This window comes from Psychrobacter frigidicola (assembly GCF_007997305.1).
In the GTDB taxonomy this organism is placed as follows: domain Bacteria; phylum Pseudomonadota; class Gammaproteobacteria; order Pseudomonadales; family Moraxellaceae; genus Psychrobacter; species Psychrobacter frigidicola.
Map to the genome: position 1 here is coordinate 403700 of NZ_VORZ01000002.1, position 211829 is coordinate 615528.

The window sequence follows — 211829 nt, forward strand, 5'->3', positions numbered from 1 at the left end:
CATCAGCATTAAACAAAGTAATCCCTAAAAAATCTTATATCTTTGCACTTGCCTTAACCAGTACCTCGTTATTGACAGGACTGATGGCAACCTCAATGACAGCGCAAGCCGCTGGTTTAAATGAATTATTCGGTAATAGCCAAAGTAGCGCATCGAAGTTTTTGCCCGTAGATAAAGCTTTTCAAGTAACGAGCAGTAGTAAAGCTTCCTCTAACGGTACGCGCTTTTCGATTAATTTTGATATCACTCCAGGTCATTATGTTTACAAAGACCAGCTTACCTTAAGCTTTCCTAAAGGAGTGCGCGCAACCCCTTTTACTTTTAGTCAGTCACCGGTCGCAATCAATGATCCAACTTTTGGCAAAGTACCTGTGTTTACTCAAAGAAATATGGTGGCAACCACGACTTTGACCTCTACTAATGGCAAGCCTATAAAAAATGCAGCAGTCGTTATTGGCTGGCAAGGCTGTGCTAAAGCCGGACTGTGCTATCCACCCGAAAAGATTAAAACCACAGTCAATGTTGCGGCGACCCGTAAATAGTTATTGAGCAAATAATTAGCTGGCTATTTGATAACTGAATACCTAGCAATTAAAAATATAAACCTCATAAAGGTACAGATATAACGCCGACCCTAGATGAGCTTGTTGCATTAGCAAGTCTGTTTAAACGTTAGTAATAAAAGGTAGCCCTTCATGTCTATAAAGACGCCTGCAAAAAAATCATCGTTAATCAAAAAAATTAACCCCAAAAAGTCTTATGTTTTTGCGCTTGCGGTAGCCAGTACTACGCTTATTACGGGATTGACTGCCACGACAATGACGACTCAAGCGGCTGGTTTGGGTGATTTGTTTAGCAGTGACCAAGGCAGCGCGCAAAAGAAGTTTTTACCCGTAGATAAAGCCTTTAAAGTCAGTACCAGTACCAAAACTGCGGCTACTGGTACACGCTTATCGATTAACTTTGACATCACCCCTGAACACTATGTTTATAAGGATCAAATCAAGCTAACCTTGCCTGCTGGGGTAAGTGCTGCTCCGTTTACTTTTAGTCAGAAGCCCGTCTCAATTGATGATCCAACTTTTGGACAAGTGCCAGTATTTGATCAAGCAAATATGGTAGCCACTACGACTTTGACCAGTAATAGCGGTAAAAGTGTAGATAAAGGTGCGGTTGTTGTCGGGTGGCAAGGCTGTGCGAAAGCGGGCTTATGCTATCCTCCTGAAAAGATTAAAACCACGGTTAATATTGCAGCGACTCCGCAAAAGGCAGCGATAGCGGCGGTTAGTACTGCTAGTAACAATAATGCTAGCAGCAACGCAAAAACAGATGCTGCAAAAGCAACGGCAACTGCTAACTCAGAACAAAAGAGCGCCAATACTACTGACGGTGCTGTAAATACAATAACTGGTGCTGATACGACTAGCGATATTGGGCAACAGGATAGTGATACTGATGGCACTTTAGTAAGTAACGAATCTTTAGATAGTACTGACCTTGAAAGCACTGATTTAGAAAGTACGGATAATAGCGATACCAACACGATTTCTGGTGCGGATAGCAGTATGATATCTGGAGCGGACAGCAACACCATAAGTGGCGCTGATACTGCCAATAGCAGTAACGTTGTTGCTGGCAATAATTTAGAAGAAAGTGATCCGTTTGGCTTAGCTAAGCATCCTTGGTTAGCGCTTGTTTTATTATTCTTAGCAGGTTTAGGCTTGGCATTCACCCCTTGTGTATTACCTATGCTGCCTATCGTTGCTAATATTGTTGCCCGTCAACAGAACCCGACGGTCAAAAAAGGCGTTATCTTAACCACTAGCTATGCGATAGGGGTATCAATTGCTTACGGTATCTTAGGGGCAGTGATAGCGGTCTTTGGTGAGTCATTAGGTATTATCGGTTGGCTGCAAAACCCAATTATTTTGATTAGTTTTGCTATCATTTTTGTATTATTAGCCCTTTATATGTTGGGTGTGTTTTCGATTCGCTTGCCACGTTTTATTACTAGTAAGATGGAAGGCTTAAGCCAAGCTGGTGATAGTAAATTGGGTAGTGCTGGCGGAAGCTTAGCCGCTGGATTCTTATCTGCATTAGTGGTATCCCCTTGCGTGTCTGCACCATTATTTGGCGCGTTGCTTGCAGTCTCAACGATCGGTAGTCCACTGCTTGGCTTTGCTGCATTGTTCATGCTTGGGTTTGGTTTATCAGCGCCACTTATTCTAATTGGTGCGACCCAAGGTAGCATCATGCCCAAAGCTGGCGAGTGGATGAACTGGGTTAAGCAAGGCTTTGCCCTATTGTTATTTGCCGTGGCTTTATTATTGATTGAACGGGTATTCATTTCACCGGTCATGTTATTAGTATGGGCGCTATGGTTTATGGTTGTGGCGACATGGGCATGGAGCTGGTTAGGCAAAGGCCGGATGCTGACTCAGGCACTTGGTTTAGTGGCTGGTATTTGGGCTGCCTGCTTGATTATTGGGGCCGCTTTGGGCAATGATGACAGTCTGCATCCTCTAGCATCATTAAGCGCTGCCCCAATGGCTATTCAGTCCATAGGTGGACAATCCACGGGTAATAATAGTGTTAGCAATGCGTCTGATGAGAAAATCACTACTTTAGCAGAGCTGGATGCCATTACTGCTGCCAACCCGAAAGTGTTGGTTGATTTGACTGCTGACTGGTGTGTTGAGTGCCGTATTATGGACAAGAATCTATTCCATAATCGTCCGGCACAAATGCAAGGCTGGCAGTTGGTGCGTTTAGATATCACCGATACCACCGAAGATTCTAAGGCTATTTTAGCGCGCTATAAGTTATTTGGGCCGCCAACGTTACTCTATTATCAAGATGGTCAATTGGTTAATAAACAAGTTGGCGAAATTGGTCGTCAAGAGTTCGAACAGACATTGACGGCGCTAAATAAATAACGCAAAATCAATCAGTCTTAATCTTAAATATTATCAATGAGTCAGCGCTGCTATAAACCAGTTGCTGGCTTGTTTGTTTTTATTGAACCAACTTTGTAATATCTTTAAAAAGAGTCATCCTACCTCTATGAATATTCCTATCCTCTCGAATGCGGTTGTAAAACAGGCTCGATATTTAACAATAGGCTTGCTTGCTGCTTCGGTTTTGCTGAGCGGTTGCCAACCAAACGAGTCGTTATCTTCTACTATTAGTCAAAATAATGATATCAATAGCGTGGTCGAAAATGATAATAGCTGTCAAAATGACACCATCGTTAAAGCTTTTAAAGCCAAACTATCAAACCGTCAAGTCAACGGCTGCGGTACTATTATTAAAGCTTTACCTGACGATAATGAAGGCAGCCGTCATCAAAAAATACTGATTGAACTTGAGGGTATTAGCCCGAAGCAGACCTTACTATTGGTGCATAATATTGATGTAGCACCGCGAGTGGCTGACGTGACAAAAGGCACACCGCTGAATTTTTATGGCGAGTACATTTATAATGATAAAGGCGGACTGGTACATTGGACCCATCATGACCCTGCCGCGCGTCATCAAGGTGGCTGGATTGAAAGTAATGGCGTACGCTATGACTAATAATGCAGTCTAGTATCTGCAAAAATAGTTGTCATTAATCAGAATTAAATATTAATCACTATTGAGTCCACAATCTCCTCTAGTAACAGTGGTATATTTTCATTACAATAAATTAACATTTGTAAAGCAGCGATACTCATTAGCTATTGCTGCTTTTAATACCTACTAGTCTTTATATCACTACCTAATTTAGCAATTACACCAATGATTACCTCAGATACTCTGCTGGCTACAATGTCAGTAAGATAAAGGACGTCTATGTTTGCCCATATTATCTCGCCGCGTCAAAGCGTTCATTACCAAGGTATGCCTACTTATCTAAGCCTTGCTATTGGACTAGTGCTCATTGGTGGTAGTGTGCAAGTACAAGCTGCCAATAAAGGGCAGGTATATAATGAGCTGCCCGCCGAAGGTGTGTTAGTTGAACCTAAATCTGATAGCTCGTCAAAAGTGGTTTATAAGCGTTCACAATCTTCCAAGATAACGGCTGATGAGAGTAAATTGGCGGATAAAGACTTTGTAGCAATGAAAGCGAATTTGTTTGTTGAATGTACCCAAGTACAAAGTAGTGCCGCGCGTTTGGCCTGCTTCGATCAAGTCGCTCAGCAAGGTACTACGCCAAGCTATACCATGACCAAACAACCGTTAGATTTAGCAAAAACTTTGAAAACAACAGTAACCGGTAAACCACAAGTCATCCTTGCAGAAGAGGGTACAGATACTAACGGGCTGCTTGCTAATCAGTCAGAATTTAACCAGTCACCCTCTAACGAGGGCTTAGACACGATTGGACTGACTGAAAGAGAAGCACAAGTATTAGAAGACGTTGGTGTCACTCAAGCGGATATCGAAAAATATACGCCGTTAAGTTTAATTTATGATTTGGATAAGAATAGCGAGCGCGGTACGTGGACACTAAGACCCCATAACCCCAACTATATACTGCCATTATTCTACACCGTTGACCCTAACCTAAGTCCGGGGACCCCCTCGCAAGAGCAAGAGTCTTTTACTTCTAATGATATACGCAATACTGAGCTAAAATTCCAATTATCTTTTAAGAGTAAAGTAGCTGAAGACTTATTTAATACGAATGCCGATCTATGGTTTGGTTACACGCAGCAGTCGCACTGGCAAGTCTATAACGAAGACAACTCAAGACCGTTCCGAGCGACTGATTATCAGCCAGAGATATTTTTGACTCAACCTGTTACCGCAAATCTACCCTTTGGCGGGCGTTTGCGCATGCTAGGAGTCGGAGCAGTACACCATTCAAATGGTAAGTCAGATCCGATATCGCGCTCATGGAACCGTGTCTATTTGATGGGCGGCGCTGAATGGGGTAAATTCTCAGTCATACCGCGTATATGGACACGCATAAAAAATGAAAATGAAGATAAGGATGATAACCCAGATATCGAGGACTTCATGGGCCATGGTGATGTGACTTTCTTGTATGACCTACCCAATCAGAAGAGTCTAAGTGGTACCTTGCGCTATAACGCTAAAACTAATAAAGGTGCTGCACAAATTGACTATATTTATCCATTGACGAAAAATCTCAATGGCTATGTGCAGCTGTTCCAAGGTTATGGCGAGTCGCTTATCGACTATAACTATGAGAATACCGCCATTGGCGTTGGGATAGTGCTTAATGACTGGAAAGGGTTTTAATCAGAGGGCAAATATATAGCGCCTATATGCAACGTTTAGCCCCTTACCAAAGCGGCCTATGGCTGGCAGAATATCTTAATAATCGCTGTCAGCTCTGTCGTGTTACTCGCAGTGAGCGACAAGGATTGCCTCCCTCTAGACATCAGGATACTGGTCTATTGTCAGTTGCCAGCTCTCGTTTTAATAAAGGGCTGTTATGTCCACACTGTCATAATCATATTATGTGGGTGCCAACTTCTTTTGAGGTGGATATGTCGGCAGGTACGTCGCTATCTATTCAAGCGGCAAGCTATTATGACTATCCTATTCGCCAAGCCATTCGCGCTTTTAAACACCATGAAGACATGACCAAGCTGCCCTTACTCGTGCATGTATTGCGTCAGTTACCCCGTCCTCGCGGCTGTCACAGCAGCAATAGTGTCATCATTCCCATGCCCACCACATCCAGTCGCTTAATGAAGCGTGGCTTCGATCCTGTAACCGTTTTATCTGCTTATTTATCTAAGCATTGGCAAATTCCATTATGGGATGGGGTACAGCGTGTTGATCATACCGTCAGCCAACAAGGGTTAACCCGTGCTGAACGCTTAACCAACCTCGATAATGCCTTCAGTATTAGTGAGCTGCCACTTGCCAAACGTCTGCTATTATTCGATGATGTGGCCACCACTGGTGCCAGCCTACAAGCATTGGCACGGACGTTTCTTGATTCTACGATAGAAAGTTCTGTTACTGGCTTCTCTACCCCTGACGCACATATCTCTTCTACCCACTCTTATAAAATTACAGCCTACGCTCTAGCGCATGGCAGCTCTCGTTATAAAGAAATATAATTCTATAGACCAAATCCTCATATTGCCCTGAGAAGCATACTTTCTCTCTACTTATTGTATTTATGTATAATAAGTACTACTGTACTGTGTCTGGCTGTTCTTGGCATGTTTAATAGGTAGGTGTTAAGAAAGTTTATATTCTTATTTGGAATCTACCTCTATATTAAAATATAGTGGAATGAAAATTGCATCGTATAATACCTAAGCCCTTTAAATATAAAAGGTTTAAACGGTAATGTTGATAAATAAAAGGTTAAGTCCAATGATTTATCAGGAGCTGTCAGCAATAGGATATTTATGTGAACGTGTCTACCAATAGCTCGTCATATTTGCAACCCGCGACCAGCGCAGGATTTACCCTGATTGAGCTGATGGTGACGGTTGCTGTCCTTGGCATTATCTTGAGTATTGCTGCGCCCAATATTAGCACTCAGCTTGCCAATCAGCGGGTAAAATCTACCACAGCTACTCTCAACAATGCGCTAAAAGAAGCCAAGGTTGAGAGCGTCATCCGTCGTCAGCCTATAACGGTAAGCTACGATAATGAAAGCAGCCCCAAATCTATTATTATAAAAGGCTTAGATGCCCAGCCTATAGCAAGTTACAGCTATGATGCCAAAAGTAGTATCAAAACCGCAACCACTACCAAAATTATTACCTTTGAGCCAAGTAAGCGCGTCACTGCTGCCGTCATTTATACTATTTGCGATAGCAATAGTGCGGCCAGCTCTCGGCAACTTGTGGTCAGTAGCGTCGCCAGTATCACCAGTCAGCTGGGAGGGTCATGTCCATGATTAGGTTGTCTTATCAGCGCGGGGTCGGACTGGTAGAAGTGCTGGTCGCGGTCCTATTACTATCTGTGGCGGTGCTGGGCTTTAGTGCTTTACAGCTTCAGGCCATCAAAGCAACCGAAGAGAGCTTGGTCCGTACGCAGGCGCTGAGTGTCGTACGCGGCTTAGCCGAAAATATGCGCGCCAATCCATTACAGCTCGGGGCTTATGAAACGGCTATCAACGATACCAGTATAACAGTCGTAAACTGCGTCGGAGTCACTACCTGCACTGCTAAAGAAATCGCTGCTAAAGAATCTAAAGCAGCGGTCAAAAAGCTACAAGAGTATGACATCAGAATAAAAATGAAGACATGCCCGAGTGCTGCCAATATTTCTGAATTTTCTCAGATTAAATGTGTGATTGCTGCTTGGGGCGATACGCTGCCAGAGATGGGCACAAGTGCTCAAGACTGTGCTAATACTGATGGTACTTACAAAAGTGGCAGTACTTGCGTTATTGTAGAGGCCTACTAACTATGTCTAGCTATCGATTACCGCAGCGCTTGCAGAGTGAAGTACAGCAAGGGTTTACCCTTATTGAGCTGATGATATCTCTTGTATTAGGCCTGCTGATATCAGCCGCAGTTATGCAAGTATTTTTGACCAGTCAGCGTGTGGATCGTATTCAGACTGCAGGCTCTGAGATTCAAGATAAAGCCGTGTTTGGTCTACAGTCTATCGAGCCGCAAGTGCGCCTCGCCAATTTAGGCAACGATGGTGTTGCCATTAATGACCATACCGCATTGGGCGGGATTGTCCTTACGGTAGGTAAATTTGACCCCAACGCAGAAGTGGAACAGGAAGCAGACGAGGGTAATGACAACGACGATACCTCGAACACCTCAGGCAGTAGCAATGTCATGATAAAAAACAGTCTTAAAAATGGTTTCTTGACTCGCAGTCAGGGCATGGACTCTAAAGGAAATAATAATAGTAAATGGAATGGCAGCTTAACCAATACTGATGTCTCTAGTGATCAGCTGACCATCCAATATATTAATACGACAGGGCGAATTTTAGTGGACTGTGAGGGTAAAGATATTTTAATAGGTGCGCATGTCATCACTCGTTATTTCATCAAAGAAGGCAGTAATAACACCAGTAAGCTTGCTCGAAAAAATCTCAATCTCAACTGTGAGGCTGGACGTATAGAGAACAATAGAGTGATCAACTTTGGTCGTAAAGCAACGGGTGAAACCATCATTGAAAATATTGATCAGTTTAATATTCGTTTAGGGGTTCAAAGTACAGACGTGACCAACGGTGTACTAAGCTACCAATATGCCGATATGACTGTTAAAGAATATATGGATATCGACGACGGCGCAAAGCCCAATATCACCAATATTAGAATCGCTATATTAGCGAGAAGTACTGCCAATAGTCCTGAGGCTAGCGCGGATGTTTTTGATGTATTTGGCAGCAATCAAACGTTAAAAACCCAAGCGGACGCACCCAAATACCTGCGCCGCGTTTATGAATCAAATATTTTACTACGCAATGCTCGCGTCATGCGTATTATTGATAGTAGCGCGCCATAAACTATAGCGCACCGTAAGTAGCTGTTAGTTACTTATTATAGGTCAAGCATATAAGATAACTTTAGCCTTAGGTTTGTTGGCTGATGCATATTAACAAAGGTAGCTCGCCATGAATAACAATAAACCGTACGCTTATCCTTCAGTAGCTTCTGCTCAACGCGGTGCTGTATTAATCGTGGTATTGCTGTTTTTAATGTTAATTATGCTCGTTGGGGTAATTGCGGTACGTAATAGTAGTACGGATTTAAAGCTTGCGACCAGTGATCAGATTAACACGGTATTATTGCAATCGTCAGACAGCGTTAATAATAAGATTGAGATGTCCGTCAACGGTGACCCTATCAGTAATGAGCATAAGCAGATCATGAGTTTTACGGGTATTTTTGGTCATTACATTCTTAACGATAGTGCTGAGAATGACATTATTGACTTTTGCTATCGTCCACGCGTCGGTTTCTTTAATATTAATAATGCCGCGATACGCCGTAATACGGGTAAGCTCGTTACTAATACCGAGGGCTACTGCGACCCTAAAGTCACTGGCGACTATACCAGCGCCCGCAATACGACCATGACCCAAGTGATGATTAAAAATGTCAATAAGGCGGCGGGTGCTAGAGCGTTCGGGCACATGACATTGGGCTCAGACACTGAAGCCAAAACCACAAAAATGCACACTTTTAATATTTACTCGACCTCAGTATTGCCCTCTTATGGCAACGCCAAGACTGACAATATTCAAGACTGCTTTCAAAAAGATGCCTCGGCCACAGAAGGTGGCGTGGCAGAGTGTATGACTAAAAATAATGTTCCTAATAAAATGCTGGTTGAGCAAGTTGATGTTGCCAATGTGCAAAGTGGGGAGTTCTGTAACTTTTTTGGTAAAGATACCAAGGGCAATAGCTCAAGTCAGCTGTGCAAAGACAGCTAATCTCTGCTGTTCGTTATAAGGGATAAAGTTAATAGGTAAGTCGCTCAAAAAATTCCTTTGAATAACGTATGTTCAGTCACTTTATTATTTTCAGTTTGTAAACGTTATTTCATTACTATACTAGTTATTTTATTAATACTAATTGATTATCGTTATTCTATTTATACCGTCGCGTCTATTGTAGCCGTGCTCAGGAGATAACATTATGAAACTCAAGAAGCTCAATCGTTATCATACGCCAATAGAGTCGGCTCGTGAGCACAGTGCAATGCAATCTACAAAAGCTCGCTTGTGCATGACAAGCTTGAGTGCTGCAGTTATGGCCACGATGTGTATAAGTACTGCACAGGCGGCAGTTGATGAGCAAGGGGTCATCAATAGACTGGGCGATTTAAGTATTTATCAGCCAGCTGTCCAAGCCCGCACTAATCTAATGATGATGATTGATACTTCAGGCTCAATGGGTATCAGCTCGCTGGTGCTACCAAAAAACAACCCATACGGCAGTCCAGGGGATGTGGACGTACCATTGTGTGATAAAAAAGATAACTCAGAGATTGGTGGTAACGGCTCTATACCAGAATTTGCCATTAAAGAATCATATTATGATGCACCTGCTGTAGAACAGACAGAGTATGTCAATGGTCAACCAGTGACATACTATATGCGTGGCTGCTATAACAGAAACTCTCAAAGACAATACATTAAAAAAATGAATAATGAACAAGGACAAATGGTAGATGTGGTTGTTAATAATAAAGTAGATGCCGATGTTATCTACGATCGGCTCTCGCGTCTTAAGCAAGCGATGATACCGCTAATTGCTGGAGGAAGTATCGATAATAAGGTAAATATGGGGCTAGGGCATTATTCTTCTGTTACTGGTTACAATGTAGGTGGGTCGCAAAATAAACTGGTCGATAGTCATTCAGGAACTATTTTGGTCGCAGCTGACCTATTAAGTCCAATACAAAGATATAAACTAGCCAAAAAATTATCAGAGTTTAAATCTGTCGATCCATTTACTAATGAAGATGGAAAACCTAGTCTTGTGCGTTATATCTCAAGCTGGAATCAGCCTAATGAATATAAGGCTTCAGGAGGTACGCCAACAGTGCAAGCTTATGCAGAAGCAGGTGCAGCAATGTTAGGTACCACCACTGGTAGTGTGTATGATTATTTACCAAGAGGAAGTAGTGCAGACTTAGTTTATGATGGCTATGCCATTATGAGAGATCCTACTGGTCGGCAGACTTACTGGGTGTGTAATACAAAGGGTACGGGAGTCAGTAGTGCACTTAATAGAACAAATAACGTTCAGTGGTGCGTCAATAATTGGCAAGGTGGCAAAGTAAACCAAAGTAATCAGCAGATTGTTGCCACAGGAGCAAATAATCTCACACAAATAAAGAGTGCTTTTAAAGTCACACTAAATCAGTACTGGGATTTTTTAGAGAGCTTGCCTGCAGGTGCCCAAATGGGTGGGTGGCAAAAGGTTGCAAACGAGCCCTTAGATATCGAGCCAGTTACAGGTAAGGTGTGGGGTCAACCGGATGGTCTTGATAGTAGTTTGCAACAAGGCGGTAGGGGGTTATTTGTTTATAGAACTAGCCCGTTTTCAATGAAAACTAATAATGATGACAACCTCAAAGGTGGCTTTGATTACTCTGTTGATACTAGCAAAGAGGGAAGGAATTATAAAAAACTAGCGACGATTGGTCAATGTGATGGTAATGGTATCTATTTCTTGACGGATGGCGCACCTAACTCTACTAAGCCTAAAATTGCTAGTACTATTATGAATCTTTCTCTTGGTTCCAAAGGTAACTTTACTGAGAATGTGCCAAATGGTGGAATGCCATCACCAACTCTGCAGTCCAAACTATTCCCTGGAGAGACCGGTGGTTGGGAGTATATAGGCGAGTATGCTAAGCGCTTGAATAATAAAGCTCAAAATCCAGCAGGTGCTGTTATCAAAACAGCCGTGGCAGGCTTTGGTTCATCTTTTGCTGGGATTCCTGAAAATAATGGTGTGTATAACTGCGATGCAGCAACCAATCAGGATGCTAAAAATGCATGTAAATGGGGAGGTAAGGATTACGGTAACGGCGGCTTTTTTTACGCGGAAACGTCGGCAGATATTGCTAATAGCGTGCAAAAATTCATCACTGACTTGAACCAAACGATTAACACGATTCCAGCCGGTACCATTAGTGTACCCGATGATCCCTATCAGACCAGCGCCACCTTACCGTATGCTTATCTGCCAATGCTTGAGCCAAAAGTCGGAGATAATTATAGAGTATGGCCTGGCAACCTCAAAAAATATGAGACCAAAAATGGCACCTTATATGGTAAAAATGGCGCTCGTCTTTACGATAATAATACAGGCGCATTAAAAGATGGCGCAGCCGACTTATGGCAACCTTCCCCTTATCTGAGTGCAGGTAACTCAGCGGTTAGTGCAGGCGGATTTTATGCTCAGCTTATCTCGCCAAATACGCAGTCTCCTACTAGTACGCGTAACGTGTTTGTGGAAAATTATGTAGGACTGAATAATACGACTATACCCGATGGTGTAGTTAAAATAGGCGTGGCTGCTAATGGAACGCCGACAGGCTTCCCAGCGGTCAATGATGCTGTATATAAAACAGCATATACAATGCTTCAATCTAAACGTTTAATGCTTGGCTTCCTAGGTTATAACATCAATTATTTAGCCAATGACGCTACCTATATAGACCAGCTAAATATGAAAAACTACCTGCCAGAGTCTCCTATTCGCCAAGTGGGCGGAGTAGTGCATTCAAAGCCTGCGCTTGTCTCCTACAGCGCTGAGGTTGACGCCGCAGGCAACGTCACCGCAGACAAACGCGATGATTATTTGCTATTTGGGACGATGGATGGGGCGCTACATATGGTCGATGCCAAAACAGGTCGTGAGCAGTGGGCGCTAGTATTGCAAGAAATGTTTCGCACCCAACCTGAGGCGCTGGTACAAGGTGCCATGGGTGAGCTGAGCTTTGGGGTCGATGCGCCGTGGTTGGTCAGTGCAAAATACCGCTATAGTGCCACTGAGACGGGCGGTAACAAAACCCGTAGTGTCTCTTTATACAAGCCGACCACTACTGACCAAGAAGATGCGACCAATACCAGTAATTTTTTACCACTTGCCGCGTATGGTGGCTTCCGTATGGGCGCTGATGGTCTTTATGCGTTAGACTTAGCCGATAAAAATACGCCTAAAATCCTGTTTAGCATCACTCCCGATGTTGCAAATGCCACACCAGTGCTGCATCAAAATATCAACGGTAAGCAGACAACGACTATGGACGCCGCTGGCAAGGCCACCAACGAATATAGTAATGTCGGTCAAATCTGGAATACGGTCACCACCGCCCGTCTGAATCATAAAGCCAATGACAGTAAGTATAAAGACGTTATTGTCTTCGGTGGTGGCTATGATATGAAGTATGAAGACCCTCAATTCGCTCCCACTATAGCAACCAAAGGCAGTACCATATATATCGCTGATGCCAAAACAGGACAAAAGCTGTGGTCGTGGGACAATACCCAAAATCATAGTATTGTCGCTGGAGTCACGGCCCTTGATCGTAATAATGACGGATTATTTGACCACTTATATTTTGCAGATATGGGTGGCAACGTTTTCCGCGCTGACTTCATTAATGAGAAAAAGAAAGACTTTGAGCAAGTGCGTGTCGTGCGCTTGCTTGACGGCTCAAAACGCGACAGCAGTGCGGGTGCGATTACCAATCCTATCGCCTATCGTTTTTATAACCGTCCGGTCGTCAGCTTTTATCAAGACAAAAGCAATAATATTTTTGCGCTCATTAATGTCGCATCAGGTGATCGTAGCTCGCCATTATCTAAGCACCGCGCGGACATTAAACAGGCCAATCGACTCTATGGCATCATCGATACGGATGTGACCCGAGCTGATATTTTAGACAGTTCAGCGTCAAACAGCCTTAAAATCAATGAGCTTAATAGTACCAATCATATGGTTGAGCTTGGTGGTGAACAATTGGCTAAAATCAAAGGGGATAATCCTAAAACCACTATGATTAATGACTTAGTCAATCATCAAAAACATGGCTGGTACTACCCATTAACCCGCTTTGAAGGGTTCGAAAAAGTCCCACACCTTAAAGCGATGGGCGACTACCGTGTCATTAATAACTACCTATATCTATCCGTCTATGACCCTAATATGGCGTATGGCAAGAAAAACACCTGCGATGCCCAAACCCTAGGCGGCTCAGAGCACCAGCTGTATTGCTTACCATATGGCGTCTGTATGGATGACACCTCAAAGACGGGTACTGGCGGCTTTATCTCAGCAGGTGAGGGTATCCAAGAGCTGAGCCTAGGGGCGGTAAACGCAAAAAATCTAAACTCTACAGTATTGCTAGGCAGACGCTCGCTGACTGATCGTACCAGTGATCGTTTAGAGTTTGGTGGCGCTGAAGGGACAGCACCGAATAAGTACTTGACTGATAGTAATATAAAAGATCCCAAAAACTACGGTGCAGGTGTCACAAAAGTCTCGGGTGACGGCTCAATGGCAGACTTGCTGTTCCGCGATCGCTTCGTGCTCAAGCCCACCCAATGGTACGAGGGTAACTAATGCACAAGGTGGATGGCGATAATATAAGTAGCGCTAAGTTAAATTGCATTGTTAACTGTCGTAAAGCCAATAGCCACGGCTTTACTCTAATAGAGATGATGATTATCGTCTCTATTATTGGCATACTGGCGGCGATCGCCCTTCCCAGCTATCGCCGCTATGTGGTGATGAACGCTGAGCGCGAAACCCAAGCCAAAATGATGCAACTCAATATACAGCTAGAGAGTTGGCGCGCCTCAGCACTGAGCTATAAAGGCTTTGTACCGCAAAAGATGAGTGTCGTTAATGGCGTCAATACGACAACCTACGCTTATGATGCCGCAGACAATAAGGCTATCTATGTCCCCAGTAACAGCACTGCTAGCAACTATCGCTATAAAATTAGTCTTGTCGATGGCACGACTCCTGCCAACTCTCTAGCACCAGCCGCATCGGACAAGGTAGAGACCAGCATCGGTCGGTCGTGGAAAATGCTGGCTGAACCCAATACCACGGGCGTGACCAAAGGCGCACATAAAATTATGATGACCAGTACCGGCACACGCTGTAAAAGCAGCACCGTCACTATTACTGACACCGACTGCGGTGTTGGACAGGAGAACTGGTAATGACCGCTTTAACTAATATTAATTTAACTAATATTAATTTAACTAAAATCAATATAAGTAATATAAAAAACACTGGCATTCAGCGCGGTAACAATAATAATGAGTGCAACATAAAGCACATTAAAGGGGCTTGTATCTCACACGCTTCACGCGGCTTTACCCTGATTGAGCTGATGATAGTAGTCGCCGTCATCGGCATTCTTGCTACTGTTGCCTATCCCAATTACCAGCGTTATATTGTCAAGTCCAAGCGCACTGACATGATGAGTGAGATGCACAATATCGCCTCCGAGATTCAAAGTCGCAAACTGGCACAAGGTAAATATAGCAATGAGCTAGCCACAGGGCTGGCGGGTGACTATCCAAGACAAGGCAGCCTGTATACCGTCACAATTACCCCAGCGCCACTGACGGCTAAATGGAAAATCACTGCCACGCCCAAAGCAGGCTTACAAATGGTGGCTGATGGTGCGCTCAGTTTAGACTATCAAGGCATTAAATGCCGCGCTACCTTATGTGGCTCAAGTAATGAGTGGAATCAATAATAAATTGCCAAATTTTGTCTGCTTTTAAACTGGTTTGACAAAAATTGTCAGGTAAAGTTACGTTGTAAGTATAAAATTTATCTAAAGTGACCATTTTTAGTAAGATAGTAGTAACAATTGTAAATTGACAATAGTTGTCGTGTGTCTTAAAAGTCATTTTATTAACTTTCTCAGCCGTGTAATCAGGCTTGTCTGCCATAATTACCTGTATTTGGGCTCATCCTTTTTTTGTTTATTAATCCTTACTATGATAAGGGTTACTATATAAAATACATCAATAAAAAAATGAAAACTCACATTAAGATAAAAAGTTGGCACATAACCTGCAACAATAATAACAAGACAGTCAGTAATTTAAAATTAGCGTTACTGACACCAATCATATTAATAATTGAAAAACAGTTGCAGATGCCCACAGGCAACACAATCTGTTCTCACACTATCCTAAAGGGAATGCTTATGAACGCTCAAAAAGGTTTTACCTTAATCGAACTCATGATTGTGGTTGCTATCATCGGTATCCTAGCGGCGATTGCTATTCCTCAGTATCAGAACTATATCGCAAAATCTCAAGTAAGCCGTGCGATGGGCGAGACCTCTTCTGTTAAGACTTCCGTTGAAACTTGTTTAAACGAAGGTAAAACAGAAATTGCCGCTTGTGCTCTTGGAATCACTGACTCTAATATTCAAACTACTAAGGTGAACGCAGTAGTACAAGATGCCAAAGGCTTAAACGGAGCTGTCTTAACTGAAGGTACTACAATCATAGCAACGTTTGATAAAAGTGCTGCTAAAACTTTGCAAGAAGCTTCGAAAAACTCTATAACGTGGACCCGTGATGCAACTGGCACATGGAAATGTACCTCTACCGTACAATCTAAATATGCGCCATCAGCTTGTCCGGCAGCTTAATTAAGAGCGAACTTATTCAAAATATTATTAACTAAATTACTGCCTATCTATTTTTCAGGAAAGTTTATGAACGCTCAAAAAGGCTTTACCTTAATCGAACTCATGATTGTGGTTGCTATTATCGGTATCCTAGCAGCGATTGCGATTCCTCAGTATCAGAACTATATCGCAAAATCTCAAGTAAGCCGTGCGATGGGCGAGACCTCTTCTGTTAAGACTTCCGTTGAAACTTGTTTAAACGAAGGTAAAACAGCAACTGGTGCTTGTGCCCTTGGTATTACTGCTTCTAATATTCAAACAACTAAAGTTAATGATGCAATACAAGTTGCAGCTACGGGCCTCAACGGAGCTGACTTGACTGAAACAACTAAAATCGTAGCGTCGTTTGACAATAGTGCAGCCGCAACTTTGAAAAAGACCCCAAGTCTTGTAACTTGGACACGTGTAGCTGACGGTTCATGGGGTTGTGTTTTTAAGGGTGAGGCAAAATACGCGCCAGCTGGCTGCCCTGTTACTGCTCCTACAGTGCCATAAGTTTAACGATAATTTTTAAAGTAAAAGTTATAACATATAGAAAAGCCAAACATCATGTTTGGCTTTTCTATATGTCAATAAAATAGTATGGCATGATATTTATTGTCTCTATTTTCTAACGATACAAGTATAAATAATAATCGCTTTGATAACTGTCTATTAATCTGGATAACTGCACAACAGCGGCAAATTTGGCACATAACCTGCAACAATAATAACAAGGCAGTCAGCACGTCAATAATTGGCTTCACTGATACTCATACTATTTTTAATGAATAAACAGTTGCTAACGCTATACGGTACGGCAAATTATTTTAATATTTCCTCAAAGGAATAATTATGAACACTCAAAAAGGTTTTACTTTAATCGAACTCATGATCGTTGTTGCCATTATTGGTATTCTGGCTGCGATTGCTATTCCTCAGTATCAGAACTATATTGCTAAGTCACAAGTGAGCCGTGCAGTAGGCGAGACCTCTTCTGTTAAGACTGCAGTTGAAACTTGTATTAACGAAGGTAAAACCGCTGCTACTCAATGCCAACTGGGTATCACTGCTTCTAATATTCAGGCAACTACAGTAGGTGGTACTCCAACTGCTCCAACTGCTCTTACTGGTACTAATGCCGCTGAGCTTACTGAGATTACTCAAATTATAGGAACATTTAATGGTAGCGCTGCTGCCACTTTGAAAAAGGGTCCAAGTACTGTAACTTGGTTACGTGATGTTAACGGTGCATGGACATGTACGACTACAGCAGATGCTAAATATGCATCAGCGGGTTGCCCTTTTAAAGCTAAAGCGGGATAAGTCTAAATAGAAGTTTTTAAAGTAAAAGTATAAGATATAGAAAAGCCAAACATCATGTTTGGCTTTTTTATGTCTATAAAACAGTATGGCATAATATTTATTGTCTCTATTTTTTAATCAGACAAATATAAATAATCGCAGTAATAACTACCTACTAATCAGGATTACTGCATAATAACGGGAAAAAGTTGGCACGTAACCTGCAACGATAATAACAATACAGTCAGCACGTCAATAATTGGCTTCACTGATACTCATACTATTTATAACGAATAAACAGTTGCTGATGCTGTATGGCACAGCAAATTATTTTAATAATATTTTAAAGGAATAATTATGAACGCACAAAAAGGTTTTACTTTAATCGAACTCATGATCGTTGTTGCTATTATCGGTATCTTGGCCGCTATTGCGATACCTCAGTATCAGAACTACATTGCTAAGTCACAAGTGAGCCGTGCGGTAGGCGAGACCTCTTCTGTTAAGACTTCCGTTGAAACTTGTTTAAACGAAGGCAAAACAGCTGAAAAAGCATGTGCTCTTGGTATTACGGACTCTAATATTCAAGCTACTACTGTTAACGCAGGTGCACAAGTAGATGGTACAAACTCTAAAGCGTTAACTGAAACAACAGCAATCGTAGCGACATTTAATGGTAGCGCTGCTGCCACTTTGAAAAAGGGCAGTACTGTAACTTGGATACGTGATGCTAATGGCGCGTGGACTTGTACCACTACAGCAGACGCTAAATATGCATCAGCGGGTTGCCCTTTTAAAGCTTAAAGCGCATAACTTTAACTAGAAGTTTTTAAAGTAAAAGTTATAGTCACTAGAAAAGTCAAACATCATGTTTGGCTTTTTTATGCCTGTAAGAACAGTATGGCATGAGGTCTGTTACCTCATAGCGGCAAGAGTTGGCACGTAACCTGCAACGATAATAACAATACAGTCAGCAAGTTAATAATTGGCTTCACTGATACTCACACTATTTATAACGAATAAACAGTTGCTAACGCTGTACGGCACAGCAAATTATTTTAACATTTTCTTAAAGGAATAATTATGAACACTCAAAAAGGTTTTACTTTAATCGAACTCATGATCGTTGTTGCCATTATTGGTATTCTGGCTGCGATTGCTATTCCTCAGTATCAGAACTATATTGCTAAGTCGCAAGTAAGCCGTGCTATGGGTGAGACCTCTTCTGTTAAGACTTCGGTTGAAACTTGTTTAAACGAAGGCAAAACAGCTGTAGGCACTTGTGCTCTTGGTATTACTAAATCTAATATTCAAGCCACCACAGTTGCTGGTAAAGCTCCAAAAGCAGCAGATGGTACGAATGACGAAGTGCTTAGTGAAACTACAGCAATTGTAGCGACATTTGCTGATAGCGCAGCAGCAACTCTGAAAACGTCACCGAAAAACACGATAACTTGGACACGTGATGCTAATGGCGCGTGGACCTGTACTACAAAAGTAGACGCTAAATATGCACCAGCAGGTTGCACAGCATCTTAATCAATAAAACGAAGTAATGAATAGAAAAGCCAAACGTTATGTTTGGCTTTTTTACTCTATCTAAACCAGGATTGGTATAGCGTGTGCACCGTCAGATTAACCTTGATAACTTGATATAATGATTATGAATACAATCCAAAAGCGTCACCTATCGATCCAATCAGGCTTTACTCTCATTGAGCTAATGATAGGTGTTGCTATTATTGGTATTCTAGCGGCGATTGCGATTCCTCTATATCAAAGCTATGTTAGTAAAACTCAGACCACAAGGGTAATCAGCGAATTGGCTCAGTTGAGGTTGTCGGTAGAGGAGTGCTTGCAGACAGGTCGCACTAAGATTGGACTTGATAGTCATGAGTGCGACCCACGTGCGACAGAATCTAACCTGATAGTTGGTGGCTCGCAGGTGGGTGTGGTGTTGCCCAATAATATGGGTGTGGCACAGATGAGCAATCCGCTGACCTTGACGACCAGTATCACTGCCGTCGTGTCCACGCAAGTCACCCCGACCTTAACCGGTAAAAAAGTAGAATGGCTACGCACTAATGAAGGGTCTTGGAGCTGTAGCAGTAATATTGAGCCTGCTTATTTGCCCAAGTCATGTTCTTATAACGCTAGCTTATAGTTTCATCACTTAGAATTATAAATCAGTTGTAGACCAGACAAATAAAAACCACCTAATAGCATAATGCTATTAGGTGGTTTTTATTTGTCTTAAGACGTTAAGCTGTTTTAAATCTACTACTTCTCAAGATACTGCAATTTATCCTCAACACCATCCCACTTTTCAGCGTCTGGCAGACTGTCTTTCATCTCAGTAATGTTTGGCCATTTTTGTGCCAACTCTTCATTAAGTCCGATATAGATTTCTTGCCCTTTCGGTACTTCGTCTTCTGAGAATATCGCATTGGCAGGGCATTCAGGCTCGCATAGCGCGCAGTCGATGCACTCATCAGGATCGATGACGAGGAAGTTAGGCCCTTCATAAAAGCAGTCCACAGGGCAGACTTCCACACAGTCGGTGTGCTTGCAAAGGATGCAGTTATCTGTAACGACAAAGGTCATGGCGGTGGCTACCTGTGGTTGATTCGGCGTATAAAAATAGCTGAAAATGGGTTTAAATAAACAAAAAAAACATTTAAATAAATAAAAGTATTTAATTAAAAATAAAGCGTATTTTAGCGCCTTTACGTCTATTTAACAAACCCCTTTAGCGATTAATGAGTTGTTTAAGCGTATAAAGCATATCTAAAGCTTGTTTGGGCGTTAAACTGTCAGGATCAACGTCATTAAGCTTATCATAAACGCTAAGCAATTGTTTTTGTTGCTGATTATAGTCTGAGCTATTACTTTGAACGCTGGCATGAGCCGTACTGCTAGTCATATTATCGTCCATTATAGACTGACGTTTATCCTTTCTTGACTTAGCTAAGTCAGTTTTGTCATCAGCAGCGGGTATGTTATCGGTGTTTAAGGTCTCGTGCAAATAGCGTTTGGCATCATTCAGCACTTGAGCGGGTATGCCTGCCATCTTCGCCACATGCAGGCCAAAACTAGAGCTTGCTGCACCGTCCCTGATTTGATGCAACAGCAATAATTGCCCGTCGATATCGCTTGCGGCGACGTGAACATTACGAATGCCGCTAGTGTTATTCTTATTATGAAGGTTGCTATTAGGGGTCTGTGCCAATTGGGTCAGCTCAAAATAATGGGTGGCAAATAAGGTCAGGCAGCCAATCTCTAACAGCCGATTAACACAGGCATGAGCAATTGCTAAGCCGTCCGTGGTTGCCGTACCACGTCCAACTTCGTCCATCAGCACTAAGGATTTATCGGTCGCAAGGTTAAGAATATTGGCGGTCTCAATCATCTCGACCATAAAGGTCGACTTACCACCGGCAAGGTCATCCGCTGAACCAATGCGGGTAAAGATACGATCGATATCACCAATACGCGCCTGCGCTGCTGGGACAAAGCTACCACAATGCGCAAGCAGAACTATCAGCGCAGTTTGGCGCATATAGGTGGACTTACCGCCCATATTAGGGCCAGTAATAATCATTAGGCGTTCAGGGTGTGCCAAGCTACCAAGCTGACAGTCGTTGGCAACGAACGTGCTTTTATGGCTAGCATTGCTACTGTTGGTTGCGTTGAGCGCTGCTTCTACCACCACATGGCGACCGGCGCTAATATCTATGTTGGCTAAACTACCGTCATCTGCACCATTAGTCATGACCGGACGTTGCCAGTTATAGACACATGCCAGTTGCGCCCAATTGCTCAAGACGTCTATCTGGGCGATAGTGGCGCTCAACTGTTGCAGTTCTGACAAGTGGCTACTTAAAGTAGTGAGGATTTGTTGATAAAGCTGCTTTTCACGTGCGAGTGCTAAGGTCTGCGCGCTTAAATATTCGGTTTCAACTTCTTTTAGCTCGTCCGTGATAAAGCGTTCGCTGTTTTTAAGGGTTTGCCGACGGATGAAGTGGCTGGGCGCATTCTTAGCCTGCGTTTTTGGTAGCTCAAAATAAAAGCCACTGACTTTATTAAAGCCTACTTTTAGGCTGGGAAGTTGGTGCGCTTGGCGGGTGCGCTCTGCCATGTCATCAAGCGTGGCTTGGATATTATCATGGAGGTGGGTTAGGCGATCAAACTCGCTATCAAATCCTGCTGCGAGCATACCACCATCGCGGATATGCGCGGGCGGTTCTAAAATAATCGCACACTCAATCAAGTCAGCGACCGCTTGGACGGCAGGCAGCTGCGCGGGTAACTGCTGCATAAGCATTGGTAATAATCCTGCGTGTTCAGCGACAATCCCTGCTTGCGTGAGTAGGGCAGTCAACTGATTACTACTAATAATTCCATCAGCCAGTTTGCGTAAGTCACGCGGCTTGGCGCTCATCAGCCCAATACGACTACTAATACGCTCAATATCGCCGATAGTGTTTAGGGTCTCGCGTAGGCGTGTGACTACCGTATTATTTAAATTGTTGTCTACATTATTATCAGGATTATTTAGGGTATTAGCATTTTGCAAAAGGCTGGCAATCGCATCTAAGCGCTGATTGATACGTGCAGGTTGACGTAATGGACGCTTCATTTGCTGCATTAATAGACGCTTGCCCATTGGCGTTTTGCAATGGTTCAGTACCGATATTAATGAGGTGCCATTGGCGCTGACTGGCGTAAACAGCTCAAGGTTTTGCTGGCTATTGGCATCAATAATAAGGTAGTCGTCATTATGCTCAACGATGAGTTGATTCACTTGTGGCACATGACGCTGCTGGGTTTGCTGAGCGTAGTGAATCAGGGCGGCGCAGCTGGTCTGGCTCAGCGTGGTATCGGCAATCCCTAACCCGTCTAAACGCTGTACTTCGAACTGTTGGCATAAAGTTGCGCTGGCATGATCGGGGTGGAAGTCATTGGCTGCCACTTCGATAATAGGGCAATCGAGCTGCGTCCTTAGCCATAACAGCCATTCCTCAGTTATGGCTTCGCTGACGATACATTCACTGGGTGCAAAGCGTGCCAAGACGGTGAGCATTTGCGCTTGTAGGTTTTCGATAGGGCTATTAGTACCGTCAGCATTGGTTTTATTATCCGCACGTAGCGTTTGCGTGGTTAATGTTCCTACTGCCAAGTTCATTTGACTGACTGCGGCTTGGAGAGGCTGATTACTGTTACCTTTGGGCATCGCAATATCAATGGCGACCACCGTAGGCGTATGGTTGGGCGCAATCAGCGCATCATCGGTGATCGTCCCTGCAGTGAGGGTTTTGACCACTTCACGACGCATAATGGTGGGCGGTTTGGCTTTGCTGTTTTTAGATTGAGTGTTGTTTTTAAAACTGTTGTCTTTTTTACTTTTCTCGCCCATGACTGGCATGGTGGCAGAGGTTTCGTCGATTTGCTCACACACGACGACTGTTTGACCAGCGGCAATCAGCCGTGCCATATAGCTGTCCGCAGCATGAAACGGTACGCCTGCCATCGCAATCGTATTACCCGCTTTATCCGTCCCACGGCGCGTTAGAGTAATATCTAACAGTTGCGCGGCACGCTTAGCGTCATCAAAAAATAGCTCATAAAAGTCGCCCATCCGATACAATAAAAGCGCATTAGGATAGTTAACTTTCATGGTCAAATATTGCACCATCATAGGGGTATGATCGGCTAAATCATAAACAGCATCGCCTATTATCAATGTCTCACTTAAGTTTTGTTTTGATGAATTAGGGTTTAAGAAAAGATTGTTTTGAATAGCAGGCTGAACAGTCATGCAGGTCTCTTATCGTTTTTAAAGGGGCAATACCTTAAAGAAAATTATGGATATAAAATAATACTGGGTCATCAAGGCGTAAAAACAGCCAAATAATAATAAAAAATAGAGGCAGAATTGCTGCTATTTTAACATGACTGTTACCCTTTTAACGCAGGCAAATAACTGCTGATTGCCCTTGTATCCATCCGCCGCATAACCATATATAATATCGACACACTTAATTGGGCGATACTTGATTAGGTAGTACTTAGTCGGGTGATGAAGTCGGGTAATGAAAGGACGGCAGGCTCGCCTATATTGACTTTGCTGATTATCGAATATTTCCATAGGTTAAAAAATTATGTTATCAAAGATTGTAGGTAGTGTGGTTGGCACCAAAAATGACCGCGAACTGAAGCGCATGCGTAAGGTGGTCAGCAAAATTAACGCGCAAGAGGCGGTGGTACAAGCCTTATCTGATGAGCAACTGCAACAAAAGACGCAAGCCTTTAAAGACCGTTTTCAAAACGGCGAGAGCTTAGACGCGTTATTACCAGAAGCGTTTGCCGTCTGCCGTGAGGCGTCTTTGCGCGTCAACGGCATGCGTCACTATGACGTGCAGCTTATCGGTGGTATCACCCTGCATGAAGGAAAAATTGCCGAGATGAAGACCGGTGAGGGTAAAACCTTGATGGCGACATTGGCAATGTATCTGAATGCCATTAGTGGTAAAGGCGTGCATCTGGTGACGGTCAATGACTATTTGGCGGCGCGTGATGCGGAACTAAACCGTCCCTTATTTGCCTTTTTAGGATTGACCGTTGGGGTGATTTATTCGCAGCAGCCGGGACAAGAAAAAGTCGATGCCTATCAAGCGGACATCACTTACGGTACCAACAACGAATACGGCTTTGATTATCTGCGCGATAATATGGTCTTTAGCTTAGGCGAGAAAAAGCAGCGCCCGCTGAATTTTTGTATTATTGATGAGATTGACTCTATCCTTATTGATGAAGCACGCACGCCACTGATTATCTCAGGGCAAGCGGAAGACTCATCGCGGATGTACGCGTTAATTAATACCATTATTCCGGTACTGATTCGCTCAAAAGATGAAGAAGCCAATAAGAATAATGAAGAAGAAGATTTTTGGATTGACGAAAAGAACCGCCAGATTGAGATTAGTGAAAAAGGCTACGAGAAAATCGAGCGTTTCTTAATAGAAGTCGGCGAACTTGGCGAACAAGAAAGTCTCTATAGCCCAAGCCGTCTGCCACTATTGGCACACGTGCAAGCCGCTATTCGTGCCCATCACGTGTTTGTCAAAAACGTCCATTATATCGTTGATGATGGCGAAGTGGTCATCGTGGATGAAAATACGGGTCGTACTATGCCCGGTCGCCGCTGGTCAGAAGGCTTACACCAAGCGGTAGAGGCCAAAGAAGGTGTTGAGATTCAAGCGGAAAACCAAACCCTTGCGACCACCACTTTTCAGAACTTTTTCCGTCTGTATGATAAGTTATCCGGCATGACGGGTACGGCAGATACTGAAGCCGCAGAATTTAAATCAACGTATGATTTGGACGTGATTGTTATTCCAACCCATGAGCCGATTGCGCGGGTGGATTTGGAAGACCAGATTTTCTTAACCAAATTGGGTAAATATCAAGGTATCATCCGCGAGATTAAAGAGATTCAGGCAAAAGGCGCACCAGTACTTGTTGGTACAGCGACGATCGAAGCCAGTGAAGAACTGTCCTATTTGCTCGACCAAGAAGGCGTCAAACACAACGTCTTGAACGCCAAGCAGCATGAGCGCGAAGCCGAAATTATTGCCCAAGCAGGCAGTCCAAAAGCGGTGACTATTGCCACCAATATGGCAGGTCGTGGGACGGATATTATCTTGGGTGGTAACTGGCAGTCGTTTATTGAAGACATCGAATCTGTCAGCCCTGATGAGATGGCACGCCTGAGAGCCGAATGGCAAGTCAAGCATGATGAAGTGGTCGCGGCAGGTGGCTTGCATATCGTTGGCTCTGAGCGCCATGAATCTCGCCGTATTGATAATCAGCTGCGTGGTCGTGCCGGTCGTCAAGGTGACCCCGGTATGTCGCGCTTCTTTTTATCGCTCGAAGATGACCTAATGCGTATCTTTGCCGGTGACCGCGTGGTCAATATGATGCGCGCGATGGGTCTCAAAGAAGATGAAGCCATTGAGCATAAAATGGTCTCAAGATCGATTGAGAATGCGCAAGGTAAGGTTGAAAGCCGTGACTTTGATGCTCGTAAGAACTTGCTAAAATATGATGATGTGGCAAACGACCAGCGTAAAGTTATCTATGGTCAGCGCGATGACTTACTGGCGGATATGGATTTGCTAGAAGCCATTAGAGTGATGCATAATGACGTTTATAACGCCATGATTAACCAGTTTATTCCGCCAGGCTCTGTTGATGATCAATGGAATATTGATGCGTTAGAGGATGAGCTGGAAAACGAATTTAAGTTATATATGCCGATCAATGATTGGCTGGATGAAGACCGTCGTCTGGACGAAGAAGGATTGCGCACTAAGATAATTAACACCGCGCTTGAGCATTATCATGGTCGCCGTGAACAAATGGGCGAGCAAAGTGCTGCCCAACTTGAGCGTCATTTTATGCTGCAAAGTCTTGATAAGCACTGGAAAGATCATTTAACGCAAATGGATCAGCTGCGTAAAGGTATTCACCTGCGAGGTTATGCACAAAAGAACCCAGAGCAAGAATATAAACGCGAGTCATTTGAGCTGTTCCAAATGATGCTCGGCGCCATTAAATCCGAGACGGTACAAGATTTATCGCGCGTACATATCCCAACCAAAGAAGAGTTAGAGGCGTTAGAGGCGCAGCAACGCGAGGATGCAGCGCAGATGCAAATGCAATTTGAGCACAGTGATGTGGCAAACTTAGCTGGCGAATCGCAGCCAGAACCGCGCCATCCAAACTTACAAGCGCAAAGCCCACATGCTCAAAACCAAGACGCCCGTGCCAACGGTCAGATGCGAGTTAACCTTAGTAGTGAGACTGCTTTAAATACGAATGTTACCGCTGAGGGTGATAATGCTGAACCCAATCCTTACGCGGGTATGAATATCAGCCGCAATGCGCCCTGTCCGTGCGGCTCTGCGCTCAAATATAAGCAATGCCACGGCAAAATATAGTCGTTAGTTCGTTTTTTGGTATGTTTAAATTATCCTAACAATGAAAGAGGTCCATCGCTGCTTAACGCTGTGGGCTTTTTTTATGGACAAGAGTCAGTCTGTTTTGTACTATTTATAAGCTGACATCATGCATTATTATCGTTAAAATATCTTCTGTGGTCATTGCTTACAAATTCAGCATAGGCGTGAATCGGTGGACAGGCTATAGTATTTACCATATTAAATTAGGAGAGTGTTATGAGTTTAGGGCATTTACGACCTTCCATTTTCATTACTGGTTTGCTGGTTAGTGCAATCAGTCTTAGTGCATGTCAAAAACAACAAGAGCCGGAACCAAGTTTAGAAGACAATATCAATGCTGAAGAATCAGTTCCTATGTCAGCTGAACCCGCTGATCCTAATGTTACGGCCTTAGCAAGCGAAGATCCTACATTGAATGAAGTAGAAGACGATACGATTGCAACGGTTAATACCGGTCTGACGCAAATGACTTATCTATGCTCGCCTACGCTAAAAGTAGAAGCTACCTATGAAGATAATCAAGTCGTGTTGGCAACTGATCAAGGTACCTTAACTTTGGCGAAGACTAACGAGGGTACTAACCCTGAAGTTTATGAAGGGAAAACAGCACTTGATGGTAGTGAAGGTGCGACCCAATGGCGTGTAGCCCATAAAGATCGTGAGACAGGTGTGATGCGTATGGCGGGTGCCGATGACAGCAGTATAAACACCTATGAATGTAAAAAAACAGACTAGCTAAAGCCGTTCTATTGCTAATACTAGTAGGTAGTCTAAAGACAGTTTTTCATAACTTAAATAAAAAAAAGCAACGTGAACGTTGCTTTTTTTATGGCAATAATTTAGGTTCTAATAAAAATGTTTTATTAAATGACTAGAGCAATTCTTTATTACCATTACTTTTTATTAGTACGGTTGCCCTCATGTTCTAAAAAACCTTCCTCTTTTACATCTAGCTCTTCATGTTTCAGCTCAACTTGAATATTATCCGTATGTATATGCGTGGTTTTGTTGATGTCAACTTCTTGAATAACATGAGTATCTTTCGTGATGGTTGCGACCTGTCGTGAGATCACAATCTCAATTGGTTCATCACCAATTTTAACCTGATTGCCATTAATAGTAACGACTGCATTGCTGTCTAACGAAGGTTCAACGTGACGCAGTATATCTTGATCTTCATAATTACCCGATAGTAAGTCTTGGCTTTGGGCATCATAGTACTCAGTACGAACGACAAGATATTCTTCGACCAACTCAATAGGCACTTCAATAGTTTTGGTACGGGCATGCTTAGTTACTGTTACTTTACCAACATCCAAGCGCTCCTTATTGATCACTGGGCGTTCTTCTAGTAACTCTAAGTGTCCGACATGACCTACTTTATTCACTGCATTAGGAGCGCTTATATTGTTTGCGATGTTGTCAGTATTTGATACATTATCATTATTTAAGACATTAGTAGGTGCTGGTAACTTATTTTCAGCAGAATGGTCAACAAGTCTAGCAGCTTTGTTATTAGCGATGTCAGTAGGAGATAAGGCAGGATTTGTGCCTTGTTCTGTATTCATATTGTCGTTATTCATGGTTTAAGTCCTTTTTAAAAGAGAAGTATTATTATAAAACCACTAGTATCAAATCATTATTATAGGAGTGTGTTTCTTAGTAGAAGCCTACTAATTAACAAAAGGTGTATATGTTAAAGGTATATATTCAACGATAGGATAATCAAGAAAATCTTAACATGTTGTATTGAAATAAAAAAAGACCAGAGACAGGCTCTGGCCTTGATTCACTGAGCCTATGTATCTAGCTCACTAGCTCACTAATTACCGTCTGTATATACCTTTAAATTAAAGGTTTGATACAAGACAGTAGTAGTTTGGCTTATTACATACCACGAGCGCGGCGTACATCTTCAGCAGTGATATTATCACGGTCTACGATATTGCCTTCACGGTCAACAACGTTGCCGTCACGATCGATATCAAGCTCTTCACGTTGAATAGTTTCAACGATAGTCTCAGTACGGCTTTGGGTAGTTTTGCCAACGTTTACTTCTTCTGCAACATAAGTTTCTTTACTAACGCGAGCACGTTCAGCTTCTAGCTCAACTTCGATAGTATCGCTGTTATCAGTATCACCGATGCGACGATCAGTTGGGCGGTCTACGTTGGTACGTTCGATATGTGCATGCTCTTCTTCAAGGTTGACTTCGACATTGCGTTCTTCAGTCACTACGTGTTTACCGACTTTTACTAAACCTGCAACGATACGGTCTTTATTAACCGTTAGACGCTCTTCTAATAGCTCAAGCGTGTTCGGTGCATCGTAAGCGGTATCTTGAATTTCCATGCGTTCTGCAACAGGGACAGTATCTGCAACAAATGCTTTACGGTCTTTTTCATGCTGTTCTTTATAGCTGTACTGATAGTCATGGTCATAAACTTCCATGGCATCAACTTGTGATTTAGTCAAACTATCAAAGAATACGTCATCACCAACGATACGGGCTAAACCTGCTGGTACTAGTACTTCTTTTGAGCTGAACCAACCACCTGCATCAACGATTAAATAGCGGATACGGCCAGTAGTATCTTCTACTAACGCGCCTTCAATTTTACCGATTTTATCTTCGTCGACACCATAAGCAGTTTTACCTGTTGGGTCATAATAGTCGTCACCAATAAGATCACGGTGAGTAGCTTGGATATCTTGTAAGCGGACTAGTTGGCTCATTGTTGTATTCCTTTTATATGAGTAAATGGTTATTTAATTAATAGTTAAAAGTAAAACTCAAAATAATAGCGTTAAACATTAACGCCGGTTATAAGTCTATCGTTGAATAAGAAATGGTAGGTTGGTTTTTCTAATTTCTTTTACTACCAAAAATGATTAAATACATTTCATAAAAACTGTAGTTAATCTCTGCTGCCTCAACTTGTAATTATCGTAACACTCGATTTTTGAATGAGATATATGAGCAAGGTAGCAAAGTGTGCATGTGACGTAATCTCGTGTAATGGGCTGTAAGTTGAATAACAACGCAAGCGTATAAGTTAACGCTTTTTTACAACAGTAAATATTATTTGCTGTTTTTGATAGGTTAAACACAAAAAAAACCGCACTGAGCGTTATCAGTGCGGTCGTTATTAATTCTAATAATAGGGAAGATTACGACTTCAATTAAGTAATTTTGTTTCGATAGGGCAGTATTACTAACGAGCTAACTCGTTAAGGCAGTTCAATAGCAATGGCTACGGCTTCACCGCCACCGATACATAAAGTCGCCACGCCTTTTTTACCGCCAGTACGCTGTAAAGAGTTAATCAAGGTAATGACGATACGTGCACCAGAGCAACCGATCGGATGACCAAGGGCACAAGCGCCGCCTTCGATATTAACTTTAGCATGATCGATATGAAGCTCATCCATCGCCGCCATCGTAACCATAGCAAAGGCTTCGTTAATCTCCCATAGATCGACATCAGCAATTGACCAGCTTGCATTCGTAAGTACTTTTTCAATCGCGCCAATTGGGGCAATGGTAAATTCACTTGGATGCCGTGAGTTTGAGGCAGTAGCGATAATGCGTGCTTGATAATTTAGACCTTCAGCTTTGGCTTGAGACTCTTTCATCAGCACCACTGCGGCTGCACCATCTGAGATTGAGCTGGCATTGGCTGCGGTAATCGTACCGTCTTTGGCAAAGGCAGGGCGTAAGGTTGGGATGCGCTCAGCATTGGCAAGTGCTGGTTCTTCATCCGTCTCGACGGTTTTTTCACTTTTACGAGTCGCAAAAGTTACTGGTGTGATTTCATTATCGAAATGACCGTCTTTAATAGCGGTTAGAGCACGGTTGAGTGACTCAATAGCAAACTCATCCATCTGTTCGCGGGTATAGCCTTTTTCATCGGCCATCTCTTGTGCAAACTGACCCATGAGCCTGCCAGTTTCGGCATCTTCTAGACCATCTAAAAACATGTGGTCTTTGACTTCTTTATTGCCCATACGGTAGCCACTACGTGCACCAGGCATAACATAGGGCGTATTGGTCATCGATTCCATACCACCTGCAACGGCAACGTTGAAGCTACCTGCCTTAATACCATCACAAGCCTGCATGATTGCTTTTAGACCAGAGCCGCATAGCTTATTAATAGTTACTGCGCCAGTAGCATCTGGCAGCCCCGCTGCGCGCATGGCTTGACGAGCAGGCCCCTGACCAAGTCCAGCCGTTAGGACACAGCCCATGATGACTTCATCAATGCTATCAGTACTAATACCAGCGCGGGCAACTGCCGCTTTGATGGCTGCAGCACCTAAATCAGTGGCGCTGATATCTTTTAATGCACCCTGAAAGCCACCCATTGGCGTACGCGCACTATTAACAATTACAATCGCATCATTTGACATGGTTATCCTTCCTTATCAGTAGGTTTTGATTAATACTTAGTATAATATCGGCTAAGCGCGCCCATACACTGAGTGCTTTACTTACTCATATACGCTACCAGCTATGCCAATTCATCCAAGCGAATACGCACGACTTTGTCAGTAATAGCATCAAGTTTTTCGATTTTCTCAATCGCTAGATTCATCTGACTCTCGACTACTGGCAAGGTCAAGATAATGATCGGTACTTGCCCAGCTTTGTGTGCAGGTTTTTGTAAAATTGCATCAATATTAATACCGGCATCGCTCAGGATACGGGTAATATCGGCTAATACGCCTGGATTATCATAAGCATGGACGCGTAGATAGTAGCCAGTAATCATTTGCTCAGCGCGTAATATTGGGGTATCAGAGAGTTGCTTCGGCAAAAAAGACAAATGCGGTACATGATGGCCATGTTGACTGGAATTATCTGTGCCCAATACGCGTACTAAATCCATGACGTCGGCCATGACTGCAGAGGCCGTTGCGCCTGCACCCGCCCCGTCACCATAATAAAGCGTCTGCCCAAGTGGATGTGAGTTTACCAATACGGCGTTCTTAACCCCATTCACATTGGCAAGTAACGCATCTTGTGGAATCAAGGTTGGATGCACACGCAGTTCGATACCTTCCTCACCTTTATCGTTAGTACGGCGAACCGCAAAGCCTACATGCTTGATACGGTAGCCCAATTCTTCAGCATAATTGACATCTTGTAAGGTAATAGCGGTGATACCTTCGCAATATACCTTGTCAAACTGTAACGGAATACCAAAGGCGATAGAGGCAAGTAGCGCCAATTTATGTGCCGCATCGATGCCTTCTACATCAAAAGTCGGATCGGCTTCAGCGTAGCCCAAGTCTTGCGCCTCTTTTAGCACATCGGCAAAGGGGCGACCGGTATCACGCATCTCAGACATGATAAAGTTGCCTGTACCGTTAATGATACCCGCGAGCCAATCTACTTTATTAGCAGCAAGCGCTTCACGCATAACTTTAATAATCGGAATACCGCCTGCCACTGCAGCTTCATAAGCCACATGGACGTTATTGGCTTCAGCTAAAGCAAAAATCTCATTGCCATGTTCAGCCAGCAGAGCTTTATTAGCAGTCACGACATGCTTACCGTGTTTGATGGCATGCATAATGATGTCTTTAGCGAAGGTCGTGCCGCCGATGACCTCAATGACAATATCAACGTTATCGCTGGCAGCGACGGCCATTAGATCATCATTTTGAATAATACTGGCGTCAATATCATCACGCTGGCGGCGCGTACCGACTTCGGTAATAATAATATCGCGCCCGCTGCGACGTTTAAGCTCGTCTAAGTTATCATTGATTAGATTGATCACGCCAGTACCGACAGTACCGAGGCCAAGTATGGCTAGTTTGATGGGTTTACTCACAGTATCCTCAAGAGGTTAAATAGATGAATGGGAAAGAGGGGATATAGGTCGCTATTATCTTAAATAATAAGGGCTAAAATTTATAATAGCGGATTAACAGAGGGTTGTTTTAAGTTGTATTACCGCTGCAGTTATCGTATTTAATATTCTATAGGGCTAACCTATTTTTAAAGCTGTCATACTGAGACAGTAATAAAGGTTACCGTATCATAGCGTCAAGCAGTAGCAGCGTCTACACTATACCTAAGGTAGTTGGCTGCTAAGGCTTATAACCGCTAATAGTAGTATGTATAATAGATTAACTATTTTGTATATATATATGACTTAGTTAATAATTACTACTGCGCTGCGTTCACGGCTTGTGCCAATTGCGCGGCTGGCAGGTAGCCACCCACTTGCTGACCGGATTCCGTAAAGATTGCTGGCGTTCCGTTCACACCAAGTCTAGCACCCAGCGCCATTTGTGCTTGTACCGGGCTATTGCAATTAGCAGCGGTCACATTCTGACCCGACTTAGCTTTATCCATTGCAGCAACACGGTCTTTACTACACCAAATCGCCTCCATTTTTGGCACGCTTTGCTGACTACGCGGCCATGCTAAATACCGCACTTCAATCCCTAATGCATTAATCTCGTCCATCTCTTCATGCAGCTTGGTACAGTAAGGACAGTCGGCATCTGTAAAGGAGTAAACAACGGACTTAGTTTGCCCTTTTGCCGGATAAATAATCATGTCCTTTTTATCGACCGCTTTTAGCGCCTCTTGCGCGGTACGTGCGACCAATGCACCACTGATATCAACAGGCTCACCGTCACCGACAGCAATAATTTGCCCTTGAATAATATGCTTGCCTAATTTATCAGTAAAAAACGCTGGCAGTCCTTCACCAGTCACCCAGTAAATATCACTCATATCTGTGGGTACGGCTGAAATAATTTTTTCTTCGATACCGGATGCCTTCAAGTTGGCTTGCAGTGCTTTTACCACTGCGGCATCACTATTGCCTACGGTCTTACTGGTGTTGGCTTGCGTACTATTAACGATACTGGCATCAGCCGCATTATTCGAGCAGCCAGCGGCTACCGTTATTAATAACACACTTACTAAAGCATGAGACAGCTTATTGGTAGAAAACCCACTTTTAAAAAGTTTGGTTGCAGAGGGCTTGAGTTGAGAAAAAGGGGAGAAAAACATATAACATTTCCTATAGGCAGGCGTACCTAATCGTGGTTTTTTGTGAAATCTAATAAATTGGTCGAGATGATGGTTAGAGTAAGCGATGAGTGCATACTGCGGTTGTACAGGATAAAAAATGATGGTTTTCAGAAAAATTTTATATTCCTTAATAATAAATACTAAAAGATAAAAAAGGAATTAAGCGTCCTATCTTAACATAATTTTCTAAATCACCGCTAAAACCTATTGGCGCGTTATTTTAAATATGGTGTCTCTCAATAGGTATTAAAATATCAAAAATAAGATACATTTATGCTATGTCATCTCACAGGCGGACTAGGTAATCTACTGCTAATAATGCGGTATCTATTATTATTTATTTAACTGTTTTTTGGCCTTATTATTATTTTAAGATGGTTCTATTATCATTTGTATTATATCCATTCATTTAAGCGAATTTACGCTGAGGAACACTTATGGCAGGTGCCAGTTTATTAACCCTACTTGATGACATCAGTTTGATATTAGATGATGTCTCGCTCATGACTAAGGTTGCTGCTAAAAAAACGGCTGGGGTCTTAGGCGATGACTTAGCGCTTAATGCTGAACAAGTGACTGGCGTCAGAGCAGATCGTGAGCTGGCAGTCGTTTGGGCGGTAGCTAAAGGCTCATTCGTCAATAAACTTATCTTGGTACCTGCAGCGTTATTGATTAGCACTATTTACCCGCCGTTAGTAACACTACTGTTGATGTGCGGCGGTCTCTACTTAGCTTATGAGGGCGCAGAGAAGGTCATTCATAAGTTCTGGCCGCATATTCTGCCGCATGATGAGGAGCAAAACGCACGATTGCGTGCCAATGCTGATGACACGGTTGACTTGGTTGCTTTTGAAAAGCAAAAAATAAAAGGCGCGGTACGCACAGACTTCGTGTTATCGGCTGAGATTATTGTGATTGCCTTAGGTGCAGCCGCTGGTGCAACATTGTTAGAGCAAAGCTTAGTTCTCGCTATCATTGCTATTGCCATTACTGTTGGCGTTTATGGGTTGGTCGCTGCTATCGTCAAAATTGATGATTTGGGTCTGTATTTGATGAAGAAATCGGGTAATGTAAAACAGAAGATAGGGGGGTTTTTACTGGCTGCTGCCCCAAAATTAATGAAATTTTTATCTATCGCTGGCACGTTAGCCATGTTCCTAGTGGGCGGTGGTATCTTAGTGCATGGTATTGATTTTTTACATCATGAAGTTGAAGATATCGCCCATTTGACTGGGGTGTTTGAGAGTCTAACTACTATGTTGTTAAATGGGTTAGTAGGTCTAATTATTGGCGTTGCGGTAGTGGCTATTGTAACTGTCATTGGTAAAATGCGTAATAAAGACCAAGATTCGTCAGCTGCACATTAAGTTACTAATCTAACAAAAATTTAAATTAAATATAAAAAGCCCCAAAGTTACTGGTAACTTTGGGGCTTTTTATAGGTTGCTATTTTTAGGTTGCAGTTACTAAGTTGATATTATTCACCGTCGCTATCTGAGTTATCAGACTCTATATTTTCAGCTTGTGTCGGTTTTTTATGATCCGTTTTAGGCTTACGTGTGCGCGATTTAGGAACTTTGGGCGTCGTCAAATTAAAGCTGCCTGTTTGTTGGAGCAGTTGCTCAGCAACACTCTCAATCATGTTTTTATAACTGGCAATGGTCGTTTTTGATTTACCAGCTTGGCTATCGTCTTTGACAGACTCTGCTTTTACCATATCGCTATCCGTAACTATCATATCGCTGTTCGCAACTTCCGCGTCGTCACCCTCGGCATCGTTTGGCTCACTACTATCAAGCTGCACGTTGTCTAGATAAAGTTGATCCGCTTGCAACGATTGCTTACTTTCAGCGCTGACATCGTCTGCTTGCATCTCGCCGGTTAACGCGGTTGCCTCAATGTCATGAACGTCTACTTGATTGGTTTCAGCTAAAGGATTCTCAGCGTCATCAGTAGGTTGACGATCTTCAATATCAAGGCGCTCACTGTCAGTACTCACCATGTCAGAGCTTTCAACTTGACTGTCATTAGCTACTATTTCAGATTGAGTGACATCACTGTTAATGTCACTATTAACGACGTTACTCATTTCTTGAGTATTAGTGCTTTCATAACGAGAGTTAGATTTTGTTTCAGCATCTTGGCTTGCCACAGTGGGCTCACTAACTGTCGTTGCTTCTAACACTACTGGCGCGTGATAGTCAGGATGTTGTCCACGCGGGTCATTGCTGGCACGTTCGCCAATAGCTCGTGGGTCGACTGCTGTTTTACCTTGTGCAGCGGCAAATTGGCTGACTGCTTGAGTCATTGCTCCAAAGCGAGTTAAGTAATCCGCTGCTAGAGGTTCGTAGCCATAATTGCTAAAGTTAAAGCTACTTTCATGAGCGTCGCTGGCGTTATTTTCGCTACCTTTAACGTCATCAGTAATGGCTTTACCATCTGTATCAGCAGTTTGCTGAGTATGGACAGTGATGGCGTCAATAAAGCTACGAATCACACCGTCATCTGCCAAACGGCTTTGCGCATCAGCAAGAGTGGCATGAATAAATTCGCCAACCGTACCACGAATAGCAAGTGAATTTGCAGTGGTTTTTTGAATAACGGGCTCAGTTGTGGGTACCGTCAACGTTGCTTGCAGTTGATCCTGCTGCTGACGAACAACGCGGGGATCATTACTGGCTTGGCCAAACTTATTGGCCGTCACATAACGCTTAGCAAATAATGCTGCATGGGTAAGCTCAAGCGCAGCACTACTGTCTGTGACATTGCTGTCTTTAGCTTCGTTGTTTTTGGTATGTGTAGTACCATTATTTTCAATACTAATAACCATATTGTCAGTAGGGGCCACCGTAGTATCGTTACTATCCGCAGTTTTCTGCTCAACTGTAGCGGTCGATTCGCTAGTTGTTGCCGCTTTAGCAACTACTGGCTCTTGTGCGCTTATGATGGACTCAGATGACTGTAAAGTATCTACAGCTGTTTCGCTGTCTGTAGTTTTATCATCGATCTGGCCATCAATTTGACCCGCTTCTTGACTATCGCTAGCTTTACTAACTTCATAAGCGTTAGAAAGTGCCTCGTCCTCAGTAGTACTGACAGTGTCAATAACAGCTGGTGTATGATCTATAGACTCATTGACCGTTTCTGTTATTGAATTTTCTTCACTGTGCTGAGCTGCACTATCCTCTTCGCTATTTTTTAGTGCGTCATTTGTTGATAAGTGAGGTTTAGTAGCGTGTTCCTCAGCTTGCTTGGTCACTATTTTTTCAGACTTACTATCATCTAAAGACAGATGAACCACTTCTGGGGCTTTAAGCTTAGGACGTGCCTCGTTGACCTGTATCGTCACCTCATTAGGGTCTTGATGGCGTACGGTGCTAGCTTGACTGTTGTTAGTAGTGCTTGCGTGACTGACATTATCTTGTGACGTCTGTTGTTTGGCACTAGTGTCAGTGGTTGCCGTCAATGTCTCATTGCGTTCAAGCTTACCGCGCGAGCTGCGTTGGCTGTGCGGCTTACGTTTGCTCCGCGTCTGCTCCTCAGTTGCGCTATCTTGACTGCGGTTATGAGAAGGGTCGCTACGCTCGCTGCTGCTTCCATTTTCCTGACGATTGTTACGACTGCGGGCGTTATCGTTACTGCGTTTGTTATCGTGTTCGCGTTTATCTTGGCTCTCAGATTGTTTGTCTACGTTATTCGCATTGGTACTATCGTTAACATTGTTTTTTGCGGCATTATTGATGTCACCGTTATCCGTTTTACTGTTATCCCTATGACCATTCTCATCGCGCTGGTCTTTTCTTTGATGGGGTTTTGAGGGTCTTGGCTTACGCGGCTGACGTCTTCTTCTATCGTCGCCATTGCTATCGTCGTTAGCATGGTTGTCGACGGAGCTGTCAGTATGACGACTGTTTGTCTGACGATTGGTATTGTTTTCTGACTGTGGGCTATTATCTAATTGTCTGCTTTGTGGTTGGCTCGTTTGCGGCGCTGACACTGTCTGAGCGCTACTCAAAGCCTGATTGTCGACTTGACCAAACGATCCTAAGCTTTGAGCGCCTGTATTTACTAGCGCTTCAATCGCTTCGGCGGCATCACGACTGCTGACGCTGGCTGAAGTCTGCGCTTGTGGCGCTTGGGCGAACAGATTAGACAACCAAGCAACTGCTTGCGGCTGAGCCGTAGGCGCGGCAGATTGAGCCGCTACAGGAACTTGTTGAGCGTTCTGGGTATTAACTTGGGCAGTATTGTTTTGGTTTACATTACTTGGAGTAGGTGTATTTTGAACAGGAGTGTTTTGGACTGCTCGAGTCGATGTCGTCGGCGCATTGCTATTTCTATTAGCGCTGTTTTGTTCGTTACTATTTTGGGTGTGTGACTCATTGCTACCATTTTGACGCGCATTTTGTGGGCTGCTTTGAGGGCTATTTGTGTTATCGGGCGCTTTACGGGGTTGACGCGTTGGCTGCTGCTCAGGACGCTCTTTTTCAGCGGTTTGCCAATCAACGTCATACCCTAAACCACTATGCTCTTGTTGCGTGTCAGTAATACGCTCATAACTTGAAGGGGCAAAGCCATCACGGTTAAAGTGTAGCTTAAAGTTGGGTGATTCGAGATGGGCATGCGGTAAGATAGTAATACGTGTGCCACTGTCTTGTTCAAGATAAACGATGCTATCGCGTTTCTCATTCAATAAGAATGCGGCAATATCAGTAGGTACTTCAGCTTGAACCTCACCTTGGCGTTCTTTTAGAGCAATTTGTTCAATCTCACGCATAATAGATAATGACAGTGAGCGCAAATCACGAATCATGCCATTGCCATGACAGCGCGGGCAGATATAGCCGGTCGACTCTTCTAAAGATGGACGTAAGCGCTGACGGCTCATTTCCATCAAACCAAATTTAGAGATATCGCCAAACTGTACACGCGCACGATCATATTTAGTGGCATCAACCAAACGCTTTTCTACTTCTTTTTGATGCTTATTGTCATTCATATCAATGAAATCAATGACAATCAAGCCGCCCATATCGCGCAGACGTAACTGACGGGCAATCTCATCCGCTGCTTCTAAATTGGTATGATAAGCCGTTTCAGCAACGTCTGAGCCTTTAGTCGATTTAGCAGAGTTGATATCAATAGACACCAACGCTTCAGTTTGGTCAATGACGATTGAGCCGCCAGAGGGCAAACGTACTTCACGCTGATACGCCGTTTCGATTTGTTTTTCAATATTAAAGCGTGCAAACATCGGCTCGTAATCGGTATATTTACGCAGTTTGTCCGCTTGGGTTGGCATGACCGCGTCAATAAAACCTGCCGCTTCGACATAAGCGTTTTCGTTATCAATCCAAATCTCAGCAATATCATCACGTAGATAGTCACGTACGGCACGCGTAACAACGCCGGCTTCTTGATGTACTAGGCGCGGTGAGGGATACTTTTGGTTTTGTTCTTGAATGGCTTGCCAAATATTGAGCAAGTGATTCAAATCATGCTGCAAGTCTTCTTGAGTTTTGCCAATACCAGCCGTACGAATGATGACACTCATACCTTTTGCCAAGTCAAGATTGCCCAGCATGCGCTTCATGTCTTCACGCAATTTGCCAGATATTTGACGTGAAATGCCACCACCACGTGGATTATTGGGCATGAGTACCAAATAACGACCGGCTAAAGATACATAAGTGGATAGTGCTGCACCTTTATTACCACGCTCTTCTTTTTCGACTTGGACGATGAGCTCATCGCCTTCTTTGATGAGCTTTTTGATATTCTCATCACGAGGGTTGCCGCTTAGATATTCAGCAGAGATTTCACGAATCGGCAAAAAGCCTTGACGTTGCGAGCCATATTCAACAAATACCGCTTCAAGCGATGGCTCGACACGAGTAACATGACCTTTATAAATGTTGGACTTTTTTTGCTCGCGGGTACGGTTTTCTAAATCGAAATCGTACAGATGGTTGCCTTTACACAAGGCGACACGAATTTCTTCGTTTTGAGTGGCGTTAATTAAAATGCGTTTCATATTGTTATCCTATGAGTACGCACAACAACAATAAGACTGTTTTTTATGGGGCAATGGCAAGAGCGGCTAATAGGAAAATTAGCGGAAGATAATAGAGAGTATTTGAAAGACAGTAGATGAATTAAAAATGCTGTTTTATAACCCTTCGTGTTTATAACTGCAGTTATTAAATCTAACCTAAAGTGGTCAATTTAAAGTTGTTATTAAGAATAAACATCAATGAGGTAGATTGTAAAGCTAACATCACTTGATTTATAGTTTCTATAACAGAAATTATTACTGTCAGTTATTAGTATCTAAGCCTCAATAAGCTTATTTGCTATTAATATAAGTTGTAAGCTTGTATTAACACGCTGCTGTTCTAAGGATAATACTTTAGGCTAAGCTATCTTATTTATCATTCATTACATCTTTCAAAAGTTACTAGTATCCTTGTTAGCTTCCGTTAGGATATCGCTGCGCTATTATTCAGCGGGGCGTACTTGGCAAACAGGGTAGAACACTGGTTCATCAATACAGTCGTATATAAGTCTTTCAATGATTATCATCTGTTTGACCGCTAATAGATAAGCAGCAGTAACTTCCTAATCTAAAACTATCATCACTTGCTCAACTGCGCGTACCAATAAAATTATAAATCTAATCGTAGTTATGCGCTAAATGAGTAAATTGTGTATGGTTGTCACGCAATAAATCGGTATATTTACCAATGTTATTAACGTGATTATGTGTGCTATTAGCACTATTTATTTGGCGTAGTACCACATGTTATTAGGCACTCTGCCTTAAAATTTAGATGACGCGTCCAATCTTACCAAGGTATGTATCAAGAACCTCGTTACTAGCAAGTAGTAAAGATGGCGATTGACTATCTAAAGCAATAATGATTATTGCCGTAACCTATGCGCAATTGGCGCTCAACATGCTAAACTATAGCAAATCTTTGTGTAAATACCTAACTAAAAATGACAAACTCTAAAATGACCGACGATGCAAACGCCCCTGAAGCCCCTGCCATCTTTAATAGTAAAACCCGTCCACAAAGCGCTGACGATGAGATAAGTAACTTTGAGAAAGTCAATTATCTTGAAGTGACACGCCATCAGCACGACCAGCGCTTAGATAATTTCTTACTTAATCGTTTGAAAGGTTTACCGAAATCACATATTTATAAAATGATTCGCTCGGATGAGATTCGCGTGAATAATAAGCGCTGTAAAGCGCATGATAGAGTAAGCCGCGAAGATGTTGTGCGCATCGCGCCGGTACAGCTTGCCACCCGTGATAAACCGATTATTAGCACTGAGTTTGCCAAAAGCTTATTACAACGAGTGGTCTATGAAGATGATGGTTTGCTCGTTCTTAACAAGCCTTCAGGTATTGCGGTACATGGCGGTAGCGGGCTAGATTTTGGCGTTATTGAAGCCATGCGCGAAGTGACAGGTAAAAAATACTTAGAGCTGATACATCGCATTGATAAAGACACGTCAGGTCTGCTCATGATTTCTAAAAAGCGCTCAACGCTCAAGGTATTACAGCAGCATCTAATCGACAAAACGATTCAGAAGCATTATTTATGCTTAGCGAAAGGGCAGCCAACGCTTAACGAGCAGCGTATCGATGCGCCATTATTGCGCTACACCCTTGCCAGCGGTGAACGCCGCGTGAAAGTCGATGCAAAAGATCCGCAATCCAAAGAAAGCCAGACTGATATTGTCGTGCATAACCGTTTTATGATTGCCAATCAAATGGTGAGCCTAATAGAAGCTAAACCGTTGACTGGGCGTACCCATCAAATACGGGTACATTTAGCCCACATTGGCCATGCTATCTTGGGTGACGATAAATATAATGTGCATGATAAATCAGGGGTTCATCGTCTGTGCTTGCATGCATGGCGCTTAGATATACCGGGTTACGAGCCGATTATTGCTCCGTTGCCAGAAGATATCGCAGCTTTATTACCAGTGGATACTGAGCTACCAAAAGTATAAGCTAAGCAACTTGTTTTAATATCACCATCATTCGTTAACTGCTTTTGTTCAAATGTTATACGCTAAGGTCAAACTATGGGTCAGTCAAATACCAATCAATCAGCATCATTGTCTACTGAATCTAGATTAGCGGATAAAACACTGATTATCTTTGATTGGGATGGCACGTTGATGGATTCGATAGGTTTAATTGTCGAGTCGATGCATGTGGCTGGAGAAGCGCATGGTTTTCAAACCACTGACCAAGAGGTAAAAGACATCATCGGGTTAAGTCTGCTCACGAGTATAGATATTCTATATCCTGAAGCAACTGCTACACAAAAGCTGGCGATTGAAACAAGCTATACCAATTATTATATTCCTAATAGCCACCGCACACCGTTCTTCCAGACTATAGAGGCCATGCTACAAACCTTGCAACAACAGGGCAAGCAGCTAGCCGTCGCAACTGGGAAAAAACGTCGCGGTCTTGACAGAGTATTGGAGGTTTCTAATAGCGCTCAATACTTCAAAATTACCCGCTGCGCTGATGAGTCTGGCTCTAAGCCTAATCCGCAGATGCTCACCGATATTTTAGAGCACACACAGAAAAATATTGCTGATGCGGTCTTTATCGGCGACAGTATTTATGATATACAAATGGCCAGTCAATTGGGTATGACCAGTATCGCAGTAAACTATGGAGCAGCCGCGAGCGACGAGCTTGCCGCGCAGCAGCCCAGCTATCAAGTAGAGTCGTCGGAAGAGTTGGTTGAGCTATTATGCGGTTAGAATAAATCAAAATAAGTAAGTTATAAAAAAAAGGGTTTATCAAATTAATGATAAATCCCTTTTTTTATCTTCATACTCTGCTTATACGTCTTTTTTTTCAATATTTTCTTGGTTAAGGACGTCCTGTTTAATAACGTCTGTTTCTATAACTTCTTGCTGGATAGTCATTTTTTCAGTGCTTTCTGTTTAGATAGCATCTTGTTTAGTAATGAATTGCTCATCAAGGGATTGCTCATTTAAAGCTAATGTAGCATTTTTATCATCGTCAAGTTTATACCGATACCAATTTCCCATTACACCAGCCAACTCATCAAGACCTTCTTTTCTAAGGGCTGAGAACAGCTGAATAGTGCAGTTTAGGCCTAGTTTTTTTAAGGCTTGACGAGTATTGAGAAGGGCATTTTTGGACGCGCCATATTTAAGCTTATCGGCTTTAGTTAGCAAGATATGGACGGGCAAATTGCCTGCTTTTGCCCAGTGTAGCATCTGCTCATCGAAGAACTTCAGCGGATGGCGAATATCGGTCAGGAGTACCAAACCTGCAAGGCTTGAGCGAGATACTAGATATTCCTCCAGCTCCACTTGCCATTCTTTCTTCATCTCAAGTGGCACAGCCGCATAGCCGTAGCCTGGCAAATCGACCAACCGTCTCTCTGTCTCGCCAATACTAAAAAAGTTAATCATCTGCGTGCGCCCAGGCGTCTTTGATGAGCGCGCCAGTTGCCGCTGATTGGTTAAGGCATTAATAGCTGACGATTTGCCCGCGTTCGAGCGACCAGCAAATGCCACCTCAAAGCCTGAATCAGGGGGGCAAAGACGAAAAGTCGGCGCTGAAGTCATAAACTCAGTTTGCTGAATACGCTGACGCGCCTTGGTGTTAAACGCCGCATGCTCAGCGGCGACATCTTTAAACGGGGTATGCATAAATGGCTCATTAACATTTGAAAAATTAGGTATAAATTCAGGAGGTATTATGAAGCTATTAAAATAAATAAAGGTGATTTTTTAGCCAGCAACTATTAGCTATTACATTGAAATAGCTATGGTTAGCATCATATAAATGACAGCATAACATTAAAGTAGATGGGCGCTTAGCAAAAGTTATACCCGACTAGAATAAGTTACGAATACTAAACTCAAGGCCACTATATTAATTTGACATATTTTGTTACAATGTTAGCAATTATCACAGATGAGAATGACATTAATTTGCTGTCACAGTGAACTTAAAATAAACAGTAATACGAGGTGTATAATGCGCGCAATAACCGCACTTTTAGCTAAAACTATCCATGCTTTGGGCGGCGTTATCGCAACACTCATAATGGGCACTGCGATAATGAGTCATGCCGTTGCTGCTGATATTCCAGCTATTTATAACAGCTCATGTGCTGCATGTCATGATAGTGGCGCGCTTAACGCACCCAAAAAAGGGGACAAAGTGGCATGGGACACTCTCAAACAAAAAAAAGGTATGCCAGTCCTACTAAATTCTGTCAAAAGTGGCATGATTCAAATGCCAGCTGGTGGGCTATGTGAAGACTGTAACGATGACAGTTATCGCAAGCTTATCGAGTATATGAGCAAATGATAACCCGCAAAATATTAACTATCACCGGCATTAGTAATATTACGAGACATTTGTGGCTTGAGTAGACTGACTCTCATGGAATTCATACGCAATTTTTAGTTATGGCAGACGTTATAATTCGGTGTTATTAGAAAAATGCTTAGATGCTACGATTAAGTAGGCAAATTGTACAAAGTCTTGCTATAATAATCGCAAATAAACCCTGATGTTAGTAAGTGGTTTCAGGCAGATTGTGATGAAGACCTCAGATTTATGAGTACCTTCGCTTGATGGTTAAGTGGCTCGTAATAAATATTGGGTATTTCACTCGTATAACTATTCTAAGTTACAATCATTCCAAATAATACTTACGTCGAGTTAGTAGGATCTATATCCATGAAAAAGTTAATCGCTGCCGCCAGCTTATGTGTCGCAAGTTTCAGCGTACAAGCTGCTATCACTGTTCCTGAATATGATGCTAATGCTGGTAAACAAATCGCTGAAACAGTCTGCGCTGCCTGTCATGGTGTTGATGGTGTGAGTATTGTTCCCGCTCAGCCAAACCTTGGTGGACAAAATGTTAAATACCTATATAAACAACTGGTTAACTTTAAAGCAGGATACCGCAAAAACGGTATTATGCAGTCGCAAGTGGCGAACTTATCACAGCAAGATTTAGCCAATGTAGCAGGCTATTATGCGGATCAAGCACCTTGGGGTGTTGGCTTTGGTAATCCTGCAACCACGCAAGAAGCTACCAAAATATTTCTAGGTGGCGACAAATCACGTGGTGTGATTGGTTGTGCTGGTTGTCATGGCCCAGATGCCGCAGGTAATACGTGGGCTGCGTTCCCACGTTTAGGTGGTCAACATGCAGAATATATCGCAACGCAGTTGAAGCTGTTCCGTGCTGCCGGTCGTGATGATGATATTGACAGTGAAGATCAAAAACGAGTCAATGATGCAGGCAAAGAAGGTGAAATGGGCATGATGCAGATGGTAGCGTCGCGATTATCAGATCGTGATATTCGTATCTTGTCAGATTACGTGAGCGCCATTCACTAATATTTAAGTTGAGAAGTCGTTTTACTAATTTACCGTACCGAGTTTTTTACGTTATTTTTTGAAGAAAGTTTATTAGCTATAAAAGACCCCGATTTCGGGGTTTTTTTATAGCTGTAAGTCTCTTTTTTATAGCTGTAAGTTATTAATAGTACAGTTAACATATTACTAATTTTTGCTTTTTTCACTGTTTATGTTATTCACTTTATACCGTTTGGATTGAGATTATGATGATCCGCTATGCTTCTTATTTTATGGCAGCTCTACTGCCACTATTACTATTCCGGTGGTTTGCGCCTGCATCTATTGGGGAAATTGACTTCTGGCTACTTTGGTTACTTGCCATGGTGTTGGTATCGCTTCCGGTTATTTATGCCGAGATAGCGCTGGCTTATCGTAGTGTAGATGCGCCCCTAGCTGGGATGCAAAAGTTAACGCGTGAGGCCGATGCCAGTCCACTGTGGCGTAGTTTTGGCTGGTTGGCTGCGATAGTGACGATAGTTATTGCGGCCCTGGTCATATCAGGAGCCAGTAGCGGTATATTATCTGCGTTAACGGCACTTGATAGCGCGCCTACTATACCTAGCTTTGGGGTCGCAGCAGGTCTTATGGTCATCGCCGTATTGCTTAGCTTATTGGGTGTTGCTCCCTTACCGATTGGTCTGGGGCTAATGGTTATAGGTCTAGCTATGGGTTTGGTTAACGGCTTACCGCGCGTTGATTTTGCGATGACCGCCATTAGTTTAAGCGAATGGGCACGTGCCGTCGCACTGGCATTGGTGAGCGTGGGTGCTGGTACTGGTCTGTACTGGTTCGGTCAGAATTTAATTACCAAACAAGCCACAACTGCTATCGACAGCAGTCAGCAGAATGCACCAAGCAGTGCCAATAAGCTTAGCAATTACCGCGCAACTAAACTGGTATTACCAATTTGGATACTGCAATTACTGGTTGGCATGGTGGCTTTATTCATTAGCGGTTTAACTTTGCCACCTATTGGGCAGCTATTATATTGGGTAGGGGTCTTGTTTGTTGTCAGCTACTTACTGCATTATAGTGCGCAGCAACTGGCGCATAAATTTGGTGTTTTGGTCAGTTTAATATTAACGTTGGTGATAGGATTGGTATTAGTAATAGCGATACCGACCACGTGGTTGGTTGGGATACTGGTCATTATCAGTAGTGTCGCGGTACTATTGTTATCCGTTTTTGCAGGCTGGCGCATGAAAATCAGTCATTTACGTAAGTCTTTGAACTTCGGTAATGAAGCCTTCTATAATCTATGGCGAATAGCCATTCGTCTGATTGTGCCCTTAGCATTGGTGTTGGCATTAATAGGTTGGGTGATGCAGTGGCTGAGCTGATAACTGTCCATTTAGCGTACGCTGAAGAGGCGCTGCGCCAGCATTATTTAACCTTGCAAGTGGCTGCTGGTACAACGTTATATGAGGCAATAGTACAATCTGGCTGGTTGACTCAATTTCCTGAGTTAGCCAAATGGTGCGAGCAAGTTGCGCATATTACTACACCCGCAGCCAAGCTGTGGCACGTTGGTGTCTATGCGCAAAAGCAGCCATTGAGCTATGAGCTGCAAGCACTTGATCGTATTGAAGTCTATCGAAGCTTAAGCGCTGATCCGATGTCTCAGCGCAAAAGTAAAAGTACAAATAAGGTAAAATACAATCAATAGTATAATACTACTTAAATAAAGCGCGCTCTAAATGATAGCGTCATTCAAGTATTCACAAGTCACAAGTTATTAAGAAACGGGTAGCGATTCAAGACCTTCAATACGCGTGACTACGCCATTAGCATCAAAATAAACGATGAGATGCTGACTGGCATTTTTTACATTAGCAATCCCTTTACGACTGCCATCTGTACCCGCTTTATAATCGTAGATATAATCCCAACGGTTGGGTTCAAGAGTGTCTTTAATAGCAGGGCTGCCTAGTATATAAAGCACCTGATTTTGGTTCATGCCTACTTTTAGCTTTTGTGCTTCAGTCTGAGTGATTGGTGTGCCTTGTGGCAAATCAATTTTATAGACGCTAAGTAACGAGCAGCCAGACATAGCAATAACGGCACCAAGGGTCGCTGTCATCGTAAGCTTGCGGAAAAGGCTCTGGATGTGGCTAGATGGACGGTGCTTAAAGGAGCAAAAAGTTAACGGCTTTATCATGGTAAGATGACTCATAAAAAATGGGTTAGGCGCGGCTACTTGCAGTTGATGCAAGTCTTACCGACAATCACCGATAAATGATACGTCATTTACTTGCAATTGCCTACCACTTACGACATTATTTACCAAACGCTATCTATTGTATTTCATCATTTATACTTTAAATTCATAGACTTACACTCGTATCGTTAAATAATGATAAGCTATAGTGAATGTTGTGACCGGCAGACCCATTATAACTATTGCAAATAATGAGGTGCAGGTCATTCATGTTGCTCGCCTATAATGATTATTTATAACCTATTTTTTTAATTTCATTTGCTAAGACTATGACAGTCGAAAGGGATATTATGGCTTCTTTAACCAATCAAGATTTACGTAAAGCAGGACTAAAAGTAACCTTGCCACGTATCAAAATTTTAGAGTTGCTTGAAAGTGCAGAGCTGCATCATATGAGTGCTGAGGAGGTATATAAAGCGCTGATTGAGCAAGGTGAAGATGTAGGTTTGGCTACCGTATACCGAGTATTGACTCAGTTTGAACAAGCGGGTATTGTCGAGCGTCACAATTTTGAAAATAACTTATCGGTGTTTGAAATTGCCCAAGCTGAGCATCATGATCATTTGGTCTGCGATGTTTGTGGAAAGATTGTTGAATTCCATAATGAGGTCATCGAAAAAGAACAACTTAAAGTGGCTAAAGAGCACGGCTTTAAGCTCTCCGGCCATTCATTGGTGTTATTCGGTATTTGTAATAATCAAGAATGCAGAGACAGTGCTAAGTAAGCGATTGGCAATTAAGGTCTAACGACAACCAGTCATGCATTAGTATACCTAGAAAATAAAAAACAGCACTTATTATAAGCGCTGTTTTTTTATGCTTGATTTTTGTTATGACCTTATCAGAGCTTTTCTAGTTAATATCTAATGACAAGCGATCAGCGCCTTCGTCTAGGTTTTGACGGCTATTTTTACTGCTCAGTTTTATTTTTAAGCGCAAGTCGTTCGGAGAGTCTGCATGACTGATAGCATCTTGATAAGTAATCTCACCATTTTCATATAAATCCAGCAATGCCTGATCAAAGGTTTGCATACCACTATCACGTGAGCGTGTCATGACGTCTTTAATCTCGTGAATCTCTCCCTTACGGATATAATCACTTATTAGCTGCGAGTTTAATAAAATCTCGATAGCAGCGCGGCGACTTTTACCATCTGGGGTCGGAATAAGCTGCTGGGCGATAATGGCTTGCAGATTCAGCGATAAATCCATAAACAGCTGGTTGTGACGATCAGTCTCAAAAAAGTGAATGATCCGGTCAATGGCTTGGTTGGCGTTATTAGCATGCAAGGTGGCAAAGACTAAATGGCCTGTTTCGGCATACTGAATGGCATAACTCATGACCTCACGATTGCGAATTTCACCGATCAAAATGACATCGGGGGCTTGGCGCAAAGTGTTTTTTAGTCCTGCCTCAAAAGTCAAAGTATCAATGCCGACCTCACGCTGGGTAATAATACACCCTTGATGCTGATGCACAAACTCAATAGGATCTTCGATAGTGATGATATGACCGTGGGAGTTATGATTGCGATAACCAACCATAGCGGCAAGGGTTGTGGACTTTCCCGTACCCGTAGCGCCGACCAATAAAATAATACCGCGCTTCCTCATTGCCAGCTCTTTTAAAGAGGGCGGTAAGCGTAGCTCTTCAACAGTAGGAATCTTATTTTCGATCTTCCGTAAAATCATTCCAGCCATATCACGTTGCATAAAAGCACTGACTCGAAAGCGCGCTTGCTGTCCATTATCGGTGATGGCAAATTGGCACTCGCTCGTTTCTTCGAACTCTTGTTGTTGATTTTTTGTCATGATGCTTTTGACCAAAACCATGGTTTGCTCGGATGACAGCGGCGTTTTACCGACGGGGCGAATCGTGCCGTTTATCTTCATAGAAGGGGCGACATCAGCAGTAATAAATAAGTCAGAACCGTTATTCTTAATCATCAGTTGCAGCAATTTATCAAAATCCATAGCGTACCTAATATAAAGTATAGTCTGTTATTTAAAGGGTAGATAAACGTCTGTTAAATATGGCAGACGCTCAATAAAAATAGTTCATCTATATTAAAGAAAGGCTTCAGGCTGTTTTGCATAAGGTCGCGCCACATCTTTACTAATCGTCCCTTTTGCTACTAAGTTTTTGAGCGTCTGATCCAAAGTAATCATACCGTCGCCTGCACCGGTCTGGATAGACGAATACATCTGGGCGATTTTATTTTCGCGGATTAAGTTACGAATGGCAGGCGTGCCTAGCATAATTTCATGTGCCGCGACACGACCACCGGTTTGCCTTTTTAACAAAGTTTGCGAGATGACGGCTTGCAGTGATTCTGATACCATAGCCCGAATCATATCTTTTTCAGCCGCAGGAAACACGTCAATGACGCGGTCAATAGTTTTGGCAGCGGAGCTGGTATGCAAGGTGCCAAAGACCAAGTGACCCGTTTCAGCAGCGGTCAGTGCCAAGCGTATGGTCTCAAGATCACGTAGCTCACCGACCAAGATAACGTCTGGATCTTCACGTAATGCCGAGCGCAGTGCGGGTTCAAAACCTAACGTATCGCGGTGTACCTCACGCTGATTAATCAGGCTTTTTTTGGATTCATGAACAAATTCAATCGGGTCTTCAATGGTCAAAATATGCTCTTTACGGGTCTCGTTGATATAATCTATCATCGCCGCCAATGTCGTTGATTTTCCTGAACCTGTGGGACCGGTTACCAATACGACCCCGCGCTTGAAGTCCGACACGCGCTTGAATACCTCGCCCATGCCCAAATCTTCCATCGTCAGCACTTTGGATGGAATCGTACGAAACACTGCGCCCGCACCGCGATTTTGATTAAAGGCATTGACCCGAAAACGTGCCAACCCTGGAATCTCAAAAGAGAAGTCAGTTTCGAAAAATTCTTCGAAGTCAGCACGCTGCTTATCATTCATAATATCGTAGATTAGCTGATGCACCACCTGATGACTCATGACTGGCATATTAATGCGCGTCATCTCGCCGTCCACCCGAATCATCGCAGGCATACCGGCAGAAATATGTAAATCTGATGCTTTGTGCTTAACGGTAAAACGCAGTAAATCTTCAATGCTTAAATTACTTTTTTCAGCCATGGATAGGTATTCCTGTCAGTCAAAACTCAGTCAATAAGAAGACGAATACACTTTAAAAGATCAGTGTTAAATAACCAGTCTGTGATTAATTACAATTAAGGGAGTTATTAGTAGCATAAGTTAAATAATGTAACAATATGATAACAATACTATGACTATTTAACCATTGGAGATGCAGATTAAATGTAAAAATAGAGTACCGTTATAATTAGACTATGCATTCTATTTTTTCTAAAACTTCAAATTTAAAGTTTTAATAATTAGACAAGCTAATGGCTCCACCTTTCATGTCGAACATTTATAACGTCTACTACTTTTAATAACCCCCTTTTTTAATATCTACTATTTTTAATACATACCTTCTAATAAACAAAAAATAATGAGAATAATATGGATACAGAGCATTTAATCGCTAACTGGCAACAGGTAAGTGAACAAGTTGCGCAGGCTTGCGCGAAAGCTGGGCATAATGATGCGGATAATAAAGTGACATTGCTGGCAGTATCGAAGACCAAACCTGCTGACATGGTAGCCACGTTAGCCAAACAAGGACAGCGTGATTTTGGTGAAAACTATCTACAAGAAGCGATTGAGAAAATTGTTACGCTAAAAAATGAGCCTGAATGTGAAAATATAGTTTGGCACTATATCGGTAGTATTCAGCGTAATAAAACCCGCGATATTGCTGAGCATTTTGACTGGGTACAAACCCTTGAGCGCGATATTATTGCCAAACGTTTAAACGAACAACGCCCAGAAAATATGCCGCCCCTTAATGTGCTTATTCAAGTGAATATCGACGATGAAGACAGCAAGTCAGGCTGTCGCCCAGAGGAGCTATCAGCACTTATCGCCACGGCTAAAAGCTATGAGCGTTTGCAATTGCGCGGTTTGATGATTATTCCTGCCAAAGCGGATACTGATGCCTTTGCCCGTACGCAGCAGTTATTTATGAGTATCAAACAACAGCATCCAGAGCTTGAGGCATGGGATACCTTGAGTATGGGCATGAGTGATGACATGGCGGATGCCATCGCTAATGGCTCGACCATGGTGCGCGTAGGAACGGCAATATTTGGGGCGCGTGATTAAAGAGCATTTTTTGCTTACGTATTTAAACCGACACTTTTTAAACCGACTCTTCAGACTTGGTCACCAGCAGTTGATTGATTTTAAGATTGTCGGTCGCAAGAATTTCAAAATGGTAATTGGCATATGTAATACTGTCCGTTTTTTTTGGAATCTTGCGCAGCATAAACATCATAAAGCCGCTGATGGTTTCATAATTTTCACTCTGCGGCAAATTGACCATCCCTAAGGCACGAATCACATCTTCAATAGGGGTCATGCCATCAATCAGCCAAGAGTTATCAGTACGTTGGACAATGGGTTGTTCCTCTAAAGTGACCAGCTCGCCCATGACGATGCTCATCACGTCTTTAAGAGTAATGACACCCACCGTCAGCGCATACTCATTAACGATAACTGCAAAGTCGGCGCCAGTGGATTTAAAGGTCTCGAGCACCTCGAATAACGATAAGGTATCGGGGATAAATAGCGCCGGCTTGAGTAGTGCCCTGTCAGTTAAGCACACTTGTTGCTGTTCAAGTACGGATGCCAAAAAGGTGCGTGACTCCACATAACCAATAATATGCTCTAAATCATCGTCATTACACACCAGAAATTTATTGTGCGGCTGACGAATCATTGTCGCAACTATCTGCTCATTGCTGACTTTGGTATCAAAATAAACGATATGTTCACGAGGATTCATGACTGAAGTCACCGTACGCTCTTGCATCTCAAAGATATTTTCAATTAGATGGTGCTCGTGCTTTTTGAGCACACCGGCTTCTGCACCGGCGTCCATCATTGCATAGATGTCTTCTGAGGTCATATCATCTTGGCGTACGGTTGAGATACCTATGAGCTTGAACAGGAAGTTTGCTGCCCCGTCAAATATCCAAATAATTGGTTTGAATATAAAAATTAAAAAAATCATCGGTCGTACCATTTTTACCGCAATGGGCTCAGCATTCGACATCGCCAAGCGCTTGGGCATTAGGTCAGCGAACAGCACAAATACGCTGGTTACGATAATAAAAGATAGAATAGAGGCCAAGGCTTCATGACCAAGTAATTGCTCTAGATAGGGACTGATTGCCGACTCACCGATGACCCCAGCTAGGATTGCCACTGCATTAAGCGCGATTTGTACCACAGTAATAAAGCTACCGGGTTGATCTTGCATATTGAGCACATCAAGCGCGCGCACATCCCCCTCTTTTGCCATAACTTGAAGCTTGATTCTGCGCGCTGAGGCAAGCGCCAGCTCAGAGCTGGATACTACGGCACTTAACGAAATCAAGATAAAAATAAACACACTAGCGGTTAGCAAACTCATGAAATACTCGGATAGGATCTGGTCAGGATGACCATTAATATTGGGTAGTTAAGACAAGTGTTATAGAGTAAATTATTAAATTTAATCTTCTAATGATAGAATTCTGATAATAAAAAAGCTGGGTAAGCACCCAGCTGTTAGTAAAAGCGACAATAAGATATGTATTTAAAGAAGTTAGTTTAAGCTTAACTACTTAGCCTTTTATTGACCATTTATTAACCAAAGGATAACGGCGTTCGCGACCAAAGGCTTTTTTGCTAATCTTAGTACCGATAGGGGCTTGACGGCGTTTGTATTCGCTATTGTCAACCATAGTAATGATTCTGGCGACCACATCGGCATCGAAACCTTTATCGACAATAGCTTTGTAGCCTAAATCTTCATCGACGTATAAAGTTAGGATAGCATCCAATACCTCGTAATTTGGCAAGCTATCTTGGTCAGTCTGATCCGGACGTAGCTCAGCCGATGGCGGACGGGTAATGACGCGCTCAGGAATAACAGGCGTGTCCTCTAAGCGGTTACGGTAGTTGGCCAAGTCATAAACTTGCGACTTATAAACGTCTTTTAATACATCAAAACCACCAGCCATATCGCCGTACAAGGTTGAATAGCCAACAGCCATCTCTGACTTGTTACCCGTAGTGATCACTAGATGTCCAAACTTATTAGACAAGGCCATCAAGATAACGCCACGAGCGCGCGCTTGGATATTTTCTTCAGTCGTATCTGCAGGCGACTTGTTAAATAGAGGTGCAAGCGTATGACGAATACCTTCGACCGCATCAAAAATAGGGCAGACGGTATAAGAAACGTTCAAGCGGCGCGCTTGTGCCTGTGCGTCTTCTAAACTGATTTTCGAGGTATACTCGTACGGCATCATGACCGCATAGACTTTGTCCGCGCCCAAGGCATCGACGGCGATACATAGCGTTAATGCTGAATCAATACCGCCTGACAGGCCAATGATAACGCCGGTAAATCCTGAATGATTGACGTAATCACGCAAGCCAACGACTAGTGCTTGATACATCTCTGACTCACGGCTTAATGACAAGGGGGCTTTTACTTGCGCATTAAATTTAAATGTATTGACGTTTAAACTGGCAAGCATCAGCTGATTCATAAAGCGCGATGCTTCATGGGCGACGCTGCCGTCAGCCTGTATCGCCATTGAACCACCATCAAAGACTAAGTCATCTTGTCCGCCTACCGCATTCACATAAATAATCGGTAACTTGTGGTCACGGCTGCGTTTGGCAAGCATAGTTTTGCGTGCGTCTTGCTTTTTCAACTCAAACGGTGAGGCATTTAAGCTAATAATAAGGTCCGCACCTTGCTGTTTTAGCTCAGCAATCAGATTCTTCTCCCACAAGTCTTCACAGATGAGCAGACCAATAGTAATGCCTTTATAATCAAATAAAACTTGGTTGCGACCTTTGTCAAAGTAACGGCGCTCATCAAAAACGCCATAATTGGGCAAATACTGTTTATGATAAAAGCCTTTTTGGTGGCCATTATGTAAGATAGCTGCCGAGTTAAAAGTACCATGATGGTCGACATGCGGATAACCGACAATCATGACAATATCGTCGATATCGCTTAACGTTGATAAGGCGCTTTTAATACGACCGGACAAGCTTGGGCGCAGCAGTAGATCTTGTGGAGGGTAGCCTAATAAAGCCAGCTCCGGAAAGATGATGACATCCGCACCTTGCTCGCGGGCTTGCAGGGCAAGCGCGCGCATTTTTTCGACGTTAGCAGTGATATCACCAACTAAAAAATGCGATTGAGCTAGTGCAAAAGTAACGCTATCAGGAGATACCATAGACGCACTGGTATTGGTGTTTACCGTAATATTAGAAGTATTATTGTCTTTTGACATTGTTATTGTTCCTATCAATATATCATTTAAAATGTAAGGGACAACGCAGACTTCTCATTCAAGTATGACTTTGCATAATGAGTCGAAGCGATGTGTATAATTAAGCGATGTGTCCCATTAAGTTGTGTGTCCTATTAAGCTAAATTGAAAAATAAAATTATTAAGTTATTGATGTAAATTATATCGTTAAACGACACATCCAAAAAATGTGCTGGCGGAAATACTCCGCAACAACACTATTCCTAAAATCCAAACTGAGTGACGTATTAAAGTTAGGACTAAAAATGTGCCTAACAATATTTAAAAATGCAAAATAATACCCTTAGTATAACATCAATTATTAAATCAACGAGAACGCAGCCGTGTTTTACCTGCCTTAATGTTTAAGCGGATTATACAAACTCATGAGTCAAGCAAAAAGTGTATAGTCACTTTGAATGATTGAGGCTAGGTCCATTAAAGTAGTGACTAAAATTATCAAAATGGCAGCCTAGATATATAAACTTGTAAGTAAAAGTTACAACATAGCCTTATGTATTCGCTATATCTTATTGCATAATAAACACTGACGGTTAAGTTTATTTTAATCAGCAAGTATCGATATTGGCAGATGGCAAATATAATCTGTCTATGAACACCTTCGTATTTATAAATTTTGTAGCAAAATGGCACTCACTTTTGCTCTCAATGGTTGATTGACAAGTTATGATAGAAAACTGGACAAAAGAGTTTGTGATTCAGCGCTTGCTGGCAATTACCTTACTGATTGCGCTATTTATTTTATGTTTTCAAGTGGTGCAGTTTTTTATTGTGCCAGCATTGTGGGCGGCGATTTTAGCCTATATTACTTTCCCAATTTATACATTTTTCCATGAAAGGGTAAGACTCAGCTCGGGCTTTAGTGCTGCTATTATGACGGTCAGCATTGCCTTAATTATTGGAGTGCCCCTGATTATTGGCTTGTTTATTTTACAACAAGAAGCCTTAAGCATCATTACCAATCTGGTCTATCGCGTCAAGGTAGGCTATGTTGATGTACCAGACTCTTTAAAAGATCTGCCTATTATCGGTCAGCAAATCAAAGATATTTTGTGGAAAGTGAACAAAGACCCCGTGGGCACACTTGATGCATTTCGTACGTGGATTCAGTCGCATTTATACTATGGTAAGCTTGCCCTAGATGTGGTGTTTAGTAGCCTTGCTAAACTAGGCATGGCGCTTATGACACTGTTCTTTTTTTACCGCGATGGTACCAGCCTGATTCGTCAAATCCGCCAAGCACTACGCAATATCATTGGTAACCGTATCGATGGGTATATTGACTCAGTGGGTATGACGACGCGTGCGGTAGTGTATGGCATCGGGCTAACGGCGTTGGGACAAGCGTTATTTGCAGGGATTGGTTATTATTTTTCTGGCGCACCAAGTCCTATTCTGCTAACGATTGTGACCTTTGTTATAGCACTTATTCCGTTTGGTACCCCATTTGCATGGGGTGCAGTCTCTATTTGGTTGTTGAGCCAAGGTCAAACGACAGAAGGGATTGGGCTCGCATTGTGGGGCATATTAGTTATTAGTTGGGTAGATAATTTAATTCGGCCTATGGTTATTAGTGGTGCGACTAAAATTCCCTTTATTATTATTTTTATTGGGGTGCTTGGTGGCCTGACAGCATTTGGCTTCGTGGGTTTATTCATTGGGCCTGTGGTATTGGCGATTGGGCTTGCAGTGTGGCGCGAATGGATTTCACAACATAAGAATGAAATCTTTGCGCCAAAAGAGGTGGTATTAACGGACAATCAAGCTCAGTTAGTGGTTGAGGAGGTAGAAAACGATACGGCAGAAGATAATGCGTCGAGCCACTAATAGTCGACCCACTTATAATAGTCACCTTTAATGACAACTTTGTCGTTCAGTAAAATTACTTGCACAACATCTGTTATCACCTATTACATCCTGACATCTTATAAATAATAAAATCTTAATAAGAGAGGTGCCAATCTATGCCTAATACTAACGTTAATACTTTTACTGGTAATAATGAGTCTAAAGAAACACCAAGCACGCGCACGCTGACCATTGTTGCTGATAGTAATATTGCGAGTCTTGATGAGTTTTTTAGTACGCAGACGCTTGGACAAGACGCTGCTCTAACAGTGAATATTGTTAGCGTAGCAGGGCGCGATATTACTGCTCAACTGCTGGCTGAGGTGCAGCCGGACGTGCTGTTAATACGTTCTGTGACGCCTATTAATGCTGAATTAATAGTAGACAATCATAGTGTGCGCTTTGTTGGCTCTGCCACTATTGGTACCGATCACGTTGATCAAGCTTATTTAGCGGAACGTAATATTACCTTCGCCAATGCCGCAGGTTGTAGTAAGCATTCAGTAGCGCAGTATGTACTGACGGCAATTTTAACTTTGCGCCCGCAATATTGGCAGCCGTCATCAAACCAACCTGTAGTTTTAGGCATCATCGGATTGGGTAATATTGGCAGCACCTTGGCACAATATGCCGCTGATTTGGGTTGGCAGGTATTAGGTTATGACCCCTTGTTACCCGCATCTGCTTTTAACAATGCCAGTTTCGATGAAGTTATTAGCCAAAGTAATGCCATTAGTTTACATGTGCCGTTAACGGATGCTGAAGGCATGAACCGTAGCGATTACCCAACGCATCATTTACTTAATGCGGCAGCGCTTGAGGCCATGCCAGCAGATAGTTTATTAATTAATAGCGCGCGAGGGCCAGTTATTGACGCTGCAGCTTTAGAAGACAATATAGAGCAAACTAGACGGCAAGTGGTGCTAGATGTCTTTGAGCACGAGCCGCAAATCGCTGAACAGTTATTATCGAAATTGGCTATCGCCACGCCGCATATTGCTGGTTATACCTTGGAAGGTAAGCTGCGCGGAACGCAAATGATTTATGATGCTTTATGTGAAAAATTTAATGTGACCCCAGCGCAATCCATGCATAATTTGCTGCCAGTGAATATGTACTTATGGACTGAGCTCAAGGAATATCCAGACAGACTGATTAAGTTTTATGACATTATGCAAGATGATAAATTGCTACGTGCAAAGGCAGATGACGGTCAAGTAAATGGAGCCGATTTTGACCAATTACGCCGTGATTATCATTTGCGCCGTGAATGGCAGTTTTAAAAAGCTTAATATAAAAGCGCTAAGTTAATAAATAGCCGTCAACAGTAGATAATAATGACTCAAAAAAGTAAGCAACTATCCGTTTATGAGCCAACTATGGCGCTTGAGATGGCGCGCAAGCGGGCAAAAATGCTGCATGATATTCGTCATTTCTTTACCATGCGTCAAGTGTTAGAAGTGCAGACACCGATACTCTCACAAGCGGGCAATACTGATACTTTTTTGCAATCAGTTAGTGCGCAAGTCACTTATCAGGATAAGCTGAAAATCTACTATCTGCATACTTCGCCTGAATTTGCCATGAAGCGGGTGCTGGCAGCTTGGCAAGTGGCTATCTATCAAATCTGTCCAGTATTTCGCGATAATGAGATAGGAACGCGGCACAATATTGAATTTACCATGTTGGAATGGTATCAACCCTATTACAGCTTAACTGAGCTGGCGAATGAGCTGGGTGCGTTATTAGAAGTCTTATATGGCTATCCGATAATTATGAATCATTACCGTTATGTGGATGCCTTTATGGACTTTGTGGGTATTCATCCACTAACGGCTAGCATTGAGGCACTACAAGCGATTGCTGAAGATAAAGGTTTAACTGGCTTTGATTTCGACATAGAGGATAGTTCTGATAACAATAAAGAAGACAGTCGTCAAAGCTGGCTAGATTTATTATTCAGTCATGCGGTTGAGCCTAATTTAGGCCACGACTTGCCGACCTTGATTATTGATTATCCACCCGCTACTGCCGCCTTAGCAAAAACTGCCTTTGATAAAGACGGTAATTTGGTCGCTAAGCGTTTTGAGCTCTATATCGATGGTATTGAGATTGCCAATGCTTATGATGAGCTCGCTGATGGGGACGCATTACGACAGCGCTTTGAGCAAGATAATGTGTTACGTCACCGTCATAACCTGCCGATAATGCCCATTGATGAGCACCTACTTGCGGCTTGTGATGACTTGCCACCTTGTAGTGGTATCGCTGTCGGTATCGATAGACTGCTTATGGTGATTGCAGGAGTAAAGTCTCTGCAAGACGTGATTACCTTTCCTAGCGGGCAAGCTTAGCAAGTAGTTTTCTAGTTTACGTTATGAATCATTTTATAATAAAGACTGCAATAAAAAAGCGGGCAAGTTAAGAAGCTTGTCCGCTTTTGCTTTAATTGAAAACTGTTACTGAAATTTCTTATAGAATAAGTTTGCCATAGCTATTTTACAATAGCTTTTCTATAAACTGGCAATCGCTTCTTTAATTGGGGTTTCACCATTTTGAATATGAAAGACTTTTTTACTCGCACTGTCAGCATCTAATACCGCCACTAAAGTTGCAGCAACGTCAGCAATGGCGTTCTCACCTGCTTTATCACTATTGACTGTAATCTTGCCAGTACCTACTTGCTCTTTTAAAGCGCCGGCTTGTACGAGGGTATAGTTAAGTGTGCTGTCATTAACCAACCACTCATCAGCATAATGTTTGCCGATATAATAATCTTTTAAATCAGCAATAGCAGGATTTCCCCATTTGCTAGTATCTAGTGAAAATACGGTGCTCAGCATAATATAACGTTTGATGCCCTTATCTTGCACTGCTTGCATCGTTTTGACTGCACCATGCAAATCCACTTCTAAGACATCTTTACCACCAGAGCCTGCTACAAAATAAACAGCGTCGATATCATCAGCCAGTTGCTTTTGAATATCATCTTTTTCAGCAGTAATATCTAAATTAAGTTGCGAGTAATTATCTGCATCAAATAACTGTTGGTCCTGACGAGTGGTACCGATGACTTGATGGTTATCCGCTAATAGCTTCTCAACCAAATCACTACCGACTCTACCACTTGCACCTATCACTAAAACTTTCATAGTATTTCCTATTTTTAATATAGTGTTATCAATGTATTTTTGTTGTTTGCGACTATCGTTGTGAATAAATGATAGTCAACGACTGGACATACGATAACAGCAATAGGGTGAATACTAAGTGATGAAGCGTGCGACTTAGATGATGTTTGGTTGCAGACTGTATAAGCTTTGCAAAACAAAGCTTCAAAAGCTAACTGTCAGCGTACCAGACTGTTGAGACCATCAGCAAAGGCCTTTTTATCACGGTCGCCATAAGGTTTCTGCCCGCTCATTTGCTGTAGCTCTAATACTCCAGTGCCACGCATGGTATCCATAAAATCGCGCATATTAAGCTTTTGCTTGATGTTATTTTTATCATAAATAACTCCGCGCGTAGTCAGAACTTTACCGCCTTTATCTAGAATATCATTAGCTAGTGGAATGTCGCTGGTGATGGCCAAATCGCCCGCTTGAATATGCTCAACGATATAATCATCGGCTTTATCAAAGCCTTGCGGCACTACTGTCATAACCAATAACGGCGACTTACGCAGCTTAATCGGCTGATTAGCGACGAATATCGCCACCGTTTGTGTACGCTCAGCAGTCTTGATAATCAAGTCTTTGGCAATCAATGGCACGGCATCAGCATCAACCCAAATTTGCATTATTTCTTGGCCTTATGATTGCTATCTTGTTTGGTATTGCTGTTTGTAGCAGGCGTTGCAGATGAAGTTTCCTGTGCAGCCTTAAGCTCTGTTTCTTGGGTTTCAGTATTATCGGTTATATCTTTTGGTGTACTGGTTTTATCGAGACCAACTTTATTGGGTAACACCGCAACCAGCTTGGCTAAGGCAGGTTCTAAATCAGCCACATCGTTAGTCATAAGAGTGATATGAGCAATTTTTCGGTCATTGCGCTCTTCTTTATGATAGCTATGGTAATGCATACCGTCGATAGCCAGTACCGCGCTGATATCCGGATATTGGCCCAATACATTGATCATAATAGAGGGGTGGACGTTGTCCGTATCGCCTAATGGCAGTCCTACTACCGCACGAATATGGTTCTCAAATTGACTGGTAATCGCACCTTCTATGCTCCAATGCCCTGAGTTATGCACGCGTGGCGCAATCTCATTGGCCAGCAAACAGTCATTACCACGGTCGTCTTTAGTCACGAACAGCTCTAGAGCCAGAACGCCGACATAATCGAGACGATTCATCACGGTGGTTATCGCTTCTTGCGCTTGCTGGAATAAATGGCTGGTGCCAACCGCTGGCGCTTGAGTCTTGGCAAGAATACCGTTATGGTGATAATTTTCGACCAAGTCATAGCAGCGTACTGTACCGTCTTGACCGCGTGCTGCAATGATGGATACTTCACGGCTGAAATTAATAAAGCCTTCGGCAATTAACGGCGCAGGCGTTTGAGTCAGACTGCCTTTACCACTGACCGCATCTTTTAGCGCTTGCCATGCCGGTTTGATATCACTGTCTTGTTTGATGACAAACTGACCTTTGCCATCATAACCACCACGACTGGTTTTAAGGACGATAGGCAAACCTAAAGTTTCACAAGCTTGCTGCAATTCGGCTTGGGTACTGACCGCTATAAAAGGCACTGTGGCAATATCTAACTCATTAAACATCTGCTTTTCTTTTAAGCGGTCTTGGGCAATCTCAAGAGCAATGGGCGGTGGAAACATCCCTTGTTTGCTGCCATTAGCTGATAGTTTTGCTAATTGTTCAACCGTTGTCGTTGGCGTATTTTCAAACTCTAAAGTAAATACGTCTGCGGCAGCAATAAAGTCTTCTAGCTGTTCGCTACTAAAGACGCGCCCATAAAGACTGGCGGGACAACTGGTATTGTCTTCTAAAAACACACATTGGTAGCCTAGTGGCAGAGCGGCTTCGGCGAGCATCATGCCGAGCTGACCACCGCCTAAGATACCGATAGTACGTATGGTTTGGGTCATAGGATAAGCGTTGGGTGTGGTCATGGTAGGCTCTTTATATGGCAATAAGTTTAAAATAATGTCGTTGAAATAGTATTGTTGAAATAGGAAAAGGTGCACGATAGGCACCTTCCATTTAGTAAGTAGTGAAATAGTAAAACCTATCTGCTAAAAAATATTAAGATAAAAAGGTTTAAATAAAATAGATAATTAGCTATTAATAATACCCGGCGTTGGGCTGGCTAGAATGGTTTCTGTTTGCTCTTCGCGCATATTTTGCAGCTTAGCGGCAATTAGATTGTTATTTAGGGCAAGTATTTGTATGGCGAGTAGGGCAGCATTATAAGCACCTGCTGAGCCAATAGCCAAAGTACCAACAGCGACGCCTTTGGGCATTTGCACGATAGACAACAAGCTATCCCAACCGCTCAGCATAGAGGATTTAACGGGTACGCCCAATACTGGCAGTGGGGTTTGGCTGGCACACATACCCGGCAAATGCGCCGCGCCGCCAGCCCCTGCGATGATAACTTGTAAGCCATTATCTTTGGCGGATTTAGCATAGTCAAACAATCTATCTGGCGTTCGATGTGCAGAAACCACTTCACATTCGAAAGCAATATTAAAATCTGCCAATAGTTGGGCGGCGGTATGCATAGTAGCCCAATCAGACTGCGAGCCCATGATAATACCAACTTTTGGCTTACCAGGAGGCGAGACAATAGGATCGGGCGAGGGAGTAGTAGAGACAGTATTAGGTGCAGAGCTCATGAGGCAATATCCTTAAAAAGACCATCATACAAAAAATTTGTAGTTGCCGTAAAGGTCAGTTTCATTCCTATATTAATATCGTGCCTAAAAATACAGTTACTCAATATTGTAACAACGGGCGCTTAGTCATGACGGTATTGTATAAAGTTGGCTTTATTAAGCGGTAGCGGCTTGGCAGTATCTAACTGATAACACGTTAAATAACCACTATCAACAGCTGCTGAATAATCAGTACAAATCACTTGAATGCTAAGGGGTTCAGGATTACCAGTGAGCCAATAATGACCGACAAACACGGGCTTATGGGTTTTTAGGGCAAAATCGATATTCTCAGCCATGGCATCCTTTGGAATTTGTGCCAGTCCTGAGCGGGTTACACGAGCAATTTCATGAATCGGTCTCGTATTTAAATCGTCCAGCCACCACCGTACTCGAACTTGGGTGCGCGCAGCACCATCTTTATCAACCATCACCATACCCTCAGGCAAGGCAGTTTCTACCCCTTTTAAAACTCTCTCTAACGCCTCATGAGGGGCAGAGTTTTTCTGAGCAGTCATAACGAGCGCTTCAGGCGTTAGACAGTTATCAGCCGTTAATAAAGGCTTGAGTACTGCCATGCTATCCACATCCCAGCACGCATGCACAAAACAGCCATAATCAGTTTCAAGCCATAATGGAATCTCATAAAAGCGCTGTAGCCAATATTGATGCGCTTCTGAACCAAAGGGTACTTCCGCCAAAAATGCCTCATGTTGGCGCACATGTACTTCGTTATGTGAGCGTAAATAGCGCTCAGGCTGGCTGGAATTATCTTTTGGGTCAAGGGTGGCAAAGGCTAACGCATTGTATTCATGATTGCCCATAACCGCATCAGCAACGTCAGCATCTAGCATTGCAAATACTGTTTCAAGTGTCGCTAATTGCTGAGCGCCACGATCAATTAAATCGCCAATAAATAGCGCACGATGTCCTTTTGGTGGGACAAAGTATTCACCATTATGAACATAGCCTAACTGTTTTAGCAGACCGGTTAATTTGTCTGCGTAACCATGAACATCACCGATAATATCTATAATCATAGAAGGTCACCAAAAATTATAAGTAGCTATCAAGTTTAAAAATGCCTGAAGACTATAAATCTTCAAAGACATAATCTTCAAAGACATAGTTTTCAAAGGCACAACCTTTAAAGACCCACGCTTTAAATTTTGCTTTAAAAACTGGGCGATAATAGCGCGTTAATAAAATGTGGTAAGACTTGCGGTTGCAAGACAATAGTAGCGATAATTCCGAACGCGCCACCCCATAAGTGTGCCATATGGTTGATATTGGAGCCGCCACGTTTATTGGCGTAGATACTATATATGACATAAGCGACCGCAAAAAGTATCGCTGGAATAGGGATGATGGCAAACAGATATAGAGTTTCCCATGGCGCTAATAAAATAAAAGCAAATAGCACTGCCGATACACCGCCTGATGCCCCAAGGCTCAAATAACTGGCACTGTTTTTATTTTTAATGTAGCTCGGAATCATAGCAATGATAATAGCCAATACATAAAAGACGACAAAGCCATAACCCCATAAAAACTGCCGATATAAGCCTTCAATAGCGCGTCCAAAAAAGTATAAGGTGAACATATTAAACAGCAAATGCATACTGTCGGCATGAATAAAGCCGTGGGTTACGAAGCGGTCCCACTGACCATTAGCCACCGCTGGGGGATAAAAAATTAACCGATTGAACACCGCCTTATTCTGCCATGCCATTAAACTGACAATAACTGTAATGATAATAATAAGCGTCGTATGGTTAAGCAAAGCATAATCCTTAGGCCAAGGCTGATAAATAAAAACATCAAAAACCCAATGGCTATAGCTAAATTTTGGTTAATAAACAATAATAGTTAACATAATAATGAATATAAGCACAGATACTGATAACCAATTAATAGCGCAAATATGCCCTAGATATTTAAATATGGTCTGTTATCTTAAATACATTAAAGTCAAATCACAATCATGCGTCAACACAATTTACATACTCATACAAATCAAGCGCCATGAATCGCTAACTTAATGTATTGACCTCCTATATCCTAAGCGTCTTTCATAGTTAACTTGACCATTGCTTTATTTTCCCTATAGGAACAGTAGTCTAAGCATTCTTGTCTTAGCTACTTTGGAGTTTTTTGACCCTTAAAATTAACGCCGGTAAAGGCCGTATATATGAATATTATTGATCAACTAGAACAAACCGTAACCCCTGCGGTGCTAGGACTTAGTAGTAATGTAGCGCAGGTTAGCTTGCTTGAGCAGTTTTATGCAATATTAGTTACCCGTTTAGCGCTACCAGAGGTATACACGCAGCTACAACGTAACGAGCCAAATCCTTTAGAGCCGTCAGTGATTAGCAGCACCTTGTTTGAGTCGCTTTGGCAACAGCCCAGTCAGCGTCATCTATTAATTCAAGAGCTGGCAGCGACGCACCATATCGATGGGGGTGCAACAGAACAACTCCTGATAAACGCCACTCATTTAGCATATCAAGAACTTAAGAACTTGGCGAATGGACAGTTCTTACCGGCATTTTTGCAGCTACAGCAGGCAACGGTCCGTCAGTATCTACCGGTCTGGGCAACAGCGGTGGTATCGCCCATCGTTGCTGTCGTGGCAGAAAAAGTGCCACTGGTAGCCGATGCGCTGATTTATGATAACAGTCAAGTGCCTCATGCAGCCGTCACCGCCCAGCAAGCACTTGCCGCTGATGGCATGCCCGTCATTGTTGAACCCACCGACGCTATTGCTATTGATGCCATTCATGCCAATCCCTCAGAACATTACACGCCTGAGGGTCGGGGAGAGGTACGCCGTCGTAACCAGCGTAATGACTTATTAATACGTTTATTATTGCTAGCCGCTGCCTTAGGCGCCATTATCCTGTTGTGGGCGTTCGTCATTAAACCTGACGAGGTGGAGCCGGTAGTAGAGCCTGCCGTCATTGCCCCTGCAGATCCCACACCAGAAGTTGAACCACCAACGCAAATATTGGCGCCTGCGCAATTGGTTGTTGGCGTCGACTACAGTGGTAACTTATATTCCTGTTCGGCAACCGTTGGTGATATAGGTTTACAGGCAGCGCTCAGACAAGCGTTGAACTCGAGCTTTGGTGAGCAGGCCAACATCTGTGTGTTGACAGTGCAAGAAGGGGTCGCCACTACCCTTTCTAATATGAATATTGATACCCTACCGAACGTGTTGACCTTAATGAGAGCCGCTCCCTTCTCGCGCTTACAATTGCAAAATGACAGTATGAGCTTAGAGGCACCGGATGAGATGTTATTACAACGTCTAGTTGTTGATGTACGTACATTATTACCAACAATGACTATTAGCAGCACTATACCTATGGTTAATACGCAGCCACCTGCCAACACTTATGACGATACGTATAATAATGGCAACTATAATAATGGTATTAATAACGCTGGTAATTATAATAATGGCGCTACACCAAACAACGGTAGGATGCCAATTACCACTAATAACAATATGATGACCAATCAGCCGAACGCCCCGTCAGCCACTATTAATAACAATACTGATAGTGTGCCTGCGCCGCCGCCACCACAAAGCAGTCTTAATAATAGTAATAATATACCGCAAAATAACCAGCCTGCTCAATCTTTGGGTCGAATGCCTTCAGATGTGGAAGACTTAGCGAATACCACCATTATGTCAGAACCTGCCCAAGGCGGCAGTCCGCTCAACTAGTAAACACACCGACCAAGACCACTTCCTATCCCTATAAAAAACAAAGCCGCTTAATGCGGCTTTTTTATTCATAATAATTTATTCAGTATATTTAATGGTTATGTTATTCATTCGTAGCATACGGTGGCTACAGTTACGTATTGCAACTGAAACATTACCTCTCGTATCATTTACACAACAGCTAGTTTGTTGTGATGACCATATTATTACTTTTATAATGGATGAGTTAAATAAATATGTAGAATTAGAATAACTTGTTGACATCATTTTTTGCACTAGATAGTTAATAATAGTTGCTAAACATAACAACTTTATCTAACTTGCTTATAAAATAATAATAACGCTTCTGTTTTAATGCTATAGCAGAAATAAATTTCACGTTTTATTCAATGATAAAAAAGATAGAAACTAAACCATTACTACTCGAGGAAATACATTATGGATATTATTAGTCATTTAACCCGCACGGTTAGCCCAGCAGTACTTGGGGATGACAGTAGCCCTGCCAAGAAAAATTTACTTGAGCAGTTCTATGCTATTTTTGCAGCACGTCTAGCAGATAAAGATACGCACAGCCGTTTTGCGAATGAAAATATTGCTCAAGATGACCAAGGCTTTTATGACCGTGTCTGGACTGACGGTAGCCAACGCGATACGATTTCACGTGAGCTTGCCGCTGCCCATAACGTCGATTCAACCGCAGCACGCGGATTGGTAGCGATGGCGGCACCTTTGGCTTATCATGAGATTAAGAGTTTAGCAGGCACTACACCTGTACCGCAGTTTTTAACTGATAATCAAGCAAATTATCAGCATCATATCCCAGCGTGGGCGAGTGTTGTTGTGCCAGCTGGTATGTTAGCAGCAGCGCCTGCTGGTGAGCGTATCTCTGATACTACAAGCATGGCACCGCTACAGCGAGAAGAAGAAGAAAAAGGCAGCTTTATGAAAGCGCTGCTCCCTATTATTGGTCTGATTATTCTAGGAGCTCTGGCTTGGGCATTGCTCAGAGGTTGCCAAGACAATCCTGAACCTGTCGCCACACCAGCCGTTACGCAAGAACAAGGCGTCGATAGCGACAATCAAACAGCGGTGGCCTCTGCTGTTGAGCCGGCCTCACTACGTATTGCCACGGGTGAGCAAGCCAACACTCTATATGCTTGCCGCATGAATGTTGGTGATGAGACTCTAAAAACTACCGTCATGAATGCTATGAACACAGAGTTTGGTGATGATTCTAACAAGTGTAAAGCAGACGTTGATGACAACTTTGCAATGGACATGCCAGCGGCCACTCAGCTTGCTGCTATTTTGCCTATTATCAAAAACGTTCCTAATGCCAGTATGTTCATTAAAGGCGATGAAATCGTTGTTAATGCTCCTGATGCCGCTACACTTGAACAGCTGGTGGCTGATATTCAAGCCGCTGCGCCAGACATGAACGTGGTAGCAGAAGGTCCCTTAAATTTACAAAGCGAGATTGATAGCAGTTTAGCAGCTACTGATGCCGCTATGATTGGACTTGGTGATAGCCCAAATCCACGCGATGTTGCTCGTGCGTTAAGCTTACAAGTGGTTAACTTTGAAGTAGATAAAGCCATTATTCCTGATGCTAATAAACCGTTCCTTGATCGTGCTGTAAAACTAATGGAACAAGTGCCAGATATGAAGCTGATGATTATCGGTCATACCGATAAAACTGCTGATGCTGCTTATAACATGAAGTTATCACAAGAACGTGCCCAGTCTATGAAAGACTATATGGTGTCGCAGGGCGCGGATCCAGCTAAACTTATGACCAAAGGTATGGGTGAGACTGATCCTATCGCTGACAACTCAACCGAGCAAGGTCGCTTCCGTAACCGTCGTATTGAGTTCACCGTCTATGACGAGACTGCATTGAACAATGAAGGTGCTAACGTTGCAACACTCAGTGGCGGAAAAGCATTCGACCCAGATATGAATCCATTAGATAGCGATAATGATGATATCATGCCAGACAGTGATGATCGTAGAGCTGTACCTACGCCTGCACCTAAAAGCTCACTTCCAGCCGCTAATAATAAGCTTGATCCTGACTTGAATCCTTTAGACAGCAACAACGATGATTTGCTACCGGATTCAGATGATCCTAGCCGTGGTACCAAGCTCGATCCAAAAGCGAATACTCAATAGTAGTATATATTTGAGTAATCTCTGATTAGATAAGTCATATTTAATAAAAACCGCATCTTTAACAAGGTGCGGTTTTTTCATGTCTAAATACAAATTAAATCGGAGGGTGATTACTTGTAATTCGTTGGGTCTGTTAACGGGCTACTATCGTTTTCTGAAGATGACTCAGTTTTTGTAGTAAAAAATGTTTGCATTACATTGTCTTTGGCTTGCTGCCAATACTCAAACTGCTGGCAAGTGGATTCAAGATCACCTTGCCACATTGGAATCTGTCCGCGCATGGTTTTAATGCGTTTTTGATTGGGGTAAGGTAAATCTTGCGCGGCTTCTGCCGCTTCATGAGCTGCAATTCTGTCATTACAGACGAGTGCAATATCGCAGCCCGCTTCAATAGCCGCCTGTACGCGTGCGCTAATGTCACCTGCTGCTTGTGCGCCTGCCATAGACAAATCATCAGAGAATAATACTCCCTTAAAGTCTAGCTGTTTCCTTAAGATATCTTGTAGCCAAATTTTGGAAAATCCGGCAGGTTTATTATCCACTTGCGAAAAAATAACATGCGCAGGCATTAACGCATCAAGCCATGGTAATGTCTGTATAAACGGCTGCATATCGTGTGCCATAATCTTATCTAAGCTGCGGTCATCAATTGCTTCTGCCACATGCGAGTCTGGTGCAATAGCGCCATGCCCGGGGAAATGCTTGCCAGTAGTCGCCATGCCAGCGGCTTTCATGCCGCGCATAAACTGCGTGGCTAAAGCGATAATAATTTGTGGGTCTTGATGAAAGCTGCGGTCACCAATAACTTGGCTGATACCACCCGTATCAAGGACGGGCGCAAAGCTCACATCTATCCCAACCGCCAATACCTCAGCCGCCATCAAGTAGCCACAATCATAGGCGCAAGTTAGCGCGCAGATGGGATCTTGGTCAAATAATTCCCCAAGCTTGCCCATTGCTGGCAGCGGCGTAAAACCTTCACGCAGCCGTGCTACCCGTCCCCCTTCTTGATCAACGCCAATCAGAATATCCGTATTATGATAGCGAATACTGTCGCATAGCTTGCGTACTTGATCTGCATGTATCACGTTACGCGCAAATAGTATGACGCCGCCCACCTGTGCTTGTTTTATTAAACTAACATCTTCAGCCGTCAGGGCAGTGCTATCGATATCAATCATTAAGACGCCATACATGGCACGGTCCTTATAGTGTTATATATTATTATTGGGTGAGATATACTGTGAAAGAGATAGTAAATAAGCCGTATTTGTACTCTTATTATGCCTGTTATGGATGAGTGAGCACAACCGGACAAATTATTCAGACGCTAGTCTCACTTGGTGTCTATCCAATAGTGAGATAGACAGTGATTAACTTATAATAAATATGACAGAAAGTTTGGTATGTGTAGAGCTTGCGTGTAAGATTGTTTATACAGTTTGAGACAGTGCGCTATAAATAGTCATGATATTATTATTTAATTTTAACGATAAATTATTAGTCATGCGTGCATTTATTTTCGTAATGTTTACACTAAGCTCAAACAAATATTACTATAATTATAACCCTCGAATTTATTTCCCAACGTTATCGCATCATTGTTATCGTTTTATTAATGACAGACCGTAACTGACCATTTTTAGATATCTTTTAATTTAAGATGATAAATTAAGACCACAACTGAAAACAATTAGGTGTATACATGAAAAAACAACCCGCACAGTGGTTACTCAGCGTGGCGTCAGTGGGCGTCGCTGGAATTATTCTCACTCAAAGTTATGGTACGGCAGTGGCCAACACTGAGACCGGTAGCTATGTACAAACACCTGAACAAAAACTGACTACTCGTCAAGTGGCAGCGTTATTAGATCGTAGTCATTATTTAAACCAACCGCTTGATAGCAAAATGGGTACTGAAATCCTGACAATGTATATTGATAGTCTGGATCCCAATCACATACTATTTTTACAATCTGACGTTGACGAATTTAATAAAAAATACGGCAATGAATTTGGTAACCGACTTAAACGTGGTGATTTATCGGCTGGCGTTGATATTTTTGAGCGCTATCGTCAACGCTCAAAAGAGTATTTTGCCCTATCAACAAAGTTGCTCAAAACCAAACTCGACTTGACCGGTAAAGAAACCATTATCCTTGATCGCGAAAAACTTGGACACTTTAAAACCAAAAAAGCCCAGCAAGACTATTGGACGCGTCAGCTAAAATTTCAGCTGATTAGCATTACTTTAGGTCAAGAAGATGAAAAGGCCAAAGAAAAAGTATTTTTAGACAATCCAGATATTACCCGCGGACAGGATTTGGTACGTGATGATAAGCGTACACCGAGTGAGATTTTGCTCAACCGTTTATTACGTCAGCAAGAACAGATGCAACGTTTCAATGACGATGAGGTCATGGAAACTGTATTAAACACTGCCATGCTCACTTATGATCCGCACAGCAATTATTATGCCCCTGTGCAAGCGAATGAGTTGCAGATTCAATCTAGCTTACAGCTAGAAGGTATTGGCGTCTCTATCCGTCCCGACCGTAAAAACCCAGATTATACGCGTATTGCGACACTCGTTGAAGGTGGCCCTGCAGCAAAAGGCGGACAAGTTAAACCGAATGACTTAATTATTGGTATTGCCAAAGACGGTAAAACCATGACTGATGTGGTTGGCTGGTCAACGCGTGAGATTGTCGGTCTAATTCGCGGTAAGCGCGGTACGCCAGTTACGCTTAAGTTACGTCAACCAAACTCGCCTGAAGCCAGTGCACGAACCGTCACTGTCGTGCGCGATATTATAGTGCAAGAAGAATCAGGCGTGACTCAGCGCGTGGTTGAGATTCAGCGGCCCAATATTGATGTCACTCCAAAACGCATTGGCGTGCTTGAAATACCCAGCTTTTATCTGAACTATCGCGCGCGCCGTAATGGGGAAGACTATCGTAGTGTCAGCATTGACACAGAGAACGCGCTGAAGAAACTGAATCAAGAAAACATCGATGGTTTAGTGGTTGATTTACGCAACAACCCTGGTGGCTCTCTAGATGAAGTAGCCAAAATGCTAGGTTTGTTTATTAAAAGTGGGCCTTTAGTACAAATCCGTGATAACCGTGGCAATGTGCAAGTGTATCGCGATGATGATGGTGGTCAGCAACTCTATAACGGTAAGGTGGTCGTATTGACCAACTTAGCTTCTGCTTCTGCTAGTGAGATTTTTGCTGCTGCTATTCAAGATTATGGTCGCGGACTCGTCGTCGGTAATACCACTACTGGTAAAGGATCAGCACAAATTCAACTGGACAACTTAGCACTCGGTTCAGCGACCTTGACTCAACGTAAATTCTATCGTATCACAGGTGGCAGTACGCAAAATAAAGGCGTGGTTCCTGATGTCGAGCTGGTCAATATTTACGACGACGCGACCTTTGGTGAACGCGCACAGAAAAAAGCGTTGCCTTGGGATACCATTAACACCTCGCCTTATAAGCCTGAAGGAAAGTTCAGCGCTAACACGCTTGCGACACTAAACCAGCAATCCAAAATTCGCCAGCAGCAAAATCCGCAATTCGTTTATTTATCGGCACTCAATAAGATTCGCGATATGGAAGATGGCAAAACGCCAATCAATATAGACATAAACAGTCGTCGTGCCAAGATGAAACTGGTTGAGAAGCGTTCTTTAGAGGCTGAAAACCAACGTCTAAAAGCCAGCGGTGAAAGCCTCTATTCCAACTGGAATACGTATCAGGCGGCAATGGATGCTAAGTTTGAAGAGCGCAGCCAAATGAAAGCGCTTGAGCGCCCGCAGTTGCCAGAGGATGAAGCCTATATTAATGAGGCGGCTTACCTGATGTTAAGCGCTGACCCGAAAGTTAGTGTCAGTCCCCAAGATAAGCTATAGATAATCAAGCGCAGAATCTGAGCGTAAGCATATGCTTACACATAATGACGCTACAGCGTCTTACCAGTGATAGGCGAATCTGCGATGATAGCCTCACTGCACAATTTAACGATACTATTTATAACTACTAGGGATTGGTATTCATAAATAGCTTATAAGTTGTTTCAGGGATGAATTGCTTATCATGGATGATAAGGTCGGATGCCTGTTAGTGACAACCAATCTCGGGATTAGGTAGGTTGTTATATCAACAAGGATAGTGAGTAATAAAAACCGTGTAGTGCTTGTCGCTACACGGTTTTGTTGTATCTGGGTTTTGTGTATTAATTAGAGTGAAAGATGCAAATAGGATAGCAATTACTTTCTTCTAAATTTATGCGATAAAAAAGCCAGTAGACAATAAATGCTACTGGCTTTTTTGGAGATAAACGTCTCATTTTATCAACTTAACGTTTATCTCTCCTATTTGAAGTTTATACCACTGGATTAATGGTCAACGCCGCCTGCGCCATGGACATGGCCATGGCTTAATTCGTCTTCTGTAGCAGCGCGTACTTCTTGGATTTCAACATCAAAAGTCAAACGCTTACCAGCGAGCGGATGGTTGGCATCAACGATAACTTCATCATCATTAACATCAGTAACAGTCACTAGCATGACTTGGCCACCAGCCTCTGATTGAAACTGCATCCCAGGCTGGATATCTTCAACGCCTTGGAAGTTATCACGAGGCACATGTTGTACCGCTTGCTCTTGGTATTCGCCGTAGCCATCAGCAGGCTCAACGACTGCAGTAATTGTCTCGCCTGCAGATTTACCTTCTAATTGCTGCTCAAGACCTGGGATAATGTTGCTGTGGCCATGTAAATAAGCAAGAGGCTGACCTTCTGGAGACTGGTCAAGTATATTACCTTCATCGTCTTTTAACGTGTAATTGAATTTGACGGCAGTATCTTTTGTGATAGTAGTCATAAATTATCCTAAGTATATTGATATAAAAATTTAATTACGATTGTAATAAACCTAAAAAAGCCAATCATCAAGCCAAACAGCCACATCATTAGTCAATTATCATCAGTTTATTAGGGTAACTGTTTTTTTAAAGTAACGGTAGCAGTTAGCATCTTTAATTGAGATGGCTGTTATAACTTTCAAGGTAAAAACCATAAATTGTGCTAATTAATACATTAATTATTGTAAAAAGATCTTTTTTTAAGAGGTTTGTACGGTAATTATAGGTAGTTCACCGTTTGCCAGTTGCGTTTTTGCTATAGGACTTCTACCATAATGATAAATACAACGATAAGAATTGACTATGACTGACTCTCAAATAAATAATATAACAACGACTACTAACATTAATTATCGATTAGATTTTGCGCGTTTTCATGAGCATCTTGTCGATGTCACACTGACTTTTAAAGCTGGTACGGATGCACCGCAGCTTTGGTTACCAGCATGGATTCCTGGTAGTTATTTAATGCGTGAATTTGCCCGTCATATTACGGCGCTGCATTATCAGATAGCAGATGAAAATAACGAATACGCTGAGTCCTACCGCGCACAAAAGGTAGGTAAACATACGTGGCAGTTACCACAAGTCGAGGCGGGGCAAAATCTACACGTGCAGTATGAAGTCTATTGCTATGATTTATCGGTGCGCACCGCTTATGTTGATCAGCAGCGTTTGTACGGTAACTTTACCTCATTAGCCTTGGCAGTTGAAGGACAAGAGCAGTCGCCTGTACAAGTGAGTCTACTGGTACCAGCCGCATTCTTAGCGGATAAAAACGAAAGCGATGTTATTTTAGCGTGTGGACTTGACGCTACTCATTTGCAAAGTGTTGTTGAATATGGCGATAGCCAACATGGCTATGGTCTACAAGCAGACAACTATGAGCAATTGATCGACCACCCGTTTGAGATTGCGGTACAAGAGAGATTTGATTTTATTATCCAAGATGATACGCATCAGACGCTCGTTCATCGCTTTTTTCTCTCAGGCAAGCACAGCGCCAATATGGGACGGTTGCAGCAAGATGTGACTCAGATTTGTCAGACTTATCTGAACTGGTTGGGCGATGCGCCGTTTAGTGATTATACTTTTATGACTTATGCTAGCGGGCAAGATTATGGTGGTCTTGAGCATATTAATTCGACTAGTCTTATTACGCCACGTCAAGATTTGCCTAAAGCTCATGAGCCTGAGCTACCGAGTGCTGATTATCAGCGTTTCTTAGGACTATGTAGTCATGAGTATTTTCATGCGTGGTGGGTCAAAACCGTGCGCCCTGATGTCATGCTGGAAGTTGATTTGCGCAAAGAAGCATTCACGCCATTACTATGGGTGTTTGAAGGCTTTACCTCGTATATAGATGATTTTATGCTGCAAGCGTCCAGTGTGATTGACAAGGCCAGTTATCTGACGTTATTGGCAGATCAAATCAGCCGTTACTACCAAACGCACGGCCGTGCGCACCAAAGTGTGGCTGAATCCAGTTTTGATGCGTGGATTAAACTTTATCGTAGTGATGAGAATACCGGCAACGCGGGGATTAGCTATTACAATAAAGGCGCATTGGTAGCGTTGTGTTTAGACTTAACCTTATTGGAAAAAAGTGCGGGTCGCTATCGTTTGTTCGATGTGGTCAAGGCGTTTTATACTCAAGCCAAGCAGCAAGACAGTCAGCGTATTGGTATTAGTAGTGCGGATATGGGCGCAGTGATTGGTCAATTTATGCCCGAAGTGGATTGGCAAGATTTCGAGAGTCGTTATGTTAATGGGGTGGAGGAGCTGCCGATTGAGGCGCTACTAACTGCAAATAGTATAAGCGTTGAAACTGATAAAAAAGACAATATGTTATCTTGGGGTATAGTCGTTCAAGAGTCTCCTGATGGCTTAAAGGTAGGCAAAGTCTTACGAGACAGTGTCGCTTGTGAGGCAGGTTTATCAGCCAAAGATATTATCGTAGCGATTGACAGCATCAAAGCCAGTAAAAAACAGCTACAAGCCGTCGCTAAGTCTGCAGTAAGTACTGTAAGCTGTCATGCTTTTCGCCGTGATGAGCTGATGACGTTCGAAGTGGCAAATAAAACCTTGTCAGGGCTATCAGCAAATCCAAGTTTAAATAAGGTGAGTTTAAAGCTTGGTGAGTCAGGATATGAGAAGTGGCTAATACCTAATTTTGTTAGATCTTAAAGGTATAAGGAATCTCAAATCTATTGTTAGTGGGTGAGATTAATGAGAAACAAGTTTAACTCAATCTGACGAGAAATGGTTGGGTTAGGCTGCTTTTGACACCAGCTATTCTTGCTGATAAAAGATATTTTCTCATCAATATCTAAATGATTAAAGAGCTATCTAGTGTCAGACTTATAAACGTAAAATAATTTTATTGTCTAATCTTATTGTTAATAGTAAGCAATATTATCAAATTCAATGACTACGACAACGGCTAAACCAAGGTTGAAGTTGCTTAATTGACTCTACATAAATTAAGTCAATTAAGACCTCTACTTATTATCAACATTAGCCAAAACGTTGCTGTAAATAAGCGTTAATATCATTTGATTCATACATCCATTGAGATTTACCTTCCTGTTCAATACGCAAACAAGGTGCTTTAATCCGCCCACCGACGTCAGCAAGTTCATTACGAAACTGCTCGTTATTTTTTGCATCTCTAAGCTCAATGGGTAAGTTCAACTTGTGAATTTGACGGCGCACTTTCACACAAAAAGGACAAGACTGAAATTGATATAATGATAGATTTTCACAAGCAACATTCACATCGGCTTGCTGTTCTTCAGTGCGCGCCATTGGCTTACCTTGGGTCAATACACTGATACCAGCAATGAGTCGTCCTAAACCTTCTCTTATTAATTTAACTAACATTTAGACCTCTAAAAATTATATGGTTTGGAGTATGTTACCACTCTCTTATAGGTAGTGGTAATCATCCTTGTGCAAAGGAGTTGAGTTAACTGGCTTCCGCCATTTCTTCGGCTTCATCTTCAAGAAGCTCATCGTTAGTACCGTACGTTGCTGTCCAATCTTGCAGTACCTCAATCTCAGGCTGCTGAGCATCGATGATGTCTTGCGCCAGCTGACGCATCTCTTTGTCTTTACCATATTTAAGCTGCACCATTGCCATGTCTACTGCCCCAACATGATGCGGCAACATACCACGCGCAAACGCCATATCCGGTATAGGGTCTGCAATGCCTGCCATCATTTTGCTATGCATTGCGTCCATACTATCGGCATAGGCTTGCTGCATCGCTGGAGTCTCAGGCTTTGGATTGGCAGCGTCAGGGTGGCTGGCGAGCCACTTATTCATAATATCAATCTCTAACTGCTGCGCGTTGATAACCTCTTGTGCCAGTTGAAGCATGGCGACATCTGTACCATATTTCAGCTCAATTTTTGCCATATCTACTGCGCCGCGATGATGTCCGAGCATACTTTTAGCGAATGCCGTATCTGGGTCGTTATATCCCATGCCAACCATCATCTCATCATGCATTTTAGTCATCGACTTAGTATAGTCTTTAAGCATGTCCGTCATCTGTTCATCATCTGCCATATCAGGAACAGAGTCGGACTTAGTCACTTCAGCTGGTGGCATGACCTCTTCTGTTGGCGTGGCCTCAGTATTCTCAGGGGTAGGCTGACAAGCGCTAAGCGCAAAGGCAGCGGCCACACTAGCAGCAATGAGAGCAGAACGATGATAAATGGACATGATATATCCTTAATAAAAGCGGGCTAAATGATGGCTGAAAAAACAAACGACTATTAATGACAGATTACTGTCTCATAATTAATGGTATCTGATAATTGATATCTAGTAAGGTGTTAAATACTAGCAGATTAACCTTACTCATTCGAGACCCTGTGTTTTAAACTTCGTAACGGTATTTGAAGTGCCAGTGCAACATACTGAGCGCTTAATAAATAACGCTCAAGAGCATCAGACTAAATAGTAATCCCCAACTGCTGACAGTGTTCTGCATTTAAATGAATGCGCAAGAACTCGCCAACGCCAAGCGAACCCAACTCAAACCCTGCCACCGACCATCGTATCAAGCGTAAGCAAGGCAGTCCCACATGCGCTGTCATGCGCCGTACTTGTCGGTTTTTACCTTCATAAATAGTCAGCATCAGCCATGAAGTCGGGATATTTTTGCGCTCACGGATAGGCGGGTCACGTTGCCATAAAGTAAGGGGTAAATCAGCTTCTTCAACTGCTTTTACCATTGCTGGCAAGGTTTTACCATCTTTTAACATCACACCGCGCGCAAGTTGTGATAATTGTGCCGCTGTAATTAAGCCTTCCACTTGTACCAAATAGGTTTTGCCTTGTTTCGTATTATCTTTAAAGTTATGGGCGCGTGGCGGCTGGGTAATGGCTTTATTGACCTTTCCATCATTGGTGAGAATTAAAAGTCCTTCTGAGGTCGCATCCAGCCGTCCCGCAATGCGTAATGATTTATCGGTAAAATACTCTGATAACGTCGTATGATTATTATTACTGTCATCACGAAACTGGCTTTGTACCCCATAAGGTTTATTAAATAAGACGATGCTAGAAGTCGACATAAAATAGATATTCCTAAAACATAAATCAACTAAAATGATCAAACATTGGCAAGATAGTAAGCGGTGATTATTATAGCGGTTATCTATGCAAAATTATGAAAGTTTCAAAGACAAAAAAACACCTCAACGGTTTAAGACCATTGAGATGTTTTTTTGTATTAGCTTAAAGATATTAAGTTAATTAAGCACAATGACAGCGCTGCTACAACGATGCTATCGCATCATTAAATAAGGTGCTTGGACGCATCGCTTGTTCAGCCAATGCCTCATCTGCAAAGTAGTAGCCATTGATATCTACTGGCTTGCCTTGAACGTCATTCAATTCTTTAACAATCGCCTCTTCATTGCTGGTTAATTTTTCGGCAAGTGGTGCAAACTGTGCTTGTAGCTCGCTATCGCCACTTTGTGCCGCCAGCTCTTGCGCCCAGTACATGGCAAGATAGAAGTGACTGCCACGATTGTCTAATTCGCCCGTTTTACGTGAAGGGCCTTTGTTATTTAACAATAGTTTTTCTGTCGCTTTATCTAGCGTATCCGCCAATACCTGCGCTTTGCTATTGTCGTCGTTCGTGGCTAAATGCTCTAAAGACACTGCTAAGGCTAAAAACTCACCCAGCGAATCCCAACGTAAATGGTTTTCTTCAACAAGCTGTTGAACGTGCTTTGGTGCAGAACCGCCCGCGCCCGTTTCAAATAAACCACCACCTTTCATTAGCGGTACGACTGACAGCATTTTCGCACTCGTTCCTAATTCTAGAATCGGGAACAAGTCGGTCAGATAGTCTCTTAGGATATTACCCGTAACAGAGATAGTATCCAGACCGCGAGCAACGCGCTCCAAGGTATAACGCATCGCACGAACTTGTGACATGATTTCGATGTGTAGACCTTCGGTATCATGGTCTTTTAAGTAGGTTCTAACTTTTTTGATCAGCTCATTCTCATGTGGACGATAAGAGTCTAACCAAAAAATGACCGGCGTATCTGATTCGCGTGCACGGCGTACAGCAAGTTTCACCCAATCTTGAATCGGCTCATCTTTGACTTGACACATGCGCCAAATATCGCCTTTTTCCACACGTTGCTCAAGCAATATTTCACCAGTTTCAACGTCAACAATACGAGCCATACCTGCATAGCTGGCTTCAAACGTTTTATCATGTGAGCCATATTCTTCGGCTTGTTGCGCCATTAAGCCTACGTTAGGTACGGTGCCCATCGTGGTTGGGTCAAAATTGCCATGCCATTTACAGAAGTTAATCATTTCTTGATAGATACGCGCAAAGGTAGACTCAGGCATGACCGCTTTACAGTCATACATTTTGCCATCAGCGCCCCACATTTTACCACCTGCACGAATCATAGCGGGCATTGACGCATCGACAATCACGTCACTGGGTGAATGGAAGTTGGTGATACCTTTTGCAGAATCAACCATGGCCAGACGTGGACGATCTTCTTGACAGGCATGTAAGTCACGTTCAATTTCTTCACGCTTACTGGCTGGTAGCTCGGCAATTTTTTCATACAAACTTGCCATGCCGTTATTGACGTTAACACCTAACTCATCAAACAACGCGCCATGCTTCTCGAATGCTTCTTTGTAGTAAATTTTAACCGCATGTCCAAACACGATCGGGTGAGAAACCTTCATCATCGTGGCTTTTACGTGCAAGGAAAATAAAATGCCCGCTTCTCGGCAGTCTTCCATTTCACGCTCATAAAATTCACACAGCGCTTGTTTGCTCATAAACATTAGGTCGATGATTTCTTTGTCCAGCAACGCAAGTTCTGGTTTTAAGACCTTGATAGTACCATCGTCAGCTAAGCGTTCCATACGTACGGTACGTGCTTTGTCTAACGTAAGTGATTGCTCACCGGCATAAAAATCGCCACTGTGCATGTGCGATACGTGCGTCTGCGACCATTGTTTCCATTCGCCCATAGAATGCGGATGCTGACGCGCAAAGTTCTTAACCGCTTTCGGTGCACGGCGATCTGAGTTACCTTCACGCAGTACAGGGTTTACTGAGCTGCCTAAACTTTTACCATAACGCACACGAATTGCTTTTTCTTCATCCGTTTTTGCATCATCTGGAAAATCAGGTATTGCGTAGCCTTTATCCTGCAACTCTTTGATACATGCTTTTAGCTGGGGAATAGAGGCACTAACGTTAGGCAGTTTAATAATATTGGTGTTAGGGTCTTGGGTCAGTCTACCAAGCTCCGCTAAATTATCAGGAACACGTTGTTCTTCAGTTAAATAATCAGGGAATTCAGCCAATACGCGCGCGGCAACGGAGATATCAGTGGTTTCAACAGAGATGCCTGCGGTTTGGGTAAACGCTTTAACAATAGGCAAGAATGATAAGGTCGCAAGCGCTGGTGCTTCGTCAGTTTTTGTATAAATGATTTTTGACATTTTAGTATGACATTCCTTTAGTTATCGTTAATAATAAGGCTGAAATCTAAATGAATAGATGGACACAGCCCTTATGCAATAATGAACCATGCGGTTAAATCAAATAACTTAATGCTAATATTTTGTCGATTATGTCTTATATATGTACGTGTATAAGCTTGTATATCTGAATGTTATTAAGATAGCAAACGCCTTATTCTAGCAGTCATCAGTATAAACTTCATCTTTTCCATACAAGCAGTGTTGTTTAAGCAAATACAATATTTTGATAAACACCTTTTTTCCAAATACTGAGTGTGATTAATGTTTATTCGTTCTGTCGGTCAATACTGGCAATGAGTACTGGCAATAAAAAACACCCCAATAGTCTTAGACCATCAGGGTGTTTTTTATATAGGCTTAAACAGCTTTAAAGTATAAAGTTATTTAAGTGACGACGTTATTTCAATTATAAAGAATCAATCGTGTCATTCAATAACTGACTTGGACGCATGACTTTAGTTGCCAAATCTTCATCAAAGAAGTAGTAACCATTGATATCAGCAGGTTTACCTTGAACTTCGTTCAATTCTTTAACAATCGCGTCTTCATTGCTGGCAAGTTTTTCAGCAAGTGGCGCGAATTGTGTTGCCAATTCAGTGTCTTCAGTTTGTGCCGCAAGCTCTTGCGCCCAGTACATAGCCAGATAGAAATGGCTGCCACGGTTGTCCAATTCACCGGTTTTACGAGATGGTGACTTGTTATTCAACAACAGTTTTTCAGTCGCTTTATCTAGCGTATCGGCTAAGATTTGCGCTTTAGCATTGTCTTCATGCGTGGCTAAATGCTCTAAAGATACGGCTAAGGCTAAGAACTCACCTAGTGAATCCCAACGTAAATGGTTTTCTTCAACAAGCTGCTCAACGTGCTTAGGTGCTGAACCGCCGGCACCCGTTTCGAACAAGCCGCCGCCATTCATCAATGGTACGATAGACAGCATTTTTGCACTGGTACCCAATTCTAAGATTGGGAACAAGTCAGTGAGGTAATCGCGCAAGACGTTACCAGTGACGGAGATGGTGTCTTTGCCGTCTTTTAGACGCTCTAGTGTTAAACGAGTCGCTTCACGTACTGGCATGATGCGAATGTCTAAACCAGTGGTATCATAATCTTTAAGGTATTTTTCAACTTTTTTGATTAATTCAGCATGGTGTGGACGTTTGTGGTTCAACCAGAAGATGGTTGGGATGTTGCTGGCACGGGCGCGAGTCACGGCTAGTTTTACCCAGTCTTGGATCGGTGCATCTTTAACCTGATTCATGCGCCAGATGTCTTGCGCTTTCACTTCGTGCTCGGTCAAGACATTGTCATCGCTGTCCAATACTTGAACTTTACCGTCAGATTCAATTTGGAACGTCTTGTCATGTGAGCCGTATTCTTCTGCTTTTTGCGCCATCAAGCCGACGTTTGGTACTGAACCCATAGTCGTTGGGTCAAACGCGCCATGTTCTTTTGAGAATTTGATGGTTTCATCATAGATGCACGCATAGCTGCTATCAGGGATAACGGCTTTGGTGTCATGCAACTCATTGTCCGCGCCCCACATTTTACCTGAGCTGCGAATCATCGCTGGCATAGACGCATCAACAATCACGTCACTTGGCACGTGTAAGTTGGTGATGCCTTTGTCAGAGTTGACCATGGCAAGGTCAGGGTTGTTCTTATATATGGTCTGAATATCCGCTTCGATCTCGGCGCGTTTTTCTTCAGGCAATTCTTGGATTTTAGCCAGTAAGTTGCTAAAACCGTTGTTGACGTTAACGTCAAGTTCTTTGAACGTATCGCCATGTTTTGCGAACAATTCTTTAAAGAAGATTTTGACCGCTTCACCAAAGATAATCGGGTCAGACACTTTCATCATAGTGGCTTTTAGATGCAATGAGAACAATACATCTTCTGCTTTTGCGTCTTCTACTTGCTCTTCTAAAAACTCTACTAATGCGTCATGGCTTAAGATAGCGGCATCAATCAATTCACCGGCAAGTAATGGTGCAGGTGCTTTTAATTCAGTCACTGTGCCATCAGTTGCGGTATGCACGATACGGTAATCGGTTGCGTCATCTAACGTTACTGATTTTTCAGTATCGGCAAAGTCGCCATGAGCCATAGTGGCTACGTGTGACTTAGAATCCGCACTCCATTGACCCATTGAATGTGGGTTTCTTCTGGCGAATGCTTTTACCGCTTTTGGCGCACGGCGGTCAGAGTTACCTTCACGCAAGACAGGGTTCATTGCACTGCCTTTGATTTTGTCATAACGCTCGCGCGCGTCTTTTTCTTTATCCGTTTCTGGATGGTCTGGATAATCAGGTAAATCATAGCCTTTATCTTGCAACTCTTTAATCGCCGCTTTTAGCTGTGGCACAGAAGCACTGATGTTTGGCAATTTAATAATATTGGCGCCAGGTTGTTTTACCAATTCACTCAACGCGACAAAGGCGCTAGGAATACGTTGTTCTTCAGGTAAAAACTCTGAGAATAAGGCAATAATGCGCCCCGCTAAAGAGATGTCAGCAGTTTCAATTTCAATTCCTGCGGTTTTTGTAAATGCCTCAACGATAGGCAAAAAAGATAAGGTAGCAAGCGCAGGGGCTTCATCGGTTTTTGTATAAATAATTTTTGTCATTTTAGTAAGTCATTCCTTTGTGTTGTGAATAATAACGCTTAAATATAATTTAATAGCTCTATACAGCCCCTATGCAATCATGGACTATGTGTTTAGAACAAATACACTATATGTAGGCTCTTGAAAAATACAGACTCTTAGAGAGTTTTTGGTTTGCTTAGCTTCTTTCGTTGATTGGTCTTTCGTTAACTTTTATTAAGTTAAAAGGGCACTTTGACTGGGTTGTCTGAATTGCCTGAAAGTGAATTGCTGTGAGGCTATTATAGCGAACTCACTATAAATTCGATCCGATGTCAATTTGACATAATGAACTAAGGATACTGTTTTCGCTTATATCCCATGTATCTGAATTATATTAAACTATTAAGGGCACTATTCTACCATTCATCAGCATAAATTACATCTTTTCCATAGCAGTACAGTTTTATATACAGCACATTATAAAGAGCCATCTACTTAGTAGGTCGCTCTTTTCTATTGATTTGACTTATTATTAGTTTGTTCTTTTGCACCGTCATGAAGTATTTTATTGCTTGACGTTCGGGTTCGGGTCGTCTGAGTTTTCGTTACTGCTATTTTGCGAATCGTTATGGTTTGAATGGCTGTCTTCTGAATCTGTATTTGCTTTAGTGACATCTTGCATACTGTTTCGATTGATAATATCAGGCTCGGTCTGGGCAATATTATTACTGCCTACCGTTGATGCACTGGTAATCTTTTGAGAGTCACAGGCGCTTATTATGAACAAGCAGCTGCTCATTAAGGTCACTGCGACTATGGATCTGATAGCTGTATTAATAGGTATCTTAAATGGAGTCGTCAGTAAAGTAGACATCTCTCTCTCCTAAATATGACGGTGGTATCATAGTATTTAATTTGCCTGTTCTTGGTTTAAATATCCACAGTATTTTTGCAAATTGTGACAGCATAAGCGTAAAAATTTGCTACGCTATATCCATCTAAAAATAAGTAGTGAGCATTATGAGTTTACAGTACGCGCTCGTGGGCGATATAAGCTGGCAACAGCAAACCCAGTGGCAAACGCCAGATACGCCGTTTATGTCGTTCGCCTTTTGGCAGGCGCTTATTGATACGGGCGCAATTGGTGAGCAGGCGGGATGGTTGCCGATTTTTATATTGGTCCACCGCGTTAATGAGGATATTACGAATTACCCAAATACTTCTGGTGAAAGTTCTGAACTAGAAAACCCTCTATTAAAAAGCTCTGCATTAGAAAACGCTCAGCCAGTGGCGGTGCTGCCAGTATTTGTAAAAGGTCATCATCGTGGTGAATACGTTTTTGATCATGCGTGGGCGGAAGCGTATGCCCGTTATGGCATTGATTATTATCCGCGTTTGGTCACCAGTGTGCCTTATACCCCAATCACTGGAGAGCGCCTGTGGGTAGCACAAGGGGAAACGCTTAATACCGATATTATCAATACGGTGATGGCTGGCGTTGATAATCTTGCACAACAAGTGGGTGCATCGAGTTGGCATGGATTGTTTGTGACGCCTGAAATGACAAGCCTTGCTGCGTCTTCAGATAATGAGATAAGCGAGGCAATACAGGATGAGTCCTTATTATCAAGCGGTCAAAATGCGTCATTAACCGATGAGGATTTACCGTTTCCTATTCTTGAGCGTCAAGGCTGTCAGTTTTTATGGTTTAATAAAAATTTGCTGAATAACGACCAGCCTTTTGCCAATTTTGATGAATTCTTAATGACTTTGACCGCCAAAAAGCGTAAAAACATCCGCGCTGAACGTCGTAAAGTTGCCACTCAAGGCATCGAGTGTGTGCGTAAATGCGGTGATGATATCAGTGCGGAGGATTGGAAAACCTTTTATCACTGCTACGTGATGACTTATGCGGTGCGCGGGCAGCAGCCCTATTTAACGTATGAGTTTTTTATATCGCTATCAAAAAGTATGCCAGAGCATTTAATGCTCGCACAAGCGTATGATAGCGCAGGTGAAATTATTGCCAGTAGCTTATTTTTATATGATGTGCTTGGGGCAGTTAATAGCGAAAGTCAGTCGTCGACATCGACGTTATATGGGCGCTATTGGGGCGCTTTGGGTGAATATGATAGTTTGCATTTTGAGCTGTGTTATTATCAAGGGATTGAGTTTGCCATTGAGCAAGGGCTGAGCCATTTTGACCCCGGTACACAAGGCGAGCATAAGCTGATTCGTGGTTTTATGCCGACCACGACGCACTCGTTGCATCGGATTTATGACCCGCGTTTTATACCTGCAATTAGTGACTTTTGCGCCCAAGACCGCGCCCATATGGCGCAGTATCGTCAGCAAGCACATGAGGCGCTGCCTTTTAATCAGGATAATATGCCTGAATTCGATAAGCAGCGTTAGTGGTTAGCATTATTCAATCAAAAACTTAACTTATTAACTTTCAATTATTAGCCCGTTATTATGCCAAGTAACCGATATTCTAGCCCACTTTTATTCAGTGCCTCTCAATCGACTGCGCCTGCGCCTGCTGCGCTGTTGCCTTGGCTGAGCACAGATGGCTCATTAACGGCAATGCTTGAGGCAAAGTCTGGACAGCCGTTACTGGTGACGCGTAGCTTTGAGGGTTATCGGCCATTAACGCTCGCTCAAAAAAAGCAACTGGGGATACAAGGGCAAGCGCTCAATCGTCCGCTGCTGGCATGGGTAAGAGAGGTGCAGCTATATGGTGATGATGAACTACCATGGATTACGGCACAAAGTATCTTTCCTCTTAAGAGTTTGCAAGGGCGTGCACGACGGTTGCAGCAGCTAAAAGGCACGCCCATTGGTTATGTGTTATTTAAACGCAGCCGTACTTTACCCAATCAGCGTCTTATCCAGCATACTACTGAGGGTTGGCAGCGGCAAACGCGCTATGATTGGTATGGACGCAGGGTACTGATTAGTGAGACTTTTTTACCGCAGTTTTGTCAAAAGCTACTGGGCATTTAGAGCGGTAAATATTGGGCTAAAAAGAGTTAGCCAATTAGTCAGGTATTTGGTTAATACTTTATATGGTCAGTATATAAAAAAATGATTCTAATAAAAATTCATCGCAAAGATTAATTTTTTATTTATAAGATACTGATTTAAAAATAATTTTTCGTTAAACCAAAGCGATCTATTAGGCTTAAGCAAAGCCCAGTATCTTTATGCTCGTCACATAAAGTTTCATGTTACACTGGTTTTGCAGCAAAAATTAAGAAGCACGAATGCATCAAAATTATTGTTAAGTATAATAAGCCAATTTTAGGCAACTTCCCTCGAATAATCCTCCTCTAATAACAGTTAATATAAAGGACATAACTATGTTTAAAGATATCTCTATTAAAGAATATGATCCCGCTCTCTCTGCCGCAATGGAAGCTGAAAGCGTCCGTCAAGAGAATCATATCGAGCTTATCGCCTCAGAAAACTACTGCTCACAAGCGGTAATGGAAGCACAGGGGTCAGATCTTACTAATAAATATGCGGAAGGCTATCCGGGCAAGCGTTATTATGGTGGTTGTGAGCATGTGGACGTCGTTGAGCAATTGGCCATCGACCGAGCAAAAGAATTATTTGGCGCAGAGTATGTAAACGTTCAGCCGCACTCAGGCAGTCAGGCGAACTCAGCCGTATTCTTAGCCCTTCTTGATGCAAATGACACCATTCTTGGCATGAGCCTTGATGCGGGTGGTCACTTGACTCATGGCGCGCACATTAACTTCTCAGGCATCAATTACAATGCTGTGCAATATGGTTTAGTTGAAGAGACGGGTCTTATTGATTATGACCAAGTTGATAGCTTAGCGCGTGAGCATAAGCCTAAAATGATTATCGCTGGTTTTTCAGCCTACTCACAGGTTGTTGATTGGAAGCGTTTCCGTGATATCGCGGACGAAATTGGCGCGTATTTCTTAGTTGATATGGCACACGTAGCTGGTCTTGCCGCCACTGGCGTTTATCCAAACCCAGTACCGTTCGCTGACGTAGTGACCAGTACCACCCATAAAACCCTACGTGGCCCACGCTCAGGTATCATCATGTCACGTGATAATAAGCTTGAGAAAAAAATCAACTCAGCGGTATTCCCAGGCAACCAAGGTGGCCCGTTGATGCACGTTATCGCGGCTAAAGCGATTTGCTTTAAAGAAGCTTTAGAAGATAACTTCAAAACGTATCAGCAGCAAGTGGTCAAAAACGCGCAAGCAATGGCGAAAGTTATCATCGACCGTGGTTATGAAATCATCTCTGGTGGTACTGAAAATCACCTCATGCTTATCAGCCTAGTTAAGCAAGAAATGACGGGTAAAGAGGCGGATAAATGGTTGGGTGATGCACATATTACTGTCAATAAAAATGCGGTGCCAAATGATCCAAAATCTCCGTTCGTCACTTCTGGTATTCGTATTGGTACTTCAGCAGTAACGACCCGTGGCTTTGATGAAGCAGACGTGACAGAATTGGCTGGTTGGATATGTGATGTTCTAGACGGTCGTGGTGATGAGCAAGTACTTGCTGATACTCGCAAAAAGGTCGAAGCAATCTGTGCCAAAAAACCAGTTTATGCTAAGAATCAGTAAGATATTATTTAATAAGCTACTATTTTAAAAGCTATTATCTAATGAGCTAAAAACTAGCCTTTATAAGATTTAGTTAGATTGAATAAAAAAACCGCTTAGCTTATGCTAGGCGGTTTTTTTGTACTCTTCATTTCAGGTTTCATATTATCATCAGCTTACTAAAACGGTATTTTAGTGAATATCTGCAATACAGTAGCGTTAATAATATCGACAAAGAATGCACCAACCATCGGTACAATCAAGAATGCCTTTGGTGATGGCAAATAGCGATCCGTTACTGCCTGCATATTAGCAATAGCGGTCGGGGTTGCACCCATACCAAAACCACAATGACCTGCTGATAACACGGCAGCATCGTAATCCTTGCCCATTATTTTAAAGGTTACGAAGTAAGCATATAAAATCATGACTAAGGTTTGTACCAGTAAAATAATCAATACTGGGCCAGCTAAGTCGGTTAATTGCCACAGTTTCAACGATAGCAACGCCATTGCCAAAAATAGGCTCAAAGAGGCATTACCAATAACGTCAATTGCTCGGTCAAACATATCAAAATTGAACACCATGGTTAACGCATTACGAATAATCACCCCAGCTGCTAGTGCCCAAACGAACGTTGGTAGCTGGAACCAAGTGCCTTCTGCAACTATGGTCATGATATCAGCAAAAGCCAAAGCGGCAGCGAACAGTGCTAAGGTCTCAATCATAGATGAGGCCGTGATAAGACGAATATTATCAGGCTTCTCAAACATCTCTTCTTGTCTATGATCACCATCTTCATCATGTTTAGTGCTATATAACGACTGCGCGCCAGCGACTTTTTCAACGTTACTTGGATTAGGATTATCTGGAGTAGGCGTTAGGCCAAGATTTTTAATCAATCTGCGCGCCACAGGACCACCGACGATACCGCCAGCTACCAAACCATAAGTGGCAACAGCGATACCCAGTGTTGTTGCACCGACAACCCCATATTCTTCTTCTAACACAACGCCCCATGCGCCTGCCGTACCATGTCCACCAGTGAGTGAAATAGAACCCGTTACTAAGCCAAGTAAAGGATCAAGGCCAAGTGCACTTGCCATACCTACGCCAACAACATCTTGTAAGACGATAAATACCGATACCACCGCGAGAAAAATTAATAACGGTGTACCGCCAGCTTTAAGTCTGCCAAAATCAGCACTAAGTCCAATGGACGCAAAGAACATCAGCATCGTAGCTGTTTGCAACCCTTGGTGAAAGTTAAAACTATAGCCCCAGACTATATTGAGGGCATAAACAATCATTGCCGCAACCAAACCACCTACAACGGGTTCTGGAATATTAAAGTCTTCTAAGACTTTAATATTCTTAATCATAAAGCGGCCGAGTAACAGCACTAAAGTTGCAAATATCAGTGTGTAATAGCCGTTTAACGTTATTTCCATAAGGTGCTCCTTTTATAAATATAAATTAACCTAAATTCGAGATAGGGCTGGTTTTATCTCGAATCTAAGTTTTTGTAGTCATTAGCAAAAATGAATCATTTATCACAGTTTGTCATCACAGTCCTATGTTCACTCCAAATTCTGCGAAAATTGGCTTGGAAAACAGGGCTGCCGTATTGAGGTGTCTTAAATGGCTTTATTCATTTTGGCTTTGTATTGCATATGGTAACGCTATTGTAACGGTCAACGATGAAATAATATACAGTATCTGAAAATTCGAACTATGATTACATGTTTTACCACCCAACTAGAAGCTGTAGACTAAGCATAAAAAAACGCCAACACGAATGCTGGCGTTTCAGATAGTTAGTTATTTAGTATGCCCATTGACGCTTATACCCAATTATTAAGCATAAGTCATTAAGTTTAAGTTACTAGGCACGGGTTTCGCCATGACCATAGACAATCCATTTTTGTGACGTTAGACCTTCAAGTCCTACTGGGCCACGGGCATGAATCTTATCTGTTGAGATACCAATTTCCGCACCAAGTCCATATTCAAAACCATCGGCAAAACGGCTAGAGGCGTTAATCATGACGCTAGCGGAGTCGACTTCACGGATAAAGCGTTGAGACTTACTATAATTATCCGTGATAATCACGTCAGTATGATGACTGCCATGGGTATTGATATGCTCGATAGCCTCATTAATCCCTGCAACGATTTTAATCGCTAAAATAGGTGCTAAATACTCAGTATCCCAGTCTTCACTAGTAGCGGCTGATAGATGGCCGTTAAGCTTGGCATTATCATTCAAAATAGCTTGCGACTTATCATCAAGGCGCAGTTGCATGGCGTCATCTGCTTGCACAATCGCTTCGGCAATTTGTGGCAATAATTCATTAGCAATGGCCTCATCGACCAATAGTGTCTCCATGGTATTACAAGTGCCGTAACGATGGGTCTTAGCATTGACGCTAACCTCAATCGCAATCTTAGCCTCGGCATCACGGTCAATAAAGGTATGACAATTACCGTCTAGATGCTTGATGACGGGTACTTTTGCATCACGACTAATGCGTGCAATTAAGCCTTTACCGCCACGTGGGACAATGACATCGACATACTCGGTCATGGTAATCAGCTCGCCGACAGCAGCGCGGTCAGTGGTTTGTAATACTTGGACGCTGTGCTCAGGCAGTCCAGCATTTTTTAAACCTTGATGAATACATTTAGCGATTGCTTGGTTGGATTCGAACGCTTCAGAACCGCCGCGCAAAATAATGGCATTGCCTGATTTTAAGGCGAGGGATGCCGCCTCTAACGTCACGTTGGGACGCGATTCGTAAATCATACCGACGACACCTAGTGGCACACGCATTTTACCTAGGTGAATGCCTGACGGCTGATAAGTCATATCAGTGACTTCACCAATAGGGTCAGGCAAGGTAGAGACGTCTTTCAATCCTTGGAGCATGTCATCAAATCGATCGTCATTGAGCTCTAAGCGGTCAAGTAACGCCGCATCAAGATTATTTTTTTGACCATTATCCATATCAATCTTATTGGCAGATAAGATATCTGACTTAGCAGTGACCAACTCATCAAAAATCGCCATTAAAGCGGCGTTTTTATTGCCCGTATTAGCAGCAGCAAGGGCTCGTGAAGCGGCGCGTGCTTGTTGACCAACGGTTTGCATATAAGCAGTAATATCTGTCGTATTCGCTTGACTCATAAATCAATTTCCTTATGTTTATAAATGGGTAATAAAGAGTTGTGTACTCTTTATCATCACTGAATATTAAGCAAAAATAAATGTTGCTAAAAAGGTAGTAAGTAATTTACTCAATAAAGAAGAGGCGCCCAAACAGGCGAAAAATGTGTTTAATACCAGCAATAATTGGCAAAAGTGAGGAATTTAACGCCTTTATGGCGTCATGCTATGTAACATAGAGGAGATTAAGGGGATAGTAAAGACGATTTTGTGAACAGCTGCCATTATCAAATAGGCTTTTAGCGGCTTTAAAGACTGTTTAAAATGTCTCCTATTTTAAATATTTTCTAGATAGTGATGGCAGTCACGTTATTCTATTTCGCTTCTTTCTCCATTTCCGTTCTTCCTGCTTATTTTTATTCTACAGTTACGCGTTCTCAACATAATCATGCTGCAATTACTAAGGTAGCTACATTTTTTTGTTAGTATAGTTAAACGTCAAATTACTATGACATTGCTTAGGTTCTAAAGGCTCTAGCAATGTAAATCACACATGAGAGGAAACTATTATGGCACAGACAACGATGAATAATAATGCGGCAGTGACCAATCACAAAAAATGGCTATTGGTTACGCTAGCCGCAGCAGCATTGACACTGAGTGCTTGTGGCAAGAAGGATGATTCTGCGCTGCAAAGCGAACCAGGTGTCGATGCCCAAACTTCTGTAGAGCAAGAAGCGACTGGTGTGGCGACGGCTAATGATGATGTCGCAGTTGCAAGCGCCAATGATGGCATGGCAAGTGCTGATATGACTAATGACGATGTGGCAGTGGCGACGGCTGATGATTCAGAGATAATAGACGGCACCGAATCAGAAGAACACGTCTCGACGTATTAATATAGCAAAGAGTCTTCAAAGCGTCCTGCTATAAAAAATGCAGCTCACAGCCAATCTTTACCTTGTAGTTTATTCCTGTATAAAAAGTGAGAACACTAAAAATAAAGCTTAAATATCATTAGCTATAATCTCTACTTATTGATTATCTTTAAGTAGAATTATAGCTATTATTTTAGCTTGGGTACTATTTTCGCCTCAATAGTGTACATTGATATATATTGATGAGGTTCTATTGGTTAACGCTTTAATTAGAGATATAGATTTGATGACTATGGATATTAAATAGAAAATGGAGAGTCTACATGACCCTAAATAGTGTAAATAGTTTGGTAAAAGCTGATGTGAACGTGGATAACGTCACCCAGTCACCATCTGTTAGTAAGAGTTTATATAGCAACCACAAGAAACTGCTATTTGTCACGCTGTCGGCAGCGTTATTAACTATGAGCGCTTGTGGGAAAAAAGATGAGTCAACTATTGAGGGTTCAGCCTTAGAGATTGATTCTCAAACGTCCGAACAAGAAGCCGCTGCTGAAGTAGAGAGAGCTAGCGAGCCGATGCATAGTAACCGTGAAGAAAGTGCTATCCTGCCAAGTGAAGATATGCCCGAAAATACTGGGGCTGTATCTGAGGATGGGGCAATAGTAAGCGAAGATATGTCTAATAATGAAGTAGGTATCAATCGCGCTGAAAATTCTGGAACAGTAGACGGTAACGACGTAGAAGAAGAGGTAATCGAAATAGAAGAGCAGGACTCAACTTATTAAGATTTTTTATCCTAAAGCGATTTACTTTAGGGCAAGCGATTAAATTTATCGCATACAGCGACACATCGCGCTTGAAGATGTTAAAATATAGCTCAGATATGCATCAGCAGTTTGGGCTATTTTTATACCTGTATTACTGCTCATAAGTTTATTCATATGTTTTTATTCACAATTATTGGAAGTCTGCTAAACCATGCCTGATATTGCCAAAAATTCGACTCGTCCTATTGCTTTAGATCTCCAAGATATCCATAAAAGCTTCGGCTCCTTGGCGGTATTAAAAGGGGTATCACTCACTGCCTATGATGGTGATGTGATTTCTATTTTGGGCTCATCTGGCTCTGGGAAATCCACCTTGCTGCGCTGTATCAATATGCTTGAAAAGCCAAATCAAGGGCGTATTTTTATTGGTAATGAAGAGCTGATACTCAAACCGACGAAATCGGGTGAAATGCAAGCGGCTAATATCAAGCAACTGGAAAGCTTGCGCGCGCGCGTGGGTTTTGTGTTCCAAAACTTTAACTTGTGGCCCCATAAAACAATTTTGCAAAATATCATCGAAGGCCCAACGCAAGTCTTAAAGATAAAAAAAGATCAGGCGATTAGTGATGCCGAAAAGTTATTAGATAAAGTCGGTCTGCTCGATAAAAAAGACGCTTATCCCGCCAATTTATCTGGTGGACAGCGTCAGCGCGTAGCTATTGCCCGTGCGCTTGCGATGCAGCCACGGGTTTTATTATTTGATGAGCCGACGTCTGCCCTTGACCCTGAATTGGTCAATGAAGTGCTCGCGGTGATGCGTGAGCTGGCAGAAGAGGGTCGTACTATGCTGATTGTGACACATGAGATGCGCTTTGCCCGCGAAGTATCTAGCCAAGTGGTGTTTTTGCATCAAGGTGTCATTGAAGAAATGGGGACACCAGAACAAGTCTTTGATAACCCAAAATCAGAGCGCGTGCGAAATTTTATGGCATCGCATCGCTAAGCATGTTTTTAACTGTCTATTAATATAGTAGCACCTTAGCCTAATTAGATATCCATAATAAACGGTCTATATATAGATCGTTTATTACCGCTTAATGACAGTCAATATCTAAAACGTTTGTTTTTGATTTTTGAGTGAGGTATTATCGACGAGTTTATAACCTGTCAATACTGTTACTGTTTTTGTTGTCTGGCACGGACGCCAGAGGGTAAAAACATCAGCAACACCTATCAGAAACTAAGGAATGTATGATGTCGACTTCTCGTCTATTGTGGTCATCGATGACCCTCACCGCCGCCCTAGCGCTTAGTGCCTGTAGCCCTTCTCAAGATAGTAACGTTACCAGTGACACGGCACAGGCTGACGGCAGTGCTGGTAAAACTTTGCGTATTGCTACAGAAGGTGCGTATCCTCCTTTTAACTATACCAATGCCGATGGTAGCCTTGCAGGTTATGATATTGATGTCGCTAATGCCCTGTGTGAGCAGATGCAAGCCAAGTGTGACATTGTTGCTCAAGAGTGGGATGGTATTATTCCCGGTTTATTAGCGCAGAAATACGACGCAGTGGTCGCAGGGATGTCTATCACGCCTGAGCGCCAAGAAAAAGTCGATTTTACCGAACCTTATTTTGCCAATACGATGGTATGGCTGACCGATACTAAAGGTGGTTTTGATTCTAAAGTAATCAAAAATTTAACCCTTGGTGGTCAGCGCTCAACGACACCTGGCGCTTACTTGCAAGACAATTATGATGGCAAAGACGGCAACACCGTACAGCTGTATGACAATTATGACAACGCTTATTTAGATTTAAAGTCGGGTCGTAGCGATGCCGTATTGGCCGAAAAAGTCTCTGCCAAATCATGGTTAAAAGACAACTCTACTGGTTTCAGCATTGTTGGTGATGAGATTGACAATAAAGACAACATTGCCATTGCTGTGCGTAAAGGAGATCCACTACGCGATGACTTTAATAAAGCACTCAGCGAGATTCGTACCAACGGTAAATTAGCGCTCCTTGAGCAGGCGAATTTTGGACAATAAACGGTAATTCAGCAGATGATAGGTCAATAAGCTGCGGATCAATAGACTGCGGGTCAACTCATAAAGGAATAATAAAATGTCAATTTCAATCACTCATAAAGCCTTGTGGCTGGCCCCGCTTAGCGCCGCTATGCTGATGCTGGCAAGCTGTAGTAATAGTTCAACGCCAGAAGATGGCGCGGCCATCGATGCCGCTGCTGATGGTGCTCCAATGACGATAAAAATAGCGACAGAATCCAGTTATAAACCTTTTAGTTATACCGATGCTGATGGCAAGCTTATTGGCTATGAGATTGAGCTGGTTGAAGCCCTTTGCGCGCAAATGAAAGCGGATTGCGATATCATCTCGCAAGACTGGGATGGCTTGATTCCGGGCTTAAATGCCCAAAAATTTGATGCGATTATGGCGGGTATCTCAATCACGCCTGAGCGTCAAGAAGTAATCGAATTCTCGGATCCCTACTTTCATACCAGTATCATTTTAATTGGTAAAAAAGGTGACGATGTCAGTATTGATGCCCTCAAAGGTCAGCCTGTTGGCTCACAGCGTGCAACGGTTGCCTCGCAGTATTTGCAAGATAAGCATGCCGAAGCGGATATCAAACTTTATGACACTCAAGACAATGCTTATTTAGATCTGACCTCAGGTCGCGTTCGCGCGATGATGTCAGACAAAGTTACGGGTATCGATTGGTTAAAAACGCCCGCTGGCAAAGATTATGAAGTTAAAGGACAAGAAATCAGCACTGACGAAGATGCAATGGGCATTGGCTTTCGTAAAGGCGATCCTTTAGTGGCTAAATTCAATAAAGCGTTGGCTGAGATAAAAGCCAATGGCACTTACGATCAAATCTCTGGCAGCTACTTTGGTACTAGCTCTACGGCTGCCGCGCAAAAAGCAGTCGCGAGCAGCGATGTCAAAGACGTATTGGTGATCGAGGAAGATAATGCTGACCTTAATGATATAAACGTTGACACTGTTACTGCTAAATAACGTTATGCAAAAGTGGTAATTAACGGATTATCGTAAACCGTCTTTTTATTGAGTAAGCAAGTCAAGGATGACTATGAGCAAAGTTTTAACCCCAATTTTAGCAAGCGTGGCTGCTGTAAGTTTAACACTAGCAGGCTGTAGTAATAATCAGGACAGTGTTGATAAAGGCGCTACAGATGCTACAAACACTACCGCCGCTACGACGGGTGACGTGCTACGCATTGGTACAGAAGGGGCGTATGCGCCTTTTAACTATACCAATGCTGATGGTACGCTTGGCGGCTTTGATGTTGATATTGCCAATGCGCTATGCGCGGACATGAACGTCACTTGTGAGATCACCGCGCAAGACTGGGATGGTATTATCCCAGGGCTAAAAGCAGGTAAGTATGATGCGATTGTGGCGGCAATGTCAGTGACACCTGAGCGCGCGCAACAAGTCAGCTTTACCGAGCCGTACTTTAGTAATACGTTGGTGTTTTTGGCCAAAAAAGACAGCCCCTTTGACCCAAGTAATGACAGCGATATCAATGCGCATTCGATTGCGGCTCAGCGTGCTACCATCTCCTCTCAGTGGTTTGAAAAAGCGTATCCAAAAGCGAATATGAAGTTGTATGATACTTTAAGCAATGCATTTTTGGACTTAGGGTCAGGTCGTGTTGATGCGATGATATCTGATAAACTGCCGGCGTTGCAGTGGCTTGGTTCGCCATCTGGTAGCAATTATAGGCTTAAAGGTGATGAGATTGATATCAATGATAACTTTGCGATTGCCGTGCGTCCAGGTGACGATCTGCAAGCAAAGATTAATCAATCGCTCGCCAATATCAAAGCCAATGGTACTTACGATAAAATCAATCAACAATACTTTGCGGTGCCAGTAGCCGCTAATACTACGACAGTAGTTACTGAATCTTCTGAGCCTACAAAAGAAAATAGTACTGGAAAATAATTGCCAAATATAAAGCAGCTATTAAGTACAAAGTAGATATTGAGAAGCTGATAAAAGGATATTGCCGCTCGGTGGTATCCTTTTTATCTTTGTAATAAAGAATGGTCGTCTTTGGTAAAGCTTACCTATAATAAAAAATTGACTGTGCAGTATTGTTAAATATGCCTTATTTATAGTGTTTTTAAACTAATAAGTGTCTATTTGAGCACCGCTTTCGCGTGCAAGCAGTAACATGGCACGCCGTGAATATGATAGAATAACGGGTCGTTTTTACCGCGTCAATCGGCCATACCTTGATATCTGCCTAATGAGTGCTAACAATTTGCTGCGTTATGCGGACAGAAAAAGGCTGTATTTACCAATTTAAGTATCGCTTCTTTTCATTGCTATTTTGCTAGCTGACTACTATAAAGAGACTGAGTGGACATTTGTGTTTGATTTACAAGGATTTGGCGCGCTATTACTGAGCGGCGCAACTGTCACCATTAAACTTGCCGCGACTAGTGTCGTCATAGGCATGATTTTGGGGCTCCTCGGTGCCACAGCCAAGCTATCTAATGTCTGGCTGCTGCGCAAAATTGCGACTGTGTACACGGCAACGATGCGCGGTATCCCTGAGCTGCTATTAGTACTGTTCATTTACTACGGTGGCTCTATGCTGCTGATGAGTATCCTCAAAAAGTTCGGCTACAATGAGTATGTTGAGATCAGTGCGTTTTGGGGCGGGGTAATGGCACTATCTATCGCTTTTGGGGCTTACGCGACCGAAATATTTCGGATGTCCATTCAAGAGATTCCGATAGGTCAAAGTGAAGCGGCACAAGCGATTGGCATGCGTCCACTGCAAACTTTTTATCGTATTACGTTACCGCAAATATGGCAAATCGCGCTACCGGGCTTAGGTAATTTATTTTTGGTACTGCTCAAAGATACGGCGTTGGTTTCAGTAGTTGGTCTAAAAGACATCATGTATCAGTCATCGCGTGCGGCTCAGTCAACGCAGCAGCCATTTACTTTTTATATGGCAGCCGCGATTATTTATTTGGGGCTGACCATGCTGATTACTGGCTTTATGATATGGCTTGAATGGCGTGCCAATCCCGCAGCGCGTTATACCAAAAAGCTGAATCGTCAATCAACCAACCGTCAATCGACCATAGGGTAGAGGAGAGACACTTATGGATTGGAATTGGCAGGTTATTTTTGATCATATCCCAGACTTGTTAGGCGGTGCGGTCTTGACCGTGCAGTTGGTCGTTATCTCCGGTATTATTGGGCTATTTTTTGGCTTAATTTTAGCGCAACTGCGCTTGTCTAAAAGCTGGGCGGTGCAGATATTACCCTTCTCTTATATTTTCTTTTTCCGTGGCACGCCGCTGTTGGTGCAAATCTTCTTAATTTATTACGGTCTTGGGCAATTCGAAGCCGTTCGTAATTCTTTTTTATGGGAGCCAGTACTGAGCCAAGCGTACTGGTGTGCCATCATTGCGTTTACCTTGAATACTAGCGCCTATTTAGCAGAGATTATTCGCGGCGCCATTCAGACTATTCCTGTTGGTGAGCTTGAAGCAGCGGATGCGATTGGCATGTCAAAATGGCAGAAGCTAACACGCATCACCTTGCCGCGTGCTTTTGGTATTGTGATTCCTGCCTACAGTAACGAAGTGATTTTTATGCTTAAAGGCAGCGCCTTAGCATCGACCATTGCCTTGATGGATATCACCGGCGTTGCCCGTACTATCAGTGCACGTACTTATACTTTGATGGAGCTGTTCTTTGCAGCAGGTATCGTTTACCTGTTGTTATCTTGGGTGATTTTATTCAGTTTTAGATTGTTTGAAAAACGAATGAATCGTTACATGACCTATGTGCCGCCAGATGTGGTCACACATACCATTCCTTAATTATAATATTAGCTTTTGAGAAACGATATTGTGAGTAACCCAATAGATTAACACCTTATTAATGTTATTAATCTATCGGCGAGAGGACATCAACCTATTCAGATGAGGTGGCGAATTTTAAGTCATATCTCATCCTAATCAGGTTGCTCATTTGAACTGTTCCATTATTAAAAAGTAGGTGAATTTTGAACAAAGAGCTGAGTAAAGATTCGAGTAATAATTTAAGTGAAAGTTTAAGTGAAAATCTGAATAACGAGTCGAGTGTGAGTTTAAACAAAGAGCCGAGTGAGAGTGTAAGTAAAGACTTAGACCAAGGTCTGAATAAAGATTTAGATGAAACCCTAATTGTGAAAAAAAAGAAGAAAAAGAAGAAAAAAGCGCAGTCAGAGATGACTGAAAAATCGTTTGAAGAGTTTCTTAAAAAGCTGATTAAAAAAACGAATAAAGAATCGTCTAAAAAAACCAGCGGGAAAGAAAAAGCCGCTGATGTTGATCCCAATGTCCAAGCACCGCTAGGAACCTCAAAAGCGGTCGAAACCATGTTTCGTAACGCCTTGCGCACCGAACTTGACTTGATTGCACTGGCTGCAACCAAAGCCAATATCATGATTTCGATGAACGGCATTATTATTTCCGCCCTCATGATTTCTGGGGCCTTTATCTTCGTGTCGTCAGCATCCTTTCTGATTCCGGCAGCCATGTTCATGTTTACCGCTGCTGCCTCGATTTTCTTTGCTATTCTCGCAGCTTCTCCAGAAAAAGCGCATTACTTTACTGGGTTTTCCAATTGGTTTAAAGCATTCATTAAGCGTGATGCTAATTTTCGCGATTTTCGTGGATTTTTGGCACGTGCCAACCGCTCGTCAGATGGTAAAGTCAATCTGCTGATTAATAAAGATCGTATGCAATTGTCTCGTGAAGAGTATTGGGAACGCATGCAAATTATGATGCGTGACCGTGATGAGACTTATCATTCCATGAGTGATCAGTTGTATTGGCTTGGTCAAATCGCTGCGCGCAATGGTAAAATGCTCAATATATCGTATTCTATCTTCCGCTGGGGCATGCTGGCCTCTGTATTGGCATCGATACTCTTAAAAGCAGTACTGTTCTTTTATCCAGCGGCAGCCTCAGATGTTCCGCCACAATTGGATGCCATGGGCATGGGCACGCTAGTAGGTGTTTATGAGCCTTCAGCCGTTCAGCAACTTCCTGACGGTCGCGTGTTAGTGGTTGAAGATGAAGAGCAGCGGGCGATGAACCTTATGACGGTCGCACCTGATGGCAGTTTGAGTGAAAACGCGGTGGCAAGCTTACAGCTAACACGTAGTTTTGGCCGCAAGCTGAATGACTTAGAAGGCTTAACTGCCGATGATAAAGGCTTTATCTACGCCATCACCTCACACTCGTCAGATACCAGCGGCAAACGTGAGACTACTCGTGAACAACTGCTACGCTTCCGTATCAATGGCAATATAGCTGGGGACATCTCGGATGTGAATACGTTGCGTGATGAGCTTGTGAAGTCGCCGGTTCTTGATGCCGCGTTTAAAGCGCGCATGAATACTAGTGTGAACTTTGATGAGCTCGATATCGAAGGCTTGGCTTATGACAACAGCACCCACTCGCTGATGCTTGGCTTGCGTGCACCAATGGCAGGAAAATCGTCCATTATTGTGCCTATCATCAACTCAGATGAGATGTTCACTAATAAAGTGCCTCCTGTATTTGGTCAGCCTATCTTCCTTGATTTGAACGGTGGCGGTATTCGCTCATTGTATTTTGACCCTGTTTTAGGGCTGTTCGTCATTGCTAACGAAATTAATGATCCCGCTGGCAATAAACAGGCGCAAATTTGGACGTGGACAGGTGATCCTAAAGACAAGCCGATGAAAATAGACACACCTGAATTAGCAGCGCTAAAAAATATCGAAGCCATTGATACTATTACCGCCAACGGCACTATTAAAATGATATTTATGGCAGATGAGGGCGATGCCAAAAAAGGCGTTCATGCCAGATATGTGATGTTGGATTATAAGAAATTTACGCAGTAGGTAGTATCAATCGGTTGTAAGTTTCGAATGTTACCAAATAATTACCAATAACGTTCATTATGTCAATTAAATAGATTGTGTGGTTACGTTAAACCACATAATTTATTTAATGACACACATCATCTCGTTTTATAATAAGTCTTATCAATAATGTTTAGCATGAGACGCTATTATGAGCCAAATGCAGTCACCAATTATTTCTTCTTCAGTTCTTCGGTTAGCAATAATTGCCTCAATTTTGTCCGTTGTGATTATCAGTCTATTTTTATTTTTCTATCCAAGTAGCTCGGTAAATGCAGCAGAAGCGTCGCCAAGTCTGAATGATGGCTTAGGAACTTTTAGCAATATTTATGAGCCGTCAGCCGTATTGCAGCTTCCTGATGGTCGAGTGCTGGTCGTTGAAGATGAAGAGCATCGGGCGCTAAATATTTTAACAATTTCGGACAAGGGTAGCTTTGTTGAAAATGCGGATGCTAATCTTAAGCTTAGCCAAGGATTTGAGCACAAGCTTGATGATCTAGAAGGATTAACTGCCGATCATAATGGCTTTATTTATGTTACTACCTCACATTCTTCACTGAAAAATGGTAAGCGCAGACACAACCGTGAACAGCTGATACGTTTTCGCGTAAACGGTGATACGGTTCAGGATGTCAGCACGGTCAAAACATTGCGTGATGAATTGACCCAATCAAAACCGATCATAGCGGCGATTAAAGCAAAAACGGGTAAGGCGCCTGATTTTGATACGCTGAATATAGAAGGCCTAACGTATGCCCATAAAACCGATGATTTACTGCTTGGCTTGCGGGCCCCAATGGCAGGAGAATCGGCCATTATTATTGCTATTGAAAACCCAGCTGAAGTATTCGAAACTAACGCCGCGCCCATATTTGGCAAGCCTATTTTTCTGAACTTAGAGGGTGGTGGTATTCGCTCACTGCATTTTAGTACCATTTTAAATAAATACGTTATTGCCAACGAAGTTCCAGATGCCAAAGGTAAAAACTATTCAAAAATATGGACGTGGAGTGGTAATCCTAAAGACGCGCCGGTATTTATTGACCTACCTGAACTCTCAGATCTAAAGAACATCGAAGGTATTGATTCAGTGAAAGTAAATGGGGTTGCCAAACTATTATTTACCGCAGATGAAGGTGATGAGAAAAAGGAAATCCCTGCTAAGTATCGCTTTGTAGATGAAGCTAAGTTTAAATAGCCGTTATTTACCAAGTCTCTTATTCACAATAAAAAATGCTATTTATAAGGGATAATTATTATAAATAGCACGTCATAAATAGTAGTAAAACAAAGTTTTCTAGTGAGAGTCCATTATGAATCAATCCCCACACACGTCCATGGCTGAGTTGATAGTAGATAGCGTTAGTGCTATTGACGAAAAGGCGGTTAATGCTGATGCCAATCGTAACTCGCAGAGTACTATCGGTAAGGTCGTTTGTGTTGGGCGTAATTACGCGGCTCATGCTCATGAATTGGGTAATGAGGTTCCAACCTCACCATTGTTATTTATGAAGCCTGCATCGTCTGTGGTTACTGTGCGAGATAATATTGTGCGTCCAAATCCCGGCATTTTTGGTGAGATGCATTATGAGGCGGAGCTATGTATTCAATTGTCGGCAAACTTGAGTGCGGCAACTGTTGAGCAAGTACAGCAAGCGATTGGTGGTGTGACTTTGGGGCTGGACTTAACCTTACGTGATTTGCAAAGTAAGCTGAAAGACAAAGGTCAGCCATGGGAGCGTGCCAAGTGTTTTGATGGCGCTTGTGTGCTTGCTGATTGGGTCGAACCGCAAGCGTTTGGCGATTTTAGCCAAGTGCACTATCAACTTTATATTAATGATACGCTAAAGCAAGATGGCGATAGTGCGTTGATGCTGTTTCCCGTATACGAGTTGCTCGCTGAAATTAGTCATGCGTTTAGTCTGCAAGCAGGTGATGTGATTATGACCGGCACGCCAAGTGGTGTTGGCATATTGCAAGCGGGTGATGAGCTCAAATTAGTACTGGGCGCGCACGAATGGCAAACACGCGTGGACTAAGACTTTGCATGATATTTGCCGCTAATAAAAAATCCCAAGTCGACGCTTGGGATTTTTTATTGTGAATTAGGAAAAGTAGAGGAGAGCTAAAGCGTAGGCTGTGGCTTTTAAATAATACCAGCCTCTTAATTATTGTAGTAACACATCTCACAACAAGCCTACCTATAAGCCGAATCATTCTCTTCTTTTTAACCCATTTACAGGCTAGTATGTATCGCAACCCTTACCTTTAAAAATGTCAAAATTATGCCCAACCAAAAGCCAATCGATACCATCCATGATCTATTCGCTCACACTCAGGACGAACCGGATGCTAAATCCAGCAAAGATTTTCAGGATAATGTTTATGAGCAACTGGCTGAGCTTGATTACATTTATGTGGATAAGCAAGCAGCATTAAGTGTGGATGACAGCGACGCATGGTCTAAGGCCGCATCTGATGTGCCGATCTCTTTAGCTGATGTCTTTGAAGGGGTAGCTCAGCTTGCCACTATGGGTGTGGTTGAAATCACTGATATTGTAGAAGCCATCCACCGCGAGATTATTTTACGGCCGTTAGGTCGATTTAACGAAGGCAGTCTAACGAAGTGGCAGCGTGGTATTACTGGCCGAATCTACGGTACGGTACGCAAGGCGATGTTCTTAGTAGGTAATAATCTAGTATCAGGGCTGCGCCTGTATAACAATATGTCAACGCCAAAAGACGAGCAAACATTACCTAGAAATCTAAGACGACTTATCAATATCTTAAATGGGGTCATGGGTGACCACCTGGTTACTCATAATAATCCTCTTGCGGTCTCGATGGTTCTATACAATAGACAGTGTCAGCTACAACATCAAAAATTGTCAGGGCGTATTATTATCTTATGTCATGGTCTCTGTATGAGCCATTTAAGCTGGCATGTCTCCAAAAATAATAATCTAGGTGAATGCATTCTGCGCAGTCAGCCGACATCTACTGTTTTGTACCTTAATTACAATACGGGACGGCGCATCTCAATTAACGGCCGCAATTTTTCTAGAGTATTACAGGACTTAGTAGATAATAATCCAGACGTCAGCCAGATTGATTTAGTGGGTCATAGTATGGGTGGTTTGGTTGCTCGTAGTGCGCTGTTTTATGGTAAACAACAAGGCTTTAACTGGGTGCAACGGGTTGGTAATCTCATCACCCTTGGCTCACCGCATCATGGCGCAAGCTTAGAGCGTATTGGCAATTACGTGCAAGATAGGATTGCTAAGCTTCCTTTTGCAGGCTCATTGGCAAAACTGGGCGACTTACGTAGTGCAGGTATTATCGACTTACGGCATGGCAGTATTCGTGACGCTGACTGGCAGTCTGTAGAAGGGCGTAGTGTCCTTCCACGAGAATTTCGCCATCCCACGCGTCTACCTTTGCATGTTCGTACCTACTTTATTGCCGCCACCTTGGTTGAGGGTCATTATGATTCGAAGGCAACAAGCTTACTGGGTGATGGTTTGGTTATGATAGAGTCGGCGCTCGGTGAAGATACGGGTGAGCATACTTTGTCTGTACCGGAGGGGCATAAAGCTATTTTTTATGGGGTCAGCCATTACAACTTAATCTATAACGATAGGGTACATGAGCAAGTCGTTGCATGGTTATTGGATAATGGGCAGAGTGACACCAATCAGATGTATCAGGCGCTTAGCTCTTGTATACATTCTTATCCCAATGATTTGGCTGTGGTGGTTTAGAGGGTTCAGCAGTACTTTATATTTGAGTGAAAGTAGAGTGGGTTAGCGTTGAAGTCTGAGGTTTCAGTTCCAGAATAACAACTACAATTAATAGAGTAGAGTTATACATTACCTAACCGAATCTATGATGCTTGAAAATCTTGTTTGTTGGAGTTTTATATTATTGTATGCACTAAAGATTATATTTTTTACGCAAGCTTAGTATATCACTATCGATATTATTAAGTAGTTTGTCCCAATTCTCAGTATTTTCCTCCATAAATCTTAATATGTCATCGTATAATTCATTATCTGCTAGAAGTTGTGCAGATTCTTCCATCTCTCGTGCCAAAGCGCTAAAATGGCTCCATCTTTGTCTTCTGTCGTATTCACCACTGCTTTTTTCTAGAGTAAATTTTTTATTCCATTCATCAAAGTTGACTAGAAGATCATCAGACCAATAAATACGATTTTTTTGAATATGATTACGTATCTTCAAAACTATTTTAGCTTGGAATTTATTTACCCTTTCAGTTACATCAAATGGATCAGGGACAAAATTATCGATAGCTGAAACGTAGTCATATCTAAGATTAGCTAACTTAATATATGCATCCATTTTAGCTGTAAAAAAATTTGTGTAAGCCTTTTGAGAAATTTGATGAAAGTGTTCACCTCTAGATAACAGTTTTTCATGGTCTTGTTCAAGACTCCTTAAACGCCCATCAATAGCTGCTTGTTCATTGCGCCCAATTCTTTCAAGGTAAATTTTACCAAGATAAATAATGAGTCCACCTAAAACAGCATTACCACCCAAATTGATAATTAATTCTTGCCAAAACTCACTCATAATTTATACCAATATTTTAAAAGTTAAGTATAAAACTAAAGAAACCCTCAAGCATCACACTCAAGGGTTTTCTTTAATTACTCAGGTTTAAGCAGTTAACTAAGCAAATATCTCGGCAACGTTGTCTTTATCAAAACGATAAATCTCACCGCAGAACCCGCAGTCCATCTCAAGTTTACCGCCTTGCTCATCGCAAATCTCTAATGCCTCGCTTTCACCAATCTGTTCTATCGCTTGCTCACATTTCTCTTTTGAACAAGTACAACCAAACTCTAGCGCTACAGGTTCTGGCAATACCACATCTTCTTCATTGTATAAGCGATATAACAGCTCGTTAGCGGGCAAGGACGTTAGCTCTTCAGACTTAATCGTACGCGTCAATACGGATAGACGCGGCCATAAATCATTGTCGACGTGCTCTTGCTCTTCATCGTCACGACGTGGCAATAATTGAACCAAGATGCCGCCTGCTTGCAAGCCGTCTGAGGCCAGATTAATCAGGGTTGGAATCTGCGCTGATTGTTTTTGATAATGGGCTAAGCAGTCCGCTAAGTTGTCATGACTGCGCTCGACGATACTTTGATAAGGGTCGCCGCCTTCAGGCTGAATATTAATAAATAATACGCCTTGATTCGGCGTACCAAGTTCAGCAAATGCCTCATTGGCGCTGGTCATTTTGTCCCACGCTTGGACTTGCTCATCCGTATCGGCTTTCCAGCTGGCAAGCGCGCGGATAACACCAGATTGGTCACATTCGGCCATGGCCCAATTGAGTAGGCTGTCGCTATCTGAGGATTGCAATTGCAAAGATAGGCGACCTTCAACTTTGACCGTGCCGATAAGTAAGCTCGCGGCAGTCAACATCTCACCCAATAAGCGTTTGATGGCTTCTGGATAAGGTTTTTGGGCAATAGTATTGGCGTAACTGCGTGACAGACGCACCACATCACCACGTACTGGCGATTCTTGGATAAAAAAGCGTTGACGCACATCGTTGTCGATAGGGTTCGCGGTTTGGTTTTCTACATTAGCTTGAGTCATAAGTCAGGTATATGTTTAAGAAGTTGTTAACTTTATGGGGATTATTCACGATTTATCAATAATAGTAAGGTCTATATTTTTTGATAAGTCGCGCAGTTTATTGCTCAATAGGCGCAGCTAATTAAGCCACCCGCTAAAAAACATTGCTACTGTCGACAAAATTGTTGTACAGTAACATTAAGTTGCATGACAATAACTCATAGTAACAGCACGGATGCACGGCAGTGATATTAATTCAATGATGTTAATCGCTAGATGCAATTAGCAGCATCTATGCGTCTATTAATGGTTATCTTAATTTTTAATACTTCTCTCAATTTTGTAACGATGTGATAAAAGGATATATCTCATGAATTACGCGATCACCAAACCAGTAACCTTAGCAGTCTTTATGGCATTGGGCTTAGCCGGTTGTAATAATAGCAGCCAAACCGCCAATGATGACATGCCAGCAGATGGCGCGACCACCGAGGCAGCTGCAAATGCTAATGGTACGCTACAAAAAATTAAAGACTCTGGCACTATCGTCGTCGGATATCGTGACTCCTCAATTCCGTTTTCTTACATCGCTGATGATCCCAATCAGCCGATGGGTTATGCGCATGATTTAGAGATGAAAGTGGTCGAAGCGGTAAAAGACAAGCTGAATATGCCAGACCTAAAGATTCGTTATAACCTAATTACCTCCCAAACGCGTATTCCGTTGGTACAAAACGGCACGGTAGATTTTGAGTGTGGCTCAACTACTAATAATATTGAGCGCCAAAAACAAGTGGCTTTCTCAAACGGCTTTTTTGAGATTGGCACACGCCTATTGACCAAAACCAACTCTGGTATTAAAGATTTTACCGACTTAAAAGGTAAAACTTTGGTCACCACTGCCGGTACGACCTCAGAGCGTTATATTCGCCAATATAATGATGAGAAAAAGATGGGTACTAGTATCATCTCAGCCAAAGACCATGGCGAAGGCTTCTTAATGCTAGAGAGTGGTCGCGCTGATGCCTTTATGATGGATGATGTGTTGCTCGCAGGCGAGAAAGCCAAAGCGAAAAATCCTGATGAGTGGGTGATTGTTGGTGAGCCACAGTCGTTTGAAATCTATGGCTGTATGATGCGTAAAGACGATCCTGAATTCAAGGCAGTCGTTGACGACGCGTTGACCAGTGTCTTTAGCTCAGGTGAGATTAATAGCATCTATGACAAATGGTTCTTAAATCCAATTCCACCTAAGAACGTCAATCTAAAATTTGAGATGTCAGATAACTTAAAAGCCTTGATTGCCAGTCCGCATGATAGTGATCAGCCAAAAGCCGTTGCGCAGTAACGCAGCTTTGTCGCTCAACAACATGTGCTTACGCGCTCAGACTCAGGTTGTTAACTGGTCTGAGGCGTAAGTCTATCTTCGGTTACTTGGAGAGACAAAGATGAATTATAGTTGGAACTGGGGTGTGCTCTTTGAGCAGACTGGCATTGGCAACGAGCTCTATATCCACTGGATGATTACCGGCCTTGGCTGGTTGTTATTGATTGGAAGTATTGCTTGGGCAATTGCGATGGTCATCGGTACTATCTTCGGTATCATGCGTACCTTACCCAATAAAACGGCGCGCAGTATCGGCACCGCTTATGTCACTTTTTTCCGTAATATTCCTTTGCTTGTTCAGCTGTTTTTTTGGTTTTATATTGCCCCCGGTTGGCTAACCCCTGCTTTACAAGAGTGGTGGTATAAGGACTTATCTCCTAATACCTCAGCCATGCTGTCAGCGAGTATTGGACTGGGGCTATTTACAGCAGCACGTATTGTTGAGCAGGTGCGTACCGGTATAAATTCGCTACCCAAAGGACAAATAGATGCGGCTTATGCGCTAGGTCTGACTATTCCGCAAGCCTATAAAGAAGTACTGCTGCCACAAGCCTTTCGCGTTATCCTACCACCGCTTAGCTCTGAGCTGACCAACTGCTTTAAAAATGCGTCGGTCGCGTCTTTAGTGGGGGTAATGGAGCTGATTAGCCAAACCAAAACCATCAGTGAATATACGCAAAACAGCCTTGAGATTTATACTTACGCGACCGTCATCTATTTGGTGTTTAACCTATCATTGATTGCCATCATGGGATTAATTGAGCGCAAACTGCGCGTACCGGGGCTTATCGCAGGAGGTCGGACATGAACATGATGACCGAACTTACCACAGCCTATCCAGGCTTGCTGGGCGGTATGCTGACCACTATGAAGGTGCTGTTTTTAGCGATTGTTGGTGGTATTAGTTTAGGGACTGTATTAGCCCTGATGCGCTTGTCTGGCAACAAGTTTTTAGAAATTCCTGCCAAGTTATACGTCAATTATTTTCGCTCTGTGCCGCTGTTATTAGTGCTGCTATGGTTTTATTTTGCCGTACCAATGCTTTATTTTTGGATAGCGGGTAAGTATCTACAGCTAGATACCGCATTTACCTCCTGTGTGGTCGCCTTTATGATGTTTGAGGCCGCTTACTTCTCGGAAGTGGTGCGCGCTGGTATTCAGTCGATTGGCAGCGGGCAGGTCAATGCTGCTAAAGCCATGGGCATGAATTATAATCAGACAATGCGCTTGATTATTTTGCCGCAAGCTTTTCGTAAGATGCTGCCGCTAATTTTGCAACAATGTATTATTTTATTCCAAGATACGACGTTAGTATTTGCCATTGGCTTAACGGATTTTTTCCGTGCCGCCTACGTTCGCGGTGAGTTGATGGGTTTATTAACACCTTATATTTTGGGGGCTGGTGCAGTGTATTTTATTATCAGCTTAAGTGCTTCTATTGGCGTACAACAAGTACAGAAACGCCTGAGATTTTAATAACCAGTTTTTATATAAAAATTTACGGATATGTTTTTAAGATTAATGTAGCTATTGGTTAATGATTGTTATCCAAAAAAGCTATGGCTAGGAGCCAGCGATGAGTAATCCTGATACGTACATGAATGATTTTGGCGGACTGGTTACGGATAACGGTCACGCCAGTGATGAGATTGTCATCAAAATGACCGACGTCAGTAAATGGTATGGAGATTTCCAAGTGCTGACTGACTGCACTGCCCATGTTCATAAAGGTGATGTGGTAGTGGTTTGCGGTCCATCTGGCAGTGGTAAATCTACCTTAATTAAAACCGTTAATGGACTCGAGCCTTTTCAAAAAGGTGAGATCATGGTCAATGGGATCTCAGTCGGTGCGCCAAAGACTAATCTTCCTCAGCTGCGTAGTAAAGTCGGTATGGTGTTTCAACATTTTGAGCTGTTTCCACATCTCACTATTATTGATAATCTGACCGTCGCACAGATTAAAGTACTAGGCCGTAAGGAAGACGATGCTAAGAAAAAGGCAATGGCTTATTTGGATCGGGTAGGGCTGACAGTGCAAGCAGCGAAATATCCAGCTGAGCTGTCCGGTGGTCAGCAGCAGCGGGTTGCTATCGCAAGGGCGTTGGCGATGGACCCAGTAGCGATGTTGTTTGATGAGCCAACGTCAGCGTTAGATCCTGAGATGATTCAAGAAGTATTAGACGTAATGGTAGAGCTGACTCGTGAAGGGATGACCATGATGTGTGTGACTCATGAGATGGGCTTTGCCAGCCAAGTTGCTAACCGTGTTATCTTTATGGATGAAGGCTATATTGTCGAAAACTGTAGCAAAGATGAGTTCTTTGAAGGGGCGCGAAGTGAGCGCGCGCAGAAGTTTTTATCAAAGATTTTGAATAAGTAGAGTATCAATTATCTATATTGAATTATAAAAAAAGCGCCTTTTATATAGGCGCTTTTTTATGAAAGTAGACAGTTGGCTTCAGCTGACACCGTTGATGCACTGTTAAGATGAGCCCATATCTATTTACTGTTATACTCTCTGACACTAGGATTAATTACCCTTTATAAAACATAACTGACAGTAAATAAGCGACTTTATCTTAATAAACTTGGAGCCAATATGAGTGCAGAAAATTCTTCTAAACAGGCAGGCGTTGTTATCATTGGTGCAGGTCTAGCGGGCTGGCACGTTATTGATGCGATTCGTGGTAAAGATAAAGACATTCCCATTACTTTAATCACTGCCGACAATGGCGATCGCTATCATAAGCCTATGCTCACGATGGCAATCAGTCAAAAGAAAAGCGCGGCAGATTTGGTGCGTGCCAAGGGAATTGATGCCGCAACAGCAGCAGGGGTCACTTTGCTGGCAAATACCAATGTCAGTGATATTGACGCTGCTACTCGACAGCTACAGCTTATCTCCGCGCTTCGATCAGATCCGGTCTATACCAATTACGCGACTATCAACTATGACAAGCTAGTGTTAGCAATGGGTGCACATCCTATTTTTCCAAAAAGCTTACCGCAAGATTTGGTCTGGCACGTCAACCATATTGAACGCTTTGGGCAGTTGCAAGAACAATTGGCAACTGGTAGTCAGCGTATCGCTATTATTGGTGCTGGTATGGTCGGTACTGAAATCGCTGAAGATTTGCTCAAGGCTGGTCATAAAATAACGTTGATTGATTTAAATAACGCGCCGCTATCACAAATGCTACCAGCACAAGCGACTGCGCGTATTACCAAGGCGATTCAGTCGCAAGGTATTGATTTTTTAGGCGGTTGTCAGGTGTCAGGTGTGACGCGTAATGACGATGGTACCTTGCTGGTCAGCTATGATTTGCTAGCTTCAGTCTCAGATAATGATAACGAAGAGCAACAACATGAACCTTTGATTGTTGATCATGTGATTGCTAGTACGGGGCTTGTTGTTGATGACAAACTACCGGCTGCTGCGGGTATTGAGTTCAATCCACGTACTGGTATCGTCGTTGATGCGCCAACTCTACGTACCAATACCGCGAACATTTATGCCATTGGTGATTGTATGTCTATTGATGGGGTAGCTTGTCGTTATGTCGCGCCGTTACGTGCGCAGGCAGCCACCATTGCTGATGATATTTTAGGTCATGAGCATGGCGGTTATGAGCATAAGCCGCCGATGATTCGCCTAAAAAATAAAGCCATCTCAGTGATGGTAACAGGCGTACCGCGTGCTGAAGGTAATTGGCAGGTGAAAACCGATAGTGCTGACGAGTTGATTATGGACTTGCTCAATGATAATAATGAGGTTAGTGCAACGGTGACTATTAAAGCGCCAGTCATGCCTAAATCATAAATTAAGAGCCGGTAAGCCATAAAAAAACAGTAAGTCTCAGACTTACTGTTTTTTTCAAGTCTGTTTCTATAAGCTGTGCTTACAAGCCACAGTTATAAGCGGTTTTCCACTTATTAGTTTGAGTTATATTTTAGGTTTAGACTCATCAAAATACCGCGCCAAACCATTTAACAGTAAGTCATTACGGATACGCACCGGACGGTTGACATGTTGGGCAATCATGTTGGCATCACCACCCGTCATAATCAGCTCAAAGTTTGGATGACGGTTGCTGATTTCATTTACTGCACCGACGATAGATAATAGAATCCCGCGATGTACAGCATCTTGCGTGTTTACGCCTTGGGTGATGCTATCAAAAGTGCCGTTGGAGATAGTGATTTGCTTAGTACCCGAAAATAACGACTCGCGTTGCAGATAGATATTAGGAAAAATATAACCACCCAAATGTGTTGCGTGGTCAATCAAGTCAATAGTCACTGCCGTCCCGCAACCAATGATACATTGGCGCTTCTTTTTATCCACCGCGCCCAGCATCTGCAACCAGCGGTCACAGCCCAATTGCGTAGCATCATAAGCGCTACTCATCAACGGATGCGCGGCATCAACATCAACAAAGGCAAATGGAATATTCAACCGGCTTAAAGTATCTGAAACTTGCGCATTGAGCTTATCGCCCAGTACGGAGGAGATACCAATAAAATCAGGCGCATAACGCTCAAAACGGTCGGTTAGTCCCATAAGTAATTCAGTGGGTGCCTGCAAATGCTGCTTGGCATCATGCGAGACTATCTGCCCGATATCATCAGTAAGCCAGTATTTAAGACGGGTATTTCCAAGATCGAGCCAAAGCATAGCTATCCTCACATGATTGCCTAGTTTTTGTCGTTCTAAGTATCACTAATAACGTCAATACGACCGGTAAAAAGCGCGGCAAGCTTACCGTTATCTTGGCGTAATTGCAAACAGCCATGTGTATCAATTCCGCAAGCATAGCCCGTCGTGATATGCGGCTCACCATTATGGTTCTGAGTTACGCGCAGACGTAATCCGCTCAGTGCATCCATCGAATCAAACTGCTGCATAAAGTCGTCGGTATTTTGGGTTTGTATCGATTTTTTTTCTTTAGCCAAGTGCTCAAAGCAGCTTATTGCATCAATTAAAGCATGACTAGTTTGTTGATACAGCTGCTGTAAACTCGGCAGACTGATTTGCGTGTCAGCATCCGTTTTTTCTTTAAGAGTCTCAGCGATATTTTGCAAGCTTAACGCCTGATAGCTCATACCTTCGCAAGTTTGGCTGGTTAGGGTCGGTGTGGTTTTTACATTAAGTCCCACGCCCATGACCACGCCGACCAATTTACTGGCATGCCAGACAGGTTCAATTAGGATGCCTGCAAGCTTGCTAAAATAAATGATGTTTGCATCGCTATCTTCTGTTCCAACATTATCTTTAAATTGCGATGGTGGCGCATAAAAGCCCAAATCATTGGCCCATTTTACCCCGATAGGCGGCAGCCCTTGCGCGCGCAGTTGCTCATTGAGGGTTTGAATAATGGGCATTTTAGCCAGCTCTACGCCAATAACGAGTGATAATAGACCGCTAACAGGCATCTGCACCGGATGGTATAACGACAGATAGACGTTACCAGGTGGCGATTGCCATGAGCGCTCCCGTTGTCCGCGCCCTGCGGTCTGAGTCTCAGCGGTCAATAAATGCACTTTATCTGCGCTAAGCGAGCTGTCTTTTATAGCCTCAATCAGCTCGCTATTGGTCGACGCGCTGCTGATAACGTGGCGATGATTAAGAATGGGTAAACGAGCAGGTAGCGGCATAAGTTTAGTCGATGTGGTTGATATAGCGTGAGTAATCTTTGTTATACTGAGGCCGTTATTGAGAATAAAAGACAGAAATTTGCTCTCAAATATTAAACAGTCAAGCCGCCCGCTATTATTATATAGAAGTAAGCTTAATAACAGTTAAGTGCGATAATATTAACTGCGCTAAAAAATTAGCATAATAAAAGACAGACATAATAAAAACTAAGTATATCAAAAGGTAAAATGGATGATGTTATATGTATGGTTTGTAATTGCAGGCGCGTTCGCCGGAGTTTGCGCAGGTCTGTTTGGTGTGGGCGGCGGGATGATTATCGTGCCAGCCTTGGTATGGATTTTTGCTGCCAATAACTTCCCTCCAGAGGTTGTCACTCATTTGGCGATTGGGACGTCTCTTGCAACCATTGTTGTGACCTCAATCAGCTCAATGACCGCGCATAATAAACGTGGCGGCGTGCGCTGGGATGTGTGGCGCAAGATGGGGCTGGGCTTGATTATTGGTAGTCTAATAGGGGCAGGTGTTGCCGAATCGATTGATGGCAAGGCATTGCAAGCTATTATTGGGGTCGGTGCTTTGTTAGTCGCCATAAATATGCTGTTCTTTGCCAATAAAGAGCAATTGGGCAAGCCGTTACCCTCTACGGGCATGCAATTTGGTGCGGGAACCGGAATCGGTTTGGCATCCTCTATTTTTGGCATTGGTGGTGGTAGCTTGACGGTGCCGTTTTTGAACTGGGCAGGGCTGACAATGAAGCAGTCAGTGGGTACAGCTGCCGCTTGCGGTTTACCGATTGCCGTTGCAGGAGCGCTAGGTTTTGCATGGTTTGGCCAAAATGTTGAAAATTTACCAGAAGGCACGATAGGCTTTGTGCATATCTCTGGCTTCTTATGTATTTCAGTGGTCAGCTTTATTATGGCAAAAGTCGGCGCCAAGCTGGCGTATAAATTACCAGCTGCAACGTTGAAACGTGCTTTTGGGGTATTGCTATTGTTCGCTGGCGGGCAGTTGTTATTGAGTGGTCTTGGAGTGTTGTAAAGTTTGGCTTAATGAAGTATTTCTTAATAAGAATTGAGGGTTTAATGTGGCTATAGTTGATTTATTTCATAAAAGGCAGAAAAGACTTCGAGGCGAGTATCCTGATATTTATCAGTATGAAGAATTACCACGTAAGCTTAAAGTTCAAATAGTTCATCTTTGGAATGAAACCATAGACAGAGACAAACGTAAAAGTCAGTTCCAATCTGCATCATTGAATAGACCCTATCTTGAAAAGTGTTATAGAGTTTTATGTAAAGAACTAGGCGTTTTTGAATTGAATAAGACAGATAACGAGAACAGGCATTTATCTTCAGATAATTACTTTGACAAAATCGCTCAATATTTTATAAATGAGTCAGACACTGAAAAATCTTTAAGTATTATTGAGGTGATGGCACAGATAACTGAAGGTTTTTCTCATAATCATCTTAATGAGGTAGGAATAGATATTGCCGATATGTTATCTGAGCTTAATCAAAGGTTCCGTGAACATGGCGTAGGTTACCAGTACGAAAATAGTCAAATTGTTAGAGTGGATTCTGAATTTATTCATGCTGAAGCGGTCAAGCCTGCGTTACAACTACTTAGTAATCCAATGTATAAGGGCGCTCAAGAAGAGTTTTTAAAGGCGCATGAGCATTATCGTCATGGTCGTTATAGTGAAGCATTAATAGAGTGTCTAAAAGCTTATGAGAGTACTTTAAAAATTATTCTAAGTAAGAATAATTGGGATTATAGCTCTAACGCAACTGCTGATGAGCTTACAGGACGAATAATGCAATCAGGATTAGTAGACGATTTCTGGCAACAGCATTTTAAGTCTTTAAAAAATACGTTAACCGCAGGTGTGCCTACTGCTCGTAATAAGCTAGCAGGTCATGGCGCTGCGAATGAAGTTAGAGAAATACCTGAGTATTTAGTAAGTTATATTCTCCACATGACGGCATCTACTATTGTGTTCTTAGTTAAAGCAGATGAAGCTTTAGTTTAGATGTTTATGACTACAAGACTAACTTCTATAAACCCCAAAAAAACCACCCAATTTCAGGTAGAATAGCCGCCTGTTTTTGCTGATATCACTGATCATTCATGCGTTTAAAATCTCTAAAATTGGCAGGCTTTAAATCCTTTGCTAACGCAACCACTTTTACCTTTCCCCGCGGCATTACTGCTATTGTTGGGCCAAATGGCTGCGGCAAATCAAATGTGATTGATGCCATTCGCTGGGTATTAGGGGAAACGTCTGCCAAGCAGCTGCGGGGCGGGGCGATGAGTGATGTCATTTTTGCAGGGACCCAAGAAAAGTCAGCCAAAAGTGTGGCCAGTGTCGAGTTAACTTTTGAGCACACCCATGATGAGCAAAATGGCATTCGTCACGAGCTGAATTTATATCAGGAGCTGTCCGTGCGCCGGCAAGTAAATTTGGATGGGCGTTCAGATTACTTTATTAATGGCACGCGTTGCCGTCGCCGTGATGTGGTCGATATATTTTTGGGTACTGGTTTGGGTGCGCGCAGTTATGCGGTTATCGAACAGGGCATGATTGGGCGCATTGTTGACTCTAATCCGCAGCAGCTACGCGAATTTATCGAAGAGGCGGCAGGGGTGTCGCGCTATCAAGCCCGCCGCGCAGAGACTCAACAGAAACTTGAGAAGACCCAAGATAATTTAGCGCGTCTGCACGATATGCAAAGCGAGATGGAACGCCAACAAAAGACGCTGTCCAAACAAGCGGCTAGTGCGCAGCGTTATAAAGAAATTACCGCCAATCTAGCTGATATCAGGCAACAATTGGCTATTCAGCAATTATATCAAGCTAAGCATACCCAGCAGCAGCATAAAGCTGAGCATGAACGCAGCGCCATTGCCGTCACTGAACTACAGACTAATTATGAAGACTTGAAAGTTAAGCAAGATAAGCTTAGTGCCCATATTAATCAGCAGCAGTGGCTCAAAGACGACACCCAAAGTGCCTATTATCAACAGCAGCTTAGCTACCAGCAAGCAGAGCATCAACTGGGTGATGGGCAGGTGCAGCTTAGCCAAATTGAGGAGCAGCTTGCCAGTTTATTACAGCAGCGTGAGCAGGCTATTGCAGAGATAGAAAAGCTCCAAGTGCAAGAGATTGAGCAGCAACAAGAACTGTCTAAATTACAGCCAAAACTTGCAGACCTCACAATCAAACGCGATGCTCATAAACAAAATGAGCAGCCGTTACAGCGAGCTTGGCAGGAGGCGCAAAACCAGTTATCACGCCTACAAGAGAATGCTCGCACGCTCGAGCAGCAGCAAGCACTTAATAACCAATCCCAAAATCGCTGGCAGCTCAGTCAAGATAAATGGACACAGCGTCAACAGAATTGGCAAGGGTTATGGGAGACGTTACACGAAAATTCTACGACGGGTACTACGGGTGATAATGATGCGCAAACATTAAGTAAAACTTCTAGCACGCAAATAGCTGAGCTTAATAATCAGCTACAACAGCTTGCCCGCCAACAAGATAGCGTGGCAGAGCGCTTAGATACGATACAACCGCAAGAGCGTATTTTGCAGCAGCAATTAATTGCCCAGCAACGTGAGCTCGCTGACCATGAAAAACGTCATGCATTATTGGCTGGTGAGTACGATACTCTATATCATATATTGCATCCAAAACCGCCTAACCAATCACATAATAACCCGCCACAGCAAACGCCCAATTTAGCCGGGCAGACAGAAAATAGGGTTGAAAAACTGCCGACTACTACCTTGCGTGAGCAAATCGAGTTAAGTGTGCAAGGTCAGCAGTATGCAGAGCAACTGGATAGCTTATTGGCATTATGGCTAGATAGTCATGTGTTGCTAGCGAGCGAGTTTACTGTTGATGACGCTGATGATAAGGCTGTTGGTAATAAAAAACCTGCCGATAGTTTATGGCAATCTCTGCAGTCTTATCTACCGGATTTGCTCACTTATCAAAATCAAGCCAGCCGTGCAAAAAATGAATTAAGCCATAGTTTATGGTTACCAGCTTTGAAAAAGCATAGTCAAGTAAATGATTCTACAAACACTTTGCCAAAAGAGCTTATCGATAAGGTTTTACGGTTATCTCAGCTGATTGCAAAACCTGAATTGGCCTTATGGCAGCAGTGTTATTTATATCTTGCACAAGTTAATGCTGAGTATGAACACACCATTGAAGAGTTGACTGCTGTTTTACAAGTGCTACCGCCCGCCGCCCTATTATTGACTACCAATGGCTGGTTAATTAGCGGTAGTGGCACAATAAATCTGAGTAAGCTTGCTGGTCCAAACAACGGTCAAAATGAGGGCCAGACTAACAGTCAGTTTTTAAGCCAACGTTTAACTCAGCGAACCCGTCTGCAAACTTTAGAGAGTTTGCTTGAAGATAATGAGGCGCAAATACAAACGCAGCAGCAGACTATTAAACAGAATCAGCGCGAGTATGAGGCAGTAACGATAAGTTTAGAGGAGACGCGTGCGCAAGCGCAGCAATTGACCCATGATAAATATTGCTATCAGCAGCAATTAGCCACCCAGCAGGCAACGTATGACCGTTTGCAAGCGGATGAGCAACGCTTAACTTCTGATAAAATTGTGCTTGAACAAGAGCAGCAAGAACTGGTACAAGAACAACAAGCCTTAGACAGTGCGCAACAGCAAATTCAAGCTGGCATACAGTCGCTAACGCCTAAATTAGCGGCAGCACAGGATAATTGGCAGCAGCTACAAGTCGCACGCAATGAGCTCAGTAGCGCGCGCCTTGCAGATGATGCAGCATGGCAAACTTTGCAGCTTAATATCCAGCAAAGTGAAATACGTTTAGAACATAGTGTAAGTAGTTTGGCGCGGGTAACGGAGCAGCATGATAAATCCGTGCATAGCGAGCAACAGCTACGAATAAGTTATGAGCGTTACCAAGCGCAATTGCCAGCTTTAACCACGGCATTGCAACAGGCGCAAACTGCCCGTGATGAGCAGCAAACCCTACTAACAGAACGCGAAGCCGCCCTTACGTCATTGAAGCAAGAATATAGTCAGCAACAAGCTGCCCTTAATGGGTTGCAAACTGAACTGCAAACTCAGAAAAATAAGCTAGCCAGCCAAGCGACTGAGTTGGCGCTAAGTGCCCAGCGTCTACAAGATGCCATTGACTATGCACAGGATGCTTTAGCTGACTACTATAAATTGAGTAATGATAATAAAGACAGCGAACAAGCATCGAAGCAACCTATCAGTATTTCAAGCTTATTGACCGATTTTATTACCCATGAGCGCCGTGTACGTCCGGATAAAATAGCAGAGTTGCAACTCGAGTACAGCAAAATTCAACAGCAGCTTAGTAAGATTGGCGCGGTTAATTTAGCGGCGGTTGCTGAGCTCGATGCAGTTAACGAGCGTTTAAAGCCGCTAGTGCAACAGACTGAAGATATTGCGAAGAGCATGGCTACTTTACAAGCCGCGATTGCCTCTATTGATGAGACTACTAAGACGCTATTTATGCAGACGCTTGATGCGGTTAATATTGAGCTGGCTAATTTATTTAGCAAAGTTTTCGGTGGTGGTCATGCCAGCTTAACCTTAAACGTAGATGATGTACCAATGAATACCTCCGTTGATAAAACCAAGTCAGAACAACGTTCAGAGCAATGGCGGGCAGGGTTAACCTTGATGGCGCAACCAAAGGGTAAGCGTAATAGTCGCCTTGCGGTATTGTCAGGCGGCGAGAAAACTTTAACGGCACTAAGCTTAATTTTTGCTATCTTTAAACAACATCCGGCACCATTTTGTGTGCTGGATGAAGTAGATGCACCCCTTGATGATGCCAACGTTGCACGCTTTACCAGCCTTATTCATGAGCTTGCAGACGATCTACAGTTTATTTTTATCAGTCATAATAAATTGGCAATGCAAATAGCGGACGAGCTAAAAGGCATTACTATGCCAACTGCGGGTATTTCTTCCTTGGTGAGCGTCTCCTTAGAGGAGGCAGTGCGCTATATTGATAGCTAATTGGCAACCTGTTTAATGATTAGAAAAGGTTGTTAGAAAGAAATGTTCACATTGACCCTTATAGCCATTGACAAAAGGGTCACAATGTAATGACGCTAGGGGTCAGCCATGCTAGACTATTGCCAATTATTCCCTTTTTTATCTCCCTTTTTATCATTTATTAGGATATCTCTCTCATGACCGCCATTCAGTTTATATTGCTTGTCATTGCTGTATTTATTGTGTTTGCAGGGCTGTTTATGGTCATGCGTAGCTCAAAACGTCGCCAAAATGCTGACGGGGTAGCCATTAATTATGATAAAAACGGTATCCCAATTATTCCACGCCACGAGCGTAATATCGTTGACCAGCTAGACTTTGACGATACGGTTGCCGGTGAAACGACTATTGGTCCTAATCGTGATTATCTAAATGCGGTCATCGAGGACGTTCCTTCGCAAGGCCAACGTGTTAACAACCAAGGTTATAACGAAGAACACAACGCTGAGTTTGCACGCTGGCAAGCTGAGCAGCAGCGTGAAGATGATACTGAGTTTGGACATTTAACCAAAGAGCTGCGCGGTGATAACCAGCAGCAATATGGACAAACCTCTGGCAACCAAGAGCATGATGCTTTTTCTAGCTTAATGTCCGCCACCGATAATATAATGCCCGCAATCGATACGGCAGAAGAGCCTATTTTTACCGATAACAGTCCGATACTTGATCAGCATATGCTAGAACCAGTTGATGAGGCACAAAACGGTCCGCTCATTCATGCCAAAGACAATATTAATATCACTATTTTGCCGCACCAATATCGTGACCGTCCTCCCGCGATTATTCGTGGACAAGATTTATTAGGCTTGATTGATAAGTACGGCTTACGCTTTGGCGCGATGAATATGTTCCACCGTTATGAGCAAAAAGACGGTACTGGTATCCTTTGGTTTAGCATGATGGGTATTACAGACAAAGGTATTGCGCCCTTTGACCCGCATAGTGTGGCGACCAATACTTATAACGGCGTGGTGGTGTTTTTATCGCTACCGCATCCGCGTGCGCTAACGAGCTTCGATGGCATGATGAGCATCGCTTACATGATGGCTAATGATTTAGACGCGATGATGCTTGATGAAGATAACGATCCGATTACCTCTGAATATAGACAGCAACTGCGCAATCAAGTTCGTGATTATCAAGGTTAGTATTCATAAAGTTTAATAACTATAAAAGATTATAGCGATAATAATTAACTATTTTAAAAGGCAAATAACGTGACTCATTTCATGTTATTTGCCTTTTTCATTGAGTACAATAACCCACAAACTTGTTATGATATCGGCATATTAAATAGTAAAGACGCCGACTATGACTGACCATATTTTACCACCCGATTCTCAACCAGCCACTTCTCAATCAGCGACCTCTCAAAAAACAGCTTTGCAAGAACCTAACACATCAGATATTAATGCTGCTGTAACCGCTGCGACATCTGACGATACCATCATTGCGCAAATGCGTGTGCTTATCGATGCGCTCAAAACACATAATAATGCCTATTACGTCCTCGATAATCCAGTATTAGAGGATAGCGAATACGATCAACTGCGTCTGTCTTTAATTGAGATTGAAGAAGCTTATCCGGATTTGGTACAGCCTGACAGTCCCATCAATCAAGTCGGGGATGTACCGCTGTCTGCGTTCACGCAAGTGACCCACGATACCCCAATGCTGTCCCTTGGTAATGTGTTTGAATACGATGATTTGCGCGATTTTATGCGCCGCGTCAATGACCGCTTGAGTGTGGCCCAGCAAAACCCAGAATATGAGATGGAGCTAAAACTTGATGGGTTGGCAGTATCGCTAAAGTATGAGCGCGGACAGTTTGTACAAGCAGTGACCCGCGGTGATGGGCAAACGGGCGAGGACATCACCCAAAACGCCAAAACTATTCGTAATCTACCGCTATGGCTAGCAGATGCAGTTAATATTGAATTGCTAGAGGTACGCGGTGAAGTCTTAATGCCCAAAGCTGGGTTTGAACGCTTGAATCGTCTGGCAGAAGAAAATGACAATAAAACTTTTGCCAATCCACGTAATGCTGCTGCTGGTAGCTTGCGTCAGCTTGATCCAGCGGTTGCAGCAAGTCGTCCGCTCGCATTCTATGCCTACTCAATCAATCAAGGGTTACCGACAACTATTCATACGCAGTCTGCTGCCTTGGCTTGGATTAAAGACATTGGCTTTACCGTTAGTGCCGTTGAAGTCGTACAGAATCCACGCGCTGCTCAAGCCTATTATGAGTCGGTCAGTGAGCAACGAGCCGCCTTACCGTTTGAGATTGATGGCACCGTAATCAAGGTCAATAGTTTGGCGCTCCAGCAACAATTGGGTTTTTTATCGCGTGAACCGCGCTGGGCAACTGCCTATAAATTCCCTGCCGAAACGGTTATGACGCGCTTGCAATCGATTGAATGGCAAGTGGGGCGCACTGGACAAATTACTCCGGTTGGTAAGTTAGAACCCGTAAAAGTGGGCGGCGTTACTGTCAGCAATGTCACCTTGCATAACTTTGGTGAAATTCGACGTCTTGATGTACGCGCTGGTGATATGGTCAGCGTCCACCGCGCTGGCGACGTTATCCCCAAAGTTACACGGGTTTGGCATGATCAGCGTCCTGCCGATAGTGAGCCTGTCATTCTACCGTCTACTTGTCCAGTGTGTGATTCTCCTGTCGTACTTCCCGAAGATGAAGCGCTCGCTCGCTGTACTGGGGGTCTATTTTGTCCGGCTCAACAACAAGAAGCATTGATTCACTTTGTCTCTCGCCGTGCCATGGATATTGATGGCTTAGGCGAGCGCTGGTTGATTGGCTTTTTTAATCATGGTCTGGTTAAGACGGTCGCTGATATTTATCAGCTGCACAAGCATGTTGATGAACTGATCACTCTAGAGAAACTAGGTGAAAAATCAGTACAGAATATTATCTCTGCCATTGAAGCCAGCAAGCATACAACGTTAGCTCGCTTTATCTATGCGCTCGGTATTCGCGGTGTGGGTGAAACCACTGCCCAAAATCTAGCGCAGCAATTTGGTGACCTTGATGGGTTGATGGCTGCTGATATTGAGGCGCTGCTACTAACGCCTGATGTGGGCGCTATCACCGCTGAGCTGGCCTATAAATTCTTCCGTGCGCCGCACAATATCGAAGTCATCACCGCGCTACGAGATGCGGGCGTATATTGGGATAAGGTCGAGCAAATTATCTCATCTGACTTACCGCTTGATGGGCAGACATGGGTCATCACTGGCGCGCTGGCAAGTATGGCGCGTGATGAGGCGAAGGCCAAACTACAAGCGTTGGGGGCAAAGGTATCGGGCAGTATTTCTGCAAAAACGACCGCGCTACTGGCAGGAGAAAAGGCTGGCTCGAAGATGGCAAAAGCGGAGAAGTTAGGGGTTAAGGTTGTTGGTGAAGATGATTTTTTGGTTTTGGTTGGGGAGTAGGGAGTAATGAATATTGATTATTTGAAAGACTTGGATGACGATACTCGGAAAGAGATTGAAGCGTTGCAGAAGATTACGCGTGAGGAGAATGGGGATGAGATATTTGCTCAAAGGAATTATAATTTAGGAATTACATTGATGAGGTTAAATCATAATGATTTAGCTCTTAGTTATTTTGATAAGATAAAAATTATAGACGATAAGTTGATTCTTTCTAAATCTTTCCTGCACACAGGATTCATATATGAAACTATAGGTGAACTAGATAAAGCTATAAAATATTGGGGGATGATCAAAAAAGAGTATGGAGTTGTTATATATTCAGTAGCACAACTATATGTTGGTTACTACTACTCTATAAGTGATAAAGTTGAGCTGGCTATAAACGCGTGGAATACAATAAAAAAAGACTATAATCTCGATTTGTATAATCAAGCGCAATTTAATCTTGGTGTAGCTTATGGGAATAAAGGTGACCATAAGTCATCAAAAAATTTTTGGATTAATATTGAGCGTGGAGAAAGTATTGATCTATATATATCAGCCCAATTCAACCTTGGATATGATTATGATATAGAAGGTAACTATGAGAAAGCATTAGAGATATGGGATAGTATTCTTTCAGCTGATAGTCCAAAGTTTTATGCGAGAGCACAATACAATATCGGTAAGACATATGAAAACATCAAAGACTATGAAAGTGCAATGAAGGCCTTTGAGAATGTTAAGCTTACCGATGATCCGGAAATATATGCAGTCGCTCAATACCAAATTGGTTTATTCCTAATTCATAGCGATATATCGGAAAACTTTAATGAAGCCAAGCAAGTGTTTACTAATGCTCAGTCAGCATACCCATATGAAGTATACTGCTATGACAAAATATGTGAATTACTGTTGAAGCCGGAAACTAAAAATGTAGGAAAACAAGCCTTACTACTGTTAGAAGGTACCCTAAAGACTGTTAGTATTTTGAAACTAGACTTTGGGCAGGCATCTAACGAAATAAAGCCAGCTGAAAGAAAGCTCGCTCACTATACCAGTACATATATTACCAATTTGCTTCTAGAAACTGATAAAGATAATAGTCTACCAAGTTTTTTTCGCCTCAATACTATCAACAATGTTAATGACCCAAGTGAAGGAAGGTTGCTTGTAAACTATCTAAAAGATATCCAGGTAAAGTACTTTTATGCCCCAGATTTTGATAAAAACCTACACGCTTTTATTAGCTGTTTCACATTCAACCATGATAGCCTCAATCAGTTTCGCTTGTATGGTAAAGAAAGTGATAAAGAGGCCTCGGGTGTTAGTCTCGTATTTAAAAAAGAGTTTTTTCAATCAAATAACTCTATAGGAGGATTGTCTTTTCTGTCACTCGATAACAGTATTCAAAAGTCATATAAGGAATTTCCTGTTCAAAGCATTAATAAACAGTCTAATATAAATCAAAAACATGATAGTAAAATAATAGTTAAAAATCAACCAGTGATGAGATGCGTGTACATTGACCCTACCTCTAATTATATTCAACTTGCCCAGCGTAATCGATTAACATTTTTTCGAGAGTTCATTAATGAGGTTGTAGAAGTAGAAGGCGAAAAAACAAGTAAAGCTGAACACGAATGGAATCGGTATAAAAAATATATCGATGAAAAGACAGAAATTTTCAATGATGCATTTATAAGTCTTAAAGGTACTTATAAATTAATAATAGAAGAAAAGATAAAAATCAAAAAGGATAGTACAGAAGTTTTGGAAAATATAGCAGTATTGTTAGACGAGATTCTTCTACCTTTAAAATATCTAATCAAGCACTCTGCGTTTCAGGAAGAGCAAGAGTGTCGTATGGTATATGTGACCTCGCTTAATGCACCTGAAGTTAAAATGGAGCATAAAAGATTTCTATTCGTTGAGTATGAGGCAGGTGTAAAGCAAAACCTCAATAAAATATATATAGCTCCTGCCGCTACCGAATATCAACTTTATTTAGCTTGGTTACTTCGTAATAGTGATGCCAAAATCGAGCTATCAAACAATCCCTATCGTCAGACTTAGAGTTTCTTACCAGCGTATACGTAAAAACATACGCTATTAACCTCTACTCCTGCACCTCTCCATGCCCCTGCACATCACTTTTCTTACCATTTGGTTGAATGTTAATCGGCAATACCAACCCTTTAGCGAAGTCCTCAGCAAACACATAATCATAGCGACTGGTAGCAATGTCAGGAAGAGTATGGATAATCAAGGTCATGTTGTCGTCATCAGTCAGCTCATGCGACGTATAGCTATTCCCAAGCTGATCGAGTACTTTCGATAGCGCTTCATTACTTGCCATGCTCACGGTTAGATTGTGTTGGGCGGTGGCGTTATCGACTTTGAAGTAGTCCGCATAGTCGCGTACATTTTGGCTATCGAGCGCAAACGGATATTGATAGTCAGCACGGGCAGCTGCCTTTTCATCACTGGCGATGAGTGACCAGTCTATAACAGTGGCTGATTCTGTTGATGGTGCGGCAGTGGTTTGTTCGGCTCCGGCAGCAGTTTTGTCTGCCTTATCGCCGCCGCTATCGCAGCCAGTTAGTATCCACATACTAGCTGCGCTCATGATTAGCATACTGATTAGGCGCTTCGCCATCGATATCTCTCCCTTACGATTAATAATAGTGCCTAGTAAAATAGAACTAAAACCTTCATTAAGTCTGGTTCATTATGCTTAGCCACGTTCAGCGATATTTTGACAGTTTTTGCCTTACTTCACCAGCTAAACTGTAGCTTCTAAATTTTCGAATTTAACATCTAGTCTCTAAATATTAAAGTTAACTTTTTAAGGGACTAGCTTCAATGGAATTAGCAGACATAAAAAAACAGCCACCGCTTGATGACTGTTTTTATGACTACTTTTTTTATAATATAGTAGCTATCGTTACTGTTTAAGTGGCTTAATTTTTCTAATTATTATAGTTTCAATCAAGGCTACTATTACAGTTACGGATTAACGTTTTTCGCAGTTAACCTGATATTCAGTACCGTCTGTCCATTTCATGGCAAGGATACCTTTATCGCCTTTCATGTGCCATGCATAGGCAACTTCTGGATTAGAGTCATTGGCATAGCTTGCGGTGTCACCTTGTACGCCACCATTTAAAATCACTTGCTGCTGTGACCATCTGATTTTAGGTACAGTCGCCGTAACCATCGCTTGTTGTTTATTGATAGACTGTTTTGCCATGATTTGCGCATCGTCAGTACAAGTGTAACGCTCTGGCATCATGCGATCGTATGCAGCATCGGTCACGCTTTCTGAAGGACTGGTCGGTACAGTAGGTGCCGTCGTCGCACAAGCACTAAGTAGAGCAAGGGCTGGTAGGGCAGTAGCAAGTTTTAGCATGTGAGTCATAATAATCTCCAAAAGTATAGCCTATATATCATGTTATTAATGCGCTAAGCGCATGACGCACATGGTAACGAAAAAGGCAGCCTAATAATGTTAGAAATTGTTCCGTAGTGGTGCCGTAATTGTCAGCTTAGTTACTTAATGAATGACTAATGTAAGTATTTATCACTGCTAATCAACGGTCAATAAAAAGCGCACATCGGCTTGAGAGCTGATGTGCGCTTCTTTTTACAAGTTAATTTATTCTAGCTTACTTAGTTTTTCGTGGTGGCAGTCCAGTATGTTGAGTCTGGAAGTTGCCTTTGCTAACTTTTTTGCTATTTTTACTCGAAGTGTTTTTTGTAGAAGTAGACGCTGAGTTGTTATTTTGACGCTTTGCAGAGTCATTACCCACACGGCTGTTCTTTTTGCGTGCCGACTGATAGCTGTCCTGATTAGCATCGCGCCCCTCTAAACTGGCGTTAAATGGCGGAATGAGGCAGCCACGATTTTTGCCAATCAGATCGCCACGACCCATGGCTTTTAGGGCTTCACGTAAGAGTGCCCAGTTCTTTGGATCATGATAGCGCAAAAAGGCTTTGTGTAATTTACGCTGCTTACCAGATTTGACGATATCCATGTCGCCGCCCTCACGGCTGACCTTATGCAATGGGTCTTTATGCGTGTGATACATCGTCGTCGCGGTCGCCATTGGGCTGGGATAAAAGGCTTGCACTTGGTCAGCGCGGTAGCCATAACCTTTCAGCCACAGTGCCAGATTCATCATATCTTCATCTTTCGTGCCCGGATGGGCAGCGATAAAATAGGGGATAAGGTATTGCTCTTTGCCCGCTTCTTGGCTGAATTGTTCGAACATCGCTTTAAACTTATCGTATGAGCCCATGCCCGGCTTCATCATTTTTGATAAGACGTTTTCTTCTGAATGCTCAGGCGCGATTTTGAGATAGCCACCGACATGATGGGTGACCAATTCTTTAACGTATTCAGGGTCTTTGACGGCTAAGTCATACCTTAGACCAGAGGCGATAAGAATCTTTTTCACGCCTTTAATATCACGGGCTTTACGGTATAACTTGGTCAAATTGCTATGGTCGGTGATTAAGTTTTCACAGACATCAGGATATACACAAGACGGCTTGCGGCAATTCTTTTCAATAGTTTCGTCTTTACAGCTCAGACGATACATATTCGCGGTTGGCCCGCCAAGGTCGGAAATGACACCAGTGAAGCTTGGCGCGGTATCACGAATGGCTTCCACTTCACGCAGGATAGACTCTTCTGAGCGGTTTTGAATAATACGACCTTCGTGCTCGGTAATTGAGCAGAATGTACAACCACCAAAGCAGCCACGCATGATATTGACGGAGAATTTGATCATGTCATAAGCAGGAATGCGGTCATCGCCGTAGCTTGGATGCGGCAGACGCGCATAAGGCAAGTCAAACAAGTAATCCATCTCTTCCGTTGATAATGGAATCGGTGGCGGATTGAGCCACACATCAATCGAGGTAAAGGAGTTACCCGCACCGCTACTATGACGTTGAACTAAAGCGCGTGCGTTACCGGGGTTGGTTTCTAAATGCAGGATACGGCTGGCATGGGCATATAAGACTGGATCAGATTTGACATGCTCATAATCGGGCAGACGAATGACTGTCTTTTCACGTGGTGGTAGTTTTAATTTATGCTTAAGCGCAGTTTTTGGACTTTCCGCTTTAGCGTTAGAACCACGCAGTTGCACCACTTGGACATCGTCATCCACTTGTTCGCTGTTGACGACTTTATTGGCAACAGGTTCAGAGACGAAGCCCGGATACTGAGAAGACATGGAGTTTTGTAATGGCGATACCGTGGTTTTATCTTGTTCAATTGAGCAGCCATCAACGTCTTCGGTCATCACATACGGGTTAATAATCGGGTCAACACGGCCGACAGTATCGACATCGTTACTGGCTACTTCAACCATGCCTGCTTGCCAATGACGGCGGCTTGGGGTGAGTAAATAACACGTACCGCGCAAGCTGCTCATTTGCTCAAGGGTATAGCCTTTTGAGAGTCCATGCACCACATCGACGATGGCGCGTTCGGCATTACCATACAATAAAACGTCGGCACGGGCATCGAGCAAAATACTACGGCGCACTTTATCTGACCAATAATCATAATGGGCGATACGGCGCAGACTACCCTCGATACCGCCTAAAATAATCGGCACATCGGGATAGGCTTCACGGCAGCGTTGGCTATAAACAATAGCAGCGCGGTCAGGGCGTTTGTCGGCGACATTGCCCGGCGAGTACGCATCATCGCTACGAATTTTACGGTCGGCGGTATAGCGGTTAATCATGCTATCCATGTTGCCAGCGGTTACGCCATAGGCATAAACTGGCTTGCCGAGTTCCATAAACGCATCTTTACTTTTCCAATCGGGCTGAGCAATGATACCGACGCGAAAGCCTTGTGCCTCTAATAAGCGCCCAATGATTGCCATACCAAAGCTAGGATGGTCAACATAAGCGTCGCCCGATATGATAATTACATCACAGGCATCCCAACCCAGCGCGTCCATTTCCGCACGGCTCATCGGCAAATAGGGCGCAGGCTCATAGCAGCTGGCCCAATGTTTATCGTAATCGTAGAGCGGTTTTGTGCCTTGCTTGAAGGCGGTGCGGGCGATGGTATCGGCAGACATGGGACAACCTTTGGCTAAGAGTTTGGCTAAAAATGCAGCTATATGATAATAGGACTCTTAAAGGGCGGGATAGTAAATTACCCATCACTTTAAAAGGCGCTCATCTTAACATGAATAACCTTCACTATGCGATAAACGATTAGTGATAAGTGTTTGATAGTGCGAGGTAAACTACTGCACGATTATAATAGGGCTTATCTACTGAATGTGGGTTTATTTAAACGTATAACCATCAAATTAAATCGATATAATTAGATGTTTTAAACATAAACATTAGCGAATACTCTAAACATGATTGGAGTTAATAACATGCTTGCTATGCTGATTCTAGCATTCTTTATGCCGGTACTTGCACTCATTCATTTGATAGCGACGGTCTGTTTTTATAAAAAGGGCTACTATCGCAGTCAATCTTTTACTATCAAGCATCTGGCAGTAGCGCTTTTCTTTCCGATAGCGGGTATGGCTTTGATAACTTTTGAGTATTGGGACAATATGCCGCTTGCAAGTATCCATGTTGGCAGCTTTTTATCTATTCTCTTCGTTTATGCATTTTTAGCTATACTCTTCGCTATTCCTTACTTATTACATGTGATGGCTGCCGAAAAATAGAGCCATTATTGACGCGGTAAAACGGTCAGTCACTGTAAATTAATCGCTATTAATCCAAAAAAATCTTCGTACCACTCTTCGTAAAGTTCATCACAAACTGACTGCGAAAATTACGCACATTATTCTCATAAGTGAGCGTACTGCGAGTGAACTGATGATACTCAGTCATATTTTTAGCACTGACCATTATCATAAAATCAACGTCGCCCGACACTTCATAGCAGCTCATTACTTGCGGCTGCGCATTCATGAGACGCTCAAATCGATGCTGCATTGACGTATTAGAGCGTTCCATTTCTATCATCACCACAGCGGTAAGTCCGTAGCCAACTTTATCTGGATTAACGATTGCCACTTGCTTGGTAATCACGCCATTGTCTACTAGCGCTTGAATTCTGCGCTGGGCGGTAGCGATAGAGACATGCACGTGTTCTGCAACAGCTTTTAGCGGTAGCGTCGCATCGTCTTGTAGCAAATTCAAAATGGCTTTGTCAGTCTCATCTAAAATCTGGTTCATAAGTCATTATCCTTCTAAGCAGTGGCGCTAATAAAAGCTATCCTATAAATAATAAATCTAATTTTTTGATAAGATTTACTAGTAATTACCACTATAAACAATAAAGTGATAACCAGCTTATAAATAACTAGATTTTATGGTAAATAAAATCATTTATACATAAATATAGAGATTTTTTATCATCTTAGTTCTATAAGCTTAACGTTACCAAGAAGATTTGCATTTTCTTCAACCACTATCTAACTTTACGGGGCTTTAAATGTTGACTTCACCCTTATCCAATACGCTTGCATCTACCTTGTCACGGATACCTTTGCCAGCGATTTGGACTTCGGGTAGCGCACAGCAACGCACCTTAATGTTAGGAGTAGTGTTTGCCATATTGTCGAATGTATTGTTTGGCGTTCTTTATGCCTATAGTAGTTTTTTAGCCCCTTTATCAGGTACGCAAGTATTTATCTGGCGCATGCTTGCGATGTGGGTAGCGCTGTTCGGATATTTGTTAATCAGTGGTCAACTGGGCTTTCATATTGACAAGTTGCGCACGCTGGGTTCAGTCAAGCAATGGGCATGGTTGTTATTACCAACACCGATATTTCTCAGTCAGTTTTGGTTGTTTATGTGGGCACCCGTCAATGGTCAAGGCGTGCAAACGGCGATGGGTTATTTCTTATTCCCATTGATGATGGTGGTATTTGGTTGCGTTTTATTCGGTGAAAAGTTAAGCCGACTGCAATGGTTAGCCGTTGCCTTTGCCGCGTTAGGTGTGGGCAGTGAAATTGTGCGTACCCAAAGCGTATCGTGGGCAACTTTATGGGTATGCGGTACTTATCCCCTATATTATATTTTACGGCGCTTGCAAGGGATTGGCGCAGTAACTGGACTGCTCGTTGATTTAACTATTTTTGCGCCATTCGCATTGGCTTATCTATTCTTTTTAGCACCCAGTAGCTTAAGTTTAGTATCTGGGTCTGGATTCTTTATCGCTATGCTGGCAGGCTTAGGGGTTCTTAGCGTGCTGGCGATGAAAACCAACGTGGATGCCAGTCAAATGCTACCAGTTAACGTTTATGGAATGATGAGTTATTTAGAGCCGGCGCTATTGTTTATCTTGGCAGTGACTGTCCTTGGTAATCCGTTTGAATCGGCAATGATATACAGCTATGGTTTAATTTGGATCGGCATTGTCTTTTTAATAGCTCATGGCGTTCGCCAATTACGCCGCGCTCGTAGCGAAACGCGAGTTATGATAAATGACTAAATTGCTTAACCACTAAATATCTTTATCTGAACAAAGATATTTTGCTAAATTTACAATAAAAAAGGACGGCTCAGTAATCATTGAGTCGTCCTTTTTATTTCATATTAGAACTTTCATATTAGAACTAAGGTTTTACTAATCTATTTAATCTAAATGCTGTTTAAAGCCACGCTGCTTATCACGTTCCCAATCACGATCTTTCAAGGTTTTGCGTTTATCATGTTGCTTTTTACCAAGTGCTAAGCCAATTTGGCATTTTACCAGTGAGTTTTTCCAGTAGCAAGATAACGGTACACAGGAATAGCCCTTTTGATTGACCGAGCCAAATAACTTTTCAATTTCGCGGCGATTAAGTAATAGCTTGCGAGTACGAATACTATCAGGGTCAACATGCGTTGAGCTACTGAGTAGTGGCTGAATATGCGAGCCAAAAAGAAAAGCTTCTCCATTACGGAAGATGACATAAGCTTCAGTAATCGTCATTTTACCGGAACGAATGGCTTTGACTTCCCAACCTTGTAGCACTAATCCGGCCTCAAACGTTTCTTCAATAAAGTATTCGTGTCGCGCCTTTTTATTGGCACAAATCTGGTTGGAAGGCTTTTTTGATTTTTTTGACATAGTTTCCCCTTAAGGACTCCCAAGGACAACCGCTAATATTATCAGCGTGTCCTCGTCTATAATTCCTCATCCTAACTATCTAGATTTTATTGCACTAGCTAGATTTTATGGCGCTAGGTTTTATTCTGGATGAGTCGAACCGACTATTGTAACAAAGCAAGCCGTGCAAATGTAGGTAGGCTGTGATAACAAATGTAGCAGATGAGTATTAAATTTAGGTAAAATTTGCTAGCATAGACGCTATTATTGTCTACCAGATTGCCTGCTATGAGCCTTGCCGCCAATTCTTCAAAATTACATACCAAGATTTTATACCCGGGCACCTTTGACCCTATTACTAATGGTCATGTGGATTTAGTCACGCGTGCGACCAAATTGTTTGATGAAGTGGTGATTGCGGTGGCATCGGGTCATCATAAAAAGCCGTTGTTCAATTTTGAAGAACGTGTCGATATGGTTGAGACTGTTTTTGCTGACTTACCGCAAGTGTCGGTGGTGGGTTTTGAAGGTTTGCTAGTGGATTTTATGCGTGAAAAAAATGCCACTGCTGTATTGCGTGGTCTACGTGCCATGTCAGATTTTGAATATGAGTTTCAGCTGGCCAATATGAACCGCGAGCTTGATGAAAATTTTGAAGCCGTGTTTTTAACCCCATCACAGAGTTATTCGTTTATCTCATCGACGATGATTCGCGAAATTGCCAAACTGGGTGGCGATGTGACTAAGTTTGTTCCTAAGTGTGTTGCCGAAGCCTTTACGCAAAAGCTAGATATTAAATAGCCTGCATATTAATTCACTTAAATAGCAAATAATAATGACTAATAGCAACTGCTATGTACTCAATTTTTGCAGCTGAGAAAAATCAGCTGCACATAGAATAATAAGGAGCCGTTCATGGCGCTATTAATCACGGATGAATGTATTAATTGTGATGTGTGCGAGCCTGCTTGCCCAAACGATGCCATCTCAGAAGGCGATGATATTTATGTTATCGACCCTGACCTCTGTACCGAATGTATCGGGCATTTTGATGAGCCCCAATGTGTAGTGATTTGTCCGGTTGACTGTATTCCTCATGACCCTAATCATGTCGAAACCGAAAGCGATTTGATGTCGAAATACAAACGCATTACTGGTCAATAATAAATGACAACATCATCAGCAAATGTCGTTCATAGCGATTTTGACCAGCAACATCTCTGGCATCCTTATGCTAGCCTGCCGCCCAGTTATCCCAATATAGTGATTGACCATGCCGATGGTATTTATATTGTCACTCAAGATGGCACGCGCCTTATTGACGGTATGTCATCATGGTGGGCAAGCGTGCATGGCTATAATCATCCAAAACTGAATGCTGCTGTTATTGAACAACTGGGCAAAATGGCGCATGTGATGTTTGGCGGATTGACTCATCAGCCAGCAATAGACTTGGGCAAAAAATTACTGTCAATCGTGCCTGTCGGACTTGATGCGATCTTTTATGCTGATAGCGGCAGTATCGCCGTAGAAGTGGCGCTAAAAATGGCGTTGCAGTATCAAATTGCCGCTAAGTGTCCAACTAAGCAGCAATTTGCCTCCACGCATTCCGGCTACTATGGCGATACGTGGCATGCGATGAGTATTTGCGACCCAGTGGCAGGTATGCATAGTCTCTATGGCGATCAGTTGCCCATGCAGCATTTTGTACCTGCGCCACCAATGGGGTTTGAGCGTGAGCTAACTCAAAGTGAACGCGATGCCTTAACAAAATTCTTCGTTGCTAATACCGATAAGCTTGCCGGCTTTATCGTCGAGCCAATTATTCAAGGCGCAGGCGGCATGCGCTTTTATAGTCCGCAGTATTTGCAACTATTGCGTCAATTATGTGATGAACATAACGTAGTATTAATTGCTGATGAAATCGCAACGGGCTTTGGGCGTAGTGGCAAGTTATTTGCTTGCGAGCATGCCAATATTTCCCCTGATATTATGACTATTGGTAAAGCGCTTACTGGCGGCTATATGACCTTCGCGGCGACATTATGTACGCGCTCCATTGCTGATACTATTAGCCAAAGTGACTATCCGGCATTAATGCATGGCCCTACTTTTATGGGCAATCCATTAGCGTGTGCGGTCGCTTGTGCCTCGATTGACTTGATACTGTCCTATGATATTGAAGCGTGTACTGCAAATATGCAAACCATAATGGAACAGCAGCTTGCACCTGCAGCGTTATTAGAGGGCGTTGCCGAGGTACGTTGTTTGGGTGCAGTCGCGGTCATTGAGCTAGATGATGCCGTTGATATGCCCACCTTTCAGACTCTGCTGATTGAAAATGGTATTTGGGTGCGACCTTTTGGTAAGTTGGTGTATATCATGCCGCCATATGTCATTACCGATGACGAATTAATTACCCTTTGCCAAGCCTTGTTAAAAGTGGTTAGCATTTATTTGACGCAAATTTCTTCAACGGTGAAAGGTTAGCTATGAGTGTGCTCTTTATCTCAGGTATTGATACTGATATTGGCAAAACCTATGCCACTGGTATGCTTGCCAAAGAGCTAATGAAGCAAAGCATTAATGTCATTACGCAAAAGCTCGTGCAAACTGGGGTGGCAATAAATCCAGATAACGGTGAAATGAATATTGCCGATGATATTATTATCCACCGTCAGTTGATGGGAATAGCGCTGCAACCGTATGACCTCGATTTTACGACTTGTCCGTATCGTTATCAGAAACCCGCGTCACCGCATCTATCCGCGCAGCTTGCAGGGCACACTCTTGACCCTGAAGTGATTACCAATGCTACGCAAAGTTTGCAAGTAGACTATGAAGTGGTGTTATTAGAAGGAGCAGGCGGGTTACTGGTGCCGATAACTGAGGCTTTATTAACCTTAGATTATATTGCCACCCAAGGTTATCCCGTTATTTTAGTCACCTCCGGTCGTTTGGGTAGTATCAATCATACTTTACTTAGTTTGGAAGCAATAACTTCTCGTGGTTTAGACGTTCATAGTGTTATTTATAATCATATTCACGACAGCGCTGCTCAGACAGATGAACAAATAGCCACTAGTACGATTGATTTTTTGCAAAATTATTTAGCACAAAATTATCCAGATACGCATTGGCTGCAATTGCCTATGCAAGATGATTTGTATGAAACTGTGTTTGATTTGCCAACCACTTTTATAAAGTCACTAAAAATAAGATAAAAAACTTTCCGAAGTCATGATTAATTTTGCTATACTATCGCGCTTGGTAGACTAGGCAATCGCCGCTGCACACTGGCAACAGATGCGCAGGGGAGGAAAGTCCGGGCTACATAGGGCAGCGTGCCAGCTAACGGCTGGGCAGGGTAACTTGACGACCAGTGCAGCAGAGAGTAGACCGCCCCGCGCAAGCGAGGTAAGGGTGAAAGGGTGCGGTAAGAGCGCACCGCGTGGCTGGCAACAGTTCACGGCATGGTAAACTCCACGCGTAGCAAGACCAAATAGGCATCGGCATGGCGCGGCCCGCGTTCGATGCGGGTAGGTTGCTTGAGCGCATTAGCGATGATGCGCCTAGAGGAATGATTGTCCACGACAGAACCCGGCTTATCGGTTTACCAACATTTTTTAGTACTTTGTTTTTAAAAGTACATTGTAGTACAGGCTTGGTGTTTTAAGATTGCATCTATTTTGAATTTAATTCAATGTTTTTTGCAAAAAATGTTGCGTAGGGGTTGACGCAAGTCATCTGTATCGGCATAATACCGAGCCTTAAATGGCGATGTAGCTCAGCTGGTTAGAGCGCATGACTCATAATCGTGAGGTCAAGAGTTCAAGTCTCTTCATCGCCACCATATTTTAAAAAAACCAATCCTTTGTGATTGGTTTTTTTTTGCCTGTTATATTGTCGTTTGAGCACGTTTCGGTTTTTAACTTATCGATTGGGTTTTGATGCAAAAGCCAGTTGCAAAAGACGCTGACGAAATCGCCTTACTTTATAGCTGAAAACTGCTAGAATACCTGCACATGCCTGCGCGCGTTGCTGAGCGTCATCCACGCTTCTTGTGTCAATTTGCTGATAGGCAACGCTAATTATTGTTTTGAAAGTTATATTATTAAAAGACTGTTTTAAAACCTCATTATCCCATTCCTCTTATTTAGTAGGCGCTTTGTGACTGCATTAGCCAATATTCGTAACTTTTCTATTATTGCCCACATTGATCATGGCAAGTCGACGCTTGCTGATCGTTTTATTCAGATGTGCGGCGCGCTGCAAGATCGTGAGATGCAAGCGCAAGTCCTTGACTCGATGGATATTGAGCGTGAGCGCGGTATCACGATTAAAGCACAGTCGGTGACGCTATATTATGACCATCCAAATGGCGAGCGTTATCAGCTTAATTTTATTGATACCCCCGGTCACGTGGATTTTTCTTATGAAGTGTCGCGCTCATTAGCTGCTTGCGAAGGCGCGCTATTGGTCGTTGATGCGGCGCAAGGCGTTGAAGCGCAGTCGGTTGCTAACTGTTATACCGCTGTAGACCAAGGCTTAGAGGTCATGGCAGTTTTGAATAAAATTGACTTACCACAAGTTGAGCCTGAGCGCGTTATTCAAGAGATTGAAGATATTATTGGTATTGATGCCGTTGATGCGCCACGTGTGTCGGCAAAATCTGGTTTGGGCGTTGATAAGTTACTTGAGGCATTGGTTGAATTTATCCCTGCGCCAACAGGTGATAGGGATGCACCGCTGCAAGCGTTAATTATCGACTCATGGTTTGATAATTACTTAGGCGTGGTGTCGCTCGTACGTGTCCGCCAAGGTACAATAAAAAAAGGCGATAAACTTTATATTAAGTCTACTAAAGATGCGCATTTAGTCGGATCAATTGGGGTCTTTACGCCCAAGCCTTTAGAAACTGGCATGTTACAAGCTGGCGAGGTGGGTTATATCATTGCGGGCATTAAGGATATTGCAGGTGCGCCGGTTGGTGACACGATTACGCACGCCAGTACGCCTGATGTCGAACGCATACCCGGATTTAAACAGATTACCCCGCAAGTTTATGCCGGTATGTTCCCTGTCGAATCTACGGACTTTGAGAAGTTCCGTGAAGCGCTACAAAAATTACAAATTAATGATGCCTCGTTATTCTTTGAGCCTGACACTTCAGATGCGCTTGGTTTTGGTTTCCGCTGCGGATTCTTGGGTATGCTGCACATGGAGATTATCCAAGAGCGCCTAGAACGCGAATATGACTTAGATTTAATTACTACTGCCCCGTCGGTTATTTATGAGATTGTAAAAAAAGACGGCAGTATCATCTACGTTGATAACCCCTCAAGATTGCCGGAACCTAATAATATTGAAGAATTCCGTGAGCCAATTGCGCGCTGTCAGATTTTAGTGCCGCAAGAGCACCTAGGTAATGTCATGACCCTATGTATCGAACGCCGCGGTGTGCAAGTCGATATGCGTTTTATGGGTCGTCAAGTGCAGCTTATATTTGATATTCCGATGGGCGAGGTGGTCATGGACTTCTTTGATCGTCTAAAGTCAGTCTCACGCGGTTTCGCCTCCCTTGATTATAATTTTGAGCGTTATCAAGTGGATAAATTGGTTAAAGTTGATGTGCTCATTAATGGTGAAAAGGTTGATGCTCTAGCCATGATTGTGCACGAAGATCAATCTCGTTACCGTGGTCTCGCACTGGTTAGTAAGATGAAAGAACTGATTCCACGTCAGATGTTCGATGTGGCAATTCAGGCAGCAATTGGTAGCCAAATTATCGGCCGTAGTACGGTCAAAGCCATGCGTAAAGACGTCTTAGCCAAGTGTTATGGTGGCGATATTTCTCGTAAGAAAAAGCTATTGTCTAAGCAAAAAGCAGGTAAGAAACGCATGAAGCAAGTGGGTAATGTGGAGATTCCACAAGAAGCCTTCTTAGCGGTATTGCAGGTAGATTAAGTCATTAATGAATAAGTGACTATTGCTTGTTTTATAAATGATGACAGTCAGATAAGCCGTTCGCTAATAGGCCATTGAGTATGGATTTCGATTTTAATTTAGTATTGGTACCATTAACTTTAGGCCTAGGTATTATTTGGCTTTTAGATAAGTTTTCCTTAAAACAGCGCAAAACGCGTGGCCGTGGTAAAGAGAGCCTATTGATACGCTGGGCGTACGACTTTTTCCCAGTGTTAGCCGTGGTGCTTATTGTGCGCTCATTTTTAATTGAGCCCTTTAATATTCCGTCATCCTCTATGGTACCGACTTTATATACAGGCGACTTTATTGCCGTTAATAAGTACGCGTATGGTGTGCGCTTGCCACTGACTTATAATAAAGTTTTAGACACTGGTAAGCCTGAGCACGGCGATGTGATGGTGTTCCGCTATCCTGAGAATCCTAGCATTTATTATATTAAACGTGTGATTGGCTTGCCTGGTGATACTGTCAGCTACGACCAAGGTCAGATAGCGATTAATAACGTGCCAGTAGAGACTAAAGCTATAAATTTTGATGCCAATGCTGAGCTGACGTCTCAATTGTACGGGGCAGGACCAGTGGCACCAGGCCAAGTGTTTACTGAGCAAGAAGCCATACAAATGGGACAAGAGGAAGAAGACCATTCGCAGTATTTTCAAGAAAATCAAGGCAAACATGACCATCTCGTTCGTTATTTGAACGGTATGAACAGCTCGCAATATGCGCCGTTTTTGCAGCAAGAGTCGCCAGAAGTAGTCAGCTCAGCAGGGACACAGTGGCGTATTACGGTTCCTGAAGGTCAGTATTTTGTGATGGGTGATAACCGGGATCGCAGCGCTGATGGCAGGTTTTGGGGCTTTGTACCTGATGATAATTTAGCCGGTAAAGCCGTCTATATTTGGATGCATAAGCCGCCAGGTCTCAAGCTGCCGTCCTTTGCACGTAACGGTTCTATTGATTAGTAAGCATTCTATGGTCTAGTGCTCTATGGCTTAGACAGCATGCTAATATCGGTGGTAAAGTGGTAGTTAAGATGAGTTAAAGCGCTAACATATCTTATGAAAATTGAGTTATAACATAATACTAATAACTGTCCTATAATAGCGATTATTACATTGAATGACTAGGAGACGTTATGGCTCATCAATTAACAGGCCTGACCTCGCAGCGCGGTGCTAGTGTGACCAGCATCGTCTTACTGCTAATTGTTATCGTCGTTGCAGGTAAGCTACTAATCGCAATTGTGCCAGCACAAATTGGCGACTACCAATTGACTAAAGCATTAGGTAATCAGCTTCAAGAAGCCAATAGCAGCAATGAGACAGCAAAGCAATTCGTTGAGCGAGTTAACAAGCAGATGTCAATCAATGCCAATTATGACACCAGCGCCGAAGACGTCTTTACATTTACCAATAACAAAACAGGGCAGCTGGCTATCTATAAGAAATACGAGAAAACCAGTAATTTTTTTAGTAATGTCGATATTGTCAGTCGTTTTGAAGGAGATATAAAAGCGACTACAGCAAAATAAATAGCTAAAGTAGTCAACCTCTATTGAAAGGTGGTAATATTTTTGAGCGAATACGATTTTTTTATAAATATTTTCCATTGAAAATTTATATACTTGAGTCCCATTATCTTTTTATTTCACTTATTAGTTAGTCACATTCACAGGATAGCCAAAAGCTGCGCATGAAATCAAATTTACAAAGAACCCAGGCGATACCTGAAGTCAAGAAACACAGCACACCTAGCGATACTGTATTGATATCCGCTGACTTTATTCAACGATTGGCTATATTGACGCGTAAGTTGGGCTATGAGTTTAATGATTTGAGTTTGCCGAAACTGGCGCTAACCCATCGCTCCTTTGATAGTAAAAAAAATTATGAGCGCTTAGAGTTTTTAGGCGATGCTTTGCTTGGCATGATTGTCGGTGAGGCGTTATACAACCGTTATCCTACTCAAGATGAAGGGCGTTTAACGCGTATGCGTGCAACACTTGTGCGTCAAGAGTCTTTGGTGATAATCGCCCAAAATTTAGAGCTGTCGAATCATCTGATTTTAGGCATTGGTGAGCGTAAAGGTGGTGGACGCAATCGCGCTTCTATACTGGCGGATGCGGTTGAATCCTTGCTGGGTGCTATCTATTTAGATTGTAAAGATATGGATGTGACTCGCGACTGTGTGTTGGCATGGTATGGTGATTCAATTGACAATATAAGTGAGCAAAAAGCTCTTAAAGATTCCAAAAGTCGTCTGCAAGAATGGCTACAATCTAAGCAATTTGATTTGCCGCATTACGAGCTGGTGGAGACGCGTGGAAATGCGCCTCATCAGATTTTCGTAGTGCGCTGTGAGGTTAATATTATGAATTGCCCTAATATTACTGAATCGGGTGAAAGCCGCCGTATTGCTGAGCAAAAAGCAGCTGAGCTGATGATTAATCAGTTGCACAAGTTGCCAAATGCCCTTAAAAAACGCTCATAGCTTTTTAAAAAAATCATAGTTATCATGCTAAAACAGACAGTTTTTTCAATAAATAAATATCTAGATGTTCTCTTTAAAAGACAGCTAGAATTTTTAAAAATCCATAGGATTACCTTATGAGCAATCGTACTGACTTGCCATCTAACCAAGACGTTACCACTAACAATATGACTGAAAATACAAACGAAAATCTTATTAAGAGCCCTGTTAGACACATCGATGATACTCTAAAAGCTGTGCAAAATAATAACAGTGCTGAGCTCAATGATACCAGTAGCACCGACAAAAGTACTGCTGAAAATGACAGTGCTATTGAAGACTTTTTTGCACCGAGTGCTGGCGTTAGTATGGCGGATGGGTTTAAAACCGGTCATGTCGCGATTGTTGGGCGTCCAAATGTCGGCAAGTCTACCTTAATGAACCATTTGCTGGGTCAGAAGTTGTCAATTACTTCGCGCAAGCCACAAACCACGCGCCATCGTATTCATGGTATTTTATCTAACGATGAGATGCAGGCAGTGTTTGTTGATACGCCCGGTATTCATCGTAATGAAGTTCGTGCTATTAATGAGCGCATGAATAAAGCCGCAGTGTCTGCACTAGTCGATGTTGATTTAGTTCTATTTGTAGTCGATTCAGATCAGTGGCGCGATGATGATTTACTGGTGCTGCAAAAGCTAGGGGATACTAATCTGACTGTAGTTCTAGTCATTAATAAAGCGGATACCCTAAAAGATAAAGGTACGCTATTGCCACTAATCGAAACTTTTAGTGATAGCTTTGATTTTGCTGATATCGTACCGGTTTCAGCGTTAAAAAATCAAAATCTTGATCGATTGCAGGAAGTAATCGCCTCACATTTGCCTATTGCTGCACCTATTTATGATACCGAACAAATCACCGATCGCTCCGAGCGCTTTCTAGCCAGTGAAATTATCCGCGAAAAAATCATGCGTAGTGCCGGCGATGAAGTGCCTTACGATTTGACGGTGCAGATTGACGGCTTCAAAGATGAGGCTGCACACACGGACCCTAAAACGGGTCGTCCCCGTAAAGCTTGTACTTTTATTGATGCAACAATCTATGTTGAGCGTAGCGGACAAAAAGCGATTGTTATTGGTGATAAAGGTCAGCGTATTAAGCAAGTTGGCGTGGATGCGCGTAAAGATATGGAGCTGCTGTTCGACAAAAAAATTATGCTTACACTGTGGGTAAAGGTCAAGCGTGGTTGGTCTGATGATGAACGTGCCTTGACTAGTTTGGGCTATTAAAAAGTGCGTGCTGCTGTATAAGTGCTGAGGACATAAGTCATGCGTAATGAAGCGTTAACTGGTTACTTATTACATCAGCGCTCTTATCAAGAAAAACGTGCGCTGTACTATCTATTTTCTGAGCAGCACGGTGTCATTCATGGCATCGGTAAAAAAGGCGCACCCCTATTTGAGCCATTGCAGCTGTTTGCAACTGGCAAACGCGACTTAAAAACCTTTAGCCAAATCAATATAGCACCATTAGATCGTGATTCTTTGAGCTCGGAGCCGTTACGCTACGAGCAGATTATTGGTCAGCAGCAATATGCTGCGCTCTATCTTAATGAGATATTGTGGAAACTACTGCCTACCGAAGATCCAATGCCAGTACTTTGGCAGCATTATCAAGACAGCTTGCTTCAGCTTAAACAGACCTTAACTGCGCTAGAGTTACGACTATGTTTACGTCAGTTTGAGCAGCATCTATTTGAGCAGTTAGGCTTTGCCATCTCTTTAGTTCAAGATAGTAGTCTAAACGATATTGATGCTGACAGTACGTATCGATTTTTACCTGATGTCGGCCTAGTGCCAATTATACCAGCTGATGGTATAGTTAATGCTCAGGCTCAAGCGGTAATTAGTGGCAGTGAGATAGTAGCAATGGCGGAGCTGGGTATCACTGAAGCAACGCTCAACGCTTGGTCACGTTTATATCGACACTTAATCGATCATTTGCTCGACTATCAACCGCTACAAAGTCGCCTACTCTGGCAACAGCAACAGCGTTATCAATCATAAAATTTTTATTTGGCTGCCGCTATTTAATACATATTATCTAGCTCATTTTGAGCTTGCTTGAGTTCAAGAGTTTCTATAGTTTAAATCTAAAAGCTTCAAATTGTATGTCGATAACTGGCATACTAAACAAGCATCATTATTAAAAGGATTTTTTATGACTACCGCATCTTCTTCCAAAAAACCTTTATTAGGTGTCAACGTCGACCACGTAGCAACCCTACGTCAAGCGCGCGGCGTTGATTATCCCAGTCCTTTAGCAGCAGCATTGTTATGTGAGCAAGCTGGGGCAGATGGTATAACTATTCACCTACGTGAAGACCGTCGTCACATTCAAGATTCTGATGTGTATGAGATAGCTGAACAGCTAACCACTCGTTTAAATTTAGAGATGGGTGCGACGACTGAGATGTTAGCGATTGCGTGCAAAGTGAAGCCATTCTGGGTGTGTTTGGTTCCTGAAAAGCGTGCTGAGCTAACGACTGAAGGTGGACTTGATGTTGCTGGGCAGGAGAAATGGCTGACTGAGTACATCAGTGATTTGCATGACGCAGGCATTAAAGTGTCTTTATTTATTGATCCTGATGAAACCCAAATCAAAGCTGCGGTTACCTGCCGAGCTGATGCGATTGAATTGCATACGGGCGCTTATGCAGAAATGGGTTTAGCAGGTAATACTGATGGACAAACTGCCGAGCTGCAGCGTATCAAACATGCTGTCATAACTGCGCAACAAGCGGATGCCAATCTTTTGATTAATGCGGGTCATGGTTTAACCCGTGATAATGTCAATGACATTGCTCAAATTGCTGGTATCTACGAGCTTAATATTGGTCATGCACTAATTGCAGATGCGGTATTTGTTGGTCTTGAGCAAGCAGTCACCATGATGAAAGCAGCCATGTATCAATAAGATATCAAGATGGGCAGTCAGTAGGATGCTCACTGTTGGGTTTGTATTTAACAATACCCGACTGATTGAACGATATCTGGTACATAGCTTTACTGTATATAGAGTTTGGACAATATTTAATATGTCCAAAAAATCCACGCGGCCTGCCACTATCGCCAGCGAATCTAACATAATGACGCTGGCCTGCACGCAGATGCAGAGTACCGTATTTAGGATTTAACTGTTGCTCTTCTAATAGCTCATCGATGCTCGCATCGAAGTGCTGATTGTCATTCTTATCCATAAATAATAATAAAGTCTTATTACTGTCCTTGTTACAACGTCCATTGGCATCAGATAAGCAGACCAATACATTCTGGCGCTGAATGAAACTTTCAGCTTTGGCTAGTGCTAATGTATTGGTCATACTGTACCTGATACGTTTGGCTTCCATATTTGCTAATAGCGTGAAAATATACGGCATAGCGATAGCTATAATTATGGACATAACCGTTATTGTTACGATTAACTCTATTAACGTAAAGCCGCGGTTATTAGATAACTTTACTTTCATAGTGATAAGAATGGAGACCTTTTTAAAAATGTATGTTTTTATTGTGATTTTTTAATTATGGTCGGACTGGTCAATGCATGTGTGGCTTACATGAGAGTTATAGGTAGTCTGAGGACCAAGATTATATGTTTACTAACAAGAGTTACTTATAACTGATGGCATCTAACTTATGATTGTAGTTATCGTTCTTTTATTATCTATCTAAAACAGTATTGGACAACAATTGTTCTGTATATAATATAACAATTAAGAAACAATATTTACTTTTTTATAGTAAATTAATTACTAATGCATTGTCATAAAATGTTACAATTACTCAATGATTAGTTTTACTAATAGAGGAAATCTCCTATTTGTATTAAACTAAGAATAGTTAAAACCGATAATTGGTTGTATAATCTAATATCAAACGCCTTTAAAAGGCAACAAACGTAATATATGTTAGTTTTCGGTAACCCATACTGATTATTGTGTTTTAGTTATCACATTATCGTGTAATAATGTGTAGCCGATTGACGAAAGAAGTTGTAAACTGAATTGATAGTCGCTAAGCTACTTCCTAATAGGTTTTGCTGTATTAATAATACGTCAGAAAAAGATGTATATTTTTAGGTTATCTAGGAAGCGGTCTTGCTTAACGCATCACTCATATTATCCTTTGGAGGAAGTCCATGAAATTGAATAAAATTGCTCTAGCTTTATTTGCTATCACTGCTGCACCACTAGCAGCAAACGCTGGCGTTACTATTAGCCCATTATTATTGGGTTATCATTACAGCGAAGGTGCTGAAAACAAGCAGCAAGATATCATGACCGACTATAATGGTAGCGGTGTTGGTTACTCTAAAGATGATGGTTTGTACACTGGTGCTGCACTTGGTATCGAACTTACCCCATCAACTCAGTTCCAAGTAGAGTATGGCGTATCAAACACTGATGGCATGCGTCAAGATGGAAATGATTCTTTTGACGCAGAACAACAAATGCTCTCTGGTAACTTCTTAATCGGCACTGAAGAGTTTACTGGTTATACAGATAGTAAGCTTAAGCCATACGTTCTAGTCGGTGCTGGTCAATCTAAAATTAAAGTAGAAAGCCAAGATACCTATAACACTGTGATTGGTACTGGTACTGATGCAAAAACTGTTACAACTAGGGCTGGTAGTGAAGTAACAAGCTCTAAAGATACTATTGGTAACTTAGGTCTAGGTGCTATGTATCGTATCAACGATGCACTAAGCCTACGTGGTGAAGCACGTGCAATTCATAACTTCGATAACAACTGGTGGGAAGGCATGGCCTTAGCCGGTTTAGAAGTTGTACTAGGTGGTCATCTATCACCAACAGTTGCAGTTCCGCCAATCAGAGAGCCTCTAGCACCAGTAGTTGGCGCTCCAATTGTTGTTGTTGACCAAGTTGATGTTGATTCTGACGGCGACGGCGTACCTGATAGCATCGATCAGTGCCCAGGCACTCCAATGAACGTGGTTGTTGACGAGCGCGGTTGCCCATTAGAAGTAGATATTACTGATGAGCTAAAAATGGAGCTACGTGTTTTCTTTGATAACGACAAATCAGCTATCAAAAACCAATACAAACCTGAAATTGCTAAAGTAGCAGAGAAGATGCGTGAGTATCCTAACTCTATCGCTCGCGTTGAAGGTCATGCTTCTAAAACTGGTCCATCAGCACGTTATAACCAACGTCTGTCTGAAGCCCGTGCCGTTGCTGTAAAATCTATGTTGACTAATGAATTCGGTATTGCACCAAACCGTCTGTCAACAGTTGGTTACGGTTATGACAACCCAATTGCTGACAACAACACTGAAGAAGGTCGTGCTATGAACCGTCGTGTTTATGCCATCATCACTGGTGACAAAACCATGACTGTTGAACAAACTAAAGATATGATTGTTGAGTAAGTAACAACTGATTATCAAATAGTAGTTCTGAAAAGTTACAAAAAAAGCTGCCTTTGGGTGGCTTTTTTTATTTATGTGGCTAGATAGATAAGTTATTGCATAAATTTAGGTTGCAATAATGCTATACTAGCCGCCCATACACTTTGTAAATTGACAAGGTGTAAACTAGCATAGCTAACGGTACGATGGATGTATCGGTATAGATTGTTGTTTCTACTGCGTTGACTTATTCCATTGCACCCATCGTGCAGACGTTTGAGAGCAAAGTAGAGTATCTGACTGATTGATAATGAAAGCTTATCCAGCGGCGCCTACTGCTACTACATTTTATTAAGACAAAACGAGCATTCCATATGGCGAACGACATTAAACACTTGCGTAATATTGCAATTATTGCCCACGTTGACCACGGCAAAACGACTTTGGTTGATAAGCTGTTACATCAATCTGGCACTTTTGGTGACCGTGCAAACATTGCAGAACGCGCAATGGATTCGGGTGATATTGAGCAAGAACGTGGTATTACTATTTTGGCTAAAAACACAGCCATTCGTTGGACGGATGAAACTACCGACACAGAATATCGTATTAACATTGTAGACACCCCAGGTCACGCCGATTTTGGCGGTGAAGTTGAGCGTGTCATGTCAATGGTTGACTGCGTACTCTTAGTTGTAGACGGTGTTGATGGCCCAATGCCACAAACACGCTTTGTGACCCAAAAAGCATTTGAGCAAGGCTTAAAACCAATTGTTGTTATCAATAAAATTGACCGTCCTGGTTCACGCCCTGATTGGGTAATGGATCAAATCTTTGATCTTTTTGATAACCTTGGTGCTACCGATGAGCAGCTAGATTTTCCAGTTGTTTATGCCTCAGCATTAAACGGTATCGCAGGTTTAGAAGCTGATAATTTAGCTGATGACATGACCCCATTGTTTAAGACTATTGTTGATGTTGTACAGCCGCCACAAGTTGATGCAGATGCGCCATTCCGCATGCAAATATCAAGTATTGATTACAACAGTTTTGTAGGTGTTATTGGTATTGGCCGTATTCAGCGCGGTAGAGTTAAAACTAATACGCAAGTAACTGTGATTGATAAAGACGGTGAAACACGTAACGGCCGCATCTTAAAAATCATGGGTTATCATGGTCTTGATCGTATTGAAGTAGACGATGCTCAAGCAGGTGATATTATCTGTATTACTGGTATTGATGCGCTCAACATCTCAGACACGATATGTGATCCCAATCATGTAGAAGCTTTGCCAGCGTTGACCGTTGATGAGCCAACAGTATCAATGAACTTTCAAGTAAATAACTCACCATTTGCTGGGCGTGAAGGTAAGTTTGTGACCTCACGTAATATTCGTGAACGTTTAGAGCGTGAACTGATTCATAACGTGGCATTGCGTGTAGAAGACACCGAATCTCCTGATAAATTTAAAGTATCAGGTCGTGGTGAGCTACATCTATCTGTGCTAATCGAAAACATGCGCCGCGAAGGCTATGAGCTTGGCGTATCAGGTCCAGAAGTTATCGTTAAAGAAGTGGATGGCAAGCTACAAGAACCGTATGAGAATGTAGTTTTCGACATCGAAGAGCAGCATCAAGGTCCAATCATGGAGCAGGTCGGTTTACGTAAAGGTGAAATGACCAACATGATTCTTGATGGTAAAGGTCGTATGCGTATTGAAGCGACAGTACCCGCTCGTGGTCTTATTGGCTTCCGCTCTGAGTTTCTAACATTGACTTCAGGAACGGGTATCTTAACGTCAAGCTTCTCGCATTATGGACCACAGAAGATTGGTGATGTTGGTGGTCGTGCGAATGGCGTATTGGTCTCTATGGCCAAAGGGGTTTGCTTAGGTTTCGCACTATTCAATCTACAAAAGCGCGGCAAAATGTTTGCTGAGCCGCAGCTTGAAGTATATGAGGGCATGATTGTTGGTCTGAACTCACGTAACGATGATATGGCTGTTAACCCAACAACTGCTAAGCAGTTAACCAACGTCCGTGCTAGTGGTACTGATGAAGCGTTAACGCTAACGCCAGCCATCAAGTTTACCCTTGAGCAAGCGCTTGAATTTATTCAAGATGATGAGCTGGTTGAAGTGACACCAAAAGCTATTCGTCTACGTAAGCGTTACTTGACTGAAAGTGAGCGTAAGCGCCATGGTCGTAAGAAAGGCGCTTAATCTTAGTTAATACGTTGATTTGATAGGACATACTAAAATTACATTAAAGGACTGACTCAAATTTAGCAAACCGGTATTGCTTCTGGGTCAATATATAAGGGTAGTAGCACGAAGTGAGCGAAATATAGCGCACTTTATGCTACTATTTTTTTATGTCTGTTATAAGTCAATAGTGAGTCATAAATCGATAGGTTTTTTAATAAACCTCACTACAAAACTAAGTGTTAAGGAGGTGCTTAATGAGCATTCTGTCCGAGTTTAAAGAATTTGCTGTAAAGGGTAACGTGATGGATTTGGCAGTCGGTGTCATTATCGGTGGCGCTTTCGGTACGATCACTACATCGTTAGTTGAAGATATTATAATGCCGATCGTAACATTGATAGCAGGCGGTGAACTAAATTTTAAAAATATGTTTATTGTGTTAGGGGATATTCCTGAAGGTGTGGCGAGAAACTATGATGCGTTAAAAGCCGCCGGTATACCAGTTTTAGCCTATGGCAGCTTTTTTACTGTCCTTATTAACTTCATCATTCTAGCGTTTATTATTTTTATGATGGTGAAGTTTGTTAATCGCTTACGCCGACAGCAACCAGTTGTACCCGATGCAATAGCGGAAGAGATTGTGTTACTTCGTGAAATTAGTGCAAAACTTAGTAATAATAATAGTGTTAAATAATCAGATATGATTTAACGAACTAATATAAAATAAAAAAAGGCTAACTTAATACGTTAGCCTTTTTTTATTTCTCTCTTTAATATGAGTTAAATGATAGTCTATCGTGGATTAACAATAACACGGTCATTGGTGTTAATTAAAATCTCTGATGGGCGATCGACGACGATGCGTACTACGTTATCATTAACCACCTGCGACTTATAGTAATTGTCCTCAGCAACCGTGCAACCTAAGCACCGTGCCATAGCATCCCAAGGCTCAACGAAGAGCTTTTGCTGCGCTTGCTCCGCATTGCCACCAATGAGTGAAAAGGGTAGGCTAACAACATAGGCGATCGTACCTGCAACCGCGTTAACCAATTGCAATGGCTTACCAACGACCGTATCTACTACCATGGTGTTATAAGAAGGGCCAAAGTCTGTTTCGTTAATTTCTATTGCTGCTGAGGCTGGTTGCATCAATGCCACAACAAAGCTTATGCTTACAACAGTAGTGGAAATCTTATGCGTAAAGGTACGCTTTGGGTTGGCATTAACAGTCATAACAGTATCCTAAGAACGTCCTAAAAATCATAAAGATTAAAGATAATTACGCTTCAATCGTACGATAACAAAGTAACAACAATAGCGACTATTAAAGCAAGTTGCGCGTTGATAAGCAACACCATTACTAGCGTAATTTGCATGGTTTTTTTTAAATTATTAAAGCAATAGGTATAGAAAAATTACTTTATAAGTTTGATATTAATGGCTGGCAATAAGCACAGTAGACACTGGCTCGACCGTTGAGCTTAATGTTATCAAGTGGGGCGTCACAATTGGGGCAGTTTTCACCTTGTTTGCCATACACATTTAAAGTTTGCTGGAAGTAGCCGGTCTGACCACTGGCAACCGTAAAATCGCGTAAGGTTGAGCCGCCAAGCGCAATTGCTTTTTGTAGAATAACTTTAATATGCTCAACCAATAGTACAATTTGCTCATATGATAGCTGATGCGCTGGAGTAGCGGGATGAATACCAGCTAGAAATAAGCTTTCGGTTGCGTATATATTGCCCACTCCAACGACCACTTGCTGTTCCATGATTACCGATTTGATAGCGCGCACGATAGGACGCTTATTCGGTGAATGAGTACGCTGGATAAAATGATATAAATAATCAGCAGTGAAGTCTAAAGATAATGGCTCAGGGCCTAAATGGTCTAGCAGTTTGCTACCGTAATCTTCATGCCATAACACTGCCCCAAAACGTCTGGGATCATGATAGTGCAGCTGCGTAGTCATGCCATCAGCACTATCAGCATCACGAAATAGTATAATTAAGTGATCGTGTTTACGCTTGTCTGTACCAAAAGGGTGTTGCTGCAAACTACCTGACATGCCCAAATGCATGATGAGTTGACGCGCAGGTTGTCCGCTTACTATTGGCATAAAGGTTATGATCAAATATTTTGCACGACGTTCCACTGAATCAAGGGTATAGCCTTCTAAGATTTCCAAGTTATCAGGCATCGGCCAACGTAATTTTGGCTGAAATACTTGCACAGTATTAACCTGCTGGCCTAATAATGGCGCTAGACTGGTTTTTGTGGTTTCGACTTCGGGTAACTCAGGCATAGTGGTTTTTTATGATGACCTTATCAATATGAAAGATGATTTTAACTGATTATTAAGTAGCCACTGATTAAGTACCAATGTGACTTAAGCAAAACCATGACCTAAGCAACAGCACGGCGCGCATGTAAAATGCCTGGCTGTTGCTCAAGCTTAGCTAATAATTTAGATAATTGCGCAAGCCCTGAGACTTCGATGTGAAACCTTAAAGTAGCAATATTATCGTCAGTACTTAAGGTTTCAACTTGGCGAATATTTACATTTTCTTTATCAATAATTTGGGTTAAGTCGCGTAGCAGTCCCCGCCGATCATAGGCTTCGATATTAATATCAACAGGTTGCGAACGACCGGACTTTGACTTCCAAGAAGCACTAATTTCGCGCTCAGGGTCACGCTCAACCAAGCGGACATATTCAGCGCAGCCACGATTATGGATACTGACACCGCGTGACAAGGTAATGTAACCGGAGATTGGCTCGCCATGAACAGGGTGGCAGCATCCTGCTAGACTAATTTCGATATTATCTAGACCGTCGATACAGATTTTATAAGCATCGATTTTGCCAGTAGATTTTGGATCAACGCTTGGTGTGTATTCTTCTTCTTCTTTTTCGGGCTCTAACTGTAGCTGTCGGGAAATATGTGCGGTTAATTGGTTGATACCAATTTCGCCAGTGACCAACCCAACCCGAATATCGTCGGTATTTTTGACATTGAAAAGAGGAAGGTAATCATTTAAATCAATGCTATTAGGATGCAAAGATAAACGCTCAAGCTCTTTACTGAGCATGTGCCGGCCAATTTCTATATTCTTATCACGGTCTTGTTTATTAAACCATTGGCGCAGTTTTGAGCGCGCACGGTTGGTATGGATATATCCTAATGAGGCGACGAGCCAATCACGGTTAGGTTCGCGTGAGGACTTAGTGATGATCTCAACTTGCTCACCGGTTTTGAGTTGATACGTCAACGGTACATAGCGTTGATTGACGCGTGCGGCTTGCGCGCGATTGCCTACTTGCGTGTGCACGTAGTAAGCAAAATCAAGCACAGTCGCGCCTTTTGGCAGCTCAGTAATATCACCGTCACGACTAAAGATATAGATACGTTCAAGCTCGTCAAAACCGGCGGTTTGCTCATAATCATCGATTAAATCACCATCATCAACTTCCTCACCATCGGCACGCGCGGTTCGGGCTTGATTGCGGTTCTCGTTATTGATGGATAACAGCTGCCGCAATGAGCTGATGCGCTGATTTAGATAAGTGTCTTTTTTATTCTTAAGCCCCTCTTTATAATTCACATGAGCACACATGCCAAGCTCTGCTTCAAAGTGCATGCTATTGGTGCGAATTTGAACTTCTAAAGACTTGTTTTCGGCAATGACCGCAGTATGCAAGGAGCGATAGCCATTGGATTTGGGATTGGTAATATAGTCATCAAATTGTTCAGGAATATAGCGCCATAACCCGTGTACTAAGCCTAACACGTGATAGCAATCTGAGGGGTTTTCAACCAATACGCGCAGGGCACGAATATCATACAGTTGGTCAAACGATAAGCTTTTGAGCTTCATTTTACGATAAATGGAGTAGATGTGTTTGACACGACCGGATACTTCACCGGCAATACCTGCTTCTGCCAAGGCATCATTAAGCTGATTCTCTACCCGTTGAATATAGGATTCGCGCTCACTACGTTTTTCAGCGAGTAACTTAGCAATCTCTTTATAACGTTCAGGGGCGAGATAGCGAAAGGCAAGGTCTTCAAGCTCCCACTTTAGCTGTGCGATACCCAATCGGTGGGCAAGGGGGGCATAAATGGTCATGACTTCGCGGGCTACGCGATACTGGCGATCACTGTCAGAAAACGATAGCTCGCGCATGGCGAAAGTACGTTCGGACAGTTTAATAAGCACCACGCGCACGTCATTAGTAACTGAGATGAGCATGCTATAGATATTCGAGAGCTGCTCGCGCTGATTATTCACAAAGTGATCTTCTAAGCGCTTATTGCTCTCGATAATATCTGACAGCTTGCCCATCGCTAGAGTGTCTTTGACAAGGGTACTGATGTCTTTACCAAAGTTTTTTTCGATTTCTGCAATACCGATTAAAGATTTACGGGCACTGCGATATAGCATCGCTGCGACTAAGGCATCCTCGTCTTGATACAGGTAAGTCAAAATATCGGTCATACCGATACCAGTGACATAAGCACCAGAACGTTCAGACTCATTCGTATTCATTCGGCTGCGAATAAACTCGCACGCCATGGCTAGATTGGGTACCGACTCTTGGCCAATGCGCTTAGCGACATTATCCAGCCAAACTGGTACATCAATATTGGTATGGTCCAAATCAAGCGTTTCGATATCTAAAGAAATCATTTGCGCCTCTTCTAACATGGCATTGTCTAAATAATTGTTACTTAAATAAGCCGCTCTAAGATTTGGGTCATGGCTATGATATACATGATGGGCTGAGCGATCAAAAGTAGTGTGCAGCTTATGGGTATTCAGCTGTTGTCTGATGTCTAGTGGAATCTGGGCATAACTATTAGCAGACTGCCGAGAGCGCTGGGTTGCTACCAGCTTCGCAGCTGATGTCGCACTATCGGTTTGTGTGGTTTGCCCATCTATTAGCGGCAGACCTTCACGTATCTTTACCATAGCCGAATCCTCATATCTGCTTTGGAACGGGTTGACGTTTCGTTATTGTCTAATCTGCTGTTTATCGTTACGCCTGTAGTGTAAATCAACCGTTACTAATCAACTCATTATGTCACTTTCGCACGACGACTCAAGCGAGGGTCTGTAATAATCGCGCTTATAAGAGTAACACAGTCATTAAATATTAATAAACTTTAATCGACATAAAGTAAGGAGGTAGTGACTTTATAAGTTGCTAACAACCAGCAGTTTTATAAAGTCACTGCTTTTAGAAAGTGATTAAAATGCAATTATGAGCGCCACCATGAATGTATAGCAATGATGGTTCTATGATTAATATACTGGGATTTTCTCAAAACGTGCAATAGACTCTACATGCCCAGTATGACAGAACATGTCCATCACGCCTGCATGCGTGAGGCGGTAGCCTTGCTCTAACAAGGCTTTAGTATCTCGCGCAAGAGTTGCAGGATTGCATGAAACATAAACGATACGCTCAGCATTGAATTTAGGCAGGTATTGCATAATTTCCCACGCGCCAGAACGCGGTGGATCAATGAGAAGCGCATCAAAACCTTGGTTTGCCCACGGTTTATCCGTACAGTCTTGGGTTAAGTCTTGAGTATAAAACTCGGTATTATGAATACCATTGCGACGAGCGTTGTCGGTTGCGCGGGCGGTCATAGCGTCACTACCTTCAACACCAACGACCGAACCGGTTTCACCAACCAAACGGGCAAGCGGTAAAGTGAAGTTGCCTAGGCCACTGAATAAATCAAGCACACGTTCGCCCGCTTTTAAATCTAATAAGTCGCACGCTAGTTTGGTCATTTGTCGATTAACAGACAGATTAACTTGGGTAAAATCAGTTGGAATAAACTCGTACGTTAAGTCGTATTCTGGTAGCTGATAATACAAGCGGCCGAACTGCTCACTCATATCATCATCGGCAGTTAGGACGATACGCTCGATACTATCAGCGCCTTTTGATTGTAAATATAGCTGCCAATTGCGGGCAGCAAAAAAGACTTTGAGCTTATCAATATCAGCATCTGATAATGGTTCTAGATTACGCACGATAAGGGCGACTGGTTGATTGCCATCAGGCAACTCCGGTAGATATTCACCCATAGCCAATTCAAGCTGAGCGATTTTGTTGCGACTCTCAAGTGAGCTAATAAGGGCTTTTAAGTTTTCAATCTCAAAGCCAATACGTGGATCTAAAATATGACACTCATTTAACTCGGCCAAAAAGTTACTTGAACGCTCGCGAAAGCCGACCAAGGCGGTCTCTTTTTTGGCCACATAACGCACTCCAAGACGGGCTTTAGTACGATAGCCTAAACGGTCACCAACTACTGGCGCCAGCCACGTCTCTGGCTGTACGTCCGCTTGGTGTTGTAACATCTCGGCAAGTACCGACTGCTTAAAATTAATCTGGCTATCCGGCTGCCAATGCTGCAAGTTACAGCCGCCACAAACCCCAAAGTGTGGGCAGGGCGCTACCGCACGTTCAGGATTTGGATTGGCTGTAACGCTGATTGCATCGCCTTCTTCAAAGCTTGCGCGGCTATTGGTAAGCTTAACTAGGACACTTTCACCCGGTAATGCAAAGCTGACGAATATTTTTTTGCCATGTTTTTCTTCAGCATGACCGGCATCGATGCCCCAGCCATTGCCGTAGACTGCAACGCCGCGCCCATCATGGGATACCCCATCAATGGTAAATGGTAGAGGCTCGGCATCTTTTAAACGGCGGCGCACCCTTGGTGAGGGTTTGTTCTTTTTCTTGTTGGGCGGGGTAGTAATGGTCTTTCTATCTTGCGCATGAGCATTAGGCGTAACAGTGGGTTGTTCATGGTTTTTTGTCATAGTATCAGGGGCTACAGAAGTTTTTGAGTCGGTGGGTTGCATAAACCTGCCTTAACAATAAGTGATAAATAATAAAAAGAGCTGAATAATAAATACAGTATTGATTTATAAAGCTGCTGCTGCCCAATCGGCGATAAACTCTTGATGACGAACACCGTCATCTGAAGATTCAAACGCTGCCAAATAGTCACGGGTTTGCTGCTGCCAAGCGTTAAAGCCTTCCGAGGATAATTTGCCGGTCAAGCGTAACCAGCGTAAGTAAATGAGCCACGTATTGAGCACATCGCTTTCACAATAAACCGTTAGCGTTTGCCATTTATCAGCAGCAACCAAGTCGCCGACCATACTGCCATCAATATTAGTTTTACCCGGCAGTCCGTAGAGGCTGGCCACCACATTCATCGATTGGCGCTGGCTGGCACCAAATTGACTAAAACGATCCATTAAATCCAAATGGCGATCTTGATAACGATTGACATAGTTATTAAAGCGCATAGATTGAATATTATCGCCATCTTCAAACAGTAGCGGCACGCTTAAATCATAAAGCATGGCGCGATAAATCAGCACCGGAATATCAAAGCCGGAGCCATTCCAGCTGACCAGTTGCGGCAAGTCTGGAAAATCGTTAAAGGCTTTAAAAAATTTGCGCAAAATCTCTTGTTCGGATAAATGCTCGGCGCTTAGTGAGAACAGGGTAGTCTTGTCACCTTGCACATAAAATGCTGAAATACAGACAATACGTTGTAACGGTATGCGCATAAAGTCGCGCCCGGTTTCTTGAATACGTATTGCTTGTAGCGCAGTCAGGGCGTCAGCCTCATTCAAATCTACCAGCTCTGGATAAATACGGCGGGCCGCATCAATGTCAGCAACGGTCTCTATATCAAAAACCAGTACAGGATTGTAAGGTAGCGCCTGAATCATAGAATTATCCTGATTTATCATTTATAAGGCTTGTTTGCTGTCGTTATTAGCAAGGTTTTCTATACTGTCATCGGTGCTAGTATCAATGGTGTCGTCAATATTATAAAGTCCTGTTGATAAATAGCGGTCGCCGCGGTCGCAGACAATAAAGGCGATAACCGCATTAGGATTGGCTTTGGCGACCTGTACGGCTGCCCAAGCGGCCGCACCTGATGAGACTCCCGCAAAAATACCTTCAGTCTTAGCCAATTTACGCATATAAACCTCAGCAATATGCTGGTCAATATCCATGACTTCATCGACTAAGTCGGCCTCATAAATACCCGGCATATAAGCGGCCGGCCAGCGGCGGATACCCGCAATAGAGGCTTCTTCATCAGGTTGCAAGCCGATAATTTGTATCGCTGGGTTTTGCTCTTTTAAATATTGTGACACCCCGGTGATAGTGCCGGTCGTGCCCATAGAGCTGATAAAGTGGGTGATTTTACCATCCGTTTGCTGCCATAATTCAGGGCCAGTAGTCAGATAATGCGCTTGCTTATTATCAGGATTATTAAACTGATCTAACACTATGCCTAAACCGTCCGTTTGCATCTGTAACGCGATATCGCGCGCCGCTTCCATACCCTCATCGACTTCAATTAAGGTGGCACCATAAGCGATCATCGCGTCTTTACGTTCTTGGGTAGAATTAGTGGGCATCAATAAAGTGATAGGATAGCCGCGCATTGCAGCAACCATCGCCAGCGCAATGCCAGTATTGCCACTGGTCGCCTCAATCAAGGTATCACCGGGCTTAATCTCGCCGCGCTGCTCAGCTTGATAAATCATATTAAAAGCCGGACGGTCTTTAACCGACCCTGCTGGGTTATTACCTTCAAGTTTGGCCAGCAATTGCGCCCCATTGGTAATCTGTTCTTGCTCAGGTAAACGCTGTAATCTGACTAAGGGCGTTTGACCGACGCAACCAGCAAGGTCTGTAATTTGGGTAATAAAGTTCGCATTCGATATGGTCGTAGACGACATAAGACATCCTTGTTTATCTTTTAAATGAGGGTTTAAGGGCTATTTTAGTTATTAAGGGCTCTATTATTGAATACTGGTTTTTTAATGGTGAGTGCGCCTTGTGAATAGCAGCAAACCTCATGACAAATATAAAGTGGCGCTATTATATCATTTTGTTTTTACCTGCGCTGATGGCATCAACTGTTATTGGTAAATGAACCCTATTTTAAAAAGGCTTGCTCAGCACATTGACAGCCTTTACCATTATGAATGCTGCTAAAATACTCTTAATAATTAGACTACTAGGCGCTTAATACACCTATCGGTAGCTAGATAGATAATCATAGCAGTACAAGGTTACTATGACTTATTAATATAAATAATATGACATAACCGATAATGGAGTTCACATTTAGCATGGCATACAAAAAACGCTTTGATACCAGTAGCGCCTATGGTCAGCTGATCATATTGGTGTTTTTGCCGATTTGTGTTTTGGCAGCCGTCGGTGGCATTTTAGTATTTTATGAGACCATGCGCGCCAGTGAGTCAGAACAAAAAGCCTTGGCAGAGGCAGTATTGATTCGTTATAAACCGATGGTTACTGAACTGATTCCTGCGCTGCTCGAGCAAGAACGTCAACAGCTAAAGGACAATGAAAAAACCGCAAAGCAAATTGTTAAGGGCATAGCATCGGTTAGCCAATCCGCGCTTGAAACCAGTATGAAAAACTCGCAGTTGCCAATATCGCAGGTGCACTCCGACCAGTATATTGGTGCTAGCGGCGGTAGCTTGAGAGGTGCTGTGCTGTCAGAGGAGGCGCTGGGCGGTGTGCAGACTGGGTCGTCATCTAATACCGCAATCGTTGATGAAAGCCAAAGTCGTACCAATTCTAATATTGCCCCGCAAGGTGCTATCGCAACGCTGGTGGCCATTCGCGATAAGCTCAGCCGTATGCAATCTGAGCAGCACGTGCAGCGTATCGCCATTATTAATGAGAACAATCAGGTGCTGGCAACGGTGGGCTACGGTGTTACTGAGACTTGGCCAGTCATAGATATCGCGCAAAACTTTCTATCGCAGCAAACCACGCCTATCGGTACTGCTTATGGCAGTGTATTAGGGGCTTTTGAAGGGCAACAATTGTGGCTGCTTGTCGATATGGACAATGAGCCGTTATATATTGCCCGTTATCGTATCGCTATGGCGCTAGTCATTACCGGTCTCCTTACTATTTTAATCTTATTATTGAGTCTAAATATCTATGCCAAGCGCTGGATTGCGCCTATTTATGAACTACGTTTGCAATTACAGCGTACTCATGTCAATAACTTGTATAAGCCTATTCCGGTAGAGTCTGATGGCGAGCTCAACTTATTACAACAAGATTTGGTTAAGACTCTGCGGCGCTTGCACTCAAGCTTTCAGGAGCTAACAGACCATGCGGAACAAACCGAAGATGACCTGCGTTTGGCGTTTGATGAAATGGAAATGCAAAACATCTCGATTCGTAATGCCCGTGATGCGGCTATTTCTACCAGCCAAGCGAAGTCGGCATTTTTAGCCAATATTAGCCATGAGTTGCGCACGCCGCTGAACAGTATTGACGGCTTTATTAATCTGCTGGCGCGTCATGGTGAGCTGAACTCTGAGCAAGATTTATACGTGCAAACCATTCGTAAATCCTCCGCGCATCTGTTGGCATTGGTAAATGATGTCCTTGACTTTTCTAAGATTGAAGCCGGCAAACTGCAACTCGACCGCCATGATTTTGATTTGTATGACACTATTTACGATGTGGTCGATATGCTGTCGCCGGTGTCGGCAGAAAAAGGTCTGCGCGTCGCGGTTTTATTTTATAACGATGTGCCGATGCGTATCAACGGTGATGCCTTGCGTCTAAAGCAAGTGCTGACCAATATTGTTGGTAATGCTATCAAATTTACTGATAGTGGGGATGTGGTGGTGCGGGTTAGCTTGGATGATTATCAAGATAATTATTTGATGATTAGCGTGCAAGACAGCGGCAAAGGTATTTCTGTTGCCGACCAAAAAATGCTGTTCCAAAGCTTTAGCCAAGGCGATCCCTCCGTTACCCGTCAATATGGGGGTACTGGATTGGGTTTAGTAATCTCTAAGCAACTAACGCGCTTAATGGGCGGTGATATTGGTTTTTATGATAATGTGCAAGAAAATATTGCCAATCAAGGGGCGACTTTTTGGTTTCGGATGCCAGCCCATGTCGATGTATTGGAAACGGCAACTGGTCAGACTATTGCGCTGCCGGTACTTGCGCCACTGGCGAGCGCGACCGATGAGTACCATGTATTGGTTTGGATTAACCATGCCGCGTCCCGTCAAGTGCTGAAAGCCAGTCTGCAAAATTTGCCTATTCATTTAACCCAAGCCAACTCCTTACCGGGTGTGCTTGAATCGTTAAAAGAGCGCGGCAATTATTGGGATTGGGTGATTGTCGATAATGATACCAAAGATGACATGATGGCTTTGCTCAAACAGATACGTTTGCATTATCAAGGCAAGCTTGCCGTTTTTGGCTATCAAGTGGCCGCTGACCAAGCCTTACTTAACCGTTATCATGCCAATATATTATATGAGCCTTTAGATAAGCGCCAACTGTATGCCATGCTTGATACCCAAAAGAAAAATTTAACAGTAAAGAACCAAACTCCGCGCTGGAATGGGGTTACAGTCTTGGCGGTTGATGACCACTTGCCCAATCTATTAGTATTAGATGCATTACTGAGTGAGTTAGGTATTAACGTCATTACCGCTAATAGCGGTTTTGATGCGATTGAGATGATCAGTAAACAACAAACCAAACATATTAAGACTTCTAAAACTACTCCGAAAAGCTTATCGCACAAAACACAAATCTCTAAAGCAGAGGCTCGTGCGCAAGTGAGTAAAGTCGCTAATCATTCTGCTGCCAATATTAATAACAGTGTGGATGGTAAAGCTCGGCCTGAAGATAAAGACCGCATCGACTTGATTTTTATGGATATTCAAATGCCTCGTATGTCTGGTCGTGCAGCAGCTGCGCAAATTCGAAATATTGAAAATCCCGATAATCGCATTCCTATTATTGCCTTAACCGCGCACGGATTGTCGGATGAACGCGATAAGCTCATCGCAAGCGGTATTGACGACTATGTCGGCAAACCAATTAGCCAACCGCAACTATTACAAGTGCTACAAAAATGGCTAGGGCGCACGGCAACCTCGCAGACCAACACGGTAATAACGACTCATTCTACAGCGCAAACAATATCGCCCACTGAACAAACTTTGCAAAACGCGTCGGCTCAAGAAGACTCAACTAAACCGCTAGCCAACAACAGCCTGATAAATAATTCGCTCGTCTCTCCAAAGCTATTAACACAAAGTACGGCAGTTAATAGTCATGACGATACACAGACTGATACAGGTAAAAGCGTCGCAATCAGTCCCAAAAAAATCGGCATGCCTAAAGATAAAAATATAGCACGTCCACTCTCGCTCAAAAAAATACGTGATAACTATCTGCGTGATATTAAGCCGCGTGATGACTATCTACGTGAGCCGCAACGGCCCACTAAGCCACGCTATCGAGGCGTACAAGACCACGGCTTTCAGAAACAAGGCTTTCAAAATTCAGCTTATCAAAAACCAGCGTTTCAAAATCAAAGTAATCCGCAAGGCGCAGAAACTGAGTTAGCAATCGACTCAATAACGGATTCAGCACCTTACCAAAACCATCAATTGCCAGAAAACCAAGCCGCAGATAGTAGCCCAACGGTTAGCAGTATCGATGATTTAGATATTCTAAGTTGGCAAGATGCCTTGACACGCTCAGCGAATAAACCAGATTTGGCCGCCACACTTATTACGATGATGCTCGATAGCATTACCACTGAAAAAGAAGCCTTGACCCAAGCATGGCAAGCACGTGACCGCAATGAGCTGTCTCAAATTGCCCATCGTATATTAGGCGCCAGTCGTTATACTGGCGTACCTCAGCTACGCCAAGCCAGCCAAAACCTAGAAGACAAATGCTTATTAAACACCCAACACACCACTCCAGCACAGTTTGCGATGCTCAAACCTTATTTTGATACTTTAATGCTGGCATTGAGCAATTTACAAATGCTCGATTTGGCCCCTTATCCGCAGCTTAATTACCATCGCCTCAGTGAGAACGATATGAATTGGAAAATGATCTGATGGTGAATATTAACGCTAAATATTAGGTCTTGAGGGTCAGTTATTGATACGACAGCTTCTGTATAAGCCTGCTAAGATTGATGAATGAGCAATAGTTATTATTGCTCTCTCTATACCTTTATTATTTTTCGATCTTAAGGACTGTCATCATGCATGCCGTTGCCACTCTCCAGTACCGGACGCTACAAGTTAGCATTACCGACAATATCTTAACCGTTACCCTAAATCGCGCGCACAAAAAAAATGCTATGAGCTTTGAGATGATGCATGAGCTTATCAAAGTTGCGACGCAGGTGAGCAAGGATAAGAAACTACGAGCCATTATCATTAACGGCGCTGGAAATACGTTCTGTGCGGGTATCGACTTAGGGGATTTAAACCAGCCTAAAAACCAAGCTTACGCTTTGTGGGAACTGGTTAAACCTTGGCAAAGTTTATTCCAGCGGGTATGTCTAGTGTGGCGAGAAGTACCCGTCCCGGTCATTGCTGTGCTAGAAGGTCATTGTATTGGTGCAGGTCTACAGCTAGCACTGGCTTGTGATGTGCGTATCAGTCATCCTGATTGTCAGCTGTCAATTATGGAAGCTAAGTGGGGATTAGTGCCAGATATGGGATTGACCCAATCGGCTTTGGGGGTGGTGCGTGCAGATGTACTAAAAGAGCTGGCAATGAGCGCGCGTATTATTAATGCAGAGCAAGGCAAAGATTTAGGTTTGGTGAGTCATTGTAATGACATGCCATTAGAGCATGCACAAGTGCTGGCTGCTGAGTTTGCAGAGCGTTCACCCGATGCGGTGCTGGCAAGTAAGCGAGTGATTAACGCCATGTATCAGCAGTCAGCAGTGACCCTTTATCAGGAAAAGATATGGCAAGTAAAACTCATGCTCGGCCGTAACCGTAAGCTCGCGCTTAAAAAAGCCAAACAAAGCGCCACATCATTCGCGAAACGGCAGTTTCACTGAGCACCAGTTGCATGAATACAATGTTCTATATTGGTTACTGCCGTCGTTTTTAGGTGAAAGGGGCTTGCTGAAGCCCATATAGCCATTGAAATATCTGTAGACAGTACGATATAACACTGTCTGTTATAACCTGAATATCAATGGTCTAAAATATGTCTGCTCCAAAATCTATCCTGCCCAATCAATCTACTGCCCAAAATCGAGTACGCTCCGCAGAATTACCCGTTGCATGGATTCTAATGCTTGGGCTTATTGTCGCCGTTGGTCCTTTATCCATTGATATGTATCTGCCAGCATTGCCAGCGATGGCGGACAGCTTCGGTGTATCGACTGCCTTTATTTCCAACTCTGTACCCGCCTATTTTGTGGGCTTAGTGTTTGGTCAGCTGTTTTATGGCCCCTTTAGTGACCGCGTTGGTCGGGTTAAGCCGCTATATATAGGTATGGTTTTATATGTCATTGCTTCAGTGATTTGTGCCACCACTAATAATGAATATGTACTCTTCGCAGGGCGTACCTTGCAAGCGCTCGGAGCTTGCGTAGGAGCAGTGGTTACCCGCGCTGCGATTCGTGATCGTCTTACCGCTAAGCAGACCGCAAAAGCTTTTTCCATTATGGTACTTGTCATTGGTTTAGCGCCAATATTAGCACCATCACTCGGCGCACTGTTCCTACGATTTTTTAGTTGGCATTCTATTTTTTGGTTTTTAGCGGCTTTTGGTTTGCTTAATTTAGTATTAACCAAATTCTTCTTTTTTGAAACCCTAACTGAAGAGAACCGCAACGTCAGGCCAGCTAAAGAGGTGTTCAGTCAATATTGGGATCTGCTTAAAGATACTACCTTTAACTACCCAGCAATTGGTGGTGGCATGTTGATGGGCGCAATGTTCGTTTATATTAGCGCCGCCTCTGAGTTGTTGATGGATACTTACGGCATCTCATCGACCCATTTCGGGTGGATATTTGGGATGAATGCGGTCGGTTTTGTGGCGCTCACTCAATTGAATCAATGGCTTACCAATCGCTTTCGTATTTTAAGTTTATTACGTTTTGGCGCAGTGATGCAGGTGACCGCTTCAGCAGGCCTCTTTATTTTAGGCCTTACTTTTGGTAGCGACGCGTGGTTGCCACTGGTATTAATCTGTATTTTCTTCTGTATTTCTGGGCTAGGCTTAACGCAGCCGAACGCTACCGCTATTGCGCTGGCCTTTCAAAAACACCGTGCTGGAATGGCAAGCGCCTTACAAGGCTCGCTGATGTTTTCAGTGGGTATTTTTGGCGGCGTATTATTAAATTTATTCCCAGTCAATCCAGTACTTAAGCTTGGCGTGACAATGTTTGTATTGATGAGCCTAGGTTGTCTGCTTATTTGGCGTATTGATCCTAACTTAGATTTGGATGAGGCGGACAGCTAGCCAGTCAATTAGTAAACTTCTTAAAAAATAGGGTGTATTAAATATTTAATACACCCTATTTTTTTAAAATACTTATATCAATTTTGGGTATACGCTTAATAATATTTATATATTGTGCACTTGTATTTTTTTCTATTTTTTACTCTACATAAATCTTTAAAGCGATTGTTTGTCATAAAAATATTAAGTAATCACTCATTTAACATTATTCTATTAATGCGACATATAAAGTGGACATTAAAATAAACTGATTTTTATCTGGTATTTTGAAGATAAGCATTGCTTTCTTAAAGAGAATTAAGTAATATTCGATGTAAAATTATGTAATAAAAATTCATAAATTTGTAATTTTAACTTACTTAAGTACTTCCATCACTGTTGCAAGAGTATCCCTTAAAGTAGTTTTTAATGTTGATTTTGACGCTATTCTTTCTCTTAAGAGTGCCGTTACTAGTTCTTACCTACCTTATTAATCTTCGATTGTCTTCCGCTCTATAGCGTTCTTTATAAAATACCTTGCTAAAGGTAAGCCATAAATGCTGTTTGCCATATGGTCAACAATAATCGAATCAGTAGTAATAGTTTCTTAATTAGTTATTATTATGGAGTTGTTGATAAATATTTATTAAATAATTTCAAAGCACAAAAGTAATATTTTAATAGTGAATATGTACATTATATTAAACATGATACCGCCAGTCTCATTTTAAGATAAGTAATAAAGTTAATACGGACGACAGGCAAGCTATCAATCATTTCAATTCTTTAATATCATTTTGATTGTTCCATTGAACAAGGAAGTTAGTTATGGAAGTGCCTTCAAGATCAAGTTCAGAAATCCCTCAAAGTCGTTATACAGCAATTATTGTCTCTGTCGTTATTTTCTTGCTGTTAACGTCAGGGGTTCTAATTACCAGTATTTATAACTCGCTTAAAATTCGTGATTTGCGGGCAGGTACTGCCTTGAGTGCCAATCTTCGAAGTGATATTCCAAGACTGACTCAAGAGATATATTTACTTAATATCATGCGCGCTCAAGAGCAGCCTACACCAGCGCTGGATTTGCAAGTAGATAAAATAACCCAGCTAACTGAGCAAGTTGATAAGGTAGTGACGACGCTTACTGAGGGCGGTAAGGTCACGATTCGTAGTGATGAAGATGTGTACAAACCTTCAACTCAATCTGATCAGGTTGAATACGTTCAGGGAACCTTAAACTTGTGGACTCCCTATAAGGAAGAAGCAATAAGCTTTGTAAACGCTGAGTCGGCTGTGGAAGCAAGCGATTTAGAGAATAGATTTGGGCAGGCAACGCAAGGTATTTATGACAATGCCACTGGCCTGACGGACAGTATCAGTACTGAAAACGGCAACCGTGCTGGTTTCTTGAGAAACTTGCAGATTTTTGGTATCTCATTTGCAATTATATATTTTATTATTTTCGTATTGTATTTTGTCCGTCGCTTGAAAGCGTCTGATGAAGAGCTGATCAGCGCGCGCCGCGAGACTCAAGAGATCATGGAAACAGTTAGTACCGGTTTGTTCTTGCTGGACAAAGACTTAAATATTGGTCAGCAATACTCACGCGCACTGACTAAAATCATTGGGGCGGATAAATTGGCCGGTGAGAACTTTGCTAACGTTCTGCGCGGTCGTATTTCTGATAAAGACCTGACGACCACGCGCCAGTTCATTGAGCAGTTGTATAACCCACGCGTGAAAGAAAGACTGGTCGATTCTCTGAATCCCCTACATAAAGTTATGTTACATGACACCTCAGCTGACCAAGGGACAGACAGTCGTTTCTTAGACTTTAAGTTCTCACGTGTTTATGAAAATAAAGAGATTGCGCGTATTTTGGTTAACGTGAATGATGTGTCAGATGCCGTCTATTTAGAACAGCGCTTAGAGAAAGAGAGCGCACAAAATGACATGCAAATTGAGATGTTAACCACCATTTTAAACGTGAATCCGAAAGTTATTAATGAGTTCATTGCCAATACCAAGTCGCATATCGACAAGATGAACAATGTTTTGAAAAACCCAGGTAGCTCACAATTTGAGCTTGAAGGCAAACTCAATGCTATTTATCGGGAAATGCACAGCTTAAAAGGGGAGGCTTCAGCACTTAAACTGCACAGCTTTACTAAGATTTCGTCAGATGCTGAAGACAAGCTCAGTGCCTTACAAAATCAGGGCAAGCTATCAGGTAATGACTTCTTGCCGCTAGCCGTACATTTGGATGAGTTGTTAAGCTTATCGAATACGATTGAAACCTTGGGTGCACGTATTAATCAGGGTGCGCCAGTTCCTGTGTCAAGTGTTCAGTCGACAACCGTTCCTGTTACTATTGATGCGCCAGTTGTCCTTGCTGCTGCTACTAACCCAAGCGTTAACCGCACGCTAGATAGTGCTGATAGCATGGATACCGGTCTTAGTAATCGTATCAATGCACAAGATACCTCTGACGCTCATCTGCTACCTTTTTATCAGAATTTTGTGACAGAAATTGCTGCAAGACAAGGCAAACGAGTGCAGCTTAATGGTGATAGCTTGTCGCATGTTGTGATTCCTGCGCACCTTAAAAAAGCGGTAAAAGACATCAGTATTCAGCTTTTACGCAATGCCGTGGTGCATGGTATTGAGGATATAAATACCCGCACGGCAGTTGGTAAGCCTGCTACAGGGGTGATTAATTTAGAACTGAAAAATGAGGGACAAAACGTCATCATGACCTTGCAAGACGATGGTCAGGGTATCAATTTTGAGAGCATTCGTGACAAGCTGGTAACGATGGGGCGCTTTAGTGCTGAAGATGCCAGCAAGATTGAGCGCAATGAGCTATTAAGGCAGCTGTTTTCATCAGGCTTTTCCACAAGAGATAGTGCGGATGAAGATGGTGGGCGCGGCGTAGGTCTCGACATTATCAAAGCCCAAGTTAAAGAATATGACGGTAAGCTCAATGTGAATAGCGAGTTTGGTAAAATGACTCGCTTTGTTATCACCTTACCTGCCGCTTAATTAAGGACAATAGATAAGTTATGTATAAATTAATGATTGTTGATGATTCCAATATTATTCGTAATCGCATTCAGCGTGCGTATGATTCGGGGAAGTTTTTGTTGGTTGCTACGGCAACCAGCGGTGTGAGTGCTATTGAGAAGTTCAATATTCACCGTCCGGACGTTATCACGATGGACTTGACCATGCCTGAGATGGATGGCCTTGAATGTATCGAAAAAATCATCGCGATTGACCCTGATGTTCGCATTTTAGTGGTGTCGGCATTGTCTGATAAGTCCACTGGTATTGAGGCGTTATCATTGGGAGCAAGTGGTTTTTTATGTAAGCCATTTTCAGAAGAAGAGCTTGTCGAATCATTAGATGAGCTTATGCAAGACTAACATCATCTAATGACTTAAGTAGATACACTATTAAAGAATAAAAACTATGAAAGAACAGAAATTACAGATTTTTTTGGATATCATTACCAACTATTTTAACCAGTTTGGTAGTGAAGAGCTGGTCGTTGATACCCCTTACTTATTAGAGAATAAACAGCCCAAAGTCCATGACTATACCGGTGTCATCGGTATATCAGGCGCACAAAAAGGCGTGGTGTATTTTTCAGCAACGCGTGAGCTATTAGCGCGTATTCTAGACAATATGGGCGAGCCCGATAAAGGCGAAGACAATCTTGTCGATCTGGCCGGTGAAGTCGCTAATACCATCGCGGGCAATGCTCGTAATGAGTTTGGCGCAAGCTTCCATATTTCTGTGCCATTAGTGTTCAAGGGCTCACCGCAAAGTATCATTTTACCTAAAGATGAACGCTCTTTTATTATTCCGGTGACATGGCAAGGTCAAGTCGGAGAGATTGTCGTGTGCCTGCAACAATAAGCAGTAAGCACATTCCACAGCCACAGATGATACGTATGGACGACAATAATTATGATTAATGTAGACAAATTAGGGGTGTTTTTAAGCTCAATCAATACATTCTTTGCACAGATTGATGGCTCACCTGTGGCGCTTGATACGCCTTATTTAAACAATAACACAAGTGCAGTAGGCTACGACTATAGCGGTATCATCAAGATATCTGGCCCGCTTGAGGGCTGTGTGTATGTAAGTGCCCCCAGCAATATGCTGCGTGAAGTAATAAAAGTCATGGGTGAGCCTGATTCATCGATGACAATGATGAAAGATTTGCTGGGTGAGATGGCGAACACAATTTCTGGTAACGCTCGTACGGAGTTTGGCGCAGATTTCATTATTGCCCCACCAAAGATAGTGGATGGCGCACCTAGCATTGCTTACTTACCAAGAGACCGCCACAGTTACATCACTCCGTTCAGCTGGCGTGGATATAATGCGGTGATTGGCATTTATATCGCTTAATCTAAACCAGCTATTTTTCACAAGAAGCGGCGTTGATACGGCGCTTTTTTGTGGCCTATTATTATGGTTCGTTATAATGTCACCAAATAGACTATTTAGCCTTGATAAATGGCTGGAGCTTAATAACGATTTTGTGGTAAAATACAGCGCAGCTATTTATTAAAACCAAGTTGATTAAAGCTACATCTCTAAAAATTAAGTTTAGACTTTTTTAGGTGTAGGCTTTATTTTTAACAGATAGCTCATATATAACTCAAACCAACCAATGACACACACATCATGGTAAAGAATTGCTGGGTGTTCGGCGACTTGATTAATTTGCAACGGTATGGTTTAAGGCTAATAAAGCATTAACCATCAGCAAATGCGTATCGCGGAATAGGCAGTTTTTGTGATGTGGAGGCATAACCCAACCAACAGGACATCTCAAATGGCTACAAAGAATCCAACACAAATCGAAATGCGTGACTTACTTCAAGCCGGCGCTCACTTTGGTCACCAAACACGTTTTTGGAATCCAAAAATGGGTCCGTATATCTTTGGTGCACGTAACAAGATTCATATCATTAACCTAGAGCACACCGTAAAAGCATTCAACGAAGCGCTAAACTACGTAAACGGCCTAGCTGCCAAGAAAAACAAAGTATTATTTGTTGGTACTAAACGTGCTGCAAGCGGTATCATCCGTGAGCAAGCTGCCCGCGCTGGTATGCCTTACGTTGACCATCGCTGGTTAGGTGGTATGTTGACTAACTGGAAAACCTTACGCCAGTCAATCAACCGTCTAAAAGAGCTTGAAAAACAAGCAGAAGACGGTACTTTTGCCAAGCTTACCAAACGTGAAGCGCTAGAGCGTACTCGCGATATGGAAAAACTTGAGCGTTCACTAGGCGGTATCAAAGACATGGGCGGCCTACCTGATGCAATATTTGTTGTTGACGTTGATCATGAAGCGATTGCAATTAAAGAAGCTAAAAATCTAGGTATTCCAGTTATTGGTATCGTTGATACCAACTCTAACCCAGATAATGTTGACTACATCATCCCTGCCAACGACGATGCTATCCGCGCCGTATCACTTTATGTGACTGCTATGGCTGATGCGATTATTGCTGGTAAAGAATACGCACAGACTCAAGCCAGTGGTTCTGATGCTGAGCAAGGTACAGAGCAAGCGCCTGCTGCACAAGAATCAGCTACTGAAACTCAGTCTGCTGAAGAAGCCCCTGCTGCTGCAACAACCCCAGTAGAAGAAAAAGCTGAATAATAATTGATATATAGCATTATAGACAAAAGGATGCCTTGATAGTTTGCTTATCAGTATCCATATAATGTGACTAACAGCATAATAGGCATGATGTGGTTTTACTCGTCATGCCTTATTATTAATACGCTGAACAGAATTTATTGAGCGCTTTTAGATATTAAGCACTTTCCAATATAAAAATACTAAGGTAACTCTTATGACACAAGTAAAAGTATCTGCCAAAATGGTAAAAGAACTGCGCGACCGTACAGGTCTTGGCATGATGGAATGTAAAAAAGCGTTAGAAGAATCAAACGGTGATGTTGAAACTGCCATTGATAACCTACGTAAATCAGGTCAAGCAAAAGCCGCTAAAAAAGCGGGTAATATTGCTGCTGATGGCGCGATCATTATCGCTCAAGGCGATAACAAAGCATTCTTGTTAGAGGTCAACTGCCAAACTGACTTTGTCGCAAAAGATGAAAACTTCACTAAATTTGCAGAAAAAGTAGCTAACCTTGCCTTAGAAAATAACGTAACTGACGTTGCGGCTATTGGCGAATTGCCTTATGGCGATGGTCAGACTGTCGAAGAAGCTCGTGTATCTTTGGTACAAAAAATCGGTGAAAATATTCAAGTACGCCGCGTTGAGACGATCGAAGGTAGCAACCTTGCGTCATATCGTCATGGTCTACGCATCGGTGTAGTGGTGTCTTTTGAAGGCGGCAATGCAGACACAGGCAAAAACCTTGCCATGCATATCGCTGCATTCAACCCTGTTGCTGTAGATGATCAAGACGTAGCAGCTGACGTACTAGCACGCGAAAAAGACATTATCGAAGCCAAAGCTCGTGAATCTGGCAAGCCTGATAACATCGTTGAAAAAATGATTGAAGGTGGCTTACGTAAATATCTAGACGAAGTGACGTTACTACGTCAGCCATACGTTATGGACAATGAGAAAAAAGTCGGTGACGTATTAAAAGCTGAAGGCGTTAAAGTATTAGGCTTTAAACGTTTAGAAGTCGGCGAAGGCATCGAGAAAAAACAAGAAGATTTCGCAGCTGAAGTTGCGGCAACCCAAGCAGCAGCTAACCAGTAATTACTGGGTAAACTGAGCTAAAGCTATCAAGCATAAAAAAGCCCGTTATTTATTTAACGGGCTTTTTTATGCTTGATAGCTTGGTATTTTTTAATAGATCATTTTAGCGTAAAGCGGCATAAGCGGAGTTGGCGTAACTGGCATTATTGTTACTGGTACCATAGCTGACCTGCATGGCTCCACTGACGTTAGGATTTTGGACAGAGGCATTACTGGCATTCATACTATTACCAAACAAGCTAGAGTCGTTTTTATACAAGCTGTTATAGCGGCTCATCACTTGCTTCACATAATTTCGGGTTTCTTTAAAGGGTGGGATACCTTTATATTTATCGACGTTACCTTCACCAGCATTGTAACCTGCTACTGCAAATTCTACTCTATTATTAAAGCGGCGCATGAGCCAAGCCAGATATTTAGCTGAACCTTCGATATTTTCAGAAGGATTCCATGCATTGTTGACCTTAAAGCGCCGTGCGGTTGCCGGCATCAGCTGCATAAGTCCTTGTGCGCCTACAGGGGAGCGTGCATTCGGATTAAAAGAGGACTCGGTATGCATCATGGCTTTTAATAGCGCAGGATCCACACCATGGCGCTGTGCTGAGTCGCGTATATAGCTGTCATAAGCATTGCGGCTATTACTTTTACTAGCGCTACTGCTGCCATAATTTTGGTTTGCAGCATTGTTATTACTACTGGCACTACTATTATAATTGTTACTCTGATAATAAGTCTCTCTGACTTTTTTGTTATATCTGTCAAAGTTACCACTTGGTTGGACATTAGTGAGTAGAACTTGTCCTCTTTTGTCCTTATAAATAGTCATATTAGCGGCTTGCGCAGTAATAGATAATGTAGAGAGAGCGACAGTGGTTAGCAGAATAGAGGACAGACGGTGGCTAAATAGGGTGGTAATATTCATCATATAGATATCACTTGTTATCAAATAATAGTAAAGCGCTTTGCCAATAATCGCGTTATCTGGCGCTACAAAGCGGTTACCGTGACTGTCTGGATGGATATAAATTCCCGACAAAACTCACGAAAGACACTTGCAATAGATACAAAAGATAATAGTTGCTTACTATAGCATAAAATAACTTTTAGCCCCATCGGATCGGTTATAAAGATAACTAAAACCGAATTTAATTTGTAAAAAAATTAAATAAATCAAAATATTAGCGCTATTGTCTTTAAAGGTAAGGGTATAAGGCGCAAACTGAGCTATTCTTGAGTAGCGAACTATTAGATAGGTAGATAAGGAAAAACAAGCCTATTTAAATGCCTACTGCGCTAATAAATATCGGTACCCAAACGGCAGTTAGTAGACCGTTAACCGCCAGTCCAAACGCCGCATACCGTCCAGCAGTATGACTAATTTGCCAGGCTTCAACTGTACCAAAAGCATGAGCGGCAAGTCCTAAGGCCAAGCCTTTAGCGCGGTCGTCACAGACATTCCGAAATAAGAATGGCGATAAGGTTGCACCAACGAGTCCAGAGACAATGATAATAAGGTTGGCCATCGCTAGTGGCGCTTTGATGAGGCTTGCCACACTCAGCCCAATCGGTGTGGTTACTGAACGCGTCGCAAAGGCAAGTAGGGTGTCATGGCTAAGCGACAACATATAAGCTAACGACATGGGCAACAATGCCCCAACCACGCTTGCAATCACAACAATAACCGTAAGGCGTTGAACGGGTAGACCCTTAAAGTTCATGGCAGCAAGTGGGATGGCTAGTAGCACCGTGACATAACCTAAGAGATAGTCAAATATCGGTTTAGCAACACTATAATAGTTGTTATAGTCCCACTGGAAAATAAACAAGAATACGACGACCAATACAATAGCAGTGATAACCATCGGTAGCCCCGGCAATCGCCGCGCCAGTATTCGTGCAGAGGCGTGCGCGGCTAGCGTTAATAGTATCGCTGCAATAGTAGCAATAATTACACTACCAACGCTCATGGTTGCTCCTTCTTATCAGTAGAATTATTAGCATCATGATTGTTAGTCGCAGTATTAGTTGCCGAATCAGCCGTGTTACTCAGCCAGCGATTGGCGAGTATGGCAAGTCCCCATAGCGGAATCACTGTACTGATTACTATCGTCAGCATGAATCCCAATAGCTCATCCCCTAATTCAAAGAGCAGTATGCCAGCGCCAGCGGAGACTGGTAAAAATGCAAAGCCACTATCTACCAATAACATATTACTGGCTTTGGTCAGCCAGCTTGGCAGCCCTTTGATGACTCGCCATGTCATCAAAATTAAAAACATGGCGACCATACCGACCACATTGGCGGCTTTTTCGATGCCTAACCAATCACATACGACTACTGCTGATTCACGTACCACAATGACCATAACCAGCGTTAGAATTATGGCAAGCCATAATGGCAATTTAGAAGAATAGGTAGCCTTCATAAGTAGTCCTTGCCAAGTTGACAACCAATAAGCGGTTCTTTATAAGAAAGAGTGTCGGGTTAGTGGCGCATAAGGCCATTGTTTAGAATGTCGTACTATAAATAGCCAGATACCAGATAAGAGTCATAAACGAACAATAGTGACATACGTCGACTGTATTTGCTCGCTTTGTTTGATTATATAGAGAATGGATAAACTAAGAAACCTTAGCTAATCTTTAGGTTTGACCGCAAGTCTTAATATTTTGGTTTGGCAAAGATTATTAATGTTAAAGAGTTATATAGCAGAAAGCTGTCAGTATTCACTAATGGCTAGCAAGTACCGACAGCCCGTTATGTCATTAAAGTCATGAATGACAAAGAAAGTAATTAAGCTTAAAGAGCTATGATTTAGGTTCAGAATCCATCACTGGTTCTTCTGCTAGATAACCATCATCCGTGAGTAGTTCCTCAACTTCATCTATCTCAGATTTTTCATCGTTATTACTTTGTTCAAACGGTTCTAAAATTGGCAATAATAGCGTTGCTTGGGCGAGTGGCAAGACATCGAGTGGTGATAAGTTCGCTTGGCCTAATAGCTGTTGTAGCCTATCGCTTGGCAATCGAATCGTTAAGCATTCATGACCGGTATCATCATAGCTTTCTTCTTGGATAACGCCCAGCTCGTACAAGGTGTTTTTGAACTGACCAGCGTTATAAGGCAGTGTCACATCAAAGGTCGTCAGCGTACCAGTAAGCAGTTGCTGTACTGCCAATGATAGCTCTTCCATACCTAAGTTTTCTCTAGAGGATACATAGACACGACTAGGCTGGCCTTTGCTTGCATAACCTATGTGTGCAGGCTCGTTGGTTAAATCAATTTTATTATAGACATTAAGCACAGGCACATCATTGTCAATCTTAGCTAAGACATCTTTAACTGCTTGAATTTGCTCATGCATATCTTCACTGGCAGAATCAATAACGTGCAACAGTAAATCAGCTTCTAGCGTTTCTTCTAAAGTGGCATGGAAAGATTCGACCAATTCATGCGGTAAGTGACGTACGAAACCGACGGTATCAACCAATACCACACGCCCAACACCTTGCCAGTCTAGACGGCGCAAGGTAGGGTCTAAGGTCGCAAATAACTTATCGGCAGCGTAGATATTCTCATCGACTAAACGATTAAATAAGGTTGATTTACCAGCGTTGGTATAACCTACTAGTGAGATAGTCGGCACGTCTGATTTTTGTCGTCTTGCCCGGCCTTGAGCTCGCGTTTGTCTTACCTTCTCAATTTTGGTTTTAAGCTGGGTCACCCGCACTTGGAGTAAGCGACGATCTGTCTCAAGCTGAGTTTCACCGGGTCCACGCAGACCGATACCGCCTTTTTGGCGTTCCAGATGCGTCCAACCACGGACTAAGCGTGTGGATAAATGGTTTAACTGTGCCAGCTCAACTTGTAGCTTACCTTCATGAGTACGGGCACGTTGGGCGAAGATATCTAAAATTAAGCCGGTACGGTCAAGGACACGACACTGTACCAATGCCTCAAGGTTACGCTCTTGTGAGGGCGATAAGCTGTGGTTAAAAAGCACAATATCGGCATCATGCTCACGAACCAGTTCAGCAATTTCTTGCGCTTTACCGCTACCGACAAAGTATTTGGCATCAGGTCTTTGACGTGAGCCCGTAACTAAGGCCAACGCATTGGCACCTGCTGAATATGCCAATAGTTCAAACTCACCAAGATCATCAGGGTCTTGCATTTGACGGATGTCTAAATGTACTAAAATGGCGCGCTCGCCGCCTTCTTGTCTTTCAAAATATTCCAAAGAGTATCACCTATGAATTAAGTAAATAAATCGCTGTTATCAATAAGATTCAGTATTAAAGCAGCGTTCAGATAACCATTAATATGCGGTCTTATGACTTGATATTAAAGGGTTTGCGCGAAATTAGTAATGGTTTTATGTTACAGATATTATTATTCAATCTAGTATTACAACTGTATGAAACTAAACAGAAATTACTATCAAGAAACTGAGTGAACAAATCGTCACTGGTTAATAAAACTTTGATATACTTATGGCGATTTTCAAAGATATTTAATCAAGAGGAATACGGATGAGCCCATCTAAGTCAGGCTTTTCAGTCAGAAAACAATTAGGTCGCGGTAAGCAAATTGCTGGCATGACCACCACTATTGCCGGTGGTATGCGCACGGCTCAACGTATTGGCGCTTTTCGGCAGCCCCCACGCGAAAGGTTACCACGCTATATTCAAACCTTTTGCCGTAAAATGGCAGGCTCTTTTGGGGTCAAAGTGGTGCAAGTCGAGCCCGTGCCGCAACATCATGGTTTATGGGTCTCTAATCATGTGTCATGGATGGATATTCCGGTGGTCGGAAGCGTAAGCCCCGCGTTTTTCTTATCAAAAGCAGAGATTGGAGATTGGCCCATCTTTGGTAAGCTGGTTCATGCCGCAGGGACAGTATTTATTAAACGTGGCTCTGGTGATGTGGGTTCAGTAACGACGCAAATTGCCAGCTTTTTAAATGAGGGGTTTTCGGTGATATTTTTCCCCGAAGCCACCACCACTGATGGCAAAAAAATTAAGCGCATTCACGGCACTTTGTTGCAGTCAGCAATTGATGCGTGTGTACCTATTCAACCAGTGGTACTGAGCTATGTTAATAAAGACGGCACGTTAAGCGAAGAGTTGCCGTACTTTGGTAAGCTGACCATGAAAGAAAGTCTAAAGCGGGTGCTAGATAGTAAAAATGTGACTGCCTATGTACTGCCTCTTGAGCCTCTAGATCCGAATGGTTATAGCAAAAGTGAGCTGACCAATATGTTACAGAAGCGCATGCAGGACGGTTTGGTAGAGCTGCATTCCCGAGTATTAAGTACACCCTCTGATGGACAAGCAACCGTTTTATAATTATTTTAGTTATTGATACAAACCGATGTTTATAAGTAGTAGAAAAGGCGCAAATCATCAAGATTTGCGCCTTTTTATTGGTTAAATAATTTGGTTTTATGAGTAGGAAAAAATAGCTTAAGGAGAGGGGTTTGGTTGTTGCATATGTACTGCTTCAATAGCCTCTAATACCTCTACACTTAAGGTGATACTTATACTATCAACATTAGATTGTAGCTGCTCAAGACTAGTTGCACCGATAATATTACTGGTAACAAACGGTCGTGAATTGACAAATGCTAAGGCCATCTGCGCCATATCAAGGCCTGCATCGGCGGCAATCTTGGCATATTGTGCTGTCGCCCACTGTGCTTGCTCATTGATATAGCGATCATAGCGGTCGTATTTGGTCAAACGCGCGCCAGCCGGACGTTTACCATCCAGATATTTACCAGATAAGACGCCAAAACCAAGCGGTGAATAGGCAAGCAAGCCCACATTTTCACGATGTGATATTTCGGCTAAACCGACTTCATAAAGACGATTAAGTAAGCTATACGGATTTTGAATGGTAATGGGCGCAATTAAGTTGTTTTTATCCGCTTCCCATAAATAGCGCATAATGCCCCATGGCGTATCATTTGATAACCCATAAGCACGAATACGCCCTTTTTTAATCTCATCATTGAGCGCCTGAATGGTTTCTAAAAATGGCGTTAAATCCTCTAATGACTGCGCTGCCATATCGCTATCATAACCAAGTTGACCAAAGAAGTTGGCTTGGCGTTCAGGCCAATGCAATTGATAAATATCAATATAATCCGTCTGCAAACGTTGTAGATTACCATCAATAGCCGCACTAATATGTGTCGCATTAAAACGACTTTCACCATCCCTTAAAAAGCTCATGGGCGACATTTTACTGGCCAAGATAACGTTATCGCGCTGCTTATTTTTGCTAAACCAAGAACCCATAAAGCGCTCGGTACTACCTTGTTTGTCTTTGTCGGGCGGCGAGGGATACATCTCAGCAGTATCCCAAAAATTCACACCTGAAGCCAACGCCATATCCATTTGGGCATGCGCGTCACTCTCAGTATTTTGTTGTCCCCATGTCATCGTACCCAAACAAATTTTAGAAACCTTTTCGTTAATTTGGGGGAGCATTTGATACTGCATACAAATATCCTTTCTTAATTTTTATTTTAGAAGCTATTCGTTCTATTTATTGTTGTTTTATCTTTGTTAAATAAGAAAACTTAAGAAATTACGTTAATTGAATTCCAATCACACCAGGCGGCGTTACTTTAAATATTTGAACCTTGAACAATACCGATTGTCCGGCGAGCGGATGATTAAAGTCCACTTCAATATCGTCATCATGAATAGCGCTAACTGTACCGGGTAAAGTGTTTTTACCTTTATCTTCAAACTCTATCAACATTCCAACCTCTAGCGTATCAGCGACCAGTGCAAATTGGGCGCTGCTAAAAGTCTGAATATTATCAGGATTCCATTCACCAAAGGCTTGTTCGGGATCAAGGTGAGCACTGCGCGTATCTCCGGCGCGCAAGTTCATCAATACTTGCTCGAACCCAGGCAAAAAACTCTCGTCACCGATGGTTAAAGTCACTGGGGCTTCACGGCTAAAAGTTGAATCAATGACAGTGCCGTTTTCGAGGGTGACTTCAAAATGCAATTTGACAAGACTGCCATAAGTGATGCGCGTGTCTTCATTAGGATTGATAAATTGGGATTCGGTCATATTTTCTGTAGTCATATTAGAAGGCCATCTATTGGTGAGGTTAAGGGGCAATCCCTGAATAGTAATACGAGAAATAATAAGCCATTTTTTGAATGAGATAAGCGTAAATAGTGTAACGACTATAGTTTCATTTAAGCGCTATTATTCAAATAGTGTAACATGTTGAGCAATCTAGAATAATGGTTTGAGGACAGCATGACAACCAAACAACAAGGCCATATCAAAAAGTGGCAAGACGATAAAGGCTTTGGCTTTATCGAAACAGAGAATGGCGAATCCGTATTTTTTCATGTGAGTGAATTTAATGCGCGTCGTCGCCCTACTATTGGTGAGCAAGTTGTTTTTACCACTGCTCAAGACAATCAAGGACGCATGCAAGCCAAACAAGTGCAGGAGCTTGGCTTCGTACAGCAACAGATGGCGCAAAAGAACCAAAAAATTCGCCAACGTAATCATCAGCGTAGCAATCAAGCAGACTTTGAAGCTGGACAAAAAAAACGTTTATTTCTTGGTGTGGCGTTTTATGCCGTACTTATACTACTTGCCTTTATGGATAAGCTGAGCTGGCTAGTAGTTGGTTGGTATGCAGTGATAGGACTTGTCACTTATATGATGTATGCCAAAGATAAATCAGCTGCACAAAGCGGCGACTGGCGAACTCCTGAGTCGACTTTGCACCTATTAAGTATGCTCGGTGGTTGGGTCGGGGCAATGGTTGCGCAGACATATCTGCGGCATAAGTCACAAAAATCAGATTTTCGGATGACATACTATTTAACGGTGGTTATTAACTTGGCAGGGTTGTTATTCATATTGGCAGGTAGCGATCTGAAAGAGTTTTTATAGATAAAAGGTAGAGCCAGTTATAAAAACGTCTACTTCATTAACTGTAATTAATTAGCATCAATAAAAAACCCGCTATAGAAAGCTATAACGGGTTTTTTATTGATGCTAATTAATACCAATTTACATTAGCTGCTACGCTTTTTTTCCAAAAATAACATATCAATGATAATTAAAGCCACACCAATACTAATGCCCATATCGGCAATATTAAAGATAGGATAATGCCAGACATCAGCACTGTGAATATGAATAAAGTCGATAACATGACCATGTAGTAAACGGTCGATTAAATTACCCACTGCACCGCCCAGTACCATAGCTAGACCTACGGATAGCAGTTTGGCTTGGCGCGGAGCTTTGATAAGATAGACAATCAAAAATAGCGACATTACTAGTGCTAGAGCTGAGAAAAACCACTTTTGCCAGCCACCAGCATCTGCCAAAAAGCTAAAAGCGGCACCATAGTTATAGGCTAGGGTCCAATTAAGAAATGGCTCTATGACCGGAACAGGCTCATGAAAAGTCAGCTTGGTTTCCGCCAGCCATTTTGTCCATTGATCCAGACCAAGCACCACAAGAGAGAGCAGATACCATACAAAGGCGCGTTTACCATTTGCAATCAGCTTAGGCGTTTTGATAAGACGACCTTTAGGGGTCAATGAGCTACCTGTCGTTACATGGGCAGGTCTAGGTGATTCTTTTTTATCAGTAGCATTAACCAGTTTAAGTGGAGTAAGGGTAGCTCCTGCTTCAACTGCTACTTCCTCATCTAGCTTTGGTTTTAACGGCTCATCAATTTTGACAGTATTTAAATCGGTTGTATCACTGCTATCTTCTTCAAGCGAAGTGGTAGCTAATTCCTCAACTATTTCCTCAACTATTTCCTCATCAAGCTTTCGATCTAAGGGCTCATTGACTTTGATAATATCTAAAGCAGTTGTGTCGTTGTTATCCTTTTCAAGTGAAATAGTAGCTGATTCCTCAGCTACTTCCTCATCTAGCTTTGGATCTAAGGGCTCATTGACTTTGACAGTATCTAAATCAGCTTTATGGTTACTACCTTTGTCATAATGGGTGAGGCGCTTAGGCGTGTTAGGCAGTTTATTAGGCATAGTGACGCACCTCGCCGTTACCGAAGACGTTAATGACACAGCGTGCGCATAGCTCAGGATGGGCGGTATCGACACCGATATCGTTACGCACATGCCAGCAGCGTACGCATTTAGTACCCTCGGCTGCAGTAACATTTACGATTAAGTCTGCTAGTTCATCCGTATCATTGTCTTGGTTGGTATTGCCATTATCTGTAGTAATATCAGCGGGTGCCGCACTCATTGGTTGTAAGGTGGCGCTACTGGTAATTAATACAAATCTTAATTCTTCACCTAATTTAGCTAGGCTGTCATGCATCGCCCCATCGGCATATAAAGTCGCCTCAGCAGATAAATTCGCGTTAATAAGTTTATTCCCGCGTGCGGTCTCAATATGTTTATTGACCATATCTTTAGCCGTCATAATGCGCTGCCAGTCATCAGAACTAATCGCACTCAGTTCAAACTCTGGGAACTCGTACCATGCTTGGGTAAACACGTAAGGATCATCAGTATTGTGCAGCACTTCCCAGGCTTCTTGCGCGGTAAATGACAGAATCGGCGTAATCCAGCGAATCAACGCTTGGGCAATATGATAAATTGCTGTCTGTGCTGAACGCCGCGGCATACCATCGGCTTGGGTAGTGTATTGCCGATCTTTGATAATATCTAGATAGAAACCTCCTAAGTCCTGTGAGCAAAACGCAGTAATATGCTGGGTGACTTGGTGAAAGTCCATCGCATCATAAGCTTCGATGATTTGGGCTTGAACCGTTTGTGCCCGCTCAATAATAAATTTATCGAGGCTAACCAATTTATTAATGTCGACGCTGTTGGTAGCGGGGTCAAAGTCATCGGTATTGGCGAGTAAAAAGCGTAAGGTATTACGGATGCGGCGATACATATCAATCGCGCCTTTGAATACGGTTTTGCCGGCATTCATCTCATAGCGATAGTCGCTAGAGGCAATCCACAAGCGCAGCATGTCCGCGCCTGTTTTATTAATCTCTTCTTGCGGGGTGATAATGTTGCCAAGAGATTTACTCATTTTGCGACCATTTTCATCGACCACAAATCCGTGCGTTAACACTTGCTTAAACGGTGGGCGCTGATACATCGCCTCAGAGGTTAATAATGAGGTCTGGAACCAACCGCGATGCTGATCTGAGCCTTCTAAGTACAAGTCAGCAGGATTGGTTAATTCATCGCGCTGTTCAAGTACTGTAAAATGAGTTGTTCCTGAATCAAACCACACATCTAAAGTATCCGTGGCTTTATCATAATCAACCGCTTCATCCCCTAAGAAATCTTCACAGCTGGCATCAAACCAAGCTTCAACGCCGCCAGCAGCGATTTTTTGTGCAGCGACTTCCATCAGCTCTAAGGTATTAGGATGTAGCTCACCCGTTTCTTTATGAGTAAAGAAAGCGATGGGTACGCCCCACGTACGCTGGCGAGAAATACACCAGTCTGGACGACCGTTAAGCATAGATTCGATACGGTTTTGACCCCATGCTGGCGTCCAGTTTACTGATGGAATATCAGCAAGGGCGCGCTCACGTAAGCCTTCAACCTCCATATTGATAAACCATTGCGGCGTTGCTCGAAAGATAATCGGTGACTTATGACGCCAGCAATGCGGATAGCTGTGTTCAATTTTGGTATGGCTTAATAAATGGCCGTTTTCATGCAAAGTGGCGATAATTTTTGGATTGGCTTTATAGATATGTTCACCAGCGAAGACTGCTGCTGTGCTTAAATAAACGCCCGTACCGCTTACTGGGTTTTCAACGGGTAAGTTATATTTAAGACCAACAATATAATCGTCTAAACCGTGACCAGGCGCAGTATGTACTAGACCGGTACCACTATCGGTCGTCACATGGTCGCCTAAGATAAGCGGTACTTGGCGGTCTTCAATAAGAGGGTGCTGAGCGCGTAACCCTTCAAGCTCGCGTCCTGATACGGTCGCCAATACTTCTTGATTGCTGAGTGATAGCGCTTCTAAAGCGGTATCGACAAGGTCAGTGGCTAATAGCAGATTGCCTTTTTCGGTAGCAACCACACTATAGTCATGCTCAGGATGCACTGAAATTGCTTGGTTAGCAGGCAATGTCCACGGCGTTGTTGTCCAAATGACTGCTGCAATACCGCCTTCAATAGCTGCGAAGTCAGCAAACTTGTCCGTCTCTAAAACATCAAAGCTGACATAAATAGCGTCGGATACTTTGTCTTGGTATTCAACTTCTGCTTCCGCCAATGCTGAGCTACAGTCCAAACACCAGTTCACAGGTTTCATACCACGGGTGACATGACCATTGGCATGGATTATAGCCAATGCGCGTACGATGTTGGCTTCTTGGGCAAAGTTCATGGTCAAGTACGGATTGTCCCAATCACCAAAAATACCCAAGCGTTTAAAGTCCGCTTTTTGCAGCTCGACTTGGCTACTGGCATACTCGCGGCACAGACCACGAAACTCTGTTGCTGAAACCTTTTGCCCCACTTTACCGACTTTGGCTTCCACTTTTTGCTCAATCGGTAGACCATGACAGTCCCAACCGGGCACGTAAGGGGCATCAAACCCTGATAAGGTTTTTGACTTCACAATAATGTCTTTTAGTACTTTATTAACGGCGTGACCCAAGTGAATTTGGCCGTTGGCATAAGGAGGACCATCATGCAAAATATATTTAGGAGCGCCAGTACGTACCTGACGAATCTTGCCATAAACATCATCCGCTTCCCACGCGCTTAGCCAATCTGGCTCACGATTGGCTAAATTGGCACGCATTGGAAATACAGTGTCAGCAAGATTTAGGGTATCTTTATAATCAAGGCTTAGCGTATCGTTGCTTTTGTCAGTCATAGAAGGTTTCTTTATATAAGGATAAGTTAAATATGAATATGAGATGTAGCAATGGTTTGAGTCTATGCAGTCTATAGCAGGAGCAACTGCCGTGCTTACTATAAAACCGTTAAGAATATAGAACTGTGCTATAAAAACCGTAAAAAACGTCTGTCATTATATGATAAAACGAGTGGGGTAAAAAGTACTGTTACCGCTGTTATCTATTTAAGGCAAATGGATGAGTAACAATAATAATAACCGCGCTTAACAATCCTATGATATTGTGCTAACTTAAGCGACATTAAATATAAAATTGTATTCTTAATCGTTATGATTAATGAAGCAAAAAATGTGCTAATAATATAAATTATCGTTAGTAGTTATCTTGTTATTAAGCGTTATTGTTAAAAGGCATCTTATCATCAAATGATGATGAACGCTTATACACGTCGTCTATCATTAAAAGACAGGTCATCACAACAAGGTGCACGTTGGTACTATATTTTATCATGCTGATGTTTCATCTCTCTTATAATGATAATCAGCAATTATACTAGTCAGTAATTATACCGAGCATAGGCATCATCTATCTGGTTGACATGAGTTTGGTTTTCTTTTTTTAACATGGCGTGGTATTTACTTTTCTTATATTATCGGTCTTTATATTAGCAGTCATAGGTCTCTGACCATAATATTTTAATGACTTTTATTAATAACGTCACTATCAGCAGCATTCATTGAGCTGCAATAGCAACAACAACCCACCTTTAATAGCTTTTAAACGCGATAAGCATTGCGCTGACATCTTGACGACTTTACTATTCAACCGTAACCATAATTGCCGTCTGCGTCTTAATCTGCTAAAACATCCGGTTTTATCCATGATTTTATAAGGATGAAGTCAGGCAGTAACCTTATTTTATGGTGTTTTAAATTGAATCTGAAAAATTACCCAGAGTAACCACCACGCAAGGAGCAACAATGAAAGTAGGCATCCCAAGGGAAGTAAAAAATAATGAAAACCGTGTTGGCCTGACCCCAAGTGGCGTGAACGCATTAGTTGAGGCTGGTCACACCGTATATGTTGAGACCAATGCGGGTGACGGTTCACAATTTACAGACGCTGATTATAGCGATGCGGGCGCGACTATTGTTAATAGCGCTGCTGAAGCGTGGGATGTTGATTTATTAGTCAAAGTTAAAGAGCCACAATCTAGCGAATATCCTTATTTAAAAGAAGGTTTGACGCTATTTACCTATCTACATTTGGCAGCTGAGCCAACACTTGCCAAAGCATTGTTAGAGAGCAAAGTAAACGGTATCGCTTATGAGACGGTACAGCTACCAGACCGCTCATTACCATTGTTAACCCCAATGAGTGAAATTGCTGGGCGTATGAGCACACAGATTGGTGCCCAATACTTGCAGTCTTTTTACGGCGGTAAAGGTATTTTACTTGGCGGTGTACCAGGCGTCCAAAAAGGTAAAGTAACCATTATTGGTGGCGGCGTATCAGGTACAGAGGCAGCAAAAATTGCGCTTGGTTTACGTGCTGATGTGACTATTTTAGACCTGAGCCCAACTCGTCTAAAAGAGCTGTCCGAGATGTTTGGTAGTGGTGTACAGACGCTGATGTCAACCAAATTAAACATCGCTGAAAGTGTTAAAAACAGTGATTTGGTTATCGGTGCGGTACTAATCCCAGGTGCAGCAACGCCAAAATTGGTGACTGAAGAGATGATTAAGTCTATGCAGCCAGGTGGTGTGGTGATTGATATTGCCATTGACCAAGGTGGCTTATTTGAGACCACCGACCGTATCACCACCCACGATGATGCCACTTATGTCAAACATGGCGTGATTCATTATGCCGTTGCGAACATTCCGGGCGCTGTGCCTCGCACCTCGACTATGGCGCTGTCTAACGTCACTCTGCCATACATCATTGCACTGGCAAATAAAGGCTTTAAACAAGCCTGTAATGATAATGAAGCCCTTGCTAAAGGCGTCAACACTGCCCAAGGTCATGTGACTTATAAAGCGGTTGCCGAAGCTCTGAACTATGATTATAAAGAACTTAGCGCATTAATCAGCTAGTTTTATTAACTGACTGTTTTTATTATTTAAGTCGGTTGTTTAATAAATAGTACGAATGATATAAGTTGAATGCAGTTCATATCAATCAAAATCGCACAATAAAGCCTGTTAAGTGAGTGTCTATACCAGTATTATTATTGGTATTAATTTATCATTTAGCAGGCTTTTTATTACAAAAAATATGAATGGATATTCTAATAATAACGGTCTGCTTACCAGACTGAACTCAGCCAAAGTCGCAATTTAAGTGACCATAATGGTTGAATGCCTGTTAACCCTTGGGTCATCTCACCATCTTTTAAAATCACATAGGAGGGAGTCACTTGTCCCTCCCAATCGTCAAATATTATCCCTTCTTCGTCGTTAATAGTCGTAAAAGTATAGCTATGCTCGTTTAGATAACTTTGCAATTCTTGATTGCTGCCAGACTGCACGGCAATAGTGACCACCGGATAATTTCCTGCCTCAGCCAGCGTATTCACTGAGGGAGAAGTGGTACGGCATATGGGACACCATGTCCCCCAAAAATATACCAGCGTTGGCTTATCAGCACTGAGACGTGCCAAATCAACCGTTTGCCCTTGGTAGTCAGTCAATTGCAACTGCGGATCGGCTGGCATAACAGGCTGACGCCACCAGTTAATCACAGTATAAATAACGATGAAAACCGTGCCATATAGCAGCATGGTCTTGAGCATTGATAACAGCTTTTGCGTTGGGCTTTTTTTAAGGTCGGGCTCAGCTTTACGGTTTTTAGTATCATTACTCGCATTATCGATATTGGCTTTAGGATCACTCTCAATAGTCATAACATCTGCTTTTTTAAGGGTAAAGTGTTGGGTGAATCATTTTTTAGATAAAAATAAACGGCTGAATGGTCAGCCGTTTATTTTTTAAAATGTAAAGTTAAAGGTACTGTCTTATGATAAGTATGTGGTTAGTTTTTACCATTAAGACTTTTGAGCACGACCTTGTAGCGGGTCACCAGTGAGAACGCTACCCGTGTTTTCGCGGCGCTCTTCTCCAGTCAGTTTACTGGCTGAAATGGCGGCTTTTTTCTTCCATTTTAGACTAAATAAGTCATCGCGGCGGTCAATTAAGTTATGGACTGAGCCTTCATTACGCACATGAATAAGCTTATCTAAATCAACGTCCGAGAAGAATACCATTTCGGTATTCGCCGTAGTTTCTGCCATGATCGCATCATGCGGAAACGCAAAGTCGGATGGTGAGAAGATAGATGACTGGGCGTACTGAATATCAAGGCTCTCAACTTGCGGCAAGTTACCCACTGAGCCGCAAACCATGACATAACATTCATTTTCGATGGCGCGGGCTTGGGCACAAATACGCACACGCAAGTAGCCATTTTTAGTATCGGTCCAAAAGGGTACGAATAAAATATCCATGTCATCAAGCGCCATCAAGCGTGCTAGCTCTGGAAACTCGATATCGTAGCAGACTAGAATACCAATACGACCCGCATCGGTATCAAACACTTCAACTTTATCGCCACCTTCAATTACCCACGCACTGCGCTCATGCGGGGTAATGTGAATTTTGCGTTGTTCTTCGACTGTACCATCACGGCGACACAGATAGCTGACGTTATATAAGGTATCTTCTTCATCAAGTAACGGCATAGAACCACAAATAACGTTGACGTTATAAGTAACCGCTAAATGGGAAATCTCATTTTTAAACCATTCGGTATAACCTGCCAAAAAGCGGATAGCGATATTTTGGTCAGTTGATTCACATAGTCCCATTAATGGCGCATTAAAAAACTCAGGTAAACAGGCAAAATCTGAGTTGTAATCTGCCATAATGTCGACGAAGAACTCAACTTGTTGCAACAACTCTTCAGGCGATTCGACTTCACGCATCTGCCATTGAATTCCACCAATACGCACTTCAGATTTTCGGGTATTAGGCTTATAATCTTGCGGCTCGTAATAAATATTAGCCCACTCAAGTAAGGTAGCAAAGCCTTTAGATTGCTTGTCATCAGGTAGATAAGCCGTCAAGATACGTTTAACGATAAATCCATTAGACAGCTGAAATGATAACGCTGAGTCGTGAATTTCCTGTGATTCAACCGCATCAATATATTCGCCAGGTGTTAAATCCTTATGGTTATAATAATTAGGAATACGGCCACCAGCAAGAATAGCGCGGAAGTTCAGCTGTCGACACAGCTCTTTACGGGCATCATAGAGACGGCGTCCAAGACGGTAACCACGATATTCAGGGTCAATCAGCGCATCTAAGCCGTAAATAGCATCGCCTTTTGGATTGTCTCGGATGATCTCTTTTTGTCCAATTAAGTCATCATACGTATGCGGGTTAGAAAACTTGGTATAGTCAACGCGCATGGATAGCACGATGCCAATCAGTTGATCATGATCAAATAAGGCAATTTGCCCTTCTGGAAAAGCGTCAATTAAGGTGTTGATAGTCGTCTTTGACCATGAACCCCCTAAATTTGCATAGACACGGTCCATTAGAGATTTTAATTGCGGATAGTCTTTTTTCTTAATTTCAGCGATAGTAAGATGAAAGTCATCAATTTTTTCTACTTTACTCATAGTATTCCTGTTTTAGCGGTTGGCTGATCTGATGTTATTAAGAGCATTTTTACTAAATACATCAACACAGCTTTTTGTAGGGTCAAATTTTTGTAAAGGTGAACTGCATATAGAACAATACAGACGAAATATTATTAAAACTCTATAGTTAACAACGTCAGTAATTTCGTAACAGACTATTCCATAAACGCTTAAGTTTCAATCTTAAAAAGATATCAATGGCGTCACATTAAGGTTACAATATCCCAACGATTACAACAGTTTGCACTACTTATAAGCCTGATTTATATAAATATTCTAAGTGGTTTCCTGCGTCCGTTATGATAACAATCTTTGCCAATAATAAAAGTATAACGTAGTAACTGTTTGCTATGCTTTTGTGAGCTCTAACAACGTCATGTCAAAATTTTACCTATTTCTTTCATAAGGTTTAAACGTTTTACTCTCATTCCCTTATATTTCCACGTGCTGCTCATAGTGGCTGTTTAGGATTCTTGTTTTATGCCTTTAAGTCAGATTAATATGGTTAGTATTTTAGAAAAAATAGACGAATCAGCATTGATTCAGCTGGTATATGTCAGCAGTTTAACGTTGGCCGGACGTTTGAATACCGCCATATTTGAAGAAGTGGAAGGGCATGCGCGTGTTTATAATGAACAACATGGTATCACAGGTATTTTGTGCTACGGCAACGGTCATTTTTTACAGTGTATTGAAGGTAAAAAATCAAAAGTATTGGCGCTGCAACAAAGCATTTTTTCTGATACGCGCCATAAGAATGTTAAAGTATTATTACTGCAAGCCATCGACGAGCGTAGCTTTTTTGATTGGCGCATGCGTCTGCTGTTTTTAGAGCGCTGGCTATGGTCTCCGGCAACCAAACAGCAAGCCACACAGTTGTCACCGTTTTTACCCTTCAGTCCGCAAGGTTGGTCGCCTAATCGTACCGGACAGTTTTTGCAAATCATCAAAACCTTCGATACGCCGCCGCATATCAAAGCGGCAGGTATCACTTATAATGCGTTGGGTAATATGTTTCGTCATATAGCCGCTCCGCACCAAGCTTTTTTGATGGTGCAAGGATTTTTGTTAGTACTGATTATCGTGGCTGTGGCCATGCTATTTGTATAACCCATGCTATCTATATCAGTCATACTTAATTTTTATTGTTAGCGTCTATATTTCCGTATAACCATAATAGTATAAAGACAGCCCTACAAAAATAACGCCAAGTGTCAAAACTCAGCGTTATTTTTTTATTAAAAGTTTAAAAAGAACTTCCTACAAATCAAAAATCTTACCGCGATTCATAATATTATTGGGGTCAAAAACCTTTTTAATCTCTTTTAGATACTCAATCTCAAGTGGCGTACGGCTATAGTGCAAATACGGCTTTTTGGTCATGCCCACGCCATGTTCCGCGGATACTGAGCCACCATACTTTTGCACGGTTTCAAACACATACTGATTCACCACCTGACAGGCTGCAAAGAAGTCATCTTTGCTCATCGCTTCAGGTTTTAGAATGTTTAAATGTAAGTTGCCATCACCGATATGACCGAACCAACAAACCTCAAAATCAGGATAATTACTGCTCACAATATGGTCAATGTCGTCTATAAAATCAGGGACGTGGGTAATAAGCACCGACACATCATTTTTATAAGGGGTGAATACGGAGATGGTCTCAGAGATATATTCACGCAGTTTCCATAGCTCCTCAGCTTGCGCTATGCTTTGACTCATGACGCCATCGACCACCCAGCCTTGTTGCATACACTCTTCAAATATCGCCATCGCCTTATCCATAATCGGCTCATAAGGCGCTTCAAACTCCAGCAAGGTATAGAATTTGGTACGTGTTTCGAACGGCTCTTGCACTTGTCCATGCGTCATTAACTTATCAATCGCTACACTATCAAAAAATTCAAAGGCGGTGAGGTCAATCTTGTTTTGAAATGCGGATAAGACATTCATGACATCACTGAAGTTGTCCATACCCAATACCATCACGGTCAAGGCTTGCGGCAACCGCTCAAGTTTAATCTGTGCATGCGTGACGAGACCAAGGGTACCTTCACTACCAATGAATAACTGGCGCAAGTCATAACCCGTGGCATTTTTAACCATACCACGATTGAGATGCAAAATATCTCCTTTACCAGTGACGACTGTCAGCCCCATAATCCATTGGCGGGTCATGCCATAGCGAATGACCTTGATGCCGCCCGCATTAGTGCCAATATTACCGCCCATTTGGCTAGAGCCTGCGGATGCAAAGTCGACCGGGTAATATAAGTCTTTAGATTCTGCAAACTGTTGCAGCTGCTGAGTCACCACACCAGCCTCGATCTCTATAAGACGATCCGCTGGATAAAAAGTACCAATATGATTCATTTTATCCATACTAACGACAATTTCACCGTTGGCAGCTACCGCCCCCGCTGATAATCCTGTACGCCCGCCACTTGGGGTTAGCACCACATTGTGCTCATTTGCCAGTAGCACCACCGCTTGTACTTGCTCAGTAGTTTTGGGAAATACAATTGCCGACGCGGCGGGTGCAAAGTGTTTTGTCCAGTCCTTGCCCCAGTGCTCTAAACTTGCAGCATCAGTTTTGATCTGCGAGCTATCAAAGTAATGAGCGTCAATAAGTGTGCTTAAGATTGTTTGGACGGCGACACTGTAATCATTTGCCATAGTAGATTCAGTCATGATGGTCTCAGATAGTAAACGTAATACGATACAGTAGTTTAACGTGAATAATAGGCTATCGCTAGCTTATATCTGCTAGGGTAGTGAGACAGTTTGTCTTATCATAGTATGAAATAGTAACTATTTATTTAAAGGAATCTTCTGCATTAGGACTTAATAGTGTGTAAGATAAAGAAATTATCTTCGTTTTATTCATCGCAGACTATTTATAAAATAGTTATAGGACAGGTCTCCCATGGCACTATCGTTACAAAAAGACAAAATCCGGTTTTTACTGCTTGAAGGTCTGCATGAAAATGCCTTGAAAGTATTGCAAAAGGCGGGCTATAAAAATATCGAATCCCTCAGCCACGCGTTGGATCAAGAGGAGTTGATAGAAAAAATCAAAGATGCTCACTTTGTCGGTATCCGTTCGCGCACGCAGTTGACCCGCGAAGTGCTTGAGCACGCAGATAAGCTGATTGGGATTGGTTGCTTTTGTATTGGTACCAATCAGGTTGATTTAGAAGCGGCTCGTGAGCTAGGTATCCCAGTTTTTAACGCCCCTTATTCTAATACGCGCTCTGTGGCCGAGCTGGTGTTGGCAGAAGCCATTATGCTCTATCGCGGCATTCCTGAAAAGAACGCTACTGTCCATCGCGGTGGTTGGGGTAAGTCTGCCAAAGACTCACATGAAGTTCGCGGTAAGACTATCGGTATCGTCGGCTACGGATCTATCGGCTCACAGCTATCCGTATTGGCAGAAAGCTTCGGTATGAGAGTTATTTATCATGACGTCGTAACCAAACTGCCCCTCGGCAATGCGCATCAAGTCAGCAATTTACAGGAGTTATTGAATACAGCTGATATCGTAAGCCTGCATGTCCCTGATGAACCCAGCACGCGTTATATGATGAAAGCGGAGCAGTTCGCACAAATGAAAGAGGGCAGCTACTTTATTAATGCCGCGCGCGGTACCTGTGTTGAGATTGATGATTTGGCGGCGGCGCTTGAGTCTGGTAGAGTGTTGGGCGCTGCTATTGATGTATTCCCAAAAGAGCCGAAGTCTGCGGATGAAGAGTTTGAATCACCCTTACGTAAGTTTGATAATGTGATTTTGACCCCGCATATTGGTGGTTCAACCCAAGAAGCGCAGGCAAATATTGGCTTAGAAGTCGCAGAAAAATTCGTACGTTATTCTGATCAAGGCGATACCGTCACAGCGGTAAACTTCCCTGAGATTTCCATTCCGTATAAAGAAGGCACCCATCGTCTGTTGCATATCCATCACAACGTTCCTGGAGTTTTGTCACAGATTAACCGCTTATTCGCTGATGCTCACATCAACATCTTAGCGCAAAGTTTAATGACGGAAGGCAGCGTCGGCTACTTAATGATGGATGTAGATTACCATGATTCACGTGCCGCTCTTGACCAGCTAAAAGACGTGGCAGAAACCATTCGTATCCGTGTTCTATATTAATAGTAGACTTTATAGCTTAAGGATTATTTATCCTTAAGCTATGTAGAGTAAGCTGACCACGACATCAATAGCAGACGATTTTTATTATTGTCTGCTATTTTTTATCATTTACTCAGAGCTGAGAGGGTTGTGACTACATCCTATATACATTCGATTGTATAAGTTAACATAATCTTTATAATACGGTTAATAGGAAAAGGTATACTAAATAAAAGTATTTGTTGTTGAATGAATTATTTATCAGCACTTAATTCTACCCATTACCCTATGTTTAAATCATAGCTACTTTCTTTAACGTAATGTTTTTGAAGGTGATAGGTAATACAGAATACTTATTTAATCGTATAATTACCAAGAACGGCAACAAAGACTTAATCTTCACACATTAGCTATATATTGGTTTTACTGATGATGGTTTTATAATATACGAATCATTTGACGATAAAAACTGTGTAGAATATATAAACAGAACTAGTGTGTTAGTAACCGAAATTAATAACTGAACCAATCTAAAGGACGCTTTATGAAAATGAATATAATGAAAGCAGCTGCACTTGGTGGCGTATTGGCCCTGACTGCTACTGCTGGTTACGCGGCTGACCAAAGCGCTTATCAATTATCAAGTCATATCCTAGATATCAGCACTGGTAAACCAGCGGCGAATGTCGATGTGCGTCTAATGAAGCAAGTTAATGGTAACTGGAAACTTTTGGATACTCAAAAAACGGGTACTGATGGTCGTATTGGTGAGTTTTTACCGAACCAAGGCAACATTGATAACGCTGGTACTTACAAGCTTATCTTTGAAACTTCTCCCTATTTCTCTACTCAAGGTGTAGAAACATTCTACCCATACGTAGAAGTGAACTTCAAAGTTGAAGGCGATAAGCATTATCATGTGCCAATCACTTTATCAGCATATGGTTACAGCACTTACCGTGGTAGCTAAGCTTAGCTAAAAAATATAATAGTAAGTTTTAGAATGAAAAAAGAGATGCTAAGTTGAGTATCTCTTTTTTTGTGGTAGATAGTTTTACAAGTAGCAATTGTAAGCTTAATTTGCTTTGGCTTTATTAGCGGCATCCGCTTGACGACGTGCTTCACTCTTAGCGGCTTTGCGTTTTTCCATCACGTCCATCACATCGCTACCGATATGCGCTTCGCCACGTTTTTTGGCCAGCTGCATTTGGTGCTCACGCTCACGAAAACGCGATTTTTGCTCATTGGTCGCTTTAGCAATGCAATGCGGGCAAGACTCACCTTTTATATAAGCGGAGCTTTGCATGTCAGTGGCTGTGATGGGCATACGGCAAGCAAAGCACTGCTCATACTCGCCTTTTTCTAAATTATGATTGACCGACACACGATTATCAAATACGAAGCAATCGCCTTCCCATAGGGATTCAGTAGCAGGGATTTCTTCTAGGTATTTTAAGATACCACCTTCTAAATGATAGACCTCATCAAAGCCTTGCTGGCGCATAAAAGCGGTTGATTTTTCACAGCGAATACCACCGGTACAGAACATCGCTACTTTTTTATGTTTGCCCGGGTCGAGCTCTTTTGCCACGTAGTCGGGGAACTCCCGAAAGGTCTCAGTCTGCGGATTGACCGCATTTTTGAACGTGCCAATTTGCACTTCATAATCATTACGGGTATCGATTAGGATAACGTCAGGGTCAGAGATCAGCGTATTCCAGTCGGCAGGTTTGACATAGCGGCCAACCGACTGTAATGGGTCAATATTCTCCACGCCCATGGTGACGATTTCTTTTTTAAGCTTCACCTTTGTGCGATAAAAGGGCTGCTCGCTGGTATAAGATTCTTTAAACGCAAAATTACCAATGGCGTCAATAGTACGTAGGTAATCAAGGACGTTATCAATACCGCAGCGCGTGCCAGAAATCGTGCCGTTAATGCCTTCAGCAGCAATGAGTAAGGTGCCTTTAACTTCATTATCAAGCAGAGTATTCAACATCGGCTCACGATACTGCTCAAAGTCAGCAAAGCGCGTGAACTTATATAAAGCAGCAACCACGATATTATTGGTTGCGCTATCGTATTCGGTGGCATGGCTTGTTGGTTGCGTTTGGGCTTCGGTGGTGGCTGCGTTAGCTGTATTTGCTTGAGGGTTATTCATTTTTCTCTCCTGCTAGCTAGGTCGTAAACCTAGTGCAATTATTAATTGATTTAAAATTTTGATAATAACATTGGCACAATTGTGGATATCATTAAATACTGGCGCAGTGTAGCAAATTTTGGGTAGTTTTTGAATGTTTTCTGGATTCAATAGCGTAGATAAGTAGAGCACAGATAGAGTCTACCGGCAGCGAGATTAATTAGATGGTCTATGCCTTATACGACCTAACTGCTGATGAGATTGTCATTATCGAAGCCAGTTAGTAGTTAATATTGAACATTAGTTTATTTAATATCTAAACCTAAAAAACCCAGCAATGGGCTGGGTTTTTTATTAGCATAAGCATACTTAAGCTATGATTTATTTATTCTGGAACCAGCGATCGGCTTGGGTACGAGCGCTGACGATATCGGAGTTTGATAAGTTAAGCGCCAACTGACCAATTTTACCGCGGGCTTTGCTACGTACTTTATCATCTAACATGCCATCACGGGCCGCTAAATCATACCATTTATAGGCGTCAACTAGATTTCTTTGCTTTTCATCGAGCAAGGCTAGGGTATAGCTAGCACGGTTATCACCGCGCATGGCCGCTTTTTCTAACCAGCCGCGTGCTTGCTGTAAGTTTGGCTGTACGCCTTCACCGCGTAGATACATAATACCGAGATTCAACTGGGCCGGGGCAACGCCTTGTTCTGCTGCGCGGGTGTACCACTGGATGGCTTTCTGCGTGTCTTGAGCGATGCCTTGACCTTTTTGCAGGCGTTTGGCCAAGTAAAACTGCGCGTGATCGTTGCCTTGATTGGCACGAGCGGACAGCTCACTGACATTCATAATCTCAAAGCGCGAGGTATCCAGTGGCACGTTCGCTACCAAGTCAGCATTAGCCAGACCGGCATAAGAAAAAATGGCAGTGAACAATGCGGCTTTTAACAATTTCATAGCGGCTCCAAAATTAGTCAGTGAATGAACAATAAATAAAGTTAAGCCGTTAAAAGAATATTTAAACGACATAAACAATCAAATTGAATCTTATAGCATAAACTTACCTACTCATTAGCCGCGCTAAGACGCTAGAATCTGCCTAAATCAATAGATAAGTGGTAAAAAATAGTTATGCGATTAACATTATTTTGCTAGCTTAACACCCAAACTTACCAAACTCAAATACTAATTACTTACTTTAACACCAACTTACTGGCTATAGTATGTAATAAAATCATATAGTTACTTAACTGTAAGAAGTTTGACACAATTTGTTAGGCACAAAAAGCTTATTCAGTTGCGCGTTTAGTCACGCGATAGATGGCGACATCTGCGAGCAGATTAGGTACTTTGCGTATCAACGTAGTCATGAGCGCTGAGTGTCCTTTATCCGAGTCGCTCACGGCAAAGCGATTGATAATACGTATATCATGCCGCGCGCACAATTCCTCAAAGTCCTTAAAGGTACACAGATGTATATTAGGGGTGTTGTACCATTCGTAAGGCAGCGCTTCTGAGACGGGCATCATACCTTTTAGTCCCAAATGTAGGCGGTTTTGCCAATGAGCAAAGTTAGGAAAGGTAATCACAGCTTCTCGCGCAACCCGTAACATATCGAGCAGTAAGGTATCGGGTGATTTGACCGCTTGTAAGGCGCGCGCCATCACGACAGTATCAAAACTATTGTCCGCAAAGCGTCCAAGGCCGTCATTGAGGTCTTGCTCAATAATAGACAAACCATTGCCAATGGCTTCGTTAATCTTCTCCTCATCAATCTCTAACCCATAACCGCTGACGCCCAGTTTTTGTTGCAAATGCGCGAGTAGCTCGCCATTACCACAGCCTAAATCGAGCACATGCGAGCGTGGCGCAATCCAACGCTCGGCCAACTGATGATCCATTCTCACAAGCGTTCTCCTGTTGCTGCCGTATTTTTTTCTGGGTGGCTAGCGGTCATAAATGGGGCCGTTAAGAAACCGTTGACCGCGCCCATATAGCGTGGAATATCAAATAAAAACGAATCATGACCGTGCGGCGCATCGACATTTATGTAGCTGACTGGTTTGCCCGCTGCCATAAGGGCATCGACGATTTCTTGTGAGCGCTCAGGTGCAAAGCGCCAATCGGTGGTAAAAGACACTACTAAATATTGACATTGGGTATGCGCAAATGTTGCCTTCAACTCATTATGAGCATGCTCATTGTCTGTATCTTTATCGAAACTACCATTGGTGGCTATCATGTCATTACGAGAATTAGCAGAATCTTTATGTTTAAAGGTCTGGTCAGACTCAAGTTCTAAAGCTTCAAGTTCTAACGCACCGTCACGAGTAGGATCAAAATAATCTAAAGCTTTGGTCATTAATAAATACGTATTGGCATCGAAGTTTTCGCTAAAGCGTTCGCCTTGATAACGTAAGTAACTCTCAACCTGAAACTCAACGTCATAGCCATACATGAATTTGCCAGATTTCAGATCGCGACCAAATTTCGCTTTCATTGCATCGTCAGTGAGATAGGTGATGTGTCCCACCATTCTCGCTAATATTAAGCCGCGCCGCGGATAAGTACCGGCTTGTAAATAACGTCCCTCTTTAAAGTCAGGATCAGAGATAATCGATTGCCGCGCCACTTCATTAAAGGCAATGTTTTGTGCTGATAGCTTGGGCGTACTGGCAATGACTACGCAGCGTTTAATCCGGCTTGGATAATCAACCGACCATTGTAGCGCCTGCATACCACCCATAGAACCGCCAACAATAGCATGCCAAACCTCAATACCTAAGCGGTCTGAGAGCATGGCTTGGGTCTTGACCCAATCTTTAATCGTGACCAGCGGAAAGTCAGGGCCATAGGCACGCGCTTCACCATTATTCGCTATGCTATTAGGGTTAATGGTTGTTGGGCCTGTAGAGCCAAAACAGCTGCCAATATTATTGACACAAACAACAAAAAATTGATTGGTATTGATGGCCTTGTTTGGGCCAATCATATTGTCCCACCAGCCGATTTTTTTATCATCCTCCTTATAGAAACCTGCCGCATGGTGACTGCCGGATAAAGCGTGGCAAATTAAGATAGCGTTTGACTTTTCTTCATTTAAAGTGCCATAAGTTTCTACCACTAAATCAAATGAAGGTAGGGTGCGATTACACTCTAAAGTCAAAGGTTCTGTAAAGTGAAAGGTTTGGGGTGTGACCATTCCGACTGAGCCCACTGAACTAAGTTGATGGGCATCTAAATCTGGGTGGGATGGGTCACTGGTAATATCAGGACGTGCTCTCAAAGCTACCTCGCAAGACGACAGTCATCAATAAAATAAAGCAGTATGGCAAGATACCAATACGCTATGCTTGCCTATTGTATGGCGATGCGCGTATGAGCACAACCTTGGTGCAGGGACTTTATTTCAATGGCATCATGAATTAAGTGTTTAAGTTGGCTTCCAATTTTTTCAACTTCGTATTAAATTGTATGAGCATTAGTTTTGCGATGCGTTTGTAGTGAATAAAATGCTACACTAAGCGAGCTTTAGGGCAGGATATTTTAGTTAGCGTTTTTTAACTTTATTTAAGCATTGTGAACAGAGACTTAATAATCAGTTGTTTAATAAACAGCCGCTTATAGTCTAGTGATTAACAAACAGTTATTTAACGATTTAATCTATCCTTGCTACTGAAATCTGCTGTAACCTTTAGTTATCCCATAATCCTTTATAAAATGTGCCGCTATGAAACCTGAACAGCCTCCGCGTATTGCCGTCTTATTAATCAACCTTGGTACACCCGATGAGCCGACCGCGCCTGCGGTGCGTCGCTATCTGCGTCAGTTTTTATCAGATACGCGAGTCATTGAGATTCCTAAGTTTTTATGGGCAATTATTCTCAATTTATTTGTTTTAACCACGCGGCCAAAACGCGTAGCAGAAGCTTACGCCAGCATTTGGGATGGCGACTCGCCGATGCGCAATATCATTAATCGCCAAGTCGAGATGCTCGAGCCAAAATTGAGTGAAGTTGCTTCACCGTTTCGCGTGTCTGTCCATTCGGCGATGAGCTATGGTAATCCAGGTCTGCCGGACGTCTTGAACCAACTACGTAGCGAGGGCGTTGACCATTTTGTCATGTTGCCGTTATTTCCGCAGTATTCAGCAACCTCAACCGGTGCGGTTTATGACGCTATTACCAAATGGTCGCTTAAGCAGCGTAACTTACCCAATATGACGATAGTCAAAGATTACTTTGCCCATCCGCTTTATATCAAGGCCTTGGCCGATAGTATTCGCCGTTTTCAGGCCGAGCACGGTAAGCCTGAAAAGCTCATGTTCAGTTTCCACGGTATTCCGCAGCCGTATATGGACAAAGGCGACCCGTACCCTAGACGCTGCAAATGTACCGCTGCGCAAGTGGCACACGCCTTAGGATTGGGTGAAGATGAATGGATTATTAGCTTCCAGTCGCGCTTTGGTAAGCAAGAGTGGGTCAAGCCCTATACCGATGTGGTATTGGAAGATTGGGGTAAATCTGGGGTCAAGTCCGTACAAATTATTAGCCCTGCGTTTTCAGCGGACTGCCTTGAAACGTTAGAAGAGTTGGCCATTGAAAACCGTGAGACATTCCTTCATGCGGGCGGACAAGAGTATCATTATATTCCATGCTTAAATACCGATGAGGCGCACGTAGAATTGATAGAAGCATTGGCTGCTCCATTGGTTAAAGGGTGGGCAGGCACGCTTGATGGTTGGGTTTAAGCATTGACTCTATATAAAAAATATAAGTTAACGAATTAACCATTAAAAAAGCACGATTATGATAAGTAATCGTGCTTTTTTAATGGTCTCTATTATCATTAAAAGTGAATGTAAGCGCTTCTATAAATCATCGTTATTGCTATATCCAGCGGCGTCTTTATCTGCGATATCAACAATATTAGGATAGTCGCTGTCATCTAAATTGTCTTGTACCAAGACGTCATCAATACGAGATTCATCGATATTCTGGCGATGGATGGGAGTCAGACCTTGAGTGGCATCACTGCCTACTTGCGAGTTACTAAATCCTGCACTGTCATCGAGCGTCTCATCACTATCAATCACATGTAGCATCGGATTGTCTAAGTCAACCTGTTGATTGTCGTCACCGTCAATACGATCCATCTCTTCAGGTAAAGGGGTTTTTGAATTGTTCATGATAACTTCCTTAAAATTGGTAGTAATAAACTAGTATTAATAAATATGGATACCAGTTTGCCTTGTTATGGTTGTTGCCACTAGTAGTAAGCTGTCACAGCATGTTCAAAAAATGTAAGAGAATGATAAATTCTTAAAATTAACATAAAAAAACGGCTACTAATATTAGGTAGCCGTCTACGTTTCTTCAAATTACTTTTAATCTGACAGTTTAGGCATGACTGGGGTGGTTACTTCGTACCAATTTTGCTATTAATAAAGCGCATGAGTGGATCAGGAGATACTTGTGATAACTTATGCAAGACTTTTGCTGGCATCCCTATAGGATAATGGGTGCGCGATATCTTACGGTTTGGGCTACTGCTCAGTTTACACAATTTTTTAGCCACATCATCAACGGTTAGATTAATACCAAGACGATTAATACTAGTGACATTAATATCTTTGGTCATATCAGACTTGACCCATAATGGCATGACGTCGATAACCTTAATGCCACGCTCAGCGTACTCAATATTTAGCCCTTCTGTTAAGCCGCGTACAAAGAACTTACTGGCAGCATAAGGCGCCACTTCAGACTGGCCATAAATAGCAGAGGCTGACGATAGATTGATAATTTTACCGTTTTTGCTATCGGCTAGATAAGGGGCTAGCTTATGACAGCCAATCAGCACACCCTTACAATTGATATCAATTAAGGACAATTGCTTATCCAAATCGGTGGTTGGTAGTGCGCCACTGACTAAGATACCGGCGTTATTAATCAGTACATCAATGCCACCAAGTTTATCATCCATATGCTCAATAGCCGTGTCCCATGACTCGGGGTCAGTCACATCGAGGTGGCCATGGACAATACGCTTATTCTTTAGGGCTTTTTTAAATGCTTTGTCATTAAGCACGTGCTCAATCTCGTCGGTGTCAATATCAAAGATACCAACACTATGTCCTTTTGCTAGCAAGCGCTTGGCTGTTGCTAGACCGATACCGCGTGATGCGCCAGTGATTAATACATTCATGATGACTTCCTTAATAGTTATAATTGGCTTACGAGGTTATATTGGGGTAGTGCTATATAGCAATATCTAGTTCTAATTTTAACTGCTACTAGTTCTAATTTTAACTGCTACTAGTTCTAATTTTAACTGCTACTAGTTCTAATTTTAACTGCTACTAGTTCTAATTTTAACTGCTAATAGGGCTGACTAAATTTAAGTATAGCAAATTATTAATAACAGGTTGCTAATAAGAAGGAGGCAATGGGTGAGCAAACCATGGGCTTCAGTTTGCTCACCTGATGGAAGCGGAAATAAAGAATAGGACGATGATAGAAGTTCAGAGAATTATTTGTTAGGTAGGCAGGCGCTAAAAATTCAGAAGTTAAAAAGCCACTTGCTACTCCGCCTTCAACTCAACACCTAACTTATAAGTTAATTGCGCTTCAAAATATGCCAGGTTAAATACCCACAGATAAATTAAGGCGATACTATAAATAATATCCTCACTTATCTCTTCAACCATCCCGCCTAAAGTCTCAGGAAAGACAATAGCGTTCTCTCCCATATATTGTATCAACGCCAATACAGCCACGCCAATATATAGTGATAACGCTGTATTTTTTAATACGGCCCAAAAATAACGCCATGAATAAATCAGTAAACTGATAGCAATAACATAAATTCCCAAAAGTACACTGTCTTCCCACCAATCATAAGACTGACTCAAAAATATAAAGTCGCTCGGAACTAATGTGTCAGATAGATAACTCAACTCACGGCGCATAACCGTAAAAAACACTAAAACGGATGCCAGCCAAAAATAAGTGCCTTGTTTGACACGACTTTGCACAGCGTACTGCGCACAACGCAGCAGGCATAAGGTTAAAATAATAATACTGGCATTTTCTACAATGCCATTTTCAGTAAAAATAGTCTCCTCCTAAGGCTTACGTGATATCCCTAAAGGGACATTATCAGGCGCTCTGTCAAAGACGCAGGTGACTCTCAAACTCATTTTAATAAAACATGAAAAGTGAGCACAATGGCTCACTTTGCGTAATAAGTAACGGTAATGAAGTTTATAAAAGTCTAGTTTAATGGCCTTCTACTAGTGCGTTAACTCTATACCTCTATTGTTAACGCATTAATGCTAATGCGCTTCATCCCAATTGCTACCGATATCCGTCTCAACCAATAGCGGCACGGCAAAGTCGACTTGCCAGCCGCTAGCTGCTGCAGTTGTCGATAACACCTCTTGCATGGCGTCTTTAATCAGCTGACTGATCTCTTCAGCGTGATCGCTATCGACCTCAAATACCAATTCATCATGGACTTGTAGTAGCATTTTTGCCTGCGCTTTAGGCAGCACTTTATCGACGGCAATCATAGCAAGTTTAATGATATCTGCGGCTGAGCCCTGCAGTGGCGCATTAATGGCAGCGCGTTCAGCGGCTTGCTTGACCATCCGATTGCTATTATTGATATCGGGTGTATAAAGCTTGCGGCCCAATATGGTCTCGATATAGCCTTTATCATAGGCGCTGGCACGGGTATTTATCATATATTCTTTCACGCTTGGGTAGCGATTAAAATACATATCGATATAGTCTTGTGCCTCTCCGCGACTCATCTGTAATTGTTTGGCAAGCCCAAAGGCACTCATGCCATATAATAGCCCGAAGTTAATGGCTTTGGCATTACGGCGCTCGGTAGGGGTGACCTCTTCAACGGTTTTGCCCAATACTTCAGCAGCAGTGGCCGTATGAATATCTAGTCCTTCATTAAAGGCGCGGGTTAGGTTTTTATCACCAGAAAAATGCGCCATTAAACGCAGCTCAATCTGTGAATAATCCGCTGCCAATATAACGCGACCTTCTGGAGCAATAAAAGCTTGGCGAATCAGACGACCCGTTGCGGTACGAATAGGAATATTTTGCAGATTGGGATCAGTGGATGACAGTCTGCCGGTACTGGTTAGCGCTTGATGATAGCTGGTATGCACGCGATTGGTCTCAGGGTCTGCGACATTATCAAGCGCATCCGTATACGTGTTCTTAAGCTTCGCTAAGCTGCGATATTCCAAGACGATATCGGCCAGTGGATGGTCAATTTTGGACAATACCGCTTCGCCCGTTGAATACTGGCCAGTCTTAGTTTTTTTACCACCGATGACGCCTAATTTATCAAACAGCATTTCGCCCAACTGCTTAGGGGAGCCGACATTAAACTCTTCGCCTGCGACCTCATAAGCACGTTGTTCAAGGGCGATGATTTCTTCATCAAAGCGTTTTGAGAGCTCGTTTAAAAATGGACGCTTGATTAAAATACCGTGGGCTTCCATTTGACAGAGAATCTCAGCCGTTGGAATCTCGAGTTCATGCAGCAATTTCTGATTGTTCTCATCGTCAGCCATTTTTGCACTAAAGATATCGAACAACTGATAGGTAGTATCAGCATCTTCACAAGCATAGTCACTGGCAATATCAATTGCAACTTGATCAAAACTGACTTGCTTAGCGCCTTTACCGGCGACATCTTCAAAAGTAATGGTCTGTGTTTGCAAGTAGTGCCGCGCCAAATCGTCCATACCGTGACGGGTAATCGCTGCATTAATCACGTAGCTGGCAAGCATGGTATCCATCGCCCAGTTATTAGGCTTATCATGAATGTTGCCTAATAAGTCAATATCGTGACGGTTCAAAATATGGGCATCATACTTGAGATGTTGACCAATTTTACCTATATTTGCATTTTCTAATATGGGTTTAAGACGTGCTAAGACAGTGTCGCGGTCAAGCTGCTTAGCTGTGAGCCCATCACCTTCTAAGTTGTGAGTCAGCGGAATATAATAAGCTTCGTGCGCTTGCGTCGCAAAAGACAATCCAACCAATTCAGCCTGACGCCAATAGACGCTAGTGGTCTCGGTATCAATAACAAAATGTGGTGCGTTCTCCAGCTGCTCCACTAAGCTATCAAACGCAGGCATATCTAAAATGGTATGCCACGCTTTATCATGATTTTTGCTGTTTTTAATATTATCAATTTTGGTGGATTGCAGTGATTTTGCGATTTGGGCCTGTGATTCTGCGTTTGCTTGACTGTCAGCAACACTTTGAACCCCTTGACCATTCGCTGGGTGATTGGGATGATCGAGAGACGCCAGCTCATTTTTAAACTCAAGCTCACTGTATAAGCTGCGTAGCTCATTAATATAGGCGCAAGGATCGGTATTAATCTTAAGATCTTGCCAGTCGTGTCCAATATCCAAATCGGTAACAATAGTAGCCAATTGCGCATTCAACGGAATCTCATCGGCGTGTTCAATTAGGCCTTTTGATCCGCGCCCTTTGATATCTGCGATATTGTCCAAGATGCTAGCAATATTGCCATATTTGTTTAGTAAGTCTTGAGCCGTTTTTTTACCAATGCCAGGCACGCCTTTAATGCCATCAGACGAGTCGCCCATTAAAGTTAAAAAATCAATCATTTGCTCAGGCTTAATGCCAAATTTATCAACAACCCCTTGGCTATCAGTAATCTTTCCTGTGAAGCTATCTTCTAATATGACGCAGTCATTGACCAGCTGCGCCATGTCTTTATCACCAGTCGAGATCACCACATGATGACCTTCGGCAACCGCACGATAAGCAAGCGTGCCAATGATATCATCAGCCTCTGCTCCTTCAATACGCAATAGGGGAATGCCTAAGGCTTTTACTAAATGGTGCAGATAAGGAATTTGTTGCGACAGTTCAATATCCATCGGCGGACGTGCTGCTTTATAATCAGTCGATAAATGATGACGAAAAGTAGGGGATTTAGTGTCAAAACAGACCGCCATATGGGTCGGATGGTAACGGCGCATGAGCTTTAATAGCGCATTTAACGTGCCCCGAATGGCATTGGTATGCTGCCCTTTAGTGGTCAACATTTTGGGCAGGGCATGATAGGTACGAAACAGATAGTAAGAGCCGTCAACTAAGATAAATGGTGGCTTGTCTTTATCCACATGGCTGGTATCCATGGTCGCCACATTAGTCATGGTATCAAAGCTGGGTAGCGTAGCAGGGTCAATCGGCAGGTGCGAGTTGTGGTCATTAGCAGTCATAAAAGTCACTTAGCAGGTATTAGATAACGGTTATCAAACGATAAGTATCAAACAATCCATATCGAATAAAAAGGCATCCTTATTATAACGATAAAAAACGAACGTGCCGAACTTCTCAACCGTTACGATGTGTACGCCCATAAAAAAAGAACCCAGACAAGGCTGGATTCTATGATTGAGTACTTATGTTTAATGCCATTATTCTAGATTAATAATGACTAAAGCCTTATTTTGCTTTTAAGCTGACTTCACTTCTGAAGTCACTTCACTATCGATATTACCGTGAGTCGCCTTAGAATAAGGGCAGACGGTATTGGCTTTTTCGACCAGTTTTTGAAACTCATCTGCCGTGAGGTCTGTATTTTCAGCAGTCACATGAATTTTTACCGCTAATTTAAAATCTAGACCATCACCTTTCATTAAATCTACTGCTACTTCAGTGGTAGAGTCAAATTTTGCTTTTTCTTCGCTTTTGACTGCAGCAAGTGCGCCATCAAAGCAAGCCGCATAGCCCATCGCAAACAGCTGTTCTGGGTTATTACCGTCTTTGCCAGAACCGGGTGCAACCATATTAATCGTCAGATCACTGTCTTGCAGGCTAGCATTGCCGGTACGACCACCGGTAACAGAGGCTTTAGTAGAATATAATGTTTTCATAATACGTCCTTTTATATGAATAATTTTATAGTAAATCTTTGATTGTTTTGAATAGCCTACTTAGCATAACAAATAATAGAGTCTGCTCTAGATGGCGGTGGTAAAGGTCTGCTATGTATTTGTAAGCAAACCTTATAAATACTTAGCAGGTTTTAATAAGTTACTTAAAGGTAAAACATGCTTGATATATCAGTCATAGCAACACTAGTGTAAGATAACCACAAAGCCCTATGAGTAACGCTTCATAAAGAACGGCGTATAGCCAATGGCTTATAAACATAATTAACAAAACATCTTATTAATAGGGATGCCTTCCGATGAAAAAAATAAATAAACGCTTACTTGCGCCACTCAGTCTCGCCTTACTGACAATGACACTTGTTGGCTGCGGTGATGGTGAAGATGCCATTTTTGGTTCAAGCGGTAGTAGCAATAATGAGTTTACGGTTAGCAGTTTTGATAAAGGTATTGACCGTCAAACCAATAGAGAAGCGGTGGTGCGTATCGATAGTAGATACCGCACCGGTGAGCGTAATATTAAATCAACTAATATCGTCGGTAATTATAACAATCAAAATATTGATGATTTAGAATCCTCTATAGTATTGGGAGTTCAGTTTGAAGGGACACTTGAGGACAAAAATATTGAAGTGAATAACCGTACGGTTAAGCGCCCTATTTACGAAAAAAACAGCAGTAAGTCGTTTAATTATGAGACGACTTATAGAACGCTTTCTTTATCAGGCATCAATGCACGCGACTATATTCCTAGCAATAATTTCGGTAGCAGTCGCGGCATTCTTACCGATTTGAATAATTATCCCAAAATACCCAACACTTTTAGCTTCCCTGCTGGTTCAGTTTGCTACATTCCAGTAACGACCAGCGACCGCTCTTTTTTTACTTTTAATACTAAAAATAAAACAAGCTACAGAGCACTTGATGAGTGGACTCTGAACGCAGTAAAACGCTTCAGTGATAATCGGCCATCTCGTACTACTAATTTCAATGTCGGCTCGGGGAATAAACAACAAGCAGCACAGGTTAAGTTTTTTGCCGTCAATAATGATCCAGAGTATTTATCTAATGGTATAGATTACGATGGTAGTATTTATGATGCTAATTTTATTGATAAAGACAAGCCTCGTCCTAACGAGAGTAGTAGTAGGGGTGTGGTTGATTGCACCTTAGTCAACGATGTGGCGGCTAATTTTCTAGAGGCGCAAATCAAACGTTATTATTAGTAGTGATTGTTAATATAGATATTCTGCATTTCAAACAGAAGGCAATAAAGAGTAGCAAGAATACTCCTTTACTGCCTTTTTTATTGGGTAAAATTTTTCTCATATGTGATGGTCATCACTATCATAACTAGTACCAAAAATAGCATTTTGAGTGTAAATCCGCTACAATACGTGCACCAAAACCTTTCATATCTACTGATAAACCCTTTATAAAATCCTGCTATTTCCTTCCAAAATTTAACGATAAGTTATTGATTATGAGCGCAGATACCAAACTTTCAACACATAAGCTCTCGCCAGCTAAGCTTGCCCGTGAGGTTGCTAAACGCCGTACTTTTGCCATCATCTCGCATCCTGATGCGGGTAAAACCACTATGACTGAAAAACTGCTGCTATGGGGTCAAGCCATTCAGGTCGTAGGTGAGGTTAAAGGTCGTAAGACTGACCGCCACGCGACTTCAGATTGGATGAGTATGGAACAAGAGCGTGGTATTTCTATCACTACCTCGGTTATGCAGTTTCCCTATCAAGAGCACATTGTTAACTTACTTGATACTCCTGGACACGCTGACTTCAGTGAAGACACTTATCGTACTTTGACAGCCGTGGATAGTGCGCTAATGATGGTAGATGGGGCAAAGGGCGTTGAAGAACGTACCATCAAGCTGATGGAAGTCTGCCGGATGCGGGATACACCGATTATCTCATTTGTGAATAAACTGGATCGCCAAATCCGTGAGCCGCTTGAATTGCTTAGCGAAATTGAAGCAGTACTGAAAATTAAATGTATCCCTTTAACGTGGCCAATTGGTATGGGGCAAGACTTTGTTGGGGTCTACCATTTAACCGAAAATAAAACCTACTTTTATCAAAAGGGTCATGGCGGCGATATTGTCGATATCGAGACTCGCGATGGTTATGATTATCCTGATATTCGTGAGCGTCTCGGGGCGTTGATGTTTGCCTCATTTGAAGAGTCACTTGAGCTGGTACAAATGGCGCTAGAAGACTTTAGTATTGAGGCATTTTTAGCAGGCGAGATGACGCCCGTATTGTTTGGTACGGCATTGGGTAATTTTGGTGTGAATATGGTGCTTGATACGCTAGTTAAGTATTCACCGCCGCCAAAAGCACATCCTACAAATGAGCGTGAAGTGGCAGCTACTGAACCTAACTTTACGGGTTTTGTGTTCAAAATTCAGGCCAATATGGATCCGCGTCATCGTGACCGCATTGCCTTTTTGCGCGTGTGTTCAGGTAAGTACGAAAAAGGCATGAAGATGAAGCATGTCCGTCTGGGTAAAGAGGTGCGTATTGCAGATGCTTTAACCTTCTTGGCAGGCGACCGTGCAGCTTTAGAAGAAGCCTATCCTGGTGATATTATTGGCTTGCATAATCACGGTACGATTTCTATTGGCGATAGCTTTACTGAAGGTGAAGAGCTTAATTTCACCGGCATTCCACATTTTGCGCCTGAACTATTTCGCCGTGTAGTGCTCAGAGATCCTCTCAAATCTAAAGCCTTGCAAAAAGGTCTTCAGCAGCTGAGTGAAGAGGGTGCAACGCAAGTATTTATGCCGCAGATTAATAATGATTTAGTCTTAGGCGCAATCGGTGTATTGCAGTTCGAAGTGGTCGCGCATCGCTTAAAAGAAGAGTACAAAGTACAATGTACTTTTGAGCCCGTATCTATTGCCACCGTGCGCTGGATTCATTGCGATGATGAAGTCGCTTTAGCGAAATTTAAACGTAAAGCCCACGACCAATTATCCCTTGATGGCGGTGGCTATCTGACTTATTTAGCGCCGTCACGGGTGAATTTGCAGTTGATGCAAGAGCGTTATCCGGAAGTAACCTTTAGTAATACTCGTGAGCACTAAGTTTAAAACGCAGTTTGTTTCAAGCGCTTAATATCCTATTTTAAAAGACACGGCTGCCGTGTCTTTTTTATTGTCCATATTTTCTAGCATAAGGAACGTTTTAAAAACACAAACAGTGTTTCAACAATAACCCATGACGGTTACGGTAGACTATTGATTGATTTAATAGGTTTGTTATCCAGGATATATGGCAATATGACTCTATCAATTAACAAAAAGCCGCTAACAACTGCGCAATTAACCACTCTAAGCCAGTATTTGCGTTTATTTTCCACGCTGGCTAGCGGCATTTTATTGAGTGCCACTAGCTTATCGGCAAACGCTAGTAGCCTTATCAGTAGCACTGACGCTCTTGATTATGAGCTGCCTAAACGCTTGATGAAGACATCAGCAGCTACGAGAAAAGCTGGCCATTTACTCTCAATGACAACATTACCCTAACCGATAAAGGTATTCATATTCGCTATCAGGCTTATGACATTGGCCCCTATGTTTATGGTATGCCTGTGCTGAGCATTCCTTATAGTAAGTTGTGCGGTATAATTAAACCTCATTTTATTCCTAAACAAACGCAATAAAGAAATTCAACCTTACATCTTTTATAGATAGACATTAATGATATTGATTGTAAAAAATAGTGTTATTGCAATATAGAGTCGTAAAACTGCTAAGATAAAAAATATAATCCACTTTCTTAATGGTTTGAATAATAAAGTTATAAAGGGCGATACGAGTACACGTCATTTTAATAATAATAGTAAATGGATAAACTTTACTAAAAATAAGGAGCGATATCATAGTGAGCAATTCAAATGAGCATGACACAACATCGGTTGGAACTAATATTACAGATATAAAAGTCCCCGTAGAGTCCAACACTTGGCAGCTAAATGCACTAACAGAAGCGCTAGGCGACTTAACGTTGACGGTCAGCGATAGTTTATCAGTTGGGCGCGGTAGTGATAATGATGTGGTACTGGGCAGCAAGCAAGTATCCCGTAATCATGCGCTATTAAGCGTCTTGAATGGCAAGCTTTATCTCAAAGACTTAAACTCATCGAACGGTACTTTTATTAATGAGGAGCGTATTGAGGGTAATAAGTCCAAGCACCTCAAAGCCGATGATACCGTTGGGTTTGCAAGCTTTGCCTTTCAGGTGATGGCAGGAACATCAGATGCTATGGATGCTCCCACAGATATAGAACAGCCAGTTGAAACAGCGGCTGCCTTAACTCACACTGCACCGACAACTATTGACGTATTACCTACCGAAGTCGTTGATGCAGAAGTCGTGGATGGTGACGTGGTAGACTCTGAAGTTATCGACTCTATTGTTTTAGATACTAAAGTTGTTGATACTGATATTATTGATGCCGAAGTTGTTAATAATGATGTTATGGACGATACCACGCTTCCTATTGTAACCGCAGATGAAGTATTGGAAAGCTCAGAAAAGCGCCACAGTGATGACGTAGCAGCTACTCTTGATGAGCCTGCAATACGTTTAGAAGCTCAACCTGCTGCTTCTTCACCCGTAGAGCCTGTAGTCGTAGAAGAAACGGTTTTAGACAGTATGATTCTAAACGACACTACGTTAGACACTCCCACTTTATCCACCCCTACTTTAGAAGATACTAGCGCTCTCAATATGACTACAGAAAATGACGTACATAAGAATATAGGTAAACCAGTGGTAAAAGAGACCATTATCAAAGAGGTATTGTCTTCTAGTGAAAGCCTAGACCATACACCCACAAAAGCCACCCAAGCTCTTCCAACTACGTCAGCTATGCCAAGTACAGCAGATAAGCTGGAGCCAATAGTGTCCAAGGAAAACCTTAAAGAAAATTTACATCAAGAGGAAATGACTAATAGTTCACTAATCAACGAATCACTAGTCAATGAACCGATGATTAATGAACCATTAGAGAAAGTGCCAACGGCACCTCAAGAACCAGCCATGCAACAAGAACCAATAGTTACTCCAGAACAAGATAAAACGACTAAGACAGCACTACAAGAAGAAGCCGATCCAGATGTGTTACGTGCCAAACAAGCGGCAACTGGACAGTTCTCAGGAACCACTAATTTAGGTCAATCTCGCGATGTGGGTACTGAAGGCAATAATGCTATGGATCAAGCTATTGATAACACGGCCAATGCGGGACATGTCGAGAAAAAGCCCAGCGGTGGTTGGTTTATTTGGGTTTTTGTTGCCATTATCATTATCGGAATTGCATTATGGCTATTCAATATGGGCGGTGCGTAATCGCTAGCTGTTTGCTTATAGTCAACTAACGATAGTTGCTACTTAGCAGGTCTACAAACTGTTCAGTAATCCTAATTATTAATAACGCCTGCCGGTTTTGTTACAATGGCAGGCCTAGTCTTTACTTTTTTTTATTACTGCTTACTTTTTAAATTTATTACGACTCATTTTTTTCTTGTATGTACAACTCTCATCTTTTACCAATATAGTGCTAAGAGACTGCTTATTATGATGACTTTTGAAGAATATCAAGCCTTTAAAGACCAAGGCTTTAGCCATGTTCCCCTTATTAAAAAACGTTTAATGGATGTTCAGACGCCTGTTTCTGTGTTCTCTAAAGTTCGAGATTTGAGTGGTTCAGCCTACCTATTTGAGTCTGTAGTGGGGGGCGAGCGTTGGGCACGATATTCGATGATTGGCTTGGGTAGTGATCTGATTTTGCAATATGCTGATGGCATGATGACGCTTAAAAAAAACGACTGTATTGATGTCGATGCTGTTGCTGATCCCTTTGACTACCTTCGTAAGTTGATGGCGAACTATAAAATGCCAACGGTAAATGAGGTGCCTGCATTGCCCAGCTTTAGTGGCGGGCTAATAGGCTATTTTGGCTATGATATGGTTCGTGTGATTGAACCTAGCGTGGGCTTGTCTGATGCGCCTAACCCGATGTCACTACCAGATATGTGGTTGATGTTATCGATGAGCGTGATTGTTTTTGATAGTTTAGAAAACACGTTATCTATTGTTGTTTATGCCGATTGTCATAACGATGATGGCTATGGAGCGGCCATTCGTGAGCTGCAAAAAATAGAAGACAAATTGGCTGAGATGCCAGATTTAAGCGCGCCAATCATGCCAACGCCCAAGTTTAAATCGCAAACTGGGAAAGAAAAGTATTGTAACGACGTTAATAAAATTAAAGATTACATCTTGGCAGGAGATGTCATGCAAGTGGTTCCTGCTCAGCGTTTGACCGCAGACTATACTGGTGACTCACTTGCTGTCTATCGTGCCTTACGGTTTTTAAATCCGTCACCTTATCTATTTTTAGTGCATGGTTATACCCTTGACGACCACAAACGCTTTGATATTATCGGGGCGTCTCCTGAAATTTTATCTCGCATTGAAAATGGTAAAGTGACGGTTCGTCCATTAGCTGGAACCCGTCAACGTGGTCAAGATGAAGCCGAGGATTTGGCATTGGAGCAAGAATTACTCTCGGATAAAAAAGAGATCGCTGAGCATCTAATGCTCATAGATTTAGGCCGCAACGATATCGGCCGAGTTTGCGAATATGGTAGCGTCAAAGTCACCGAAAAGATGTTTATTGAACGCTACTCACAAGTCATGCATATTGCTTCCAATGTCGAAGGCACCGTACTTCCTGATAAAGATGCCTTAGATGTATTTTGTGCGACTTTCCCAGCAGGTACATTGTCAGGTGCGCCTAAAATTCGCGCAATGCAAATTATTGATGAGGTCGAGCCAGTACGTCGTACCGTGTTTGGTGGTTCAGTCGGTTATTTAGGCTGGCATGGCAACATGGATACTGCTATCGCTATTCGAACCGCAGTGATGCGCCGCGGCAAAATACATATTCAAGCGGGAGCTGGAGTAGTTGCTGATTCTATTCCAGAAGCAGAGTGGGATGAAACCAACAAAAAAGCATTGGCACTGGTTAAAGCCGTAAAAATGGCTTGTGATGGACTGCGTATTCGCTAGCTTTTTTTGATATGACCCATCATATAATTGCGCTGCATCAAGTTATCTGTAATTATTAATAATAAAAATATTAATATAATCAACTGCTTAAGTTTTATTTTCAAATAAATGATAATAAACTTCAGATAGGGGGTTGTATTTTGCACTGTATTTGATAGAATACACCCCACTTTGAGAGAACAAGCCGACTTAGCTCAGTTGGTAGAGCAACTGACTTGTAATCAGTAGGTCGCCAGTTCGATCCCGGCAGTCGGCACCATCTCTTTCAAGGTAACCTAAGGTGGGATTGGGGAGCGGTCAAACCCAACAGACTGTAAATCTGTCGCGAAAGCTTCGAAGGTTCGAATCCTTCTCCCACCACCATATTTTTAAAGTTTATCATAGCGCCAAGCTTACTCTGAATCAGTATTATTGTTTCAATAAAGAGTAATTGCGGGTGTGGTATAATGGTAACACCTTAGCCTTCCAAGCTAATGACGCGGGTTCGATTCCCGCCACCCGCTCCATATATATGGCACTAAGTAAACAGTATAATCCTATCACGACAGTTAGCTATTAAGACTGCCTCGTGATATTTTTTTAGATGACTTATTAGTTATCTAAAACACGCTCATATAGCTCAGCGGTAGAGCACTCCCTTGGTAAGGGAGAGGTCTTGAGTTCAATTCTCAATATGAGCTCCATTTATATTTCATACAGTCCAGTGTCACTATTGAAAAAAATAAAATCTATGCTCAAAGTAATGATTTAAAGGTGACACTGAGGTGTTGCCTTTTAGTGCTGTCAGTTCACTAATTAATATGTACCACTATAATTGTTAGGTGGTGTAGTGAATTAACACATTAAATAGATTGAAAAAATTATCATAGCGCCCATATAAGGTAGCTATTGTAATAGACAATATTTAATAGATGAGCCATAGCGTCAACGGTTTGATGGTTTTAACTCTGTCATAAGCCGTCAAACAGCTATTTACCGATCTTTGATTAATAAAGATTCACCAATAAAGAGGAAAATCTCATGGCAAAGGCCAAGTTTGAACGCAAAAAGCCACACGTCAACGTCGGCACCATCGGACACGTTGACCATGGTAAAACCACCCTTACCGCTGCTATTGCAACCGTAGCCGCTATCACCTCAGGTGGC

167 protein-coding genes, 5 tRNA genes and 1 other RNA gene (1 of these 173 cut by a window edge) are annotated in these 211829 nt (G+C 42.6%); 107 read left to right on the forward strand and 66 right to left on the reverse strand.

Annotation, left to right across the window (positions count from 1 at the left end; genetic code table 11):
- The 18 genes from ES754_RS08325 to ES754_RS08410 all read left to right on the forward strand — a co-directional run.
- Nucleotides 1-542: the 3' portion of a protein-disulfide reductase DsbD domain-containing protein gene (locus tag ES754_RS08325; protein WP_147223712.1), read on the forward strand. It extends 25 nt beyond the left edge of the window; the window shows 542 of its 567 coding nt (coding positions 26-567); its start codon lies beyond the left edge, outside the window; it ends in the stop codon at nucleotides 540-542.
- A 153-nt stretch (nucleotides 543-695) separates the two neighbouring features.
- Nucleotides 696-2936 carry a cytochrome c biogenesis protein CcdA gene (locus ES754_RS08330; RefSeq protein ID WP_147223713.1) on the forward strand — a complete coding sequence of 747 codons (2241 nt, stop codon included), beginning with the start codon at nucleotides 696-698 and terminating at the stop codon, nucleotides 2934-2936.
- 127 nt (nucleotides 2937-3063) lie between these two features.
- Nucleotides 3064-3576: a DUF3465 domain-containing protein gene (locus ES754_RS08335; protein WP_147223714.1), complete on the forward strand. Its 513-nt coding sequence runs from the start codon at nucleotides 3064-3066 to the stop codon at nucleotides 3574-3576.
- A 258-nt stretch (nucleotides 3577-3834) separates the two neighbouring features.
- On the forward strand, nucleotides 3835-5250 hold the full coding sequence (locus ES754_RS08340; protein ID WP_147223715.1) for a phospholipase A: 1416 nt from the start codon (nucleotides 3835-3837) through the stop codon (nucleotides 5248-5250).
- Between the two features lie 26 nt (nucleotides 5251-5276).
- Nucleotides 5277-6083: a ComF family protein gene (locus tag ES754_RS08345; protein WP_170231094.1), complete on the forward strand. Its 807-nt coding sequence runs from the start codon at nucleotides 5277-5279 to the stop codon at nucleotides 6081-6083.
- Nucleotides 6084-6382: 299 nt separating this feature from the next.
- Nucleotides 6383-6877 (forward strand): pilus assembly FimT family protein, encoded by a 495-nt coding sequence (locus ES754_RS08350; protein ID WP_227677901.1) that lies wholly within the window; start codon nucleotides 6383-6385, stop codon nucleotides 6875-6877.
- A complete protein-coding gene (gene pilV, locus ES754_RS08355) occupies nucleotides 6868-7389 on the forward strand; it encodes a type IV pilus modification protein PilV (protein WP_147223716.1) in 522 nt (173 codons plus the stop codon). Before ES754_RS08350 ends, pilV begins: the two co-directional genes overlap by 10 nt.
- A gap of 2 nt (nucleotides 7390-7391) precedes the next feature.
- A complete protein-coding gene (locus ES754_RS08360; protein WP_147223717.1) occupies nucleotides 7392-8456 on the forward strand; it encodes a PilW family protein in 1065 nt (354 codons plus the stop codon).
- Between the two features lie 109 nt (nucleotides 8457-8565).
- A complete protein-coding gene (locus ES754_RS08365; RefSeq protein WP_147223718.1) occupies nucleotides 8566-9387 on the forward strand; it encodes a pilus assembly PilX family protein in 822 nt (273 codons plus the stop codon).
- 205 nt (nucleotides 9388-9592) lie between these two features.
- Nucleotides 9593-14038 (forward strand): pilus assembly protein, encoded by a 4446-nt coding sequence (locus ES754_RS08370; protein WP_147223719.1) that lies wholly within the window; start codon nucleotides 9593-9595, stop codon nucleotides 14036-14038.
- Entirely contained in the window at nucleotides 14038-14646 is a 609-nt protein-coding gene (locus tag ES754_RS08375; protein ID WP_147223720.1) for a type IV pilin protein, read from the forward strand. The genes ES754_RS08370 and ES754_RS08375 overlap by 1 nt, the downstream gene beginning before the upstream one ends.
- Entirely contained in the window at nucleotides 14646-15191 is a 546-nt protein-coding gene (locus ES754_RS08380; protein WP_147223721.1) for a type IV pilin protein, read from the forward strand. Before ES754_RS08375 ends, ES754_RS08380 begins: the two co-directional genes overlap by 1 nt.
- Before the next feature lie 459 nt (nucleotides 15192-15650).
- Nucleotides 15651-16103 carry a pilin gene (locus tag ES754_RS08385; protein ID WP_147223722.1) on the forward strand — a complete coding sequence of 151 codons (453 nt, stop codon included), beginning with the start codon at nucleotides 15651-15653 and terminating at the stop codon, nucleotides 16101-16103.
- Between the two features lie 66 nt (nucleotides 16104-16169).
- On the forward strand, nucleotides 16170-16637 hold the full coding sequence (locus ES754_RS08390) for a pilin (protein WP_147223723.1): 468 nt from the start codon (nucleotides 16170-16172) through the stop codon (nucleotides 16635-16637).
- A gap of 339 nt (nucleotides 16638-16976) precedes the next feature.
- The gene (locus ES754_RS08395; RefSeq protein ID WP_170231095.1) at nucleotides 16977-17447 is read left to right on the forward strand and encodes a pilin; all 471 of its coding nucleotides are present in this window, start codon (nucleotides 16977-16979) and stop codon (nucleotides 17445-17447) included.
- 336 nt (nucleotides 17448-17783) lie between these two features.
- Complete coding sequence (locus ES754_RS08400; RefSeq protein WP_147223725.1) at nucleotides 17784-18230, forward strand: pilin; 447 nt, start codon at nucleotides 17784-17786, stop codon at nucleotides 18228-18230.
- 279 nt (nucleotides 18231-18509) lie between these two features.
- Nucleotides 18510-18965, forward strand: a complete 456-nt coding sequence (locus ES754_RS08405) for a pilin (RefSeq protein WP_170231096.1) — start codon at nucleotides 18510-18512, stop codon at nucleotides 18963-18965.
- Between the two features lie 124 nt (nucleotides 18966-19089).
- Complete coding sequence (locus ES754_RS08410; protein ID WP_170231097.1) at nucleotides 19090-19590, forward strand: pilin; 501 nt, start codon at nucleotides 19090-19092, stop codon at nucleotides 19588-19590.
- 116 nt (nucleotides 19591-19706) lie between these two features.
- Here the strand turns inward: ES754_RS08410 and fdxA are convergent, their stop codons facing one another.
- Together fdxA and mutS are read right to left on the reverse strand one after the other, a co-directional pair.
- Nucleotides 19707-20030: a ferredoxin FdxA gene (fdxA, locus tag ES754_RS08415; protein WP_147223727.1), complete on the reverse strand. Its 324-nt coding sequence runs from the start codon at nucleotides 20028-20030 to the stop codon at nucleotides 19707-19709.
- A gap of 145 nt (nucleotides 20031-20175) precedes the next feature.
- Nucleotides 20176-23244, reverse strand: a complete 3069-nt coding sequence (gene mutS / locus ES754_RS08420) for a DNA mismatch repair protein MutS (protein WP_147223728.1) — start codon at nucleotides 23242-23244, stop codon at nucleotides 20176-20178.
- Between the two features lie 343 nt (nucleotides 23245-23587).
- On the opposite strand from mutS, the gene secA reads away from it, so the two are divergent.
- On the forward strand, nucleotides 23588-26428 hold the full coding sequence (gene secA, locus ES754_RS08425; protein WP_147223729.1) for a preprotein translocase subunit SecA: 2841 nt from the start codon (nucleotides 23588-23590) through the stop codon (nucleotides 26426-26428).
- Between the two features lie 237 nt (nucleotides 26429-26665).
- Nucleotides 26666-27184, forward strand: a complete 519-nt coding sequence (locus tag ES754_RS08430; RefSeq protein WP_147223730.1) for a hypothetical protein — start codon at nucleotides 26666-26668, stop codon at nucleotides 27182-27184.
- 158 nt (nucleotides 27185-27342) lie between these two features.
- On the opposite strand, the gene ES754_RS08435 is transcribed toward ES754_RS08430, so the two are convergent.
- The 5 genes from ES754_RS08435 to ES754_RS08455 all read right to left on the reverse strand — a co-directional run bounded on the left by ES754_RS08435 (nucleotide 27343) and on the right by ES754_RS08455 (nucleotide 33488).
- Complete coding sequence (locus ES754_RS08435) at nucleotides 27343-28032, reverse strand: YsnF/AvaK domain-containing protein (protein ID WP_147223731.1); 690 nt, start codon at nucleotides 28030-28032, stop codon at nucleotides 27343-27345.
- Between the two features lie 304 nt (nucleotides 28033-28336).
- Nucleotides 28337-29185 carry a DUF2382 domain-containing protein gene (locus ES754_RS08440; RefSeq protein ID WP_147223732.1) on the reverse strand — a complete coding sequence of 283 codons (849 nt, stop codon included), beginning with the start codon at nucleotides 29183-29185 and terminating at the stop codon, nucleotides 28337-28339.
- A 495-nt stretch (nucleotides 29186-29680) separates the two neighbouring features.
- On the reverse strand, nucleotides 29681-30862 hold the full coding sequence (locus ES754_RS08445) for a thiolase family protein (protein WP_147223733.1): 1182 nt from the start codon (nucleotides 30860-30862) through the stop codon (nucleotides 29681-29683).
- 101 nt (nucleotides 30863-30963) lie between these two features.
- Nucleotides 30964-32292 carry a homoserine dehydrogenase gene (locus ES754_RS08450; protein WP_147223734.1) on the reverse strand — a complete coding sequence of 443 codons (1329 nt, stop codon included), beginning with the start codon at nucleotides 32290-32292 and terminating at the stop codon, nucleotides 30964-30966.
- 338 nt (nucleotides 32293-32630) lie between these two features.
- On the reverse strand, nucleotides 32631-33488 hold the full coding sequence (locus tag ES754_RS08455) for a DsbC family protein (protein WP_147223735.1): 858 nt from the start codon (nucleotides 33486-33488) through the stop codon (nucleotides 32631-32633).
- Nucleotides 33489-33946: 458 nt separating this feature from the next.
- On the opposite strand from ES754_RS08455, the gene ES754_RS08460 reads away from it, so the two are divergent.
- Nucleotides 33947-34876, forward strand: coding sequence for a DUF808 domain-containing protein (locus ES754_RS08460; protein ID WP_147223736.1), 930 nt, complete (start codon nucleotides 33947-33949; stop codon nucleotides 34874-34876).
- Between the two features lie 110 nt (nucleotides 34877-34986).
- Here the strand turns inward: ES754_RS08460 and ES754_RS08465 are convergent, their stop codons facing one another.
- A complete protein-coding gene (locus tag ES754_RS08465) occupies nucleotides 34987-39543 on the reverse strand; it encodes an Rne/Rng family ribonuclease (protein ID WP_147223737.1) in 4557 nt (1518 codons plus the stop codon).
- A 980-nt stretch (nucleotides 39544-40523) separates the two neighbouring features.
- On the opposite strand from ES754_RS08465, the gene ES754_RS08470 reads away from it, so the two are divergent.
- Nucleotides 40524-41537, forward strand: a complete 1014-nt coding sequence (locus ES754_RS08470) for an RluA family pseudouridine synthase (protein WP_147223738.1) — start codon at nucleotides 40524-40526, stop codon at nucleotides 41535-41537.
- 75 nt (nucleotides 41538-41612) lie between these two features.
- Complete coding sequence (locus ES754_RS08475; protein ID WP_147223739.1) at nucleotides 41613-42308, forward strand: HAD-IA family hydrolase; 696 nt, start codon at nucleotides 41613-41615, stop codon at nucleotides 42306-42308.
- Between the two features lie 186 nt (nucleotides 42309-42494).
- Here the strand turns inward: ES754_RS08475 and yihA are convergent, their stop codons facing one another.
- Complete coding sequence (gene yihA / locus ES754_RS08480; protein ID WP_147223740.1) at nucleotides 42495-43232, reverse strand: ribosome biogenesis GTP-binding protein YihA/YsxC; 738 nt, start codon at nucleotides 43230-43232, stop codon at nucleotides 42495-42497.
- Between the two features lie 331 nt (nucleotides 43233-43563).
- Here yihA and ES754_RS08485 point away from each other — a divergent pair, with 331 nt between their 5' ends.
- The 4 genes from ES754_RS08485 (at nucleotide 43564) to ES754_RS08500 (ending at nucleotide 46630) form a co-directional block, all read left to right on the forward strand.
- On the forward strand, nucleotides 43564-43899 hold the full coding sequence (locus ES754_RS08485) for a c-type cytochrome (protein WP_147223741.1): 336 nt from the start codon (nucleotides 43564-43566) through the stop codon (nucleotides 43897-43899).
- Nucleotides 43900-44274: 375 nt separating this feature from the next.
- A complete protein-coding gene (locus tag ES754_RS08490) occupies nucleotides 44275-44943 on the forward strand; it encodes a c-type cytochrome (protein WP_147223742.1) in 669 nt (222 codons plus the stop codon).
- A 224-nt stretch (nucleotides 44944-45167) separates the two neighbouring features.
- Nucleotides 45168-46304 carry an SLC5/6 family protein gene (locus ES754_RS08495; protein WP_147223743.1) on the forward strand — a complete coding sequence of 379 codons (1137 nt, stop codon included), beginning with the start codon at nucleotides 45168-45170 and terminating at the stop codon, nucleotides 46302-46304.
- On the forward strand, nucleotides 46292-46630 hold the full coding sequence (locus ES754_RS08500) for an RnfH family protein (RefSeq protein WP_227677903.1): 339 nt from the start codon (nucleotides 46292-46294) through the stop codon (nucleotides 46628-46630). Before ES754_RS08495 ends, ES754_RS08500 begins: the two co-directional genes overlap by 13 nt.
- 69 nt (nucleotides 46631-46699) lie before the next feature.
- On the opposite strand, the gene ES754_RS08505 is transcribed toward ES754_RS08500, so the two are convergent.
- Nucleotides 46700-47137 (reverse strand): outer membrane protein assembly factor BamE, encoded by a 438-nt coding sequence (locus ES754_RS08505; protein ID WP_147223745.1) that lies wholly within the window; start codon nucleotides 47135-47137, stop codon nucleotides 46700-46702.
- Nucleotides 47138-47472: 335 nt separating this feature from the next.
- On the opposite strand from ES754_RS08505, the gene fur reads away from it, so the two are divergent.
- Nucleotides 47473-47907 carry a ferric iron uptake transcriptional regulator gene (fur, locus tag ES754_RS08510; RefSeq protein ID WP_147223746.1) on the forward strand — a complete coding sequence of 145 codons (435 nt, stop codon included), beginning with the start codon at nucleotides 47473-47475 and terminating at the stop codon, nucleotides 47905-47907.
- 127 nt (nucleotides 47908-48034) lie between these two features.
- Here fur and ES754_RS08515 read toward each other — a convergent pair whose 3' ends face one another.
- On the reverse strand, nucleotides 48035-49156 hold the full coding sequence (locus ES754_RS08515) for a PilT/PilU family type 4a pilus ATPase (RefSeq protein WP_147223747.1): 1122 nt from the start codon (nucleotides 49154-49156) through the stop codon (nucleotides 48035-48037).
- Nucleotides 49157-49249: 93 nt separating this feature from the next.
- Nucleotides 49250-50305: a type IV pilus twitching motility protein PilT gene (locus ES754_RS08520; protein WP_147223748.1), complete on the reverse strand. Its 1056-nt coding sequence runs from the start codon at nucleotides 50303-50305 to the stop codon at nucleotides 49250-49252.
- A gap of 390 nt (nucleotides 50306-50695) precedes the next feature.
- Here ES754_RS08520 and ES754_RS08525 point away from each other — a divergent pair, with 390 nt between their 5' ends.
- Nucleotides 50696-51397 carry a YggS family pyridoxal phosphate-dependent enzyme gene (locus tag ES754_RS08525; protein WP_147223749.1) on the forward strand — a complete coding sequence of 234 codons (702 nt, stop codon included), beginning with the start codon at nucleotides 50696-50698 and terminating at the stop codon, nucleotides 51395-51397.
- Between the two features lie 37 nt (nucleotides 51398-51434).
- Here ES754_RS08525 and paeA read toward each other — a convergent pair whose 3' ends face one another.
- On the reverse strand, nucleotides 51435-52709 hold the full coding sequence (gene paeA, locus ES754_RS08530; protein ID WP_147223750.1) for a polyamine export protein PaeA: 1275 nt from the start codon (nucleotides 52707-52709) through the stop codon (nucleotides 51435-51437).
- A gap of 193 nt (nucleotides 52710-52902) precedes the next feature.
- Nucleotides 52903-54537 carry an NAD+ synthase gene (locus tag ES754_RS08535; RefSeq protein ID WP_227678031.1) on the reverse strand — a complete coding sequence of 545 codons (1635 nt, stop codon included), beginning with the start codon at nucleotides 54535-54537 and terminating at the stop codon, nucleotides 52903-52905.
- A gap of 762 nt (nucleotides 54538-55299) precedes the next feature.
- On the opposite strand from ES754_RS08535, the gene ES754_RS08540 reads away from it, so the two are divergent.
- From ES754_RS08540 to epmA, 3 genes are all read left to right on the forward strand, one after another.
- The gene (locus tag ES754_RS08540) at nucleotides 55300-56460 is read left to right on the forward strand and encodes an AI-2E family transporter (RefSeq protein ID WP_147223752.1); all 1161 of its coding nucleotides are present in this window, start codon (nucleotides 55300-55302) and stop codon (nucleotides 56458-56460) included.
- A 137-nt stretch (nucleotides 56461-56597) separates the two neighbouring features.
- On the forward strand, nucleotides 56598-57764 hold the full coding sequence (locus tag ES754_RS08545) for a 4-phosphoerythronate dehydrogenase (RefSeq protein ID WP_147223753.1): 1167 nt from the start codon (nucleotides 56598-56600) through the stop codon (nucleotides 57762-57764).
- A gap of 54 nt (nucleotides 57765-57818) precedes the next feature.
- Nucleotides 57819-58835 (forward strand): EF-P lysine aminoacylase EpmA, encoded by a 1017-nt coding sequence (epmA, locus tag ES754_RS08550; RefSeq protein WP_147223754.1) that lies wholly within the window; start codon nucleotides 57819-57821, stop codon nucleotides 58833-58835.
- Between the two features lie 159 nt (nucleotides 58836-58994).
- Here the strand turns inward: epmA and ES754_RS08555 are convergent, their stop codons facing one another.
- The 6 genes from ES754_RS08555 to ES754_RS08580 form a co-directional block, all read right to left on the reverse strand.
- Nucleotides 58995-59633, reverse strand: coding sequence for an NAD(P)H-binding protein (locus tag ES754_RS08555; protein WP_147223755.1), 639 nt, complete (start codon nucleotides 59631-59633; stop codon nucleotides 58995-58997).
- 197 nt (nucleotides 59634-59830) lie between these two features.
- The gene (locus ES754_RS08560) at nucleotides 59831-60280 is read right to left on the reverse strand and encodes a YaiI/YqxD family protein (protein ID WP_147223756.1); all 450 of its coding nucleotides are present in this window, start codon (nucleotides 60278-60280) and stop codon (nucleotides 59831-59833) included.
- Nucleotides 60280-61614 (reverse strand): 5-(carboxyamino)imidazole ribonucleotide synthase, encoded by a 1335-nt coding sequence (locus ES754_RS08565; RefSeq protein ID WP_147223757.1) that lies wholly within the window; start codon nucleotides 61612-61614, stop codon nucleotides 60280-60282. The genes ES754_RS08560 and ES754_RS08565 overlap by 1 nt, the downstream gene beginning before the upstream one ends.
- Nucleotides 61615-61779: 165 nt before the next feature.
- Nucleotides 61780-62340, reverse strand: coding sequence for a 5-(carboxyamino)imidazole ribonucleotide mutase (gene purE, locus ES754_RS08570; RefSeq protein WP_147223758.1), 561 nt, complete (start codon nucleotides 62338-62340; stop codon nucleotides 61780-61782).
- A gap of 122 nt (nucleotides 62341-62462) precedes the next feature.
- Nucleotides 62463-63419 (reverse strand): metallophosphoesterase, encoded by a 957-nt coding sequence (locus ES754_RS08575; RefSeq protein ID WP_147223759.1) that lies wholly within the window; start codon nucleotides 63417-63419, stop codon nucleotides 62463-62465.
- Between the two features lie 134 nt (nucleotides 63420-63553).
- Complete coding sequence (locus ES754_RS08580) at nucleotides 63554-64111, reverse strand: rhomboid family intramembrane serine protease (RefSeq protein WP_227678033.1); 558 nt, start codon at nucleotides 64109-64111, stop codon at nucleotides 63554-63556.
- Nucleotides 64112-64570: 459 nt separating this feature from the next.
- Here ES754_RS08580 and ES754_RS08585 point away from each other — a divergent pair, with 459 nt between their 5' ends.
- The gene (locus ES754_RS08585; RefSeq protein WP_147223761.1) at nucleotides 64571-66115 is read left to right on the forward strand and encodes a hypothetical protein; all 1545 of its coding nucleotides are present in this window, start codon (nucleotides 64571-64573) and stop codon (nucleotides 66113-66115) included.
- 438 nt (nucleotides 66116-66553) lie between these two features.
- Complete coding sequence (locus ES754_RS08590; protein WP_147223762.1) at nucleotides 66554-68290, forward strand: OmpA family protein; 1737 nt, start codon at nucleotides 66554-66556, stop codon at nucleotides 68288-68290.
- A gap of 110 nt (nucleotides 68291-68400) precedes the next feature.
- Here ES754_RS08590 and nagZ read toward each other — a convergent pair whose 3' ends face one another.
- Entirely contained in the window at nucleotides 68401-69486 is a 1086-nt protein-coding gene (nagZ, locus tag ES754_RS08595; protein WP_147223763.1) for a beta-N-acetylhexosaminidase, read from the reverse strand.
- Between the two features lie 509 nt (nucleotides 69487-69995).
- Here nagZ and ES754_RS08600 point away from each other — a divergent pair.
- Nucleotides 69996-72206, forward strand: a complete 2211-nt coding sequence (locus tag ES754_RS08600) for a carboxy terminal-processing peptidase (protein WP_147223764.1) — start codon at nucleotides 69996-69998, stop codon at nucleotides 72204-72206.
- A 486-nt stretch (nucleotides 72207-72692) separates the two neighbouring features.
- Here the strand turns inward: ES754_RS08600 and ES754_RS08605 are convergent, their stop codons facing one another.
- The gene (locus tag ES754_RS08605) at nucleotides 72693-73178 is read right to left on the reverse strand and encodes an FKBP-type peptidyl-prolyl cis-trans isomerase (protein WP_147223765.1); all 486 of its coding nucleotides are present in this window, start codon (nucleotides 73176-73178) and stop codon (nucleotides 72693-72695) included.
- Between the two features lie 343 nt (nucleotides 73179-73521).
- On the opposite strand from ES754_RS08605, the gene ES754_RS08610 reads away from it, so the two are divergent.
- Entirely contained in the window at nucleotides 73522-75405 is a 1884-nt protein-coding gene (locus ES754_RS08610) for a M61 family metallopeptidase (RefSeq protein WP_147223766.1), read from the forward strand.
- Between the two features lie 330 nt (nucleotides 75406-75735).
- Here the strand turns inward: ES754_RS08610 and ES754_RS08615 are convergent, their stop codons facing one another.
- The 6 genes from ES754_RS08615 to ES754_RS08640 form a co-directional block, all read right to left on the reverse strand.
- The gene (locus tag ES754_RS08615) at nucleotides 75736-76101 is read right to left on the reverse strand and encodes a glutaredoxin domain-containing protein (RefSeq protein WP_147223767.1); all 366 of its coding nucleotides are present in this window, start codon (nucleotides 76099-76101) and stop codon (nucleotides 75736-75738) included.
- 85 nt (nucleotides 76102-76186) lie between these two features.
- On the reverse strand, nucleotides 76187-76948 hold the full coding sequence (gene copM / locus ES754_RS08620) for a CopM family metallochaperone (protein WP_201538810.1): 762 nt from the start codon (nucleotides 76946-76948) through the stop codon (nucleotides 76187-76189).
- A gap of 233 nt (nucleotides 76949-77181) precedes the next feature.
- Nucleotides 77182-77805, reverse strand: coding sequence for a pseudouridine synthase (locus ES754_RS08625; RefSeq protein ID WP_147223768.1), 624 nt, complete (start codon nucleotides 77803-77805; stop codon nucleotides 77182-77184).
- A gap of 202 nt (nucleotides 77806-78007) precedes the next feature.
- Entirely contained in the window at nucleotides 78008-80227 is a 2220-nt protein-coding gene (locus tag ES754_RS08630) for an NADP-dependent isocitrate dehydrogenase (protein ID WP_147223769.1), read from the reverse strand.
- Nucleotides 80228-80675: 448 nt separating this feature from the next.
- Nucleotides 80676-82892 carry an NADP-dependent isocitrate dehydrogenase gene (locus tag ES754_RS08635; protein ID WP_147223770.1) on the reverse strand — a complete coding sequence of 739 codons (2217 nt, stop codon included), beginning with the start codon at nucleotides 82890-82892 and terminating at the stop codon, nucleotides 80676-80678.
- Between the two features lie 526 nt (nucleotides 82893-83418).
- Entirely contained in the window at nucleotides 83419-83727 is a 309-nt protein-coding gene (locus ES754_RS08640; RefSeq protein ID WP_147223771.1) for a hypothetical protein, read from the reverse strand.
- Nucleotides 83728-83873: 146 nt separating this feature from the next.
- Here ES754_RS08640 and ES754_RS08645 point away from each other — a divergent pair, with 146 nt between their 5' ends.
- The 3 genes from ES754_RS08645 (at nucleotide 83874) to glyA (ending at nucleotide 87472) form a co-directional block, all read left to right on the forward strand.
- Nucleotides 83874-85268: a GNAT family N-acetyltransferase gene (locus ES754_RS08645; protein ID WP_147223772.1), complete on the forward strand. Its 1395-nt coding sequence runs from the start codon at nucleotides 83874-83876 to the stop codon at nucleotides 85266-85268.
- A gap of 60 nt (nucleotides 85269-85328) precedes the next feature.
- Nucleotides 85329-85859 (forward strand): chorismate--pyruvate lyase family protein, encoded by a 531-nt coding sequence (locus ES754_RS08650; RefSeq protein WP_147223773.1) that lies wholly within the window; start codon nucleotides 85329-85331, stop codon nucleotides 85857-85859.
- A gap of 356 nt (nucleotides 85860-86215) precedes the next feature.
- On the forward strand, nucleotides 86216-87472 hold the full coding sequence (glyA, locus tag ES754_RS08655) for a serine hydroxymethyltransferase (RefSeq protein ID WP_147223774.1): 1257 nt from the start codon (nucleotides 86216-86218) through the stop codon (nucleotides 87470-87472).
- A 158-nt stretch (nucleotides 87473-87630) separates the two neighbouring features.
- On the opposite strand, the gene ES754_RS08660 is transcribed toward glyA, so the two are convergent.
- Both ES754_RS08660 and ES754_RS08665 read right to left on the reverse strand, forming a co-directional pair.
- Nucleotides 87631-88902 (reverse strand): sodium/glutamate symporter, encoded by a 1272-nt coding sequence (locus ES754_RS08660; RefSeq protein WP_147223775.1) that lies wholly within the window; start codon nucleotides 88900-88902, stop codon nucleotides 87631-87633.
- A gap of 434 nt (nucleotides 88903-89336) precedes the next feature.
- On the reverse strand, nucleotides 89337-90638 hold the full coding sequence (locus tag ES754_RS08665; RefSeq protein WP_147223776.1) for a glutamate-5-semialdehyde dehydrogenase: 1302 nt from the start codon (nucleotides 90636-90638) through the stop codon (nucleotides 89337-89339).
- Nucleotides 90639-91186: 548 nt separating this feature from the next.
- On the opposite strand from ES754_RS08665, the gene ES754_RS08670 reads away from it, so the two are divergent.
- From ES754_RS08670 to ES754_RS08725, 12 genes are all read left to right on the forward strand, one after another.
- Nucleotides 91187-91516 carry a hypothetical protein gene (locus tag ES754_RS08670; protein ID WP_227677905.1) on the forward strand — a complete coding sequence of 110 codons (330 nt, stop codon included), beginning with the start codon at nucleotides 91187-91189 and terminating at the stop codon, nucleotides 91514-91516.
- A gap of 302 nt (nucleotides 91517-91818) precedes the next feature.
- Entirely contained in the window at nucleotides 91819-92283 is a 465-nt protein-coding gene (locus ES754_RS08675; RefSeq protein ID WP_147223777.1) for a hypothetical protein, read from the forward strand.
- Between the two features lie 193 nt (nucleotides 92284-92476).
- A complete protein-coding gene (locus tag ES754_RS08680) occupies nucleotides 92477-93268 on the forward strand; it encodes an ABC transporter ATP-binding protein (protein WP_147223778.1) in 792 nt (263 codons plus the stop codon).
- 248 nt (nucleotides 93269-93516) lie between these two features.
- The gene (locus ES754_RS08685; RefSeq protein WP_201538811.1) at nucleotides 93517-94314 is read left to right on the forward strand and encodes a transporter substrate-binding domain-containing protein; all 798 of its coding nucleotides are present in this window, start codon (nucleotides 93517-93519) and stop codon (nucleotides 94312-94314) included.
- Nucleotides 94315-94390: 76 nt separating this feature from the next.
- Nucleotides 94391-95308 carry a transporter substrate-binding domain-containing protein gene (locus ES754_RS08690; protein ID WP_147223780.1) on the forward strand — a complete coding sequence of 306 codons (918 nt, stop codon included), beginning with the start codon at nucleotides 94391-94393 and terminating at the stop codon, nucleotides 95306-95308.
- Nucleotides 95309-95381: 73 nt separating this feature from the next.
- Nucleotides 95382-96260, forward strand: a complete 879-nt coding sequence (locus ES754_RS08695) for an ABC transporter substrate-binding protein (RefSeq protein ID WP_201538812.1) — start codon at nucleotides 95382-95384, stop codon at nucleotides 96258-96260.
- Nucleotides 96261-96690: 430 nt separating this feature from the next.
- Complete coding sequence (locus ES754_RS08700; RefSeq protein ID WP_147223782.1) at nucleotides 96691-97425, forward strand: ABC transporter permease; 735 nt, start codon at nucleotides 96691-96693, stop codon at nucleotides 97423-97425.
- 13 nt (nucleotides 97426-97438) lie between these two features.
- Nucleotides 97439-98164, forward strand: a complete 726-nt coding sequence (locus ES754_RS08705; protein ID WP_147223783.1) for an ABC transporter permease — start codon at nucleotides 97439-97441, stop codon at nucleotides 98162-98164.
- 263 nt (nucleotides 98165-98427) lie between these two features.
- On the forward strand, nucleotides 98428-100221 hold the full coding sequence (locus ES754_RS08710; RefSeq protein WP_147223784.1) for a DUF3616 domain-containing protein: 1794 nt from the start codon (nucleotides 98428-98430) through the stop codon (nucleotides 100219-100221).
- Nucleotides 100222-100393: 172 nt separating this feature from the next.
- Nucleotides 100394-101440 carry a DUF3616 domain-containing protein gene (locus tag ES754_RS08715; protein WP_147223785.1) on the forward strand — a complete coding sequence of 349 codons (1047 nt, stop codon included), beginning with the start codon at nucleotides 100394-100396 and terminating at the stop codon, nucleotides 101438-101440.
- A 115-nt stretch (nucleotides 101441-101555) separates the two neighbouring features.
- A complete protein-coding gene (locus tag ES754_RS08720) occupies nucleotides 101556-102281 on the forward strand; it encodes a fumarylacetoacetate hydrolase family protein (RefSeq protein ID WP_147223786.1) in 726 nt (241 codons plus the stop codon).
- A gap of 246 nt (nucleotides 102282-102527) precedes the next feature.
- Complete coding sequence (locus ES754_RS08725) at nucleotides 102528-104003, forward strand: alpha/beta fold hydrolase (RefSeq protein WP_147223787.1); 1476 nt, start codon at nucleotides 102528-102530, stop codon at nucleotides 104001-104003.
- 172 nt (nucleotides 104004-104175) lie between these two features.
- Here the strand turns inward: ES754_RS08725 and ES754_RS08730 are convergent, their stop codons facing one another.
- The gene (locus ES754_RS08730) at nucleotides 104176-104832 is read right to left on the reverse strand and encodes a hypothetical protein (protein ID WP_147223788.1); all 657 of its coding nucleotides are present in this window, start codon (nucleotides 104830-104832) and stop codon (nucleotides 104176-104178) included.
- A 99-nt stretch (nucleotides 104833-104931) separates the two neighbouring features.
- A complete protein-coding gene (hslO, locus tag ES754_RS08735; RefSeq protein ID WP_147223789.1) occupies nucleotides 104932-105873 on the reverse strand; it encodes an Hsp33 family molecular chaperone HslO in 942 nt (313 codons plus the stop codon).
- A gap of 349 nt (nucleotides 105874-106222) precedes the next feature.
- Here hslO and ES754_RS08740 point away from each other — a divergent pair, with 349 nt between their 5' ends.
- From ES754_RS08740 to ES754_RS08760, 5 genes are all read left to right on the forward strand, one after another.
- Nucleotides 106223-107200 (forward strand): glutamate/aspartate ABC transporter substrate-binding protein, encoded by a 978-nt coding sequence (locus ES754_RS08740; protein WP_147223790.1) that lies wholly within the window; start codon nucleotides 106223-106225, stop codon nucleotides 107198-107200.
- Nucleotides 107201-107300: 100 nt separating this feature from the next.
- Complete coding sequence (locus tag ES754_RS08745) at nucleotides 107301-108047, forward strand: amino acid ABC transporter permease (protein ID WP_147223791.1); 747 nt, start codon at nucleotides 107301-107303, stop codon at nucleotides 108045-108047.
- Nucleotides 108044-108715 (forward strand): ABC transporter permease subunit, encoded by a 672-nt coding sequence (locus ES754_RS08750; protein WP_147223792.1) that lies wholly within the window; start codon nucleotides 108044-108046, stop codon nucleotides 108713-108715. The genes ES754_RS08745 and ES754_RS08750 overlap by 4 nt, the downstream gene beginning before the upstream one ends.
- A gap of 184 nt (nucleotides 108716-108899) precedes the next feature.
- Nucleotides 108900-109619, forward strand: coding sequence for an amino acid ABC transporter ATP-binding protein (locus tag ES754_RS08755; protein WP_265090720.1), 720 nt, complete (start codon nucleotides 108900-108902; stop codon nucleotides 109617-109619).
- 219 nt (nucleotides 109620-109838) lie between these two features.
- Entirely contained in the window at nucleotides 109839-111059 is a 1221-nt protein-coding gene (locus ES754_RS08760) for an FAD-dependent oxidoreductase (RefSeq protein ID WP_147223793.1), read from the forward strand.
- A gap of 123 nt (nucleotides 111060-111182) precedes the next feature.
- Here the strand turns inward: ES754_RS08760 and ES754_RS08765 are convergent, their stop codons facing one another.
- Together ES754_RS08765 and ES754_RS08770 are read right to left on the reverse strand one after the other, a co-directional pair.
- Nucleotides 111183-111914, reverse strand: a complete 732-nt coding sequence (locus tag ES754_RS08765) for a pantothenate kinase (protein WP_147223794.1) — start codon at nucleotides 111912-111914, stop codon at nucleotides 111183-111185.
- A 35-nt stretch (nucleotides 111915-111949) separates the two neighbouring features.
- Nucleotides 111950-112894 carry a biotin--[acetyl-CoA-carboxylase] ligase gene (locus ES754_RS08770; RefSeq protein WP_147223795.1) on the reverse strand — a complete coding sequence of 315 codons (945 nt, stop codon included), beginning with the start codon at nucleotides 112892-112894 and terminating at the stop codon, nucleotides 111950-111952.
- Nucleotides 112895-113129: 235 nt separating this feature from the next.
- Between ES754_RS08770 and ES754_RS08775 the strand changes: the two genes are divergently transcribed.
- From ES754_RS08775 to ES754_RS08800, 6 genes are all read left to right on the forward strand, one after another.
- Nucleotides 113130-113933, forward strand: coding sequence for a sulfite exporter TauE/SafE family protein (locus ES754_RS08775; RefSeq protein WP_170231102.1), 804 nt, complete (start codon nucleotides 113130-113132; stop codon nucleotides 113931-113933).
- A 46-nt stretch (nucleotides 113934-113979) separates the two neighbouring features.
- A complete protein-coding gene (locus ES754_RS08780) occupies nucleotides 113980-114927 on the forward strand; it encodes an STM4504/CBY_0614 family protein (RefSeq protein WP_147223797.1) in 948 nt (315 codons plus the stop codon).
- 98 nt (nucleotides 114928-115025) lie between these two features.
- Nucleotides 115026-118952 (forward strand): AAA family ATPase, encoded by a 3927-nt coding sequence (locus ES754_RS08785; protein WP_147223798.1) that lies wholly within the window; start codon nucleotides 115026-115028, stop codon nucleotides 118950-118952.
- Between the two features lie 176 nt (nucleotides 118953-119128).
- Nucleotides 119129-120139, forward strand: a complete 1011-nt coding sequence (locus ES754_RS08790; RefSeq protein WP_147223799.1) for a cell division protein ZipA C-terminal FtsZ-binding domain-containing protein — start codon at nucleotides 119129-119131, stop codon at nucleotides 120137-120139.
- Between the two features lie 310 nt (nucleotides 120140-120449).
- Nucleotides 120450-122441, forward strand: coding sequence for an NAD-dependent DNA ligase LigA (ligA, locus tag ES754_RS08795; protein WP_227678037.1), 1992 nt, complete (start codon nucleotides 120450-120452; stop codon nucleotides 122439-122441).
- Nucleotides 122442-122447: 6 nt separating this feature from the next.
- Nucleotides 122448-124499 carry a tetratricopeptide repeat protein gene (locus tag ES754_RS08800; protein ID WP_147223801.1) on the forward strand — a complete coding sequence of 684 codons (2052 nt, stop codon included), beginning with the start codon at nucleotides 122448-122450 and terminating at the stop codon, nucleotides 124497-124499.
- A 43-nt stretch (nucleotides 124500-124542) separates the two neighbouring features.
- Here ES754_RS08800 and ES754_RS08805 read toward each other — a convergent pair whose 3' ends face one another.
- The 3 genes from ES754_RS08805 to ES754_RS08815 all read right to left on the reverse strand — a co-directional run bounded on the left by ES754_RS08805 (nucleotide 124543) and on the right by ES754_RS08815 (nucleotide 128533).
- A complete protein-coding gene (locus ES754_RS08805; RefSeq protein ID WP_147223802.1) occupies nucleotides 124543-125082 on the reverse strand; it encodes a hypothetical protein in 540 nt (179 codons plus the stop codon).
- A 357-nt stretch (nucleotides 125083-125439) separates the two neighbouring features.
- Nucleotides 125440-125844: a hypothetical protein gene (locus ES754_RS08810; RefSeq protein ID WP_147223803.1), complete on the reverse strand. Its 405-nt coding sequence runs from the start codon at nucleotides 125842-125844 to the stop codon at nucleotides 125440-125442.
- A gap of 247 nt (nucleotides 125845-126091) precedes the next feature.
- Entirely contained in the window at nucleotides 126092-128533 is a 2442-nt protein-coding gene (locus ES754_RS08815) for a YgiQ family radical SAM protein (RefSeq protein WP_147223804.1), read from the reverse strand.
- A 309-nt stretch (nucleotides 128534-128842) separates the two neighbouring features.
- Between ES754_RS08815 and ES754_RS08820 the strand changes: the two genes are divergently transcribed.
- Nucleotides 128843-129145, forward strand: coding sequence for a hypothetical protein (locus tag ES754_RS08820; RefSeq protein WP_147223805.1), 303 nt, complete (start codon nucleotides 128843-128845; stop codon nucleotides 129143-129145).
- A 49-nt stretch (nucleotides 129146-129194) separates the two neighbouring features.
- Here the strand turns inward: ES754_RS08820 and ES754_RS08825 are convergent, their stop codons facing one another.
- On the reverse strand, nucleotides 129195-129662 hold the full coding sequence (locus tag ES754_RS08825; RefSeq protein ID WP_147223806.1) for an Lrp/AsnC family transcriptional regulator: 468 nt from the start codon (nucleotides 129660-129662) through the stop codon (nucleotides 129195-129197).
- Between the two features lie 259 nt (nucleotides 129663-129921).
- On the opposite strand from ES754_RS08825, the gene rarD reads away from it, so the two are divergent.
- Entirely contained in the window at nucleotides 129922-130923 is a 1002-nt protein-coding gene (gene rarD / locus ES754_RS08830; protein WP_147223807.1) for an EamA family transporter RarD, read from the forward strand.
- A gap of 144 nt (nucleotides 130924-131067) precedes the next feature.
- On the opposite strand, the gene smpB is transcribed toward rarD, so the two are convergent.
- Complete coding sequence (smpB, locus tag ES754_RS08835) at nucleotides 131068-131544, reverse strand: SsrA-binding protein SmpB (protein ID WP_147223808.1); 477 nt, start codon at nucleotides 131542-131544, stop codon at nucleotides 131068-131070.
- A gap of 267 nt (nucleotides 131545-131811) precedes the next feature.
- On the opposite strand from smpB, the gene coaD reads away from it, so the two are divergent.
- The 13 genes from coaD (at nucleotide 131812) to ES754_RS08900 (ending at nucleotide 142959) form a co-directional block, all read left to right on the forward strand.
- A complete protein-coding gene (gene coaD, locus ES754_RS08840; RefSeq protein ID WP_147223904.1) occupies nucleotides 131812-132324 on the forward strand; it encodes a pantetheine-phosphate adenylyltransferase in 513 nt (170 codons plus the stop codon).
- A 114-nt stretch (nucleotides 132325-132438) separates the two neighbouring features.
- The gene (locus ES754_RS08845) at nucleotides 132439-132687 is read left to right on the forward strand and encodes a YfhL family 4Fe-4S dicluster ferredoxin (RefSeq protein WP_147223809.1); all 249 of its coding nucleotides are present in this window, start codon (nucleotides 132439-132441) and stop codon (nucleotides 132685-132687) included.
- A 3-nt stretch (nucleotides 132688-132690) separates the two neighbouring features.
- Nucleotides 132691-134013: an adenosylmethionine--8-amino-7-oxononanoate transaminase gene (gene bioA, locus ES754_RS08850; RefSeq protein WP_147223810.1), complete on the forward strand. Its 1323-nt coding sequence runs from the start codon at nucleotides 132691-132693 to the stop codon at nucleotides 134011-134013.
- Nucleotides 134014-134015: 2 nt separating this feature from the next.
- Complete coding sequence (gene bioD, locus ES754_RS08855) at nucleotides 134016-134747, forward strand: dethiobiotin synthase (protein WP_147223811.1); 732 nt, start codon at nucleotides 134016-134018, stop codon at nucleotides 134745-134747.
- 43 nt (nucleotides 134748-134790) lie between these two features.
- Nucleotides 134791-135147: RNase P RNA component class A (gene rnpB, locus ES754_RS08860), an RNA gene on the forward strand.
- Nucleotides 135148-135299: 152 nt separating this feature from the next.
- Nucleotides 135300-135376 (forward strand) — tRNA-Met (locus tag ES754_RS08865).
- A 317-nt stretch (nucleotides 135377-135693) separates the two neighbouring features.
- Nucleotides 135694-137490 carry a translation elongation factor 4 gene (lepA, locus tag ES754_RS08870; protein ID WP_147223812.1) on the forward strand — a complete coding sequence of 599 codons (1797 nt, stop codon included), beginning with the start codon at nucleotides 135694-135696 and terminating at the stop codon, nucleotides 137488-137490.
- Between the two features lie 80 nt (nucleotides 137491-137570).
- Nucleotides 137571-138473 carry a signal peptidase I gene (gene lepB / locus ES754_RS08875; protein ID WP_147223813.1) on the forward strand — a complete coding sequence of 301 codons (903 nt, stop codon included), beginning with the start codon at nucleotides 137571-137573 and terminating at the stop codon, nucleotides 138471-138473.
- A gap of 173 nt (nucleotides 138474-138646) precedes the next feature.
- Entirely contained in the window at nucleotides 138647-139042 is a 396-nt protein-coding gene (locus tag ES754_RS08880; protein ID WP_147223814.1) for a DUF4845 domain-containing protein, read from the forward strand.
- A 161-nt stretch (nucleotides 139043-139203) separates the two neighbouring features.
- Nucleotides 139204-140001: a ribonuclease III gene (gene rnc, locus ES754_RS08885; protein WP_147223815.1), complete on the forward strand. Its 798-nt coding sequence runs from the start codon at nucleotides 139204-139206 to the stop codon at nucleotides 139999-140001.
- A 116-nt stretch (nucleotides 140002-140117) separates the two neighbouring features.
- The gene (gene era, locus ES754_RS08890; RefSeq protein ID WP_147223816.1) at nucleotides 140118-141272 is read left to right on the forward strand and encodes a GTPase Era; all 1155 of its coding nucleotides are present in this window, start codon (nucleotides 140118-140120) and stop codon (nucleotides 141270-141272) included.
- A 39-nt stretch (nucleotides 141273-141311) separates the two neighbouring features.
- Nucleotides 141312-142049 carry a DNA repair protein RecO gene (recO, locus tag ES754_RS08895; RefSeq protein ID WP_147223817.1) on the forward strand — a complete coding sequence of 246 codons (738 nt, stop codon included), beginning with the start codon at nucleotides 141312-141314 and terminating at the stop codon, nucleotides 142047-142049.
- Between the two features lie 154 nt (nucleotides 142050-142203).
- On the forward strand, nucleotides 142204-142959 hold the full coding sequence (locus tag ES754_RS08900; RefSeq protein ID WP_147223818.1) for a pyridoxine 5'-phosphate synthase: 756 nt from the start codon (nucleotides 142204-142206) through the stop codon (nucleotides 142957-142959).
- Nucleotides 142960-142963: 4 nt separating this feature from the next.
- Here the strand turns inward: ES754_RS08900 and ES754_RS08905 are convergent, their stop codons facing one another.
- Complete coding sequence (locus tag ES754_RS08905; RefSeq protein WP_147223819.1) at nucleotides 142964-143512, reverse strand: GspH/FimT family pseudopilin; 549 nt, start codon at nucleotides 143510-143512, stop codon at nucleotides 142964-142966.
- 671 nt (nucleotides 143513-144183) lie between these two features.
- Between ES754_RS08905 and ES754_RS08910 the strand changes: the two genes are divergently transcribed.
- The 3 genes from ES754_RS08910 (at nucleotide 144184) to mscL (ending at nucleotide 148312) form a co-directional block, all read left to right on the forward strand.
- Nucleotides 144184-145434, forward strand: a complete 1251-nt coding sequence (locus tag ES754_RS08910) for an OmpA family protein (protein ID WP_147223820.1) — start codon at nucleotides 144184-144186, stop codon at nucleotides 145432-145434.
- Nucleotides 145435-145787: 353 nt separating this feature from the next.
- Nucleotides 145788-147635 carry a translational GTPase TypA gene (gene typA, locus ES754_RS08915; protein ID WP_147223821.1) on the forward strand — a complete coding sequence of 616 codons (1848 nt, stop codon included), beginning with the start codon at nucleotides 145788-145790 and terminating at the stop codon, nucleotides 147633-147635.
- 239 nt (nucleotides 147636-147874) lie between these two features.
- Nucleotides 147875-148312: a large conductance mechanosensitive channel protein MscL gene (mscL, locus tag ES754_RS08920; protein ID WP_147223822.1), complete on the forward strand. Its 438-nt coding sequence runs from the start codon at nucleotides 147875-147877 to the stop codon at nucleotides 148310-148312.
- A gap of 98 nt (nucleotides 148313-148410) precedes the next feature.
- Here mscL and ES754_RS08925 read toward each other — a convergent pair whose 3' ends face one another.
- The 6 genes from ES754_RS08925 to cysM all read right to left on the reverse strand — a co-directional run bounded on the left by ES754_RS08925 (nucleotide 148411) and on the right by cysM (nucleotide 156420).
- Nucleotides 148411-148854 (reverse strand): hypothetical protein, encoded by a 444-nt coding sequence (locus ES754_RS08925; protein WP_147223823.1) that lies wholly within the window; start codon nucleotides 148852-148854, stop codon nucleotides 148411-148413.
- Nucleotides 148855-149041: 187 nt separating this feature from the next.
- Nucleotides 149042-149926, reverse strand: coding sequence for a bifunctional DNA-formamidopyrimidine glycosylase/DNA-(apurinic or apyrimidinic site) lyase (mutM, locus tag ES754_RS08930; RefSeq protein ID WP_147223824.1), 885 nt, complete (start codon nucleotides 149924-149926; stop codon nucleotides 149042-149044).
- A 101-nt stretch (nucleotides 149927-150027) separates the two neighbouring features.
- Nucleotides 150028-152595 (reverse strand): RelA/SpoT family protein, encoded by a 2568-nt coding sequence (locus tag ES754_RS08935; protein ID WP_147223825.1) that lies wholly within the window; start codon nucleotides 152593-152595, stop codon nucleotides 150028-150030.
- Nucleotides 152596-152928: 333 nt separating this feature from the next.
- Entirely contained in the window at nucleotides 152929-154509 is a 1581-nt protein-coding gene (rlmD, locus tag ES754_RS08940) for a 23S rRNA (uracil(1939)-C(5))-methyltransferase RlmD (protein WP_147223826.1), read from the reverse strand.
- Between the two features lie 63 nt (nucleotides 154510-154572).
- Entirely contained in the window at nucleotides 154573-155394 is an 822-nt protein-coding gene (locus tag ES754_RS08945) for a 3'-5' exonuclease (RefSeq protein WP_147223827.1), read from the reverse strand.
- A 21-nt stretch (nucleotides 155395-155415) separates the two neighbouring features.
- A complete protein-coding gene (cysM, locus tag ES754_RS08950) occupies nucleotides 155416-156420 on the reverse strand; it encodes a cysteine synthase CysM (RefSeq protein WP_147223828.1) in 1005 nt (334 codons plus the stop codon).
- A 396-nt stretch (nucleotides 156421-156816) separates the two neighbouring features.
- Here cysM and ES754_RS08960 point away from each other — a divergent pair, with 396 nt between their 5' ends.
- From ES754_RS08960 to tsf, 9 genes are all read left to right on the forward strand, one after another.
- On the forward strand, nucleotides 156817-160620 hold the full coding sequence (locus ES754_RS08960) for a hybrid sensor histidine kinase/response regulator (protein ID WP_227677907.1): 3804 nt from the start codon (nucleotides 156817-156819) through the stop codon (nucleotides 160618-160620).
- Between the two features lie 149 nt (nucleotides 160621-160769).
- The gene (locus ES754_RS08965) at nucleotides 160770-161582 is read left to right on the forward strand and encodes a crotonase/enoyl-CoA hydratase family protein (protein WP_147223829.1); all 813 of its coding nucleotides are present in this window, start codon (nucleotides 160770-160772) and stop codon (nucleotides 161580-161582) included.
- A gap of 152 nt (nucleotides 161583-161734) precedes the next feature.
- Nucleotides 161735-162997 carry a multidrug effflux MFS transporter gene (locus tag ES754_RS08970; protein WP_147223830.1) on the forward strand — a complete coding sequence of 421 codons (1263 nt, stop codon included), beginning with the start codon at nucleotides 161735-161737 and terminating at the stop codon, nucleotides 162995-162997.
- An 807-nt stretch (nucleotides 162998-163804) separates the two neighbouring features.
- A complete protein-coding gene (locus ES754_RS08975) occupies nucleotides 163805-166018 on the forward strand; it encodes an ATP-binding protein (RefSeq protein ID WP_147223831.1) in 2214 nt (737 codons plus the stop codon).
- Between the two features lie 20 nt (nucleotides 166019-166038).
- Nucleotides 166039-166401: a response regulator gene (locus ES754_RS08980; RefSeq protein ID WP_147223832.1), complete on the forward strand. Its 363-nt coding sequence runs from the start codon at nucleotides 166039-166041 to the stop codon at nucleotides 166399-166401.
- A 46-nt stretch (nucleotides 166402-166447) separates the two neighbouring features.
- Nucleotides 166448-166897, forward strand: coding sequence for a chemotaxis protein CheX (locus ES754_RS08985; RefSeq protein WP_147223833.1), 450 nt, complete (start codon nucleotides 166448-166450; stop codon nucleotides 166895-166897).
- 51 nt (nucleotides 166898-166948) lie between these two features.
- Nucleotides 166949-167398, forward strand: coding sequence for a chemotaxis protein CheX (locus ES754_RS08990; RefSeq protein ID WP_147223834.1), 450 nt, complete (start codon nucleotides 166949-166951; stop codon nucleotides 167396-167398).
- A gap of 430 nt (nucleotides 167399-167828) precedes the next feature.
- Complete coding sequence (rpsB, locus tag ES754_RS08995) at nucleotides 167829-168665, forward strand: 30S ribosomal protein S2 (RefSeq protein WP_147223835.1); 837 nt, start codon at nucleotides 167829-167831, stop codon at nucleotides 168663-168665.
- Between the two features lie 196 nt (nucleotides 168666-168861).
- Entirely contained in the window at nucleotides 168862-169746 is an 885-nt protein-coding gene (gene tsf / locus ES754_RS09000; RefSeq protein ID WP_147223836.1) for a translation elongation factor Ts, read from the forward strand.
- 103 nt (nucleotides 169747-169849) lie between these two features.
- Here the strand turns inward: tsf and ES754_RS09005 are convergent, their stop codons facing one another.
- The 4 genes from ES754_RS09005 to hflX form a co-directional block, all read right to left on the reverse strand.
- Nucleotides 169850-170671, reverse strand: a complete 822-nt coding sequence (locus tag ES754_RS09005) for a lytic transglycosylase domain-containing protein (protein ID WP_147223837.1) — start codon at nucleotides 170669-170671, stop codon at nucleotides 169850-169852.
- Between the two features lie 352 nt (nucleotides 170672-171023).
- Nucleotides 171024-171713 (reverse strand): LrgB family protein, encoded by a 690-nt coding sequence (locus ES754_RS09010; protein WP_147223838.1) that lies wholly within the window; start codon nucleotides 171711-171713, stop codon nucleotides 171024-171026.
- The gene (locus ES754_RS09015; RefSeq protein ID WP_227677909.1) at nucleotides 171710-172171 is read right to left on the reverse strand and encodes a CidA/LrgA family protein; all 462 of its coding nucleotides are present in this window, start codon (nucleotides 172169-172171) and stop codon (nucleotides 171710-171712) included. Before ES754_RS09015 ends, ES754_RS09010 begins: the two co-directional genes overlap by 4 nt.
- A 382-nt stretch (nucleotides 172172-172553) precedes the next feature.
- Nucleotides 172554-173987 (reverse strand): ribosome rescue GTPase HflX, encoded by a 1434-nt coding sequence (hflX, locus tag ES754_RS09025; RefSeq protein ID WP_147223839.1) that lies wholly within the window; start codon nucleotides 173985-173987, stop codon nucleotides 172554-172556.
- A 292-nt stretch (nucleotides 173988-174279) separates the two neighbouring features.
- On the opposite strand from hflX, the gene ES754_RS09030 reads away from it, so the two are divergent.
- Nucleotides 174280-175095, forward strand: a complete 816-nt coding sequence (locus ES754_RS09030; protein ID WP_147223840.1) for a lysophospholipid acyltransferase family protein — start codon at nucleotides 174280-174282, stop codon at nucleotides 175093-175095.
- Nucleotides 175096-175212: 117 nt separating this feature from the next.
- Here ES754_RS09030 and ES754_RS09035 read toward each other — a convergent pair whose 3' ends face one another.
- The gene (locus ES754_RS09035; protein ID WP_147223841.1) at nucleotides 175213-176253 is read right to left on the reverse strand and encodes an NADP(H)-dependent aldo-keto reductase; all 1041 of its coding nucleotides are present in this window, start codon (nucleotides 176251-176253) and stop codon (nucleotides 175213-175215) included.
- An 88-nt stretch (nucleotides 176254-176341) separates the two neighbouring features.
- Entirely contained in the window at nucleotides 176342-176839 is a 498-nt protein-coding gene (locus ES754_RS09040; protein WP_147223906.1) for an FKBP-type peptidyl-prolyl cis-trans isomerase, read from the reverse strand.
- Nucleotides 176840-177034: 195 nt separating this feature from the next.
- On the opposite strand from ES754_RS09040, the gene ES754_RS09045 reads away from it, so the two are divergent.
- On the forward strand, nucleotides 177035-177685 hold the full coding sequence (locus tag ES754_RS09045) for a DUF1294 domain-containing protein (RefSeq protein ID WP_147223842.1): 651 nt from the start codon (nucleotides 177035-177037) through the stop codon (nucleotides 177683-177685).
- A gap of 125 nt (nucleotides 177686-177810) precedes the next feature.
- On the opposite strand, the gene lspA is transcribed toward ES754_RS09045, so the two are convergent.
- Together lspA and ileS are read right to left on the reverse strand one after the other, a co-directional pair.
- The gene (gene lspA / locus ES754_RS09050) at nucleotides 177811-178407 is read right to left on the reverse strand and encodes a signal peptidase II (protein WP_201538851.1); all 597 of its coding nucleotides are present in this window, start codon (nucleotides 178405-178407) and stop codon (nucleotides 177811-177813) included.
- A 382-nt stretch (nucleotides 178408-178789) separates the two neighbouring features.
- Nucleotides 178790-181645, reverse strand: coding sequence for an isoleucine--tRNA ligase (ileS, locus tag ES754_RS09055; RefSeq protein ID WP_147223843.1), 2856 nt, complete (start codon nucleotides 181643-181645; stop codon nucleotides 178790-178792).
- 963 nt (nucleotides 181646-182608) lie between these two features.
- Between ileS and ald the strand changes: the two genes are divergently transcribed.
- Nucleotides 182609-183724, forward strand: coding sequence for an alanine dehydrogenase (gene ald, locus ES754_RS09060; RefSeq protein ID WP_147223844.1), 1116 nt, complete (start codon nucleotides 182609-182611; stop codon nucleotides 183722-183724).
- Between the two features lie 212 nt (nucleotides 183725-183936).
- Here ald and ES754_RS09065 read toward each other — a convergent pair whose 3' ends face one another.
- Nucleotides 183937-184422, reverse strand: coding sequence for a protein disulfide oxidoreductase (locus ES754_RS09065; protein WP_420825356.1), 486 nt, complete (start codon nucleotides 184420-184422; stop codon nucleotides 183937-183939).
- A 252-nt stretch (nucleotides 184423-184674) separates the two neighbouring features.
- Nucleotides 184675-186312, reverse strand: a complete 1638-nt coding sequence (locus ES754_RS09070; protein ID WP_147223846.1) for a carbon-nitrogen hydrolase family protein — start codon at nucleotides 186310-186312, stop codon at nucleotides 184675-184677.
- Between the two features lie 501 nt (nucleotides 186313-186813).
- Here ES754_RS09070 and ES754_RS09075 point away from each other — a divergent pair.
- The gene (locus ES754_RS09075; RefSeq protein ID WP_147223847.1) at nucleotides 186814-187443 is read left to right on the forward strand and encodes a BLUF domain-containing protein; all 630 of its coding nucleotides are present in this window, start codon (nucleotides 186814-186816) and stop codon (nucleotides 187441-187443) included.
- A 150-nt stretch (nucleotides 187444-187593) separates the two neighbouring features.
- Here the strand turns inward: ES754_RS09075 and ES754_RS09080 are convergent, their stop codons facing one another.
- Nucleotides 187594-189027, reverse strand: a complete 1434-nt coding sequence (locus tag ES754_RS09080) for an FAD-binding oxidoreductase (RefSeq protein WP_147223848.1) — start codon at nucleotides 189025-189027, stop codon at nucleotides 187594-187596.
- Between the two features lie 235 nt (nucleotides 189028-189262).
- On the opposite strand from ES754_RS09080, the gene serA reads away from it, so the two are divergent.
- On the forward strand, nucleotides 189263-190489 hold the full coding sequence (gene serA, locus ES754_RS09085) for a phosphoglycerate dehydrogenase (protein WP_147223849.1): 1227 nt from the start codon (nucleotides 189263-189265) through the stop codon (nucleotides 190487-190489).
- A gap of 523 nt (nucleotides 190490-191012) precedes the next feature.
- Nucleotides 191013-191438 carry a hydroxyisourate hydrolase gene (gene uraH, locus ES754_RS09090; RefSeq protein ID WP_201538813.1) on the forward strand — a complete coding sequence of 142 codons (426 nt, stop codon included), beginning with the start codon at nucleotides 191013-191015 and terminating at the stop codon, nucleotides 191436-191438.
- A 105-nt stretch (nucleotides 191439-191543) separates the two neighbouring features.
- Here uraH and trhO read toward each other — a convergent pair whose 3' ends face one another.
- The 4 genes from trhO to metX all read right to left on the reverse strand — a co-directional run bounded on the left by trhO (nucleotide 191544) and on the right by metX (nucleotide 195816).
- Nucleotides 191544-192629 carry an oxygen-dependent tRNA uridine(34) hydroxylase TrhO gene (trhO, locus tag ES754_RS09095; RefSeq protein ID WP_147223850.1) on the reverse strand — a complete coding sequence of 362 codons (1086 nt, stop codon included), beginning with the start codon at nucleotides 192627-192629 and terminating at the stop codon, nucleotides 191544-191546.
- A gap of 360 nt (nucleotides 192630-192989) precedes the next feature.
- Complete coding sequence (locus ES754_RS09100) at nucleotides 192990-193571, reverse strand: tetratricopeptide repeat protein (protein WP_147223851.1); 582 nt, start codon at nucleotides 193569-193571, stop codon at nucleotides 192990-192992.
- 332 nt (nucleotides 193572-193903) lie between these two features.
- The gene (metW, locus tag ES754_RS09105; protein ID WP_147223852.1) at nucleotides 193904-194521 is read right to left on the reverse strand and encodes a methionine biosynthesis protein MetW; all 618 of its coding nucleotides are present in this window, start codon (nucleotides 194519-194521) and stop codon (nucleotides 193904-193906) included.
- A complete protein-coding gene (gene metX, locus ES754_RS09110) occupies nucleotides 194518-195816 on the reverse strand; it encodes a homoserine O-acetyltransferase MetX (RefSeq protein ID WP_147223909.1) in 1299 nt (432 codons plus the stop codon). The genes metW and metX overlap by 4 nt, the downstream gene beginning before the upstream one ends.
- Before the next feature lie 528 nt (nucleotides 195817-196344).
- Between metX and hemH the strand changes: the two genes are divergently transcribed.
- The gene (gene hemH, locus ES754_RS09115) at nucleotides 196345-197364 is read left to right on the forward strand and encodes a ferrochelatase (RefSeq protein WP_147223853.1); all 1020 of its coding nucleotides are present in this window, start codon (nucleotides 196345-196347) and stop codon (nucleotides 197362-197364) included.
- Nucleotides 197365-197484: 120 nt separating this feature from the next.
- On the opposite strand, the gene ES754_RS09120 is transcribed toward hemH, so the two are convergent.
- From ES754_RS09120 to ES754_RS09140, 5 genes are all read right to left on the reverse strand, one after another.
- Entirely contained in the window at nucleotides 197485-197802 is a 318-nt protein-coding gene (locus ES754_RS09120; RefSeq protein WP_147223854.1) for a hypothetical protein, read from the reverse strand.
- Between the two features lie 230 nt (nucleotides 197803-198032).
- Nucleotides 198033-198821 (reverse strand): SDR family NAD(P)-dependent oxidoreductase, encoded by a 789-nt coding sequence (locus ES754_RS09125; protein ID WP_147223855.1) that lies wholly within the window; start codon nucleotides 198819-198821, stop codon nucleotides 198033-198035.
- Between the two features lie 376 nt (nucleotides 198822-199197).
- On the reverse strand, nucleotides 199198-199650 hold the full coding sequence (locus ES754_RS09130) for a hypothetical protein (RefSeq protein ID WP_227677910.1): 453 nt from the start codon (nucleotides 199648-199650) through the stop codon (nucleotides 199198-199200).
- A gap of 300 nt (nucleotides 199651-199950) precedes the next feature.
- Entirely contained in the window at nucleotides 199951-202824 is a 2874-nt protein-coding gene (gene polA / locus ES754_RS09135) for a DNA polymerase I (protein ID WP_228267772.1), read from the reverse strand.
- A gap of 321 nt (nucleotides 202825-203145) precedes the next feature.
- Nucleotides 203146-203565, reverse strand: a complete 420-nt coding sequence (locus ES754_RS09140; RefSeq protein WP_147223858.1) for an Ohr family peroxiredoxin — start codon at nucleotides 203563-203565, stop codon at nucleotides 203146-203148.
- A gap of 317 nt (nucleotides 203566-203882) precedes the next feature.
- On the opposite strand from ES754_RS09140, the gene ES754_RS09145 reads away from it, so the two are divergent.
- The 11 genes from ES754_RS09145 to ES754_RS09195 form a co-directional block, all read left to right on the forward strand.
- Nucleotides 203883-204809, forward strand: coding sequence for a hypothetical protein (locus ES754_RS09145; RefSeq protein ID WP_147223859.1), 927 nt, complete (start codon nucleotides 203883-203885; stop codon nucleotides 204807-204809).
- A gap of 257 nt (nucleotides 204810-205066) precedes the next feature.
- Entirely contained in the window at nucleotides 205067-206689 is a 1623-nt protein-coding gene (locus ES754_RS09150) for a peptide chain release factor 3 (RefSeq protein WP_147223860.1), read from the forward strand.
- A 195-nt stretch (nucleotides 206690-206884) separates the two neighbouring features.
- Nucleotides 206885-207130: a hypothetical protein gene (locus ES754_RS09155; protein ID WP_147223861.1), complete on the forward strand. Its 246-nt coding sequence runs from the start codon at nucleotides 206885-206887 to the stop codon at nucleotides 207128-207130.
- A gap of 17 nt (nucleotides 207131-207147) precedes the next feature.
- Nucleotides 207148-207267, forward strand: coding sequence for an RsiV family protein (locus tag ES754_RS12355; protein ID WP_227678039.1), 120 nt, complete (start codon nucleotides 207148-207150; stop codon nucleotides 207265-207267).
- 221 nt (nucleotides 207268-207488) lie between these two features.
- A complete protein-coding gene (locus ES754_RS12285; protein ID WP_227677912.1) occupies nucleotides 207489-208958 on the forward strand; it encodes an FHA domain-containing protein in 1470 nt (489 codons plus the stop codon).
- Nucleotides 208959-209186: 228 nt separating this feature from the next.
- Nucleotides 209187-210683 (forward strand): anthranilate synthase component I family protein, encoded by a 1497-nt coding sequence (locus ES754_RS09170; protein WP_147223862.1) that lies wholly within the window; start codon nucleotides 209187-209189, stop codon nucleotides 210681-210683.
- Between the two features lie 183 nt (nucleotides 210684-210866).
- Nucleotides 210867-210942, forward strand: a tRNA-Thr gene (locus ES754_RS09175).
- Between the two features lie 20 nt (nucleotides 210943-210962).
- Nucleotides 210963-211046: transfer RNA gene (locus tag ES754_RS09180), tRNA-Tyr, on the forward strand.
- Nucleotides 211047-211115: 69 nt separating this feature from the next.
- Nucleotides 211116-211189, forward strand: a tRNA-Gly gene (locus tag ES754_RS09185).
- A 102-nt stretch (nucleotides 211190-211291) separates the two neighbouring features.
- Nucleotides 211292-211366, forward strand: a tRNA-Thr gene (locus ES754_RS09190).
- A gap of 337 nt (nucleotides 211367-211703) precedes the next feature.
- Nucleotides 211704-211829, forward strand: a 126-nt coding sequence (locus ES754_RS09195; protein ID WP_228267773.1) for a GTP-binding protein, incomplete at its 3' end; no start/stop codon positions are given.

Bases quoted from the DNA above. Each gene is read 5' to 3' on its own strand.
- ES754_RS08330 (WP_147223713.1), top strand. From the start codon at position 696: ATGTCTATAAAGACGCCTGCAAAAAAATCATCGTTAATCAAAAAAATT.
- ES754_RS08335 (WP_147223714.1), top strand. From the start codon at position 3,064: ATGAATATTCCTATCCTCTCGAATGCGGTTGTAAAACAGGCTCGATAT.
- ES754_RS08340 (WP_147223715.1), top strand. From the start codon at position 3,835: ATGTTTGCCCATATTATCTCGCCGCGTCAAAGCGTTCATTACCAAGGT.
- ES754_RS08345 (WP_170231094.1), top strand. From the start codon at position 5,277: ATGCAACGTTTAGCCCCTTACCAAAGCGGCCTATGGCTGGCAGAATAT.
- pilV (WP_147223716.1), top strand. From the start codon at position 6,868: ATGTCCATGATTAGGTTGTCTTATCAGCGCGGGGTCGGACTGGTAGAA.
- ES754_RS08360 (WP_147223717.1), top strand. From the start codon at position 7,392: ATGTCTAGCTATCGATTACCGCAGCGCTTGCAGAGTGAAGTACAGCAA.
- ES754_RS08365 (WP_147223718.1), top strand. From the start codon at position 8,566: ATGAATAACAATAAACCGTACGCTTATCCTTCAGTAGCTTCTGCTCAA.
- ES754_RS08370 (WP_147223719.1), top strand. From the start codon at position 9,593: ATGAAACTCAAGAAGCTCAATCGTTATCATACGCCAATAGAGTCGGCT.
- ES754_RS08375 (WP_147223720.1), top strand. From the start codon at position 14,038: ATGCACAAGGTGGATGGCGATAATATAAGTAGCGCTAAGTTAAATTGC.
- ES754_RS08380 (WP_147223721.1), top strand. From the start codon at position 14,646: ATGACCGCTTTAACTAATATTAATTTAACTAATATTAATTTAACTAAA.
- ES754_RS08385 (WP_147223722.1), top strand. From the start codon at position 15,651: ATGAACGCTCAAAAAGGTTTTACCTTAATCGAACTCATGATTGTGGTT.
- ES754_RS08390 (WP_147223723.1), top strand. From the start codon at position 16,170: ATGAACGCTCAAAAAGGCTTTACCTTAATCGAACTCATGATTGTGGTT.
- ES754_RS08395 (WP_170231095.1), top strand. From the start codon at position 16,977: ATGAACACTCAAAAAGGTTTTACTTTAATCGAACTCATGATCGTTGTT.
- ES754_RS08400 (WP_147223725.1), top strand. From the start codon at position 17,784: ATGAACGCACAAAAAGGTTTTACTTTAATCGAACTCATGATCGTTGTT.
- ES754_RS08405 (WP_170231096.1), top strand. From the start codon at position 18,510: ATGAACACTCAAAAAGGTTTTACTTTAATCGAACTCATGATCGTTGTT.
- ES754_RS08410 (WP_170231097.1), top strand. From the start codon at position 19,090: ATGAATACAATCCAAAAGCGTCACCTATCGATCCAATCAGGCTTTACT.
- fdxA (WP_147223727.1), bottom strand. From the start codon at position 20,030: ATGACCTTTGTCGTTACAGATAACTGCATCCTTTGCAAGCACACCGAC.
- mutS (WP_147223728.1), bottom strand. From the start codon at position 23,244: ATGACTGTTCAGCCTGCTATTCAAAACAATCTTTTCTTAAACCCTAAT.
- secA (WP_147223729.1), top strand. From the start codon at position 23,588: ATGTTATCAAAGATTGTAGGTAGTGTGGTTGGCACCAAAAATGACCGC.
- ES754_RS08430 (WP_147223730.1), top strand. From the start codon at position 26,666: ATGAGTTTAGGGCATTTACGACCTTCCATTTTCATTACTGGTTTGCTG.
- ES754_RS08435 (WP_147223731.1), bottom strand. From the start codon at position 28,032: ATGAATAACGACAATATGAATACAGAACAAGGCACAAATCCTGCCTTA.
- ES754_RS08440 (WP_147223732.1), bottom strand. From the start codon at position 29,185: ATGAGCCAACTAGTCCGCTTACAAGATATCCAAGCTACTCACCGTGAT.
- ES754_RS08445 (WP_147223733.1), bottom strand. From the start codon at position 30,862: ATGTCAAATGATGCGATTGTAATTGTTAATAGTGCGCGTACGCCAATG.
- ES754_RS08455 (WP_147223735.1), bottom strand. From the start codon at position 33,488: ATGTTTTTCTCCCCTTTTTCTCAACTCAAGCCCTCTGCAACCAAACTT.
- ES754_RS08460 (WP_147223736.1), top strand. From the start codon at position 33,947: ATGGCAGGTGCCAGTTTATTAACCCTACTTGATGACATCAGTTTGATA.
- ES754_RS08465 (WP_147223737.1), bottom strand. From the start codon at position 39,543: ATGAAACGCATTTTAATTAACGCCACTCAAAACGAAGAAATTCGTGTC.
- ES754_RS08470 (WP_147223738.1), top strand. From the start codon at position 40,524: ATGACCGACGATGCAAACGCCCCTGAAGCCCCTGCCATCTTTAATAGT.
- ES754_RS08475 (WP_147223739.1), top strand. From the start codon at position 41,613: ATGGGTCAGTCAAATACCAATCAATCAGCATCATTGTCTACTGAATCT.
- yihA (WP_147223740.1), bottom strand. From the start codon at position 43,232: ATGCATACCCCGTTTAAAGATGTCGCCGCTGAGCATGCGGCGTTTAAC.
- ES754_RS08485 (WP_147223741.1), top strand. From the start codon at position 43,564: ATGCGCGCAATAACCGCACTTTTAGCTAAAACTATCCATGCTTTGGGC.
- ES754_RS08490 (WP_147223742.1), top strand. From the start codon at position 44,275: ATGAAAAAGTTAATCGCTGCCGCCAGCTTATGTGTCGCAAGTTTCAGC.
- ES754_RS08495 (WP_147223743.1), top strand. From the start codon at position 45,168: ATGATGATCCGCTATGCTTCTTATTTTATGGCAGCTCTACTGCCACTA.
- ES754_RS08505 (WP_147223745.1), bottom strand. From the start codon at position 47,137: ATGAGTCATCTTACCATGATAAAGCCGTTAACTTTTTGCTCCTTTAAG.
- fur (WP_147223746.1), top strand. From the start codon at position 47,473: ATGGCTTCTTTAACCAATCAAGATTTACGTAAAGCAGGACTAAAAGTA.
- ES754_RS08515 (WP_147223747.1), bottom strand. From the start codon at position 49,156: ATGGATTTTGATAAATTGCTGCAACTGATGATTAAGAATAACGGTTCT.
- ES754_RS08520 (WP_147223748.1), bottom strand. From the start codon at position 50,305: ATGGCTGAAAAAAGTAATTTAAGCATTGAAGATTTACTGCGTTTTACC.
- ES754_RS08525 (WP_147223749.1), top strand. From the start codon at position 50,696: ATGGATACAGAGCATTTAATCGCTAACTGGCAACAGGTAAGTGAACAA.
- paeA (WP_147223750.1), bottom strand. From the start codon at position 52,709: ATGAGTTTGCTAACCGCTAGTGTGTTTATTTTTATCTTGATTTCGTTA.
- ES754_RS08535 (WP_227678031.1), bottom strand. From the start codon at position 54,537: ATGGTATCTCCTGATAGCGTTACTTTTGCACTAGCTCAATCGCATTTT.
- ES754_RS08540 (WP_147223752.1), top strand. From the start codon at position 55,300: ATGATAGAAAACTGGACAAAAGAGTTTGTGATTCAGCGCTTGCTGGCA.
- ES754_RS08545 (WP_147223753.1), top strand. From the start codon at position 56,598: ATGCCTAATACTAACGTTAATACTTTTACTGGTAATAATGAGTCTAAA.
- epmA (WP_147223754.1), top strand. From the start codon at position 57,819: ATGACTCAAAAAAGTAAGCAACTATCCGTTTATGAGCCAACTATGGCG.
- ES754_RS08555 (WP_147223755.1), bottom strand. From the start codon at position 59,633: ATGAAAGTTTTAGTGATAGGTGCAAGTGGTAGAGTCGGTAGTGATTTG.
- ES754_RS08560 (WP_147223756.1), bottom strand. From the start codon at position 60,280: ATGCAAATTTGGGTTGATGCTGATGCCGTGCCATTGATTGCCAAAGAC.
- ES754_RS08565 (WP_147223757.1), bottom strand. From the start codon at position 61,614: ATGACCACACCCAACGCTTATCCTATGACCCAAACCATACGTACTATC.
- purE (WP_147223758.1), bottom strand. From the start codon at position 62,340: ATGAGCTCTGCACCTAATACTGTCTCTACTACTCCCTCGCCCGATCCT.
- ES754_RS08575 (WP_147223759.1), bottom strand. From the start codon at position 63,419: ATGATTATAGATATTATCGGTGATGTTCATGGTTACGCAGACAAATTA.
- ES754_RS08580 (WP_227678033.1), bottom strand. From the start codon at position 64,111: ATGGCATGGCAGAATAAGGCGGTGTTCAATCGGTTAATTTTTTATCCC.
- ES754_RS08585 (WP_147223761.1), top strand. From the start codon at position 64,571: ATGAATATTATTGATCAACTAGAACAAACCGTAACCCCTGCGGTGCTA.
- ES754_RS08590 (WP_147223762.1), top strand. From the start codon at position 66,554: ATGGATATTATTAGTCATTTAACCCGCACGGTTAGCCCAGCAGTACTT.
- nagZ (WP_147223763.1), bottom strand. From the start codon at position 69,486: ATGTATGGCGTCTTAATGATTGATATCGATAGCACTGCCCTGACGGCT.
- ES754_RS08600 (WP_147223764.1), top strand. From the start codon at position 69,996: ATGAAAAAACAACCCGCACAGTGGTTACTCAGCGTGGCGTCAGTGGGC.
- ES754_RS08605 (WP_147223765.1), bottom strand. From the start codon at position 73,178: ATGACTACTATCACAAAAGATACTGCCGTCAAATTCAATTACACGTTA.
- ES754_RS08610 (WP_147223766.1), top strand. From the start codon at position 73,522: ATGACTGACTCTCAAATAAATAATATAACAACGACTACTAACATTAAT.
- ES754_RS08615 (WP_147223767.1), bottom strand. From the start codon at position 76,101: ATGTTAGTTAAATTAATAAGAGAAGGTTTAGGACGACTCATTGCTGGT.
- copM (WP_201538810.1), bottom strand. From the start codon at position 76,948: ATGTCCATTTATCATCGTTCTGCTCTCATTGCTGCTAGTGTGGCCGCT.
- ES754_RS08625 (WP_147223768.1), bottom strand. From the start codon at position 77,805: ATGTCGACTTCTAGCATCGTCTTATTTAATAAACCTTATGGGGTACAA.
- ES754_RS08630 (WP_147223769.1), bottom strand. From the start codon at position 80,227: ATGTCAAAAATCATTTATACAAAAACTGACGAAGCACCAGCGCTTGCG.
- ES754_RS08635 (WP_147223770.1), bottom strand. From the start codon at position 82,892: ATGACAAAAATTATTTATACAAAAACCGATGAAGCCCCTGCGCTTGCT.
- ES754_RS08640 (WP_147223771.1), bottom strand. From the start codon at position 83,727: ATGTCTACTTTACTGACGACTCCATTTAAGATACCTATTAATACAGCT.
- ES754_RS08645 (WP_147223772.1), top strand. From the start codon at position 83,874: ATGAGTTTACAGTACGCGCTCGTGGGCGATATAAGCTGGCAACAGCAA.
- ES754_RS08650 (WP_147223773.1), top strand. From the start codon at position 85,329: ATGCCAAGTAACCGATATTCTAGCCCACTTTTATTCAGTGCCTCTCAA.
- glyA (WP_147223774.1), top strand. From the start codon at position 86,216: ATGTTTAAAGATATCTCTATTAAAGAATATGATCCCGCTCTCTCTGCC.
- ES754_RS08660 (WP_147223775.1), bottom strand. From the start codon at position 88,902: ATGGAAATAACGTTAAACGGCTATTACACACTGATATTTGCAACTTTA.
- ES754_RS08665 (WP_147223776.1), bottom strand. From the start codon at position 90,638: ATGAGTCAAGCGAATACGACAGATATTACTGCTTATATGCAAACCGTT.
- ES754_RS08670 (WP_227677905.1), top strand. From the start codon at position 91,187: ATGGCACAGACAACGATGAATAATAATGCGGCAGTGACCAATCACAAA.
- ES754_RS08675 (WP_147223777.1), top strand. From the start codon at position 91,819: ATGACCCTAAATAGTGTAAATAGTTTGGTAAAAGCTGATGTGAACGTG.
- ES754_RS08680 (WP_147223778.1), top strand. From the start codon at position 92,477: ATGCCTGATATTGCCAAAAATTCGACTCGTCCTATTGCTTTAGATCTC.
- ES754_RS08685 (WP_201538811.1), top strand. From the start codon at position 93,517: ATGATGTCGACTTCTCGTCTATTGTGGTCATCGATGACCCTCACCGCC.
- ES754_RS08690 (WP_147223780.1), top strand. From the start codon at position 94,391: ATGTCAATTTCAATCACTCATAAAGCCTTGTGGCTGGCCCCGCTTAGC.
- ES754_RS08695 (WP_201538812.1), top strand. From the start codon at position 95,382: ATGAGCAAAGTTTTAACCCCAATTTTAGCAAGCGTGGCTGCTGTAAGT.
- ES754_RS08705 (WP_147223783.1), top strand. From the start codon at position 97,439: ATGGATTGGAATTGGCAGGTTATTTTTGATCATATCCCAGACTTGTTA.
- ES754_RS08715 (WP_147223785.1), top strand. From the start codon at position 100,394: ATGAGCCAAATGCAGTCACCAATTATTTCTTCTTCAGTTCTTCGGTTA.
- ES754_RS08720 (WP_147223786.1), top strand. From the start codon at position 101,556: ATGAATCAATCCCCACACACGTCCATGGCTGAGTTGATAGTAGATAGC.
- ES754_RS08725 (WP_147223787.1), top strand. From the start codon at position 102,528: ATGCCCAACCAAAAGCCAATCGATACCATCCATGATCTATTCGCTCAC.
- ES754_RS08730 (WP_147223788.1), bottom strand. From the start codon at position 104,832: ATGAGTGAGTTTTGGCAAGAATTAATTATCAATTTGGGTGGTAATGCT.
- hslO (WP_147223789.1), bottom strand. From the start codon at position 105,873: ATGACTCAAGCTAATGTAGAAAACCAAACCGCGAACCCTATCGACAAC.
- ES754_RS08740 (WP_147223790.1), top strand. From the start codon at position 106,223: ATGAATTACGCGATCACCAAACCAGTAACCTTAGCAGTCTTTATGGCA.
- ES754_RS08745 (WP_147223791.1), top strand. From the start codon at position 107,301: ATGAATTATAGTTGGAACTGGGGTGTGCTCTTTGAGCAGACTGGCATT.
- ES754_RS08750 (WP_147223792.1), top strand. From the start codon at position 108,044: ATGAACATGATGACCGAACTTACCACAGCCTATCCAGGCTTGCTGGGC.
- ES754_RS08755 (WP_265090720.1), top strand. From the start codon at position 108,900: ATGACCGACGTCAGTAAATGGTATGGAGATTTCCAAGTGCTGACTGAC.
- ES754_RS08760 (WP_147223793.1), top strand. From the start codon at position 109,839: ATGAGTGCAGAAAATTCTTCTAAACAGGCAGGCGTTGTTATCATTGGT.
- ES754_RS08765 (WP_147223794.1), bottom strand. From the start codon at position 111,914: ATGCTTTGGCTCGATCTTGGAAATACCCGTCTTAAATACTGGCTTACT.
- ES754_RS08770 (WP_147223795.1), bottom strand. From the start codon at position 112,894: ATGCCGCTACCTGCTCGTTTACCCATTCTTAATCATCGCCACGTTATC.
- ES754_RS08775 (WP_170231102.1), top strand. From the start codon at position 113,130: ATGTTATATGTATGGTTTGTAATTGCAGGCGCGTTCGCCGGAGTTTGC.
- ES754_RS08785 (WP_147223798.1), top strand. From the start codon at position 115,026: ATGCGTTTAAAATCTCTAAAATTGGCAGGCTTTAAATCCTTTGCTAAC.
- ES754_RS08790 (WP_147223799.1), top strand. From the start codon at position 119,129: ATGACCGCCATTCAGTTTATATTGCTTGTCATTGCTGTATTTATTGTG.
- ligA (WP_227678037.1), top strand. From the start codon at position 120,450: ATGCGTGTGCTTATCGATGCGCTCAAAACACATAATAATGCCTATTAC.
- ES754_RS08800 (WP_147223801.1), top strand. From the start codon at position 122,448: ATGAATATTGATTATTTGAAAGACTTGGATGACGATACTCGGAAAGAG.
- ES754_RS08805 (WP_147223802.1), bottom strand. From the start codon at position 125,082: ATGGCGAAGCGCCTAATCAGTATGCTAATCATGAGCGCAGCTAGTATG.
- ES754_RS08810 (WP_147223803.1), bottom strand. From the start codon at position 125,844: ATGACTCACATGCTAAAACTTGCTACTGCCCTACCAGCCCTTGCTCTA.
- ES754_RS08815 (WP_147223804.1), bottom strand. From the start codon at position 128,533: ATGTCTGCCGATACCATCGCCCGCACCGCCTTCAAGCAAGGCACAAAA.
- ES754_RS08820 (WP_147223805.1), top strand. From the start codon at position 128,843: ATGCTTGCTATGCTGATTCTAGCATTCTTTATGCCGGTACTTGCACTC.
- ES754_RS08825 (WP_147223806.1), bottom strand. From the start codon at position 129,662: ATGAACCAGATTTTAGATGAGACTGACAAAGCCATTTTGAATTTGCTA.
- rarD (WP_147223807.1), top strand. From the start codon at position 129,922: ATGTTGACTTCACCCTTATCCAATACGCTTGCATCTACCTTGTCACGG.
- smpB (WP_147223808.1), bottom strand. From the start codon at position 131,544: ATGTCAAAAAAATCAAAAAAGCCTTCCAACCAGATTTGTGCCAATAAA.
- coaD (WP_147223904.1), top strand. From the start codon at position 131,812: ATGAGCCTTGCCGCCAATTCTTCAAAATTACATACCAAGATTTTATAC.
- ES754_RS08845 (WP_147223809.1), top strand. From the start codon at position 132,439: ATGGCGCTATTAATCACGGATGAATGTATTAATTGTGATGTGTGCGAG.
- bioA (WP_147223810.1), top strand. From the start codon at position 132,691: ATGACAACATCATCAGCAAATGTCGTTCATAGCGATTTTGACCAGCAA.
- bioD (WP_147223811.1), top strand. From the start codon at position 134,016: ATGAGTGTGCTCTTTATCTCAGGTATTGATACTGATATTGGCAAAACC.
- lepB (WP_147223813.1), top strand. From the start codon at position 137,571: ATGGATTTCGATTTTAATTTAGTATTGGTACCATTAACTTTAGGCCTA.
- ES754_RS08880 (WP_147223814.1), top strand. From the start codon at position 138,647: ATGGCTCATCAATTAACAGGCCTGACCTCGCAGCGCGGTGCTAGTGTG.
- rnc (WP_147223815.1), top strand. From the start codon at position 139,204: ATGAAATCAAATTTACAAAGAACCCAGGCGATACCTGAAGTCAAGAAA.
- era (WP_147223816.1), top strand. From the start codon at position 140,118: ATGAGCAATCGTACTGACTTGCCATCTAACCAAGACGTTACCACTAAC.
- recO (WP_147223817.1), top strand. From the start codon at position 141,312: ATGCGTAATGAAGCGTTAACTGGTTACTTATTACATCAGCGCTCTTAT.
- ES754_RS08900 (WP_147223818.1), top strand. From the start codon at position 142,204: ATGACTACCGCATCTTCTTCCAAAAAACCTTTATTAGGTGTCAACGTC.
- ES754_RS08905 (WP_147223819.1), bottom strand. From the start codon at position 143,512: ATGAAAGTAAAGTTATCTAATAACCGCGGCTTTACGTTAATAGAGTTA.
- ES754_RS08910 (WP_147223820.1), top strand. From the start codon at position 144,184: ATGAAATTGAATAAAATTGCTCTAGCTTTATTTGCTATCACTGCTGCA.
- typA (WP_147223821.1), top strand. From the start codon at position 145,788: ATGGCGAACGACATTAAACACTTGCGTAATATTGCAATTATTGCCCAC.
- mscL (WP_147223822.1), top strand. From the start codon at position 147,875: ATGAGCATTCTGTCCGAGTTTAAAGAATTTGCTGTAAAGGGTAACGTG.
- ES754_RS08925 (WP_147223823.1), bottom strand. From the start codon at position 148,854: ATGACTGTTAATGCCAACCCAAAGCGTACCTTTACGCATAAGATTTCC.
- mutM (WP_147223824.1), bottom strand. From the start codon at position 149,926: ATGCCTGAGTTACCCGAAGTCGAAACCACAAAAACCAGTCTAGCGCCA.
- ES754_RS08935 (WP_147223825.1), bottom strand. From the start codon at position 152,595: ATGGTAAAGATACGTGAAGGTCTGCCGCTAATAGATGGGCAAACCACA.
- rlmD (WP_147223826.1), bottom strand. From the start codon at position 154,509: ATGCAACCCACCGACTCAAAAACTTCTGTAGCCCCTGATACTATGACA.
- ES754_RS08945 (WP_147223827.1), bottom strand. From the start codon at position 155,394: ATGATTCAGGCGCTACCTTACAATCCTGTACTGGTTTTTGATATAGAG.
- cysM (WP_147223828.1), bottom strand. From the start codon at position 156,420: ATGTCGTCTACGACCATATCGAATGCGAACTTTATTACCCAAATTACA.
- ES754_RS08960 (WP_227677907.1), top strand. From the start codon at position 156,817: ATGGCATACAAAAAACGCTTTGATACCAGTAGCGCCTATGGTCAGCTG.
- ES754_RS08965 (WP_147223829.1), top strand. From the start codon at position 160,770: ATGCATGCCGTTGCCACTCTCCAGTACCGGACGCTACAAGTTAGCATT.
- ES754_RS08970 (WP_147223830.1), top strand. From the start codon at position 161,735: ATGTCTGCTCCAAAATCTATCCTGCCCAATCAATCTACTGCCCAAAAT.
- ES754_RS08975 (WP_147223831.1), top strand. From the start codon at position 163,805: ATGGAAGTGCCTTCAAGATCAAGTTCAGAAATCCCTCAAAGTCGTTAT.
- ES754_RS08980 (WP_147223832.1), top strand. From the start codon at position 166,039: ATGTATAAATTAATGATTGTTGATGATTCCAATATTATTCGTAATCGC.
- ES754_RS08985 (WP_147223833.1), top strand. From the start codon at position 166,448: ATGAAAGAACAGAAATTACAGATTTTTTTGGATATCATTACCAACTAT.
- ES754_RS08990 (WP_147223834.1), top strand. From the start codon at position 166,949: ATGATTAATGTAGACAAATTAGGGGTGTTTTTAAGCTCAATCAATACA.
- rpsB (WP_147223835.1), top strand. From the start codon at position 167,829: ATGGCTACAAAGAATCCAACACAAATCGAAATGCGTGACTTACTTCAA.
- tsf (WP_147223836.1), top strand. From the start codon at position 168,862: ATGACACAAGTAAAAGTATCTGCCAAAATGGTAAAAGAACTGCGCGAC.
- ES754_RS09005 (WP_147223837.1), bottom strand. From the start codon at position 170,671: ATGATGAATATTACCACCCTATTTAGCCACCGTCTGTCCTCTATTCTG.
- ES754_RS09010 (WP_147223838.1), bottom strand. From the start codon at position 171,713: ATGAGCGTTGGTAGTGTAATTATTGCTACTATTGCAGCGATACTATTA.
- ES754_RS09015 (WP_227677909.1), bottom strand. From the start codon at position 172,171: ATGAAGGCTACCTATTCTTCTAAATTGCCATTATGGCTTGCCATAATT.
- ES754_RS09030 (WP_147223840.1), top strand. From the start codon at position 174,280: ATGAGCCCATCTAAGTCAGGCTTTTCAGTCAGAAAACAATTAGGTCGC.
- ES754_RS09035 (WP_147223841.1), bottom strand. From the start codon at position 176,253: ATGCAGTATCAAATGCTCCCCCAAATTAACGAAAAGGTTTCTAAAATT.
- ES754_RS09040 (WP_147223906.1), bottom strand. From the start codon at position 176,839: ATGACCGAATCCCAATTTATCAATCCTAATGAAGACACGCGCATCACT.
- ES754_RS09045 (WP_147223842.1), top strand. From the start codon at position 177,035: ATGACAACCAAACAACAAGGCCATATCAAAAAGTGGCAAGACGATAAA.
- ileS (WP_147223843.1), bottom strand. From the start codon at position 181,645: ATGACTGACAAAAGCAACGATACGCTAAGCCTTGATTATAAAGATACC.
- ald (WP_147223844.1), top strand. From the start codon at position 182,609: ATGAAAGTAGGCATCCCAAGGGAAGTAAAAAATAATGAAAACCGTGTT.
- ES754_RS09065 (WP_420825356.1), bottom strand. From the start codon at position 184,422: ATGCTCAAGACCATGCTGCTATATGGCACGGTTTTCATCGTTATTTAT.
- ES754_RS09070 (WP_147223846.1), bottom strand. From the start codon at position 186,312: ATGAGTAAAGTAGAAAAAATTGATGACTTTCATCTTACTATCGCTGAA.
- ES754_RS09075 (WP_147223847.1), top strand. From the start codon at position 186,814: ATGCCTTTAAGTCAGATTAATATGGTTAGTATTTTAGAAAAAATAGAC.
- ES754_RS09080 (WP_147223848.1), bottom strand. From the start codon at position 189,027: ATGACTGAATCTACTATGGCAAATGATTACAGTGTCGCCGTCCAAACA.
- serA (WP_147223849.1), top strand. From the start codon at position 189,263: ATGGCACTATCGTTACAAAAAGACAAAATCCGGTTTTTACTGCTTGAA.
- uraH (WP_201538813.1), top strand. From the start codon at position 191,013: ATGAAAATGAATATAATGAAAGCAGCTGCACTTGGTGGCGTATTGGCC.
- trhO (WP_147223850.1), bottom strand. From the start codon at position 192,629: ATGAATAACCCTCAAGCAAATACAGCTAACGCAGCCACCACCGAAGCC.
- ES754_RS09100 (WP_147223851.1), bottom strand. From the start codon at position 193,571: ATGAAATTGTTAAAAGCCGCATTGTTCACTGCCATTTTTTCTTATGCC.
- metX (WP_147223909.1), bottom strand. From the start codon at position 195,816: ATGGTCACACCCCAAACCTTTCACTTTACAGAACCTTTGACTTTAGAG.
- hemH (WP_147223853.1), top strand. From the start codon at position 196,345: ATGAAACCTGAACAGCCTCCGCGTATTGCCGTCTTATTAATCAACCTT.
- ES754_RS09120 (WP_147223854.1), bottom strand. From the start codon at position 197,802: ATGAACAATTCAAAAACCCCTTTACCTGAAGAGATGGATCGTATTGAC.
- ES754_RS09125 (WP_147223855.1), bottom strand. From the start codon at position 198,821: ATGAATGTATTAATCACTGGCGCATCACGCGGTATCGGTCTAGCAACA.
- polA (WP_228267772.1), bottom strand. From the start codon at position 202,824: ATGGATACCAGCCATGTGGATAAAGACAAGCCACCATTTATCTTAGTT.
- ES754_RS09140 (WP_147223858.1), bottom strand. From the start codon at position 203,565: ATGAAAACATTATATTCTACTAAAGCCTCTGTTACCGGTGGTCGTACC.
- ES754_RS09145 (WP_147223859.1), top strand. From the start codon at position 203,883: ATGAAAAAAATAAATAAACGCTTACTTGCGCCACTCAGTCTCGCCTTA.
- ES754_RS09150 (WP_147223860.1), top strand. From the start codon at position 205,067: ATGAGCGCAGATACCAAACTTTCAACACATAAGCTCTCGCCAGCTAAG.
- ES754_RS09155 (WP_147223861.1), top strand. From the start codon at position 206,885: ATGACTCTATCAATTAACAAAAAGCCGCTAACAACTGCGCAATTAACC.
- ES754_RS09170 (WP_147223862.1), top strand. From the start codon at position 209,187: ATGATGACTTTTGAAGAATATCAAGCCTTTAAAGACCAAGGCTTTAGC.